At 50.6% G+C, this 230,686-nt stretch carries 200 protein-coding genes and 3 tRNA genes (2 of these 203 cut by a window edge); 100 read left to right on the forward strand and 103 right to left on the reverse strand.

Annotated elements, in window-relative coordinates; genetic code table 11:
* A protein-coding gene (locus ACYU87_RS01925; protein WP_461132333.1) for a glycosyltransferase family 9 protein crosses the window boundary here: on the forward strand, positions 1-522 show its 3' portion. 528 nt of this gene lie to the left of the window's left edge; only the last 522 of its 1,050 coding nucleotides appear in the window; the start codon falls outside the window, past its left edge; the stop codon is at positions 520-522.
* 79 nt (positions 523-601) lie between these two features.
* On the forward strand, positions 602-1,834 hold the full coding sequence (locus ACYU87_RS01930; RefSeq protein WP_461132334.1) for a multidrug effflux MFS transporter: 1,233 nt from the start codon (positions 602-604) through the stop codon (positions 1,832-1,834).
* A gap of 89 nt (positions 1,835-1,923) precedes the next feature.
* Here the strand turns inward: ACYU87_RS01930 and ACYU87_RS01935 are convergent, their stop codons facing one another.
* From ACYU87_RS01935 to ACYU87_RS01950, 4 genes are all read right to left on the reverse strand, one after another.
* Complete coding sequence (locus tag ACYU87_RS01935; RefSeq protein ID WP_461132335.1) at positions 1,924-4,371, reverse strand: FdhF/YdeP family oxidoreductase; 2,448 nt, start codon at positions 4,369-4,371, stop codon at positions 1,924-1,926.
* A 260-nt stretch (positions 4,372-4,631) separates the two neighbouring features.
* Positions 4,632-5,645: a glycosyltransferase family 9 protein gene (locus ACYU87_RS01940; protein WP_461132336.1), complete on the reverse strand. Its 1,014-nt coding sequence runs from the start codon at positions 5,643-5,645 to the stop codon at positions 4,632-4,634.
* 247 nt (positions 5,646-5,892) lie between these two features.
* Positions 5,893-7,194 (reverse strand): amidohydrolase family protein, encoded by a 1,302-nt coding sequence (locus ACYU87_RS01945; RefSeq protein WP_461132337.1) that lies wholly within the window; start codon positions 7,192-7,194, stop codon positions 5,893-5,895.
* Between the two features lie 91 nt (positions 7,195-7,285).
* Positions 7,286-10,417, reverse strand: a complete 3,132-nt coding sequence (locus ACYU87_RS01950; protein ID WP_461132338.1) for an amidohydrolase family protein — start codon at positions 10,415-10,417, stop codon at positions 7,286-7,288.
* 170 nt (positions 10,418-10,587) lie between these two features.
* Between ACYU87_RS01950 and ACYU87_RS01955 the strand changes: the two genes are divergently transcribed.
* The 4 genes from ACYU87_RS01955 (at position 10,588) to ACYU87_RS01970 (ending at position 18,215) form a co-directional block, all read left to right on the forward strand.
* Positions 10,588-11,334 carry a hypothetical protein gene (locus ACYU87_RS01955; protein WP_461132339.1) on the forward strand — a complete coding sequence of 249 codons (747 nt, stop codon included), beginning with the start codon at positions 10,588-10,590 and terminating at the stop codon, positions 11,332-11,334.
* A gap of 44 nt (positions 11,335-11,378) precedes the next feature.
* The gene (locus ACYU87_RS01960) at positions 11,379-12,635 is read left to right on the forward strand and encodes a BamA/TamA family outer membrane protein (RefSeq protein ID WP_461132340.1); all 1,257 of its coding nucleotides are present in this window, start codon (positions 11,379-11,381) and stop codon (positions 12,633-12,635) included.
* Positions 12,636-13,225: 590 nt separating this feature from the next.
* Positions 13,226-16,513 (forward strand): SusC/RagA family TonB-linked outer membrane protein, encoded by a 3,288-nt coding sequence (locus ACYU87_RS01965; protein WP_461132341.1) that lies wholly within the window; start codon positions 13,226-13,228, stop codon positions 16,511-16,513.
* 19 nt (positions 16,514-16,532) lie between these two features.
* Positions 16,533-18,215, forward strand: a complete 1,683-nt coding sequence (locus ACYU87_RS01970; protein ID WP_461132342.1) for a RagB/SusD family nutrient uptake outer membrane protein — start codon at positions 16,533-16,535, stop codon at positions 18,213-18,215.
* 95 nt (positions 18,216-18,310) lie between these two features.
* Here the strand turns inward: ACYU87_RS01970 and ACYU87_RS01975 are convergent, their stop codons facing one another.
* Positions 18,311-18,472: a lmo0937 family membrane protein gene (locus tag ACYU87_RS01975; protein WP_461132343.1), complete on the reverse strand. Its 162-nt coding sequence runs from the start codon at positions 18,470-18,472 to the stop codon at positions 18,311-18,313.
* A gap of 436 nt (positions 18,473-18,908) precedes the next feature.
* Positions 18,909-20,372, reverse strand: coding sequence for a DEAD/DEAH box helicase (locus ACYU87_RS01980; protein WP_461133615.1), 1,464 nt, complete (start codon positions 20,370-20,372; stop codon positions 18,909-18,911).
* Positions 20,373-20,737: 365 nt separating this feature from the next.
* Between ACYU87_RS01980 and ACYU87_RS01985 the strand changes: the two genes are divergently transcribed.
* The 7 genes from ACYU87_RS01985 (at position 20,738) to ACYU87_RS02015 (ending at position 28,153) form a co-directional block, all read left to right on the forward strand.
* A complete protein-coding gene (locus tag ACYU87_RS01985; protein ID WP_461132344.1) occupies positions 20,738-21,850 on the forward strand; it encodes an L-dopachrome tautomerase-related protein in 1,113 nt (370 codons plus the stop codon).
* 9 nt (positions 21,851-21,859) lie between these two features.
* On the forward strand, positions 21,860-22,738 hold the full coding sequence (locus tag ACYU87_RS01990) for a helix-turn-helix domain-containing protein (protein WP_461132345.1): 879 nt from the start codon (positions 21,860-21,862) through the stop codon (positions 22,736-22,738).
* Positions 22,739-22,847: 109 nt separating this feature from the next.
* Positions 22,848-23,615 carry an alpha/beta fold hydrolase gene (locus ACYU87_RS01995; protein WP_461132346.1) on the forward strand — a complete coding sequence of 256 codons (768 nt, stop codon included), beginning with the start codon at positions 22,848-22,850 and terminating at the stop codon, positions 23,613-23,615.
* A gap of 20 nt (positions 23,616-23,635) precedes the next feature.
* Positions 23,636-23,953, forward strand: a complete 318-nt coding sequence (locus ACYU87_RS02000) for a cupin domain-containing protein (protein WP_461132347.1) — start codon at positions 23,636-23,638, stop codon at positions 23,951-23,953.
* Positions 23,954-24,155: 202 nt separating this feature from the next.
* Positions 24,156-26,270, forward strand: coding sequence for a TonB-dependent receptor (locus ACYU87_RS02005; RefSeq protein ID WP_461132348.1), 2,115 nt, complete (start codon positions 24,156-24,158; stop codon positions 26,268-26,270).
* Positions 26,271-26,431: 161 nt separating this feature from the next.
* Complete coding sequence (locus tag ACYU87_RS02010) at positions 26,432-27,070, forward strand: ABC transporter ATP-binding protein (protein ID WP_461132349.1); 639 nt, start codon at positions 26,432-26,434, stop codon at positions 27,068-27,070.
* A gap of 6 nt (positions 27,071-27,076) precedes the next feature.
* Positions 27,077-28,153, forward strand: a complete 1,077-nt coding sequence (locus ACYU87_RS02015; protein WP_461132350.1) for a hypothetical protein — start codon at positions 27,077-27,079, stop codon at positions 28,151-28,153.
* Between the two features lie 20 nt (positions 28,154-28,173).
* On the opposite strand, the gene ACYU87_RS02020 is transcribed toward ACYU87_RS02015, so the two are convergent.
* From ACYU87_RS02020 to ACYU87_RS02035, 4 genes are all read right to left on the reverse strand, one after another.
* Complete coding sequence (locus ACYU87_RS02020; protein ID WP_461132351.1) at positions 28,174-29,154, reverse strand: Gfo/Idh/MocA family protein; 981 nt, start codon at positions 29,152-29,154, stop codon at positions 28,174-28,176.
* A gap of 365 nt (positions 29,155-29,519) precedes the next feature.
* Entirely contained in the window at positions 29,520-30,992 is a 1,473-nt protein-coding gene (locus ACYU87_RS02025; protein WP_461132352.1) for an alpha/beta hydrolase-fold protein, read from the reverse strand.
* 324 nt (positions 30,993-31,316) lie between these two features.
* Positions 31,317-32,141 carry a 1,4-dihydroxy-2-naphthoyl-CoA synthase gene (gene menB, locus ACYU87_RS02030; RefSeq protein ID WP_461132353.1) on the reverse strand — a complete coding sequence of 275 codons (825 nt, stop codon included), beginning with the start codon at positions 32,139-32,141 and terminating at the stop codon, positions 31,317-31,319.
* 78 nt (positions 32,142-32,219) lie between these two features.
* Positions 32,220-32,678, reverse strand: coding sequence for a DUF2452 domain-containing protein (locus ACYU87_RS02035; protein WP_461132354.1), 459 nt, complete (start codon positions 32,676-32,678; stop codon positions 32,220-32,222).
* 196 nt (positions 32,679-32,874) lie between these two features.
* Between ACYU87_RS02035 and ACYU87_RS02040 the strand changes: the two genes are divergently transcribed.
* Genes ACYU87_RS02040 through ACYU87_RS02050 form a run of 3 tightly spaced genes read left to right on the forward strand, consistent with a single transcriptional unit; the run spans position 32,875 to position 35,224 of the window.
* Positions 32,875-33,342, forward strand: coding sequence for a QcrA and Rieske domain-containing protein (locus ACYU87_RS02040; RefSeq protein ID WP_461132355.1), 468 nt, complete (start codon positions 32,875-32,877; stop codon positions 33,340-33,342).
* 7 nt (positions 33,343-33,349) lie between these two features.
* Positions 33,350-34,456 (forward strand): AMP-binding protein, encoded by a 1,107-nt coding sequence (locus ACYU87_RS02045; RefSeq protein ID WP_461132356.1) that lies wholly within the window; start codon positions 33,350-33,352, stop codon positions 34,454-34,456.
* A 27-nt stretch (positions 34,457-34,483) separates the two neighbouring features.
* The gene (locus ACYU87_RS02050) at positions 34,484-35,224 is read left to right on the forward strand and encodes a hypothetical protein (protein ID WP_461132357.1); all 741 of its coding nucleotides are present in this window, start codon (positions 34,484-34,486) and stop codon (positions 35,222-35,224) included.
* Here ACYU87_RS02050 and ACYU87_RS02055 read toward each other — a convergent pair.
* The 8 genes from ACYU87_RS02055 to ACYU87_RS02090 all read right to left on the reverse strand — a co-directional run bounded on the left by ACYU87_RS02055 (position 35,221) and on the right by ACYU87_RS02090 (position 45,676).
* Positions 35,221-35,880, reverse strand: a complete 660-nt coding sequence (locus ACYU87_RS02055) for a class I SAM-dependent methyltransferase (protein WP_461132358.1) — start codon at positions 35,878-35,880, stop codon at positions 35,221-35,223. The genes ACYU87_RS02050 and ACYU87_RS02055 overlap by 4 nt on opposite strands.
* Positions 35,881-36,094: 214 nt before the next feature.
* Positions 36,095-38,581 carry a hypothetical protein gene (locus ACYU87_RS02060; RefSeq protein ID WP_461132359.1) on the reverse strand — a complete coding sequence of 829 codons (2,487 nt, stop codon included), beginning with the start codon at positions 38,579-38,581 and terminating at the stop codon, positions 36,095-36,097.
* A complete protein-coding gene (locus ACYU87_RS02065) occupies positions 38,565-39,665 on the reverse strand; it encodes a hypothetical protein (protein WP_461132360.1) in 1,101 nt (366 codons plus the stop codon). The genes ACYU87_RS02060 and ACYU87_RS02065 overlap by 17 nt, the downstream gene beginning before the upstream one ends.
* A 33-nt stretch (positions 39,666-39,698) precedes the next feature.
* On the reverse strand, positions 39,699-42,035 hold the full coding sequence (locus ACYU87_RS02070; protein WP_461132361.1) for a glycoside hydrolase family 65 protein: 2,337 nt from the start codon (positions 42,033-42,035) through the stop codon (positions 39,699-39,701).
* Between the two features lie 84 nt (positions 42,036-42,119).
* A complete protein-coding gene (locus ACYU87_RS02075) occupies positions 42,120-42,695 on the reverse strand; it encodes a DinB family protein (protein WP_461132362.1) in 576 nt (191 codons plus the stop codon).
* 30 nt (positions 42,696-42,725) lie between these two features.
* The gene (locus tag ACYU87_RS02080) at positions 42,726-43,334 is read right to left on the reverse strand and encodes a nucleotidyltransferase family protein (RefSeq protein WP_461132363.1); all 609 of its coding nucleotides are present in this window, start codon (positions 43,332-43,334) and stop codon (positions 42,726-42,728) included.
* A gap of 88 nt (positions 43,335-43,422) precedes the next feature.
* Positions 43,423-44,184 carry a tRNA pseudouridine(38-40) synthase TruA gene (gene truA / locus ACYU87_RS02085; protein ID WP_461132364.1) on the reverse strand — a complete coding sequence of 254 codons (762 nt, stop codon included), beginning with the start codon at positions 44,182-44,184 and terminating at the stop codon, positions 43,423-43,425.
* A gap of 280 nt (positions 44,185-44,464) precedes the next feature.
* Positions 44,465-45,676, reverse strand: a complete 1,212-nt coding sequence (locus ACYU87_RS02090) for a helix-turn-helix domain-containing protein (protein WP_461132365.1) — start codon at positions 45,674-45,676, stop codon at positions 44,465-44,467.
* Positions 45,677-45,828: 152 nt separating this feature from the next.
* Between ACYU87_RS02090 and ACYU87_RS02095 the strand changes: the two genes are divergently transcribed.
* The gene (locus ACYU87_RS02095) at positions 45,829-47,259 is read left to right on the forward strand and encodes an aldehyde dehydrogenase family protein (RefSeq protein ID WP_461132366.1); all 1,431 of its coding nucleotides are present in this window, start codon (positions 45,829-45,831) and stop codon (positions 47,257-47,259) included.
* An 86-nt stretch (positions 47,260-47,345) separates the two neighbouring features.
* A complete protein-coding gene (locus tag ACYU87_RS02100; protein WP_461132367.1) occupies positions 47,346-50,321 on the forward strand; it encodes a hypothetical protein in 2,976 nt (991 codons plus the stop codon).
* Positions 50,322-50,453: 132 nt separating this feature from the next.
* Here ACYU87_RS02100 and ACYU87_RS02105 read toward each other — a convergent pair whose 3' ends face one another.
* The 5 genes from ACYU87_RS02105 to ACYU87_RS02125 form a co-directional block, all read right to left on the reverse strand.
* Entirely contained in the window at positions 50,454-51,782 is a 1,329-nt protein-coding gene (locus tag ACYU87_RS02105; RefSeq protein ID WP_461132368.1) for an ABC transporter permease, read from the reverse strand.
* A 75-nt stretch (positions 51,783-51,857) separates the two neighbouring features.
* Entirely contained in the window at positions 51,858-52,769 is a 912-nt protein-coding gene (locus ACYU87_RS02110) for an ABC transporter ATP-binding protein (RefSeq protein WP_461132369.1), read from the reverse strand.
* 181 nt (positions 52,770-52,950) lie between these two features.
* Positions 52,951-53,388, reverse strand: coding sequence for a chromate transporter (locus ACYU87_RS02115; protein WP_461132370.1), 438 nt, complete (start codon positions 53,386-53,388; stop codon positions 52,951-52,953).
* Between the two features lie 97 nt (positions 53,389-53,485).
* Complete coding sequence (locus ACYU87_RS02120; RefSeq protein ID WP_461132371.1) at positions 53,486-54,733, reverse strand: dicarboxylate/amino acid:cation symporter; 1,248 nt, start codon at positions 54,731-54,733, stop codon at positions 53,486-53,488.
* A 209-nt stretch (positions 54,734-54,942) separates the two neighbouring features.
* Positions 54,943-55,395, reverse strand: coding sequence for an SRPBCC family protein (locus ACYU87_RS02125; RefSeq protein ID WP_461132372.1), 453 nt, complete (start codon positions 55,393-55,395; stop codon positions 54,943-54,945).
* Positions 55,396-55,552: 157 nt separating this feature from the next.
* Here ACYU87_RS02125 and ACYU87_RS02130 point away from each other — a divergent pair, with 157 nt between their 5' ends.
* The 3 genes from ACYU87_RS02130 to ACYU87_RS02140 all read left to right on the forward strand — a co-directional run bounded on the left by ACYU87_RS02130 (position 55,553) and on the right by ACYU87_RS02140 (position 61,172).
* On the forward strand, positions 55,553-59,575 hold the full coding sequence (locus tag ACYU87_RS02130; RefSeq protein ID WP_461132373.1) for an ATP-binding protein: 4,023 nt from the start codon (positions 55,553-55,555) through the stop codon (positions 59,573-59,575).
* Between the two features lie 234 nt (positions 59,576-59,809).
* A complete protein-coding gene (locus ACYU87_RS02135; protein ID WP_461132374.1) occupies positions 59,810-60,205 on the forward strand; it encodes a LytR/AlgR family response regulator transcription factor in 396 nt (131 codons plus the stop codon).
* A gap of 235 nt (positions 60,206-60,440) precedes the next feature.
* Positions 60,441-61,172, forward strand: a complete 732-nt coding sequence (locus ACYU87_RS02140) for an endonuclease III domain-containing protein (RefSeq protein WP_461132375.1) — start codon at positions 60,441-60,443, stop codon at positions 61,170-61,172.
* Positions 61,173-61,197: 25 nt separating this feature from the next.
* On the opposite strand, the gene ACYU87_RS02145 is transcribed toward ACYU87_RS02140, so the two are convergent.
* The 3 genes from ACYU87_RS02145 to ACYU87_RS02155 form a co-directional block, all read right to left on the reverse strand.
* The gene (locus ACYU87_RS02145) at positions 61,198-61,893 is read right to left on the reverse strand and encodes a hypothetical protein (protein ID WP_461132376.1); all 696 of its coding nucleotides are present in this window, start codon (positions 61,891-61,893) and stop codon (positions 61,198-61,200) included.
* Positions 61,894-61,912: 19 nt separating this feature from the next.
* Positions 61,913-62,407, reverse strand: coding sequence for a hypothetical protein (locus ACYU87_RS02150; protein ID WP_461132377.1), 495 nt, complete (start codon positions 62,405-62,407; stop codon positions 61,913-61,915).
* Positions 62,408-62,486: 79 nt separating this feature from the next.
* Positions 62,487-63,482, reverse strand: coding sequence for an OmpA family protein (locus ACYU87_RS02155; RefSeq protein WP_461132378.1), 996 nt, complete (start codon positions 63,480-63,482; stop codon positions 62,487-62,489).
* A gap of 234 nt (positions 63,483-63,716) precedes the next feature.
* Here ACYU87_RS02155 and ACYU87_RS02160 point away from each other — a divergent pair, with 234 nt between their 5' ends.
* The 4 genes from ACYU87_RS02160 to ACYU87_RS02175 all read left to right on the forward strand — a co-directional run bounded on the left by ACYU87_RS02160 (position 63,717) and on the right by ACYU87_RS02175 (position 67,546).
* Positions 63,717-64,742 (forward strand): threonine aldolase family protein, encoded by a 1,026-nt coding sequence (locus ACYU87_RS02160; protein WP_461132379.1) that lies wholly within the window; start codon positions 63,717-63,719, stop codon positions 64,740-64,742.
* A 9-nt stretch (positions 64,743-64,751) separates the two neighbouring features.
* Positions 64,752-66,350 (forward strand): GNAT family N-acetyltransferase, encoded by a 1,599-nt coding sequence (locus tag ACYU87_RS02165; RefSeq protein ID WP_461132380.1) that lies wholly within the window; start codon positions 64,752-64,754, stop codon positions 66,348-66,350.
* Between the two features lie 76 nt (positions 66,351-66,426).
* The gene (locus tag ACYU87_RS02170; RefSeq protein ID WP_461132381.1) at positions 66,427-66,834 is read left to right on the forward strand and encodes an RrF2 family transcriptional regulator; all 408 of its coding nucleotides are present in this window, start codon (positions 66,427-66,429) and stop codon (positions 66,832-66,834) included.
* 67 nt (positions 66,835-66,901) lie between these two features.
* Positions 66,902-67,546, forward strand: a complete 645-nt coding sequence (locus ACYU87_RS02175) for an NAD(P)-dependent oxidoreductase (RefSeq protein WP_461132382.1) — start codon at positions 66,902-66,904, stop codon at positions 67,544-67,546.
* Positions 67,547-67,583: 37 nt separating this feature from the next.
* Here ACYU87_RS02175 and ACYU87_RS02180 read toward each other — a convergent pair whose 3' ends face one another.
* Genes ACYU87_RS02180 through ACYU87_RS02190 form a run of 3 tightly spaced genes read right to left on the reverse strand, consistent with a single transcriptional unit; the run spans position 67,584 to position 70,867 of the window.
* A complete protein-coding gene (locus tag ACYU87_RS02180) occupies positions 67,584-68,609 on the reverse strand; it encodes a zinc-dependent alcohol dehydrogenase (protein WP_461132383.1) in 1,026 nt (341 codons plus the stop codon).
* An 8-nt stretch (positions 68,610-68,617) separates the two neighbouring features.
* Positions 68,618-69,958 carry an MFS transporter gene (locus ACYU87_RS02185; protein WP_461132384.1) on the reverse strand — a complete coding sequence of 447 codons (1,341 nt, stop codon included), beginning with the start codon at positions 69,956-69,958 and terminating at the stop codon, positions 68,618-68,620.
* A 45-nt stretch (positions 69,959-70,003) separates the two neighbouring features.
* On the reverse strand, positions 70,004-70,867 hold the full coding sequence (locus ACYU87_RS02190; RefSeq protein ID WP_461132385.1) for a glycerophosphodiester phosphodiesterase family protein: 864 nt from the start codon (positions 70,865-70,867) through the stop codon (positions 70,004-70,006).
* Positions 70,868-71,021: 154 nt separating this feature from the next.
* On the opposite strand from ACYU87_RS02190, the gene ACYU87_RS02195 reads away from it, so the two are divergent.
* Positions 71,022-72,038: an LLM class flavin-dependent oxidoreductase gene (locus ACYU87_RS02195; protein WP_461132386.1), complete on the forward strand. Its 1,017-nt coding sequence runs from the start codon at positions 71,022-71,024 to the stop codon at positions 72,036-72,038.
* Positions 72,039-72,142: 104 nt separating this feature from the next.
* Here the strand turns inward: ACYU87_RS02195 and ACYU87_RS02200 are convergent, their stop codons facing one another.
* Genes ACYU87_RS02200 through leuS form a run of 3 tightly spaced genes read right to left on the reverse strand, consistent with a single transcriptional unit; the run spans position 72,143 to position 75,686 of the window.
* Positions 72,143-72,544, reverse strand: a complete 402-nt coding sequence (locus tag ACYU87_RS02200) for a type II toxin-antitoxin system VapC family toxin (protein WP_461132387.1) — start codon at positions 72,542-72,544, stop codon at positions 72,143-72,145.
* Positions 72,544-72,771: a hypothetical protein gene (locus tag ACYU87_RS02205; RefSeq protein ID WP_461132388.1), complete on the reverse strand. Its 228-nt coding sequence runs from the start codon at positions 72,769-72,771 to the stop codon at positions 72,544-72,546. The genes ACYU87_RS02200 and ACYU87_RS02205 overlap by 1 nt, the downstream gene beginning before the upstream one ends.
* Before the next feature lie 47 nt (positions 72,772-72,818).
* Entirely contained in the window at positions 72,819-75,686 is a 2,868-nt protein-coding gene (gene leuS, locus ACYU87_RS02210; RefSeq protein ID WP_461132389.1) for a leucine--tRNA ligase, read from the reverse strand.
* A 141-nt stretch (positions 75,687-75,827) separates the two neighbouring features.
* Between leuS and ACYU87_RS02215 the strand changes: the two genes are divergently transcribed.
* The 10 genes from ACYU87_RS02215 to ACYU87_RS02260 all read left to right on the forward strand — a co-directional run bounded on the left by ACYU87_RS02215 (position 75,828) and on the right by ACYU87_RS02260 (position 86,264).
* Positions 75,828-77,651, forward strand: a complete 1,824-nt coding sequence (locus ACYU87_RS02215; protein WP_461132390.1) for a hypothetical protein — start codon at positions 75,828-75,830, stop codon at positions 77,649-77,651.
* Between the two features lie 135 nt (positions 77,652-77,786).
* Entirely contained in the window at positions 77,787-78,980 is a 1,194-nt protein-coding gene (locus ACYU87_RS02220) for a S8 family serine peptidase (RefSeq protein ID WP_461132391.1), read from the forward strand.
* A gap of 205 nt (positions 78,981-79,185) precedes the next feature.
* Positions 79,186-80,253, forward strand: a complete 1,068-nt coding sequence (locus ACYU87_RS02225; RefSeq protein ID WP_461132392.1) for a sulfite exporter TauE/SafE family protein — start codon at positions 79,186-79,188, stop codon at positions 80,251-80,253.
* Positions 80,254-80,326: 73 nt separating this feature from the next.
* Entirely contained in the window at positions 80,327-81,532 is a 1,206-nt protein-coding gene (locus ACYU87_RS02230; RefSeq protein ID WP_461132393.1) for a trans-sulfuration enzyme family protein, read from the forward strand.
* A gap of 21 nt (positions 81,533-81,553) precedes the next feature.
* Positions 81,554-82,657, forward strand: a complete 1,104-nt coding sequence (locus ACYU87_RS02235) for a Gfo/Idh/MocA family protein (protein ID WP_461132394.1) — start codon at positions 81,554-81,556, stop codon at positions 82,655-82,657.
* A 54-nt stretch (positions 82,658-82,711) separates the two neighbouring features.
* Positions 82,712-83,443, forward strand: coding sequence for a phosphoadenylyl-sulfate reductase (locus ACYU87_RS02240; protein WP_461132395.1), 732 nt, complete (start codon positions 82,712-82,714; stop codon positions 83,441-83,443).
* Between the two features lie 100 nt (positions 83,444-83,543).
* Positions 83,544-84,446: a sulfate adenylyltransferase subunit CysD gene (gene cysD, locus ACYU87_RS02245; protein ID WP_461133616.1), complete on the forward strand. Its 903-nt coding sequence runs from the start codon at positions 83,544-83,546 to the stop codon at positions 84,444-84,446.
* 84 nt (positions 84,447-84,530) lie between these two features.
* The gene (locus ACYU87_RS02250) at positions 84,531-84,770 is read left to right on the forward strand and encodes a nucleotidyltransferase family protein (protein ID WP_461133617.1); all 240 of its coding nucleotides are present in this window, start codon (positions 84,531-84,533) and stop codon (positions 84,768-84,770) included.
* Positions 84,754-85,014 carry a hypothetical protein gene (locus tag ACYU87_RS02255; protein ID WP_461132396.1) on the forward strand — a complete coding sequence of 87 codons (261 nt, stop codon included), beginning with the start codon at positions 84,754-84,756 and terminating at the stop codon, positions 85,012-85,014. The genes ACYU87_RS02250 and ACYU87_RS02255 overlap by 17 nt, the downstream gene beginning before the upstream one ends.
* Complete coding sequence (locus ACYU87_RS02260; RefSeq protein WP_461132397.1) at positions 85,014-86,264, forward strand: sulfate adenylyltransferase subunit 1; 1,251 nt, start codon at positions 85,014-85,016, stop codon at positions 86,262-86,264. Before ACYU87_RS02255 ends, ACYU87_RS02260 begins: the two co-directional genes overlap by 1 nt.
* Before the next feature lie 155 nt (positions 86,265-86,419).
* Here ACYU87_RS02260 and ACYU87_RS02265 read toward each other — a convergent pair whose 3' ends face one another.
* On the reverse strand, positions 86,420-86,854 hold the full coding sequence (locus ACYU87_RS02265; RefSeq protein ID WP_461132398.1) for a hypothetical protein: 435 nt from the start codon (positions 86,852-86,854) through the stop codon (positions 86,420-86,422).
* Positions 86,855-87,049: 195 nt separating this feature from the next.
* On the opposite strand from ACYU87_RS02265, the gene ACYU87_RS02270 reads away from it, so the two are divergent.
* On the forward strand, positions 87,050-87,925 hold the full coding sequence (locus tag ACYU87_RS02270; protein WP_461132399.1) for a DUF1684 domain-containing protein: 876 nt from the start codon (positions 87,050-87,052) through the stop codon (positions 87,923-87,925).
* Positions 87,926-88,015: 90 nt separating this feature from the next.
* Here ACYU87_RS02270 and ACYU87_RS02275 read toward each other — a convergent pair whose 3' ends face one another.
* Complete coding sequence (locus ACYU87_RS02275) at positions 88,016-89,524, reverse strand: glycine--tRNA ligase (RefSeq protein ID WP_461132400.1); 1,509 nt, start codon at positions 89,522-89,524, stop codon at positions 88,016-88,018.
* 339 nt (positions 89,525-89,863) lie between these two features.
* Between ACYU87_RS02275 and ACYU87_RS02280 the strand changes: the two genes are divergently transcribed.
* Positions 89,864-91,363 carry a capsule assembly Wzi family protein gene (locus ACYU87_RS02280; protein ID WP_461132401.1) on the forward strand — a complete coding sequence of 500 codons (1,500 nt, stop codon included), beginning with the start codon at positions 89,864-89,866 and terminating at the stop codon, positions 91,361-91,363.
* Between the two features lie 89 nt (positions 91,364-91,452).
* Here ACYU87_RS02280 and ACYU87_RS02285 read toward each other — a convergent pair whose 3' ends face one another.
* From ACYU87_RS02285 to ACYU87_RS02325, 9 genes are all read right to left on the reverse strand, one after another.
* Positions 91,453-92,646: a DUF1972 domain-containing protein gene (locus ACYU87_RS02285; RefSeq protein ID WP_461132402.1), complete on the reverse strand. Its 1,194-nt coding sequence runs from the start codon at positions 92,644-92,646 to the stop codon at positions 91,453-91,455.
* Positions 92,647-92,714: 68 nt separating this feature from the next.
* Positions 92,715-93,422, reverse strand: a complete 708-nt coding sequence (locus ACYU87_RS02290) for an acyltransferase (protein ID WP_461132403.1) — start codon at positions 93,420-93,422, stop codon at positions 92,715-92,717.
* Positions 93,379-94,545, reverse strand: coding sequence for a glycosyltransferase family 4 protein (locus tag ACYU87_RS02295; protein WP_461132404.1), 1,167 nt, complete (start codon positions 94,543-94,545; stop codon positions 93,379-93,381). Before ACYU87_RS02295 ends, ACYU87_RS02290 begins: the two co-directional genes overlap by 44 nt.
* Complete coding sequence (locus ACYU87_RS02300; RefSeq protein ID WP_461132405.1) at positions 94,545-95,828, reverse strand: glycosyltransferase family 4 protein; 1,284 nt, start codon at positions 95,826-95,828, stop codon at positions 94,545-94,547. Before ACYU87_RS02300 ends, ACYU87_RS02295 begins: the two co-directional genes overlap by 1 nt.
* Positions 95,825-97,045, reverse strand: coding sequence for an O-antigen ligase family protein (locus ACYU87_RS02305; protein WP_461132406.1), 1,221 nt, complete (start codon positions 97,043-97,045; stop codon positions 95,825-95,827). The genes ACYU87_RS02300 and ACYU87_RS02305 overlap by 4 nt, the downstream gene beginning before the upstream one ends.
* A gap of 47 nt (positions 97,046-97,092) precedes the next feature.
* On the reverse strand, positions 97,093-97,920 hold the full coding sequence (locus tag ACYU87_RS02310; RefSeq protein ID WP_461132407.1) for a glycosyltransferase family 2 protein: 828 nt from the start codon (positions 97,918-97,920) through the stop codon (positions 97,093-97,095).
* A gap of 294 nt (positions 97,921-98,214) precedes the next feature.
* Positions 98,215-99,225: a class I SAM-dependent methyltransferase gene (locus ACYU87_RS02315; protein ID WP_461132408.1), complete on the reverse strand. Its 1,011-nt coding sequence runs from the start codon at positions 99,223-99,225 to the stop codon at positions 98,215-98,217.
* A complete protein-coding gene (locus ACYU87_RS02320; protein ID WP_461132409.1) occupies positions 99,200-100,513 on the reverse strand; it encodes an oligosaccharide flippase family protein in 1,314 nt (437 codons plus the stop codon). Before ACYU87_RS02320 ends, ACYU87_RS02315 begins: the two co-directional genes overlap by 26 nt.
* Positions 100,514-100,548: 35 nt before the next feature.
* A complete protein-coding gene (locus ACYU87_RS02325) occupies positions 100,549-101,223 on the reverse strand; it encodes a sugar transferase (RefSeq protein WP_461132410.1) in 675 nt (224 codons plus the stop codon).
* Between the two features lie 713 nt (positions 101,224-101,936).
* Between ACYU87_RS02325 and ACYU87_RS02330 the strand changes: the two genes are divergently transcribed.
* From ACYU87_RS02330 to ACYU87_RS02340, 3 genes are read left to right on the forward strand one after another with little or no spacing between them, the layout of a single operon-like run.
* Positions 101,937-103,025, forward strand: coding sequence for a hypothetical protein (locus tag ACYU87_RS02330; protein ID WP_461132411.1), 1,089 nt, complete (start codon positions 101,937-101,939; stop codon positions 103,023-103,025).
* A complete protein-coding gene (locus ACYU87_RS02335; RefSeq protein ID WP_461132412.1) occupies positions 103,015-104,547 on the forward strand; it encodes an MBOAT family O-acyltransferase in 1,533 nt (510 codons plus the stop codon). The genes ACYU87_RS02330 and ACYU87_RS02335 overlap by 11 nt, the downstream gene beginning before the upstream one ends.
* 48 nt (positions 104,548-104,595) lie before the next feature.
* On the forward strand, positions 104,596-105,699 hold the full coding sequence (locus ACYU87_RS02340) for an acyltransferase family protein (RefSeq protein ID WP_461132413.1): 1,104 nt from the start codon (positions 104,596-104,598) through the stop codon (positions 105,697-105,699).
* Between the two features lie 33 nt (positions 105,700-105,732).
* Here ACYU87_RS02340 and ACYU87_RS02345 read toward each other — a convergent pair whose 3' ends face one another.
* A complete protein-coding gene (locus ACYU87_RS02345) occupies positions 105,733-106,494 on the reverse strand; it encodes a hypothetical protein (RefSeq protein WP_461132414.1) in 762 nt (253 codons plus the stop codon).
* A 223-nt stretch (positions 106,495-106,717) separates the two neighbouring features.
* On the opposite strand from ACYU87_RS02345, the gene ACYU87_RS02350 reads away from it, so the two are divergent.
* Together ACYU87_RS02350 and ACYU87_RS02355 are read left to right on the forward strand one after the other, a co-directional pair.
* On the forward strand, positions 106,718-107,707 hold the full coding sequence (locus tag ACYU87_RS02350; protein WP_461132415.1) for a helix-hairpin-helix domain-containing protein: 990 nt from the start codon (positions 106,718-106,720) through the stop codon (positions 107,705-107,707).
* Between the two features lie 77 nt (positions 107,708-107,784).
* Positions 107,785-108,615 (forward strand): polysaccharide deacetylase family protein, encoded by an 831-nt coding sequence (locus ACYU87_RS02355; RefSeq protein WP_461132416.1) that lies wholly within the window; start codon positions 107,785-107,787, stop codon positions 108,613-108,615.
* A 72-nt stretch (positions 108,616-108,687) separates the two neighbouring features.
* Here the strand turns inward: ACYU87_RS02355 and rlmD are convergent, their stop codons facing one another.
* Positions 108,688-110,133: a 23S rRNA (uracil(1939)-C(5))-methyltransferase RlmD gene (gene rlmD, locus ACYU87_RS02360; protein WP_461132417.1), complete on the reverse strand. Its 1,446-nt coding sequence runs from the start codon at positions 110,131-110,133 to the stop codon at positions 108,688-108,690.
* 67 nt (positions 110,134-110,200) lie between these two features.
* Here rlmD and ACYU87_RS02365 point away from each other — a divergent pair, with 67 nt between their 5' ends.
* Complete coding sequence (locus ACYU87_RS02365; protein ID WP_461132418.1) at positions 110,201-112,459, forward strand: gliding motility-associated C-terminal domain-containing protein; 2,259 nt, start codon at positions 110,201-110,203, stop codon at positions 112,457-112,459.
* An 84-nt stretch (positions 112,460-112,543) separates the two neighbouring features.
* Here ACYU87_RS02365 and ACYU87_RS02370 read toward each other — a convergent pair whose 3' ends face one another.
* Complete coding sequence (locus ACYU87_RS02370) at positions 112,544-113,287, reverse strand: hypothetical protein (RefSeq protein ID WP_461132419.1); 744 nt, start codon at positions 113,285-113,287, stop codon at positions 112,544-112,546.
* Between the two features lie 55 nt (positions 113,288-113,342).
* On the opposite strand from ACYU87_RS02370, the gene ACYU87_RS02375 reads away from it, so the two are divergent.
* Positions 113,343-113,415 (forward strand) — tRNA-Lys (locus ACYU87_RS02375).
* Positions 113,416-113,459: 44 nt separating this feature from the next.
* Here the strand turns inward: ACYU87_RS02375 and ACYU87_RS02380 are convergent.
* Positions 113,460-113,873, reverse strand: coding sequence for a DUF3127 domain-containing protein (locus tag ACYU87_RS02380; protein ID WP_461132420.1), 414 nt, complete (start codon positions 113,871-113,873; stop codon positions 113,460-113,462).
* Positions 113,874-114,022: 149 nt separating this feature from the next.
* Here ACYU87_RS02380 and ACYU87_RS02385 point away from each other — a divergent pair.
* Positions 114,023-114,104: transfer RNA gene (locus ACYU87_RS02385), tRNA-Leu, on the forward strand.
* A gap of 65 nt (positions 114,105-114,169) precedes the next feature.
* Here the strand turns inward: ACYU87_RS02385 and ACYU87_RS02390 are convergent.
* Positions 114,170-114,835 carry an arginine-tRNA-protein transferase gene (locus ACYU87_RS02390; RefSeq protein WP_461132421.1) on the reverse strand — a complete coding sequence of 222 codons (666 nt, stop codon included), beginning with the start codon at positions 114,833-114,835 and terminating at the stop codon, positions 114,170-114,172.
* A 114-nt stretch (positions 114,836-114,949) separates the two neighbouring features.
* On the reverse strand, positions 114,950-116,155 hold the full coding sequence (locus tag ACYU87_RS02395; protein WP_461132422.1) for a DUF6371 domain-containing protein: 1,206 nt from the start codon (positions 116,153-116,155) through the stop codon (positions 114,950-114,952).
* Positions 116,156-116,467: 312 nt separating this feature from the next.
* Here ACYU87_RS02395 and ACYU87_RS02400 point away from each other — a divergent pair, with 312 nt between their 5' ends.
* On the forward strand, positions 116,468-116,683 hold the full coding sequence (locus ACYU87_RS02400; protein WP_461132423.1) for a hypothetical protein: 216 nt from the start codon (positions 116,468-116,470) through the stop codon (positions 116,681-116,683).
* Between the two features lie 190 nt (positions 116,684-116,873).
* On the opposite strand, the gene ACYU87_RS02405 is transcribed toward ACYU87_RS02400, so the two are convergent.
* From ACYU87_RS02405 to ACYU87_RS02415, 3 genes are all read right to left on the reverse strand, one after another.
* Positions 116,874-117,053 carry a hypothetical protein gene (locus ACYU87_RS02405; protein WP_461132424.1) on the reverse strand — a complete coding sequence of 60 codons (180 nt, stop codon included), beginning with the start codon at positions 117,051-117,053 and terminating at the stop codon, positions 116,874-116,876.
* A gap of 250 nt (positions 117,054-117,303) precedes the next feature.
* Positions 117,304-117,843 carry a P-loop NTPase family protein gene (locus ACYU87_RS02410; protein WP_461132425.1) on the reverse strand — a complete coding sequence of 180 codons (540 nt, stop codon included), beginning with the start codon at positions 117,841-117,843 and terminating at the stop codon, positions 117,304-117,306.
* A gap of 87 nt (positions 117,844-117,930) precedes the next feature.
* Positions 117,931-118,575, reverse strand: coding sequence for a deoxynucleoside kinase (locus ACYU87_RS02415; RefSeq protein ID WP_461132426.1), 645 nt, complete (start codon positions 118,573-118,575; stop codon positions 117,931-117,933).
* 159 nt (positions 118,576-118,734) lie between these two features.
* Between ACYU87_RS02415 and trhO the strand changes: the two genes are divergently transcribed.
* Positions 118,735-119,688, forward strand: coding sequence for an oxygen-dependent tRNA uridine(34) hydroxylase TrhO (trhO, locus tag ACYU87_RS02420; RefSeq protein ID WP_461132427.1), 954 nt, complete (start codon positions 118,735-118,737; stop codon positions 119,686-119,688).
* A 96-nt stretch (positions 119,689-119,784) separates the two neighbouring features.
* Here trhO and ACYU87_RS02425 read toward each other — a convergent pair whose 3' ends face one another.
* Entirely contained in the window at positions 119,785-120,762 is a 978-nt protein-coding gene (locus ACYU87_RS02425; RefSeq protein ID WP_461132428.1) for a phytanoyl-CoA dioxygenase family protein, read from the reverse strand.
* A gap of 156 nt (positions 120,763-120,918) precedes the next feature.
* Here ACYU87_RS02425 and ACYU87_RS02430 point away from each other — a divergent pair, with 156 nt between their 5' ends.
* The 3 genes from ACYU87_RS02430 (at position 120,919) to ACYU87_RS02440 (ending at position 124,333) form a co-directional block, all read left to right on the forward strand.
* Entirely contained in the window at positions 120,919-121,764 is an 846-nt protein-coding gene (locus tag ACYU87_RS02430; protein ID WP_461132429.1) for a helix-turn-helix domain-containing protein, read from the forward strand.
* Between the two features lie 166 nt (positions 121,765-121,930).
* Positions 121,931-122,707 carry a 5'/3'-nucleotidase SurE gene (gene surE / locus ACYU87_RS02435; protein WP_461132430.1) on the forward strand — a complete coding sequence of 259 codons (777 nt, stop codon included), beginning with the start codon at positions 121,931-121,933 and terminating at the stop codon, positions 122,705-122,707.
* Positions 122,708-122,791: 84 nt separating this feature from the next.
* Complete coding sequence (locus ACYU87_RS02440) at positions 122,792-124,333, forward strand: GH3 family acyl-acid amido synthetase (protein ID WP_461132431.1); 1,542 nt, start codon at positions 122,792-122,794, stop codon at positions 124,331-124,333.
* A gap of 165 nt (positions 124,334-124,498) precedes the next feature.
* Here ACYU87_RS02440 and ACYU87_RS02445 read toward each other — a convergent pair whose 3' ends face one another.
* Positions 124,499-124,927, reverse strand: coding sequence for an energy transducer TonB (locus ACYU87_RS02445; RefSeq protein ID WP_461132432.1), 429 nt, complete (start codon positions 124,925-124,927; stop codon positions 124,499-124,501).
* 228 nt (positions 124,928-125,155) lie between these two features.
* Between ACYU87_RS02445 and ACYU87_RS02450 the strand changes: the two genes are divergently transcribed.
* Both ACYU87_RS02450 and ACYU87_RS02455 read left to right on the forward strand, forming a co-directional pair.
* Positions 125,156-126,064 (forward strand): alpha/beta fold hydrolase, encoded by a 909-nt coding sequence (locus ACYU87_RS02450; RefSeq protein WP_461132433.1) that lies wholly within the window; start codon positions 125,156-125,158, stop codon positions 126,062-126,064.
* A 128-nt stretch (positions 126,065-126,192) separates the two neighbouring features.
* Positions 126,193-126,669 (forward strand): hypothetical protein, encoded by a 477-nt coding sequence (locus tag ACYU87_RS02455; RefSeq protein WP_461132434.1) that lies wholly within the window; start codon positions 126,193-126,195, stop codon positions 126,667-126,669.
* Positions 126,670-127,064: 395 nt separating this feature from the next.
* Here the strand turns inward: ACYU87_RS02455 and ACYU87_RS02460 are convergent, their stop codons facing one another.
* The 4 genes from ACYU87_RS02460 to ACYU87_RS02475 all read right to left on the reverse strand — a co-directional run bounded on the left by ACYU87_RS02460 (position 127,065) and on the right by ACYU87_RS02475 (position 129,997).
* Positions 127,065-127,202: a hypothetical protein gene (locus tag ACYU87_RS02460; RefSeq protein ID WP_461132435.1), complete on the reverse strand. Its 138-nt coding sequence runs from the start codon at positions 127,200-127,202 to the stop codon at positions 127,065-127,067.
* A 134-nt stretch (positions 127,203-127,336) separates the two neighbouring features.
* Positions 127,337-128,545 carry a T9SS type B sorting domain-containing protein gene (locus tag ACYU87_RS02465; protein ID WP_461132436.1) on the reverse strand — a complete coding sequence of 403 codons (1,209 nt, stop codon included), beginning with the start codon at positions 128,543-128,545 and terminating at the stop codon, positions 127,337-127,339.
* A gap of 152 nt (positions 128,546-128,697) precedes the next feature.
* Positions 128,698-129,336, reverse strand: a complete 639-nt coding sequence (locus tag ACYU87_RS02470) for a LysE family translocator (protein ID WP_461132437.1) — start codon at positions 129,334-129,336, stop codon at positions 128,698-128,700.
* Between the two features lie 112 nt (positions 129,337-129,448).
* Positions 129,449-129,997 (reverse strand): NUDIX domain-containing protein, encoded by a 549-nt coding sequence (locus ACYU87_RS02475; protein ID WP_461132438.1) that lies wholly within the window; start codon positions 129,995-129,997, stop codon positions 129,449-129,451.
* A gap of 235 nt (positions 129,998-130,232) precedes the next feature.
* On the opposite strand from ACYU87_RS02475, the gene ACYU87_RS02480 reads away from it, so the two are divergent.
* From ACYU87_RS02480 to ACYU87_RS02500, 5 genes are all read left to right on the forward strand, one after another.
* Positions 130,233-132,053, forward strand: coding sequence for a M61 family metallopeptidase (locus tag ACYU87_RS02480; protein WP_461132439.1), 1,821 nt, complete (start codon positions 130,233-130,235; stop codon positions 132,051-132,053).
* A 156-nt stretch (positions 132,054-132,209) separates the two neighbouring features.
* Positions 132,210-133,217: a cation diffusion facilitator family transporter gene (locus tag ACYU87_RS02485; protein ID WP_461132440.1), complete on the forward strand. Its 1,008-nt coding sequence runs from the start codon at positions 132,210-132,212 to the stop codon at positions 133,215-133,217.
* Positions 133,218-133,268: 51 nt separating this feature from the next.
* Complete coding sequence (locus ACYU87_RS02490; protein ID WP_461132441.1) at positions 133,269-134,465, forward strand: beta-alanine-activating enzyme beta-propeller domain-containing protein; 1,197 nt, start codon at positions 133,269-133,271, stop codon at positions 134,463-134,465.
* 68 nt (positions 134,466-134,533) lie between these two features.
* On the forward strand, positions 134,534-135,739 hold the full coding sequence (locus tag ACYU87_RS02495) for a DUF4249 domain-containing protein (RefSeq protein ID WP_461132442.1): 1,206 nt from the start codon (positions 134,534-134,536) through the stop codon (positions 135,737-135,739).
* Between the two features lie 24 nt (positions 135,740-135,763).
* On the forward strand, positions 135,764-138,160 hold the full coding sequence (locus tag ACYU87_RS02500) for a TonB-dependent receptor (RefSeq protein WP_461132443.1): 2,397 nt from the start codon (positions 135,764-135,766) through the stop codon (positions 138,158-138,160).
* 244 nt (positions 138,161-138,404) lie between these two features.
* Here the strand turns inward: ACYU87_RS02500 and ACYU87_RS02505 are convergent, their stop codons facing one another.
* Complete coding sequence (locus ACYU87_RS02505) at positions 138,405-141,425, reverse strand: PD-(D/E)XK nuclease family protein (protein ID WP_461132444.1); 3,021 nt, start codon at positions 141,423-141,425, stop codon at positions 138,405-138,407.
* Between the two features lie 89 nt (positions 141,426-141,514).
* On the reverse strand, positions 141,515-142,111 hold the full coding sequence (locus tag ACYU87_RS02510) for a MiaE family protein (RefSeq protein WP_461132445.1): 597 nt from the start codon (positions 142,109-142,111) through the stop codon (positions 141,515-141,517).
* A gap of 184 nt (positions 142,112-142,295) precedes the next feature.
* On the opposite strand from ACYU87_RS02510, the gene msrA reads away from it, so the two are divergent.
* The 6 genes from msrA to ACYU87_RS02540 all read left to right on the forward strand — a co-directional run bounded on the left by msrA (position 142,296) and on the right by ACYU87_RS02540 (position 148,564).
* Entirely contained in the window at positions 142,296-142,955 is a 660-nt protein-coding gene (msrA, locus tag ACYU87_RS02515; protein ID WP_461132446.1) for a peptide-methionine (S)-S-oxide reductase MsrA, read from the forward strand.
* Positions 142,956-143,126: 171 nt separating this feature from the next.
* Positions 143,127-143,867, forward strand: a complete 741-nt coding sequence (locus ACYU87_RS02520) for a hypothetical protein (protein ID WP_461132447.1) — start codon at positions 143,127-143,129, stop codon at positions 143,865-143,867.
* Between the two features lie 41 nt (positions 143,868-143,908).
* Entirely contained in the window at positions 143,909-144,922 is a 1,014-nt protein-coding gene (locus ACYU87_RS02525; protein ID WP_461132448.1) for a hypothetical protein, read from the forward strand.
* A 106-nt stretch (positions 144,923-145,028) separates the two neighbouring features.
* A complete protein-coding gene (locus ACYU87_RS02530; protein WP_461132449.1) occupies positions 145,029-146,087 on the forward strand; it encodes a hypothetical protein in 1,059 nt (352 codons plus the stop codon).
* 151 nt (positions 146,088-146,238) lie between these two features.
* Complete coding sequence (locus ACYU87_RS02535; RefSeq protein ID WP_461132450.1) at positions 146,239-146,937, forward strand: hypothetical protein; 699 nt, start codon at positions 146,239-146,241, stop codon at positions 146,935-146,937.
* The gene (locus tag ACYU87_RS02540; protein WP_461132451.1) at positions 146,891-148,564 is read left to right on the forward strand and encodes a S8 family serine peptidase; all 1,674 of its coding nucleotides are present in this window, start codon (positions 146,891-146,893) and stop codon (positions 148,562-148,564) included. Before ACYU87_RS02535 ends, ACYU87_RS02540 begins: the two co-directional genes overlap by 47 nt.
* A 67-nt stretch (positions 148,565-148,631) precedes the next feature.
* On the opposite strand, the gene ACYU87_RS02545 is transcribed toward ACYU87_RS02540, so the two are convergent.
* From ACYU87_RS02545 to ACYU87_RS02560, 4 genes are all read right to left on the reverse strand, one after another.
* The gene (locus ACYU87_RS02545) at positions 148,632-149,522 is read right to left on the reverse strand and encodes a carbon-nitrogen hydrolase family protein (protein WP_461132452.1); all 891 of its coding nucleotides are present in this window, start codon (positions 149,520-149,522) and stop codon (positions 148,632-148,634) included.
* A 4-nt stretch (positions 149,523-149,526) separates the two neighbouring features.
* Positions 149,527-149,907: a DUF983 domain-containing protein gene (locus ACYU87_RS02550; protein ID WP_461132453.1), complete on the reverse strand. Its 381-nt coding sequence runs from the start codon at positions 149,905-149,907 to the stop codon at positions 149,527-149,529.
* 254 nt (positions 149,908-150,161) lie between these two features.
* Entirely contained in the window at positions 150,162-150,563 is a 402-nt protein-coding gene (locus tag ACYU87_RS02555; RefSeq protein ID WP_461132454.1) for a hypothetical protein, read from the reverse strand.
* A 79-nt stretch (positions 150,564-150,642) separates the two neighbouring features.
* On the reverse strand, positions 150,643-151,182 hold the full coding sequence (locus ACYU87_RS02560) for an NUDIX hydrolase (RefSeq protein WP_461132455.1): 540 nt from the start codon (positions 151,180-151,182) through the stop codon (positions 150,643-150,645).
* 66 nt (positions 151,183-151,248) lie between these two features.
* On the opposite strand from ACYU87_RS02560, the gene ACYU87_RS02565 reads away from it, so the two are divergent.
* On the forward strand, positions 151,249-152,151 hold the full coding sequence (locus tag ACYU87_RS02565; protein WP_461132456.1) for a DUF2911 domain-containing protein: 903 nt from the start codon (positions 151,249-151,251) through the stop codon (positions 152,149-152,151).
* 75 nt (positions 152,152-152,226) lie between these two features.
* Here the strand turns inward: ACYU87_RS02565 and ACYU87_RS02570 are convergent, their stop codons facing one another.
* The 4 genes from ACYU87_RS02570 to ACYU87_RS02585 all read right to left on the reverse strand — a co-directional run bounded on the left by ACYU87_RS02570 (position 152,227) and on the right by ACYU87_RS02585 (position 160,653).
* Positions 152,227-153,921 (reverse strand): sodium:solute symporter family protein, encoded by a 1,695-nt coding sequence (locus tag ACYU87_RS02570; protein WP_461132457.1) that lies wholly within the window; start codon positions 153,919-153,921, stop codon positions 152,227-152,229.
* A gap of 310 nt (positions 153,922-154,231) precedes the next feature.
* Complete coding sequence (locus tag ACYU87_RS02575; RefSeq protein WP_461132458.1) at positions 154,232-155,713, reverse strand: RagB/SusD family nutrient uptake outer membrane protein; 1,482 nt, start codon at positions 155,711-155,713, stop codon at positions 154,232-154,234.
* Positions 155,714-155,731: 18 nt separating this feature from the next.
* Entirely contained in the window at positions 155,732-158,929 is a 3,198-nt protein-coding gene (locus tag ACYU87_RS02580) for a SusC/RagA family TonB-linked outer membrane protein (protein WP_461132459.1), read from the reverse strand.
* A 566-nt stretch (positions 158,930-159,495) separates the two neighbouring features.
* Positions 159,496-160,653, reverse strand: a complete 1,158-nt coding sequence (locus tag ACYU87_RS02585) for a hypothetical protein (RefSeq protein ID WP_461132460.1) — start codon at positions 160,651-160,653, stop codon at positions 159,496-159,498.
* Between the two features lie 46 nt (positions 160,654-160,699).
* Here ACYU87_RS02585 and ACYU87_RS02590 point away from each other — a divergent pair, with 46 nt between their 5' ends.
* The gene (locus tag ACYU87_RS02590; RefSeq protein WP_461132461.1) at positions 160,700-161,890 is read left to right on the forward strand and encodes an aspartate aminotransferase family protein; all 1,191 of its coding nucleotides are present in this window, start codon (positions 160,700-160,702) and stop codon (positions 161,888-161,890) included.
* A gap of 263 nt (positions 161,891-162,153) precedes the next feature.
* Here the strand turns inward: ACYU87_RS02590 and ACYU87_RS02595 are convergent, their stop codons facing one another.
* On the reverse strand, positions 162,154-163,740 hold the full coding sequence (locus ACYU87_RS02595; protein ID WP_461132462.1) for an acyl-CoA carboxylase subunit beta: 1,587 nt from the start codon (positions 163,738-163,740) through the stop codon (positions 162,154-162,156).
* Positions 163,741-163,947: 207 nt separating this feature from the next.
* On the opposite strand from ACYU87_RS02595, the gene porQ reads away from it, so the two are divergent.
* Complete coding sequence (gene porQ, locus ACYU87_RS02600) at positions 163,948-164,994, forward strand: type IX secretion system protein PorQ (RefSeq protein WP_461132463.1); 1,047 nt, start codon at positions 163,948-163,950, stop codon at positions 164,992-164,994.
* A 9-nt stretch (positions 164,995-165,003) separates the two neighbouring features.
* Here porQ and ACYU87_RS02605 read toward each other — a convergent pair whose 3' ends face one another.
* Both ACYU87_RS02605 and ACYU87_RS02610 read right to left on the reverse strand, forming a co-directional pair.
* The gene (locus ACYU87_RS02605) at positions 165,004-165,372 is read right to left on the reverse strand and encodes a DUF5615 family PIN-like protein (protein WP_461132464.1); all 369 of its coding nucleotides are present in this window, start codon (positions 165,370-165,372) and stop codon (positions 165,004-165,006) included.
* Entirely contained in the window at positions 165,369-165,614 is a 246-nt protein-coding gene (locus ACYU87_RS02610; RefSeq protein ID WP_461132465.1) for a DUF433 domain-containing protein, read from the reverse strand. Before ACYU87_RS02610 ends, ACYU87_RS02605 begins: the two co-directional genes overlap by 4 nt.
* A 166-nt stretch (positions 165,615-165,780) precedes the next feature.
* Between ACYU87_RS02610 and hslU the strand changes: the two genes are divergently transcribed.
* A complete protein-coding gene (gene hslU / locus ACYU87_RS02615; protein WP_461132466.1) occupies positions 165,781-167,181 on the forward strand; it encodes an ATP-dependent protease ATPase subunit HslU in 1,401 nt (466 codons plus the stop codon).
* A gap of 134 nt (positions 167,182-167,315) precedes the next feature.
* On the opposite strand, the gene ACYU87_RS02620 is transcribed toward hslU, so the two are convergent.
* The 4 genes from ACYU87_RS02620 to ACYU87_RS02635 all read right to left on the reverse strand — a co-directional run bounded on the left by ACYU87_RS02620 (position 167,316) and on the right by ACYU87_RS02635 (position 170,589).
* Positions 167,316-167,996, reverse strand: a complete 681-nt coding sequence (locus tag ACYU87_RS02620) for a hypothetical protein (RefSeq protein WP_461132467.1) — start codon at positions 167,994-167,996, stop codon at positions 167,316-167,318.
* Positions 167,997-168,025: 29 nt separating this feature from the next.
* Positions 168,026-168,994 carry a zinc-binding alcohol dehydrogenase family protein gene (locus tag ACYU87_RS02625; protein WP_461132468.1) on the reverse strand — a complete coding sequence of 323 codons (969 nt, stop codon included), beginning with the start codon at positions 168,992-168,994 and terminating at the stop codon, positions 168,026-168,028.
* A gap of 27 nt (positions 168,995-169,021) precedes the next feature.
* Positions 169,022-169,879, reverse strand: coding sequence for an alpha/beta fold hydrolase (locus ACYU87_RS02630; protein ID WP_461132469.1), 858 nt, complete (start codon positions 169,877-169,879; stop codon positions 169,022-169,024).
* A 95-nt stretch (positions 169,880-169,974) separates the two neighbouring features.
* Positions 169,975-170,589: a Crp/Fnr family transcriptional regulator gene (locus ACYU87_RS02635; RefSeq protein WP_461132470.1), complete on the reverse strand. Its 615-nt coding sequence runs from the start codon at positions 170,587-170,589 to the stop codon at positions 169,975-169,977.
* Between the two features lie 130 nt (positions 170,590-170,719).
* On the opposite strand from ACYU87_RS02635, the gene ACYU87_RS02640 reads away from it, so the two are divergent.
* Genes ACYU87_RS02640 through ACYU87_RS02650 form a run of 3 tightly spaced genes read left to right on the forward strand, consistent with a single transcriptional unit; the run spans position 170,720 to position 172,136 of the window.
* Complete coding sequence (locus ACYU87_RS02640; RefSeq protein ID WP_461132471.1) at positions 170,720-171,307, forward strand: TetR/AcrR family transcriptional regulator; 588 nt, start codon at positions 170,720-170,722, stop codon at positions 171,305-171,307.
* A 56-nt stretch (positions 171,308-171,363) separates the two neighbouring features.
* The gene (locus ACYU87_RS02645; RefSeq protein ID WP_461132472.1) at positions 171,364-171,822 is read left to right on the forward strand and encodes a hypothetical protein; all 459 of its coding nucleotides are present in this window, start codon (positions 171,364-171,366) and stop codon (positions 171,820-171,822) included.
* 2 nt (positions 171,823-171,824) lie between these two features.
* Positions 171,825-172,136 carry a DUF3817 domain-containing protein gene (locus ACYU87_RS02650; RefSeq protein ID WP_461132473.1) on the forward strand — a complete coding sequence of 104 codons (312 nt, stop codon included), beginning with the start codon at positions 171,825-171,827 and terminating at the stop codon, positions 172,134-172,136.
* A 163-nt stretch (positions 172,137-172,299) separates the two neighbouring features.
* Here ACYU87_RS02650 and ACYU87_RS02655 read toward each other — a convergent pair whose 3' ends face one another.
* Positions 172,300-173,493, reverse strand: a complete 1,194-nt coding sequence (locus ACYU87_RS02655) for an MFS transporter (protein WP_461132474.1) — start codon at positions 173,491-173,493, stop codon at positions 172,300-172,302.
* Positions 173,494-173,628: 135 nt separating this feature from the next.
* Between ACYU87_RS02655 and ACYU87_RS02660 the strand changes: the two genes are divergently transcribed.
* The 5 genes from ACYU87_RS02660 (at position 173,629) to ACYU87_RS02680 (ending at position 176,517) form a co-directional block, all read left to right on the forward strand.
* Entirely contained in the window at positions 173,629-174,171 is a 543-nt protein-coding gene (locus tag ACYU87_RS02660; RefSeq protein ID WP_461132475.1) for a hypothetical protein, read from the forward strand.
* 70 nt (positions 174,172-174,241) lie between these two features.
* On the forward strand, positions 174,242-174,373 hold the full coding sequence (locus ACYU87_RS02665; protein WP_461132476.1) for a hypothetical protein: 132 nt from the start codon (positions 174,242-174,244) through the stop codon (positions 174,371-174,373).
* Between the two features lie 257 nt (positions 174,374-174,630).
* A complete protein-coding gene (locus ACYU87_RS02670; RefSeq protein ID WP_461132477.1) occupies positions 174,631-175,374 on the forward strand; it encodes a lysostaphin resistance A-like protein in 744 nt (247 codons plus the stop codon).
* A gap of 143 nt (positions 175,375-175,517) precedes the next feature.
* A complete protein-coding gene (locus tag ACYU87_RS02675; protein ID WP_461132478.1) occupies positions 175,518-175,919 on the forward strand; it encodes a peptidylprolyl isomerase in 402 nt (133 codons plus the stop codon).
* 112 nt (positions 175,920-176,031) lie between these two features.
* Positions 176,032-176,517 carry a hypothetical protein gene (locus ACYU87_RS02680; protein ID WP_461132479.1) on the forward strand — a complete coding sequence of 162 codons (486 nt, stop codon included), beginning with the start codon at positions 176,032-176,034 and terminating at the stop codon, positions 176,515-176,517.
* A gap of 33 nt (positions 176,518-176,550) precedes the next feature.
* Here the strand turns inward: ACYU87_RS02680 and bla are convergent, their stop codons facing one another.
* Together bla and ACYU87_RS02690 are read right to left on the reverse strand one after the other, a co-directional pair.
* The gene (bla, locus tag ACYU87_RS02685) at positions 176,551-177,441 is read right to left on the reverse strand and encodes a class A beta-lactamase, subclass A2 (RefSeq protein WP_461132480.1); all 891 of its coding nucleotides are present in this window, start codon (positions 177,439-177,441) and stop codon (positions 176,551-176,553) included.
* A 66-nt stretch (positions 177,442-177,507) separates the two neighbouring features.
* A complete protein-coding gene (locus tag ACYU87_RS02690) occupies positions 177,508-178,131 on the reverse strand; it encodes a MarR family winged helix-turn-helix transcriptional regulator (protein ID WP_461132481.1) in 624 nt (207 codons plus the stop codon).
* A 130-nt stretch (positions 178,132-178,261) separates the two neighbouring features.
* Between ACYU87_RS02690 and ACYU87_RS02695 the strand changes: the two genes are divergently transcribed.
* Positions 178,262-179,470: an FAD-dependent monooxygenase gene (locus tag ACYU87_RS02695; RefSeq protein ID WP_461132482.1), complete on the forward strand. Its 1,209-nt coding sequence runs from the start codon at positions 178,262-178,264 to the stop codon at positions 179,468-179,470.
* Between the two features lie 49 nt (positions 179,471-179,519).
* Here the strand turns inward: ACYU87_RS02695 and ACYU87_RS02700 are convergent, their stop codons facing one another.
* Genes ACYU87_RS02700 through ACYU87_RS02715 form a run of 4 tightly spaced genes read right to left on the reverse strand, consistent with a single transcriptional unit; the run spans position 179,520 to position 182,892 of the window.
* Positions 179,520-181,094, reverse strand: a complete 1,575-nt coding sequence (locus ACYU87_RS02700; RefSeq protein ID WP_461132483.1) for a glycoside hydrolase family 43 protein — start codon at positions 181,092-181,094, stop codon at positions 179,520-179,522.
* Positions 181,095-181,152: 58 nt separating this feature from the next.
* On the reverse strand, positions 181,153-181,551 hold the full coding sequence (locus ACYU87_RS02705; protein WP_461132484.1) for a hypothetical protein: 399 nt from the start codon (positions 181,549-181,551) through the stop codon (positions 181,153-181,155).
* Complete coding sequence (locus ACYU87_RS02710; RefSeq protein ID WP_461132485.1) at positions 181,551-182,699, reverse strand: MFS transporter; 1,149 nt, start codon at positions 182,697-182,699, stop codon at positions 181,551-181,553. Before ACYU87_RS02710 ends, ACYU87_RS02705 begins: the two co-directional genes overlap by 1 nt.
* Positions 182,700-182,724: 25 nt before the next feature.
* Positions 182,725-182,892, reverse strand: a complete 168-nt coding sequence (locus ACYU87_RS02715; RefSeq protein WP_461132486.1) for a hypothetical protein — start codon at positions 182,890-182,892, stop codon at positions 182,725-182,727.
* A 143-nt stretch (positions 182,893-183,035) separates the two neighbouring features.
* Between ACYU87_RS02715 and mltG the strand changes: the two genes are divergently transcribed.
* From mltG to ACYU87_RS02740, 5 genes are all read left to right on the forward strand, one after another.
* Positions 183,036-184,073 carry an endolytic transglycosylase MltG gene (gene mltG, locus ACYU87_RS02720; protein ID WP_461132487.1) on the forward strand — a complete coding sequence of 346 codons (1,038 nt, stop codon included), beginning with the start codon at positions 183,036-183,038 and terminating at the stop codon, positions 184,071-184,073.
* A gap of 56 nt (positions 184,074-184,129) precedes the next feature.
* Positions 184,130-184,543 carry an acyl-CoA thioesterase gene (locus ACYU87_RS02725; RefSeq protein WP_461132488.1) on the forward strand — a complete coding sequence of 138 codons (414 nt, stop codon included), beginning with the start codon at positions 184,130-184,132 and terminating at the stop codon, positions 184,541-184,543.
* A gap of 104 nt (positions 184,544-184,647) precedes the next feature.
* On the forward strand, positions 184,648-185,604 hold the full coding sequence (locus tag ACYU87_RS02730; RefSeq protein WP_461132489.1) for a YihY/virulence factor BrkB family protein: 957 nt from the start codon (positions 184,648-184,650) through the stop codon (positions 185,602-185,604).
* Positions 185,605-185,901: 297 nt separating this feature from the next.
* On the forward strand, positions 185,902-186,879 hold the full coding sequence (locus tag ACYU87_RS02735; RefSeq protein ID WP_461132490.1) for a glycosyltransferase: 978 nt from the start codon (positions 185,902-185,904) through the stop codon (positions 186,877-186,879).
* Positions 186,880-187,078: 199 nt separating this feature from the next.
* The gene (locus ACYU87_RS02740; RefSeq protein WP_461132491.1) at positions 187,079-188,812 is read left to right on the forward strand and encodes a gliding motility-associated C-terminal domain-containing protein; all 1,734 of its coding nucleotides are present in this window, start codon (positions 187,079-187,081) and stop codon (positions 188,810-188,812) included.
* 99 nt (positions 188,813-188,911) lie between these two features.
* Here ACYU87_RS02740 and ACYU87_RS02745 read toward each other — a convergent pair whose 3' ends face one another.
* Together ACYU87_RS02745 and ACYU87_RS02750 are read right to left on the reverse strand one after the other, a co-directional pair.
* On the reverse strand, positions 188,912-190,090 hold the full coding sequence (locus ACYU87_RS02745; RefSeq protein WP_461132492.1) for a PepSY-associated TM helix domain-containing protein: 1,179 nt from the start codon (positions 190,088-190,090) through the stop codon (positions 188,912-188,914).
* 112 nt (positions 190,091-190,202) lie between these two features.
* The gene (locus tag ACYU87_RS02750) at positions 190,203-192,677 is read right to left on the reverse strand and encodes a TonB-dependent siderophore receptor (RefSeq protein ID WP_461132493.1); all 2,475 of its coding nucleotides are present in this window, start codon (positions 192,675-192,677) and stop codon (positions 190,203-190,205) included.
* Between the two features lie 347 nt (positions 192,678-193,024).
* On the opposite strand from ACYU87_RS02750, the gene ACYU87_RS02755 reads away from it, so the two are divergent.
* Both ACYU87_RS02755 and ACYU87_RS02760 read left to right on the forward strand, forming a co-directional pair.
* Positions 193,025-193,645, forward strand: a complete 621-nt coding sequence (locus ACYU87_RS02755; RefSeq protein WP_461133618.1) for an L-threonylcarbamoyladenylate synthase — start codon at positions 193,025-193,027, stop codon at positions 193,643-193,645.
* 104 nt (positions 193,646-193,749) lie between these two features.
* Positions 193,750-194,790, forward strand: coding sequence for a hypothetical protein (locus tag ACYU87_RS02760; protein ID WP_461132494.1), 1,041 nt, complete (start codon positions 193,750-193,752; stop codon positions 194,788-194,790).
* A 151-nt stretch (positions 194,791-194,941) separates the two neighbouring features.
* Here ACYU87_RS02760 and lepB read toward each other — a convergent pair whose 3' ends face one another.
* The 3 genes from lepB to ACYU87_RS02775 all read right to left on the reverse strand — a co-directional run bounded on the left by lepB (position 194,942) and on the right by ACYU87_RS02775 (position 197,870).
* A complete protein-coding gene (lepB, locus tag ACYU87_RS02765; RefSeq protein WP_461132495.1) occupies positions 194,942-196,111 on the reverse strand; it encodes a signal peptidase I in 1,170 nt (389 codons plus the stop codon).
* Positions 196,112-196,331: 220 nt separating this feature from the next.
* Positions 196,332-197,678: a trigger factor gene (gene tig, locus ACYU87_RS02770; protein WP_461132496.1), complete on the reverse strand. Its 1,347-nt coding sequence runs from the start codon at positions 197,676-197,678 to the stop codon at positions 196,332-196,334.
* A 110-nt stretch (positions 197,679-197,788) separates the two neighbouring features.
* Positions 197,789-197,870: transfer RNA gene (locus ACYU87_RS02775), tRNA-Leu, on the reverse strand.
* Positions 197,871-198,098: 228 nt separating this feature from the next.
* Here ACYU87_RS02775 and ACYU87_RS02780 point away from each other — a divergent pair.
* The 6 genes from ACYU87_RS02780 (at position 198,099) to ACYU87_RS02805 (ending at position 205,824) form a co-directional block, all read left to right on the forward strand.
* Complete coding sequence (locus tag ACYU87_RS02780; protein WP_461133619.1) at positions 198,099-200,351, forward strand: RelA/SpoT family protein; 2,253 nt, start codon at positions 198,099-198,101, stop codon at positions 200,349-200,351.
* An 80-nt stretch (positions 200,352-200,431) separates the two neighbouring features.
* Positions 200,432-200,953, forward strand: coding sequence for a Fur family transcriptional regulator (locus tag ACYU87_RS02785; RefSeq protein ID WP_461132497.1), 522 nt, complete (start codon positions 200,432-200,434; stop codon positions 200,951-200,953).
* 122 nt (positions 200,954-201,075) lie between these two features.
* Entirely contained in the window at positions 201,076-202,362 is a 1,287-nt protein-coding gene (locus ACYU87_RS02790) for an adenylosuccinate synthase (RefSeq protein WP_461132498.1), read from the forward strand.
* Between the two features lie 192 nt (positions 202,363-202,554).
* Entirely contained in the window at positions 202,555-203,280 is a 726-nt protein-coding gene (locus tag ACYU87_RS02795; protein WP_461132499.1) for a hypothetical protein, read from the forward strand.
* A gap of 78 nt (positions 203,281-203,358) precedes the next feature.
* Positions 203,359-204,441 carry a hypothetical protein gene (locus tag ACYU87_RS02800; protein WP_461132500.1) on the forward strand — a complete coding sequence of 361 codons (1,083 nt, stop codon included), beginning with the start codon at positions 203,359-203,361 and terminating at the stop codon, positions 204,439-204,441.
* A 9-nt stretch (positions 204,442-204,450) separates the two neighbouring features.
* A complete protein-coding gene (locus ACYU87_RS02805; protein ID WP_461132501.1) occupies positions 204,451-205,824 on the forward strand; it encodes a hypothetical protein in 1,374 nt (457 codons plus the stop codon).
* Between the two features lie 64 nt (positions 205,825-205,888).
* On the opposite strand, the gene ACYU87_RS02810 is transcribed toward ACYU87_RS02805, so the two are convergent.
* A complete protein-coding gene (locus ACYU87_RS02810; protein ID WP_461132502.1) occupies positions 205,889-206,212 on the reverse strand; it encodes a hypothetical protein in 324 nt (107 codons plus the stop codon).
* Positions 206,213-206,370: 158 nt separating this feature from the next.
* Between ACYU87_RS02810 and ACYU87_RS02815 the strand changes: the two genes are divergently transcribed.
* Positions 206,371-208,170: an AMP-dependent synthetase/ligase gene (locus ACYU87_RS02815; RefSeq protein WP_461132503.1), complete on the forward strand. Its 1,800-nt coding sequence runs from the start codon at positions 206,371-206,373 to the stop codon at positions 208,168-208,170.
* A 31-nt stretch (positions 208,171-208,201) separates the two neighbouring features.
* On the opposite strand, the gene ACYU87_RS02820 is transcribed toward ACYU87_RS02815, so the two are convergent.
* Positions 208,202-208,468 (reverse strand): hypothetical protein, encoded by a 267-nt coding sequence (locus ACYU87_RS02820; RefSeq protein ID WP_461132504.1) that lies wholly within the window; start codon positions 208,466-208,468, stop codon positions 208,202-208,204.
* 188 nt (positions 208,469-208,656) lie between these two features.
* Between ACYU87_RS02820 and ACYU87_RS02825 the strand changes: the two genes are divergently transcribed.
* A complete protein-coding gene (locus ACYU87_RS02825; RefSeq protein ID WP_461132505.1) occupies positions 208,657-210,555 on the forward strand; it encodes an AAA domain-containing protein in 1,899 nt (632 codons plus the stop codon).
* Between the two features lie 70 nt (positions 210,556-210,625).
* Here the strand turns inward: ACYU87_RS02825 and ACYU87_RS02830 are convergent, their stop codons facing one another.
* Positions 210,626-211,099 (reverse strand): FKBP-type peptidyl-prolyl cis-trans isomerase, encoded by a 474-nt coding sequence (locus ACYU87_RS02830; RefSeq protein ID WP_461132506.1) that lies wholly within the window; start codon positions 211,097-211,099, stop codon positions 210,626-210,628.
* A gap of 217 nt (positions 211,100-211,316) precedes the next feature.
* Here ACYU87_RS02830 and ACYU87_RS02835 point away from each other — a divergent pair, with 217 nt between their 5' ends.
* On the forward strand, positions 211,317-212,456 hold the full coding sequence (locus ACYU87_RS02835; RefSeq protein WP_461132507.1) for a DUF4369 domain-containing protein: 1,140 nt from the start codon (positions 211,317-211,319) through the stop codon (positions 212,454-212,456).
* Positions 212,457-212,461: 5 nt separating this feature from the next.
* Here ACYU87_RS02835 and chrA read toward each other — a convergent pair whose 3' ends face one another.
* The 5 genes from chrA to ACYU87_RS02860 all read right to left on the reverse strand — a co-directional run bounded on the left by chrA (position 212,462) and on the right by ACYU87_RS02860 (position 216,733).
* Complete coding sequence (gene chrA / locus ACYU87_RS02840; protein ID WP_461132508.1) at positions 212,462-213,664, reverse strand: chromate efflux transporter; 1,203 nt, start codon at positions 213,662-213,664, stop codon at positions 212,462-212,464.
* Between the two features lie 83 nt (positions 213,665-213,747).
* On the reverse strand, positions 213,748-214,704 hold the full coding sequence (locus tag ACYU87_RS02845; protein ID WP_461132509.1) for an isopenicillin N synthase family dioxygenase: 957 nt from the start codon (positions 214,702-214,704) through the stop codon (positions 213,748-213,750).
* A gap of 128 nt (positions 214,705-214,832) precedes the next feature.
* Positions 214,833-215,528 carry a superoxide dismutase gene (locus ACYU87_RS02850; RefSeq protein WP_461132510.1) on the reverse strand — a complete coding sequence of 232 codons (696 nt, stop codon included), beginning with the start codon at positions 215,526-215,528 and terminating at the stop codon, positions 214,833-214,835.
* A 222-nt stretch (positions 215,529-215,750) separates the two neighbouring features.
* On the reverse strand, positions 215,751-216,362 hold the full coding sequence (gene recR / locus ACYU87_RS02855; RefSeq protein ID WP_461132511.1) for a recombination mediator RecR: 612 nt from the start codon (positions 216,360-216,362) through the stop codon (positions 215,751-215,753).
* Between the two features lie 92 nt (positions 216,363-216,454).
* A complete protein-coding gene (locus ACYU87_RS02860; protein WP_461132512.1) occupies positions 216,455-216,733 on the reverse strand; it encodes an ATP-dependent Clp protease adaptor ClpS in 279 nt (92 codons plus the stop codon).
* Positions 216,734-216,846: 113 nt separating this feature from the next.
* Between ACYU87_RS02860 and ACYU87_RS02865 the strand changes: the two genes are divergently transcribed.
* Together ACYU87_RS02865 and ACYU87_RS02870 are read left to right on the forward strand one after the other, a co-directional pair.
* A complete protein-coding gene (locus ACYU87_RS02865; RefSeq protein WP_461132513.1) occupies positions 216,847-218,310 on the forward strand; it encodes a sodium:solute symporter in 1,464 nt (487 codons plus the stop codon).
* A gap of 90 nt (positions 218,311-218,400) precedes the next feature.
* Positions 218,401-220,299 (forward strand): redoxin domain-containing protein, encoded by a 1,899-nt coding sequence (locus ACYU87_RS02870; protein ID WP_461132514.1) that lies wholly within the window; start codon positions 218,401-218,403, stop codon positions 220,297-220,299.
* 1 nt (position 220,300) lies between these two features.
* Here the strand turns inward: ACYU87_RS02870 and ACYU87_RS02875 are convergent, their stop codons facing one another.
* Positions 220,301-220,885, reverse strand: coding sequence for a Uma2 family endonuclease (locus tag ACYU87_RS02875; protein WP_461132515.1), 585 nt, complete (start codon positions 220,883-220,885; stop codon positions 220,301-220,303).
* A gap of 66 nt (positions 220,886-220,951) precedes the next feature.
* On the opposite strand from ACYU87_RS02875, the gene ACYU87_RS02880 reads away from it, so the two are divergent.
* The gene (locus ACYU87_RS02880; protein WP_461132516.1) at positions 220,952-221,452 is read left to right on the forward strand and encodes a GNAT family N-acetyltransferase; all 501 of its coding nucleotides are present in this window, start codon (positions 220,952-220,954) and stop codon (positions 221,450-221,452) included.
* A gap of 6 nt (positions 221,453-221,458) precedes the next feature.
* Here ACYU87_RS02880 and ACYU87_RS02885 read toward each other — a convergent pair whose 3' ends face one another.
* The 4 genes from ACYU87_RS02885 to ACYU87_RS02900 form a co-directional block, all read right to left on the reverse strand.
* Positions 221,459-222,127 (reverse strand): SRPBCC family protein, encoded by a 669-nt coding sequence (locus ACYU87_RS02885; protein ID WP_461132517.1) that lies wholly within the window; start codon positions 222,125-222,127, stop codon positions 221,459-221,461.
* Between the two features lie 91 nt (positions 222,128-222,218).
* A complete protein-coding gene (locus ACYU87_RS02890) occupies positions 222,219-223,259 on the reverse strand; it encodes an MBL fold metallo-hydrolase (protein ID WP_461132518.1) in 1,041 nt (346 codons plus the stop codon).
* Between the two features lie 32 nt (positions 223,260-223,291).
* Positions 223,292-223,780 (reverse strand): methylated-DNA--[protein]-cysteine S-methyltransferase, encoded by a 489-nt coding sequence (locus tag ACYU87_RS02895; protein WP_461132519.1) that lies wholly within the window; start codon positions 223,778-223,780, stop codon positions 223,292-223,294.
* Between the two features lie 143 nt (positions 223,781-223,923).
* Positions 223,924-225,165 (reverse strand): PQQ-dependent sugar dehydrogenase, encoded by a 1,242-nt coding sequence (locus ACYU87_RS02900; RefSeq protein ID WP_461132520.1) that lies wholly within the window; start codon positions 225,163-225,165, stop codon positions 223,924-223,926.
* 250 nt (positions 225,166-225,415) lie between these two features.
* Here ACYU87_RS02900 and ACYU87_RS02905 point away from each other — a divergent pair, with 250 nt between their 5' ends.
* The 3 genes from ACYU87_RS02905 (at position 225,416) to ACYU87_RS02915 (ending at position 228,196) form a co-directional block, all read left to right on the forward strand.
* Entirely contained in the window at positions 225,416-226,261 is an 846-nt protein-coding gene (locus tag ACYU87_RS02905; RefSeq protein WP_461132521.1) for a serine O-acetyltransferase, read from the forward strand.
* Positions 226,262-226,328: 67 nt separating this feature from the next.
* Complete coding sequence (gene cysK, locus ACYU87_RS02910; RefSeq protein ID WP_461132522.1) at positions 226,329-227,237, forward strand: cysteine synthase A; 909 nt, start codon at positions 226,329-226,331, stop codon at positions 227,235-227,237.
* 89 nt (positions 227,238-227,326) lie between these two features.
* Complete coding sequence (locus ACYU87_RS02915; protein WP_461132523.1) at positions 227,327-228,196, forward strand: YitT family protein; 870 nt, start codon at positions 227,327-227,329, stop codon at positions 228,194-228,196.
* Between the two features lie 58 nt (positions 228,197-228,254).
* On the opposite strand, the gene ACYU87_RS02920 is transcribed toward ACYU87_RS02915, so the two are convergent.
* The 3 genes from ACYU87_RS02920 to ACYU87_RS02930 all read right to left on the reverse strand — a co-directional run bounded on the left by ACYU87_RS02920 (position 228,255) and on the right by ACYU87_RS02930 (position 230,292).
* Positions 228,255-228,848, reverse strand: coding sequence for a TetR/AcrR family transcriptional regulator (locus ACYU87_RS02920; RefSeq protein ID WP_461132524.1), 594 nt, complete (start codon positions 228,846-228,848; stop codon positions 228,255-228,257).
* A 202-nt stretch (positions 228,849-229,050) separates the two neighbouring features.
* A complete protein-coding gene (locus ACYU87_RS02925; RefSeq protein ID WP_461132525.1) occupies positions 229,051-229,818 on the reverse strand; it encodes an SAM-dependent methyltransferase in 768 nt (255 codons plus the stop codon).
* Between the two features lie 6 nt (positions 229,819-229,824).
* Positions 229,825-230,292: a redoxin domain-containing protein gene (locus ACYU87_RS02930; RefSeq protein ID WP_461132526.1), complete on the reverse strand. Its 468-nt coding sequence runs from the start codon at positions 230,290-230,292 to the stop codon at positions 229,825-229,827.
* 207 nt (positions 230,293-230,499) lie between these two features.
* Between ACYU87_RS02930 and ACYU87_RS02935 the strand changes: the two genes are divergently transcribed.
* A protein-coding gene (locus ACYU87_RS02935) for an ROK family protein (protein ID WP_461132527.1) crosses the window boundary here: on the forward strand, positions 230,500-230,686 show its beginning. The gene runs 734 nt beyond the window's last position; the window shows 187 of its 921 coding nt (coding positions 1-187); the start codon lies at positions 230,500-230,502; its stop codon lies beyond the right edge, outside the window.

Here is a 230,686-nt window from a genome sequence, read left to right on the forward strand (position 1 = left end):
CTTACGACTGATACACCCTGGTTCGGCATGGCGCCTTTTGCCCAGCACACGCAAAAGATGTGGCCCTTCGAGCGGTTTGCTCCGTTACTGGCGAGGTTGTACGCGGGCTCGCCAGTAACCATTTTTCTGTTTGGCGGGGGAGCAGCCGAGATTGCGCAGCTTGAAACGCTCCAGCAACAATTTCCGCAGGCCATTCTGGTGGCCGGAAAGCTTTCCATGACCGCCGAACTGCTGCTCATTAGCCGACTTCGCGGGATGCTGTGCATGGATTCGGGAAATATGCACCTGGCGGCCCTGAGCGGTGTACCCGTACTGTCGATCTGGGGGAGCACGCACCCCGATGCCGGTTTTGGGCCCTGGGGGCAGGGCGAAGAAGCTATTCTTCAGATTTCGCCTGATGTACTCCCCTGCCGACCCTGTTCCGTATTCGGCAACAAACCCTGCTGGCGGGGCGACCTGGCCTGCCTGAACGATATCTCCGTAGAAACTGTCTCAGGAAGGGTGCAGCAACTGCTCCGCTAGTACAACATGGCTTTTGGCCTCTTGGAATTCCTCCCTTATTGGGATAGCAAAAACAACGTTTCACGCACAACAACCTACTATGGCTCAACGTCGACACGCTTCGATAATTCTGATTTTGGGTGCCATGACGGCACTCTCCCCGTTTTCCATCGACATGTACCTGCCTGGCTTCCCGGCCATTGCCCGCGATCTTCGGGCAACGGTACCCCAGGTAGCGCTTTCACTCTCTACGTTCTTCATTGGTATCTCGGCGGGACAGCTGCTGTACGGTCCGCTGCTCGATCGGTTTGGTCGGAAAAAGCCGTTATATGCTGGCCTAAGCCTGTTCATACTAACCTCCATCGGCTGCATGACCGCACAGAACATCGAATGGCTGATTGCCCTCCGCTTTTTACAGGCCATTGGCAGTTGCGTAGCGGGCGTGGCGGCCGTAGCCATGGTCCGCGACTTGTTTCCGGTGGAAGAAAATGCCCGCGTGTTCGCGCTGTTAATGCTGGTACTGGGCCTGTCGCCTTTGCTGGCACCAACCCTGGGTGGCTACGTTACTACTGCTTTTGGCTGGCAGTCTGTTTTCATTATTCTGGCGATAATGGGCGCACTGCTCCTGGTGGCCACCCGCTACGGATTGCCGGATGGCTACCAGCCCGATACCTCGCTGTCATTAAAGCCCCGGCCTATTCTGGCTAATTTTCTGGCGGTGCTGCGGGAGCCCCAGTTTTCTACCTATGCGTTTGCCGGGAGCATGTCCTTTGCGGGCCTGTTCGCCTATGTGGCCGACTCACCACTTGTCTTCATGGATATTTTCAAAGTCAGTGGGCAGGTGTACGGCTGGATATTCGCCGGGTTGTCGGTGGGGTTGATCGGTGCCAGCCAGCTAAACGGATTCCTGCTGCGGCACTACCGCAGTGAACAGCTTGTCTTTGCCGCCCTCTGCTGCCAAGTGACCATCACCCTGATTTTTCTAGTACTGACTAGTATTGGCTGGCTGGGGCTTACGGGTACGCTGGCACTTCTGTTTGCTTTTTTAGCTTGCCTTGGCATCAGTAATCCTAACAATGGGGCATTGTCTTTAGCCCCGTTTACTAAAAACACGGGCAGCGCGTCGGCACTGATGGGAGCTACTCAAATGGGTCTGGGTGCGCTGGCCTCCTTCTGCGTTAGTATATTCAACAACCATACGGCCATACCTATGGTGAGCATTATGGCGTCAACATCCCTCCTGGCCTTGCTAATTTTACTCGTGGGCCGCAACAGGATAAGAAACAAAGCCATTAAATCGACCGGGTCAGTACAGGAGCCGGTTGCGTTGTGATGAAGCTATTGGATAAAGAAAGAGCGCTGTTTCCGTGGTTTGTGAAAACACGAACCACGGAAACAGCGCTCTTTCTTTATCCACTCATCTTAGGCCACGGCCGCCATTGGCACTGCTTCGGTCTTGCCTTCGGGAAGTAATTCAGGGATTGGCTCTACCGTAACGACTACAAATTTGGAAGCGGGCTGATTGCTGGTCTTGGCAACACTGGCGATGGCAACTAACGGATTCATTTCCGGGAAATAAGCGGCCGTATTGCCTTTCGGTATGTTGTAGGGAATAGCGATGAACCTCTCCAATTTTCGTTGCTGATCCTCAAAATGGCTGGTAATCGTTACCAGTTGCCGCTCCTGGATGTTTCGGTCGCGCATGTCCTGTGGGTTCATAAAGATCACCCGCCGTTCGCCAAAAACGCCCCGGTACCGGTCATTGTATTCATACACCGTTGTGTTGAACTGGTCGTGGCTACGGATAGACATCAGCACCAACTGATCGGGCGTAAGGTCATGTTTCGGCATTTCGGTGACGGTGAAATTTGCCTTCCCGTTATCTGTGTTAAACTTTCGTTCGCGCGGCCCGTTGGGCAGGTAGAAGCCGCCCGGTATGCGAACTTTCTTATTGTACTCACTGAAGCCCGGAATAACCCGGGCAATCGCGTCCCGAATGGTATCATAATTTTCGGTGTAACCTACCCAGTCAACGGTCGATCGATTGCCTAACGTAGCGATGGCGATTCCGGATATAATAGCTACCTCGCTGAGCATTTCACTGGACAACGGTTGCAGGATCCCTTTGTTTTGACTAACCACACCCATTGAGTTTTCGCAGGATGTGAACTGATGGCCCGAGCGCTGCATATCAATATCTACGTGCGTCAGGCAAGGCAGGATCAGCGATGTTTTGCCCGTTACCAGATGCCCCCGGTTAAGTTTGGTGCTAACGAACACCGTAAGCCGCTGTTTGCGAATGGCATCGGCTACGAACTCCGTATCCGGTGCCGCCGATAGCAGATTACCACCCAGGCTCATAAACACGTTTATTTCTCCTTCGTGCATGGCTTTAATCGAATCCACCACATCGTGTCCTTTCTCACGGGGTGGCTCAAACCCATACTCCTTTTCCAGCGCATCCAGCAATTCTTTCTTTGGCTTTTCCCAAATACCCACGGTCCGGTCGCCCTGTACATTGGAATGACCCCGAACGGGGCAGGTACCGGCTCCCATTTTGCCAATGGCGCCTTTCATCAGGTGAAAATTCACAATCTCCTGCACACCCATTACGCCGTTTTTATGTTGCGTAATGCCCATCGCCCAGCACGTAATGATCCTTTTCTTGGGCGCTATCAGGTTGGCGGCCTCCAGCAACTGCTCTTTTGACAAGCCACTTACCGCTTCGATCTCGGCCCAACTGGTTTTTTTGAGATTTTCCAGAAATTCATCGTAATGGGCGGTGTACTGCTCAATAAACTTGTGATCGATCACCTCACCGGGGTTTAGCTCTTCTGCTCGGAGAAGATGCTTCATAATCCCCTGAAGAACGGCCACGTCGCCGTTAATTTTAACCTGCAGATGAATGTCGGCAATGGGTGTACCCGCACTGAGCAGCGTACCCACAGCCTTGATTGGGTTCATAAAATCCTGCGGGTTTTTGAAGTGACTCAAACCTGTTTCGGGCAGCGGGTTAATGGCGATGATTTTTGCGCCCTTTCGCTTGGCAATTTGCAGCGCCGTTAACATTCGAGGGGCATTGGTGCCGGGATTCTGCCCCATGATCAGGATGACCTCCGCTTCGTGCAAATCGTTGAGCGTCACGGATCCTTTTCCCAAACCCAGGGTTGCACTCAGGCCCGAACTGCTGCTTTCGTGGCACATATTGGAACAGTCGGGCAGGTTATTGGTGCCAAACTGCCGCACAAAAAGCTGGTAGAGGTAAGCCGGTTCGTTGGGTACCTTACCCGATGTGTAGAAGACAGCTTCGTTCGGCGATTTCAGCGCATTGAGCTCATCAGCAACCAGTTGAAAAGCGTCGGGCCATGAAATCTGGGTGTAATGTGATGCGCCGGGACGCAGTACCATAGGATACGTCAGCCGACCGGCATTATTCAGGTCGCGGTCGGTCATGTGCGATAGCTCCACTACACTATGTCTGGCAAAAAACTCCGGATCAACACGACGGTCGTCGGCGTCGGATGCGGTTGCTTTTGCGCCACTTTCGCAGAATTCCGCTACCGAACGATGGCCATCGGGATCGGGCCAGGCGCAGGACGAGCAATCGAACCCATCTTTCTGATTGAGTTTTATCAGCGCGTGGGTTCCCCGGCCAACGCCCGCATCCCCCCATGAGAATTCCATGGATTTAAGAACGGCGGTGACCCCGGCAGCCACCGTTTCGGGTTCGCTGAGTTTAAGCCCGGTAAAACCTTCGGGCGGTTGGGCCAGAATGGCGTTTTTTAAGTTGGCACCCGCATTATCGGGTGCGGTAGAATTAGGTTTGCTGGCACCGGAATTACCCGATGGCTCCTGGTGTTCATTTGTCATTTCAATAGTTTGGCTGGGGCGTTTACTGTTGTCGGGTGTACTATTTGTGCACTGTCCGGCCGGATCACCGGGCTCAGATACCTAATTTGATAACTTTCTCGTGCAATGAGCAGGTTGCCAGGCCTGAGCCTGACCATTTGGCAACTCGCTTTGGTCGACTCCGCTCACCTATAGGTAACTAAATAACGGCACGTTTGGCTAGCCGAAAGTAACTTTTTTCCGATCATGTCGTATGTGGATGCCGCCGAGCCGTCGGGGCTTTACTCGAAGTTCTTTTTCTTCGTCCGCAACTCTTTTACGTCAAAGTCGAACGGGAGATCATTCATGCACTTGAAGTGCTTCATCGGGCAGTTGTCGGGGCCGGTTGAGGAACAGGGGCGGCAACCCAAACCGGGTGTTTCGAGCCGAACGTGGGCCGTTTTGTACGGGTAAAACCCGAACTGGGGCGTCGTACTCCCCCAGATTGAATATACTTTTTTTCGGAGGGCGGCCGCTATGTGCATCAGGCCGGTATCGTGGCTGAAAACCACCCGCGCCCGTTGGATAAGCGAAGCTGATTGGTTGAGGTTAAACAGACCACAGGCGTTGTAGATCCGATCATGACCAATGGCCCGCACAATATCGTCGCCTACCCGCCGATCGTCCTTATCACCCAGCAGAATGATAGGATGATTGATCTTAAGGCACAACTCAATCATGCGAAGCAGGGGCAATCGACTGGTTGCTTTCTTACCGCCAATGGCATAGGCAACGTAGTCATGCTGATGCGTTGCGGGCAACCAGCTGGCTTCTACCTCGTCTTTGTAGGGAATAAAGTAATTCAGTCCCCGCCCGTCATTTTCGACGCCCAGCGGCTGGAGGGTAGCCATGAACCGATCGACAACGTGCTGGTCGGGAAGGGCGCTGATTTTCCAGCCGACATAAAGCCATTTGCGGAACAACTGCTTGTCGACGCTATATGATCGAGTGCCCAGCGCGGCTTTGATCAGCTTTGTGACGAACGTATTTTGCAGGTCAATGATGTAATCGAACCGTTGAACCCGGAGTTGCTGAATCAGAGTAAATACGCTGTCGTCCAGGTAGTATAACTCGGTAATGTAAGGATTGTGGGCAACGATGGACTGATAACTCCGCCGGGTGCATACGTGAACAACGGCACCGGGATACTGCTGTTTCAGGCACCGCACAACGGGCGATGTCAGAACGACATCGCCAATAGAGGCAAATTGCAGAATCAGTATGTTCACCGGACGTACGTTGTGTAATCTACTCACAAATCTATTCTATTTATGCCACCTCACCAAACCGTTTAGTGAGTCGATGATGAGGTGTGGCGGGTCGATGATTCAGGGTATGCTGGCGTATGATACCAGATGGTGTTACCACCCAAAGAAAGGTGGCTGACGATATTACTGGACCGTTCACAAAAAACCTTCCGGTTAGTCGTTCGCAGGACTACATCCGGAAGGTTTTCGCTTTTTGCGTCATCCTGAACAGCATTCAGCACGACGCATACTAAATTTATTTCTGCTCGTATTTATCCTTGTACGTTTTGTACAGGCGTTTGTGGCGATCGTCCAGATTCACCTTCCGACCCTGCATGAATACCTGCTCAATGACATTGGTACGCATATCCAGTGCATCACCTGCCGAGACAAATAACGTCGCCTGCTTTCCTTTTTCGAGGGTGCCTACCAGGTTGTCGATACCCAGGATTTTTGCGGTATTTGCCGTAATCATCTTCAGCGCTTCTTCGCGATCTGTAACGCCGAAACCCGCGGCTGTTCCGGCCAGGAAAGGCAGGTTACGGGTACGCCACCACTCGTCGGCGTAGCTTAAACTCACCAGAATACCCGCTTTCTGCAGAATACCCGGCATCCGGTACGGCAGATCCACCGCTTCGTCTTCCCGATTAGGCAGGCGGTGTAAGGCACTCAGAATGACCGGTATATTATTCTCTTTCAGAAACGTAAGCACCCGATTCGACTCTTCGCCCCCCACAATGACGACCTTCGGTACCCCCATTGCCTTCGCAAACGTGACGGCTTCGATGATGTCTTTCCCGTAATCAGCGCGGATGTACAGGTTTTGCCTGCCCGAAAATAGCCCCCGCATGGCTTCCAGCTTGAGGTTCATCGTGGCCGGTGTGGGTGCAGCCGCGTAGGCTTTGGCATCGGCAAACGTCGCCTGCAGGGCATCAATGGCCGGACCCCGTTTTTCGTTTTTCTTAACGATCGTCGTGAAATCCTCGAAATTAAACTCATTCGAGAAATAAGTGGGCCAGTTGAGCCAGAGACCATCGTCCTTTTTCAGCGCAGCATCTTCCCAGTTCCAGCCATCGGCCATCATCACGCTCGAACTACCGGATATGGTACCACCCTGTGGCATGGCCTGGGTCAGCAAAACACCGTTGTTGCGAATCGTCGGGATGATCTCGGAGTCTGTGTTGTAGGCAATCAGCGACCGGATGTTGGGGTTCAGAATACCAATTTCCTGCTTGTCGACGGTAGCCCGAACGGCCCCTGTTTCCTGCAAGCCAACCGTTGCTGCGGGGGATATGATTCCGGGGTAAATGTGCTTGCCCGACACGTCAATGACCTCCACGTCGGTCAGGTTCAACTTGACCAGCGTTCCGTCGACCACGTTGGTAATGACGCCATTGGTAAACAGCACAATGCCATTCGGAATAACCTGCCCGGTGCCTACGTGAACGGTGCCACCCATCAGCGCAATGGTTTTTGTTTGCGGCTTTGCCGGCGCAGGATTCTGGCCATAACTCATCAGCGAGGCCAGGGTGAATATGGATATTAGTAGTTTTTTCATGTTTAGTCAGTTTATAGTTTACGGTATTTGGTATACGGTTACGGTTCCCCGCCGGGACTGACCGCAACCGTATACCAAATACCGCAAACCATTATTTCCCCTCTTCTCCCTCCGCCAGTACACCTTCGATGTCTTCGCAATGCCACATACGGGCTCGTTTAGGCTGGGGGCGGGTTGTCGATGCACCACCGGCCTTGGCGGTCATCATTTTCTGGATCAACCGGGCCCGCTCGGCCTGCATGAGGTCGCGTTTCTGATCTTCGTCTTTCAGGCTGAAGTAGACGGCCCCGTCGATGATGGTGTATTCAGGACGGGCGTAAATAGCCAGCGGGTTGGCGTTCCACAGCACCAGATCCGCGTCTTTTCCGGCCCGAACGCTGCCCAGCTTACTATCCAGGTGAAGCAGTTTGGCCGGGTTCAGGGTCACCATTTTCCACGCATCCTCTTCGGTCATGCCACCGTACTCGATTGTCTTGGCCGCTTCCTGGTTCAATCGGCGGGCCATTTCGGCATCATCGGAGTTGATGGATACCGTTACGCCCTGCCGGTGCATCAGAGCCGCGTTATAGGGAATAGCATCGTGTACTTCCATTTTATACGCCCACCAGTCGGCGAAAGACGACCCGCCTGCCCCGTGTTTCGCCATTTTATCGGCCAGTTTGTACCCTTCCAGAATGTGCGTAAAGGTGTTGACTTTGAACCCAAGCGAGTCGGCCACTTTCAGCAGCATGTTGATCTCCGATTGCACGTACGAGTGACAGGTGATGAAACGCTTGTTGGCCAGAATCTCCGCCAGTGCATCGAGTTCAATATCCCGGCGGGGTGCTGTAGCCGCCGTTTTTTCTTTGGCACTCAATTTGTTATACGACGCCCAGCCTTTGGCGTACTCTTTGGCCCGGGTAAAATGGTCGACATACACCTGCTCTACCCCCATCCGCGATTGCGGAAAACGGGTCAACACATTCGGGTTGGGGTAATTAGCCTGTTTTACGTTTTCGCCCAGCGCGAACTTAATGAAGCCATCAGCCCCTTTGATGAGCATCCCTTCGGCCGATTCGCCCCATTTCAGTTTGACAATGGCTGATTGCCCGCCAATGGCATTTGCCGAACCGTGCAATAGTTGCGAGGAGGTAACGCCCCCGGCCAGCTGACGATAGATGTTGATGTCATCGGGGTTGATCACGTCCGCCATCCGCACCTCGGCCGAACTCGACTGCCCGCCTTCATTGATCGACAGCAGGGCAATGTGTGAGTGTTCGTCGATGATGCCGTTGGTGAGGTGCTTGCCGGTACCATCAATTACGTTAATGCCTGCCGGAACCGGGAGGCCTTTACCAACCTTACTGATTTTTCCACCCGTCACCAGTACGTCCGTGTTGGTCAATATGCCCTCTTTCTCGTTGGTCCAGACGGTTGCGTTGCGAATCAGCATGGTTTCGGCTTTCGGCTTCTGCGCGTTGCCCATGCCAACGAATGGATAGATCACCGTACCGACGGTCGTTGCCGACGCAACAGATGTAGAGACAGCAGACGTGGATGCGGCCAACGTGGATGCAGCCGACGTGGAGACAGCGGATGTAGAGACTGGAGCATCGCCCGAACGAACGGCCGACCAGGTTACGGCTTTACCATCCGGTGTTTGTCCATCCCCTTTAATCGTAGTCGGCGACGTACGATAACCCGTGAGTCGGGTTGTACCCGGCTTTTTCTTATCCTGTTGAACCTGAATTGAGATAAGGTCGCCCGATACGGCTACTTTAGGATTCAGCTTTAGTGTATCGGCGATGATCTGGTACTCGGGCTTGTCGGCTTTACCGGTGATGTTCAGCTTCAGGTTCGTTTGTGCCCCACCGGATGGTGCCCCACCGGATGGTGCCCCACCGGACGGAGCAATCGTCAGATTCCAGATTCCGCGCAGGTCAGCCGCATCTTTGTTATTAACGATATACTGCTTACCCCGCATCCAGTTTTCGTAAATGACATTATCGGCACTGAACAGATTACCGGAGGTAATAATGAAATTAGCCACGTGGCCTTTCTTCAAGCTCCCGATCTGATCGTCGGCCCGAATCAGCCGGGCCGGAGCCGTCGTTAAGGCTTCGAGCGCCTTCTGTTCGGTCAGCCCGTTTTCGATGGCCTTCCGCACATTAGCCCAGAAATCGGCTTTATTTTTTAGCCCCGCCGTAGTGAGGGCAAACGGAATGTTGGCCCCCGCCACACGACCGGCATTCAGGGGAGCCATTTCCCAATGCTTTAGCTCGGCCAGGGCCACGTTATCGGCATCCCAGGCATCTTCAACATCATACGGTTGCGGGTAATTCAGGGGAACAATCAGCGAAGCCCCCGTTGCTTTTACCTCGTCGAGCCGCTGGTACTCATCGCCCGAACTACGGATAATGTACTGAACACCAAACTCATCCCCGATTTTATCGGCCCGCAGAATGCCCAGTTTATCATTAGCCTCAAAAATAGCGGGCAAGCTCTGGTTCCGGCTCAGCGCATCGAGCGACAGATTGGCCTGCTCTTTGTTACCCGACCGTTTGTACCAGTCGGCATCGTACATAGCCTGACGCAGCAGGGCCACGATGCCCATCATCGAATTTGGGTACTGCTGGCTCGAGCTGCCTTTGCTGAACGAATAGTGCGCCGATGCGTGGGGTTTAAGCACCAGCGTATTTTCCCGATCGTCGGCCAGGATCACGAGTGCCCCCGTACCCCGCGCAATGCCATCGTGGGGATGCGTCAACACCGCGCCAAAGCCTAACTTGCGTAGTTCGTCGGCCTTTTTGGTATCGGCTTTGAACAACATGCTGGCATCGTTTTCCGGCTGGATGGCCTGGTTCCAGTAGTACGCGCCTTTCTTGTTCGATTCGTACTGAGGCACTCCCCCCCGCCCACCACCAGGCCCGCGACTTAGTTCGGGCATACCGTAATCCGAATCAATATCGACCAGGCCGGGGTAAATACGTTTTCCGTTTAAGTCGGTTACGACGGTTCCGGCGGGCACGCTCACTGCTGTCCCAACGGCTTCAACGCGCCCATCCCGAATGAGTAATGTGGCCTTTTGCAGTATCGTTTGCGGGTCGACAATGATGGTTGCGTTGGTAAAGGCATACAGCCCCGGACGCTCATCATACACACCATTACGCGGAAACGTAGTCTGAGCCCCAGAGGAATAAGCCAGACCAGCCGCCAACAGTGCTGTCAGGAAATGTTTTGTCATGAACTTACTTGATTGGTTGATGATTGGGATTAACTGTCAAAAGTACGGATTATGATGCGTCTTTTATTCTTTTACCCAAAGAACATTTTGTGTCAGCAAATCGACCAAATAGGTTATTTTAGCCCGAAATTTGTCTGGTTTTATGGCCAAAAATCCATTACGTTTGGTTTATGCGTTTTCTCCTATTTCTCGCTATCGTTGGTCTTGCATCGGGTGTCGCCTTTTCGCAGGCTCAAACGGAATACATGTCGCAAACCACGCGCGATCGTATCAATTTCACCAACCTCAACATTTCGAACAACGCTACGCTGTTTTCCATAAAAGGACCGGCGGGAAATTTAATTGGTCATCCCTATCTCGACACAACCTGGCAGGCAGGAAACGTAAAATTTTATAACCGACTGGGTGTCTCGTTAACAACCGATTCGCTGGCGGGTGTGCCGCTGCGTTTAGACTTGCTGGCCCATGAAATCGAAGTCCGGGCGGGAGCCAGCAATATCAAGGCCGTAAAAGCAACAGCCGTGCGGTATGTCGATATCAACAACTCATTCGGGACGGTTAGCCGCTACATTAACGCCCATGAGTATCAGATGGACGGTCAGATACTTCCTGGTTTTTTTGAGCAGTTGGTAACCGGCAAGCTTGATCTGCTTCTGTACCCGTCTGCCTACATCCGTCGGGCCAATTATAATATGGCGTTGAATACGGGGAGCAAGGATGACGAACTGATGAAAACACAGGATTGGTACGTTGTCCGGGAGAAACAGGCCACGAAGTTCTCACCCGGCAAAAAAGCCATTCTCGAACTCATGGCCGATAAGAAAAAACAAGTCGAGACTTTTTTGAAAACGGAAAAGCCAGATCTTAAATCCAGAGCAGGATTGATGTCCGTATTCGTGTACTATAACCGATTATAGGCAAACAAGCTTATTGATACCATGCGCCACTTACTGCTCTACGTATGAAACGCTTCGCTTGCTTTTTTTCGGGTTTGCTGCTGGTCAGTGCGTTACCCGTAAAGAGTCTGGCCATTTCGATGCAGTTGATCGACACAACGGTCACTCTTCCTGGCAAGCCTGTACTCGTTGGCCGGCAAACCCCTCGCCAGCAGGACATTGCTGACCTCGCCGGGCGCTGGTTTCCAAGATTGCCCATCACCCCGCATGACTCGTCTTCTCTACAAGAAGGCAACGGAAAACGATTCGTTTTAATCATACCGCAGATTGGCTACACGCTGCAAACCCGTGGGCTGGCTGCGGTTCTGGTAAACAGCCCCTTTCGCATGCCCAACGCCAACATGTCGTCGGTAACCGGGCAGCTCTCCTACACCCAGAATCACCAGATTATTCTGACGGCGACCTCGTCGATCTGGAGTCAGAACAATCGCTATTTATGGACAAACGACTGGCGGCTAATGCATTATCCGCAGGCAACGTACGGGCTTGGCATGTACACCTCGACCGATCGGGTCATTAATATGGATTATGCCTACTTTCGGTTCTATCAAAGTCTGCTGCGTCGGCTGGCCCCTAATCTATACGGTGGCCTGGGGTATCACCTCGATCTTCACTGGAATATCGATAGTTACAACAGCCGACGGGAAGTGACCCGGATTTCGAGGTATGAGAACGGCGTTGAAGGTCGATCGGTCTCATCCGGCCCGATTGTCCAGGTCGTGTACGACAACCGAAAAAACGCGATTAACCCGGCGGGTGGCTTGTACCTGAGTGCTAGCTTCCGGGCCAATATAAGCGCACTGGGTAGCGACAACACCTATCAGTCTGCCCTGATCGAAGCCCGTAAGTACGTTCATCTGCCAGTCAGTTCCGATAACATTCTGGCTTTCTGGTCGTACAATGCGCTCACCCTCAGTGGAGATCCGCCTTTTTTAGATTTACCCAGTACCGGTTGGGATAACACCGGTAATGTAGGGCGCGGGTTTATTCAAGGACGTTTTCGGGGGAAAAATCTGCTGTATGCCGAAACCGAATACCGCTTTCATCTCACCGCCGACGGGCTGCTGGGCGGGGTCGTTTTTGCCAATGCCCAGACCGTTACGGAACAGCCCAGCGGCCGATTTGAAAAAGTGGTTCCGGCCGTTGGCACTGGCTTGCGCATTAAAATGAACAAGGTGTCTCGCACCAACCTCTCCATCGACTACGGATTCGGCTTCGACGGATCTAAGGGGTTGTTCTTTAACCTCGGTGAAGTTTTTTAAATCAACGCCCGGACACTGTCCCTAAGAAATAGATATCAAGCTACCCTAGGGGGCTGTGCGTTTATCTAACCACTGACTGGCCAACGAAACTACCTACTCATAACGACTGGCTCATCCGTATATTTACCAATTTTAGTGTCTGGAAAGGTACTTACCCATTGTAAAGGCTGGCCGTGTATTTGGCTCTTCTTTATACTGATCTTTCTATCTTTTTGCCTTATTAATTTTGACTTCGCGGAAAAATTTAAAAAAATTTTTCGCTCAACTGCTTAAGTAAACAAACAAAGGGGTATACAATACTTATCGAATCCGAAAAAGTAATAATACTTAGTATTTTTTACTCATACGTTAATGAATAGCCACTAAACTTATCCTACTGCTATTAGCCCTTAAATTTACATTAAAATTTGATTAATTATAAGGTATAGTTTTAAATATAAATTTTCTCTTTCAGAATATTATCCTGTTGTTATACACAATACCAGAATAAGCAATTGGGTCCGTGACCTATTGCGAATAGTTTTTTATTATTTCATCATTTTGTAGTTTTATGGGATTCGTATTTTTTTTGACCTAACAAAAACATATTTATGAGAAAATTTATATGCCTGAGCATGCTGTTGATTTGCACTCTCAGCATGACTGCCTGGGCGCAAGATCGACGGATTATCGGAAAAGTAACATCAGCCGAGGATGGCTCTCCGTTACCGGGTGTTTCTGTCGTTGTTAAGGGAACGACCAAAGGGACCAGTACCGATGCGGGTGGTATTTTCGACATCTCGGTTCCATCAACCAAAGGAACCGCTTTAGTATTCAGTTTTGTGGGTGTAGCCACCCAAGAAGTTACCATTGGCAATCAGTCGGAAGTGAACGTGAGCATGGCTTCCGACTCGCGTTTGTTGACCGAAGTAGTCGTAACGGGTAGCGGGGTCGCGACCAGCAAAGCCAAGCTTGGAATTGCCGTTGAGAGTGTGTCGGCTAAAGATCTGCCACAAACGCCAACCGCTTCCATTGACCAGGCTCTGATTGGTAAGATTCCGGGTGCCCAAATTTCCTCGACCAGTGGTAACCCCGGCGATCCGGTGAACATTCTGCTGCGGGGGATTAACAGTGTGCAGGGTGGTACGAAGCCCCTCATCATGGTAGACGGTGTACAGGTTGCCTCAACCGATATTAACTCACTAGATTTGAGTAACATAGATCGTGTAGAAGTTGTACAGGGTGCAGCTTCAGCATCCATTTATGGTGCACAGGGGGCGAACGGCGTTATTCAGGTGTTTACCAAAAAGGGTAAAAAAGGACGGACTGCCATCAACTTCTCGACCAGTTATTCGGCGAATGAGTTTTTGAACACCGGAAATGTTCACAAAGCGGAACTGCATCCTTACCTGACCGATGCAAACAACAACATCGTAGACAGTCAGGGCAAGATACTGGACTATACGCAGTATGGGGCGATTACGGGTATATCGTACCAATACGGCGGGGCAACTCGTTACGCCATTCAGGATATTCGGAACGATGCCAGCAAAGCCTACAATGCCAACCTGAAATATTACGACCATTTCAAGCAGGTATTTAACACCGGAAGTACGTATAACAACACCGTTAATATTTCGGGGGCTTCGGAGAAGAGCGATTTCAACATAGCCGCGGCTAACAACCACACGACTTCGCCTATTCTGACCAAGCAGAATGGCTACGTCGACAGAAGCAACCTGTCGGTCAACGTGGGTACCGAGCTCTTTAAAGGATTCACGATCCGGTCTACTACCCAGTTGGTTTATACGAAAAACACCCTGAAGCCGGGCCTGGGATCGACGTATGGTTCACTGAATGGCGGAACGGGTGACGTGGGATCTGTTTACGGATTTCTAAATACATCGCCTTTCTTCGATTTAACCCGGAAACTGGCCGATGGAACTTACCCCGTTTATCCAACCGCAGACTTTTTGAGCATCAACGCGGGTAACCCCTTCTACCGGGCCGCTTATACCGACGCCGTCGATAACAAGATTGATGTCGTTCAAAACTTCAATGCGAACTACAAGATCAACAAGTTTCTCGAACTGGACGCTAAATATGGCATTAACTACCGGAACGAAACCGCCAGGCAGACCTATTACAATCAGTCGCAGAATATAAGCTCGGTTTTCTATAATTCCTACGCCAGCAACTACGCACCGGATTTCAAAGGGGAAATAGACAATTACCAGTACAACAATACGTTCCAGAACTTCTTGGGTACAGCCTTTATCCGGACTAATTTCCAGGATGATTTTCACATAAATCTGCCCATTCAGACCAGCACGCAGATTTCGTTTGATTATCGCAAGAACAGATCGACCGAATATGATACGTACGGCGTAGGCCTGGGTCTGGCGCCCCCGTTCAATATCAATGCGACGTCGACCCAATCTGTCACGCCCTACGATGCTTCGGCAAAACGCAACGGCGACAATGTTATCCCCTTCATCACGTATGGCTATTTAGTCAATCAAAAAGTTGACTTTGGCGATTACGGTGGTATCACCGCCGGTTTCCGTACGGACTGGTCTTCGGCGTTCGGCTCAGGGTCAACTCCGTTCACGTTCCCTCACTTCGACGGCCACATTGCCCCTTTGTCTTTCTTCAAAAACAGCAGCCTGTCAAATACCCTGCCCTACTTCAAACTGCGGGCTGCTTATGGGGCTGCGGGTATTCAACCGGGTGCATTTGACCGGTATCCGGTATTAAATCAGCAGAACCTGGGTACTGGCCTGGTGTACACCATTCCAACCACAACGCAGAACCCAAACCTGCAGGTAGAGGTCTCGAAAGAACTGGAAGTGGGTACTGATTTCACCGTTGGCGGCAACTCGAACCGGACGTGGCTGAACTCCATTTCGGGATCGTTCACCTACTGGAAACGGTCAAGTGAAAACGTAATTTACACGGTTAGCGTACCGCCATCGCTTGGCTCTACGGGTCAGTTAACGAATGCGATCAACATGTCGTCGAATGGCGTCCAGTTCTCGCTGACCGTTCCCGTTTACAAATCGGCCGGTCTGAAGTGGGATTTCACCACCAACTTCGGGCATCAGATTTCCAAGATTGACGCTATTTCCGGCGGTGCTGACATTATCTTGAGTTCCGCGGCTGGTAGCACCGCGTTGGTTTTGACAGCAGGGCAGCCCATTGGGCAGGTGTATGGCTATAAGGCCTTGACCAGCCTGGATTACACCCGCCAGGATGGTACGACCAAGTACATCAGTGAAGCGAACCGGGCCAACTACACGATCGTGGATGGCCGCGTGGTAAACAAGTCTAACTATCAGATTCAGTTTACGGACGAAACATACCCACTGATGAACCCAAACCCGAAATTCAACATGTCGTTTATCAACGGGTTCAGTTACAAAAACTTCCTGACCCTGAACTTCCAGTTTGACTGGGTGTACGGCAGTCACCTGTACAACCAGACGAAAGAGTGGATGTACCGGGATGGTATCAGCGGAGACTTCAGCAAGCAGGTTACCATTGACGGCAAAACGGGCGCTTTCCCGGCCTACTGGTCAAGCGCTTATTACAACCTGTGGGGCAGCACCCGGGGTGCGGGCAACAATGCCACGAAAGATTTCTTCGTAGAAGATGCTTCGTTCGTTCGGCTGCGTAACATCTCGCTTGCCTTCGACCTGGCCAAGGTTGTTAAATTACCGTACCTCAACAGAGCCCAGATCGTGTTTACCGGCCGGAACATCCTGACGTTCACGAAATACTCAGGTTTCGACCCCGAGATCAGTTCCGGATCATCGAACTCGTCGTTTGACCGAGGAGTTGACCACAGTACGCTGCCTAACACCAAATCGTATCAGGTCGGTCTGAATTTTGGGTTCTAATTCTTTAACCATTTTATCTATGAAATTCCTTACTAAACATAAATTTCTGTCTACAGCTTGTTTAACGGTTATCCTGCTTGGTGCGGTTTCCTGTAAAGAACAGCTCGATGTGGGTAACCCCAACGCCCCGACTATTACCGCCAATGTCAACAACGAAACGGGCCTTATTGCTTATGCGCAGGGGGGTGTTTACATCAATGGCTTCCTGAACGGTGATACCTGGCTGGGGAACAGTTATTTCTCATTACCCTGGGGTTATAGCGAGCTCATGGCCGATAACGTTGGGGCCGATGCATCCAACAACCAGGTTACCACCATTGGCGTCCCTGATTACATTATTCTCGATGATGGCACCAAGGTTACCAACCCATCTCCGCAGATAGGTATCATCCGATCCTATAACAATCGGGCTTCGACCGGGGCGGGCAATAATGCCATCTACTACCAGTGGCTGAACATGTACGCTCTAAATAACGTCTGTAACCAGGTACTGGACCTAACGGCTACGATTAAGTTTTCGGGCGATGCGACCAGCCGGGCAAATACCATGAAAGCCTGGGCGTACTGGTGGAAAGGCTACGCCTACGCATCAATCGGCTCTATGTACTACGCCGGTCTTATTGCCGATAAGTCGGGAGCAACGGATGGCAACTACGTTTTGCACGACGCCATCATCAGCAAGTCGAACGATTACTTCAATCTGGCCGCTACGACGCTGAGCGCTGTAACCAGCACGACGGATTATCAGGCTGTGATGACGCAGTTGATTCCTTCGTTTTTCCAGGTGGGTAACGGTACGGTGCCAACGATTGACATGTGGAAACGGAACATCAACACCATGCTGGCCCGGAATATCGTGGTCAACAAACTGGCTCCATTTGTGAATGGAAATCCCGACGCCAAAATTACCAAGTCTACGGCAACGGCCATGACGACTGCCGACTGGAATACGGTATTAACGCTGGTTACGAACGGGATCAAAAAAGGCGATGCGGTCTTTACCGAACGCAGTTCAGCCTCTAACTCGCCCTTCTCGCCCACAGGTGGTACGGTGGCGGCATTGACCTCCAATATCAACACCAGTTCGACCTTCAAGATCAGTGAGCGCTTTATGCAGTCCTTCAACTCGGGCGATAAACGGGTAGCGAACAACTTCAATATGGCTACGACCTACAAGAATAACTACACGTACACGACACGCTACAGCATGGTGCCAAATGGCAATGGTTTGTCTGGCGTATATGTTTACGGATCCAAAGATGTAGGAGCGCACGAGGTGTATATTGCCGGTAGCTACGAAGAAAATGCCCTAATGCTGGCGGAAGCAAACATGCGTCTGGGTAATATCGAAACGGGCCTAGGCTTTGTTGATGCAGTACGTACCTATCAGGGGGCCGGCGTTGCAGCCGTTGTTGGCACAGGACTAACGCTGTCCAAAGCCCTTACCGAACTCACGAAAGAAAGAAGAGTCGCTTTGTTCAGCAGAGGCCTGGCTTTCTACGACAATCGCCGATGGGGCTGGACGTATGATATAGCCAATGGTGGTGGAAGTTATGGCAACACGGTAGTTACCACAGCTGGAGCGATCAATAAGAACGTGACCATCAACTACAACTTTATGGATTACTGGGATGTTCCCGCCGATGAGTCGGTTCTGAACACATCAACGTCGGGGGTTGCTACGAAGAATCCGAATTTTTAATTCGGGTACGAGTAGTATCTTAGCGAACAGGCATCCAAGCAAAAAGCCAGCTCACAACGAGCTGGCTTTTTTTGTAAACTTCTTAGTGACATGCTTTATACACTTCTGCCTTGAATCAATCGGAGGATGATCAGGATAACCGCGATTACCAGAAGCACGTGGATAATGCCGCCCAGTCCAAAACTGCCGAAACCTAAAAAGCCCAGTAGCCAAATGATAATCAAAACGACTGCAATGGTGTACAGAAGATTGCCCATGATTTTTTACGTGTTAAAAGGTTTAATTAGATGGTTTCAGACTACGTAACTACCCTCATAGCAATATGTTCTTCTTTTTATCAATATATGCTTAATCACACATATATCATTTTTTATAGTACCATTGCCCCCGTAAACGGTTATTTTAAAGGTAATATCCTTGTTTACCCCAGTTTAGCTGACTTTTTCGCCTAGTTTCGGCCGTTGGCAGCATAATATCCATCCGTTTTATGCCTTTCCGGCCTTCTTCAGACGACGTTTCGGGTTTAGTTTTTGATTGAGCGGTTCGCTTAAACGTGTCCGTCTGCACGATTAACGGCCAGGGAAAGCATTTGTAAAGACATTCAACGGAAAAGAATGACAGGTGTGCCCGGTGTGCACTGCATAAAAATAGCAGGAAAAAATCTTCCTGCTACACACCCCTTGTGATCACTTGTCAGTTGCCTTCACCTACGGGTGTCGGAGCGGTCCTTTCTCCTGACTGACTGGCCCTGGTGCCCGTTAACTGGCTCTCATCTTTTGGTCCGCGCCGACGTTTTTTCCGGCGCTTTGGCTTATCAGTACTTTGTCCTTCGGCATTTACCGGCTGCGGTTTTTCTTCCGGCGACTCCTTAACGGGGGTTGGCAGGGCACCGTTCGGGTGAGGTTGTCCTTCGTTTCTGACAGCCCCCTTCCGATTGCCTTCCCGTCGTCCCTCGCCTGGGCGGCCCTGTCCTGGGCGGCCCTCTCCGCGTTTTTTATCATCGCGTCCACTACGGCCGGAGCGTCCTTTGCCACGAAGGCCGCTGAACCGTTTGGGATCGAACACGGGCGATTTACCCATGCCTAACTCTTCAGTAATGGATTGTTTATCGACCTCCCGTTCAATGAGTTTTTCGATATTAACAATGCGATTCTGGTCCTGGTCGCTGATGAACGTGATGGCGGTTCCGGTTGTGGCCGCACGCGCCGTACGACCAATCCGGTGAACGTAGTCCTCGGCATCGCGCGGAATGTCGTAGTTGACTACGTGCGTCAGGTTGTCAATGTCGATACCACGCGATAATACATCGGTAGCGACCAGAATCGGAAACACTTTATTTTTAAAATCGCGCAGCACAACTTCCCGGTCATCCTGCTCAAGATCCGAACTGATACCCCGCGAGTCGTAGCCCAGTTTGCTCAACGCCCGCACAATGCTGTTCACCTCCATTTTGCGCGAGGTAAACAAAACCATGCTCTGAACGGGCTTCGTGCTGTTCTTGATCAGATGGGCCAGCAAGGGCAGTTTCTGATTGTCGAACGCCAGGTAGAACTGCTGGTCGATACCGGCGGCAGGCTTCGACACGGCCAGCCTGATTTCTTCGGGATCAGTCAGTAATTTCTTCGAGAACTCCCGAATCTTGTTGGGCATGGTTGCCGAGAAAAGCAGCGTCTGACGCTTGGCCGGAAGTTTCTCAACGATATTCATGATATCGTCGGAGAAACCCATGTCAAGCATTTTGTCGGCTTCATCCAGCACCAGGTAATCGATTTTGTCGAACTTGACGTAGCCAAGCTGCATGTGGGCAATCAGTCGCCCGGGCGTGGCAATGATGATGTCGGCCCCTGTTTCGAGGGCTTTGCGCTGTTTGTCCCAGTCGTCGCCTTTTCCGCCCCCGTAAATAGCAATGCTGTTGGCCTGCACGAAATACCCAAAGCCTTCGACCTGCTCATCAATCTGTTTGGCCAGTTCGCGGGTAGGTACCAGGATAAGCGTGCTGGTATGATCGTGGGCCGTGTGCGAGATTCGGTCGAGGAGCGGAATAAGATAAGCCGCCGTTTTACCGGTGCCGGTCTGGGCACTGGCAATCAGATCGCGCCCGTCGAGAATTTTAGGGATGGCCATCTCCTGAATGGGAGTAGCCTTTAAGTAGTTCATGGCATCCACGCCGGCCAGCAGGTCGTCGTGAAGATTAAATTCCTGAAATGTCAAGGTAACAGCTCGTGAAAGTGAAAAACCGCTGACCTTAACATCCGGGCCAGCAAACCGCTTGATTTGAAACAAATATAACGAAAAAGAGACAAAAAAAACACCCGGTTGCTCCCAATTTCCCTGTCGCTTACCAGGACGTTACCGAATCGATTAGCCTGTTCGCCAGGGCGATGTTGATGCAGCGCCCTGCATACAATCGACTTAGTCAGTGGGCATGGCAGTTGAACAGTACGTCACCGACAGCGCTCTATCGAAACCTTCGCCCCGACTGTTCGTTACATTTTTGTACATGACAAAATCAGTGTCCAGGCATGAAATACACACTTTTACTTGCAGCTATTCTGTTGAGCCCGTCCGTGAGTGATGCGCAGTCTACTCTGTCGCCGACGCTGGAAACGGTAGCCGACTTCGACAAACATCAGCCAATCGGCCTGGGCGTTTCTCAGCCAACGCCCGCCAGTCCGGCCCGTATATTTGTGACGTTTCCCAAGAATCCGGAGAACTACGATTATGGCCTGGCTGAAATCAGCCCTAACAAAACAGGGGCTGCCCAGCGACGCCCCTACCCCAACGCGGAATGGAATAAGTGGGATTCGCTGAATCCGCAGAACCGATTCATGAATGTACAGGCCTTATTCGTTGATCAAACTAATAGACTGTGGGTACTTGACCCCGCCAACCCCGCTGGTCAGCGCGCCATTCCCGAAGGCATTAAGCTACTACAGATAAACCTGTCGACAAACCAGGTAGAACGAATTTACCGGTTTGAGGACTTACCCCGTGACCGGACAGCCCTCAACGACGTTCAGATCGACACCCGTCGGCAAATGGCGTACCTATCCGACCCCGGCCGGGCTGCCATTGTTGTGCTGAACCTGAAAACGGGTAAAAGCCGAACCGTTCTCGAAAACGACAAGTCAACCACGGCCGACCCTGCTTTTGTCCTCAAAATAGACGAGAAAGAGGTACGCGACACCAAAGGTAACCCCTTTAAGAGCAATGTGAATGGCATTGCGTTGACCCACGATTTTAGCTTCGTGTATTTTCGACCCATCACCCAAACAAAGCTTTTTCGCATCGCGACCAACTACCTGGTCGATTCGACACTGACAAACGCTCAGCTCGCTTCGCACGTGGAGGTAATGGGCGAAACGGGCGTGTCGCACGGCATGATTGCGGACAAAATAGGCAATATCTACCTGACCGATTCTCCCAACAAAGCCATCCGTTATTTTACGCCCAACAGACAGCTGAAAACCTTGGTGCAGGACGACCGGCTACTGTGGCCTGATAGTTTTGGTATCGGTGCCGATGGGTATCTGTACGTAACGGCGGCACAAATTCAACGGACCAAGCGATACAATGATGGGGAAGATAAAGTAGCTTACCCATTCCGCCTGTATCGGGTAAAACTGCCTCAATAGCCCCACCGAATGGCCCTTTCTGACCATACCCTACAGCGGCATCCGTATGTATTCGAGTCGAGTTATAAAAAGCTGGGTTATCGTCTCTTTCGTGGCGAACAACTGGATTTGGAGAACGGCGAACCATTTCGTCCTTTCATCAAGATCGTGATGGTACCGGCCGGGTATCGGCTGATGGTGGACTTTACGCTGTACGAGACTACAGCCCCAACCTTGTTCTTTGTAGCGCCTAACCAGTTTCTGAAGTTGCTATCCGGCACGTCCGACACGGCATCGATGCTGTTCTACAACCGGGACTTTTATTGCGTTCAAATTCATGAAGCCGAAGTGGCCTGCGATGGACTCCTGTTCAATAACATCTTTGCGATTCCCAAAGTAGATCTGGCGCCGGAAGTCAATGCACGGATTGGCAGTCTGTTTCTGAATATTGCCGAGGAACTCCGGCTCCGGGAATCTTCGGCGGAGGAGATGATCCGCACTTATTTAAAGCAGATTATCATTTTATCGACCCGCGAATGGAAAAAGCAGAACCTGGATAACCAGCCGCAGCCCGTTGACCATGCCGAAAAAGAGTTTTTCCGGCAATTCGGACGGTTGGTCGAGATACATTACAAGCAAAAGCATGCCGTAGCCGATTATGCCGATCTGATGGGCTTTGCGCCCAAAACTCTCACTAATAAGTTCAACCGGCTTCATCTGGAGAATCCGAACGAGATCATCAAAAACCGAATTGTGCTGGAGGCCAAACGACTGCTGATTTACACTGATCACAGCGTGAAAGAAATTGCCTTTCAGCTGGGCTACGATGACCCTGCGTATTTCAATCGTCTGTTTACTCAAAAAGCCGGAATTTCACCTGCCGGATTCCGGAAAGAAGTGAAAGAATAGGCATTATTTTGATTATACAGGGAAAAATGTACAACAAAAGCCTACTTTTTGCCCTTTTTCAGCCTACGCCGGGGATATACTTTTGTAGCAGAAAAATCAACTAACTTCTATGAAAACGTTCGTATCTTTCGTCCTGCTGGCCACCTTGTTTACAGGCTTCACGACCCATGCACAGGCCCAAAAAAGTACAGCCGCCAAGCCAACCATTCTTTTTGTACACGGCCTTTGGGCCGATGGCTCCTCCTGGAGTAAAGTAGCGGCTCCACTGCTGGCTGATGGGTATAAAGTAATTGCCGTACAAAACCCGACCACTTCGCTGGAGGACGATGTTGCGGCTACCAAACAGGCCATCGACCGGGCGGGTGGCGACGTGATTCTCGTCGGTCATTCGTGGGGCGGTTTCGTTATATCTGAAGCTGGTACCGATCCGCACGTGAAAGCACTGGTGTACGTAGCGGCCCTGGCTCCCGATGCCGGTGAAACCATTGCTACGCTGAGTGCCAAAGCCGCCCCGACGCAGCTTTCGTCGTTTACGCAACCCGTCGATGGGTTCATCACCCTGACCCGCGAGGGAATTCGTAAAGCATTTGCGGGTGACTTGCCGGAACCGGAGCAGGACATGGTCTTTTCTGTACAGCAGCCCGCTTCGGCCAGCGTATTCGAGGCTAAAGCCAGCAACGCGGCCTGGAAACAGAAACCGTCCTGGTACATTGTTGCCAGCGAAGATGGTGCGATCAACCCGGACCTGGAGCGCCTGATGGCTAAACGGGCCAACGCAAAAACTACCGTTGTCAAGGCTAGTCACGTTCCGATGGTGTCGCGTCCCAAAGACGTTCTGAAGGTGGTACTGGAGGCAGCAAAAAGTGTTGAGAAGTAATAAAATATCCGTAATCAGCTATGGCACAGATCGAAAGTACGGATGCGTCAGCACCTATCTGGCAGGTGGTGAGTGAAGGCGTCGAGAAATGGCAATTACGCGCTCAGCCAGGAGAAAACCGGGTGCTTATCCGCATCGGCGCGGGAAAACGCTACCCTGTTCATAGTCACTCGGTACCCGACGAAGTATTTGTCGTTGAGGGCGTGTATGTCGACCCCCAGGTAGAGAATGGCAAACACTTTGCGGCTGGCTCCTACCTGTATTACCCGGTCGGTACGGAACACCAAGCCAGTAGCCCCACCGGCTGCACCATTCTGGTCTGGAACGCGAACCGATAAGACCTCAGATCCAGGCCCGGACAGGCTCTAGCTGTTTGACTGATTCAGAGCATACGTTTCGATTGGCCGTAACTCGAATCAGTTGAACAGCCGAAGCCTGTCCGGGCATATATGAATTAAATCCTGAACAGTACCTACCCATTGGACAGTAGCCTGAAACAGTAGAATAGGTTGTACTTTTGTGCAATTACTATGTCTTGCTATGCTCAATCGTTTACTTCTGATCGCTCTTTTTTTCCCCGTCCTTTCTCCAATACCCCTTTCTGCTCAAACGCCCTCATCGTCTCTGGAGGATACCCTCCAGCTCAATGAAGTTATCGTACGTGGCTATGCGACAAACCGGCGGTTGCTGGAAACACCCGCATCGGTGGGGCTGCTCACCCGCCGGGATTTAAACCAGCGCTTCGGTACACCTACGCTGGTACCCGCCCTGAATACATTGCCGGGGGTGCGGGCAGATGAGCGCTCGCCGGGCAGTTACCGGCTGGCCATTCGGGGAAGCGCCATCCGATCCCCGTTTGGCGTACGAAATATCAAAACCTACTGGAACGAACTTCCCCTGACTGATGCGGGGGGCAATACGCCACTCAATGCGCTGGACGTGCGCGCTCTGGGTCGAATAGAAGTCATCAAAGGGCCATCGGGCAGCTTATACGGAGCCGGCACCGGTGGCACCATTCTATTTAGCGGCCTGGGCGTTCCGGCGGGTAAAAGCAGTGTTGAGGTGTCGGCCCTGGGAGGCAGCTATGGTTTGTATGGCAATGGTATTTCGGTGCAGACGGGCAAAAACAACTCTGCTATATCACTCACCTACAACCATTTGCAGTCAGATAGCTATCGGGATCATAGCGCCGTTGTGCGCGACAACCTGAGCTTGATCGGCTCGTTTGCCGTTAGCCCCAAACGAACGATTTCGGTGCTGGCCCTCTACTCGGATCTTCACTACCAGACCCCCGGTGGCCTGAATGCAGCCCAGTTTGGGAACAACCCACGGGCCTCCCGACCGGCCACGGCAACCTTACCCGGCAGTGCCGACCAGCAGGCGGGTATTTACCAGAAAGTGGGCTACCTCGGCTTCTCGCACGAATACCGCTGGAACGACCGGATTCAGAACACAACCGTCATTTACGGCTCGACAACCGACTTCGCCAATCCATTCATCACCAACTACGAGAAACGGGCTGACCAGGGCCTCGGTGGCCGGACTATTACCCAGATTCGGCTGGCCACCACGTCCATTCCTACAGTTGTTACCGTTGGCGCGGAATACCTGCGCAATTTTACGGTCGATCGTAACTTCGGAAATCGGCGCGGTACGGCAGACACGATTCAGACGGACGAAGAGCTGACCGCCCAACAGTCGACGGTTTTTCTACAAACGGAAAGCGAATTACCCGCCCATTTTCGACTGACTGCAGGATTGAGCCGCAACGAGGTTCGGTATGGTTTTACCCGCTTCCCGACACGGGCGGTAGGCGCTTTACCGGCAACGTTACTCGATCGGGATTTTTCGCCCGTTTGGCTACCCCGAATCGCTTTGCTCCGGACTTTCGGTTCGAACGTTTCGGCTTTTGTGAGCATCAGCACGGGTTATTCGGCCCCATCCAGTCAGGAGGTTCGCCCATCGGCGGGGGGATTCAACACAACGCTCAACCCCGAGCGGGGCACGAGTTACGAAGTAGGTTTACGAGGATCAGCCTTTCGCAGCAAGCTCCGGTTTGATGTGGCGGTTTATCAGTTTCAGCTGCGCGAAACCATTGTTCGCCGGTCCGATGCCGCCGGTGCCGAATTTTTTGTCAACGCGGGCCGTACCGATCAACGGGGGCTGGAAGCACAACTCAGTTACGACTTCCTGTCGCCAACCTACCTCTCGTCTTCATCGAGGTTGTTCAGCCTGCTTCGTCTCTGGAATAGCCTGACGCTCACCAATTACCGATTCCGGGATTACCAGCAGGGAAGCGCTGATTTATCCAACAACAAAGTGCCAGGCGTTGCGCCAACTACCAACGTAACCGGTATTGACGCCGAGACAAGATCCGGCTTTTACGCGCACGTAACGTACCAGTTCCTGAATCAGTTTTCTCTGAACGACGCCAACACCGTTCTGTCTGACCCGACCCAATTGCTCCAGGCTACGCTGGGCTTTCGGCATGTACTGATCAAAAACTGGGTGTTCGACGTCTACGCCAGTGGCGACAATCTCCTCAACAGAACCTACTCCCTGGGCTACGACCTGAACGCGGTTGGCAATCGGTACTACAACGCAGCACCCGCCCGAAACGGCATTGGGGGCGTTCGGCTAAGCGTAAAATGGTAGGCATAGTAACTAATGACTGAACGTCCCATTTTCAATACTTACCGGAGCGGCTAAACGCTTTTTTGGTATTATCTCACCAGTTTCGGCATGACGCGCCAGGAAACTACTTTACATAATTTTAACCAGATTACAAATGTAATCCATCACTCATCATTCCTCTTTTGCTTACCGTTGTAAACCTCATCAAAACGTACCAGAATAGCCAGCCGGTTCTGACTATTCCGGAGCTGCATTTGCCACCCGGCATCCATTATTTTCGGGGGGGTAATGGGTCCGGCAAAACAACGTTTTTTCGAACAGTTGCGGGCCTTTTACCCTTTTCCGGACAAATTTTACTGGACGATCAGTTTGAGATCAACCGCGATCCGGTGGCCTATCGTTTACGGGTGAATTATGCCGAGGCCGAGCCGCTCTTTCCTTCGTTTCTGACGGCACGGGATCTGACAGGTTTTGTCGGGAAAGCCAAAAAAGCACCCGCCGGACAGATTGATCAGCTGGCCACTATGTTAGGCGTCGACACGTTCTGGACGCAGCCGACGGGCCAGTTTTCGAGTGGTATGCTCAAGAAACTGTCCTTGTTACTGGCCCTTCTGGGAACACCTCATCTGGTGCTCCTCGACGAACCCCTGACGACGCTTGATGTTGCCACGGCCGAAAAACTGTTTACCTACATCCGGCAACTCAACGAAGAACAAGCCGTTTCGTTTCTGCTCACGTCGCACCAGGACATTAGTCTTACGGGACTATCTTTAACGGGCGTTTGGCAAGTTGGCAACGGAATCATTTCGCCCACAACCTGACCGGCTATGCTGACTGTTCTTCATCAGGTTTTTGTCCGAACGTTCTACGTCAAAAACGCGGGTACGTTTCTGGTGGTGATTCTACTGGCCTTTGGTTTTTTGAGTGCGGTTGAGCACAAAGCCCTCATCATGGCCGCGCTCGGCTCGCCGTTCTTCCTGGCGATTATTTTTGTTGTCTGGGGATTGTACCTGCTGAAAACGGCTGCTTTCGTCAGGCAGGCGCTAACGGCTCCGGAACACCTCTTCCTGCAAACGTTCTGGCTGCTGCCCTCGGCAACGCGCTGGCTGCTGTGGATCATCGTTCAGATAGCCCTGCTGGCTCCGGTTCTGGTGTATGCAGGCTGGATGCTCCAACTGGCAGTTCAACACGAACGCTGGCATTCATTTATGGCCATTATACTGGTCAATGTCGCGCTGATCGGAACAGGTACCGCGCTGGCAGATTACCGGCTACGGCATCCGAACCCAAACGCCTTCCAATTGCCCCACCTGACAATCAAGCTACCCTATGCGTTGTTTTTCCCAACCTACTGGCTTCGGCACGAACCCCTGTCGCTACTCCTGACGAAGGCCTTCTCCTGTCTGTTGCTGGCGGGTGTCTGCCGCCTGTACCCCACCGACGATTACGACCAGCGACTACTGCTCATCGGCCTTTTGTTAGCTGTACTGGGGCATGCACAGGTAGGAGGTCAGGTTAGTGCATTCGAGCGGCAATACCTGCTTTTCCTACAAAACCTTCCCCTGACGTGGTGGCAGCGTTTCGTCCGGTACGCGTTTATGTACGGGCTTATCTGGCTACCCGAACTGCTGATTCTCCTGCGCAACTGCCCCGTGGGCGTCCCGCTCGATTACATCCTCTGGCTCTGGCTAACGGGCTGGGGCGGTACACTCCTGCTGCACAGTCTGGCTTATGGCTATGAAGCCTTACCCGAACGCTGGCTGTCGGGCGTGCTGGCCAGCTTCATCGGCGGTTTACTGGCGATCATGTTTGGTTTGCCGGTAGGGCTCTGGCTGCTAATGACATGGGTAGGTGCGGTGGGCTATTGGTACTGGTCGTTTGGTCGAACAACAGTCTACCCATAATTATCGTTGTTGAGGCAGGCTTACCGGGTGGTTATCCAATCCAGTATCCTGCTGGCTTTTGCGCCGGTTTCTCCCGTACTCGGGCTTTTACCCTCTCCTCGTAACTCGCTTACAATGTGCGCAATGAGTGGCTGTTGAACGTGTTCCGGCAAAGGAATCGTGTAGGCTTCAGATCCCGTTTTGGTTTCTACGGCAATGACAAAATTCTCAAAAAAAGAAAACGTGATTTTTCCGTCTGAACCGATAAGCTGGGTTTGTTCCAGACGCTGCTCTTTATTTACCGTAAAACACCAGTTGCCGGTTCCCAATACACCAGACTCGAAGTTAAAATTGGCGACAACAATATCATCGGCGGCATACAAACCAGCCTGATTGCTGGCGATACCGGTAGCACTTTTAATGGGACCCAGTACAAATTCCAGGAAATCGAACTGATGCGACGCCAGATCGTGAAAATGACCACCGCCCGAAATCTCAGGGGAAACCCGCCATCCGGGCTGAGACTGCTCGCCCATCTCACCGTCTTTGGGTTGCCAGTTCAACTGAACATGAACATACCGAATATCGCCAATAACCTTCTGATCGATCAACTCCTTTACTTTCAGGAAATAAGGAAGGGCGCGTCGATAAAAGGCAACAAAAAGCGGCATACCCGTTTGCTGACTTATTCGGTTCATGGCTTCACATTCGGCCCCATTGAGCGCCATCGGCTTTTCAACGTATACGGGTTTGCCGGCCCGCATAGCCCGAATAGCGTAATCAGCATGGCTATCGGGGGGCGTTGCAACATAGATGGCGTTTACATTGGGGTCGTTGATCAGCGCGTCCACATCATCGTACCAGGCTGGCACATGGTGCCGTTTGGCATAATCGGCCGCTTTTTCGGCATCTCTCCGCATAACAGCCACCAGCGATGAGTTTGGCACTTTATTGAACGCCTGTCCACTTTTCAATTCGGTTACGTCGCCACAACCGATGATACCCCATTTTATCTGATCCATCCTGATTAACCCGTTCGGAATAGCTATTGAGATCCAAAGCATATTCTGGCAAAATACTATTCATTTCCGGTACGTCCTGCCTGAATTATAAACCAATCAACAAGACGTTGCCCAGGCATATTCTCTTTCCCTGAACCTGCAATGCCACGCTCAGTCCGCTTTTTACGTACTGTTTCAAAAGGGTATATGCCGAGCAGGTTCGGTTTATATTTGGTGTGGATAGTGGTTTCAAAACGCTGACTCTCATAGGGTCAGCGTTTCTTGTTTCACGGTTGTATGAGCCTTCATGTAGCCGTAAGCATACGAAAATAGTTCCGGGTATAGTTGTTATTATTTCCTGAGGATCTGCCTTTTAACTAAACAATTTATAGTTCATTTTCCCACCATTTATCATTGGACGTGGTTGTCCTGAACATTCTCATTACAGGCTGCCTACCGTTATGGATCTGACGCAGTTGCGCCGTCACTTTATAAGATCCCTTCTTTAGATATACTGCGAAACTTTGCATTCTATAATCCAAATTTGTTATACTATTGATCAATAGTGCATGACCTACATATAATCTGGATCCCCCTGGCGCATCAATAACAAATACGTAATAGCTGTCAGTATCCACTTTCAGTGTTTTTTTAATAATAGCTACGGCATTTGTCGACTTATTTGCTTGCTGGCTATCAAGATTTGTTTGTGATTTATGAACTGTTTCTGCTACGTTTGTGGATGGCAACTCGTCCCATGAGCTGCTTGATGATAAGTGAACAGTAGAGGTATCTTTTATCTGTTCACTTTTTAGTTTATGTCTATCTATTGGATAGAAAAAAGCATTCAATGAATCTTTATATTGATCGCGAGTGGCGATGGTTTTCACGTTCAGCGTAGTAGGTTTACTGATTATAATTGCCTGATCCGGAGCGAATCTCGGTGACTTTTCCGTAGGATCTGTACCATCTAGCGTATAGCTAACGGAAGGATTTTTGTTTGCCACAAACAACCGAATTGGCTTCCCTTTTTCGATGAATCCCCCTCTGGGAGCAAAATCGAATTTCTCGGGCCAACAACCCGAATAAATATATTTTAAACCGTCATAAAACGCTTTATATTGTACACTATAGTGCGTTTCATTTTGATACGTTTTCAGTTGCCAGTGTATAGATTTGGGGGCTTTCGTTTGTAAAATATTGTTAAATTTCTTGCCCCCGTTTGTTTCAAACGAGTAATCGTTGGTGGCTATGAATAAAATAGTTTTCTTCGTTTCAAGGGTTGGCAGTTTCGTTTCAGCCAATTTTGCCAAAGATTCCTTCTCCCAATCTAGATTAGGGTCACAGGCAACGTAGGCTTGAAAGAGATCCGGATTTGTCAGAAAAGTGTGCACTGCAAACAGTCCGCCAAGCGAACTACCCAGCAGATTTTTCTGACCATTATTGGGATACTTTTTGTCTATGTATGGTAGAAGTTCTTTTTCTAAAAAAGAAAGAAATAATTTTGATCCATTTTTGTCCACATATGGCTCAAAATCACGATTTCGCTGATTGATACCGTCAATGTAGACATTGGAAATTAAAACTATAATTGTGTTGGGGAGAAATCCGCCTGACTTCGCAAAATTATATGCATTAGGGGCTAGTTCGGTATACCACTCGCCATCCAGCAAATAAATGACCCCGTACAACTCTTTATTCGTTTCGCTGTAGACAGATGGCAACACAATCTTAATACGTCGATTCTCGTTTAACGAGGTTGAAAAAAGAGAGTCTGTTATACTAGAGTTAATTTGTGCGTTTGCATATCCCAAAGACAGCAAGGCAACTAAAAAAAACAGTTTTACTTTTTCTACCATTAGTATTAGTGAATTCATCAACCGGAATAAGCATTACATAACTGGGATAAGGACAAGCAGGAACGTCTTAAGTTGCACGTTTGTAGAACTAATTTTTTACATACTGAGTAGGAAATTCAATAGACAGTCCACTATGGCAGTCAGAATTGACATAATTTGGCCTTAAAACAAAAAATGTCCGACCTCTCAGCCGGACATTCCTGTTGTATATTGAACCTGTTCAAGATTTTACTTTCGACGGGATTTTGTTATTCCAAAGCAGGAGGAATGACAAAATACTACCTTAGCTTTTTTGTAAATCCTAAACGACCTCCTTGGGTTCCGTTACGGAAACTTGGGAAATTTACTAAAGTCGGGTTTCCGTTTTTCCAGGAAAGCGTCTTTTCCTTCTTTTGCTTCTTCGGATAAATAGTAGAGCAGCGTCGCATCACCGGCCAGTTGCTGAATACCTGCCTGCCCATCCAGTTCCGCATTGAAGGAGGCTTTGAGCATCCGCAGGGCCAGCGGACTTTTTTCGAGCATTTTCCGGCACCACGCGATGGTCACTTCTTCTAGTTCGTCGAGAGGAACTACTTTGTTGACCAGACCCATATCCAGGGCTTCTTTGGCATCGTACTGATCGCAGAGAAACCAGATTTCGCGGGCTTTCTTCTGCCCCACAACCCGCGCCAGATAGGACGCCCCGAACCCACCGTCGAACGAACCCACCTTGGGACCTGTCTGCCCGAAACGGGCGTTTTCGGCGGCAATGCTCAAGTCACAGACAACGTGCAGCACGTGTCCGCCCCCAATGGCATACCCGGCAACCATGGCCACTACCGGCTTTGGTATACGTCGGATTTGCATTTGCAGATCCAGTACATTCAACCGGGGCACTTTGTCCTGACCTACGTAGCCGCCATGCCCGCGAATGGACTGATCTCCCCCCGAGCAAAACGCTTCACCGCCTTCGCCGGTCAGAATGATGACGCCTACCCGCTCGTCCTGCCGTGCCAGTTCCATCGCTTCCGACATTTCGGTAACGGTGAGGGGCGTAAAGGCATTGCGCTTGTGCGGCCGGTTGATACTGATTTTAGCTATACCGTCGTAGTAGCTGAACAGAATTTCCTGGTATTCCTTAATCGTTTCCCAGGGATAGTTGCTTTGCATAAATAATGAGTGAAAGAGTGAAAGATAGAAAGAGCGAAAGAGCCGCCCTTTCAAACGCTCTTTCGCTCTTTCTATCTTTCACTCATTATAAGAAACTTCGTGGTACTGCACGTCCCAGGTATGGTCGGCCATCATACGAACGGTGGCAAGACAGCGTTCGAACGGAAACTTGCGTCCCCATTCGGTAGGGCCAATCATGGATAGTAGATCTGTGCCATTTTTGCGCTGGTAGAAATAATAGGTATGCCCAACAACGGGTTCGAAACTCATCTGAGCGGAATAAATACGCTCCGACACTTCGACCCGGTGCCGAATGGCCGTTGCCTGTTCGGCCAGCAACTGCATTTGTTTGTACAGCTGGCTCAGTTGCATGTCCGTTTGCTCGCGCATAGCGGCCACGGCCCGGCCGGTTATTTTTCCCTTGTCTTCCGGCCGAATGACAGCGCCACCGGCTGTATGTGCGTAGGCCAGCAGACCGGGCGCTTCGGCAACCTTATCCGGCGAAATTGGGTTGACGAATACTTTTGCTTCTTCCATTCTTAAAGAGTAAAAGAGCGAATGAGTGAATGAGTGAAACGCTGACACAGGCGCTCTTTCACTCTTTCGCTCTTTCACTCGTTTTTGTTTGGTAACAGCCCGGCAAACGTATTTGTTTGCTGTCGTTGAATGACAAAAAATAACGCATATTTACACCTGAATAGGCCAAGCGCCACAAAAGTACGCTAAAACCGGTATGGAAACCACCCTTTACCCCATGGACAACGCGTTAATGCCACGTCACGAATTTTTCCGTCTTGTTGGTACCAGCATTGGCGCGATTCTGTTGTCGCGCTGTATAGCCGGTTGCGCCGGAGCGGGAGACCCGGACCCAACCCCAACCCCCAGCCAGAAAGTTGATTTTACGTTGCGTCTGGACGATAAGCTAAACGCAAACCTCCTGGTTAAAGGGGGTTATGTGACAGCCAATGGGGTCATTGTTGCTCAAACCAAAGACGGTCAGTACGTTGCGGTCTCGGCTGCCTGCACCCACCAGGGCACCGAACTGACCTACAAATCCGTTGAGAATCAATTCTACTGCCCCCTTCATTTGTCGCGTTTTGATACCACCGGTAAGGTGATCGTTGGCCCGGCCACGTTGCCCCTTACGCAATATACGGTTGAGACAAACCTGGCTGCAGGTACAATCCGAGTTCATAATTAGCGGATACATGCTGGTCGATCCTGTTTCTGCTGACACATGGCCGGTCCCGCAAACGCCTTACGAGGAAGAAGCACTGGCTTTTTGTCGAACCTGGCTGACTAATCAACAACAGTTTACGCTAGTTACCTCCGGCTCGACCGGAACGCCAAAGCCCATTCAGCTGACGCGGGCGCAGATGCAGGCCAGTGCCCACCTTACGGGCCAAACCCTTGGCTTACGGGCGGGTGATCCCGCGCTTGTCTGCCTGAATATCCGCTACGTTGCCGGTATTATGATGCTCGTTCGGGGCCTGGAACTGGGATTGCCCATGACCATCATCGAGCCCGCCAGTAATCCCTTAACGGGCCTTGACCCGGCCACCGCCAGCATTGCCTTTACAGCCCTTGTTCCGCTTCAACTACAAACGATTCTGGCCAACCCCGACGCCGGAAGCAGAGCGAAACAAGTGGATACGCTCAACCAGATGAAGGCTATTCTGGTGGGTGGAGCGGCCACGAGCCCGGCTCTGGAGCAGGCTTTGCAGGTGATTGATGCTCCTGTCTACGCCACGTACGGTATGACCGAGACCGTTTCGCACATTGCCCTCCGGCGATTAAACGGCCCGGATGCGAGCGATGTATTTACTGCTCTGGCGGGTGTCAACTTGGGCACCGATGCGCGGGGGTGCCTTCACATTACATCAGCCGCCACCAATTTTGAGCATATTCAGACCAACGATGTTGTCGAGCTGATTGCTGGTCAACATGGTTCGAGTCCTCACTTTCGGTTACTTGGCCGGGCCGACCGAATTATCAATACCGGCGGGGTGAAAGTACAACCCGAGCCAGTCGAGTTACTGATTCAGACGCTTCTGGCCGAAGATGCGGCTGCTTCCGGTAAGCCAATTCCCCGTCTGTTCGTAGCGGGCTTGCCCGATGAGCGTCTGGGCCAACGCCTTGTCGTGATCAGCGAGCGGGAGCCGATTCATGCTGACCAATGGCAACGGCTACAACATGCCATTCGGGAGTCGCTGGGGCCGTATGCCGTACCGAAAGAATGCCGTACCATTGATCAATTTGCGGAAACACCCACCGGCAAAGTTGATCAGAAGGCGACGGTAGCGCAAATGCGTTAACTTTGTGCCCTTGTTAACCGACGCTTTATGTCCTTCAAAAGTCTTCAGATTCGCTACCAGACGGCCCGTTCGTTGCCCGCCCCCTACTCGTATTTTTATACCCTGTCTATTACGACTGTTGCCGCCAACGCCCTTCAGGTAGCGCTTGCCATTACCTATCCAGACCGCGAAGACATTGATGACGACGAGCTGATTGCCGAAGGGTACACCCGCGATGACGATTATGCCTGGTCGGGTCGATTGCCCAGAGCCTGGTGGGAATCGCTGGCGGCTCTGGTACGTAAAACCCGGCTGCAACCCCTGAATGAGGACGAACTGGACGAAGAGGATGATTTCTGGGATATTACCATCGAACCGGATAATGGGACTAAAACCAGCGGAAAACCCACCAAACCCGACGACTGGCAATACCTGATGCAGGAACTGATTCAGGCAACCTATGAAGCACTCGGCCGTGAGCGCCCTTTCGAGCTAACGTATCTGAACCTCAGCGACCCAAGAGAAGAACTGGAGCTACGAATGACCGCTTCGTTTGTTGACCGCAGCGTGAAACTAACCACGGTCGAAAATCGACGTGAGCAAACGAAAACGCTCCCCTGGTCAACATTGCAGCACGTGATGAGCCAAGTATACAGCTACGATTATGACCCGGATGATGCCCAGCTGAAACGCCCCCGTCGCGACGGTCAATGGCTGAACCTGGGTACCGAAGAGTGGTATGATATCAGTACGTATCGAGCCGTCGGCAAGCTATTTCGGGATCTTTAACGCTGGCGTTGTGTCCTCGCCCATACCTCGGCCGATACCATGCCGCCTACCTGACGACGGTGCTCGTGAAGGACTAAATTCGCATTGAGCAGGCATTGCTGCCAGTCCGCCAGTCGGTTGGCTTCAATGCCTGCCGTTAGCCGGAAGAAGCGGATCATTGTCCATAAAAGTGCGCGCTGCCACCTGGCAGGCGGCTGAACAAAATCCGTCACCAGCCACAATCCGGTTGGTTTGAGCGCGTTCAATAAAGGTGGAATAAACCGGGTTTTCAGGGTCGTTTCCGTAAAAAGATCCAGTACGAAGGGCGTCATGATCACGTCGAACGATTCGTTAGGCAAGAGTACCGTTTCATCCCCGACCCGAAAATCGACCGATCCCAGGAGTGATTTCCGGATCATCCGCCGACTGGCGCGGGCCACCATCTTCCGCGACGTTTCGAGATACACGATGCGTCGGATACTACCGCGCTTCAGAAGTTGCTCCAGAAGCCAGCCTGTACCTCCGCCCACCAGCAGGACGGAAGCCCCGGCTGGTATCTGATCCAGAAAAACCACCTGAGCCCGCTGTAGTTTATGACCAAATACCAGGAAAGCAAGCGTGTCATATACGGGGGCTACCCAATTAAAATTACCTCCGTTGGTTGGGTTAGTGGCCATGTATGGGTTGAAGACTAGCTAAAGTAGATCGTAGTATTTATCGAGCGATTACCCGATGATTGTCCGTGTAATGTTCGCCATTGTAATAAAGCCATTACCTTGGGCCGTGTCCTCACGGCCCATGTGCGCGTTAGCAATACCATCCGATTCAGTGGCTCGTGAGGACACGAGCCACTGAATCAGGACAGAAACACACAAACCATGTCTCAAAAAGTTAATCCCCGTTTTCCTCCCCGAACGTCAGAAAGTCTTTATACATCGCGCATTCACGAATCATCTCCTTATCGAACAAACTGCGTCGGCGGTTTTTGAAAAATTCACTGTAGGCACTGGCGTATCTCGCCCTGCGTAATGTCAGCATATTTTTCACAAATGTTGAGTCTTCCTCATACACATACCCGTTGCGAATCTGCTCGATCGAACGCTGAACGGCGAACGCATGGGCTTCACAACGGGCGGCCATGTAAGCCGATCGGTCAGCCAGGGCGGGCGTTTTGGCCGCTTTTACCGATTGTTCGAAGTATCCTTTGGCGTGCGATGTCGTGTAATAATCGGTATTCATCAGCGCATCGAAGCGTTTTTGCCTGGCAACGGGATCGGTCGGCACATCATACACGGGCGGTTCTCCTGCGCTCCAGTACGACTTGACGAGCAGCCACGCATTCCCGTACCAGCTCAAATTCCACGCACCACACCCCAATTGATAATACAATTCAGCCGCCTGATCGCCCGTGGCGGATTGGGCCTGCTTTTCCAGATCGGCCATATGCCGGGCAAATTGAACCGGTGAGTAGGGATTCGGCTGCGATTCAGCCGGGAAGTTTACACCCATTGGGTTCGAAGCACGCTTGGCTCCCCCCGCCTGATCGACGGCTACGAGCCGAGGCATTTTAATCGCGAATGGGTTGGTTTTGTAGTAGAGCGTGAACGGTTCGCTCTGCCACAGTTTAGGATTTACGTTGCCAAACGCATCAGCCGCTTCGGCATAGCGATGCTCCATCATGAATCGTCGGCCCAGCAACAGCGTCAGCTGATCCGTGTTCAGCGTCGATAATTTAATCAGGCGTTTGTCAAAGTCGGTCTGGTTTGGCTGACGCATGAAGCGAATGGTCTGCTGAAGGGTGGCCGATGAAACCGTATCATCAATGGCATGAGGATCGACTGTACTTGCAAAATACGAGTTGGCACCGGGCTGGCTCGTCAGAATAGTAAACAAATAGGACTTTGCCCGAGCATTATCATCTACCGGCTGCGTTTTGGCACGGCTACAGCTCGACAGCCAGCCACTTTTCGGCGTATCCGAATACGTATACTTGTTGGCAAACTGCTTGCACACAGAAACATAGGCGTTGTTGATCCGGAAGTTTCCCGTGCTGTCGAATGCTTCCAGATAGCCAATCAGCTGCTGTTCTGTTTGCGGTGTAACGACTTCTGTTTGAGCTGACAGCAGCAGCATCCGCTGTACAGCAATCTGCGCGGTCAGGGTTTTGTTCGTGGCTGGCGATTGGTCGGCCTGATCGAGATGCGTTTGGGCTGCCGTGTAATCTTTACCCAGATAGTCCAGGTAAGCAGCCGCCGTGTACCAGAAAGCCGGATCGGCCAATGCTTTATTGTTGGCCGCTTCGAGCGCAAACGAACGTAGTTCATCGAAGTAGGCAGGTGCCTGATTTTTCCGGTTGGCAAACCTTACCGAATCCGGCGTTACACTTATGTTGTTGCGCGTGTACTCCTCGTCGGTCATAAAAAAATAGTACTCGTTTCGGTTGATCTCCCGCGCCATGATCAGTTCGATCAACGGATTTTTTGGGGTCAATCGAACCACTTCTTTGAGCATTGCCAATGCACCCGTTCCGCCGAGCGGTATACCGGGCTGAATGGCGCAGAGTGCATATACAGCCGCTCGTTCCGTGTCGGTTTTGGCGTACTCCAACGCCTTCTCCCGGAACTGGATACCATATTTACGGAGACTCGTTTCGGCGGCTTTCCGGCGCGACGGACACCGGTCGAATACCTGCGCAAATTCATAAATAGCCTTTGCTGTATCGCCCAGGGCCAGGCTGCCCCCCGCCCGGCGGCACAATGCCCAATCGCTGATAAACGTCTTTTTCGGAAGCGGACCCACGAGCTGGTCATACAGGTGCTGCGCCTGTTTGGGATCGCCCAGTTCGCTGGCCAGCTTTACTGCCTGGAAGGCATACCGTTCTTTCAAAAAAGCATCCGTGGTAGTCTGATACCGTTTTTTAGCCTCGTCAAGCGCCTGGGGTAGTTGTGTACTATCTACCTTGGATGCGTTTGGATTCCAGGGATTACCCTGCCCATTGTCAGCCGCCCAGGCAAAGGTTAAATAAGCGACGGCATCCGGATTTTTCTGCTCCAGACTCGCCCGTAACACCCGCACGGCGGTGCTTTCCTCATCGTATAGGGCCCGGCTGATCAACGTGTCCGGTAGCTTGTTGCCGGTGTAGTTTCCCCAGGCTTTTATATTCTCGTCAATGACGGCAGCCGGAACGCTTCCGTACGGCTCATAGGACTCGGCATCATTGTAAAACTGTGGCGTGAAGATGTATCGACTATCTTCGGGTTGCGCATTGCCCGATTCGGGCATGAAGAAACTCATGAACTCATTAGGATCGAACGAGGGGCCACAGGCCAAGCCGATCAGGACAAAGAACATAAAAGCGGGTCTACGGAAGCGGCCCATTGCCAAGCAGTGTTTGAAGCGTTTCAAGGGAATACGAAAAAAGTGCCGTTGAATCAAGGTGGTATAAAGCAAAAGTAATTCGTCGGTTCTGAATTTGGCTCAGCAACCGTTTTTTTTCGTTGACCAGCGTTTCAGCCGTAACGGCCTCAGCCCGAAACAGGTCGCCCCGTTGAATGGACAGCCCCAGCGCAACGGTATCGCACGTGGCGACAAACCGCATACTGTCGGCTTGCGGAGCCAGAAATTGACTGTTTGCCAGAACTTTACGATCAAGATTATTCAGAAAGGTAATAAACCGATTGTGCCGGTACACGACCGTCCAGCGGAATAAGGGCAGTGCAACATCCAGCGGTAGCGGATAAGTCGACACGAAAGACAGGTATTGATTCGCGATGTCGGCGTCGTAGATGGAGTTGCGCGTATCGGCCCGCTTCCAGTCCGCTACGTTATACAGCATCAGCATGCCGCGCGATACAGGCGGAATCCCGGTCTGGTCGGTGTATTTGATTTGATGCAGCCGGATGGTCGCCGAGAGCGGACAGCTAAATTGCTCAGTCAGCAACGAAAGCAATCGAAAATACCGGTCGCGGGTGCGGGGACTCCAGTCACAGTCGACCTGCACTTCGCCGAAGTTTAGTTTATTCTGCTGACAAATTTGCGTAATCGCCCGGTTGATATGGGTTGCCAGTTCTGCTACCCCGGCAGGCGGCAGGTTCAGGAGCGTGCGGTTGGTGATAAAGACCACCGGCACCACGCTCCCCACGGGCTTCTGCCGGAACCGCACAAACGCTTTGGGCACTGGTTTGTGAGTTCGAGCATCCCAATCAACATCGAAGAAATGGACGTATAACTTGTGAACGTGCAGCGTTTTGAGTTGCTCCCGTTCCGGGCGCGTTGGCGCATAGGTAGATTTCCAGTGGTAAAATGCAGGGGTGATCGCCCCTGCGTTTTCGGATTTCTTCTGGTCAGTCGATTGACAGGCTAGTAAAAACAAACAGGCTGCAACCAAGCAGCAGGCCGCCCAAACGCGAAGGCATATCGCTTGCGTATGGGCGGCCTTAAACTGAATGTATTTACCAACCATTCTACGAAATACAGCTATACATCAACGTGTGAATTAGGCCAGTACCTTCATACTCACGGTTTTATGGCTCTCAGCTTTGACCGTTACGTCTTTCCCGAGCAGTTGAATGGTAATGGGCTGGCCCGAAAAATTGTGCACCGTGACGTCCTGCTGGGTAGTTGTTACCTGCAACAACACGCCCCGGAAACGAATCTTGAACGACAGCGATTGCCAGTTATTCGGGCAGTATGGGTTGAGAACAACCCGAGCCTCGTTGCCCTGTCCGGTTTCAATCCGGAAACCGCCAAACCCTTTCACGACCGCCAGCCACGTACCCGCCATACTCGTGATGTGACAGCCATCTTCGGTGTCGTTGTTGTAATCGTCCAAATCAAGGCGGGCGGTACGCAGGTACATCTCATAGGCTTTTTCTTTCATGCCCAGTTTTGACGCCTGAATGGAGTGAACGCAGGGCGAGAGCGATGATTCGTGTACGGTCATTGGCTCGTAAAAATCAAAGTTTCGCTTTAACGTTTCGGTATCAAACTCATTTTCGAAGAAGTAGAGTCCCTGCAGTACGTCGGCCTGCTTGATGAAACACGACCGCAGAATCCGGTCCCACGACCAGTTCTGATTGATGGGCCGCTGACCTTTCGGTATATCCGACACGGGCATCAGGTCCTTGTCCAGGAAGCCTTCCTGCTGCAGAAATACCCCCAGCGATTCGTCTTTTGGCAGGTACATTTTCTCCACGATCTGCCGGGCCGTGGCCAGTTCTTTTTCCTCCCGGAAGTGAATCCGGTCGATCAGATCGGCGTAGACCGAGGGTTCCAGCGCCTTCACTTTCGCTACAGCTTCAATGGTGTACCGAAGCGTCCAGGCGGCAATGTAGTTGGTGTACCAGTTGTTGTTAACGTTATTTTCGTACTCGTTCGGCCCCGTTACGCCCAGCATCACGTATTGGTCTTTGGCTTTCGAGTAGTTGACCCGCTGGCTCCAGAACCGGCTGATGGCAATGAGTACTTCCAGCCCGTATTCGACCAGGTATTGCTCATCGCCGGTGTAACGCACGTAATCGAAAATGGCGTAGGCTATGGCGCCGTTCCGGTGAATTTCCTCGAACGTAATTTCCCATTCGTTGTGGCACTCTTCGCCCGTCATGGTCACCATCGGATAAAGCGCGGCCCCGGCCCGGAAACCAAGTTTCTGCGCATTTTCGATGGCTTTGCCGAGTTGCTTGTAGCGGTAAACGAGCAGATTTTTCGCTACCTTCTGTTCCGCCGTGGATAGGTAGAATGGCAGACAGTAGGCTTCGGTATCCCAATAAGTCGATCCGCCGTATTTCTCCCCCGTAAACCCTTTTGGTCCGATGTTTAGCCGCTCATCCTCACCGGTATAGGTCTGGTTGAGCTGAAAAATATTGAAACGAATACCCTGTTGCGCGGCAATATCGCCTTCAATGATAATGTCGTTTGTTTTCCATTTATCCGCCCAGGCCTGTTTCTGCTCAAACAGCATTTTTTCGTAGCCTTTGCGGGTAACTCGCTGGATGTACTGATGGGCGTCCTTAATGATCGTATCCGAATCGTAATTGAGCGACGATAGGTTCACGGCGTATTTGTAAATAACCGTTTCCTGCCCCTTCCGGCAGTCGAGGGTGATGCGGTTAGCGACGTATTTCTCGTACTTGATGGGCTGCGACTGATAATCGACTTTTACCCCATCCTGCTCAATCTCGACGCACATGCCCGTGGCCACGTGAAAGCCCGTTTTGCGCGTCCGAAGCTCAATAAACGCTTCTCCGTATCCGGTTTCTTTGCGTACCTCATCCCAGAACGTTTCATCATAGTTTGCGTCGCGGTTGCGGATGTCGCCGTTAATGTACGGAGTAATGGTAATTTTGGCCTCAAAATTCAGCGGCTTGATGGCGTATCGGATGGCTCCGGCCTCATCGTCAACGATGGAGCAAAACCGTTTGGCGTTCACCTGTAGTTCCCGCCCGCTCTTCAGTATGGCCACGAACGAACGTTCGAGATACCCTTCCTGCATGTTCAGCACCCGCCTGAAATCCCGCACCTCGCACTGGTTCAGATCGAGCGATTCATACTCGATATCAATGTCGATACCGATCCAGTTGGCCGCGTTCAGGACCTTGGCGAAGTATTCCGGGTAGCCGTTTTTCCACCAGCCTACCCTGGTTTTGTCGGGGTAATACACACCCGCAACGTAGTTACCCTGTAAGGTTTTGCCGGTAAACTTTTCCTCAAAATTACCGCGCTGGCCCAGTCGGCCATTACCGAGCGACATAACGCTTTCGGTAACTTCATTGACGTCACGGTGAAATCCTTCTTCAACAATATTCCAGGAATCCTGGATAATATAATTTTTCATCAACACCAGGGTTTTAGGTTTTCAGTTCTGAGCCGCTGCAATAATAGGGTTCAGAACTGAAAATCTATGATTATAAGCCTATACTTAGGCCAAAAATGTATCCATTTGTGCCTTTACCCGCAGCGCCTGCTTCATATGCCGCTCGGTGTGCGCCACCAGCATTCGGCATGCGTCGCCCAGCCGAAGCTTGAGCCAGTTGCCAAAAAGAGACATTACCTGCTCCCGATTCCAGTTCAGGTAGATGGCTTTGTTAAGCAGGGTGTTCAGTAAGGTTTGTAGGTCGAGGAATTGCCGGATTACATCGGCGGGCACTAGATCAGCGGCTTTTCGGGGGTAGATTACGCCCGGCGCGGGCAATTTGATCCTGACTTGTGGGTCGACGATAAACAGCATTGCTTTACCCACCAGGTCACTTTCCAGAAGCTGATCGCTGGGGTTTGTCTGCACCAGACCAAGCCGGTCTACCTTGTGCTGAATGTTGTGAATGTAGAATCGCTCAGCCAGATTAAGATGCTGCAAACATTCGATAATACTCCATTGATCAGACGCGGGTTTCCAGCGAAGCTGCTCGTCAGTAAGGGGTACAAACTCCCGTTCTACGATGCGGAGAACTGTCTCAAGACGGATTTGAAGGTCGCTGGCAGTAGCTAGTTTTTGCATGAAATTTATTCCAGTCCGGGTTATCGGCCTCTACGATGTGTGCATAATGACCTGCTGAAACAAGTCCAGATCACGCTTGGAATCCAGATCGATGGAACCGGCTTCGAACGGCACTTCCGAACGATCGTTTCGATGGCGGGCGATCACCCATTTAACGCCTTTGTCGCCCTCCAGTTGCAGGAGTTCGTTGATGTAATCGCGGTGAAACAGCGCTGGTACACTGAGCTGAGTATCGTAGCGGCAGGCCACGATACCTTTGCCTTCCTCGTTCTGTACGTCGACCATGTGCTGCAACAGGCCGAGCGATACCAGTGGCTGATCGGTGTGAAGCACCAGAACGGCGTCGATATCTTTGTTGGTGAGGTACAGCGCGGCCAGTCCTATTTTCAGCGACGATGCCTGACCGGTTGGCCAATTCGAATTATCGACCAGCGTGATGGGTAATCCGCTGAGTTCGGGGACGATCTGCGCCCGATTAGCGCCTAAAACAACAACGACGGGCCCACGTTGTAGCGCCAATGCACTTTCTGTTACCCGTCGCAGGAGCGACTGGCCTTTATAGCTGATCAACTGCTTGGGTTCGCCCCCCATTCGCGACGAGTCGCCAGCGGCTAGTATGATGGTTCCGATTCCTGACAAAATTTCTTTTTTTTACTTGAATGTCATGAAAAAAGAGTGAAAAACTAAAGAGCGAAAGAGTGAACATTACGCACAAGCACTCATTCAATCATTCACTCTTTATCGCTGCAAACACCTCCCCTGGATAACCGACCTCGACCAGTGAAAGCCCCTGGGCGGGGGCGGCTCGTCCAGCTTTTCGGCGGTCACGGGCCAGAATGATCTGATCGAAGGCATCGACACTTAAACGATCCTGTCCTACCGCCAGTAAGGTTCCGACGATGGCCCGGACCATGCCGTGCAAAAACCGATTGGCTTTGATATGAAAGACCAGATCGCCGGTGGCCCGTTGCTCCCAACAGGCTCGTTCAATCTGGCAGTTGAACGTCAGCACATCCGTTTTGACTTTGCTGAAACTTTCAAAATCTATGTGATGCAGCAACCGGTTGGCCGCTTCGTTCATGCGTTCAATCAACAGCGGCAAGGTAAACACATAAACGAGCCCATCGCGAAACGGGTCTTTTCGGGGGCTGATCGTGTATTGATAATACCGGGATATAGCCGTGAACCGGGCATGATCGTCGGGGCGGACGGGAAAGCAGTCATACACCGCAATATCCGCTGGAATCATGCTGTTGATCGAGCGGATCAGGTTTACGGGCAACGGGGTATCGAACTCAAAATGGGCAAATTGTTCAGCCGCATGCACACCGGCATCGGTTCGTCCGCTGCCTACAATGGCAATCGGTTGCCGTAAAATCGTGCTTAACGCTGTTTCGAGTACTTCCTGAACACTCAGGCCGTTTGGTTGCCGTTGCCAGCCGTGGTAAGCCGTACCCCTGTAGGCCAATTGAAGAAAGTAGCGCGTCATTAGCGCAAAAGTAGGCTATATATCGGCGTGCTGAAAATAGAAGGGGGCAATGGTTTCAGGAAAATGCCTGTCCCCAGAGCCCCCGTGTTATAAAGAGGAAGGAAAATATCGTAAGTCAGACTTGTTTTGACAACGTGAAACCGGGTTGATAAACCAGCACTCGCCATGTTCAGAACAATAATCAGACCTACCTTATCCTAACCTGCTCGTCAGTGAGTTGTATTGTCTGATTGAGTAAATGGATAAATTAGTGAGGTAACGGTCCACCAGTCGAAAAGAGCTAAATTCGTTCGACCTCGAAGCGTAATTCATCAACCAATTGCTTCAGGCGATCCGTATTGGGGGCCGGAGGAGGCAGTTGCTGACTCACAAAGGCAGCGATCTCCCACACTTCCTGAACATCTTTCAAAACAATTTCCCGATTTTGAATATCGGCCCGGTCGGCCGTTAAGAGCAAAGTTCCCTTTACTTTTACCTGGTTATAAACCCGTCGGCAAACAATCCCGGTTCCATTGGCCGGTATATCGGAACGCTGGGGTTGAATAAGCAGAATATAGAGTTTTCCGTCGGCAATGTCGAACCAGTTCCGGATGAATTTACCCACCAGCAGTGCCTTCGGAAAAACGAAATCATCGCCAGCCTCGAACGCCCGATAGTGCCCCTCGGGCAGGGTAGGCAGGTGCATAGCCGGCAGGTGATGCAAAAAATCAGCCTGCTGATAGCGTTGGCAATAATCGGCAAACTGGCGCTGCATCACCACCGGAATCGTGGGAGCAATCGGTTGAGCCAACGCCGGTTGCCGGGCCGAGGTGGCATGGCCCTCGTACACATTATTAAACGCCATCGAGTCAGCTGGATAACTTACCGGCAACTTGGGGGCCGGGGGTATTACGCGCGGTTCCGGCTGCGCACTGAACAACTCATCGAGGGATGACTGATTTCGTTCCTGTGCGTTAGCGGCTGACGGCTCCTGGCTGAAAACCATCGGCTGAGGCCGTTCGGGCGTTCCCTGACCAGGCCGAACGGGAGACGTAATAACGGGGGGAACGGGCGCCGGGCGATTTTCTTCCTGCGTTCGGTAATACTTATTCAGAACCGACGAAAGGGGTTGCGGCTCGGGAACCGGTAGACTGGGCTGGGCAAAAATATCCGGAAAATCAGGATGCTGAAACGGATCATCCTCGTCGGGATCGAGCTTACCGTCCGTGCGGATCGTATGCAAACGTGACTCAATAGCTTTAGCGGGCTGGCCCAGCGGGATGGTCAAATTGGGGGTTTCGCGAAGTTTCCGAAGGTCTTGCCGGGTTAGCAGCTCAACCGTTGTATTGAACGCTTTAGCAATAGCCTGTATATTTTGCCCGTTCGGATTGGCGCGGCCTTCTTCATAGGCTCCTAATAACGAACGTTTTATGTTTATTTTCCGAGAAAATTGCTCTTGCGTCAGACCATTCAGTTTGCGCAGATAGCGGATGTTGTCACTGACGAGCGTCATCCAGAATAGGGTTTACTAAAGTTTCAGCTAAGATAAGGTTTCGCGTTTTAAATGCCAATACCCGCCCGTTCGGCCGATTTTTTGTATTTTTAGTGCAATTCATAGAACGATACCCCCTGGTGGTAAGCGCCCACTTTACCTGTCCGTATTGCATGACCTCCCCTCTCTCCGAAACCAGCCTGCGCGATAAGTTACAATCGGCGTTCAACACCCAGCGCCAGTACGCACGCCAAATGGCATTGACTACGGCCGAGCAACGTATTGAACGCATCCGACGCATTCAGACCTGGATCAACGTCCACCAAACGGAGATTCAGCAGGTTATGTACGATGACTTCCGAAAGCCGTCCGCCGAGGTTGTCCTTGGCGAATTGATGGCGCTCCACGCCGAGATCAACCACACCATACAACGCCTGAAGGGCTGGATGAAACCCCAGCGACTGCCTACTCCGCTACCCCTAATCGGCACCAAAAGTCAGCTGATCCATGAACCCAAGGGTAACGTACTCATTATTGCCCCCTGGAATTACCCGTTCGTTTTGAGTATCCGTCCGCTGGTCTCGGCTATTGCCGCCGGCAATGTGGTCATGCTCAAGCCGTCGGAGCTGACGCCCCACACGGCCGGACTTATTGACAGAATGATCACGGAACTGTTTCCGGCTCAGGAAGTAGCTGTTTTTAACGGTGATGCCCACGTTTCGCAGGCGTTACTGGCGCTGCCGTTCAACCACATTTTCTTTACGGGAAGCCCGGCCGTTGGGCGGGTCGTTATGACGGCAGCCGCGCGGCACCTGGCATCCGTTACGCTGGAGTTGGGAGGTAAGTCACCCGCCATTGTCGACGGGTCGGCCAATGTAAAGCAGGCAGCCGGACAGATCGCCTGGGGAAAGTTTCTGAACAATGGTCAAACCTGTATTGCGCCCGATTATGTCCTGGTTCACCAATCCGTCCGGAAGTCCTTCACCCAGGCGTTAAGCCATGCCTTAACCGGTATGTACAGCCCTGACGGAAAGCCCGTTGAGTCGTCGGACAGTTACGCCCGCATTGTCAACAAGCATCATTTTGACCGGATTCACGGGTTGCTAAATGATGCTGTGAGCAAAGGCGCAACCATCACACATGGCGGGAAAATGAACGCGGCTGACCATTTCATTGAGCCCACATTACTGGAAAATGTAACGGATGAAATGCAGATCATGCAGGACGAGATTTTCGGCCCCGTGCTGCCCATTCTTACCTATGCCGACCTGGACGATGCTCTTCAGGTCGTTAACCAGCGCGAGAAACCCCTGGCCCTTTACATCCACAGCCGAAACAAAAAAACCGTTCAGTACATCCTGGATCGAACTTCGGCGGGGGACACGGTCGTGAACGACACGCTGCTGCAATTCGGAAACGTCGAGCTACCCTTTGGCGGAGTTAACAACAGCGGTCTGGGCAAATCCAACGGCTTTTTCAGTTTTCAGGCGTTTTCCAACCAGCGGGGCGTCATGCAGCGGGAGTTTGGTACTATGAAATTCATCTATCCGCCGTATACCGAGACCGTAAAGAAGCTGATCAATTTTTTGGTGAAGTATTTGTAGGACATCCTATCCACATTACCAGCAAAAACGCCCTGCATTGACGATACAGGGCGTTTTTTCGTTAAAATCTTGTACCTTGACACCGTATGTTACACCGACACGTTCTTCGCGCTTTATTTCTTCTGGCAGGCCATTTAGTTACGGCGCAGTCCTTACCCATTCTCAGTCAGAACCCAACAAGCTTGCACTGGTATCGCCTGTCTACTCCGCATTTTCGGGTGATTTACCCAACCGGGTTCGACTCTACAGCCCAGCGGACGGCCAACCGGCTGGAACGTTTGTACGAACCCGCCAGTGCATCCCTCCAGAAACAGCCCCGGCGCATTTCGGTGCTCCTGCAGAATCAGACAACGAACAGCAACGGGTTCGTCACCTTGTTTCCACGCCGGTCGGAGTTTTTTGCCGTAGCTCCCCAGGACCCCGGTTTGCTGGGTACCTTCGACTGGCTCGATTTACTGGCCGTTCACGAGTATCGACACGTTGTTCAGAACGATAAGGCACTTCAGGGATACGGACGCGTACTCTACACACTTCTGGGCAATACGGGGCTGGGGCTACCTCTGTTCACTGTTCCCGACTGGTTTGCCGAAGGCGATGCCGTTAGCAATGAAACCCTGCTCAGCACCAGCGGCCGTGGTCGCATCCCTAATTTCGACCTGGGGATGCGGGCAAACTTACTGGCTAACGTAGATACGTCCAGCGTGGGCTCGCCGGGCGTGCACTCCCACAAAAAACGCTTTAATTACCAGAAAGCAGTGGGCGGTTCCTACCGTGACAATGTGCCAAACCATTACGTACTGGGCTACTTTCTGACAACGTATCTCAAACGAACGTATGGGCCCGATGTCTGGAGCCGGGTTCTTAATCGAAATTATCGCCGGTTTCCCTGGCCGTTTGCCTTCTCGGCCAGTATCAAGGATGAGACCGGGTTGAGGACGGAGGACTTATACCAGAAAACGATGGATGACCTCACCGAGACCTGGCAAAAAGAGCAGGCCGGTCTGACCATTACCCCAGCGACAACGTTTCCGATTACCGCCGAGAAACAGGCATCCAGCCGGCCGGTATTTACCAATTACCAGCATCCCCAATTTCTGACCGACTCAACCGTACTGAGCGTGAAAAGCGGCCTTGGCGATACCCCCCGGCTGGTTATTCTAAATAAGAAAGGACAGGAGAAGACAATTTTCGTGCAGGGATTTCCCAATGACCCGGACATGTTGTCGGCCTCGTCTACCAAAGCCTGCTGGATTGAATTTGGCTATGATCCTCGCTGGGGGCAGCGCATTTATTCGAACATCCGTATTCTTGATCTTAAGACAAAAAAACTGACTCGCCTGACGCACCGCGCCCGGTACACAGTGGCCGCCCTCTCACCCGATAACAGCCGGCTAATTGTGGTCGAAAACACGGATCGCTATAAAATCCGATTGCTTGTTCTGGACGCAAAAACGGGGAAGGTTCAGAAAGCTATTCCCAATCCTGACAACGAATTTTACCTGCACCCGCGCTGGAAAGACAACCAAACCATTGTGGCAGTGGCCCTGAAGAATGGCCGAAAAACGATACAACGCATTGATATAGAATCCGGTACGCGAACCGATCTGCTACCACGAGTCAACGAAAACATCAGCCATCCGCAACCCTGGGGCAACTATGTGTTATACAACTCGCCCCGGTCGGGTATCGACAATATTTACGCGGTAGACACCCGATCCAGCCAGGTGTTTCAGGTTACCTCGCGTCCACTGGCCGCTTATCACGCGGCCGTTTCGCCATCGGGTTCGCGCCTGGCTTTTGAAGACTTCTCCGCGACGGGTTATCGCATTGATGATATGCCGCTGGAACCGGCCACCTGGAAGCCCGTGACGGAGCCTGTTAAAGAACAGGGCGTTCGCTATTTTGGTCCGCTGCTTACGCTGGAACCGGGCGCAGCGCAGGGTCGTCTGGCGCTCAAGGATTCGGTATCGGGTGCAGTCGCCTATGCTCCCTCCCGGTTCAGGCGGGTAGCTAATTCACTGAACGTTTACAGTTGGGGACCCGTGTTCAGTAGTACGGGGCAGGCCCTGTCAGTAGGGTTGAGTTCGCAGGATTTATTAAGCACTACGCAAATTAGCGTTGGCTATAACTACAACCAGGCCGAACGGGCGGGCAATGCTTTTGCGCTGCTGAGTTACCAGGGACTTTATCCTATTATTGACGTTAGTTTCCAGCGCGGTTCGCGCAGTACATCGCTGTACATTGATCGGGTAGCGCCCGCCGACAGTTTTCGCACCGACCGCTGGCAGTATAACCAGTTAACCGCTGGCTTCCGGTTACCCTTTCAATTAACCAACTCCAAGTACAGTCAGAACCTTAGCCTGTCGGCTTATTACAACTACTTGCATGTAACGGGTTACGATTTACCATATCGGTACATAACGGAAGTTGGGTCGGCGGGTTCGCTGAATGCGCTTACCTATGGGTTTAGCTACTCGCGTTTGCTTCGCCAGAGTAAGCGGGATGTAGCGCCCCGCTGGGGCCAAACGCTCTCGGCCAACTACCGGAACACACCTTTTGGCGGCCAGCTAACCAGCGAGCAGTGGGGCGTTCAGGCAAATTTGTTTTTCCCGGGATTGGCCAAGCATCATTCCCTTCGGTTTCGGGCGGGATATCAACAGCAGGCGCGGGGTACGTATCAGTTCAGCTCGATCGTGTTTTTTCCCCGTGGGCAATTGTATGTCAGCGACGACCAGATCAAGGCGGGTAGCGTCGAATATCGGCTCCCGATCGCGGACACACATTGGTCACTGGGCCGGTGGCTGTACATACAGCGCATTAAGGCCGGAGGGTTTTATGACGCAACCAACGGACAATCCCGAGTCGAATTACGCGATGCAAATGGCCGGCTACGGGGCTACGAAGACCAGCGCCACACCTTCCAGACGACTGGCCTCGACGTATCATTTGTATTCAACACCCTTCGGCTACGCACCCCCTTTGAGGCAGGTTTCCGTACCATCTACAACGTAATAACCGGTCAGTGGCTGGTCCAGCCGCTGGTGCTGGATATTGGGTTTTAGGGGGTAGAATAGTTTGTGGTTTACGGTTTGTGGTTGGCTGACCGCACCGGCGGACCGGCGTCAGCAACTGGTGCGAAAACAACTGACGCCGGTCCGCCGGTGCGGTCAGCCAACCACAAACCGTAAACCGTCCTATCCCTTATAAAACACCCATTTCGAGAGTTCACGGAAGGTTACTTTTTTACCGTACATCAGAATACCGACGCGGTAGATACGAGCGGCCAACCAGGTGGTTCCAACAAAACCCAGCACCAGCAACACCATCGACAGGGCCAGTTCCCAGACGGGTACACCAAACGGAATCCGGACCATCATGACCACCGGCGAGGTAAACGGAATCATGGATGTCCAGAAGGCCAACGGTCCATCGGGATCGCGCACCGCAATCTGAGCAAAGGCGATGGCGGCAATAATGGGCATCATGATTGGAAACATAAACTGCTGCGTCTCCGTCTCATTGTCGACGGCGGCTCCCACTGCTCCAAACAGAGCGCTGTACAGCAGATACCCACCCAGAAAATAAAACAGAAAGCAGCCGATGATCAGCGGAATGTTCAGCGTTTCAATAGCCGCCATCACATCGGCAACGGGATTTTTGGCCGTTGCCATTTTACCCTGCACTTCCTGTCCGCCGGGCATACCGCCCATACGCGCCGTTACGGCCGACTGCGCTGTTTCTTTGGGACTACCGCCAATAAATTGAGAACTTAGCGTCATCAGACCCACCGTGAGCACGATCCAGAGCATAAATTGGGTCAGGCCAACCAGAGCGACCCCGATAATTTTGCCCAGCATCAACTGGAAAGGCTTCACCGACGAAATAATCACCTCCACAATTCGGTTGGTTTTTTCTTCCATCACCCCCCGCATGACCTGAGTTCCGTAAATCAGCACGGATATATAGATCAACAGCGCACAGAAGCCGCTGATAATGGTCGTAGCAATCCCGTTATTACTCTTCTCGCCCCCGTCGCTCAGGCTGATGGTCTGGGCATCCACGTTCACTTTAGCATCCTGAATCACCTTTTGGGTAATGCCCGCCTGCTCCAGTTTAATGGTTTCGATTTCTTTGGAAATGGCCCGTTCAATATTACTTTGCAACGCCAGGCTCACACTTTTTTCCGAGAAAATCTGTACGGTTTTGGGTTGCTCAATCACGTTTTCGGGAATAAAAACCAGTGCATTGAACCCCTGCTTGACGAACGTTTTCTTGGCGTCCGCCAGTGATTGTTTCGGGTAAGAGTAAACCGTTTCGTCGTCATTTTTGAATTGATTGATAAAGCGACCGCTTTCATCGACGATGGCAATTTTCTTCTGGTTGATCGAACTGACCGCGGCCCAGCCAATGATGGCGTAGAAACCAAAAATCAGCAACGGGCCCAGAATCGTCATAATAATGAACGACTTTTTACGGACCCGAACCATGTACTCGCGTTTGATAATAAGGAAAATTGTGTGCATGATTTTAAAGAATGAATGAGCGAATGAGTGAATGAGCGATTAGCGAGTAAGCTTTTGTGTCGCGCATTTGCTCGTTCAATCATTGGTTTCGCCTACGGCCTGAATGAAAATGTCGTTCATACTGGGTATGTTTTCGCCGAATGCCCGGACCGCCACCCGATCGAGCAGGTAACGAATGAGGTCGTTTACCGCAGCATCGGGCGGAATGCGAATGTCGGCCCGCATAAATCCATCATCGGCGGTCTGGGTTTTGAGTACCTCAAAAGCCGGGGGCAGTGTCTCCAGTTCGCCCTGGTATTCGACGTGATACGTATGGGTTTTAAATTGCTCTTTGATCGCTCGCTTCGGCCCGTCCAGCACCTTGTGCGCCCGGTTGATCAGGGCAATATTATCGCACAACTCTTCGACCGATTCCATGCGGTGCGTCGAGAAGATGATCGTTTTGCCCTTGTCACGCAACTCCAGGATTTCGTCTTTTATCAGATTGGCATTGATCGGGTCAAATCCCGAGAAGGGTTCATCCAGAATAATCAGGTCGGGTTCGTGCATGACGGTTGCCACAAACTGCACTTTCTGCTGCATCCCTTTAGACAGGTCCTCCACATTTTTGGTCCACCAGGTCTTGATATCAAACTTGACAAACCAGATTTTTAACTTCTCCATGGCCTGTTTTTCCGTCAGTCCTTTCAGCTGAGCCAAATAAAGAAGTTGTTCGCCAACCTTCATCTTCTTATAAAGTCCGCGTTCTTCGGGCAGGTAACCGATCCGCTTGATGTGGCTCGGATTCAGTCGCTCACCAGCCAGAATAACCTCGCCGGAGTCGGGGGCCGTAATCTGATTTATAATCCGGATGAGTGACGTTTTACCAGCTCCATTGGGACCGAGCAGGCCAAAAATACACCCCTGCGGCACGGATAGACTGACATCATCCAGCGCACGGTGTTGCGCATACTGCTTGATAATGTGATGGGTTTCGAGTATGTTCATTTAGCTTAGGTATGTGGGTGATTGTGTTCTGTTGGTTCAAACTACCGGCTTTTGGCAGATGGCGCCAACCAATTTACGGATGAACTGTCAACCAGCTACACAGACGGCAATAAAAACGGCCACAATGCGTCTGTTGTGGCCGTTTTTAACGATAAGTCTATACGTAAATTCCTTAAACTCCTCAATTATAGTATTCCCGAACCTGAAAAAGCAGCATCAGAAATAATAATCCCAGCAAGATACCGATCAAACTAAACGAAAAAATACTACTGACGATACTCAGCAATTGTGCGTAATAACTCAGCACCCAGCCCGCCCGCTTCCGATTGAACAGACCGGGGAGCGCCATAAACCCCAGCACGATCTGAGCAAGCGCGATAACCATAGCAATGGTATACCCGATGCCCACCCCGGCCCCACCCCTGTACGATGGGGGTACCATATCGGCCCCGATTCCCAGAAAAGCCAGAACACCGGGCAAAGCCAGCAGCAGCAATACGAGCGATACCATAGGCCAGTATTTCACAAACCCCTCCCGAAAGTTATACGGGAATTGAAAAGGCGCTTTTGTGGTAAAGAAAGGAGCCAGTTCGGTCTCCAGCAAGGCAGGTTGGGCCATAGGACTGTACGGTAAACGAGTGAAAAAAAGTGGTTATACTACCCGGACTATTCACCTCCCGGCAAACGTCCGCTCTATACGAATCAATACCGTTTTATTAAGCGGTAACCTCTTCCGTATCAATTGGCTGCACTCTAAACTCACCTTCCCATTTCGAGATCACACAGGTTGCTACGGCATTACCGGCAACACTTGTCGCCGAGCGGCCCATATCCAGCACCTGATCAATACCGAGTAGTAAAGCCAGTCCTTCGATGGGCAGGTTGAACAACGACATGGTTCCGGCAATGACCACCAGCGAGGCCCGGGGCACCCCGGCAATTCCTTTGGAGGTAATCATTAGGGTAAGCATCATGGTAATCTGCTGCTCGATGCTGAGCGGCACATGGTAGGCCTGCGCAATAAAGGCCGTGGCAAAGGTCATGTACAGCATCGACCCGTCGAGGTTGAATGAATAACCAAGCGGCAATACAAACGAAATGATCCGCTCCGAGCAGCCAAACCGGCGCAGCGCTTCAATTGTCTGCGGGAAGGACGCTTCTGAACTGGCCGTACTGAACGATAGAATAATGGCCGAACGAACTTCTTTTAACAGCGCAAAATAAGGAATACCGACGACCAGACAAATAACCGAAAGTACCACAAAAATAAAGAAGAGCAACCCGCCAAAGAAACAAAGAATCAGGTACGCGTAACCGCCCAGAATACCCAGCCCCTGCTGGGCCACAATGGCCGCAATGGCACCCAGAACCCCAAACGGCGCAAAGGACATCACGTAGCTAGTCACCTTGAACATTACGTGCGAAAGGGCATCGAGTGCCTTGATGATGATTTTCCCCTGCGCGCCAATGGCCCCAACAGCAATACCAAAAAAGATACTGAAAACCACAATCTGAAGGATTTCATTGGTGGCCAGCGCTTCGATAAAGCTGGTCGGAACAATGTGTGTGAAGAACGTTTCCAGCGTAAATTTTTGTACCGTTACTCCAACATCGGTTCCCTTGGCGGGCAGCCGCGTTATGCTCATCACTTCGCCGGGTTTCATAATGTTAACCACCAGCAAACCAACGACCAGCGACAAGATAGTAGCGAAATAAAAGTACGCTAGTGTTTTGAGGCCAATCCGTCCGACGGTGCCAAAATCGCCCAATTTGGCAATCCCTACCACTAGTGTCGCAAACACAAGCGGCCCGATAATCATCTTGATGAGCCGGAGAAATATCTTGGATAGAATGTTAAGGTCAGTACCCGAAAAGCCAGACGTAGTAGCCGGAAAAAAGTAACCAATGGCAATACCAAGCACCATGCCCAGAAAGATGCGAGTCGTTAAATTAGGTAGTCTCATGCGGTATAAATAAAGAGCCGTTCCAGACAAATGTAAACGAATCCGGGCAGTTGAGAAAGCACGTTCATGCCAAGGTCGCGGTTAGGGTTGACCAGGTGACGGGCGTTTGCCTAAAAACTTGGCCGAAGCCGTTCTGCTTTTTTGCAAATTTGGCTTCGATCAGCTATTATGCGACTAAATCAATAGATTTGCAGAATCGATTAACTATTCTATCTCTTTCGAAACACACGTCGATAAATTGGTTTTCTATAAACAAATTGTACCCATAATAGCGGATATAATAAATAATTAGTTAACAAATAAGGCGTTTTAAACGTAATATCATCAACAATAATAGTTTGATCGCCGGCGTGGTCAGCCGAACGCTGAAGCCGATGGTGGTGTTGCCAATACGTGAGAAAAAAAGGCAATTTTGTACCATAATCAACAAAAAAGATTTCGTCATCGCTGGTTTGCTGATCGATAATTCGGCTGATCCAGTCTTGGCGGAATAACAGAAAATTTAGTCTCAAGTGAACCGTATCTCCTTTTCGACAGCCATCAAACCGAACGACGTCTACGGGTGGAAAAGGGGGGCTGAGTTTATCAAAAAGGGTCCGATCAAAGCCAGCCCAGACATCTGGCAATGATTGCTCAACCTGAGTTTTAAGGACAATATGCATGGTAGGCAAACAAAAGAGAAAGCGAAATGTAGACTTACTTATTTTCTTTTCGCCAGAAAGGAACGGGCTACACGTTTGTAGAACAACAGCCGGGGCTTTTTGGCTATATCTATTTCATTTTTTTACGAGCCTGGTTGGGCTTTCTTTTTCCCGCGTTGTGCTGAATCAATGGGCGGTTCGCTGTTTTCTGGCGGGGCTGCTTAGTGCGTCGATACCTGTTCAGGGGGCTCCAGAACCGGACTACCTTACGGTTCGAAACGGCTTACCACAGGGGTTCGTAAAATCACTCATTCAGGATCAGAACGGTTTTGTCTGGCTCGCTACCCGCGATGGGCTATGCCGATACGATGGCGTTCATTTTCGCATTTATACGCACAACCCCCAGCAGGTTACTTCACTTTCTTTCAGTAGCATATACGAAATAAAAGACGACAATCAGCATAAACTCTGGCTGCGTACCGAAAACAATAATATTGACCGGTTCGACCCCGTTACGGAGCAAAGCCACCGAATTTCCAGTTCAAAGGCCTTTCAGAAAGCTCTTGGCCGGGATCAGTTGGTTGGTATTCAGCCCGATAAGGACGGAAACGTTTGGGTGGCTACGTTAACGAATGGCTTTTTTCGGCTGAACGCCAACGGAACTATTTCTCACCGGTACTGGGGCATGCGGGGCGATACCGTTCAGCGTACCCTTCACGCGCTGTTAATCGACCGGTACAACCAACTCTGGTTTGCCGCCAAAGACGGTCTGTTCCGGTTCGATCCTGCATCGGGGCAGTTTTCGGGCTTTCGCTTGACCCAGGGATTACCCCAGAATGAAGTATATGGTCTCCACGAACGGGCCAATGGCGAACTGATGCTGGGTTTCCCCGGTCAGTTTGCGCTGTTCGACCCCGCCAATGGTCAAGTCAGACAAACCATTTCTCTGCCCGGATCACCGACAGCGATACCCCTGTTTACGAAGGATTTTCGGGGTATCGATTACGTCAATCAGAGTAGGTATACCGACAAATCGGGGCTGGTTTCGTTGCTGACGCCTTCTGACAAGGGGGCCGACGTTTCGGCTGGTCGGCAGGTCGCCAAGCTGGGCAAATATTCGGCGGTTTCGCTACTGGTTGACCGCACCAACGTGCTCTGGATTGGCCTGAACGGAGATGGCGTTATCAAGTACGACCTCAACAAGCGCCCTTTTCAAACCTGGCCGTACAACCAGAATTTCCAGACCGACTGGTTAACGCAGCAGTTTAATGTACCCCTGGATGCCATCCCTCCCATCATCCGGCAACAATCATCGGCCAGTATGCGGTACCAGTTCGACCGCCGTAAAAATCTCTGGATCACCACCCCGCAAATAACACCTTACCGCTACAACGCTTTTCAAAAACAGTTTACCCCCGTCCTGCCAACAGGTATCGAGTCGCGGTGGCTTCCGAACGGGGCATTTCGGTTTAGTGCCCTGGCAACGGGCGCGCAGGGTGAACTTTGGGGCTTATTAGGCCCTCACAACCAGGCAGTTGTTCGCTATAACCCCGATAAAGAAACGTTTACCGCGTTTCCGTTGCCCCTGCCGCCGGGCCATCCCTATGAAATTATGGCGATGGTAGTGGACGGAGGCCGGGTTTATCTGGCCACCAAAAATCATGGTTTGCTGCGCGCCGACCTGTCTCTCAAGCGACTGATTCACTGGCATAGTGGCGGAACGGATGCCGGCACGCTACCCGGCGACGCACTCCTGTGCCTGGCGCAGGACCCGCTTCAGTACAAATATCTCTGGATCGGGACGTTTGGTGAAGGACTGTGTCGACTGGATAAAATGACGGGAGAAATTCAGCGCTTTACGGTTGGGCAGGTTTTGTCCAACAACGTAATTTATGCCATTCGGACGGGCGGAGACGGTCGTTTGTGGCTCAGCACGAACAGGGGCCTATGTCGGTTCGACACGCGCACCTTCGAAGCCCGAAACTACATGGCCGACGACGGCTTGCCTGGTGAAGAGTTCAAGCAGTTTCACGATGTTGCGCTTCCCGACGGGCGGCTTATTTTTGGCGGTACGGGTGGGTACACGGTTTTTTATCCCCGAAAAGTACGCGAAGATCCGGTGAAGCCAACTGTTGCGCTTACGGCCCTGCGCATCAACAATCAATTCGTGACGGCCACAACCCCGGGTTCGCCCATAAGCCGGGACATCAACGAAACGGTGGAAATTACGCTGACCCACCAGCAAAACTTCCTGTCTATTGATTTTGCAGCCCTTGAATTTAATCAGACCCACAAGAACCAGTATCGCTACAAGCTGATCGGTCTGGACAGAGACTGGGTTTACAGCGGAAACCAGTCGACGGCTACCTACACGAACCTCCCGCCCGGAACGTACACGTTTGTGGTTAACGCGTCCAACACGTCGAGCGTCTGGAGTCCATACACGCATTCGTTGCGCATCGTTATCGACCCGCCCCTTTGGGCGACCTGGTGGGCGTATCTGGGGTATGCCCTGCTCCTGATTGGCGCTATTGTTCTCTTCCTCCGCAGCCGGATCAACCGCATTCGCCTGAACAGCCGGATCGAATTACGCGAGAAGGAATCCGTTCAGTTAAAGCATCTTGACGAAATAAAGTCCCGTTTCTTTTCCAATATTACGCATGAGTTCCGGACACCGTTAACCCTGATTCTGACCCCGTTGGAGCAAGTTCTGAACGACTCCAGCGACTCCCCTTATCACGGTCGTTTGTCGCTTATTTACCGGAATGCCAATCGGCTCCTCCGGCTGATCAACGAGTTGCTGGATCTGGCCAAACTGGACGCTGGCAACCTGACGTTAACGCCCACTCCCGCCGATTTGCCGGACTTCATAAAACGTACCGTGGCCGTTTTTACGGAAGAAGCCCAGCGGAAGCACATTCAGTTGCAGCAGAACCACTCTATCAGTCACCCTCATTATTGGTTTGATCCGGACAAGGTCGAAAAAATCATCACTAACCTGCTGTCGAACGCCCTGAAATTCACGGATGATCACGGCGTAATCAACGTATCTACGTACGTTATGCCGATTGATCCAGCACTGGCTACGTCGGCGAATACCGACCTGATTCGACTAACCGTGTACAATACGGGCACCGGCATTCCGGAGCACCAGTTGCCCCACATCTTCAATCGATTCTACCAGGCCGACCCCATGACAGAGCGTTCGGTGGGTGGTTCGGGGATTGGCCTGGCCCTGGTAAAAGAACTCGTTGAGATGATGCATGGCCGGGTTTCGGTGGAAAGCACGCCAAGCCTGGGTACGACATTCATTGTCGAATTACCGTGCCGACAAGCACGCGCGGAACTGGTTACAACGCCCGCTGATACCGGAAAATCGTTTGCTGCTTATGACCGGGCGGGCAACAATCAGATACCGAAAGGCGATAAATCGCCCCAGATATTGCTGGTTGAGGATGATGATGATATTGCGGAATTTGTTGTCACAACCCTGCAGGCAGAATGGACGGTGATGCGCCTGAACAACGGCCGGGCGGGGGTCGAAGCCGCCATTGCCAACGGACCGGACCTGATCATAAGCGATGTGCTCATGCCCGAACTGAACGGCTACGAACTTTGCCGCGAATTGAAAAACAACCCGGTTACCAGTCACATTCCTGTTCTGCTGCTAACGGCTAAAGTCTCGGCCGAAAGCCGGATTGAGGGCCTGATGGCGGGCGCCGATGATTACCTGGCCAAACCGTTTCAGGTAAACGAGTTACTCGGGCGCGTTCGCAATCGAATGGCCCACCAGCAGCAAGTACGGCACTACTACCGGACCCAGTTGCTGCGTGAGGGCTACCTGCCGACAACGAGTGAAGCTCCGGAGGATGACTTTATGAACCGGGTGTATACCCTGCTCGAAAATCATTTGGATGATTCAACGTTTGGTGTTGAGCCGCTGGCCATGGCCATTGGCATGAGCCGCATGCACCTGAACCGGAAAGTAAAGGCCATGACCGGATTGACGCCCAATGAACTCATTCGGGCCGTGCGGCTGAAGCGGGCGGCCGAACTGCTGATGACCGGCGCTTCGGTGTCGGAAGTCGCCGACCGCGTAGGATTCGATACACCGGCTTACTTCTCAAAAGTGTTTAAAGATCACTACCTGGTGACCCCCTCAGAATACGTTGACCAACATCGGCAGGAGATCATGCGCTAGTCCGGTTTGGCGGTTTCCTTGCCAGCTTCCCGCTTATTTTTTGTTGTTATTTTGGGTTACCATCTTCCGCTAAGGCGCTTTAGAAGCCTTTTTAAACAAAAAAATTGGCTTCTGCCGTTGATGTTACAAATTTCATAGTCGGTGTTACGAATGAGCAAGGGTTAGGAATCAATGCGCTTTAGTATTGCATCAGTTACTTCTTATCCATAGTATCTGAAAGCATTACTCTCGCTTATGTCCATGTCAACCTTTTCGTTTTCGAACCGGTCTACCCCTGCTGAGTGGCCTCCCCTGAAACTCTATTTGCGTGAAACAGGTCGTCAGTTTTTTTCCGTAACTGATCTGGTTTATCTACAGGCTGTAGCGAACTACAGCTGGCTGAACTGGGCCGACGGACGACGGATGCTTATGCCCCGCACACTGAAATATTATTCACCACAACTACCCACCGAGCTGTTCATCCGTCTGCACCGCAACTGTGTGGTTAACCGGCGCTTTGTGGAACGGCTCGAACGGACAGACACCGGGGGGATAGTGCATCTGACCACGGGCGAAGTTCTACCGGTTTCCCGTCGTCGCTGGAGCCTGGTGAGACGGCAACTGGCCAACAACCGCCCAAACCTGAATTAAACAGAGATTTGCCCAGTTCGTCCTGATCCGGTTGCTTAATCAGCCAATGGATTTATAGGCAACATAGACATCATTGAACCACTTTCGGCTGGTCATGTACGCAGGTAGATGACCAGCCGAAAGTGGTTTTCTTTTTTTTATATGAATGCATAGAGTAAGCCGAACCGCAGAAACATTCTCGTTCAGACCGGGTTGACATGGGATACGCACAAGTTACAGCTCGGTTTGCCACTGTATGTTCCCGACTCCCCCTCTAGCCACCAAGACGCTCGAAGCCCATGAGCGGCTGAACCAGGAATACGGCATACAAGCCGTTAAAGGCTACTCAGATCCCATGCATGAACTGATCGGTACGATTCTGTCACACCGGACAACTCACGCCAACGAAGTAACCGCGTATCGCACCATGCGCGAGCGGTTCCCGGATTGGGAACAGGTACGCGATGCTCCGCTCCCCGACTTGATTGACGCCATCAAAACGGCCAACTATCCTGAAGTAAAGGCGCCCTATATCCAGAATCTGCTCGCGCACCTTTTTCGGGAGAGAGGCACGGCCAATATCGACTTCCTGGGTGACCTATCGACCGAAGAGGCCATGAACTGGTTAACCACGCTACCGGGTATCGGGTTGAAAACGGCGACGATTCTATTGCTCTTCACCTTTCAGAAACCCGTCCTTCCGGTTGATACCCACGTGCATCGCGTTACGCAGCGATTGGGGTTGATCGGGCCAAAGGTAAGCGCCGAAAAAGCCCACACGATTCTGTTAAGTTATTTACCCGAGGACACGCTGACGCTGTTCAACTTCCACAAGCATTTTTACTGGCATGGTCAGCGCGTATGTACCTGGTACTACCCCAAATGCCAGGTGTGCGTTCTTCAGACCATGTGCGACTTTTATCGGACGGGTGGAACGGCCATCCTGAGTAGTACGCCTGTTCGGAAGAAGAAACCAACCGATATGTGAAGCGATCGGCTAGCTGTTAAAAGGCCTATCTGTTCTTGCGATCGTGAAGTCTTTCCGCCTGCTCAACCCAATTGTCCCGCTCAATGCGGCCGGAAAAAAACTCGATCAGTTCGTTTACCTTATTGGCATCTTCCCTGGTAAAATTCGCGATCTGTCGGAAGGTGTAGATGCCCAGGCTGTGCAGCTTTCGTTCCAGAAACGGCCCTACCCCCACAATGTCTTTCAGGTCGTCGGCTTCGCTCGCTACGGCCCGGCCAATGCGGTCGAAATTCACTTCACCGGCGCGAGCCGCGATTCGGGCAAGCACTGCCGTTTCTGAGTTATCCGGAACACCGGCATTTACCGGAGGCACGACGGCAGGGCTATCAACAATCGGTGGTTGAGGCAATGACGTATTCGCTGGCGATTCGTCTACGTCGATCAGTTCTGGTGTATCGTCATTCGACAAAGCAGGCAACAGAGGATCTGCGTGAACGAAGGGCGGTGGAGACGCCACAGCAGCAGTTGCAGGCATAGCACCCTGCCCAGAATGACCGCCCGGTTTCGACTGGCGGCAATCGGCTAGTTCGGCCTCCTTACTGGCAATTGATTTTCGCAGGCTGCTGACTCGTCCGGAGCGTATCGAACGGCCCAGCAGCCACCCGACAAAGGCAGCCAATGCCAGTAAAACAAGTATTTCGGTTAGGGCTACCGTCTGATTCAAGGGGTCTAATCCAAACATAAGAGGATTTTTAAATACGTTAATTCTTCCTGGCTAGTTCAGCGGCCTGGCCTACCCAGTTATCGCGCGCGATGCGACCCGGGAAATACTCGATCAGGTCATTGATTTGCTCAACATCATCGGCGTCAAACGCAGCGATCTGACGAAAGGTATAAATACCGAGAGCGTTAAGTTTCTTCTCCAGAAATGGGCCAATCCCATTAATGACCTTCAAGTTATTGGCTTCGGTGGGCGAGGCCAGCCCGATTCGGGTGAAATTAACCTCATCGGCCCGGGTCCGGATACGGTTCAGGATAATGGTTTCTTCATCATCTGTATCGCTGACAACCAGCGCGGGTTTACGACGACAGTCATCCACGGCCCGTTCTACATTGGCCAGACTAACCGCCATCTGACGAATTGTCTGCTGCCGGGAAACATAGCCAATAATAAAGCCCAGTACGCCAGCTACAACCAGCATAATCAATTGCTGTTGCTGGGCATCAGGTACGTTAAGGGGGTTCATCTCGAACATAAGGATAAGCGTTTATCGGGTATTGTTTATCAGGACAGGAACAGCCTGATGGGTAGCAAAGACGGTTTTAAACGGGCTTTTACTGAATCACGACCGTAACCCGCCGGTTCGCTTTACGGCCCGATGGCGTACGGTTATCAGCTTTGGGTGACTCCTCCCCTTTTGCATCGACTGAAATCTGATCGGCATCAATACCCGATTTACGTAGTTTCGTCTTTACCTGATTCGCACGGTCGCGGGAGAGCCGCAAATTTACATCATCGGGACCCGTGTTGTCGGTGTATCCCGTCAGAAGGAGTTTTTTGCGCTTATGCTCCTTCAGGTATTTCGTTGCTTCCTCAAAAAACTTCTGGGTTTCGTCTGTTTTGATATAATTGGCTTCACTCAGCGGGAAGTATAAGTCAATAGGCTTGAATACCGACGTAAACGTTTGCGATTCGGCTAACTCTTTTTCGGTAATCGGTTCATTCATCACAACGGGAGCAGTTGTTACGTCTTCTGGTTTCGTGGTAATGTCGGTTTCTACTGTCGTCTCGTCGGGCGCAGGAGCCGTACCCGAGAACGCAAAATCGAGTCCGCCAACCAGCGAGTCACCACTGGCTGTAGCGGGCAGATTGCGCTCCACTCCTTTGGTCGTCAACGCTGAAGCCGGAATTCCCTGCTGAATCAGGTACTGCTTAAAGCCTTCGGCCCGGGCCAGTCCCAGGTTGGGAAATGTAGTTGGGTTCGTCTCGCCTGATACGTAATAGCCAATGATCTCCAGCGTTCGGGTGGGATTGGTTTTCAGGTACGAAACCATCGTTTCGAGCGATCCACCCAATGCATTCATGTTGGTATTGGCCCCTGATTTGGCGAAGCGGAAATTCCCCGGCAAGTTGAGCCGAAAGAGATTCCCATCAGCCATGGTAAACCCATCGGCACCAGCGGGCGTCGTATACACCGCAGGCTCTTCCGCTGTTTCGACGGGCGCAGGATCGTTTCCGCAAAGCTGCTTTATCTTACACATGTGCCACCAGGTAGAACCGATCATCCACACAATCAGTAGAATGACCCAGGGAGTTTTATTCGTTAACATAAGAACGTCAAGGAGTTATATCGACACCGAAATCGGCCAGTCCCGTTGAGACGACATGAACCGAAACGATTGCTCAAAAATAGTGGTACGTACGTGAAAAGCAACATAGGTAAGTTTTCTCCCCTGATGCTTAATTTACTAGTTGTTTACCTCCCCTACAGATCCTAAAAAAGTTTCTGCCGTAACCCTGTCTGTTCTTAACTTGCTCGTTCATACAACCTGATACCTGACCGAATGCGTATTGACCTTCGTAGCGATACCGTTACACAACCGACGCCCGCCATGCGCGAGGCCATGTTTTCTGCCCCCCTCGGGGACGATGTACTCGGCGATGACCCGACCGTGAACACGCTCGAAGCTAAAGCGGCCGCTTTATTCGGTATGGAAGCGGCTCTCTTCTGCGCGTCGGGTACGATGACCAATCAGTTGGCGATTCGGACGCATACCCGCCCCGGCGACGATGTCATCTGCGATTATCTTTCGCACGTTTACCAGTATGAGGGCGGTGGCATATCCGTGAATGCGCTGGCCTCGGTCAGTCTGATCCACGGCCAACGCGGCAAAATTACGCCCGAACTCATTCAGGAATACATCTATAACCCCGCCGATTCGCACAAGCCGATCTCCCGATTAGTGGTCCTGGAAAACACGGTTAACAAAGGCGGAGGCTGTTACTATACCGTACCCGAGATTGCGGCCATTCGGAAAGTTTGCGATGAGAATGGCCTGATTCTCCACCTGGATGGCGCCCGGCTTTTCAACGCGCTTATCGAAACCGGCGAACCGATGGGGGCGTATGGTCAGCTGTTCGATTCGATCAGTATTTGCCTGTCGAAGGGATTGGGGTGCCCAGTGGGGTCGCTCCTGCTCGGCAAGGCCGATTTTATCCGGCAGACCCGGCGCTATCGGAAGCTGATGGGCGGTGGCTGGCGACAGGCTGGCTTTCTGGCAGCGGCCGGCATTTACGCCCTCGACCATCACATTGACCGCCTGAAACAGGATCATTCCCGCGCCCGCAAGATCGGAGCCATGCTCGAACGCTTACCCGAAGTTCAGGAAATCCTGCCTATTGATACGAATATTGTCATTTTCCGGCTTCCCGAAACCATCTTGGCCGTCGACTATGTTGCTTCGTTAGAAACAAAAGGGATTCGCAGCATCACGTTTGGGAAACACCTGGTGCGGTTTGTTACCCACCTGGATTTTACGGACGAGATGGTCACTGACATGGAGACAATATTGAGCCGCGGTATTGCCTGATACGAACTTATGCACATACAAACCAGAACCTTACAGAAAGAAGACTATCATGATCTCAAAGAGGCCATGATCGAAGTATACAGTGGCATCGGTGGCGACTACTGGGAGAAAAGCAAGATCAACAAATTACTCAGTATTTTTCCCGAAGGTCAATTCTGTGTTGAAGTCGATGGCCGGGTTGTAGCCTGTGCCTTAGCGATTCGGGTTCAGTACGACCAGTTTGGTGACAACCACACCTACAACGAAATTACGGGCGGCTACACCTTCAAAACGCACAGTGACGAAGGCGACTACATGTACGGCATTGAAGTATTCGTGCATCCCGACTTCCGTGATCTGCGATTGGGTCGGCGGCTCTACGACGCCCGGAAAGAGGTTTGCGAAACGCTTAACCTGAAAGGCATTCTGGCGGGCGGCCGTATTCCCAACTACAACAAATTTTCTGACGACCTATCGCCCCGTGAGTACATTGCCAAGGTAAAGCAAAAGGAAATTTACGACCCAACGCTGACGTTCCAGCTTTCCAACGACTTCCACGTTCGGAAAGTACTGCGCGGTTACCTGCCCGGCGATACCGAATCGAAGGAGTACGCTACCCTGCTGGAGTGGATCAATATCTACTACGTGGCCGAAAAAGATAAACGCCCCCATACCGACTCCATTATTCGGCTGGGCGTGATTCAGTGGCAGATGCGGTTGTTCAAAAACCTCAATGCATTTCTGGAGCAGGTCGAGTTTTTCGCCAACGCCGTCAGCGATTACCGGGCTGACTTTATGGTGTTACCCGAATTTTTCAACACGCCCCTGATGGCCGATTTCAACGACCTGCCGGAGCCGGTGGCGATTCGAAAATTAGCCGACTTTACGGAAGCCGTTCGGGAAAAACTTTGCCAGCTGGCTATCTCCTACAATGTCAATATTGTGGGCGGCAGCATGCCCCTGGTCGATGGAGATGGTAAACTCTATAACGTAGCGTACCTCTGCCGACGCGATGGCTCGTACGAAGAATACCGCAAAATCCACATCACACCCAATGAGGTGCGGCATTATGGCATGGTAGGCGGCTACGAAATCCGGGCGTTCGACACCGATTGTGGCAAGATTGGTATGCTGATCTGCTACGATGTTGAGTTTCCGGAACTGGGCCGCATTCTGGCTCAGCAGGGCATGCAGATTCTGTTTGTCCCCTTCCTGACCGATACTCAGAACGGTTACTCGCGGGTACGCCATTGTGCACAGGCCCGGGCCATCGAAAATGAGTGTTACGTAGCTATTTCGGGCTGCGTGGGCAACCTGCCGCGTGTTCAGAACATGGATATCAACTACGCCCAGTCGGCCGTATTTACGCCTTCTGACTTCCAGTTTCCGACCAATGCCGTGAAAGCCGAGGCCACGACCAACACCGAAATGGTGCTCATTGCCGACGTGGATTTGAGTTTGCTGAAGGAATTACACGAACACGGTTCCGTTCAGGTTCTGAAAGACCGACGGACGGATTTATACGATGTTACGCTGAAAAAAGCCGCTAAAAAGGCACTGAAGCAGAAAAAGGCATCGCCTGACAATGACCCGGAACAAGTGGCTCCCGTTATCGTAGTTGCCGATTAATCATGGATTTAAAAAAGATTCCCGATAGGTCGGGAATCTTTTTTAAACTAAAACTGTAACATTAAATATTACACTAATGACCGGACGATTCGCCATATCGATGCACATTCTGACACTGCTGGCCAAAGCCAACGGCGAATGGCTAACGTCTGACTTTATTGCGGGCAGTATCAACATCAACCCGGTTCTTGTCCGCAAAGAAATCAGTAACCTTCGCAGCAATGGCCTGGTTACCAGCCGGGAGGGCAAGAACGGGGGCAGTTCACTGGCTAAATCGCCAGAGGCCATCCAGTTGTCCGATGTTTTTTTGGCCACCCGTCAGGGCGCTTTTTTAGGGACGTCCCGAAATAGCCCAAATCCCAATTGCCCGGTTGGTAAACAGATCAACCATCATCTCGACGACTTGTACCTCGACGCAGAGCGGGCGCTTATCCAGCAATTAGGCGGTACCACGCTCAGTGAATTTAGCCATCGATTCGATTAATTTTTTTACTTAAAACTGTAACACTTTTTATTACACTCTATTTTTTCACGTTAACAAATCACCTACTATGAAACTTGCCATTATTGGTGCCTCCGGCTTTGTTGGATCAGCTCTTGTCGACGAATCGCTAAACCGAGGCCACGTGGTAACGGCGATTGTTCGCCATCCCGAGAAAATGACGATAACGCACCCCGATTTAACCGTCAAGCAGGGGGATGCGCTGGATGCTGACGCAGTTGCCCAGCTTGTAGCAGGTCAGGATGCCGTGCTGAGCGCTTACAATGCCGGCTGGGCAAACCCAAACCTGTACGATGATTTTTTGAACGGATCAATCGCAATCGAGAAAGGCACCGAAGCCGCGGGGGTCAGCCGGTTGCTGGTTATTGGTGGGGCCGGTAGTCTGGAAGCCGCTCCGGGTGTACAATTGGTCGACACCCCTCAGTTTCCGGCGGACTGGAAAGTCGGTGCAACGGCCGCTCGTGACTACCTCAGCGCGCTCCGAAAGAACACCACGCTGGACTGGACGTTTCTGAGCCCCGCCATCAACCTGGCTCCTGGCGAACGGACAGGCCAATTCCGGCTGGGTACTGAGCAGCCCGTTTTCGATGAAAACGGTGAATCGGCCATTTCGGTCAAGGATCTGGCCGTGGCCGTGTTGGACGAGATCGAGCAACCGCAATTCATTCAGAAGCGGTTTACGCTGGGCTATTGATTTACCATGCGTCCCCGCAAAACGCGGGGACGTATCCTTACAAAGCCAGCACAATCTTGGCATGGTGACCCGTACAGGCCAGGTCAAGGGCCAGAGCCAGCTTGTCAAACGGCTCCTGCGCCGAGATGATTCGTCCGGGCTGGAGAAACCCACGGTCGATGAGCTTAATGGTTCGCCGGAAGTCAATGGGGTGCTGGTAGATGATCGATGTAATCAGGTTGATTCCCTGCCGGGTTATACCGAACTCGGTGATGGCACTGGGCTTATCGGACAGACCCGCCACCACCACATACGCTCCCCGGGGAGCAGCCGCTACGGCCATCGTAAACGCCGGGGCCGCACCGGCACACTCGAATACGGTATGCACGTTTGCTTCTTTCCAGATAACTCCCATCTGAACCGTATCAACATCGGCAGAAATGGGCACTGCACCAAAACTCGACGCCAGATTTACCTTTTCCTGAACGCGGTCATAAGCCAGAACCGTATACCCCATTTCTTGCGCCAGATGGGTTACCAATAAGCCGATAGCGCCTAAGCCAACAACAGCGACCGTGTCGCCTGGGCGAGCCGGCGATGAGTAAAGCGTGTGCAGGGCCACGGCCGTTGGTTCGATAACGACAGCATCCTCGTCACTGATTGTATCGGGAATTTTCCAGGCAAAATTAGCGGGTACAACGGCGTAGTCGGCGAAGCAGCCGGTTTCCAGCACGCCAATGATTCGTTTGTTGAGGCAGATATTACCCCGCCCCTGCCAGCAGTATTCACAGTGACCGCAAGGGTAGTTTGGCTCAATGACTACACGCTCCCCAAGCTGATGGGCGTTTACTCCTTCGCCGAGTTTATCGACGTAACCAATGCCCTCGTGACCAATGATCAGCGGAAATTGCAGATCAGGCCGGTGCCCCTGAAAGATGGACACATCAGACCCGCAAATACCGACCCGTTTCATTTTCAGGCGTATCTCACCAGGCCCCGGCTCTGGCACCGAACACGGTTGAATTCGAATAGACCGTACGCCGGTCAGTACACCGGCGCGCATCGAAGCTCCATTATAACTCATTCTAGTTTTTAGACGATGGTCCTCGCCGGTTCATGTTCGATCACGATTGGGCGCAAAACGGGTAAGACCAGATGAATAACGAGCAGGCCAGCCAGGTAAGAACAACTGGCAAAAACAAACATGGGTGTATACCCAAACGTCGCGACAACATAGCCCGTGAGGGCGGCAACGACCATGCTGACAATGCCACCCAGAAATCCGCCCATGCCCGTAGCCGTAGCTACCGATCCGCCGGGGAACAGCGTAGTCGACAGGGCATAGACATTAGTCGACCATCCCTGATGAGCCGCTGTGGCCAATGCCAACAGCGCCACAACACCCGTGAAACTGTGCACGGACGGAATCAGGTAAATCGGCGTAACCGAAAGAGCACAGATCAGCATAGTCAGTTTCCGGGCGTTGTTTTCGGTCCAGCCGTTTTTCATCAGATTCGTTGCCAGCCAGCCGAAAAATATACTGCCTATATCCGAGACTACGTAGATGATCAGAAACGGGATACCAAAGTTTTTCAGGTCTAGTTTCCGGTCGAGCTGATTGTTGGTCAAAAGAAAATCGGGTAGCCAGGTGAGGTAAAAAAACCAGATCGGGTCGGCGAAGACTTTACCAAAACAGAAAGCCCAGGTTTGCCGGTATCGGCTCAGCTTAACCCAGGAGAGCTGGTTCTGGGGTAGCGATTTACCAGCAACGGCCCGCCCCTCCGTAATATAGTCATACTCAGTGGTCGAGAGCGCTCGTGTCGATTCGGGTTTTGAATAACTGACCCACCAGACCACGAGCATCAGTACCCCCAACACAGCCGAAATCAGAAACGCCCCCCGCCAGCCAAACTGCGTCATCAGGAACGGGATCAACAACGCGGTAGCGATAACGCCCATGTTGGACCCCGCATTCAGAATGCCGGTGGCGGTGGAGCGTTCCCGTTTGGGAAACCACTCGGCAATGGCTTTCATGGCCGACGGAAAATTGGCCGCTTCGCCCAGCCCCAACACGGCACGCACGACAGCGAATTGCCCGACCGTCGACACAAAGCCGGACGCGATACTGGCAACGCTCCAGACCGCAATGCCAATCGTAAACCCTTTTTTCGTGCCGACTCGGTCAATAAGCCAGCCAATCAGCAAAAAGCCGACGGCATACGTAGCCTTGAACGCCGAATCGACCAGGCCCATCTGAATCCGAAACTGTTTCAGATGGGCATCCGTCAGCATTGCATCCGGCGATAAACCCAGAATGACCCGCTTGAAAGCACCATCGGTCATCACGAATGACAGCACCTGTCGATCGATGTAATTAATCGTCGTTGCCAGGAAGAGCAGTGCGATGATTCGCCACCGGTAATTAGTCGTCATTAAAGCAAATTAAGGTAAATCAGGTAAGTCATTTCCGGCAGAAACCTACCTATACAATACCTTCGCCATCTCGAACGGCCGATCCGTTGACATGATATCGGCCCCGTTTTGGGCAAACGTTTTGTAAACCTGATCACCTTTTGCAGCGGCCTGTTTGTCGAGGTTACCCAGGGTACCTAGAATACAGGCAATCCCCTTGTCGTGCAGAAATTTGTATAAGTCAGCGTCGGGCTCTTTAACCCCGACAAAGGCAACCATTCGGTTGTCGGGCACACCAAGTTCGCGCAACCGATCGTATTCAGCCCGGTTACGAATGGTGACCGAGATCATCAGATTCGGATCGAGCTTGGTCAGTCTGGCCGCATCCTGCGCGTTGTACGTGATGACGGCTACATAATCGCTCGCGCCCGTTTTGTGAATCATGTCGACCACTTTCGCGAACGACACGTTGCGCTTGACATCGAGCGTAAATGCTACTTTGTTTTTGCCCCAGCGCAACACCTCTTCCAGCGTCGGAATTTTGTAGGGCGTTACGGTACCCATATTATCCTCCAGCCGGTATTGTCCAAGTTCGGCGTAGTTCCGGTCGATTAATTTTCCGGTGCCGGTCGTAGTCCGGTCGAGGCTGGCGTCGTGCATCATGACCATCACGCTGTCTTTGGTCAGGTCAATGTCGCATTCAATAATAACCGGCAGATTTTTAGCCAGATAAGCAAACGACTCGATGCAGTTTTCCGGGTACCCTTTCAGATCGCCCCCACCTCGGTGAGCAGATATTTTTGCCGGTTGGCCTGGGGTGTACTTAAAGAACGCATAGCCCTTTCCGGCGGGTATTTTCGTGTATGTCCTGGGTGAACAGGTAATCAGGCCAACGCTCAGGCCAAGCACGATAAGTGATTTAACGGTCATTCGGGTCGTTTATGAACTAATGATGGACTATCTGAACGATCAACTGGAACCGTTCCGATAAACCCGTTTGTTGATAGAAGAAAACGTGGACTAGGTTGCCTGTTTTCGTTTGTTTATGGCGCAAAAATAAGGCAACTATTTATAGCATCATCGTATGATTCCCTTTTCAATTCTGGATTTATCGCCGATCGTGGAAGGCAACACGGCTACCCAGGCGCTTCGCAATACATTAAACCTCGCCCAGCATGCCGAGCAGTTGGGCTATAACCGTTACTGGCTGGCCGAGCACCACAACATGCCGGGCATTGCCAGCGCAGCAACGTCGGTCGTTATTGGCTACGTGGCCGGGGGCACGAGCACGATTCGGGTTGGCTCCGGGGGCATTATGCTGCCCAATCACTCCCCGCTGCTCATCGCCGAACAGTTTGGCACGCTGGAGTCGCTCTATCCCGGCCGCATTGATCTGGGCCTGGGGCGGGCTCCCGGTTCCGATCAGGCCACCTCACGGGCGTTGCGTCGGGACATGAACGGCCCCGATACGTTTCCGCAGGATGTCGTTGAGCTACAGCACTATTTCCAGCCTAACGACACCAATCAGTTTATTCAGGCCATACCGGGCACGGGTCTGAATGTACCGATTTGGATACTGGGTTCCAGCCTGTTTGGCGCTCAACTGGCCGCCATGCTTGGCTTACCCTATGCCTTTGCCTCGCACTTCGCCCCAGCCGAATTGTTGAGAGCCTTGCAGATTTACCGGACGCAGTTCAAACCATCCGAGCACCTGAAGGCCCCATACGCTATGGTAGCGGCCAATGTCATTGCCGCCGATACCGATCAGGAAGCCCAACGCTTATTCACCTCCGTCCAGCAGCAGTTTCTGTACATCCGGCGCGGGAAAGCCCGCCAGATGCAGCCCCCCGTCGATAATTTAGAGGATATGTGGCCCGACTATGAACTGGCGGGCATCGACTCCGTTTTCCGTTGCTCAGCGGTTGGATCGCCCAAGACGATCCAGCGGGGACTAGCCAGCATCCTTGCACAGACCAAAGCCGATGAGTTGATTGTTTCGGCTCCCATTTTTGATCATGAAGCCCGTAAGCATTCGCTCACGCTCACGGCTCAGGCGCGTGAAGCCCTGGCCATTCAGCAGTCGGAGCCGGTTCTCGCTTAATCATTTAGGGTTGACTAGAAACGGGACCGGGTTACTTCTGTTGGAAGTAACCCGGTCCCGTTTTTGATTGATGCTGTTGGGGTGGCGTCAGTTTCTTACTTTTTCTACGCCTTTATCAACTGAATCTTAGGCGCGTAAAGGTGAAAATTCTCATCTGCGGAAATAACAGGAACGCCTTCTGCTAGTGCAGTTGCCAGCAACAATCGATCGAAAGGATCTCGATGATGATCAAACAGTGGAATTTGCTCGTACGCAGCAATGTGTTCCTGTTTGATGGGTACTAAGTGAAACCCATCTGTGTGTAACTGAGCGGTTAAGTCCTGAATAGACAAACGCAGTTCAGGTAGTCGGCCTATTTTTTGTTTAATCACAATCTCGAATAAACTTATTTCACTGACCCAGATAGGATTATTCAATAGAATACTCTGTACGGAAGCTGTAATCCTCGATGGCTTGACAATACTCCAAATGACAATTTGCGTATCAGCCAAATAAGCGTGCTTCATTACATATAGTCTTTAAGATCATCCAGAGGGGCATTAAAATCATCGGGAATATTGTATTGACCATCCAAACTTCCCAAACGCACTCCTGCTGCCGAATCAGCGACAATAATGTCAGTCACTGGCTCATCTAGAAACAAGATGACAACTTTTGTACGGCGGGTCGTCGGCGGACGTTCCGTCAAGGTTAATTGACCATTCTCGTAAATTCCGTTCACAGCTGTGTACATAAGCGTATCTGTTGTTAAAAGCCAAATCTACCGTTTCCTGTTAAACGTTAAAGCACCACGTTAACAATTCGTTTGGGTACGACGACGACTTTTTTGGGCGTTTTACCCTCCATCCATTTCTGTACGGTTTCGTCGGCCAGCACCTCCCGTTCGATATCGCTGGGCGCCCGATCGATGGCAAAACTGATCGTGGTGCGGACTTTCCCGTTGATCTGAATCGGGTAGTCGAAGGCATCCTCGACCAGGTAATTTGGGTTGAATTTAGGAAACTCGGCCTGCGAAAGTGTACCCGGTTCGTGGCCCAACGCGGCCCACAGCTCTTCGGTAATGTGAGGAGCGTAAGGCGACAGCAACAAGACTAAATCCTGCAAAATAGCCCGCTTGTGGCAGTTCAACGCAGCCAGTTCATTGACGCAGATCATGAATGAACTCACCGAGGTGTTGAACGAATACAGCTCGATGTCTTCCTCCGTCTTTTTGATTGTTTTATGCAGCACTTTCAGTTCGGCAGGCGTGGGCTGCTCGTCCGTCACAATCCATTGACCCGCCCCGGCATCCGATGCTCCGGCAGCATTATCCTTGTAGAACAACCGCCAGAATTTACGAATGAAGCGATACACGCCGTCGATGCCGTTCGTATTCCAGGGTTTGGCCTGTTCGAGCGGCCCGAGGAACATTTCGTACAAACGAAGTACATCGGCCCCGTATTTCTCCACGATCATATCTGGATTCACGACGTTGAACTTCGACTTCGACATCTTTTCAACCTCGGCCCCAACGATATAGCGTCCGTCTGGCTCGGTGATGAATTCTGCCTTGTCTGCAAGATCCGGCCGGGCCTTTTTGAATGCTTCAACGTCCAGTACATCGTTTTCGACAATATTGACATCAACGTGCAGGGGAGTAACTTCCTGACCGTTTACCTGATTCAGCGATAAGAATACGGCAGGAACGCCTTCCCTTCCCGTACCCGATACACGATACACAAAATTGCTCCGGCCCTGAATCATACCCTGGTTGATGAGCTTTTTGAACGGCTCTTCCTGGGGTACATAGCCCCGGTCTTTCAGAAATTTATTCCAGAAACGACTGTATAACAGGTGACCCGTGGCGTGTTCGGTACCACCGATGTAGAGGTCCACGTTCTGCCAGTAGTCGATGGCTTCTTTAGACGCAAACTCGGTTGTATTCTGGGGGTCCATATAGCGGTACCAGTACCAGGATGACCCCGCCCAGCCCGGCATGGTGCTTAACTCATATTCGTACTCTCCCTTGTATTTCCAGCCTTCCGCGCGGCCCAGTGGTGGTTCGCCAGTTTCGGTTGGGAGGTATTTATCTACAGCAGGCAACTCCAGCGGCAGGTCATTTTCATCAATTAGGTACGGCAAACGCCCTGACGGGCCTTCTTTAAAATAGACCGGAACGGGTTCGCCCCAGTACCGCTGTCGGCTGAATACGGCGTCGCGCATCCGGAAATTAACTTTCCCTCGACCCAGTCCGCGCGCTTCCAGCCAGGTAATCAACGTAGCCGTCGCTTCTTTGTAGGTCATGCCATTGACCATGCCGGAGTTGATATAATGGCCTTCTTTGGTGTTGTCAGCCTGCTTGTCGATGTCCTTCTGGGCGTCCAGAATCGGCACGATGGGCAAGTCGAAATGCCTGGCAAAGTTCCAGTCACGCGGATCGCCCGACGGAACGGCCATCACGGCACCCGTGCCATAACCCGCCAGCACATAGTCGGCCAGGAAGATGGGCACTTTCTCGTCGTTGAACGGATTGATGCAGTAGCTACCCGTAAATACGCCCGAAACAGCTTTCGTGTCGGCCATCCGGTCGCGCTCGGACCGGAGTTTAGCTGCATTGATGTACGCGTCTACGGCCTCCTGTTGCTCTGGCGTTGTCAGCGTGGCAACCAGCTCGTGTTCGGGGGCCAGCACCATAAACGTAACCCCATAAATCGTGTCGACGCGGGTCGTGAAAACGTCAATGTAGTGTTGGGTAGCCGGTTTTTGATTGTCAGTAAACGGCGAGCCGTCAATCGCAAACCGTACACTGGCTCCGACACTTTTCCCGATCCAGTTCCGCTGTTGCTCTTTCAGCGACTCCGTCCAGTCGATGGTATCCAGACCCGTTAACAGGCGGTCGGCGTAGGCGGTGATGCGCATCATCCATTGCCGCATCAGCTTTTGCTCTACGGGATAGCCACCCCGCTCCGACACGCCATCCTTCACCTCGTCGTTGGCCAGCACAGTCCCCAGCGCCGGACACCAGTTCACGACGGCATCGGCGAGGTAGGTCAGGCGGTAATGGAGCGAGACTGCGTACTGCTCTGTTTCGGACAGCGCATTCCATTCGTCAGCCGTGAAAGACGATACCGTATCGTCGCAAACCGCCCGAACGCCCTGGGTACCGTTGGCCGCAAACTTGGCAAACAGCGTATCGATCGGCTCGGCTTTATTGGTTTCTTTGTTGTACCACGACCGGAACAACTCCATGAAGATCCACTGCGTCCACTTGTAATACGACGGATCGGACGTACGAACTTCCCGCGACCAGTCGTAGCTGAAACCAATATTTTTCAGTTGCTCGATGTAGCGCGTCAGGTTGGCTTCGGTCGTTACGGCCGGGTGCTGACCGGTCTGAATAGCATACTGTTCGGCGGGCAATCCGAATGAGTCGAAACCCATCGGGTGCAGTACGTTATAGCCTTTCAGCCGTTTATAGCGCGAAACAATGTCCGAAGCAATGTAGCCCAGCGGGTGACCAACGTGCAGCCCTGCCCCCGACGGGTAAGGAAACATATCGAGAACATAATACTTGGGGCGGTCAGTTGTTTCGGCGGGTTTGTAGGTGTTATTCTCGTCCCAAAACCGTTGCCATTTCTGTTCGGTTTCGCGGTGATTGTAGTCAGCCATAATAGTAGCGCGACGAAAAAGTCGCCTGATTCTCTCAAATAAAGGGCGGCATGTCGACCGCCGTATGCATTTCTTTGCAAAAATAGCCGTTTACGGAGACTTTTGCCTAACGATCCCCCCGTTGAGGGCACAATCACCCAAATGAATCAAATCCGCCAGTCTGCTTCTGCCCAATTCCCCGTTAAATTCAGCCACTCATCTATCGGATCAACCTGGCTATGGGCGATTCTGCTGGGCCTTCTCACAGCCTGCCTGACCAGTTGGGTCGTCGGCGACTTCATTCACCCTCTATCCGACGGCAACGACACCGATCAATACGAATACGTCGGGTATTTTTTCAACAAAAACATCTCCCTCTGGCCTTTCCCGCAGCTTGCCCTCGTTAATACGCAAACGTTTTACCCGTACGGCACGAACCAGGTTTTTCTGGATTGGGGATTCGAGCGCGACTATTGGTACGCTTGCTGCACCCGACTGTTTCATGGGCCGGGCCCTTACCTTCAGTACTATTACGTGTACAGCCTGGTTATCACATCCGTTGGCACGTTTCTGCTGCTCGTTTCCCGATTCGGCCTTCCGAAGTCGTTCCTGGCTGGATTGGTTGTCTCGGTGTTCAATTTTTACGCGCTCTGGAAATACCCCATTCACATGAACGTATGCGTTGCGCACTGGACCGTTCTGTGCATCGTAGCCACGTACCGGCTCCTGTTGGATGTAGCGGATCGACGCCCTGTTTCACTCCCGTATGTAGTAGGCTGGATAGTACTGCACGTATTGGTTCTGGGGCAGGAATTAGCCTACGTAGCTGGGTTTGCTCTCTCCTTTACCACGCTTGCCGTTCCTGTCATAATCGGGATGCTATACCAGCAGTTTCCGGTTGCTGGTCGCTGGCCGTTACACATTCGCGCTTATCTGAACGATGAATTCAGCCAGCGCCGGGGACAGATTATTGGGCTACTGGCGCTGGTCGTGCTCAGTTTGTGGCTGTACCTACCACTAACCCTCCAGATCGCCTTTACGGCCTGGCAATTTGATTTTGGCGTTGTCCCGGAATTACGATCCTGGTCGCATCCCGCGCGCTTGTTATTGCCGCATTTACCCGGCATCGACAGTATATCCATTCCCTACCAACGGTGGTTTCGCGACACCTTCGAAAGCTACGGGCAAGGTAGTCCGGGCCTCTATTTAACGCTGGCTGCGTGCGTAGGCTGGTGGCAGATCCGGCGTAAGATAGCCCTTTGGTTAACCATCGTCCTCCTGCTGATGCTCTGTCTGCTATATCACCCGGTGCTGATTCCGACGCTGAAGCTATTCCCCTGGTTTAGCTTTAACCGACATGGCGGGCGGGCCAGTCTCATTTATCCGGTCCTGTTAACACTGCTGGCGCTACCCGTTCGGTGGCCGCAACGACCGACGGGCCAAATCTGCTGTTTGCTATTGATTGTCCTGATGGGTTTTGAATGGTATACGGGTTATGCGAAACGGCTAGCCATTCCCGTCAATGTAGCGTCGGAGAGCGTTCTGCAGTATTGCGCCGTTGTACGGCGGCAACCCGGTGCCGCCGTGCTCGACTGGCCTTTCTGCACGATTGGGGCCAATGGCGTCGGAGACAAAGAAGGACTTTGCCCCTATTATAGTGCGCAGAACGCGGTGTTCTCCTTCCGGCGTTTCTATGACAAAAGCGGTGTGGGTCAGTATTTTGGCCGCCTGCATCCCGATCAGATCAAGCCCTTTCTGCGCGACGGCTGGCCCCGGCTGCTCGCTCCGGGCCATACGTTTACCACTCAGGACTGGCAATTTCTGGATTCATTTTTGCGGAGAAATAAGTTTGCCGGTATCAACCTGTACCTCGATCTGCTTACTCCCCAGCAACGCGATCAGTTCTACCGGCATTATGGCTCTCCGATTGCCGAAACCAGGTTTCCAGCGGCTGGCCGTGTCGTTTTCATTACCCTTAAACACTAGAAACGTCGTTATTATGCGGAGTACGCAACGGACGCTTTACGTCTCGCGTATACGGATCAGGAACAGCCGGTGAACAACGCATGACGCCACTTTTTACGATTGATAATTTCTCGACTAGCTATTTCGTCCGTATTCATGTCCCGTTTTTTATCGTTTTCGACACTCACCAATGTTGCCCTGATTGGTATTGGCCTGTTCGGCTGCCAGACCGACAGTAGTGTCGAGCCGACCAGTATGGCGGCCGATTGTCTGGTCAAAGCATCATCTGTCAGTGGGACGGCCATTGCGGGAGATTACATCATTACGTATCAACCGACGCAGGCCCTTTCTTCGGTTTCCGGTGCGCGGATGGCGGCTTCAGAAGTCATGATCGGCCAACTGCTCAGCACCAATCACATAGCCAATGCGCAAGCCGACGTTTTAATGGTCGGTGATCAAACCAGCTTTCTGGCTCATCTGACCGAAAGCGAAACCCAAAAATTGCAGCAGGACCCATCCGTTATTCTGATCGAGCCGGACCGGATCATGGCCATGTGTACCTGCGTCGATGTAGCCACAACCACGACCCTGACCTGGGATGTTAAGCAAACGGGTTTTGGCCGGGGCGACCGGCAATCCGGCAAAACAGCCTGGATCATTGACACCGGCATTGACCTGGACCATCCCGATCTGAATGTTGATGGTACCCGCAGCCGGTCATTTATCAGTGGACAAACCTCCGCCGATGACCAGAATGGACACGGTACCCACGTGGCGGGCATTATCGGGGCCAGGAACAACAGCATCGGTATAACGGGTACTGCTTCGGGAGCAACGCTGGTTGCGCTCAGGGTGCTGGATAGTGAGGGGGAGGGCCGATTATCTGGCATCATTCAGGCGGTAAACTATGTTGCCCAGCACGGTAAAGCGGGCGATGTGGTTAACTTAAGTCTGGGTGGCGATGGAACATCCGCCACCCTCGACCGGGCCATAACCCAGGCCGCCAACGCGGGCATTTTATTTGCGATTGCAGCCGGGAATGATGGCAAAAACAGCGACAACTATTCACCCGCGCGCGTAAACCACGCCAACGTATTTACGGTATCGGCCATGAACAGCCAGAATACATTTGCGTCATTCTCAAACTTCGGCAGTAGTGTAGACGTCTGCGCGTATGGCGTTCGGATCACCTCAACGTATAAGGATGGCACGTACGCGACGCTTAGCGGCACGTCGATGGCCGCTCCACACGTGGCGGGGTTGCTGTTTATCCGAGGCAGTCGTTTACCGACGCACGGAACAGTTATGGGTGATACAGACGGAAAGCCCGACCCGATGGCCGGTGAGTAATACCCATTCCTTTTCGTAATGTGGGTAAGGCAAGCTCTTTGGCTTGTCCGTTTGCATCTATCCGCTTGATTTCCGTACCTTTGCCCCACAATCAATCTGACATACAGTCAGTGATGCGGATTGATCTCCGGCTTAACGAGCGGCACTTCATTGTGCCGTTTTTCATAAGTGAAATAATCTACAAACTCGATAGAATTTATACCTTATGCAACCACCGATAGTCTCCGGGACCGAACCAGCCAACGACTCGACCCTCACGGCAACTCCGGCATTGAACCTTAATGGTCTGACTATCACTATCCAGGGCGAGAATGCACCGGCGCAGGCTACTTTGTTAAAGGCGTCTTTTCCAGCGGCCAACGTACAAACCAGCGCGACCCAGCCGCTCCTTCGCCGACGAAACCGCACTGAAATTGCGATTTATGTTTTCTCGGCTATTGCCTTCATGGTCGTTGGCCATCTGCTGTTTAGCTATTTTACGCTGGACCGGCTAACCCTGATGGCGAGTTCAATTGACCTGACTCCCCGGATTTTTTACTTCATTATGGCTGGCTTTGTGGCGCAAATGATTGATGGTGCCTTGGGTATGGCCTACGGTGTAACAGCCACGACCTTCCTGACCAGTGTAGGCATCAGTCCGTTGTTTGCCACCGCCAGCGTTCACAGCTCCGAGATTTTCACCAGTGGTGTGTCGGGGTATATGCACCTTAAGTTTGGTAACGTAAACAGTCGGCTCTTTAAAATTGTCTTGATACCGGGTGTTATTGGCGCGGCACTGGGTGCCTTTCTGATTACCAAACTGGCCGATATGGAATTGGTAGCGAACTACCTAAGTCCCGCCATTTCGGTTTACACGGCCATTCTGGGTATTCTGATCTTAAAGAAAGCCCTGGCGAAACCAACGAAGAAGAAGCCCGTTCGTCAGATTGGCTTGCTGGCCTGGTTCGGTGGGTTTGTCGATGCGATTGGTGGTGGTGGCTGGGGACCGATCGTCAACTCAACCCTGATTGCGTCGGGACGACACCCCCGCTACACGATTGGCTCGGTTAACCTGGCCGAGTTCTTTGTCTCGTTTGCTTCATCGGTTGTGTTTGCCCTGTATGCGGGGCTGGACAATTACGGCATGGTCATTCTGGGCCTCATTCTGGGTGGTATGATAGCCGCACCGATTGCGGCCCGTTTAGCGCAGAAACTACCGGTCAAAACAATGATGATTCTGGTCGGAATTGTGGTAATCCTCGTAAGTTTGCGTAAGATTATTAAATTCTTTTAGGCTGTAACAGGCTCCGGCTGTTACGATTGCGGCTTTTATTGATCACACAGCCAGAGCCTGTGTGCGCCATACTATGAGAAAACAAACCAAAGCCATTCGCATTCAGGCGAAGAAATCGCAGAACCGCGAACACTCCGTACCCCTGTACTTGACCTCCAGCTTTGCTTTCGAAAGTGCCGAACAGGGAAAAGCCTTGTTTGACGAAACGGAAGAAGGCAATATTTACTCCCGTTTCTCCAATCCCAACGTCACCGAGTTTGTCGATAAGGTATGCATGCTGGAAAACGCCGAAGATGGCATTGCGACAGCAACGGGCATGGCCGCTGTGTTTGCGAGTATGGCCGGTTTATTGAAGTCGGGTGATCATCTGGTAGCTTGTCGGGCGTTGTTTGGCTCTGCGCACCAGATCATTACGCAGATTTTGAGCAAATGGGGTATCCGTTATACCTACGTAGATGCCAGCGCTTCAGAAGCGGAGTGGGAAGCGGCTCTGCAGCCTACCGATGGCAAGGCAGCCGCCCGCATGGTGTACCTGGAAACGCCCTCAAACCCCGGTCTGGAACTCGTTGACCTGGAGATGCTGGGACGCCTGAAACAGAAATACAACTTTATTTTAAACGTCGATAACTGTTTCGCCACCCCGATTTTACAGACCCCGATCGACTTTGGTGCTGATTTGTCGGTGCATTCCGCGACGAAATACATGGACGGACAGGGACGTGTGCTGGGCGGCATCGTTGTTGGGCGCGCTGATTTGATTCAGCCCATTCGTTTTTTTGCGCGCCATACGGGACCGGCTCTGTCGCCGTTCAACGCCTGGGTTTTATCCAAAAGTTTGGAGACCCTGGATCTGCGCATGGAGCGCCATTGTCGCAACGCGCTGCAACTGGCCGAAGCGCTGGAGGCCCATGCCGACGTGGAACGGGTTCTGTATCCGTTTCTGCCTTCTCATCCCCAATATGATCTGGCCAAACGGCAGATGAGTGCTGGCGGGGCCATTGTCACCATTGAACTGGAAGGCGGCTTCGACCGGGTCAATGCGTTTTTCGAAGCGTTGACGATTCCTACCCTCTCGTCCAACCTTGGCGATTCGCGTACAATTGTTACCAACCCGGATACAACGACGCACGCGAAACTGAAACCCGATGAGAAAGCAGCTTTAGGCATTACACCGGGTCTTATCCGGATTTCGGTTGGTCTGGAAGACGTTGACGATTTAATCGAAGATTTCACTCAGGCAGTAGAAAAGTCAGCCGAAGTGGTTAAGGAGAAGGTATAATCGAGCCTAAACTTATCCTTCATGGTACGCATTCCGGTCCTTTTTGCCTTGTTCCTTCTGGCGCATGTTACCCATAGCCAGACGATTAAAAAGCCACTCCGCGTCGGTATTGTTGGCATGGTGCATTCGCATGTGCATGGCATCCTGAATAAAGCGTTCAAGGGCCCGGCGCAAACCGATATTGAGGTTGTCGGCATCGCTGAACCGAACCGGGAATTAGCCGAGCGTTTGGCCAAACAGCACGGTTTCAGCATGAGTCTGGTGTATCCGACAGTAGCCGAGATGCTGGACAAAACCAAGCCAGAGGCCGTTACCGATTTCGGCCGGATTGTTGACCATAAAAAAACGGTGGCGATCTGCGCCCCGCGTGGTATTCATGTCATGGTTGAGAAACCGCTGGCAACCAGCTTCGCGGACGCCAGGCAGATGGAAGCACTCGCGAAAAAGCACAACATCCAGCTTCTGACCAACTACGAAACGACCTGGTATGGCAGCAACCATAAAGCGTTTGCGCTGGCCAGCACACAGAATTCCATTGGCGAACTTCGAAAAATCGTTGTGCACGATGGCCACGAGGGTCCTAAAGAAATTGGTGTCAATAAAGAGTTTCTGGACTGGCTGACGGACCCGGTTGCCAATGGTGCGGGGGCTTTGTTCGATTTCGGTTGTTACGGAGCCAACTTGTCTACCTGGCTGATGCACAACCAGCGTCCGGTTTCCGTACTGGCGGTGACGCAACAGATCAAACCCGACATCTACCCCAAAGTAGATGATGAGGGCACAATCATTGTCACGTATCCCAAAACGCAGACCATTATACAGGCATCCTGGAACTGGCCGTTCGCTCGCAAGGATATGGAAGTGTACGGGCAAACAGGCTACGTCGTTACCGTTGATGGTACCCGGATGCGCATCCGATTAAAAGGGGACAAAAGCGAGCATCCCCTGGAAGCTACGCAGGCCGATGCCCCTGCTGCTGACCCTTTTGCCTACTTCGCCCGGTTGCTTCATGGCGAAACTAAACCCGACGAATTAACGTCATTAGACAATAATATGATTGTCATGGAGATTTTGGATGCTGCCCGACAATCAGCCAAGACGGGTAAAGTAGTGACGCTAAACTAAACAAGCCTGTGGGTAGAACCGGGTGGTTCAACTTCATAGGTTTAGCTACTGATTATGATTGCAGAACCGACTCATACACTCGAAAGCCTGACCGAACGGCTACACGGTCTGAGCAACATTGACGCGTTGCGTACACTGGCAGAGCTGTTTCCCGGCGAAGTCGTTTTTTCGACCAGTCTGGGCTACGAAGACCAGGTTATTACCGACCTGATTCTGGCGAATGCCATTCCGATCAGGATTTTTACGCTCGATACGGGCCGGATGTTTGCAGAAACGTATTCGGTCTGGAAAAAGACCAATGATCGATACGCGACCAAACTGGAAGCGTATTTCCCGGACAGATCGGCGGAAGAATCCCTGATGACCACGAAAGGGCCCTACAGCTTCTACGATTCCGTCGAGAACCGGAAAGAGTGTTGCGGCATCCGTAAGGTAGAGCCCCTGAACCGGGCGTTGACGGGTCAGAAAATCTGGATCACCGGCATCCGCGCCGAGCAGTCGGCCAACCGCCAAAGCATGCCCCAGCTCGAATGGGATGCGGCTCATGCCCTGTTCAAATTTCACCCCCTGATGGATTGGACATTTGATGAGGTCAAGCAGTACATCAAGGATAACCATGTGCCGTATAATCCGCTTCACGACCGCGGGTTTGTCAGTATAGGCTGTCAGCCCTGCACCCGAGCCATCCAGCCGGGCGAAGATTTCCGGGCCGGTCGCTGGTGGTGGGAGGATAACTCGAAGAAAGAGTGCGGGCTACACAGCCACGAAGAAACGTTTAAACCGTAAGTTGTTGCCAGTAAAATGAATGGTTGACTCAGTCGATACGGCACCGGTAATTGGTTCGTATGCACTCATTCGCTCATTCACTAATTCACTCATTAAAAAAATGAAGGTAGATTATTTAGATCAGCTCGAATCCGAAGCCATCCACATTATGCGGGAGGTGGCAGGTCAGTTTGAGCGGCCTGCGCTCCTATTTTCGGGTGGTAAGGATTCCATTACGCTGGTTCACCTGGCGTTAAAAGCCTTTCGGCCTGGCAAGTTTCCGTTTCCACTGGTGCATATTGATACAGGCCACAATTTTCAGGAAGCCCTCGATTACCGGGATAATATGGCGGAGCGAATCGGTGAGAAACTAATTGTCCGTTATGTTGAAGATACCATCCGCGAAAAGAAACTGAAAGAACCAACCGGTCGGAATGCGACGCGGAACGGTTTGCAGACGTTCACCCTGCTGGACACCATTGAGGAGTTTCAGTTCGACGCCTGTATTGGTGGAGCCCGCCGGGATGAGGAGAAAGCACGGGCCAAAGAGCGCGTTTTTTCGGTGCGCGATGAGTTTGGCTCCTGGGATCCCAAACGCCAGCGGCCCGAATTGTGGAACCTCTACAATGGCCGGATTCATAAAGGCGAAAACGTCCGCGTTTTCCCGATTTCAAACTGGACCGAACTCGACGTCTGGAATTACATCCGGCGCGAAAAAATTCAGCTGCCCAGTATCTATTTCGCGCACGACCGCGAGCTGCTCATTCGGGATGGCAAGCTGATGGCCACCGCCGGTGGGGTCATTCAGGCTGAAGCCGACGATCAGGTGGTGACACGCCGGGTGCGTTTTCGTACCGTCGGTGATATTTCCTGCACGGCAGCTTCCGAATCAACCGCAGAAACCCTGGATGCTGTCATTGACGAAATCCAGGCCACCCGCATCTCCGAACGGGGCGAAACCCGCATGGACGACCAGCTTTCCGAAGCGGCCATGGAAGACCGCAAAAAAGGCGGGTATTTTTGATACTTCGCTCGTATTAATCAGCTCTGTCGGATTATGTCGGTAAACAACTTTCAATCCCTGCAAACTTATCTACGGGAAAAGTAGATTTTCGACCGGTTTGGCCTAACCCGAATCGGCGTATTTGGCTCCTTCGTGCGGGGCGAATTCTATCAGGACATTGATTTGCTTATTGATGATAAAATTCCCTACAAGCAGCTTATTGCGCTGCGGGATGCGTTGCAAGCAGACCTTCAGGTCCCAATTGATTTAATGCTGCAAGAGTATGCCGAACCGATTATTTTGCACCGGGCCTTAGCCGATGTTCGTTATGCAACCCAGGCCTAAAACGGATTTAGTCTATTGCCTGCGGATTCTGGAAGCAATCGGAAAGATCAATTTGTACACGGCGGGTTATATCGACAAATTCATTGTCTTCGTAACGATTACAGAACATATTCCGGCTTTCAAATCAGCGTTGGAACACCTCATCCAAACTGAATTGAAACAGGAGAAATTTAACCAAATGGAATACGATATGTCGAAACAAAGTAATTTCTATCGCCATATTGACTTCACGAATATTGACTGATGGATCTTCTCCGCTTTATAACGGCCGGTTCGGTTGACGACGGCAAAAGTACGCTCATCGGGCGGCTTCTTTACGACTCCAAGTCCATTCTGGCTGACCAGCTGGAAGCCATTGAACGCGCCAGCAAAAGCCGCGACGATGGCGAAATTGATCTGGCTCTACTGACAGATGGGCTACGCTCCGAACGCGAGCAGGGTATCACGATTGATGTGGCTTACCGCTATTTTCAGACACCCGCCCGGAAGTTCATCATTGTTGACGCCCCCGGCCATACTCAATACACCCGCAACATGGTAACCGGCGCATCGAACTGCCAGTTGGCTATCGTGCTGGTCGATGCTCGTCACGGCGTGGCGGAGCAAACCCGTCGGCACTCGCTGATTGCGTCACTTTTGGGCATTCCACACATCGTAGTCGCTGTCAATAAAATGGACCTCGTCGGGTATTCGCAGGATGTGTTCTCGGATATCTGTATCCACTACGCCGAATTGGCTCAGAAGCTGAATGTGAAGCACGTTACCTATATTCCGATGAGTGCGCTCAACGGCGATAACGTGGTTGACCGGTCAGAATCAATGCCGTGGTATGCGGGACAGACGTTGCTGGAGCATCTGGAAACGGTAGAAATCGACGACGATGCCAATCAGGAGCAGGGCCGTTTCCCGGTGCAGTATGTTATTCGGCCACAAACAGCTGAATTGCACGACTACCGGGGCTATGCCGGTAAAATTACCAGTGGTCAATTCCGCAAAGGCGATGCCATAACGGTCTTCCCATCGGGCGAAACCTCAACCATCGACGCGATTGAAATCGCCGAAACGCATCTGGACGAAGCCACAACACCGATGTCAGTTGTGTTGCACCTGGCCACCGATGTCGACATTAGCCGGGGCGACCTGATTGTTCGTACGGACGATCAGCCGCTTAGCAGTCAGACCGTTGAAGCGATGCTTTGCTGGATGGATTCCAAGGAGTTCAATGTAGGCAATAAGTACGTGTTGCAGGTTGGCACGTTCCGCACACGCTGTTCTGTTCGTGACATTGCGTATCAGCTGAATGTCAATACCTATGAGCAGATTGAGGGCGTCGAACAACTCCGGCTGAATGATCTGGCCAAGGTTGTTCTGCGCACGGCCCAACCGATCAGTTTCGACCCCTATACCAAAAACAGAGCGTCGGGTGGGGCAATCCTGATTGACGAAACCTCGAACGTGACCGTGGGCGCGCTGATGCTGGTTGGCGAAGCGTAATTTTCGCGTATACAGTGTTACCATACAAAACGGCAGTGGCTGTTCCGAAAGCTGGTCTAAGCTTTCGGAACAGCCACGCTGATTACGCACAAAAGTCATTTGGGGGAGTGTACAAAAAAGTACTGACGCCCGTCGTTGTCGCAAGGCCGCCAACGTTATTGCAACAAACTGGTTGAATAGCCCTTTATTGTGATGGTCTGACTTCGCGCAGACGGTATCGTTCTACGTTTCGTTGTATGATCAAATATCGACAGAACGTATCGCTTTTGCTTTATCAGGTCATCAATCACCAGTTCCTCCCCATACTTACCGACCAGGTATATATTAGCGCTGTCGATACGTTGAGTAAGCACTTTTTGCGGTGTCTCCCGATCTAGAATAAATTCATACTGCAGCGTTTTGCCTTGAAAAACTTTGGCTCGAATACTGCCATGGGGCTCCAACTTGATTATGACTTTTCCATTCAGGGTTTCCATTCCAGTACCACGATCGGCGCTGGAAACTTCCTGATATGGAATCAGTAATAGAAAGCTAAACAAACACAGCCGAGAAGAAAACTCGCTGTGACGACTGAGTTTAATCTTTTTCATAACCGTACGATTTAAGGAGGTAAATTTTAACCGAAAGATAAACTACACAATCGAATAAACTACAAAAATAGTTAAAAGGTTTACAAACGGTTTTCCTAAAGTTAACTCCTTAAGAATTTCAAGTATGTTTATAGTCAAGAATACCAATATAGCGACATAAATCTATTACCTTCAACCGATTAACGACGCAGTACGATGAAAAAACAAGCAATCCGGGCGCTGGTCCTGCCCTTGGTACTACTGGCCTTTACGACCGACCTCCCTTACGAAGAGGAAATCAAACAGTGGCGCCAGCAGCGGGAAGCCGACCTGAAAAAAGAAGAGGGCTGGCTCAACCTGGCGGGTCTGTTCTGGTTAAACGAAGGCGAAAATACGTTTGGCGGCAGTGAGAAAAACACCATTGTGTTCCCCGCTGATCATAGCCAGGCAACGCTGGGCAAGTTCATCCTGAAAAACGGTACAGTGTCGGTAGAGACTGCGCCGGATGCTCAGGTTTTTGCCGGTGATGCGCCCGTTCAGACGCTTCAATTGTTTCCGTACACGGGCAAACCTACCGTATTGACACACAAGTCGCTGCGGTGGTTCGTCATTCAGCGGGGCGATAAATTCGCCATTCGGTTACGTGATCTGGAGAGCCCGGCACTAACCGAGTTCAAAGGCATCACTACTTACCCGATCGACCCGGCCTGGCGCCTTAAAGCAAAGTTTGTACCGACGCCCGGCAAGAAAATCGCCATTACCGACGTGACCGGCCGGACCAGCGATCAGGACTCACCAGGCAAATTAATCTTCTCGGTAAATGGAAAAGAGCAAAGCCTGGAATCTACGGGCGACCTAACGCATTTGCACTTCGTTTTTGCGGACCAGACCAACAAACACGATACATATGGCGGGGGTCGATTTCTGGATGCACCGGGCCCGGATGCCGATGGGTACACGTACCTGGATTTCAACAAAGCGACCAACCCACCCTGCGCCTTTACGCCCTACGCCACCTGCCCCACCCCGCCCAAGGCCAACAAGCTGGTTGTAGCCATCTCCGCCGGCGAAAAACGGTATGGCGACCACTGATCTTGGTATTCCTGAAGACAGACGAACCAGTAACAAACAAGCCACCGGGAGTGCTTCCGGTGGCTTGTTTGTTACTGAAAATCATAAACTTTACATCTGCTCCAGAACCCGCTCCATGGATACTTCCTGACCAATGCGCGCTTTTAACTCACTGATTGGAACGCGGATTTGTTCTGTTGTATCGCGGTAGCGAATCGTAACGGTTTCATCTTCGAGCGTTTGGTAATCGACAGCGATACAGAACGGCGTACCAATCAGATCCTGCCGGGTATACCGCTTGCCAATGGCATCGCGCTCTTCGTAAACCACCCGAAACTCCGACCGCAGGCTCTTGACAATTTCTTCCGCTTTTTCGGGCAAACCATCTTTCCGCACTAGTGGGAATACGGCTGCTTTGACAGGTGCCAGCGCCGGATGCAGTTTCAGATAAATCCGCTCCTTTTGCTGGTCGCCTTCGCCGACGGTTTCTTTAGTGAACGCATTGCAGAATACCGCCAGAAACAGGCGATCCGCGCCAACCGATGTTTCAACGACGTATGGAATGTAATTACCGTAGGGCTTACCGGTAGCTGGATCGACCTCATTATCGAAGTACTGCTGCTTTTTACGGCTCAGTTCCTGGTGCGCTTTCAGATCGAAATCCGTGCGGGAATGAATCCCCTCCATTTCCCGAAAACCGAACGGAAACTTGTATTCAATATCGACGGCTGCGTTGGCATAGTGAGCCAGTTTTTCGTGGATATGAAATTTGAGTTTATCAGCAGGCAGGCCAACCGCCTGATGAAACTTCATCCGGGCATCGCGCCAGGTTTCGTACCACTGCATTTCGGTGCCAGGCCGCACGAAAAACTGCATCTCCATTTGTTCAAACTCCCGCATCCGGAACGTAAATTGCCGAGCCACAATCTCGTTTCGGAACGCCTTTCCGATCTGGGCAATGCCAAATGGAACCTTCATCCGACCCGTCTTCTGTACGTTCAGAAAGTTAACAAATATACCCTGTGCCGTTTCGGGGCGCAGGTATATCAAACTGGCGTCTTCGGCCAGCGAACCCACCTGCGTTGAGAACATCAGGTTGAACTGCCGAACCTCGGTCCAGTTGTCGGTACCCGATACGGGATCTTTGATACCTTCGGAGATGATCAGGTTACGAACGCCTTCGAGGTCATTGTCGCCCAGTAAGCGGCCCATTTCCTGCAACAACGCGGTGCTTTTCTCTTCGGCACCGGCGTTGGCGTAAGCCTCTGCTTTCAATTCCAGAAGCTGGTCGGCGCGGTAGCGTTTCTTGGAATCACGGTTATCGATCATCGGATCGTTGAACGAATCCACGTGCCCCGAGGCTTTCCACGTCAGCGGGTGCATGAAGATCGACGCATCAATCCCGACAACGTTATCGTGAAGCTGCGTCATGGCCTTCCACCACAGCGTTTTAAGGTTATTTTTCAATTCGACGCCATTCTGACCGTAGTCATACACGGCTTGCAGCCCGTCGTAAATTTCGGACGAGGGAAACACGAAGCCATATTCTTTGGCGTGGGCGATAATGTCTTGCAGCGATGTGGCGGGTGAGCCGGCGGCTGGCGTTTGTGAAGTATTCATACGTAGGCGCAAAAATACGTTTTTATGCGCAAGTGCGCACTTGCCTTCCGCTAATTGGTGGCGTATCAGCTTGAATTCAACCCAGGAGGCAATGTCTACTGCTTTAATCCGACGAAGCTTGGCTAGTACTGAGTGGAATACCCTGTGTACCAATAAATAAAATACGTAACTATTTTCATACATATTTACTAGTTCTATAAACTATTGCTACAACATTTTCAATAAAACAGATATTTTTGTTTGGTTGGCCTGCGGTGTGAAAGGGTGGCTTGTCCAGCTGACGCGGAATGCGCTATGAATTTCTCGCAGACGCCCTGAAGGGTTGATAAACTGAACGTTATGGTCAATTCTATACGCTTTTTTACTTTTTTTGTCAGCCTTGCCTGTGCAGTCGATCTGTTTGGCCAGGCCCTGCCAGATACCCTGACCACCCGGCAGCAATTCATGACTGAGGTCGGTGGGTTCGGTGCATCAGCACCCCAAACTCCCTTCTGGTTTCGCTCCCGCCAGTACGGCACAATTCCGTTAAACGGACCGGCTGGTCTGGTGCGAGCGGGCTTCGCGCAGCAGTTCGGCGACTTTAAAAACCCGCACAACGTTCACGTGAAAGTAGCCGTTGAAGGTGTATTTTCTGGTGGGGCAACTTCACGGGTTATTTTGCCGGTAGCGTATGCCAGTCTATTGTTTAAAAACTTCGAACTCTACGCCGGTCGGCGACGGGAAATATTCGGTTTGGTCGATACATTGCTGTCTTCCGGTTCCTACGCCTGGTCGGGCAATGCGCTTCCTCTTTACAAAATACAGCTTGGCACCCGTGGCTTCGTACCCATAGGCTTCACAAAAGGTGTCCTGGCGATCAATGCCCTGTTTGCACACGGCTGGTTTTCCAATACCGATTCTGTCCAGCATTCATTTCTTCATCAGAAGGCTCTGTTTGCCCGACTTTCTCTGGCAAAGGGCCGGGTAAACCTGTATGGCGGATTAACGCATCTAGTGCAGTGGGGTGGTCGTTCGGAAGCCATTGGGTATCTGGCTCCTCATGGTCAAATTCCCAGTTCCTTTACCGATTATTTAAATGTTGTTTTTGTTAGGAAACCGCCTGCCGATACAACTCAGTACAGCCAATTTGATTCCGATAATCAGGTGGGGAATCATTTGGGTTCGATTGATTTTGCCCTGGAAATTAATGCCAGTCAATCGAACTGGTATCTGTATTACCAGCACCCCTACGAGGATAAATCCGGCGTGGCTTTTCAAAATATGCCCGATGGTTTATATGGTATTCGCTGGAAAAATCAACGCAGTAAGCAAGGGTTTCAGCTTAAGCAGGTAACGCTTGAGTTTTTGACGACACTGGACCAAAGCGGATTTACAAAAGAGATCGGTGATCGCCTGTACAATGGTGCAGATGATTATTTTAATAACGGCCAGTTCGTTGACGGCTGGACCCATAAACAACGTGTGATAGGAACACCTTTCATCACGCGCTGGCTGGATTCCCGGGCGGATCTACGCGATCTTAAAGGGGGCAATCCCTGGGATGGACGCTACATGATTAGCAATAACCGAGTACAGGTGGGTCACTTGGGTTTGCGGGGACAATGGCCCTCGGGCGTACAACTATGGACTTTATTATCCTTTAGCAAAAACTTTGGCCGCCCCATTTCCAGTGATCCCAGAATGCCACTATCGCAATTTTCCGGACTAGCTAAGCTGTATGTACCCATGCAATGGCTTAAGGGATCTCAGCTATGCCTAGCTATAGCCAGCGATCAGGGAAAATGGTTACCCGAAAACATAGGCGGATGGGTCAGTCTTAAAAAGGTAATCCAGCGGTAACCAGAAGCCGTAACTCCGTTGCGCGCAAAAAATCAATACGGCGGCAAACCGTACGATAACCGGACATGTATACGCATACCCCAGGTTTACTATTTACTCTTCAATCGATCCGGAACCTGTGACGTCTTGACCAGTATTTGGCTACTGATTGTTGTGGAAAGCGTTTCTTTCGGCAACCGATTTAGCACATTCTGTTTCTGCAGAACGCTGGTAAACAATTCTTCGTACTGTTTCAGTACAAGCGGCCAGTGGTAAATAGTATGAATTTTGCGTCGGTTGGCCTCCAGAATTTCCGGATAATCATCCTTTAACAGTGTGTCAGCCGCTTCGGTAATATCGGATTCCTTGGTAAAGTAAAACGCATCTGTCCCTAAGATAGCCTTGTTAAAAATGTTATCGTAAGCGCAAATTAAGGCGCTGGAACCCATTGCTTCCAGAAGCGATGGATTTGTTCCGCCTACCGTATGACCATGAAAATATATATTTGAAAAATAGCGCAAATTATTCAACACCTGTATATCGAATATAGCGCCGACGAAACGTATATGATCATATTCTTTGTACTTTTCAACCAAGTAACGACCGTATTTTGTGTTATGAGCACCCACAACGATAAAGGGTAATTTGGCTTTAGCTTTTGTAATTCCGGATAAAATAACATCAATACTATTATCCGTTTGGAGCCGGGCCACCAGCATATTGTACTTGTGGGGAATCAACGAAAAGGAATCGAGCACGTGGGGATCGGGTTGCTCAAAAACGTACGAACCATAAGGTATATACGTCGACAGCTTTCCGTGTAGCTCATTGATATGACTTTTGATTCCTACCGAATCAGCAATGAGGTAATCGCTGGTTTGAACAGCAAAGCGTTCAGCATGGCGCAAAAACCAGCGGACCAGCCGAGGGTATTTACTCCGCTTCCATTCTACACCATCCATGTTGGTAACGACCACCGGTTTTCGGGGCAAAAGAAAGCCCCAAACTGAGTTTGTTGTATAACCCAACTGAACAATTATATCAAAATTACGATGGTGGGTGTCTAGTATACAATTGAAATCATAGACGAATTGGCCCGCCAGTCCCAAATGAATCTCAGGATCGTAACAATGTACAATATCAACACCCTGATAATTGCTTTCCTGATAAGAGTGATAATGAGAATTATACACAGTAACCTGATGGCCTTTTTTTACCAAATCGACCGCTAAATATTCAGCAAACTGTTCGAATCCACCGTAATTATTTGGGATACCACGCGTACCAATAATGGCAATTTTCATACTACGTATTAAATAGATTGTGAAGTATAAGTCAGTCTATTAGCTACCTAGATAGCTAACCGCAATAGCTACGTTTGTTCTGCGTGGGTTCTTGTTTTAATTAACCGCGCCGGCACACCGGCAACAATAGAGTTGTCAGGAAAAGATTTAGTAACCACCGTACCGGCGGCAATCACACAACCTGATCCTAACGTCACCCCATCCAGAACAGTCACATTCGATCCAAGCCAGCAATTATCCATAATTCGAACGCCTAACCTGGTAACTCCCTGCTTTTTTATGAGCGTCGTTAAATCAGTGAATTTGTGATTTTCAGAAAATATTTTCACACCCGGACCAACAATTACATTATCCCCAATGTCAATTCCACCTTGTCCACTTAAGTAAGCATTAGAATTTATACCAGTCCCGTGGCCAATTTTTATACCTTTCCCGATATTGGATACGACACCGGTACAAATCAGAATTGAGTTCCTACCTATCGACACATTATCACCAATGCGAATACCATCCAGTGAAAGTGCGTTCATAAAGCTATTGTCCTCGATTATGAAATTTCGACCAACACTAGTTTTTCGGATATGAACAATTTTTACCGACTTTCCAATAAACAATAAACCTGCCGTCTCCCTAAAAAAAGGTTTATGGATAAAACCGCGTGCAGCCTGCCAGAATCTATCCCGGATAATAATTAACGACTCAACCGTCGATAAAGAATTAAGTAAATTATAATCAGGATCTCGCTTGATGAATCGAATTAGTTTTCCCAAGTCCATACGTGAGCATTAGGGTTAATAGTTGATCAACAGCACTTTCCCAAGTGAAAGAAGCACTATGCTCGATAGCCTTGTCCTTCATCGTTTTATAGAGTATTTCATTGGTAAGAAGCTTATCAATACTATCTGCCAAATCCTGGCTGTTATCTGGATTTATATAAAGGGCAGCATTACCACATACTTCGGGCAAAGCCGTGCGATTCGAAACAATCACAGGAACTCCGCATTTCATAGCTTCCAGAGGAGGAAGCCCAAAGCCTTCAGCAAAAGAAGGAAAGCAGAAAATAAAAGCACAAGCGTACAATTTATACAGGTCACAATCCGGAACGAATCCCAGAAAAACAATACGATCCTCTAGTTTATGATCAATAATCAATTCATAAATACGTCTATCATCTGTTTTTTTACCACCAACAATCAGTAATTTAACCGACTTATCTTTCATCAAATAAAGGCTATCTATCAAATTTAAAATATTCTTTCTAACATTTACCCGGCCAACATATAATATGAATTTTTCAGGAAGCTTATATTTATCGTACACGCTCAATATATCTGAAGAATTATAACTGGTTAACTGCTTAAAATTTTCACTGATGCCATGATGAATTACAGCTATTTTTTTTTCATCAGATAAATTATGCCGAACAAATCTACTCTTTTCTGTATTTGAAATAGTAACGATAGCATCTGCCCATTTAGCTAACCAGATCATTGATTTAAAATAGATACGCTCTTTAATCGAATAATATTCTGGAAAGTCAACGAAAAGAATATCGTGTATATAAACTATTTTTTTATAGCTACCAGAAAACAGTGTTGTATAGTTTTGAAACAATACAACATTTACTTTATAATACAAAGCGTAAAAATGAATTAAGAATACGTTTGATAGTAAAGTGATGAGTTTAGGCACAAAAACTAAATGTACATTCGGAAATGCACCCCATATATCTGTAGCATCTCCCTTATACTTATTCTGAATAAACAAGTAAAGTTCATACTCATTTCCCTGTAATAATAGATGATCAACAATATTTCTCAGAACCATTCGACCACTTGGCGGTCCTTCAAAATACCATTTAGCATCTAAAGCCAATTTCACTTTATGTAACGTATTCATCAAATAGACTTTTTACTACTTTCACTAGTTGACCAATTAATTTCTGCTTCTGTATACAATTGATCTAAAAAACTTAATCTATTCGACCAACTATGTTTTTTACTACACGCAATTGTACTTCTCGAAAGCTGATGTAAAACAGTTGGATTGTCTAGTAAATAGCTGATTTTCGAAACTATTGTTTCCAGCATTATATGCTGCTTATCAACTGGTATTTTTATAGAACAATCTTCACATAAAACATCCCGCATACCTGAGTGATTTAGCGTTAACGTAGGGACACCGTAACTCAGTGCTTCAAACATTACAGACGGATTTCCCTCCGTAATACTACATATCACGTGCAAATGAGCATTTGCCATAATTCGCAAAGCTTCTTTCCGCTCTACAAATCCGTACCACTCAATTTGAGCGTTAATTTTTAACGAAACAGCTAGTTCTTTAAGCGAGGAAGCTAAAGGTCCTTCTCCTACTACGTGTAATTTCCATTTTTTTCTTTCCACGAAAGATAAGGCACGCAACAATAGTTGCAGGTTTTTCCGCTCGATAAGTGTGCCACACCATACAATTTCAAAACAATCATCCAGTGTTGAAAATCTATCATTGCTTAGTTCATCAACTGGCATCGGTCCCTGTTCTGACAACAGATAGCTGAATGCGCTGTAATACTTATTTATATTTCGCTGATCGTCGCTGGTAGCTGCGATTAAAACATTAGCTCTATTAATCGCTTGACGTACTCGTGAAGAGTAAGTTAACTGATACCAATTTATTATATTTTTGCTCCTAAACAGAAGGTTACTTTTAATCGATTTTCCCTTTAATAATTGATTGTCAATTTTCACCGTACCACCAATGGGTCCCCAAACAAAAGGCTTGTTTAGCTTCCAAAGAAAACCAGGTTCTCTAAAACCAATGGGACCCAGCTGATGAATAATTTCTATGTCATTTTCGAAAACTATTCTCTTTGCGACCTTATAGGCCGTTTTTTGCCACAAATAATAGGCCAAATAAAACAACCAGCTCAGACCAATTTTATTAAACTTATTTATCAATAAAGCTGATGTGGTAGCTTTTATTTCTATGAATTCAATATTGGGAATTGTATTATCTTTTAAATAGTTTTTTAAACTGTATGTATCACCCATATGTTCATCAGAAATTCCGTATAACACCCACAGTTTGTAATTTTTAGATAAATTAAGTATTGTGTTCCAGGCGGCACCATATTCTGATCCCTTATAAGGAGAAATCGCGTAGGCAGATAGTAGAATTTTTTTCATCCTTCCACCGTAGCTAATTTCTTTGTACTTTGACAAACAGTATACTTAAGTCTGGCTAGGAGATTACGTTCAACAGCTTGACCGAACGAAGTATAGTAACCTATAAAAATTGAAAAGATCACCATGTTAACGTTATATAAAGATGCAATTGAATAATTTGTAACAAGCAGTCCAAGAATACACCCAGCAACAATCAGAAATATATTCTTTGCGAATAGGTGATGGATTGTATAGAACCGCCAGCTATCTTTAAGTAGTAAAAAGTAGAAAAACAAGGTCATCAACAAGCCAAAAGCTCCCATTTTCACCAGCGTATAAACGTAGCCATTGTGAAGGATAGGAATTTTTTTGAAGTCACTTCCTCCAAGATCTATGAATAAGCCAAGATCTATTGTCTGCCCTAACCCTCTACCAATCAGCAGGTTGTAGAATTGACCATTATAATAAGTTGCCATGCCTTTATACGATTCAAATCCACGATAGCTCATGTTTACATCTTCATCGGATTTATAATCTTTAATATCGATTTCTCGAAATGAATGCATAAACTTATTTACAAATGTGTTATCAGATTTCACTAGCAGACTTTCTGATTGCATAGACACAAATGAGGCTAGCAAACAAAATAATATTACAAAAAGAAAAGACCCTTTTTTATCGCTCAGTTTTCTTATATATAAAACAACTAATACACAAAAAAGAAAAACCCAATAAGTTCTAGACGCTGCCATATAAATACCTAGCAGGTTTATAAACAGGAAAACTATTGTATAGCTCCGTTTGAATATTTTCGTTGGCGTTGAGTTACAATATAGAAGTACTAATGATCCTAATATAGGCGCGGGGGACCCTTCCGCTCTTCCAACTACTCGTGCTGAGTATGGATCGAAAAAGGCACCAACACCTACTTTAGAAATAGAAATCAATATTGACATGATTGATGTAGCAAAGCCAACAATTACTATTATTTTCAAAAAATTTACAGAAGAAATTTTTGCACTTAACGCAACTCCTAACGCAATGAATAAAACAGGCATTAAAAAATAATAACAGTCTTTAACGGATAAGTAAGCATCGTTATTAATACCAACAAAAGATGAAACCAAAACAGGAAATCCTAGCAGTAAAAATCGATTCGTTTTTATTTTTTTTAGTGATATTACCGGATTTAATAAAACAATAAAAATCATACATATTCCAAGCACTAAGTTTTGCATGCTAAAATATGCACTTATGACTATCAAAAGCAGTAAAAAGAGAGCCATTATAAACATATATTTTTCTTATCTTTTTTAAAAAAAATGTTTGTAATCCATGCATAAGCTACAGTAATTTTTATACTAACCTTCCAATATTCTACGTAAGGAGCGCATTTATGTTTGTTATAATAATAGCGGAGCGACGACTCTAGCAATTGACCTTTGTCACTAAACTTCTTCCCAATGGAAGAGGATATTGTATGAATAATGTATCTATCCTTGATAATTAATGCATTATTGTTATTTCTTAAACGATAATAATAATCTGTCTCTTCACAGTAAAGAAAGAAGTTTTCATCAAACAAGCCATTCTTCTCTATGATATTACGTCCAAATATCATAAATGCACCAACTATATACACATACCTCTGATTATACCATTGAAACTTATTTAATAACCTATGCACCTTGAGCAATTCAGTGAATAAGCTTTTAAACTGAGGGTACAAGTCAAAGGTAACAGTTCGTCCATTTACATTTTTCTGTATAATAGAACCATAATTATTTTGATTAAAGCTCTTCCTTATCGACTTCATTACTTCGGACGTAAAGACAATATCGGCATTAGAAAGAATAAGAATATCGCAATCGCCAAAATGACTCAATCCATAATTACATGCGTAGGCATATCCATTGTTTGGTATGTAGGCTATTTGAAAATTTACTTCGCTATCTATATGTTCTTCTAGATCGTCAATCCGATTATTTTTCGAAGTTTCCACAATTAGAAATTTTACGCCTGTAGGCGAATTATATTTCATAAATGAGTTAAAAAAGAAAAGTAAATCTTCATAACTATTATGCGACACGATCGTAATTCCTATAGTCTTCATACCAAGCCGGATAGCCGTTTACATACATCTCTAATAAGTTACTATACCTGTCAGTTCAGCTTTTTTCGATTCTTACCTATTACATATTTTTCGCTTCCATGAACTGAGCAAAAATGACGCTAATCAACAACTATACACTAATGTAAACTTATTATTTATAAAAAAGAAATAAAATAACTTTTTGAAGAAATTTTTATTACCACCATAGGCATTTAAACCTGGATTACGTACATTTTCCCTCTGCAACATTAGCCAATTCGGCTTGATAGTCATGTAGCCAGTCGTTCTGGTACCTTATAACTCATTCGATAGAATCACACACATAGTCTGTCGGCGATGCCAATTCTCTTTACTTGCTTTTAGCCCAATCCACAACCAGCTAAAAGTCCGCATCAGGTTCAACTTCATTAGCAATTGAGAAATTATTTCTTTTTTAGTCTTAGGTTTTTGGTTTAAAATTTCGCCTGTACTACTTAATATAGGATCCCGTTTATGTTCTGTGTAACGGGAAAACTTGGTTCTATCTAGATGATCTCTATTAAAATGTGAAAAATCAACAAATCGACACGTTAGTTTTAGCTGAGCGGCTATTGTTTTTATAGATTTTTCGGAAAACCAATAATAATGTACTGGTGGCAACTCTGTGTCCCACGAAACCTGCGAAGGGTAAGCACTCTTGTTGGGTGTAGTGACAATGATTTTACCACCTGGACTGAGCAATTTTGATAATGCTCTGATAAAATCAACAGGAGCCGTTACATGTTCTATTACCTCAGTCAATAATATAATGTCAAATCGCTCCTTCCCTTCTCTAACTATCTCGTGTATGTCTACGCATTTGTAGTAATCCCCATATTTCTGTTTGGCCTTGCCGATCGCTTTTTCTGAAATATCTACCCCCTTAATATTGAAACCATTTTCATGTAACGCGTACGACAGGTAACCCAGCCCGCAACCAACCTCAATTAACTTCATCTCTTTGGTGATAATCTTTTTCTTTATGCAGTCTGCTATTGCCCAATACATATCTTCTGTATTAGCCAGGTAATTCAGGGGATTGTTTTCTTCTAAAACCTTATCAGCATAGGTGTAGTATCGATCATATCCCGGAACCTGACTACCATGACTGTAGATTAAATCATAGATTAGATCCGTTTCTGCACCGGTATCATTTTTTATGAAAGATGTATCACATTGTTCACAATGTAGCACATCGTAATACGTACGCTCTTGGTAACCCTGTATAGTTTTAGAAACTTTTGCAGGCTCAAGGCATATATTACATACTGACTGCGCTTGTATCATATGGAATTTTATGTTTTTGTTTAGCAAAAATATACAGACCTGTAGCAACCAACGCTTCAGTTATGACTATAGAGAGAATTGTACCGGTTACTAAAAAATAGTACGTCATTATACAGTTCAGCAGCACCCCTGCACTTGCTACCAGTATAAGTATCTTTCTTACCGCCTTGGTATGACCGTATGCCAAAAGACATATGTAGGGTACCAAATTAAAAGAAACAGAGAATGGTAGTATAGCGCTAATTCTTATTAGATTCTCGACGTATACATTATCTATCTTCAAAAAATAAGTCGTGATTTTTTCTGCCTGGAAATATACTAGCACACTTAGTACAGCACTGATTCCAATGAATGGCTTGGCGAATTTCCAAACGAAATGCTCTATTTCGTCAAACCCATCACCCAGCAGAGCACAGGCTTTAGGATAAACCACTTGAGTAAATACGGCAATGGGTTGCTTGCTAATTACAATCACTTTCTCGACAACACTATAGTAGCCAACCATTGTGGAATCAGCGAAAAACCCTATTAGTAGAACATTAATTCCACCAAAGTATAAGTTTACTGATATAGTAGCGATAAAAATATCCCAGCTGTCTTTTAACGCCTGCACGATGTTTTGCCATGTAGTCTGCTTAAATTTTACTCCATATCTTTTATGTAAAATAATAATTAGTACGAACGCGCTTAAAAGTATCGATAGACCTAGAAAAAAATTAACCAGTATATAATCCTGCTTTCTCATTATAAAATAAAGGACGGAGGATACATAAGCTAATTTTGATACCGCGTTCACGGTTGAGGCTACGAACAAACTTTCTATGCCCTGGAAAACCCAGAAAGGCAACATCGTTTGACCTAATATGTATACCGCACTTAGACCATATAAGCGTACATTAATTTCATGACTTTTATTAAACAGGGTACTCAAATACAAACCAGCAAATAAAATAGCGATCCCAAAAACTAAGAGCACTAGTTTGGCTAGCATTGTATTGGTATAGATCGATGACATTTTTCTGGGGTCATCTCTGTGAATTGACACTTGCCTTGTTGCCGTTAAATTAAATCCATACTCCGTAAAAACAGTGAACACTGACATCACACCAAATGCGTAAGCGATTTCACCAAAATTACTCAGACCAACTGTCTTTATTAGATGGGGGGTTACTAGTATAGGTACTGAAAAATTGACAAGCTGAAAAGCACCTGTCAGGCAAAAATTCTTAATCACGGTATTGCCAGTGATCGTCTTAGCGTATGATTTTATTGTTTGTAAACTTTTCATTTAACCGACACGCCTTTAAGGATTTTAAGCACCGATCAGAAAATCGAAACCCCTTGTAGCATTGATTTTATCGTTAACCAGCACAGCATCAGGTCAAAAGCTAGTGACTGCCGTTTTATATAATGGAGATCGTAGCGCAGCCGATGCTTCATCTTGATCAACTTATCCGTTTCCCCACGCGCTCCACGTACTTGGGCCAACCCAGTAATACCTGGTCGTATTGCGTACCGATGAGCGTAATTAGTCAGGTCAAACCAGTACTGGTTATCGTCCTGGGTGGCATGGGGCCGGGGGCCAACCACACTCATATCACCAATCAGTACATTCAGAAACTGAGGCATTTCGTCAAGGTTCGTTCGACGCAGGAGACCTCCCAGCGGGGTAATTCGGGGATCATTTATTGTTGCCTGGCTGAAAACCGGATTTTTCTGGTGGTACATGGTACGAAGCTTGAAACAGCGAAAAACGCGGCCATTTCGCCCGGTTCGAGACTGTATAAACAGGGCTGGCCCCGGCGATGTAGCCCGAATGAGCAGAGCCAGTACCGGTATCAGCCAAATCAGAATCGATACCGTAACCAGTAGCGAAACACTAACATCGAAGATGCGCTTACCATACTGCGTATACGTTGTTTGATCAATCTGGAGATGATCCCATTTGGTAGAGTTAGTCTCTATTCTTGAATACAGAAAAGAATCTACTGAGAGCATGGAAACTGTATGTTAAGGTGAGATTATACGATCAAGAAATCGTGGGCTTATACGCACTGCCGCTCATTACGTAGCAATGCCCTGTGCTGACTTATAATTATTCTATACACAACTGACGGGTCAACCGCACTCACTTCGCTTGCGTTGTTGGGATGCGCCTTATATCGATTCAGGGGAGGGGTTGGTGCAGCTTGCGTCAGCTTGTACCGAACCGTTTTCGCGTTACGGGAATGACCAATCGTAGTCGGTTAGGGGCGGTTGCCTGTCGTGCTCTTGTAGGCCCTCGGAGGAGTAGATTTAGTAGCATAGTATCTCGTTTTTTAGGTCTATTACTTACGATTAGGTAGGAAACAACTAGTTATCTTTTAATCAATATTAGTATCTATAGTAACTGGTCTGCCCTGTATAGCTGACCGCTGATTTATGGTGTATTTACGAATTTCACATATCTACAGATTTACTTAATTACATATTAGCAAAATAATACTTTACTTAAATGATTAAACAGGTACTTATTCTTTAAAAAGTTCTAATTACCTAAATACGAGTTATACCGTATAACAAATGATTTATCTATACTATATATATATGAATAATAAATAATGCATCTTTAGCCGCTCTTTGATTACTCCATTCTATCAGTCAAAGCCCCTGCAAACCAGGCGTTTTGCCTCTATAGCGGCTTCTATTCACACTTTATTTTCTCCTTGCCAATGCACTTTTTTACGCGTAAAACCTGGCATTGTCTTGTCCTCCTAGGAGCCGTTAGCCTATACATAGGGGCAGCTACGCCTTCCATCGTCCGGAATGCGGTAACCCTTCGTGAACAATTATCCCTGAACAATCCGTTGGCGTCTACCAAGTATCGCTTTGGCGATCTTTATGGCCTGTCTTTTCTACCCGCTTTTCGGCTACCCTACCGGGTTCATTCTCCTCGTTTCCCCCACCCAATACCAGGCCCGACGCATGATTTATGCATTCTGGGCGATTCGTATACGCTGGTCGCTCGACTCAAACCTGAATCATTTCGTAGCATCGACCAAGTCCGCCTGGTTCCGATTGACGATGTACTAGAGAAACCGGAGAACGACTTACCCGAGCCTACCAAGCCTTCTGCGTCTATTCTGGTCATCGAAACAACCGAGCGGTTAGTCCGAGACCGTTTTGGCAGTACCCAGCTCGCAAATTCATCGGTGGCCGTCCGCTCACCCAATCCAATCTCTACAGGGCAACGGATTGGCCAGCTGTGCCTCATTTTTTTTGATAATCTCTTTTCAGGAACGGACATTTCCTTTGGTCTGGAGACGCTCCTGTTTGATTACAACCTGTTAAGACCGCTTAAAGAAGCAAAGGCTACGTTTGTCTACACCTGCTTCGGCCGGATAGCGGAGCGTGTACTGTCGGCTCCCGACGGGCACCGTCTTTACCTGAAAGAAACCATGATGGGAACAACAACCAGCTCGTTTTCTCCGGTTGATTCTACGCAGCTTGGTCAGATCGTATCGGGGCTGAACCGCCTGCACCAGCGCGCCAGACAGCGGGGATACAGCGACGTTTTTCTGTCGATCATACCCAATCCGGTATCCGTTATTGAAACCAATCGCCCTGACTATAATGACCTGATCAGGAAAGTTGAACACCATCCGGGCTTAACGCTGAAGGTTATCAGTCTGTATGAGCCGTTTCGCGCCAACGGACGCTTTTACTACCACCCGTCCGATACACACTGGAACCAGTATGGAATTAATCGGTGGGTATCAGCGATGAATCAGTCCTTTAAAGAGAGTCAGGATGCTTTTTAATTCGCTCCAGTTTCTGCTCTACTTTGTTATCGTTACGCTGGCTTATTATTATCTGGGCTGGAGCGGGCGATGGCGGCTGTTGCTGCTGGCGAGCTGTTACTTCTACATGGTTTTCAAGCCAGCCTATATTCTTATCCTGGGGCTGACCATTGGTATCGATTACCTGGCTGGCCTCTGGCTGGAAAAAACAAGTGGTGCCGCCCGGCGCAGCGTTCTTTTCCTATCCCTGGCGACCAACATCGGCATTCTCGTCTTCTTCAAATACATTGGCTTTTTCACCGACAATGCGGCCACACTGTTCGATCTGGCAGGTCTGCCCGATACAGCCAACGCGGTCACTACCTTTTCCAACAAGGTCTTTGTGGCTGTGCTGAATCTGTTTGGCCAGCATAATAGTCTATCCTTCAAGGATAGTTTGAGCATTCTGCCCATCGGCCTTTCGTTTCATACCTTCCAGGCCATGAGCTATACCATCGAGGTTTACCGTGGCAATCAGCGAGCCGAACGACATTTTGGCATTTATGCGCTTTATGTGATGTTTTATCCGCAACTGGTAGCCGGTCCCATCGAGCGCCCGCAAAACGTTCTCTGGCAGTTTCACGACTACTTCCCCTACAACTTCGAAAACCTGAAGGCGGGCCTGATGCAGATGGCTTTTGGCTTTGTCAAAAAACTCGTCATTGCCGACCGACTGGCGATCGTTGTCAACCCGGCGTACACGCATCCCGAACAGCAAAACGGGCTGACCATGCTGGTGGCTACGTTTTTCTTTACGTTCCAGATTTACTGCGACTTTTCGGGCTACTCGGATATTGCCATCGGGGCAGCCCGGGTCATGGGGTTCAACCTAATGGAGAACTTTAGGGCACCTTATCTGGCTCAGTCGATTTCCGACTTCTGGCGACGCTGGCATATCTCGCTCTCAACCTGGTTTCGGGATTATGTTTATATCCCGCTGGGGGGAAGCCGTAAAGGCGAATTCCGGCAGTACCTCAACCTGCTGATTGTGTTTCTGATCAGTGGCCTCTGGCATGGCCCAAGCTGGACCTACGTGCTCTGGGGCTGCCTGAACGGGCTCTATCAGGTGCTGGCTGTTTTGCGCGAGAAAGCACTAACCCGGCTTCGTTTTTCGGTAACGCCCCCCGGCCTGATTACGCCGTCCGTACCGAATCGGCCAGCGCATTCGTCGGCGTTGCGGGCTATCCTGAATACCCTGCTAACGTTCGTGCTCATCATGCTAACCTGGGTGTTTTTCCGGGCAGCCAGCGTGAGCGACGCTTTTCTTATCCTCCATCGCATGGCTACCCTTTCCTTGCGGGAGCCCATTCGTTCTCCGCTCAATGCTACGGAGATGTGGTTCAGCCTGGTGCTGATTGGCTTACTCCTGCTCAAAGAATACCATTACTTGTCCATTCCAACGCGCCATACTAACCGGTTTTACCTGCTTTTTATAACCTTACTTTTCGTTATTTATTTCTTCGGTATTTTCAGTGCCAATCAGTTTATTTATTTCCAGTTTTGATACCTATTCTTTCGCTATCCGCTTATTCACCCTATTCTGCTCTGCCTGATGGAGTCAACTCTCCCCAAACGTCCTCTCCGGGTGTATACGATTGATTTACTGCGTTTTGTAGCCGCCTTTTCGGTCGTACTTTACCACTACACGTTTCGCGGTTACTATGCCGATAACCTCAGCCCGGTTGCCTATCCCGCCCTCGAATCCGTCTGTAAGTATGGCTATCTGGGCGTGAATTTATTTTTTATGATCAGCGGATATGTCATTCTGATGTCAGCGTACAAAAAGAGTCTCCGGCAATTTTTTGTATCAAGAATCACCCGCCTGTATCCGGCTTACTGGGTTGCTTGTACGCTGACATTTCTGATTGTGTGGTTTTTTGCACCAGCAAAAAACTCGGCCGACTGGTCTTACTATTATAATGTTTCTATACCAAGGTACGTCGTTAATTTAACCATGCTCCAGAGCTTTGTCGGCGCAGCCAATGTAGATGGCGTATACTGGACGTTGGGAGTCGAGCTCAGTTTTTACTTTCTGATTTCGCTGCTTATTTTCTATAAACTTTTTGATTACCTCATGCCCACGCTTGTCGGTTGGCTGGCCATCACCGTAGTCATCGGGCCTGCGTCGACGAGTCATTTGATCGTTTTACTTTTCCCAAAGTACAGTCCATTTTTTATGGCCGGTATGCTCTTTTATTTACTGCATACTCAGTACACGACTCCTTGGAAGCTTTATACCTTATTAGGGATTTCTTTTTTACTCGCTGCCCGTTCGATCATCTACGAAAGCGGGGAATACAGCCAGCATTTCAGGCAGGACTTTTCTCCACTGGTGGGCCTGGCTCTATTGCTTTCCTTTTACGTTGTTTTTTGGCTTATTGCCCGGGGTCGGCTCACCCTTGCTTCCTATACCTGGCTAGCAACGGCCGGTGCCCTGACGTACCCCTTGTATCTGCTTCATCACAATATCGGCTTTATTCTGCTTTATCGACTGGGCGGCTCCCTTAATAGATACCTCCTACTCGTTCTCCTTATCGGGTTCATGCTTTTTGGCGCGTACCTCATCCATGCGCTGGTTGAGAAGCGACTCAGCCAGACCCTGGGGCAACAGTTGGGTAAACGTTTTAACGCGATTGGCCGCGTGAAGCATGTATGATCATGTAGGGAAAGACAGCCCTCCCCTTCATGATTACGGTAATATCAGCACCAGGGGAAGGCTCGCCTTGAGACTGACGTAGCTACGCCCTCTGAATTCGCCACTCCGTCCCCACCAGGTCACATGGTCGCCATTGCTCTGATTTTCGTTCAGCATATTTATTTCGGCGCTGATCATGAGATACTTTGAGCTAACCCCGGCCCGGAGAATCACCCCCGACGATACCCCCAAATCCACCGTCTGAGGTATAGGGTCAGAAATCAGTTCACCTTTTCCCCGGAAGTAGTTACCGATGCCTACCCCCACAAAAGGCACATAGGTTGCCGTGCTGGGCGCGAGGGTATAGTCGAGCATAAGGGCAACCGAATACATGGTCGATGCTTTAACCAGGTTGTACCTGGGCTCAACTGTCTTGTAAGTGGCTCGGTACGTAGATGGCAGAGCCCCTTCCAGACGTAGCCCCACATTTAGATGGGATGACAGGCTATACTGGGGCTCAATGAACAGGACGGGCGCTGTCTTTTGCAGCCAGATACCTCCGTAGGTGTACGTGGCCGCTCCCCCCGCCCCAACCAGGAAAGCCAGTTCCTTTCGCTTACCTACCCTTGCTGGTGCAGTCGGGGGTGTAGTCGCTTTCCTATTAGTGATTGCCGGGTCTGCAACGGACGCAGACGTGTTTTTAGTAGTAAGATCCGGCGCTGTAGCCGAAACCTGATCTGTCTGTTGAGCATACCCTGTCTGATTCGACAAGAAGACTAATGACAGTATACCGATGATGTATATTTTATTTTTCATAATAACTGGTTATTTAATGTTACCATATACGAAAAACACACATTGCCTAGTTTTCATAAATCAACAATTTTTTCATTGTTAGCGAACCAATGGATTAACCATCAGACTCTCTAACCAACTGAGTCTGACGTACTCTCCGTTTCTCAGCAGGATTCAGCCGTGGTAGTCTGGCAAAACATCGACCCCGGACGTTACGTTTGCTCACCCCCGCCGTCTAAGGGGCATGTTCAGCCGCCTTCATACCCTTATTCGCGATTACTTTGGCTATTCTCACAAGGAAACAAGAGGATTTGTCGTCCTGCTTTTTCTGACCGTGCTCTGCCTGCTTATTCCGTTTGTCTATCGTTTTTTTAGCAACAGTACCCCTGTTGACACCTCGGTGGCTGACCAGCGTAAACTGGATAGCCTGGTGGCGCTGATGCAAATGGAAGAAGCTAACCAACCAAGATTTGGCGATCGGCGGGAGCGCGAGAAAACGACGGCCGAACGATTTAGCGAACCCAAACTTGTCAATTTCGACCCGAATACGATCAGTGTAACGGGTTGGCAGCAATTGGGTGTACCGCGCTGGATGGCCGAACGCATTGACAAATACCGCAGCAAAGGAGGTCAGTTTCGCCGGAAAGAGGATCTGCTCAAAATTTATGATTTCCCGCCCGACCTGTACGATCAGCTCGAACCTTACATTACTCTGGCGGAAGCGCCCCGGTCAGCTCCAGTCAAAAACGACCGATATGACGCGACTCAATCATTTGCCAAGCGGACTTACGAAACCAGCAACCGCCCGGCCTACTCTGACAGACCGGCCAAACCCGCTATTCAGCCTTTCGATATCAATACTGCCGACACGGCTCAGTTGATTGCGCTGAAGGGGATTGGCGCTACGCTGGCCGGTCGTATCGTTAAGTTTCGGGATGCACTCGGCGGCTTCATCTCCACTGACCAGTTCCGCGAAATCTATGGTCTCGACTCACTGGCGCTGACCGAGTTGCAGACGTTTGGCAGGATTCGCTCAGCAATACGCAAGATTTCCGTGAATACCGCTTCGGCCGATGAACTGGATCGGCATCCTTTTTTATCGCGCCGGCAGGCACAGATCATCGTGACCTATCGCGAACAACATGGGGCCTATACGTCGCTCGAATCGCTGAAACCCATTCGCGTTCTGGATGCGAAAACGCTTGAGAAGCTGGCTCCGTATCTGGAATTTTGACCTATCTATTGCATTTAGCATGGTAAAATCAGACCCGCAGTTGCTTACGTAAACCAAGCCCTTACCAGCCTAAAGCCATGACCTGTTTCGCACGCTACGCCCCCGCCCTTTTCATGGGTCTGTTTTTCATCTCCGTTCAAAGCTGGGCACAGCCTGTTAGATGGCCCAACGGAGCCAAAGCCGCGATTTGCCTGACCTATGACGATGGCATGAGCAGCCAACTCGAACAGGCCATTCCCGTCCTGAATTCCCTCCGGCTGAAGGGCACCTTTTTTCTCAACTCGGTAGCCGACAACAACGCTGGCGACCAATGGCGACAAGCCGCCAAACAAGGTCATGAACTGGCAAACCACACGCTGTTTCACCCCTGTCTGGCGGCAAAAGGCTGGAAACCGGCGTGGGCATTGGACAATTACACGTTCGACCGAATTCTGAAGGAAGTTCAATCCATGAATACCCAGCTGTATCTGCTGGATGGCAAAAAGACCAGGCGCACATTTGCGTTTCCTTGTGGCGACACAACAGCCGGGGGCCTTTCGTACCTAGACACCCTGCGTCGATCCGGGCTGGTCAGCTATGGTCGTATGGTTGGAGATGACCGTGCCATCGTTACCAATTTTCAGACTCTCGACCTCCTGCAGGTACCTTCGCTGGCGGTGCAACCAGAGCATACTGCTACCGATTTAATTGCCTACGCCGAAAAAGCCGCTCAACAGGGTGGTCTGGGCGTTTATTTATTTCATGGCGTTGGTAGTCAATGGATTGCGGTATCGGCTGCGGAACATAGAAAACTCGCCGAATTTCTGGCCAGCCACCAGCAGACTTACTGGGTGACAACCTTTAACGAAGCCATGGATTACGTGTCGACATGGCAGAAGAGCCACCCCTCATCGGCGGCTACCAAATAGAACGACCTCCGGCGAAGCTTACATGAATCAGCTTCGCCGGAGGTCGTTACGTGCAGCCATGGATTGATTGGCTTAGCGTCTTGTCAAAACCACTACATTCTCGACGTGGTGGGTGTGCGGGAACATGTCAACCGGCTGAACGCCCGTTACCGTATACCCTTCGTCCAGAATACCCAAATCGCGGGCCTGCGTAGCCGTGTTACAACTAACATACACGATTCGCTCAGGAGCTGCCTTTAGCAGTTGCCGCGTTACCGCTTCATCCATACCCGCCCGGGGTGGATCGGTAATCACGACATCAGGGCGGCCATGCTGGGCAAAAAAGTCATCTGTCAGAATGTCTTTCATATCCCCCGCCACAAAGGTTGTGTTGGTTATCCCGTTAACCTCGGCATTAACGCGGGCATCGGCCACCGACGCTTCAACGTACTCGACACCAACCACATGCTTTGCCAGTCGGGCCACGAATAAGGCAATGGTGCCTGTACCGGTGTACAGATCATAGACCCGTTCCTGCCCCGTCAGACCGGCAAATTCGCGGGCAACTTTGTACAGATTATGCGCTTGCTGCGCGTTGGTCTGGTAAAACGACTTCGGCCCAACCCGGAAGGTCAGCGGCCGGTCAGTGCCATCATCCATCTGCTCTTCGATGTACGATTTTCCGGCCCAGTTGATAACTTCCTGGTCCTGATAACTGTCGTTTTTCTTCGTATTCAGGATGTAGTTCAGGGAGGTGATCTGCGGAAACAATACCAGCAGATGATTCATTAACCCGTTGAGCAGTTCGGGGTTGTCCTGAGCCACCTGCAACGTTACCATAACCTGCTGCGTAGTGTCGGCAGTACGGATAATGAGCGTTCGCAGATAACCGGTATGCCATTTCAAATTATACAGCGTCATTCCCTGCTGGTACACGTAATCGGCCACAGCCAGCCGGATCGCGTTGGACGGGTCTGGCTGGAGGTAGCAGTGATGAATCGGCAGAACTTTGTCGAACCGGCCGGGCACGTGGAAACCAACCGCTCGCTGGTCGATCGGCTCATCGGTTCGTACTTCGGTCGAGGTCAGCCAACGGCCTTCGGCGCATGTAAATTCAAGCTTGTTCCGGTAGTACCGGGTGGGATGGGCGGCCATAATGGGCAGAATAGCAGGCAGGGCTATTTTGCCAATACGCGTCAGGTGATCGACCACCTGCTGGTGCTTAAAGTTCAGTTGTTCAGGGTATTGAATATGCTGCCATTTACAACCGCCACAGGTGCCAAAATGCTCACAAAAGGGTTCTGCCCTCAACGACGACCATTCGTGTATGCGCTCGGCAACCGCTTCCCGGTATTGTTTTTTGGAACCGGTTATACGAAGATCGACCACGTCGCCGGGCGCAACACCAGGCCCACCGGTTGGATTTTCAACGAAAATGACGCCTTCGTCGGTACGCACGATGCACTTCCCTTCGGCCGCTACCGTATCTATTCGAACGCCAGCCAACCGTTCGGGTGTTTTATGAATCTTCCTACGCATAAGTCCTAAAAAGATGCTAATTTAAGCAGTCGTTTTCGGACGAACTCTATCTTTTCCATTTCTGCGTATGCCGAAACTGTACCGTTCTTTTTTAGTATCGCTTCTATTAACCTGTTCCCTGTTGGTTACGAGCCAGTTGGCCCGGGCAACGCACATTGTGGGTGGCGAACTCGAACTTCGCTATCTTGGCACACAGAGCGCATACACCCACCGCATTATTCTCAATCTGTATTTTGATAATGTAAATGGCAATCCTGGGGCCGATGATGGACTCGTCTCCGTGGGGGTATTTGCCAAACGCACCAATCAGTTGATTGGCTATGTGGCGCTTAACCGGATTAGTAGTGAGTTTGTCGCCTATACCAGACCCGCCTGTACGAATGCCAGTTTATTGAGTACCCGGCTGATTCGGCATAGTTTGGATCTTACGCTCGATCCGAACGTCTTCAACGACGCTGGTGGTTACTACATGACCTGGGAACGGTGCTGCCGCAATGCGACCATTACCAACATTGAGAATCCGGGCGGGGCCGGGTCAACCTTTTACCTGGAGTTTCCGGCCATCACGGCGGGCCAGACCCGTGTTGTCAACTCCTCCCCCACCTTTACGATCCCTAAAGGTGACTATGCCTGTATCGGGCAACCCTTTACCCTCGATTTCAGCGCCAAAGACGCCGACAACGACAGTTTGGCCTATTCTCTGGTAACGCCCTATAACGGCTTTAGCTCCAGAGACATTCCCAACCCTGGCGCGGGCTCTACATTGGCCAATCCTTATTTTACACCCGGACCTTACCCAACCGTTCGCTGGAGCAATGGCATTTCGGTCACCAATGAAATTCCCGGAACAGCCCCTCTAAGCGTCAATGCCAAATCGGGCTTACTCAGCGTGACACCGAATCAGGCTGGTCTGTTTGTTTTCTCCGTTGAAGTCGTTGAATACCGGGCGGGGAAAGCCATCGGACGCGTCCGGCGCGACTACCAGGTGCTGGTACTCGATTGCCCGAAAAACAATTCACCCAAACTTCTTTTCCGTCCCGACGGTCAGAAGGCCTTTTATAAACCCGGAACGGTGTTGACCATTGCGGAAAAAGACACCAATTGCCTGACGCTGTTTGTAACGGATATTGATCCGAGCCAGCGTGTTACCGTGACAAATATGAGCGGCTCACTGCCCGGCCTGACCCTTGCCCCCGGCGAACTGGTTACGCGAACCAACCACGATACATTACAGGTAAAATTTTGCTTTGGTCGATGCGTTGGCGGTAACGGTACGCCGGTTACGCTGCTGCTTCGTGCCACCGACGACGGGTGTCCACAGGGCTTAAGCGATACCCTGAGCGTTCGCCTGAACATCATTCCTTCCGCCAACAATAAACCACTGGCGGGTACCGATCTATTGAATAACAAAGCCAGCGTCAGTGTCGGCACTTCGCTGACCTTCAATGCCTTTGGTACTGATATTGACAATGATAACGTTACTATTCAGGCCGTTGGTCGCGGCTTTACGCTGGCGCAGGCGGGAATGCGTTTTGGGTCGGCATCGGGGGTCGGTAAGGTTTCGCAGCCGTTCGTCTGGAACCCCACTTGTACCCAGGCAACCCAGGCAGCCTATCTGGTGGATTTCATCGTGACCGACACCCGCTGCAATCGCAACCTCCGCGATACGGTAACGGTGAATCTGGCCGCGGTTGGCTTACCCAGTCAACCGCCGAGTGTTCGAACGACGCTGTCTCAGCAAACCGTTGAGCTGGTCGTTAGCCCCAGTGACTCCGCAGGCCGTACAACGTTCGATGTGCTGGGCAATGACCCGGACCGCGACACACTCCGATTAACCGCCGTTGGGCGAGGATTTGATGTAAAAACAGCCGGTATGGCCTTCACCGACAAAGCTGGTTTACCAACCCTTCAATCGCCCTTTTCCTGGAAACCCACCTGTGCGTTGATGGCGGGAAAAGCCGAAGCTACCTTCGTCGTTGATTTTATGGTCGATGACCGTTCCTGCCAGCCGAATCACCTGGCCGTTACCACAGTTACGTTCACCGTTAAAAACCCGTCGTTTAATGCCGACATCAAAATCCCCAACGTATTTACGCCCAATGGCGACGGCATCAATGACTATTTTGCCGTTAGCAACTTACCAGAGAACACCTGCGATGAGCAGTTTAAAACGATTGACGTAGCGAACCGTTGGGGGCAAACTGTCTTCAAGTCGGCGGACCCGAAGTTTCGCTGGTACGGCACCGATGCCCCTTCCGGCACATATTATTATTTACTCACAACGTCGAAACGAACTTTCAAAGGAACTGTAACCATTATGCGGTAGCCAGTATAAAGAGCGAAAGGGTGAAAGAGCGCAAGAGTGACTAGTCTAGTCACTCTTGCGCTCTTTCACCCTTTCGCTCTTTTTTTAAATAATCCAGACGTTGTCTCGCCGGATGAAGTAGAGATTATTACGCCAGAGAACACGCAGGTAAATATCTTTAGTACCCAAAATACTGACCTTATTTCCCCGGCCAATCACTTCGACAACGGGAGCCGCTGCCGAGGGGTCGGTTCGAAGCAGGACCCGATCATGACTGATAATACCCGACTGTACCCCTTCTGGCAGGTTCGTAAAGATGAGCAGCATGAACAGGTAGATAAAGACGACCCACTTTTGCCGGGTCAGGATGGGTTGCTTCCTGAGCGTTTTGAGCAGTAGTACCGTGAAGACATAGCCCGCCGGGATCAACAGGAATAGCAGCACGTACAGGCCATATTTCCGGTAAAAAAGGTAGAAGTAATTCAGGTCGTCCGTTTCGTAACCGCTCAGGTTATTCGCCCTGGCAATGTCATTCATCCGGCGCAGGACAACATCGTCGGGGTGTCGTTCGAAATAAACGTCCAGGTAGTAGAGAAGCCGGGGTACATCGTTTTGTCGTTCATAGGCGCTGGCCAGTTTCAACAGCATCGGATCCGTGGCCGTATGCCCTTCGGCGAGGGCCATTTCGTAAATTCGGGCTGCGTTGACCTGGTCACCAGCCGAAAAGAGCGAATCAGCCCGCCGGAGGGAGTCTGATGAAACTATCTGTGCGTCAGCGAGTCCTGATAAAAAACAAAAAAATAGACTTATTTTAAGAGGAATGGCTTGGAATGAATGAAATAAGGCCATAATTTTGCACCACAATAAAGAACAACGACCCAGTACTAGGGAAATTGTTTACCCCGATTTGGTAGCTCAGCTGGTAGAGCAATACACTTTTAATGTATGGGTCCTGGGTTCGAATCCCAGCCGAATCACGAAAAAAAAGCCGCTTTCAGCGGCTTTTTTTATGTTAACCCTATCAGAATGGCAGATCGTTGCTTTCTTCTTCGAACGCCGAATTAAACGACATCGCGGCTGGCTGATTCTGCTGAGCCGGACGTGCCTGCTGCGGTGATGCCGGTGCCGACCGGGGGGCTGGCGCTGAACTCCCTTCTCCTTCGGCAATTTCGATGCGGAAAGCCCGCAGCTCCGTATACCAGCGATCGTTGTATTCCCGAGACTCCGCACTGAACGTCGCTTTAAGAGTATCGCCCGTCGCAAACTGTTTCAGATCCGCTACTTTATCGCCCCAGGCGGTCAGGCATACTTTTTTGGGATAGGATGCATCGAGTGTTTCAAGGACGAATTCCTGCTTGCTCCAGGGGCCTTTCTGACTCTGTCCCGATACTTCGGGCAGAACTTTTATGAGTTTTCCGACTAATTCCAGTGCCATACTACTTGGACTTTTAAACGTGATTTAGAGAAATAAAAGTACGAATTTTTGCCCGTTTTAGGGTCATCCTTTTCGAAAAAAGCAAAAGTTTTCAGATTGTATTTTGCATCCTTTAACAGGATTGCTACATTTGCACCCAGATCAAAAAAGGCCATGTGGTGAAATTGGTAGACACGCCATCTTGAGGGGGTGGTGCTGCAAGGCTTGGGAGTTCGAATCTCCCCATGGTCACCCAAAAAAACGTCCAGATTAGTAAAATCTGGACGTTTTTGTTTTTTCATCAAGTCTGTTTCTCCCTATTCATCACGCAAAATTTCCGCAGCCAGCACGTTGACTATTTCCCAGGCGAAGGGATACCACTGATCCCGGTAAGCGTCGAACACTTCCGTGGCGGCCTCGCAGGCGAATAATTTGTAGTTGAATTTTGTGTACTTACTGGCCAGATAACCCGGATAGTAATAGGTCTTCTGATGACGTTGCGCGTGATCGATTTTCAGTAACATCAGGTATTTCCCCAGGCTGTGCTTTCGGTAAGCCGGGTGGTAAAAATTCATAATACCCGCAATGCTTTGCTCCCCGTTGTCGAAAATACCAACCGCAATCAGAGTTGATCCATCACGGATTTCTACGGCATAGGTGTCAAACACGTTGTCATTGGCTCCACCCAGTAAGCAGGATTCGACCGTGTCGGGCGCATCAAAATTTATACCTCCTTTATAGGTGGCATAGAGGGTTTCAATCTCGCCGGTTATAACGAGTGGCTTCACCGTTACTGAAAAGTGTTCGTTGATTCTGAATAGCCTTAGTTGTGCACTGCCAAGTTTCACATCCGCCAGAACAATTCGCAACCAGTGTACCGGACAGACAGTGTCTTCAAAGAGCACGGCATAGCAGGTAAAAACTTCCTGTTGCATTCTGAAATACCCCTTGCTTAGATACAAATCCAGCTTACTACCTCTCATAGACTCCTGAAAAATTTGGTTTACTCATTCTTATTCCAACACAGCCCTTACGACGAATCAGTTCACCAACGCTGTTTATCAAGACACGGAAGGTTTCGAACCCGGCAGGATGTATCATGCTCCCCAGGTCATCGGGTACTGGTTCCATTGTTCAAGCAGAAAGTCGGCCAAGTCAGCGCCGGCTGCTCGTTCGGGCTCGGTTGCGTTGTCTTCCAGGTAAGTCGACACGGTTATGGTAAACCCCTGGGCCAGCAGATCACCCGCAACGCGGTTCCAGCGGTCAAACGCGCTTCCATCTTTCGAGAGGTCGGGAAATAACTCTATTTTCCGATCGCGTACGGGCGCCAGCCGTTCCGCGTTCAGGTAGGACAGGGCACCTACGGCCAACCAGACGAACCCCGGAAAGTAAGGTGTGGCAACTACCGCCGTTTTAGGTGCTTCAACAATAGCAACCGGCTTATCGGCCGGGGCTGTTACCAATTGGGGCAATCCGAATAAACAAGGTGACTTTTGTACATCGTTGCGTTCATCCAGGTAAGCAATCAGCCAGGCAGGGTAAGGCATCTTTTGCTCGTTGCAGCGCTGGGCATACGATGAATGTACCCAGGTTGTCCGGCTTCTTTTTTCACCATCCTTCACCACGTAGGTAACGGTATGAAATGTCTCATCGAACAATTTAATCTGCCCTCCCCGAATGCGTTGTTGCTCATCAATGTACCAGAATACGCACGCACCGGGCCAGCGACCTGACGTACCTATGTTGAACCGTTTCAGCAGATCATCAGCAATCGTGTCGCCAAAATGACGACGCAGTAACCAGGCAAACTGATTGCGGTCGTAATGCCCGAGCGATTGCGCCAAGACTTCATCGGGGATGGCAACAACCGCCTTTCTGGAAACGTCAGCAGCTTTAGTTAACTGATTAACAGGATTGTTGAACAGAAACGTAACGACGCGTTCAGCCTGTTCGAGTGTGGCCCCTTCCTGCTGCATCAGGCTCGTCATGATCTCCTGCTTTGAGGCCCCTCCGTATTTCTGTTTTGTTGCTACTGTAAACCAGCTCCGGGGAATTGGACCTGGGTTGGTGCGAGCTTTTACCTCGTCATGGTACGACAATCCCGATGCCCCTTTTTTATAGGGATTGAGGTGATAGCCACAGTTGCTTTCCCGGTCACAACGTCCATACTGCTCGGGGAGCGGCTCGTTGGTCAGCGTGTCTACGTAGCGGCTCAGCGTCCTGCGATGTTTAGGGCCACAATCAGGGCAATCCGTTTTAATGGCTTTTTTTGGCAGCTGATATCGGAAAGACGAAGTGGACATACGGGTAAAAATAGGCATTTATTGTTTACCCCGATACCCAAAACAATCCCTATTGTTCGCTTCTCTAAAGAGTCATAGCAGCAGCCCCCCTCGGCTCCCCTTCTCAAGCCTCATTTACTAAACTAGTTGTATACCGTCTTGCGGATTGCCAATAACTAAAAGATATGATATATGCTATTACAAGTTACTTAGTGGGCATGTAATGTTGTAACTATTCATTAACTTTCGGCTGTTAGCGTTTTATTTCTCTACCATTCACTGGATGAAACGAGTGCTTTATCCCGGCAGGCTGTCGGCTTCTCAGGCCATACCATGAATTCACTGAGGGTTAATATCGGCCTTCTTGCCAACATAGCCAGCGAAACTGGTCATGACTACACGGAGGCTTATGCCGTATGGGAATTGGTTCGTCAGGACGACGATGCCTACGTTGTTGTCGACACCGTACTCTGGATTGCTACACGACAGCGCATTCATGTTCTCGACGCGCTCAGGCTTTATAGAGGAATCGAGAATTTGTTGGGATAAGCTACGAGCCAACGCAAAAAGCAACAAGGCGCAAAAAGGCCCGGCCTACGGTGTACGTAGCCGGGCCTGGGTCATTAATGGGTTAAGTCAGCTGATGAAAGCTATAATTAAGACGCCTGTATCGCCCTAAAGTAACACGAATAGTTACATAAATTGCTCAATTAGCTGACTTCGAAAAAGTTACTGATCATTATTCTTTTTTCTGTCGGTAAAGAGCGACCTGAATACCAACGGCGACTGCCGTTATTACTCCCTGCGCAACGAAAGAAATAATATGGAATTTTGCCAGCGCAAAAGCGCCAACAACCAGTATGGCCGTAACAACAGCCAACACGATCGGGCGTTGGTAAAAAGGAGGCTTTGTATCCATGACAACAGCAGCGAAGGAGAAGTTTATCCAACAAAGATAGTGCCTTTAATTTAGGGCAACCGAAAACGTATCCCGTGCAACCGGCCGCTTAAAAGCAATCTAAATTACTCTACTTATCGTATATACTTTTTGTTCTATCCACACCGCAGGTCGCCTTTCTTAATCGAGGGCGACCTTTTTTTGTCAATCTGTTTGCCTGAATGAATTCATTTCGTGTTCGGCAATGCCGGCTGTAGCGCCTATAAAGAAATTACTCCCCGTGTAATTGCAGCCCCCAGCGTTTATAGCATCGGTTAATTTCGCGCACGGACGACAAGCGAATTTTAGGCAGATCGAGTTCACAAAACATTCGCTCACAGCGGATTCTATTTCCTGGCGTCCTCGCCATAATGTGATGAATCATGGCCCACTTAAGGCTATCTCGTTTTCCTTCCAGCCCCCCATGTCTACCGGGTTCAAAGAGGGTTCGACAAAAATACCGCCATAAACTCGTTGCCGTAGAAACATCCAGTAGAATCAGCCCGGTGGCGCGTTCCAAACGTTGGTCCAGGCAACTGGAGTAGTTACCATCCATAACCCAATGATCACGAGCAATGGCTACTTTGTGTAAGGCGATAAATTCGTTTGCTGGCCGCACCTGCCAATCTGTATTCGGCAGATGGTGAAGTTGGTCAAGATGAATGACGTCGAAACTACACTTCCGGCCAATGGCAGTGGCCAGCGTCGATTTACCGCTGTTCGATGGTCCTAAAATGCATAGTCGTTTTCCGAGATCTGAGAGTGGTATCATAAATCGACTTCCATCCAAAACGGATCAGACAGGTTATAAGGATTGCCAATATGCTTGCCCATCAGGTTCGCCGGGCTAGCACGATGCCTATACTTCTTTGATTAATTTCAAGTCAATCTGCCGTAGAATCCGGGTGAAGTCAGCCGGATTTTTCGCGAAGTCGATGCCGTCAACATCAACGATGAGCAAAGGCCCCAGCTGATACGAACCGACAAACTCTTCGTACAGTTGATTCAGGCTGTTCAGGTACTCGTCACTGATGGATTGCTCGAACGACCGGCCCCGCTTTTGAATCTGCTGCCGGAGTTTAGGCAGGCTGGCCCGAAGGTAAATCATCAGATCGGGGGGCTGCACGAAACTCGTCATGTTGGCAAACAAATCGCGATAGGTTTTAAAATCACGCTCCAGCATATCCCCGCTCTGGTACAGATTCCGGGCAAAAATGGCCGCGTCTTCGTAGATCGTTCGGTCCTGTACGACGGTATGCGACTGGTCCTGGTGCCGTTGATTGGACTGCTGTATGTCGACGATTCGTTTGACCTGCGCAAACCGACTGTTCAGAAAGTACACCTGCAGATTGAACGCCCAGCGGGGCATATCACTGTAGAAATCAGCCAGGTACGGATTTCCTTCAACGGCCTCGTACAAAACCTCCCAGCCATAATGTTCAGCTAATTGCTCGGCCAGCGTTGTTTTGCCAGCCCCGATATTTCCAGTAATGGCAATGTGCATAAAAGGGGATAAAGAAAAAGACGACCGGAACGGGATTTTTCTCTTCCGGTCGGCAACGAATGAACTTTCGCAAATTGGGTTTAATTTTGTAATAGAAAACGATTGCGTGCCCTTTTTTCATTGTTGCCACTGAGGCAGCCCGGTCTTTTGCCTGTACTTATGAAACCATACCGAGTCCTTCTGTACTACATCTATTCGCCCATCGAAAATCCGGAGCAATACCGGGAAGAGCATCATTTGCTGTGCCTGCACTTGAACCTGCTCGGGCGTATCATTGTGGCTCCCGAAGGATTGAACGGTACGGTGTCCGGGCTGACTGCCGACTGCGAAACGTACATGGACACGCTCCGGGCTGATCCCCGATTTGCCAACGTCGCTTTCAAGGTCGACGAAAGTGACGGGCACACGTTTCAAAAACTGCACGTCCGGGTAAAGCCCGAAATCGTTCATTCCGATCTACCGGTTGATCCTCGTCGGCAAACGGGAATTCACCTGGAACCGGACGCGTTTCGGCAACTCAAAAATGACCCGGATGTCGTATTGGTCGATATGCGGTCAAATTATGAGCATGAGGTTGGCAAGTTTAAGGGCGCCATCACCTTCGACATGGAAAACCTTCGTGACTTACCAAATCACGTTCACGAAATTGATCACCTGCGAGACAAGAAGATAATTACCTACTGCACAGGCGGCATCAAATGCGAAAAAGCGTCGGCTTACCTGCTCGCCCAGGGCTTTGAGAACGTCTACCAGCTTCACGGCGGCATTATCCGGTATGGCCTGGAAACGGGTGGCGAAGATTTTGACGGGGAGTGCTACGTGTTTGATAACCGCGTTACAGTGCCAGTCAACCACATAAACCCCGAGACGGTATCCGTGTGCTACCGCTGCGGCACGCCCACCAGCCGCATGATCAATTGCGCCAGTCCGGTCTGCAATAATCATGTAACGCTCTGTGACGATTGCGGCAATGAACATGGGGGCACCTGTACCGACGCCTGCAAACAGGACCCGAATCTTCGCGCCTACGACGGAACAGGCTACTACGGCAAACAAACCCAGAGTTACTCGCCTGTTCAGGGTTATAAAAGCCGACAAGGGCAGAAGGTGTAAATAAAGAGTGAAAAAAGAGCGAAAGAGTGAAAGAGCGAAAGGCCTGCCGGAGGTTTTTCGCTCTTTCACTGATTCACTCATTCACTCTTTCGCTCTTTACCATGTGTCCAAACCCAGCAGTTTCCGGCCTAGGGGCGAGAGTTCGGCGGTTTGCTCACGCTCTTTTTCCCAGTTCCGGGGGTCGCCCGGAAACGCGTAACCTTCAGGAGCCTGCCGCTCCCGCCAGGATCTGATCCGCCATTGCCGCAGGGTTTCATTGTCTTCTTCGGCGGGCATCATGGAGATATACTGGGCAATCCGCACCTTATCCGTCGATCGATTGGGCCGTATGCCATGGGGCTGCGTACTGTTAAAAATCAGCAGATCGCCCGCTTCCATTTTCACTTTCACAAAGTCAAATCCGGTCGTGTCGGGTTTAAAATGGTCGCGGTCGGCGGGTTGGGTTAGTTTCCAGGTGTCGTAGGTGCGAAAGAGTTCGGGCAGGCACTGAAAACCACCCATGTTCTCGTCCGTCTGATCGGCCAGCGCCAGTACGCCCTGCACGTTTTGTGGGCGGGTTTCGGGATCGTAATCCCAGTGTATGAACCCCTTGAACTCGTGCCCCGGCCGAACAGGAAAATTCAGGTTGACCCGGTCGATGGTTACCCACAACTTTTCGGTGCCCCATATATCAACGAACGCATCGTAGACCCGCGGGTACTGCCGATTGTCCCACTCGTACTGGTGGTTATACAACTCAACCATGCCGCTGTTGGTCAGCTCTTTCATCTTCATTTCGGCCCGGGACGGAGCATACCAGGTAGCTGGGTCGTTGGGGTCTTTCTCGTCAAACTCCCAAATAAATCGGGCCAGCCGATCGGCATTTTCTTTGGGTACGGCCTGTTTGATCACGATGTATCCGTTTTCTTTCCAGAACGCCCAGTCTTCCTCAGACAACACGCGCAGAGGCTCCCGGTTGGGCCGGTCATTGAGTTTAAGTTTACTGGTGGTGGCCGTTGAGGGGTTTCCGGGAATGTCTTTGTGCGCATTAACGGGCATTCCTGCCGGGGCCATTGCGGGCTGCATCGTTTCCATAGATCAATAGGATGTTTAGGTGTTTTTATTGACTCAAAAGTAGTCAATGCAGTGAACAAGACGTTAAGACGATACTAGCCAGTTTTTGCACTATATTGCTCTTCAGCTTGACATTACCCCCGATTTGTGTCATTTGACAGCAAAATCATCTGATTTATGAAAGTCGCGCTTGAGCAAATCAGCCCCGATACCGACAGTTCGTTCCATCTGTTGCTTACCCCTCACCTGAGCGATGTTTTCCTGTGGCACTACCACCCTGAATATGAAATCGTTTACATTGAGGGGGCTAACGGTACGCGGCATGTCGGGGATCATATTTCGCGTTACGAAGGCAGTGACCTGGTCTTCATTGGCCCTAACATTCCTCACCTTAACTTCGATTACGGTGTCAAAACTGACCACAGCAAGGTGGTTGTGCAATTAAAGGAACACTTTCTGGGTGAGGTGTTCTGGCAGGCACCCGAGTTTGTGGCCATCGCGAAACTATTTGAACGCGCCCGGTCGGGGATTTCCTTTTATGGGCAAACGAAACGGGTCGTTGGGGAACGGCTGAATCGACTGGCCAACCTCCCTCCTTTTGAGCGCCTGATGCTGCTGCTGACCATTTTTCAACTCCTGGCAACCAGCACTGAATACACCCCTTTACAGGGCGAAGCCGTGGCCAGTGCCTATAACCTAAACGAACAGCAGCGATTAAAACGGGTAAATCAGTTTATTGCCGAGCACTATACCCGCCATGTATCCATACCGGAAGTAGCCGCGATAGCTAATTTAACGGAAGCCGCTTTCTGCCGGTATTTCAAGCGCATGACCCGACTCACGTTTACGCAATTTTTGAACCAGTACCGGATCAATCAGGCTCAAAAACTGTTACTGCTGGATAACACGGTATCGGATGCCTGCTTTGCGTGCGGCTTCGACAGCCTGTCGTATTTCAACCGAATTTTCCGGCGGGTAACGGGCGAAAATCCGCTTCAGTTTAAGAAACGGCATCAGGCTTAACGGACCGGCAAACAAGGTTTCAGGATTAAGATTCATCCATCTGTATGCCGTATTTGCGTAGCTTAGCGGCAGCAAAATTACTCGTGGATGGCCCAAAAGCGGTAACCGCCCGTAAGCCGCTGACCAGCACCCGGTATCGACGAGTGTACCTGACAACACAGCTTTTATGTCCGAACAAAAACCACTGATTCTTATTACAAACGACGATGGTATTACTGCGCATGGCATCCGTACCCTCGTTGAACTGATGAAACAACTTGGTTCGGTCGTGGTCGTCGCCCCGAACAGTCCCCAATCGGGCATGGGTCATGCGATCACGATTGCGAACCCCATTCGTCTCTATCCATCTGCTATTTTTGGCGATGTACCCGCCTACGAATGCTCCGGTACGCCCGCCGATTGTGTCAAACTGGCGAAGAACCACGTCCTGAAAGACCGGGCGCCTGATCTGGTGGTCAGCGGTATCAACCACGGCAGCAACTCCTCCATCAGTGTTCTGTATTCAGGTACGATGTCAGCCGCCATCGAAGCCGCCATTGAAGGCATTCCGGCGATTGGCTTCTCGCTGGGCGACTTTACGCAGCAACCCGATTTTTCTCACACGCATGAGCACATCCTCACCATTGCCCGGAACGTACTGGAACGGGGTATGGCGCGGGGTACGGCCCTGAACGTGAACTTCCCGATCCGTAGCGCCGAGCCGCTGAAAGGCATTCGAATCTGTCGGCAGGCCAACGCCAAGTGGCAGGAAGTTTTCGACGAGCGACGCGATCCGCACGGCCGTCGGTACTTCTGGCTGGCCGGTGATTTCGTTAATTTCGACACCCACGCCGAAGACACGGACGAATATGCCCTGTCTCAAAACTACACCTCCGTTGTACCCTGTAAGTATGACCTGACAGCGTACCCAATGCTGGACGAGTTGAGAGAATGGAATTTGTAAGGATGTAAGATGTATGGTATATGATGCGGACTATACATCATATACCATACATTTTACATCATACATCCTATATCATTAATAACCATGGCTTTACTAGGTAGTATGCTCAAAAACGGGATTCGATTATCGAATGTCGTCCGACTGCGGAAGTTCAATGCCCTTCGTCAGCAGCGTAAAGTCTTCCGTAAACTTATACGAAAAGCGCAGTTCACCGCATTTGGGGAAGCCTATCACTTCGATGACCTGCTTCGGGCGGCCGAGTTTGGCACCGAACGGGAGTTCTATCAGCAATACAAGCAGCATGTACCCATCCACGATTACAACAAGATGTTCGATACGTGGTGGAAAAAAACGCTGGCTGGAGAACCTAATGTGACCTGGCCGGGAAAAGTAAAATATTTTGCCTTGAGTTCGGGTACGTCAGAAGCCGCGACCAAGTACATTCCGGTTACCAAGGCGATGTCGAAAGCCATCCAGCGGACCAGTATCCGCCAGATTCTAACCCTCGGAAAGTACCAGAACCTTCCGTCAACGCTTTACGAAAAAGGATGCCTGATGCTGGGGGGCAGCACGGATCTGAGCGTTCGGGAGGGCCATTACGAAGGCGATCTGAGCGGCATCACGGCCAGTAAAATTCCGCTTTGGTTTGAGCGATTTTATAAACCTGGCCGCGATATTGCCCAGGAGCGCGACTGGGCCCATAAACTGGACGAAATCACCGAACAGGCGGCCGGTTGGGATATCGGGTATGTGGTCGGTGTACCAGCCTGGATTCAGTTGCTGATGGAGAAGATCATTGCGCGGTACAATGTCAAAACCATCCACGACATCTGGCCGAACCTGATGGTGTTTTGCCACGGGGGCGTTTCCTTCGAGCCGTATCGGCAGGGGTTCGAGAAGCTGCTGGCTCATCCGATCACGTACATCGAAACGTATCTGGCTTCGGAAGGCTTCATTGCCTATCAGACTCACCCCGATGCGGAGGGCATGCAGTTAGTCCTTAACAATGGGCTGTTCTTCGAGTTTATTCCGTTCAACGAACAGAATTTCTCGGCCGATGGCGAGCTGACCGAAGCTCCCGAAACCCTGATGATCGACGACGTCGAAGAAGGTAAAGAATACGCTCTTCTGATTTCGACCTGTTCCGGTGCGTGGCGTTACCTGATTGGCGATACCATTCGGTTCGTCAATAAAACCCGGGCCGAAATCGTCATTACCGGCCGCACCAAGCACTTTCTGAGTTTGTGTGGTGAACACCTGTCGGTGGATAACATGAACAAGGCCATCGAGATGGTTTCCGATGAGCTGGGCATCTCCATCCGGGAGTTCACCGTAGCGGGCGTAACTCACGATACATTGTTTGCTCACCACTGGTACATCGGCACCAATGACGCGGTAGACGCCAACGACCTCCGAGACCGCCTGGATGCCAAGCTGAAAGAACTAAACGACGACTATGCGGTTGAGCGTCGACATGCCCTGAAAGACATCAGCGTTACCGTACTGCCCACCCAAACCTTCTACGACTGGATGGCCTCCCGCGGCAAAATGGGTGGCCAGAACAAGTTTCCCCGCGTACTAAAAAAAGGCCTGATTGCCGAATGGGAAGCGTTTTTGAGCAAATAATGGATGCTCATGGCGTTTACGTAGTGTCAGTTTTAAGGAATTGACACTACGTTGCACCCGTGGTTTAAGTCTTCCCAGACTACCTCTCCGGCAGGCGAATCTGGTGGTAATAAAACGCAATACGCCTTTATTCTAATCCTACTTATGCAACAGAGGTGAGCAGTATTATTTAGCTTTCAAAAATCGTATTGGAACGGAGGTATATGCTCGAAGTAATTGACCATCCTGAGAGCCAGGTTTCCACTTAGGCATCCTGTTGATGATCCGCTTAGCTTCCACTATCAACTCATTAGCTACATCGGCGTGGGTGATCTGGACGTTTGAAATGGAGCCGTCTTTTTCGACTAAGAGTCTCACGACCATTAAGGAACCCTTCGTCAAACTGATGGGATACAGACTAGTCGATTGGATGAATTGAAACATTGCATCGGGGCCACCCGGAAATTCAGGCGGAACCTGAACAACCGCGTAAGCAGTGGTATCCACTTGTCTGTGCTGGTTGTTCGTCTGCCCCAGGCCGGTAGTATGGGTAAAGACGCTGACGGTAGCGACTAAGGGAAGTATAAACAGTGGCTGAAAGAATCCTGTGCTCATTTATGAATGAGTCCAGATGGTGCCTATTTCCACAAGATCTGCATTAAACCAGCCTGTATATACTGTTGCTTTTTACATAGCATAAAATTTTGTAACGGCCAAGATGCTTATATAGCCGTTTGGCAAGAGCAAACTCAACAGCAGTGGAACACCATGTATTCTATTCATTTCCATCTTTTTTGGATTAGCCTGATCTGTTCCAATTGCTCATCTGAGCACAAACGACAAATGCCTGTTCACCAAGCAAAGTTTGTTACAGGCAGTACGCAAAATGGATTGGAGCTATTGGATTACGGTGGCCAGGGCGAACCGATTCTTTTACTAGCCGGCCTGGGTAATACCGCTCATATTTATGACGAATTTGCGCCGAAGCTTACCGACCAGTTTCGTGTTTATGCCTTGACACGCCGAGGGTTCGGAGTTTCTGACCATCCTCTAAGCGGCTATGATACAAAAACGCTCACGGATGATATTGTAGCCGTAATCGATAATCTGCACTTAGATAAAGTTAGTCTGATCGGGCATTCTATCGCCGGAGAAGAGATAACCCGGTTTGCCGCTGAGCATCCTGGACGAGTCAGGCAAGTAGTCTATCTGGATGCAGCATATGACCGTACTTATGTTAATCAACCTTTACCAGGCGGCCCTATTTATACCCTTCCGGCCAAAGGCAATTACGCCAAAAAAACGTATTACCACTACTTAAAGGAAGTACAAGGTATTGATTTATCTCCTGATGCCGACGAGATAAGTCAGGTTGCCCTTTTCTCTGAAAAAGGCAACTATGCAGGCGATATGTCACCTGCCTTTGTGAGTGACGCCATTCTTGGCCAGGTAGAATCTCCTGTTTACTGCCGTGTCCATTGCCCTGCGTTAGCTATCTATGCAGAACCCCGTTCGGCGCTGGAAGTAACTCCGCTCTATACCAGATTAGATGCTGGCAATAAAAAAAGAGCTATTGACGTGTTCCCCTTAATTAAAAGGAGACTGATCGATGAACAGATTCGCTTTAAGAAAGAAGTAGCCGTGGGTAAAGTGATTGTCATTAAGGGAGCAAACCATTACGTATTCATTTCGCACTCGGACGAAACAGCCAGGCAAATACGCTCATTTTTGCAGCAATATAAAGTTTGGTAAAACTCTTGCGTCAATGTACGCAAAACCTTTCATCAGCACATTGGCGCTTGTACAACAATTTCGATGTCTTACTTTATGCATATTGACAGGAATATTCATCCAATTAAATAAGAAAAAAATGAATGAATATGAAGCATATCCTCAGTAAGATTTTAATTACAGTGACTTGTCTTGAACTACTGTTACCTATCCAAGCGATAAAAGCGCAATCAGCTACGGGTAGGCTGGTGCTCGACTACCATGAGCTAAAAGGACTGCTTCTGAAACACGAAAGAACCGTAACAAACATACTAAGCAGGAAGCGGTTCAAACTAGTCTTGAGCAAAAAAGGACCTGAAGGCACTCTTTATACCTACAAGAAAGAAAGTGGAGTTTCACAACTGGTAATACGAGTTCGCAAAAGCGATGAACTAGTTAGTGAGATAGCTTGGCATGAGAATTTAGAAACTTTTGGAACGTTGACCCACGACGCGGTTAATGATGGTTTTGTGCCAGTGGGAGGTAACGGACAATACTACAATCGCTTCCATAACACAGCACTTTTCGTTTATCACGACTTTTCTGATGATAGTGCAATTCCCTGTGCGTTGAGGGTAGTTCAGTAAAAATGGTGTACTTGTAATTTTACTAGAGTAGCTTTCAAATAAACAGCAAGTAAGAAGTATGAATTCGTTATTTACAAGTAAACCAACTATTTATTCAATTAGCTTAATAGTGAACGCTCCGTTTTAGAACGATCAATTTGATCTAATTTATTTGAGTTAGATACTACTTCAGTGAGGATTAGTGGCCCATTGGGTGGAAATAACTCAAACTTGGCATCCCCTTGTAAATAATACGCGTTACCTGCCTTCAGATCCAGGCTTAAAGTTGGTCGAGCGCCTAAAGCTAAAAAGGGAGGCTTAGTTGTAAATTTAGTTGTACCGGTAGGAAGAACAACCTGACAGTGACTGTTTCGACCTAGTTTGCAGAGCAGCTTACCATCGGCATAAACACGATATTATGCCGAAAATAAGCCAAAAGCCTTCCCCTGATATAGATGCACCGTTGCCATTTGTTGTGATTTAGCTTGAGCAAAAAGCAAGGTCTGACTCACACCAAGCAGTAGCAGCATTAACGCAAATTTGTTTCTATTCATGGTACATTTAGTTTATTGGATTAACCACTATTTCTATTGAATACGCTTGGATACCGCACAAAAGTCGTTGTGTAGGTGCCATTACGGTACAAGATTAAAGACAGACTACACTAAGAAGCAATGCCATAATCCATTCATTTAATCACGGTCAGGCTGTTTTCCAGAGTTAGTGGCTGGCCCGCTGGCGTAATAACCTGTAACCGATAGGCATAAACACCGGGCAATAACATCGCACCAGATGCTTGACTCGACCACAGGGCCTGTCCGCTTTGAAGCGTTCTGGACTGTTCATCATGGTAGAGCAAACGACCCCATCGATCAAAAATAGAAAACGCTTCTAGCCTCAACCAGCTAAGGCCAAACCAAAGACTTAACTCATCATTCACCCCATCACCGTTTGGGGAAAAGGCCGTTGGCAGGAAAATATTATTCTCACAGTTGTTGGTGAATTCAACGGCCTGTGTGGTCTGGCAACCTGAACTGTCTTTGACGGTAAGCAGATGACTACCCAATTTGATTAACTCAAAGCTGGGCGACGACTGATAGGGGCTACTGTCCAGACTATACAAAAGGGGCTGCTTGCCAGTTGCGTCAACAGTCAATTGACCTTTACCCGTTGCACACAGTGCCTCAACGGAAGCCGGGTTCGCAATTGTCATCTTATTGACATTGATGACCACAGGAACGGTCGGCGTCTCACTACCCAACACGCCCTGCGTAATGTAAAAAGTAGTGGTTGAGTCCAAAGTAGGCCGGTAAGCGCTACCTTCTTGCAGAAGCACCTGGCCCTGCGGGTCGGCGTACCAATGAACGTCAAAGCCAATGACATAGAGGTCTTTGATATCGGTTGGGCAAAAGGGGTCTTTAGCTTTTAGCCTGGCTCGATACAGTTCAACTACCGAAGGCGTACATTCACATTGCTTGTAGGTGGTTTTTGCCCGTAGCATCTGCCGTTCGGGATTATACGTAAACGTAATCAGGCCCGTACACCAAAAGCCACCAGACAGTGAATGCTGCTGAATCGGAACGTTGATCTCGAATGAGCCTTCGTAGTTGACAAACTGCCCCTTTTCGATGGCAAACAGAACGTTATATTGGGGAGTACCTGCCATCGACTGATAGTAGAAACCGCTGAAGGTATTACCATTCTGGACAATGGTCAGGGAAGTGGGATAGGGATTAGCCAGGCTGTTGCTGTCGCGTTCCATACCCTGCCAGTAACCAGAGATATCTTGTGCCTGGGTAGTAGTCAAGCCTAAAAGCAGCCATAAGCTGAGCCACCAAAGCCCCATTGGCCGAAGTCCTTCCCCTAATTGCTCAACAATCCCGGCTCTACTTTTCATGACTACAACTGTACACAGGTGCCGTTATGGTAAATACTCGAGAAGGTGAAACAAATACAGGTATTATACTACCCAATGAATGGACAAAAGCACGTAGTTTCTTATCAAATGCAAGGATGACCCCGGAGTAATCATTTGTTACTCCTCTCATCTTACCAGTTCAGCGCTTTCGATAACGGTTCAAGCAGCCGCGTATAGGCGATGTTGGCGGCTCCGATGAGGAAAACAACGCCCGTTGTCCGGTTGAAAATCAGGACGACACGGGGCGTAAAGAGCCGTTTGAGCCGGTTAGCGTAATAAGCTAGTGCTGATTCGGTTACGAAAACTCCTACCAGAGCGGCAGCCATGAAAGCGTACTGTTGCCCCGTTGAATAGTGCATGTGCGACCGGAGGTAGGCGACAATGGCTACCCACGACACGAAATTGACGGGGTTGAGTGCGTTCAGGAAGAAGCCGGTGGTGAAGTAATAGATAAAATTGCCAAAACTTGTTTTGGGATACGCCAGCCGGGGCGTTCCTTTCAGGATATTGACCAGGCCCATCGCCACCAGGAACAGCACCCCGACAATAGCCATGAAATTCTCGAAACCCTGAATTTTAGGAAGGAAGGCGGTGCCCAGCAGAGCGGCCAGCACAAACAGGGTATCGCCGGTAATAACCCCAAGAACAATTTTCATTCCAGAGCGAAATCCATTATCGACACTGTTCTGAATCAGGGCAAAAAATACCGTCCCAAATGTCAGACAGAGCGCAACGCCGACCAGGAAACCGAAAAGAATAGGTAAAAACACAGGCAAATTATTGTTTGTTGTTGGTAGTTTATGGTTTGTCGTTGCTCCTGCACCAGCCCCGATCGCCTGGGGCAGTACCGACAAACTACAAACCACAGACCACTCACTAAGTTTAAATTCCCCGCAGCCGCGCAACGATCAGCAAACCACTCACGCTGAGCGAATCGGTAATTCGGCTCGTCATGGCCATCTCGACGGCTTCGACAAGGGGCAGTTTCCAGACCCGCAAGTCTTCCGTTTCTTCGGGCGCGTGGTCGCCCTGCTCCAGTTCTTCAGCGATGTATAAAAAACCCTCTTCATCGGTTGCGGAGTTGGACGTATGAATGCGGGCAACTTTTGTCCATTTCTGAGCCACCAGACCCGTTTCCTCCTGTAACTCACGTTTGGCTGACTCCAGTGGGTCGGTGCCCAACGGCGAGCCACCTTCGGGAATTTCCCACGAGTATTCATTCAGGGGGTACCGGTATTGTCCAACGAGGTATGTGTTGCAGTCGGCATCAATCGGAATCACGCCAACCGCTTTGTTTTTAAAACTGACAACGCCGTAGATGCCGGGTGTACCAGCCGGGGTAACGACCTCTTCGTGCCGAATGGACAGCCAGGGATTTTCGTAGGTTATCGCCGAATTGAGCGTTTGCCAGGGGTTTTCAGTTGAATTCATACAGAAGCTAAAACAGTTCTCTAGTTGAGAGCAGGATCAGCTGTCGACACATTTTTGGCGTCTCAACAGCCGGACACTTTCCCAGTAAGGCGCTAAGTTATCACCTTTAACCCATACACTGTGACAAGGCATGCCGCCTTTTTGGCGCTACCAGTCTTCAATCAGGTTGCCTTATTCTCGTGCGCTACCCTTAAATTGACCCGAATTTGCCTATTTTGACCTCCTGCGTCTCCATATGAAAATCCCCGTCTTACTTCTCCTTTCCAGTCTGCTGATTCGTTCGGGCCTTGCCCAGACCATTCGCTACGATGTGTCGTTCCCGAATGCCATTCACCACGAAGCCCGGATCAGCCTGACCGTTTCCCAGTTACCGAAACAAACGGCAACGTTTCGAATGAGCCGCTCCTCGCCGGGGCGGTACGCTACCCACGAGTTCGGTAAAAATGTCTACGACGTTCGGGCGGTCGATGCGCAGAACCACCCCCTGACAGTTGTTCGAACGGAGGGCGATGTGTATACCTTACCAACGCACAAGGGTACGATCAAGCTCAGCTATACGCTGTTCGGCAATTATCCCGATGGCACGTACATGGGCATTGACCCTCAGAGCATTCATCTGAATATGCCCGCCACGTTCATGTGGGTCAAGGGCTTCGATCAACGGCCTATTACCGTACAATTCAACCTGCCAGACAGTAACATGGGCGTTGTGGCAACCCAACTGGTCCCTACCACGGATCGCTACACATTCACGGCCCCCGGTTTACAATACTTCATGGACTCGCCGGTGAAGATCGGAAAGCTGGCCGTTAAGGAGTGGCAACGAACCAATACCGATGGCAAGCCGGTTACGTTCCGGGTGGCGCTGGAAGCTGCCGTTGCCGATTCAACGGCGGGTGAATTTGCCGAAAAAATTGCCCGTATCGTGGACCAGGCCAAGGCGGTTTACGGCGAATTCCCGAGCTACGATTACGGTACTTATACATTTCTGGCGAGTTTGAATCCGTACGTTCGGGGAGATGGGATGGAACACCGCAACTCCACGATGATTACCGTTCCGGTTGCCTTCACCGGGTCCGAGAAGGTGTTTGGTGTATTTGCGCACGAGTTTTTTCACGGCTGGAATGTCGAGCGCATCCGGCCCAAAACGCTGGAGCCCTTCAATTTCGAGAAGAGCAACATGAGTTACGAACTCTGGTTTGCCGAAGGATTTACGCAGTACTACGGCGAGTTGCTGCTCGTTCGGGCGGGCTTCACGCCAATTGATGAGTATGCCAATACACTGGCCAGCCTCGTTTATACGAAGCAGCAAACGCCCGGCGCTACCCACTATTCGCCCATTGATGCCAGTTGCCATGCCGTGTTTGTCGATGCCGGGGTGTCCATTGACCGAACGAATTACGGCAATATGTTTACCTCGTATTACACCTATGGGGCTGCGGTGGCGCTGGCGCTGGACCTTGAATTGCGCCAGCGTAACCAGTCGCTGGATACGTACATGCAGGTGGTCTGGAAACGGTTTGGCAAACCCGAGCAGCCCTACACTGTTGACGGCCTGCAGACCGAACTGGCCCGCCTGACAACCCCCGAGTTTGCCCATTCTTTTTTCGGCAACTACATTCGCGGCCACGAAACCATCGATTATGCTTCCCTGCTGGCCAAAGCGGGCTTTGCCGTCAAAAAAGCGCAGGCAGGGAAGGCCTGGATGGGATCGGTTCGCTACGCCGAAGTGAACGGCGGGCTGTCGCTACTCGGCAATACCGTTCGGGAAACGCCGGTATACAAGGCGGGCCTCGATATGGACGATATCCTAACAGCGGTGGATGGGCAAGCCGTGGCAAAAACCGAAGCGCTGCAGGCCATACTGGCGCAACACAAGCCCGGCGATGTTGTTCAGGTAAGTTATACCCACCGGGGCGAAGCAAAAACGGTTCCGGTTACGCTGGCCGAAAACCCGGCAACATCGGTGCTGTTATACGAAAAAGCGGACCTCACGCTGACGCCTGCCATGCAGGCATTCCGATCTAACTGGCTGGGAACTAAGAGAGTAAAGTAACCCGATAGCTGTTTTAAGGCGTTGTTCGTGGTAAAAGGTACGCAATCCGGCGGCCACGAACACCAACTTTCCCCTACCAAATCGTTACCTTTGCCGTGTTCAAATCGTTTCCGACGATTGACCCGACCGTATTATAGACCCCGTACCACGAGCTTCATGAGTGCCAGTCAACAAACGAAATACCGCTGGATGGGCATCTCACTAGGGCTGAGCATCACGTTGCTGGTTCTTAAATTCACGGCTTATTTCCTTACCTACTCGACCGCCATTCTAAGCGATGCCATCGAATCCATCGTGAACGTCATTGCCAGTGGGTTTGCGTTTTATAGCATCTACCTCGCCGGTCAACCCCGCGATTTGAACCACCCGTACGGCCACGGAAAAATCGAATTTCTCTCCTCAGGGTTCGAAGGTGCCATGATTCTCTCGGCGGGTCTGGTCATCATCTGGCAGTCGATCCTCAGCTTTTTCGAACCCAAAGTACTTGCTAACCTCGACTGGGGATTCGCCCTGATCGGGCTGACCGCCGTGGCCAATGCCTTTGTTGGCTGGATGCTCATCCGGTCGGGCAAACAAACCGACTCAGCCGCGCTGACCGCCGATGGCAAACACTTGCTCACGGACACGTTTAGCAGCATCGTCGTCATGATCGGGGTGGCGCTGGTCAGCTACACGGGCAATCACTGGATCGACAGTGTTCTTTCCCTATTGATCGCCATCGTTATCATTTACAATGGATTTCAGATCACCCGGCAGTCGGTAGCGCGGCTGATGGATGAAGCCGACGTACCAACGCTGCACCGGGTCGTTAATCTGCTGAATGTGCACAAAGACCGGAACTGGATCGATGTGCACAACCTGCGCGTTCAGAAGTACGGTGCCGATCTGCACATCGACTGCCACCTGACGCTGCCCTACTACTGGAAACTGAACCAAGTACACGAGGAAGTGCATCATTTCGAAGATACCCTCAAAGATGGTTTTCGGGGCGAAGTCGAGATTTTTGTGCACACCGATCCCTGCGAAAAAGCATGTTGTCACTACTGCCGCGTGGCTAACTGCCCCGTTCGGGCCTTTGCTTTTCTCAGCGACGTAGACTGGACGCCGGACAACCTTCCGCTCAACCAGAAGCACTTTGTTGCACTGCTCATGCCGGAGGTATAGGTACAACAATCCGGTAAGGTATATTTGTCAGGGTCCGGCCTTTGCTCTTACATGAGAAGCCATCCGCCTGCTTTACTCGCCCTGGCCCGACTTTCTGGCCTGCTACTCATCTTGGTTAGTCTCTTGAGCACCAGCCTGTCAGGCTGTAAGCCAGCGTCTACGCTAAACACACCCGCGCCGGTAACCCCGCCCATTGCCGCTACCGCTACAACGCCATCGTCCGCAACAATTTCGGCCCCGGTTGTCTACGCGGCCAGTTTCGACAACAACCTGTATGCCCTGGACACAACCACTGGGCAGCCCCGCTGGATTTTCAGGGCCGACACATCCATTCAGTCGAGTCCGGCCGTTGGCTATGGAATGGTTTATGTAGGCAGCAATGATTACAATCTGTATGCGATCGACGGGAATACCGGCGTCAAAAAGTGGGCGTTCAAGACTGGCGGAATCGTTTATTCCAGCCCGACCCTGGCGAACGGCATCGTGTATGTGGGCAGTCAGGATGGCAACGTATACGCCATTGATGCCACCATTGGGAGTCTGCTCTGGCTGTTTACGGGTCCGTTTGGCTTTTACTCCAGCCCAACCGTTGCGAATGGCCTGGTCTACATTGGCGGCCAAAATAACCGAATTTACGCGCTCGATGCGGCTACGGGCCTCCCGCGCTGGATTTCCAGTACGGAATATTACATACTCTCCAGTCCGACCGTTGCGAATGGCTTGCTTTATATTGGAAGTCGGGAAGGGAAGCTGTATGCACTTGATGCCGCCACGGGCAAGCAGCGCTGGACGGTCAAAACCGGCGGGGCCGTCGATTCCAGTCCAGTCGTTGCCAATGGGACTGTGTATGTTGGCAGCAATGACCAGCGTTTGTATGCCCTCGATGCATTGACCGGCCAGCAACGCTGGGTTTTTGAGACCGATACCGCCATTTATTCCAGCCCGGTTGTTGCCAATGGAATTGTTTACGTAGGCGGCCGAGACCATAATCTCTACGCGGTCAATGCCAGCACGGGCAGCAAACTATGGTCGTTCAGCACGAACTATGATATTTATTCGACACCCGTAGTGGCCAATGGTGTGGTTTACGTGGGCAGTAATGACTACAATGTTTACGCCGTCGACGCAGCCACGGGCCGTAAACGCTGGAGTTTCAGGACCGGGGGTATCGTGGTATCCAGTCCGGTGGTCGCCCAAAAAAACATAATAACCGGATCGTACCCCACCATTAGCGGGGGCGGTAAGTGATGTTGCCTTTACCTGTAGACCTGTTTTAGTATTTTCTGGACAATACACTCCAGTAACCTTCCATCGGCATGCACAGGACTTTCTTTTTCCGATTCCTTTACGGGTGTGGCGTGATCGTATCTGCCGTTTTTCTTCAGGGTTGCATTGACGCCTACAATCCCGGAGTACCCTTAAACTCCGACTTGCTGATCGTCAGCGGTATTGTTACGAACCTGAACGAAACGCAGACCATTAGCCTGAATCGTGCCCGTTCCACCATTGATAGTGGTTCGGTCAATACGCCCGTCCGGCGGGCCACGGTTACGGTGCTGGTCAACGGCACGACGCCTATTACGTTACTCGAAACCCAACCCGGTATGTACAGTTTTCCCGACAACTTTCGGGGGCAGGTGGGCGCGACTTACCAGCTTCGTTTTCGAACCGAAGAAGGCATTAGCTACGAATCATCCATTGAAACGATGGCGTCGGTCCCGCCGATCTCAAAAGCGTATGATCAGTTCAATCCGCAGGGACCAAAGACAACGGCCGATGGCTTGATGGTTCCCGCCAACGACGTGTACATCGACTTTCAGGACCCGGCCGGTGAGCGCAATTTCTACCTCTGGCGATGGCGGCTGTATGAACAGCAACTCTGGTGTGCCACCTGCCAGCAGGGCCGCTACATTGTACTGGACGTGGGGCCCGTGGGCAGCGGCCCAATTGACATTATCGGCTGTGTACGCGACACGACCCTAAGCCTGTCCATGCAGTTCGACTACCCCTGCCGGCAGTTGTGCTGGGACATTTTCTACAATACGGCCATTGATGTTTCCGCCGATGTCTACACAAACGGTCAGCTACAAACGGGACGCAAAGTAGCGAGTGTTCCCATTTACCAGCGCAATCCGGCGCTTATTGTCATTCAGCAACTTTCCTTATCGCCCAATGCGTACCGGTACTACAAACTATTTGCCGATCAGGTGCAGAATACGGGAACCCTGGCCGACTCTCCACCCGCTCCTATTTCGGGCAACGTAAAGAACCTGGCCAACACAACGGAAAACGTTATCGGCTATTTCTCGGCGGCTGCCGTGACGGAAATCCGCCACAAGATCAAGCGTCAGGATGTGACATCGGGAACGTTTCAGGGCTTGTTTTATGCCATCAACGGCCGGGTTCCCCGACTGGAATCGTCCTATCCCGGCAGCAGCACGTACGGGGGCAGTGTCGCTTCGGCGCTTTGCGTACCCAGCCGCACCCGAACCGACCTGTTCCCGCCCGGCTGGAATGACTAATGAACCCTTCTACTCCCTGAACGGATGAGCCGACACGTACTCTCGCTTGTCATTTTTCTGCTGGTCAGCCCGGCTCTGCAAGCCCAGCTGATGGTTAACCTGAGCGGCATTGTCCGCGACTCGGCTACGGGAAAACCGTTGGCTGGGGCAGCCATTGTGGTTGACTATCGAAAAGCCCTCACGGGCACCAATACCGATGAACAGGGCCGATTTTCCATCGGCCTGACCGCTGGCGACCATATCGTGGTAGCCCGTCTGGTTGGTTATACGCCCGTGCGGAAAAGCGTTCGCCTGACCAGCGATCCGGTAACGATCCAGATGACGTTGATCTCCGTTGAAAGCCAGTTGGAAGAGGTCGTCGTGACGACCAAAGGATTCGATCAGACAATCCGGCAACCCATTCTGGGCGTTAATCAGATTAATATGAACGCGTTAAGAAAACTGCCGGCCGCCCTCGGTGAAGTCGATTTACTGCGCGGCTTGCAGATGCTGCCGGGCGTGTCGAGTGTGGGAGAAGCCAGCAATGGCGTTAACATCCGGGGCGGCACCACCGACCAGAACCTGATTCTGCTGGACGATACACCCATTTTTAATCCGACCCACATGTTCGGGCTGTTTTCCATTTTCCCATCCGAGGTCATCAGCACGGCCGATTTGTACAAGGGAAATGTACCGGCCCGGTTTGGTGGCCGGGCGGCTTCCGTACTGGATGTGTCCTTGCGAAATCCAAATCTGGACCAGTTCAGTCTATCGGGGGGGGTAAGTCTGGTTTCAAATAAACTCACCGCCGACATCCCTATTGTGAAAGGGAAGTTTGGCCTTCTGGTTGCCGGGCGCGGGGCTTTCAACGACTTCCTGCTGCCGATTGTATCCGACCGGCTGGCGAACATAAAAGCCAGATTCGGGGACGCTGTTCTAAAGGCATTCTGGCGCATCGATGAGCGCAACACACTAACCATGATGGCGTATGGCAGTAAAGACATCTTCCAGACCGATCTGCTGGCCAACCTGCCCAATGTTAACGGAACCGCCACCCGCTACGACCACCAGACAGTTAACGTCATGGCCCGCTGGTTCCGAACGCTGTCGCCCCGGTTGAACCTGCAAACCACGGGTATTTCTGTACACTATGTTCCCAAAATCCTGTCTCCTGAACTGAGCGGCAATGTTGTGAGTTTGCGGTCTTCCGTGTTGCAACGGCAGGTAAAGTCGAACCTGAATGTTCAATTAACGAATCAAAAGCTCGAATTAGGGGTTAGTGGCACTCATTACCGGATTGAGCCGGGCACGTTATTTCCCGGTCAGAGCAGCAGCGTTAACTACGTAACAACGCCAACGGAGAATGCCCTTGAGCTGGCGGTTCATGCCGATTATGAACGCAATTTCAGTGACCGTTTAGCCATTTCGCTGGGCCTTCGTTACTCCCAGTTCCTATCCATGGGGCCATCGCTGATCAGGCAGTATGCCCCCGGCGAAACCCGCGATGATTTTTCGGTTACTGATTCAATCCGGTATGGCGCGGGTCAGGTAGCGAAACAGTACGGCGGTCCGGAACCCCGAATTGGCCTTCGGTATACGCTGGGTCCGAACGCATCCCTCAAATTCGGGTACAATCTGATGCGGCAGTATTTACAGGTTGTCACGAATACCACAACGCCCCTGCCCACCTCGCGCTGGAAAACCTCGGACCCGAACATAAAACCGCAAATCAGCCAGTTGCTCACCGCCGGTTATTTCCTGAGTTTCAAAGAGAACATCTACGAACTTACGCTGGAGGGCTACTGGCGGACTACGGAGCACATTATCGACTATCGGCCAGGCGCTGATTTTCTCCTCCAGCCCTATCCGGAAACGCAGCTGTTGCAGGGTCGTAGCAGAGCCTATGGCCTCGAAACGATGATTTCCAAGAAAAAGGGTGAGCTCACAGGCTGGCTGAATTATACGTATGCCCGCACCCTGAACCAGGTATACGAAGGTTCTTCCATCGAGCAAAATGTAAACGCGGGTAACTGGTACAAGGCTATTTACGACCGCCCGCACACCGTTAACGCCAGCATGACGATTGATGTAGACCGGCACAACAGTTTTGGATTTACGTTTGCCTGCAGCACCGGGCGACCCTATTCGGCCCCCACGGGGTACGTTACCATCGACGGAACTCAATACCCCTATTATGGCGAACGCAACAACGAGCGGTTGCCGGCCTATCACCGAATGGATTTCGCCTGGAACATTTACAGTCCGGGCATGAGAAAACGACGTTGGGAGGGCCGCTGGGCTTTTACCATATACAATCTATACGGTCACAAAAACGCCTATTCTGTATTTTTCAAAACCGAAAACGGCAAAACGAATGCCTACAAACTTCAAATCTTCGCGGCTCCTATTGCTTCCCTTTCCTACAACTTCGTTTTCAAATAATTTGTCAACTGGCCAGCAAGCAGCGAAGACCTGATCACAGGCCCATTCAGCACATGAACGTCAGAAAAAGTCAATCTTATTTTATAGAAATAGTTGTATTTATTCTTTTTATCTGCCAATTTTGTTTCACTTGCTACCGAGGTAGCACACGATATTGCTTTTTTTCAATTCAGGTTGTATTCAAAAACCAGCAAAAAACGGCCCTTCCTAGCGAATTGGGGCCGTTTTTTCTTTTTTGGACATTTTACCGGCCACAAATGCCCTTGTAATCGCAGAACTGACAGACTTCGATCTGATCGGTTTTTTTAAACGGCTCATCCAGGTCGAGCAGCCGCTGAATCAGTTGCTGCAACAACTCCTCCGAGTCTTCGATGTATTGCGCGGGACTGTCGTTGTCGCCAAAGCGGACGGGGTTTGATTTGAAACCGCCGTTTACATCGCGAAAGGAATAGAAGCCCGCTTCGACCGGCATACCCTGGGCCGGAAAAATGTCCTTTTTAGCCCGGTCACGGGGCAGTCCACCGTAGTCGCTGATGTTTTTGAGAGCCAGGTATCGGTACAGCCACAACTGCCGCATCTTATCCTCCTTACCGTCATTCAATAGCTTGTCCATCAGCCCAATAGGCGTTTTATCCGACAGATCGACTTTGCCGGTCTTGTAGTCGACAATGCGGATCTGATCGCCAAACTGTTCGATACGGTCAATTTTACCCGCAATCCGAACCCGGATAGGTGCACGCCCATCAACGGGCACGGTCAGGTGCGTTTCCAGGGTTTGCTCGGTGCCAATGACGGTAAGGTCGGGTAAGGCATTCTGTTGCCGCTGAAAGTCGAGCATTAATTTCTGGGCCAGATCGTACAACAGCAGATTCATGCCCGACTCAATCACCCGCCCCTTCATGGAACTGGCAAATTCCTCTTCCAGCAAGTTCTTAATAATGGTTTCATCAATGGGAATCGACTTCATCCGATAGTCAAGATCCAGGCGCTCCATCACTTTGTGAAGCCAACTCCCGAACTCGGCGGCACCCATTTTCTCCTCTATGTCTTCTTCTTCGCTGATGTTTACGATCCGGCTGAAATAAAAGCGCATAGAGCAGCTGACGAACTGGTTCAAATACGATGGATATAGTCCCTTTGTGGTAAGCAGGGTGATCAGATCCTCCCGTATCCGTTCCGTTTTAGCTACCCGCAGTTGGGTCAGATCGGTTGTTGCCTTGTCCGTTGACCGCCCGAAACGAACGGTTGGGTGGCTGATGCGAACGAGGCCGTTTGAGCGAGGAACCAGTTCGTGCTCCAACTGCCGGATAAACCGGCTTGGCTCCCCTTTACTACTTCCGTACGCATCCGTCGAGGTCGTGTACAGCAGAACCACATCGCTGGCCCGTTGCAGGAGCCGGTAAAAGTGGTACGCCATCACAGCCTCCTGCTCTCGATAGGTGGGTAGAAACAGTTCGGACGCTATGTCGAACGGAATCAGGGAATTAAGCTTCCGCGACTGGGGCAAGATCCCTTCATTGACGGACAGAATGATGACCCGGTCAAAATCCAGCGCCCTCGTTTCGAGCATTCCCATGATTTGCAACTGGCTTTTTCCTTCACTCGTAAACGGAATGGACGTTTGCCGAATCAATTCGTACAGAAACTGGCGAAAACTGCGTACTGTAACGTCGGCCTGCGCCTTGGCGTGACGTCCGTTGCGGGCTATCTCTCCGGCATTCCCCTGCCGCTCAAGGGTTGCTTCGAGTTGTTTAAGAAGGGTAAAAAACAGATAGAGATACTCGATTTCGATGGCATCCTGACTCGTCCGATACACATCGCGCAGCAGGTCGATCAGGTCGTAAAAGGTTCGAATGGCCTTCATCGGCTCTTCGTTGGGCCAGCGCGTGAACAGTACCTGCACGAGGGGGTCATCCTGCCCCAACTCCTTCATTTCCTGTTCGGTCAGATAAACCCGCTGGTTCTTGACAATTTCTTTGGCAATCCACTGAAAGAGGGGCTCCGCCGGTAACACGTCGCCGGTAGGCAAAACCTCCCCCGGCCACATGAGCCCGCGGATGCGTTCGTACTGTTTCAAAAATGGGTGATTCAGCAGCTTTACCACATGACGATGGTGAAACTTGGGAATCTTCAGGTCACGCCCGTCCCTGGTCCGGAACTCGTGCACCGTGCGCTGCATCTCAAACAGCGTATCGACCAGCGTAAACATCAGCGACGACCGTAATGACAGCCCCATCGTTACGTTTAGATCCGTTACGTTTTCATCGAGTGCGTACAGGACCGGCACCAGCAGGGTTTCGTCGGCGAGGACAATGGCCGTTTTGGGTGAATGACCTCCGTTACCTGTATGCCCGGCCTGTTGCCACTCGCTGTACAGTTTTCCGGCCACTTTCGTTTGCATACTGGCGTTGGGCACGCCAACCACGCGAATGTTTTTCGCCGAGCCGAGCAGATTATTGGCTTGCTGGGCCAGATCAGCATGGTTCTGTTTCGAAAAAAACCAGCCATTTTCTTTGTACCGACGCAGAAATTCGCCCGCTTCCTGCCGCCGGTCGTCCATGTAATACTGGTCAGCATCCCAGATCAGTTCAGCCTTCTGCGCATCGACCAACACTTTAATGATGTGCTCCTCGGCCCGGCTAAGCGCATTGAATCCAACAAAATAAACCCGTTCGTAAAGCAGATTATCCCGAATCAGCGACTCGACGTTCTGGGCCAGCAGCCGATAGGCCATTCCCCGGTAAGCGAGTCCCTGTTCGTTCAGCCGTTCATGCAGCGCGTGGTACGCCGTTTGCAGGTTCTCGAACAGCTTGAAGTAGCGCGCCGTCCCGGGCGTTTCGGCAATGGGGCTGGCCGTCGATGGCATATCGACCTGCCAGCGTTCGAGAGTCTTGGCTGCGGTGAGGTAGCTGAATAACTCATTGGGACTGACCAGGTATTGGTCAATACGGTCGAAATCAGCCAGCAATACCGATGCCCAGCCGATAAACTGCTCGAACTCCACCAACGGGTCAATTTCCCGGAAAACGTCGTAAAGGTCGAAGAGTAGACTAACCGAATCGATTAACTGAACACCCGCAGCCTGTGTAATAAAATCGTCGACGGCGAGGGCATGGGGAGCCAGAAAAGGCCGGTCGGAAAGGGCCGCCAGTTCATCTAGAAAAACGGATACGGCCCGGCGCGTTGGTAAAATCACCCACACGTCGCGTAAACTGGGACCGTGGGTATCAAATATGCGTTTAGCCGTTTGGCGAAGAAAAGTCATTCTGTCTTGTGTGAGCCGGGGCAGGTGCCCCGGACAGTAAAGATACAACTTGTCGGCCACGGACCAGCCCTTTAAATGGGTCAACTCGTTCAGTGCATGCGATCGCCCCGAATCGTCAGCTTCGCGATAATATCAGCCTCCACGGTCAGAAACTCCTTCCACCGCTCCCGTACACGCTCGGCGGGCAAATAGATTTCCGCCAACTCGATAAACGTCCGGTAATGGCCCGCTTCCGAGATCATCAATTCCCGGTAAAACTTCCGCAGACTCTCATCGGCAATCTGCTCCGACAGGAGTTTGAAGCGCTCGCAACTCCGGGCTTCGATCAGGGCATTCATGAGCAGGTTGTCCATCATCTGCTCTTTGTAATCGTTGATTGACCGACGCAGCCGGGTTCGTACCTGGTTCACGTAGTCATCTTTGCGGTGCCGGCCAAGCGGGATATTCCGTTTTTGAAGCTCCTTCAATACCCGATGAAAGTGGCCCCACTCTTCGGATACGATGGGCGTTAAGGTATCAACCAAGGCTGGCTGATCGAAATACTGAACAACCAGCGAGATACACGACGAGGCCGCTTTTTGCTCACACCAGGCATGGTCGACCAAAATTTCTCCGATGTTCATTTCGGCAATATTGACCCAGCGCGGGTCCGTAGGCAGTTCGAGTCCTAAAGTCGTCAGTGACATACACGTAGAGCCGCAACCCTTTGCGGCTGATAAATCAAAATTGACCAAACAACCATGCCACGGTTCCTATACCGGATTAATCGTGACACAACTGGTTGACTAAACAAAGTTAAGCACGAAAGGGCGTTACTTTTTCGCAACCCCCTACCCCGATTTTGCGTTAGTCAGGTACGATTACGCACACATGAAAAGCTACGTTCAACTATTTATTCTGGTCGCGGTGCTTCTCGCTGGCTGCCAGCAGCGTCCGGCGGAGAAATCCCCGACGGTTATTGATACTGCCCCGGCAAAACTGCCCACAGTGCAGCCCGGCGAGGCCGTAGCAACGGTGGCTGGTGGCTGTTTCTGGGCCGTCCAAGAAGAAATGAAATTACTCAAAGGAGTGCGAACGGCCGTTTCCGGCTACGCTGGTGGCGATCTGGCTTTTCCAACCTACGAACAGGTTGGCACCGATCAGACGGGGCATGCCGAAGCGGTACAGATTTACTATAACCCGGCCGTTATCTCGTACGATGTCCTGTTGGATGCCTTTTTTGCCGGTCATGACGCCACGCAGCTGAACCGGCAGGGGCCCGATATTGGCAAGCATTATCGCTCAGCGGTTTTTTACCGGACACCCCAGGAAAAAGCCCGGATTGACGCGGCCATAAAGCGGGAGAATGGCTCGGGGCATCACCAGGGCCGGGTTGTTACGCAGGTTGTTCCCTACGCTGCCTTCTACCCCGCCGAAGGGTACCACCAGGACTATTATCGCCAGAATCCCTACAACATGTACATTCAGCTGGTTTCGAAAGCAAAAGTTAACACCTTTGCCGAGCGAATGGAGAAGTGGGTAAACCAGTAAGGACGGACCACCAAAACCAAAACCTCGTCCTTCCCTGCAACACATTGTCAACCCCCGTAACCGTTCGGCTAAATCTGATATTGTGGGATTGACCGGAACCTCGTAACATTGCCCAGTCTTTAATCGAAGGGGTAAAACTCAAAAAAGACAACCCCGCAACGCCAGACAACTATGCCAGAACCTGACAAATCACTTGGTCGTAAGATCCTGAGTTTCTTCGTCAAAGAAGAAGAGCCGGGCACCGCTACCGGTACGCCACCAGCCACAGCATTGGCGCCAACCGCGCCCCGCCCTTCGGCTGGCGTACCCGTGCCCGGCGTTACCAGCTCGGCTCCGGTAACCCCCGCTGGCGGATCGACGGGTAGCCCAACGGGAGGTGTAGACCCGAAATTTGCGGAGCATCTGGCTAACGTACTGGCGCAGAATAACCCACCCGGCCCTGATTATTTTGAATTTCGCGAAACGCTCCGTAGCCTCAGCAACCTCGGTTTGCCGGAAGACAAGCAGTTTCAGGCGGCCTGGGCAAGTTTCAAGGCGCTGGCCGGGCCAACCTTCAGCGGCTCGGCAGACGCCACGGTGTTGGCCAACACCGCCAATGGGTATATTGCCGCCCTGAACAAAGATCGTGACGGGTTTACCAAAAGCGTAGAAACGGCCCTGGCCGAACGCGTCGGCGGTTTGCAGAATGAACAGAAACGATTACAAACTGATAATGAGTCGCTCGCCAAGCAACTCGTGGAGATTCAGAAACAGATCGACGTCAATACAAACCGGCTGACGGCCATTACGGGTGAGATTACGGAGCAGAGCGCAAAAATCACCCAGAATCGGCAGAATTATGAATCTACTTTTTCGCATTTCATTGACCAGATTAAAAGCGACATCGCCAAGATGGCGCAGTATTTAAAATAAGTTTCTATTGCTGAAGTTCTTAAAACCATAAACCAACAAAAATGGCAACTCCTGATTTTTCTAAACTCGGTGGCGGTGCAGACGGCGAAAAGCGTTCGTTCTGGAGCCGTCCCGAAGGTGTTCTGGGCATGCTTGTCCTAGCCGGTGTGGCCGGATTTGGTCTGGTTTACTTTAACCGGATCATCGAATTTCTGATTCGCGCCACGTCGAATATCCTCGAACTGTCGCTCCTGCTTGGCGCACTGGGCGTCCTGATTTTCCTGTTCACCAGCAAAGATGTTCGTACGGCGGTCTTTTTCCTGTTCAAATCGCTGATGCGCAGCATTACCGGCACAGTTATTCAGCTGAATCCAATTGCTATCATGAAAATCTACATCGACGATTTGAAGCAGAAACGGGAGAAAATGCAGGGTCAGATCAACATTCTGGCGGGCCAGTTGGTTAAGCTGAACAAAAAAATCAATGAGAACAACGAAGCCATCAAGCAGAAATTTGCCGAAGCAAACAAAGCCAACTCACTGAGCGATAGACCCGGTATGCGGGAAACGGCGCAACTGGCGACCATTGAGGGGGCGGGTCTTCAGGAAATGAACGAAAAGCTGCTGCCGCTACAACGGAACATGAAAAATGTGCTGGCGTTCATGGAAAAAGTGAACCAGAGCGCCGACTACATTATCAAAGAAACGGAAATTAAGGTTCGACTTAAGGAAACGGAATATCAAATCGTTAAAGACAGCTCAAACGCGCTCAAGACGGCGGTCAGCATTTTCAAAGGCGACCCCGACAAGAAGTTCTACTTCGATCAGTCGATGGAATACATTCAGGACGATATGAGCATGAAACTTGGCGAAATGAAGCGAGCTATGGATCTTTCGATGGATTTCATCAACGGTGTCGACATTCAGAACGGCGTTCTGTCCGACAAGGGCGAAGCTCTGCTGGACGCATACAACAAAGGCGAATTCAAGATGGTCCAGCTGGATGCGCCTGCCCAACCCCTCAACCTCGGTGCCAACCCACCGAAGGACGCAGGATACAAGAATTTGCTGGACTAATTTTTAAAGAGCGAAAGAGTAAATGAGCGAAAGCAGACCGCTGATGCGGTGCTTTTCGCCGATTTCCACTCTTTCGCTCATTCACCCTTTCACTCTTTATAAAGTTATGCAACGATTAACCGTGGCCGGTCGGCTACTCATCACAGCCCTGATTCTGGCGGCTGCTTTCTTCGCGTTCCGTTATTTCGGTGGTAACGCAGCCCTGCGCAAATTAGCGCCCAAGGATAAAGAATACTCCGAATCGCAGACGATGCCCCGGGCTGATGATAAAACAGCCGAGGGAACCGTCGAAGAATCATCAGCCTCTTCATCAGAAACCTCGTCAGGTTCATCAGAAAGTGAAGCGACAGATCAGCCACGTCAGGCGTTTACTTATACCGCTCCCGAGCCGCAAAACGGCCAGCTCAAAGGGGTTGTTGAACTGGGTGCCAGCGGCTTTAATTCATTCATTGTTAAAATCGACGATCAAAAACGCTGGAAACTCGAAAAAGCTGAGTTCGGTAACAGCCTGGTTCTGGAAAATATGGCGAGTGATGACGACATCCGGTCAGGTCTGAAGAGCTACATCGGCAAAATGCTCGATTATGGCGTTGGTGGCCGTAACATTCACTTTGTTGTGAGTTCCGGGGCGATCAAAGCGGAGGGTACTCAGAAGATTATCAGAGCCCTGAAATCGTTAAACTACGTTGTCAATACAGTGACACCAGAGCAGGAAGGTTCACTTGGCCTTCGGTCTGTGCTCCCCGCCGATTATGCCAGCAATTCATTCGTAACGGACATCGGTTCGGGAAACACCAAGATTTCATGGAAACAGGGCGAGTCGATCAAGGCGCTGGAAACGTACGGAGCCAAGTATTACTCGAATGGAACCAGCGACGAAACCGTAGCCACGGAGGTAGCAGCTAAAGCGAAACAGGTGCCAGCAGATCACCGTAAAACCTGCTTTATCATCGGGGGCGTGCCTTTCGAACTGGCCAAGTCGGTGCGCAAAGGCAAGGAACGGTATACCGTTCTCGATGCACCATCGGCTTACAAACTGGAGAACGCCAAATCGAAATCGGGCCTGAACATTTATAAAGCCATTGCCGATGCAACGGGCTGCAACCAGTTCGTTTTCGACTGGGATGCCAACTTCACGATTGGTTACCTGCTGACGCTCAAGTAAAGAGCGAAAAAGCGAAATCGGACCGCCGATGCGGAGCGAAAGAGCAGAAATGGGCAAAACGCTCTTTCTATCTTTCACTCCGCATCGGCGGTCCGATTTCGCTCTTTATTTTTGATCGGATCTGTATTTTTTCGAGATTCTTTTCCTCCCCATGCCCTATTCCTGGCCTACCTGCTTTCTGGTCTTCCTTTCGCTGATTTCATTTTCCGGATGCCAGCCGGCCTTGACCGAACCCGCTCCATCGAACCATACTTACTTTCCGTTAGAAGCGGGGCAGTACAGCATCTATAACGTGCAGGAAAATATGTACCCGCGTAGGGCAGCATCCACCCAACGGAATTACCAGATTAAGGAAGTGGTGGGTGATCCGTACATTAACGTAACCGGACAAACGGCCCATCGGCTCATCCGCTACCGGCGTTCTATTGATAGCCAGCCCTGGCAGGCCGACTCGGTCTGGTCGGCCCGAATCGTCATGAATGAAGCCATTCGTACGGAGAATGGCCAGGATTTTGTTAGCTTACTATTGCCAGTCAGAAACGGATCAAGCTGGAACGGCAATCGATACAACACGGGTGGGCAAGATGAGTACGAACTACGCAACGCCGGCCAGCCTTTTCGCGTATTGGAGAAGTCGTTTGATGAAACGGTAACCGTTGTTGCCCAGGACGATTCGACGCTGGTTTCGCAGGAGAAACGAATGGCGGTATACGCCCGGCAGGTTGGGCTGATTTATAAAGAACGAACGTATTATCAATTTTGTACCAATAGTCCAGGTTGCATCGGAAAGAACCAGATTGATTATGGCATTCAACAAGTGTACCGTATCCAAACGTACGGAAAGGAATAAAACGGTCTGGCTTCTGCTGGTGCTGTTGTGCTGCCAGCTGAGTAGTTTCGGGCAAACCACCCGCAAATACCTAGTGCTGCTGCGCGACAAAGCCAACTCGCCCTACAGCATCAGCCGCCCGGAACAGTTTCTGTCGCAACGTTCCATTTTACGTCGGCAAAAGCAGGGCATTGCAACACTGGAACGCGACTTGCCCGTCAATCCTACCTACGTAACGCAACTTCAGCAGGCTGGAGCGAAAGTCTGGTTCACTTCCCGCTGGCTCAATGCTGTGCTGGTCGAAACCAACGATGCGACACTGGCTGCTATACAGAAACTTTCGTTTGTAAACGGGCTGGAATTTGGCCGGTCCCTGGCTACGGCCCGCCCAAGTGCCGAAGCCCATACTATATCCGTCGGAAAGCTGGAGTCCTCGGCCAGTACAAGCGATACGGCCTTGAATTATGGCAACTCACAGGCGCAGATTACCCAGCTCGGGGTCGACAAAATGCACCAGCTGGGCTATCATGGTGAAGGGATGCTCATCGGCGTGCTGGATGCCGGTTTTCTGAACGGCAACAACGTAGGCTTTCTAAAACCGGTTCTGGATGAGCAGCGAGTTGTGTCGACCTACGATTTTGTAAAGAAAGAAACGAGCGTGTACGAAGATGATTCCCATGGGCTTTCTTGCTTATCGGCCATTGCCGCCACCGCCGACAAACAACTGTACGGAACGGCGTATAAAGCGTCGTTTATTTTACTTCGTACCGAAGATGCCGCTACGGAAAAACAGATTGAGGAGGCAAACTGGCTAATTGCGGCCGAATATGCCGACAGTGCGGGCGTCGACGTGATCAGTTCATCGCTGGGATACACGCAGTTCGATGATGCCACCACCAGCTACACCTACCAGAATATGGACGGAAAAACGGCCTTGTCCAGCCGGGCGGCCCAGATTGCTACCCAGACGGGTATGGTCGTTGTGGTGGCGGCTGGCAATGAAGGCAGCAATGCATGGCATTACCTGTCGGCGCCGTCTGATGCCGCATCGGTACTGGCGATTGGTGCCGTTACGCAAACCGGTCAACGCGCTTCATTCAGTTCATTTGGCCCTTCGGCGGATCAACGGGTAAAACCCGACTTGGCAGCTCGCGGACAGGGAACCATCATTGGCAGTCCGGGTGGGCAAATCGTATCGGGCAACGGCACCTCTTTTGCTACCCCTTTGGTCGCAGGTCTGGCGGCTGGCTTCTGGCAGGCTCACCCCCGTTTAACAGCCGCTCAGGTAACGGATGCCCTTCGCCGGTCGGGGAGTCAGTTCGGTGCCCCCGATGATCAGTTGGGTTACGGCATTCCAAATTTCGAGCGGGCTTCGGTTCTGGCTGATTCCTACGGTCAGTTGCTGGTCTATCCAAATCCGTTCAGCGATGCCGAAGCCCTGGGCGTGCAATGGGGAGATGTTCAGGCAAATGCCCCTCTGGATGCTACACTGACCAATGCAGCCGGCCGGATCATCTGGCAAAATCGCTATACCTCGCCCGGAGTGAGCGCGTTCACCTTACCCAGTCTGAATTTGTCCGCCGGGATGTATTTCATGACCCTCATTTCGGGTGATAAAAAACGTACAGTAAAGCTGATTAAGCTGTAACAAGGCTTTGGTACAAGCGCTGAAGAGCTGTTGCAATTGCTTTGTGAATGATGAATTGGGAAATCGGCTAAGAATTAAATAGATCCGGGCGGCTGTAATGACCAATCACGTCGAAATCAAGCTTACTTTTTATCACTTCGTCCAGATCCAGATCGGCGATCAGGATACCTTCCTCATCCCACAACGGCCCCGCTAAAAATTCGCCTTGTGGTGAAACAATGGCACTACCTCCCCTACTCAGTACGGGCTCATCGTCGGTCAGCATCGACTGGTAATCGTCGGGATAATCGTGTCGGGTGAAATACTGATTGCATCCCAGTACGAAGCAACGGCCCTCACAGGCAATGTGCTGGAGCGTGGCAGGCCAGCTGGGGCGGGCATCGGCGGTGGGCGCCAGGTAGAGTTGCGGAGCCTGCTGATAGATGCGCATTCGGGCCAGGGGCATGTAGTTTTCCCAACAAATCAGGCCACCCATCCGCCCAACGCTCGTATCAAACGTTTGCAGGGAATCCTTTCCCGTTCCTTCCGCCCACACCAACCGTTCAATACCGGTAGGTTTAATTTTCTGATGCTTCCCAAGATACCCGTCCGTCGGTGATATGTAGATCAGGGTACAGTACAGGCTCCCGTTCAGGCTGTCGCGTTCTGTTACACCAATAGCCAGATACACGCCATTGGTACGAGCAATTTCCTCCAGTCGACTTAACTCCGGGCTGGGGAGTTGCAGGCTATTCTGCCAGTACGTTTTATAGAGTTCACGACCGGCCTCTGTTCGCGATCCTATGGTTGCCCCGAACGTAAATTTTCGGGGATAGCCAGGAATGAACGACTCCGGAAAAAGCAAAAACTGGCACCCCTTCTGCGCCCCTTCAACAACCAGTGTCTCCAGTTTATCAATTGTTCTTGTGATGTCGAAGAACACGGGCGTTGCCTGAACCACCCCTACTTTTACCTGCATGATCTTATGCTTGATTGGCTACGGGTCTGGGGGAAATAAAAATCGACAGCCAGACCCGGCGGGCTAGCCGAAAGAAGTAAGGTGTCAATAGGATCAGGGTGGGTACCAGCCCGACCAGGTAATAGTCCAGATCAATGTCCAGCCAGCTTACAAAGATAAAGAACGTCAGTAGCGTATAAATGGTGTATAACGCATAACTCACAAACATCGACGCCCAGTAAAAGCCAGGTTCGGGCATGAAATTTTCGTCACAATGCGGACAATGATCGTGCATTTTATCGAAATTCCAGCTGAATGCGCTATTCGAGACGAAGAAGTTACCCTCCTGACAACGAGGGCATTTATTATTTAATATGCTGTACAAACGACTATGGTTGGCTGACATAATGCTATCGATTTTAGGCTGATTGTGGTAGAAACCAGCGTATCATACTGGTCTTTTCTCTTGAGGCAAAGGTACCCAAATCCTGGCTGGCCCCGAAAGACAGATCAAGTCGTGTATAGCACAAATCAACGATTACTGGGTTTATAAGTTTGCCCCTCCGACCGCAAAAACAGCCTCGGATCTTGTGGAAACGGGGTAAAAATAAACGGGTCAACTGTGCAGACAATTGACCCGTTTTACGTTACTCGATCCGCTCAGTTACCGATCGTTGTGCTATCTGTTCTGCGTTTCTTAACGTAGTAGTCATCCGTCGACACGGACGGTCTGGGTTCGCTTACCCGTTGCACTTTGTAATTCCGGTCGGCCAGACTCGCCGAGGGTGTATGATCAATCTGAATACCGCCAGCTGGTTGCTGATTGGGCATCTGGTTTTTGTAATTAGCCAGACGCGCATCCGTAGCAACAGGTTGCTGCACGGCAACACCTGCTTTGCTCTCCTGACGCCGGGCGGCCGCAGCCATATTCGGATGCTTATAGTTATGGGTCGAATACATCGGATTGTTCAACGGCTTGCGGCCGCCGTTATCCTGCGAAAAAGCTTGCTCTGACAACGCCAGTAGGCTGATGCCAGCAAGCATAAATACGATCGATTTCATGGCTATCTCTATGGTTTTGTTGTCCAACAAATCTAAGACTCTGTTGAATTAAAAAACAATTAAAATAGCTACTATATTTCTAGTTTTTTACATTTTTTCGCACCATTCTTAAAATTGACTCCGAATCTGTTAAATTTTCTACCGTTTTTACAGAAAACCATTGAATATTCGTTATTTCGTCAGAATTGCCAAACGCTTCCAGTGGGTCCGCTTCGAGCAAAAAACGAATGTCGTAGTGCAGGTGCGCCGGAACACCTTTTCTGACTGGAATTTCGTGAACATCAACGTCGAAAATACCATCGGATACCAGCTTTAACGAGGCCAGTCCGGTTTCTTCGCGGGCTTCGCGCAGGGCTACCGCAGCTACATCAGGATCGCCATCAGCATGTCCGCCGGGCTGTAACCATCGATCAAGTTTCCGATGATGAATGAGTAACACCTGCTGACGATCAGGGCTGACAACCCAGGCCGACCCTGTGATATGACCAATCAACAAGGCCCGATCGAAGCAGTTGGGATATGTCCGAACAAACGCAAGGGTAGCCTGTGTCATCGACTGTTCGAGCGCATCAGCAGGGCTATGTTTTTGCAGTAGAACGAGCAATGGGTCGCGGTGCATATAGTTGGTTATTTGCGTAAAAAAGTCGCAATTTGGGGCAGATTTTCAAATAGTCTATCGACAATCATGCGCAAACTTTCGCTTACAGCCGTTACTTTTTGTTTAGCCGCTCAACTGGCCACCGCCCAGATTAAATTACCGTCACCCAGCCCCGGCGCATCAGTTATGCAAACCATAGGCACAACCGATTTGACCGTAACATACTCCCGGCCAAGTCTGAAAGGGCGCACTCCATTCGTCGGCTCGTTCGTTCCGGCGGGCAAAGTCTGGCGCACCGGTGCCAATGGCGCTACGGTTTTTACCACCTCAACTGATTTGATGGTAAACGGCAAAACCTTACCAGCGGGTAGCTATTCGATTATGTCGATTCCAACCGCCGACGCGTTTACGCTGATCTTCAACAAAGACAAAGCCGTTACTGAAGCGTCGTACAAGCAAGCCGACGACGTGTTGCGGGTAGACCTGAGCCCTCAGGCAAACGACGAAAAAATCGAAACCTTTACCATTGGTTTCGGCGACTTGACCGATAGCACGGCTAAACTGAATTTCATGTGGGCCAATTCGAAAGCCAGCGCTGACCTGCGCGTTGACGTAAACGCCAACGCGGCCGCCAATGTAGACAAAGCCGTAGCCGACAAACCCGACGATGCGGCTGTGTTACAGGCCGCGGCCAACTACAATCTCTCGAAAAACCGCAACCTGGAGCAGGCATTAACGTGGATCGATAAGTCAATTTCCCTGAAAGAAACCTACCGCAATCTGTACGTAAAATCGCAGATTCTGGGCAAAATGGGTAGATACACGGATGCGGTTCCCGTGGCGCAAAAGGCGCTATCAATGGGTCAGTCGTCCAATGATTCGGCGTTTCCGTTCTTCAAGGAAGGCATCGAAAAAAGCATTGAGGAATACACCGCTAAAATTCCCAACATGCCCGGTATGAAAAGCGGAAAGGGTAAGAAAAAGGCGTAAGCGACCGCCTGATCTCCAGACAAAGCAGCCCGGTCCGAACGTTCGGACCGGGCTGCTTTATACTTCTCAATTTCGTTACGCCTTAGTCGTTCGGGGCATGATTTGCTGCAACACCCAGGCAATGCCCACAACCAGCAGACACCCGATGGCGTTGAGCCATAAGAAAGCGGTCAGATCCAGATACCAACTCACAATGACCAGTATCTCGGCCAGTATCGACGCCCAGAACGTAGCCCGGCCTCCAATTGATTTGACGTAAAAAGCCACGACGAATACACCAAGAATGACGCCGTAAAACAACGACCCCAGAATATTGACGGCTTCAATCATACTACCCAACCGATTAGCAAACTGGGCGACAATAATGCAAAATACCCCCCACCCTACGGTAGACCAGCGCGACACATTCAGGTAATGCGCGTCGTCGGAATCACTCTTGATCAGTCGTTTGTAAATGTCAACAACGGTTGTCGAGGCCAGCGAATTATAAGCGGAAGCGATACTCCCCATCGACGCGCTGAAAATGACGGCGATCAGCAAACCGATCAGTCCATGCGGCAGGTAATCGAGTACGAACCGCAGAAAAACGTAATTAACATCGTTGACATCGGCCGATGGATTATTCTGCTGAATGAGCTTGGTCACGTCCGTTTTCACGGCCTTCAGGGCTTCATCCGTCTGGCGCAACATCGTACCGGCCGCATCCTGCGCAGCTTCATTATCTGTTTTCAGAGCCACCTGCATAGCCTGCACCGCCCGTTGCCGCTGCCCCGTCAGGTTCTGGTGCTTTATTTCGGCCAACTGGTAGGCAGACGCGTACTTACTTTGCTTCAGGCGGTCGGTTTCCTGTTTGTTGAAGAAGGTAGGCGATGGGTTGTATTGATAAAAGACAAACACCAGCACACCCACCAGCAGAATTAGAAACTGCATGGGCACTTTTAACAGCCCATTCATCAATAACCCCAGCCGACTTTGCCCAATGGACTGTCCGGTCAGGTAGCGCCCCACCTGCGACTGGTCGGTGCCGAAGTACGATAGCTGAAGAAAGAAACCACCAATCAAACCCGACCACAGATTATAACGGCTATTGGGGTCAAATTTAAGGTCGATCAGGTTCATACGTCCGGCCTCACCCGCAATGTGTAACGCATCGACAAACCCAACGCTTTCCGGCAACATCTTAACGGTCAGGTAGCCAGCCAGTCCCATAGCCAGGGTAACAATGGCCATCTGCTGAAGGTGTGTGTACGAAATGGCCTTTGTGCCACCCGTTACGGTGTAGACGAGCACGATGCCCCCCATGAGCAGATTTGTCCAGTAAATATTCCAGCCCAGAATGGTTGACAGGATAATGGCCGGGGCGTAGATCGACAAACCTGTCGACAGGCCACGTTGCAGCAGAAAAAGACCGGCGGTAAGAGTTCTTACACGGGCATCAAAACGGGTTTCCAGAAATTCGTAGGCCGTGTAAATACGCAGCTTATGGAAAATAGGAACGAACGTAACAGACAGCACAACCATAGCCAGCGGCAGGCCAAAATAGAATTGTACAAACCGCATGCCGTCCGTAAAGCCCTGCCCCGGTGCCGACAAAAATGTGACGGCGCTGGCCTGCGTTGCCATAACCGAAAGCCCGACATGGTACCAGGGCAACGATTGCCCGGCCAGCAGGTAATCGTCCATGCTGCGGCTGCCCCGACTGCGCCACAACCCATAGGCAATGATACCCACCAGCGAAAACGCCAACACGCTCCAGTCGAGAACACTCATGACAGCCAGCGCATTAACAGGTAGAAAAACACAATTTCGGCAACCAGGCTACCAATCACGATAGTATAGAGTTGCGTCCATGAGCGAGCAAAAGGCGGCAGATCAGAAGGGTTTTCGGGCATGTAGGGATGACTTATCTGACAATAACGGCGAAAATAGCGGAAATCGGTGTATCGTCTTCGATATTACCCAGCCAGCAACTCATTTACCCCTGTTCGGTCCATTGCTCTCGTTCAATCAAGATCGCCTAAAAAATAACCCGCCTGACTGCATGCACAGTCAGGCGGGTTGATAGTAAACCTATAATTAACTACAGCGGGTTCTGCACAATTTTGGGGTTCGCGTTGATCTCGCGCCGTGGAATCAGGAATTCCCATTGATTATCACCAGCCGGTACATCGAAGATCACCACGACAGCACTGCTGATATTCGTCGTACCGTTTCGGTTCAGCGGCTGGTTCATGCGTTTCAGGTCCGTAAACCGGAAGCCTTCACCCCAAAGCTCGATGCGTCGTTGAAACAAAATCTCGTCTACCAACGCCGTACCTGTTTTGGTTGACTTTACGTACGACGGATCGCGCTTGCTGACCAAATCGAATAAAGCAGTAGCCGCCAGAGCGGTATTGCCGGACCGTGCCTGCGCTTCGGCTTCGATGAGGTACATCTCCGCAGCCCGCATGTACGGAACGTCGCCCATGGTGCTGGTCGATGGTGTACCCGGCAACCGAAACTTCTGGTTCAGGTAAGGGACCCGCACACCACCCGTGGGCACAACCGAGTTAGCCGTTGTTGGCGTTTTAACCCACATCTTCGACCGCACATCCGCCGTGGGAATCTGGTCGTAGAGCAGACTATTGATGGATTTCGGCGTCGCCCGAATGTTCGTCGAGTTGAAGTTCGACGACATGTACGAATGAAACGCCCCAAACGTTTCTGACTGATCTTCAACGTGATCAAAGCCCCACATCCACTCGGGATTGCTGATATCCGAAAAGCCTTCCTGGTACTGAGCAACGCTCATCAGCGTATACGACTTGCGGGCTTCAGCGGCATATTTGGCGGCATCGGCCCAGTTTTGCTGCGCTAAAGCTACCCGCGCCTGAAAGCCCTTGATCACGTCGAGGTTGATGTGCGATTTAAAGCTGCGGGTACTGGTCAGCAGCGTTGCAGCATCGGTCAGATCTTTGTTAATCTGCGTATATACGTCTTCTACCGTAGCCCGGGCTGATCCTTCCGTCACTGGGGTTAGCACCAGCGGCACGCCAAGCTGGCTATTGGGTTTAGCAGCCGCGTCGTACCGCTTACCGAAGAGCTGCACCAAGTTGAAATACGAGAAAGCCCGAATACCGAGTGCCTCGCCTTTCACCTGGTTTCGCTCAGCTTGCGTGCCAGCCGCATTATCAATGTTAGCAATCGCAATATTGGCATTGCCAATGAGCCGGTAGTATAACTGATAAGGCAACTGGTCACCCGTAGAGTTCTCATCGCGGTGGGCCAGCCAGCGAGTTTCATTCACATGCCAGGTATTCGATGTGTTACTGATTACCACATCTTCACCGAGCACATCCTGAATGATCATCATGGCTGGGTGGCCAAAGTGCCCCTGTGAGCTCAAGTACCGGACAACCATGGCCCGGTAAATTCCGTTGATGGCCGCACTGGCATTTTTCGTGGTAGAGAAGGCCGCACTGGCATCAATGCTACCGGTGGGGGCCGTATCCAGATAATCTTTTTCGCACGACGTGGTCAGCAGACTCAATGCCATTCCAAGCGTCAGAAATTTTAGTTTCATGAGTTGATGTTTCGGTTCTTAAAGCGTAAATGAGACGCCCAATACTAAGCTCTTGGCCGGGCTGAATGCGTTGCTGGTTACGCCACTAAATTGCTGCTGCACATTCATGCCTGTCCGGCGCGACAGGAAAAAGAAGTTTTCGCCACTCACGTAAACCTGAGCGTTTTCCAGGAATAGTTTACGAGCGACAATGGTTGGCAACGAGTATGATAACGTTACGGAACGTATGTTCAGATAGCTGGCATCAATCAACCAACGATCTGACGCGGCATCGAAATCGGTAGTCCGGCCCGCATCCATCCGGGGCACGTCAGTAATATCGCCGGGCTTCTGCCAACGCTTCAGAATGTCGACGCTTTTCGCGCTACCGTAGCCACCTGAACTCATTAAACCAGCATAAGCACCATCGTAGGTTTTACCGCCCAACTGGTACACAAACAGCGCCGTGAGCGAAATTCCTTTGTACGTAAACTTATTCGTAAACCCGCCCGACAGCGCCGGAATAGATGATCCGTTGTAATGATAACGGGCGTTGTTCACACTGGTCGTTAGCGTATCGCCCGTTTCTGTGATGCGTGAGTTAGATGCTACGTAACTAGCCGCCCGGTATTGAGCCTCACCCGTGGCTGGATTCACACCCCTGTATTCCCGTAACCAGTAGTCATAGATGGACTGGCCAACGGCGAGTTTTTTAGTTCCGTCAATAATTTCGGGATTCTCATCCGGCATTTTCGTGATCCGGTTCTTAATGCGGGTAGCATTCATGTCGAGACGCCAGGTAAAGTCCTTTGTGCGAATCGGTTCAACACCTAATTCGATCTCCATACCCCGGTTATACATCGTTCCAATGTTGCGCGTGACCGTCGATATTCCCGCCGATAACGGTAACGGCACGGCAAAGATCAGGTTTGACGAACGGCGGTCGAAGTATTCAACCGTACCCGAAACCCGCCCTTTAAACAGACTGAATTCAAGGGCTGCGTCAAAAGCGTTACTGGACTCCCACTCCAGATTACGGTTACCCAGGCTCGTTTGCAGAATGCCCGCTTCTGATGCGTTATTCCAGCTACCCAGTCCGTACAACGCCTGCCAGGCGAAATAACTAATGGTATTATCCTGTGCCGATTGGCCCGTAGTACCCCCTCCATCGTTACCCGTCTGTCCGTAAGATGCTCTCAATTTGAGCGCATTGATCGTTGGAATTGACCGCAGAAAGTTCTCCTGGTCGATACGCCAGGCCCCACTAACGGAATAGAAGGTTCCCCAACGGGCATCCTGATAGAACTTGCTGGAGCCATCGCGTCGAACCGAAGCCGAAAGGAAATATTTCTGATCGTAATCGTAATTGATCCGCGAGAAGTACCCTTCTACCCGACGCATGAAGGAAACTGAAGCCAGGTTTGTGGTGGTCGTGAAATTGACCAATTCATAGTTGCCCTCCACAATTTGCTGTGTACGCGCTCCTTCCAGATTGTTATCGCCCACCTGAAAGTTTTCGTGACCAAGTAACACCTCGACATTGTGCTTCCCGAACGACTTGTTGTAATTCAACAACTGGTTAAGGTTGAAGCTGTTGATATTCTGAAATTCGTGCGTCGCCCGACCCGCCGGAGCACCGTCCCCAATTTCCGGGTTCCAGAACGTGTAGGTATTCGTATTCGTAAGATCCGCACCAATATTCGCGGTAAACTTAAAGTCGTTTAAAAACGAAATTTCGGCATAGCCCCTGGCACTCAGTACATTCCGACGAAAATAGTTCTGATTTAACAGCGTTTCGGCAATAGCGTGCCGCCCCCCGTACTGCGGTCTGGATGGTAAGCCCAGCGCGGTCAGGTTGCCATAATCCCAGCGTCTGTTCCCGTTGGGCAACGTTAGGAACTGACCTGGATTGTTTGGATCGTACGCATAGACGGGGTAGATAGGTCCCATGTTACGCGAAAAGAAGAATGGATTAACGAATGACGTACTACCTGTGTTGCCCCCCGCATCTGCCTGGTTCGATTTCGTAAACGTTGCCGCCAGGTTTGCACCCGTCCGTAACCAGGGTTTCATTTGCGAATTGACGCTGAGTCGGCCCGTAACACGGTTGAAGTCCGATCGAATCAAGTAGCTCTTATCGCTCAGGTATGACAACGACATAAAATAATCCGTCTTGTTCTGACCACCCGCAAAGCTTACGTTCAACTCATCCCGGTTTCCCTGGCGGGTCAGTGGTTTCTCCCAGTTCAGATCATCGGGCGAAAACTTCAGTTGTGCGTTGGGATTCATCTGACCGTTAACATCGACGACCTGATTGTCCGCTACGTTATATACGTTATAGCCAACCAGGCTGATCAGCCGGTTTGTAGCATCCTGACTGGCGGTAGCCAGAGCGACCGGGTTTGTAGTGCGATAGGCAATACTGTTGCGGTAGGTTTCCCACATGAGCGGGTAATATTCCCCGACATCTACCCGCTCGTACTCCGGTAAGCCCCTAGTGCTTATTCCTTTCGTGTAGCGAACGTTGATCGAACTACGATCTTTCTGACCTTTTTTTGTGGTCACAACCACCACCCCGTTAGCAGCACGCGCTCCGTACAATGCCGTCGACGCAGCATCTTTCAGGACCGAAATATTATCAATGTCGTTCGGGCTGATGTTCGAGATATCCCCCGAATACGGAATTCCGTCCACTACATACAGTGGATCATTACCCGAAGAGATCGAGCCAAAGCCCCGAATACGAATAAGCGGAGATGCGCCGGGCTGTCCATTGCCGGCGGTTGTTTGAACCCCCGACACGGCTCCCGACAATGCCTGAGCCAGGTTATTCACAGGACGATCCTGAATTTGGGTCGGTGAAAGCGTACCGGCCGAGCCGGTGAAAGAGGCTCGCTTGGCGGTACCGAACGTTGTGACGATAACTTCGTCCAGATTAGACGCATCGGGCACCAGCATAACAGCAATGGTCGATTTATTGCCGATCGCCACTTCCTGCGAAGCAAAGCCGATAAAACTAAAGACCAGACTACCAGTAGCCGGTACGTTTAATCGGTAATTCCCTTCAGCGTCGGTCGTAGTACCACGGGTGGTTCCCTTGAGCTGAACGCTCACACCCGGCAAGCCGGATTTGTCTTCTGATGACGTAACGCGTCCCGTCACTAGATTGTCCTGCGCCAGCACCGGCAAACTGAACAGGAGTGTAAATAGCCAGATGGCTGATAAAATTTTCTTCATGAAGTGTGACCAGATTAAATGCTTTTTAACGCCTTTTTAATACTGACCGCAAAATTACATGATAATCGCAAAATGCAACATATTGTATTTTAATATTTCTCTATCTACATATTTAATATGGCATTTCACTATTTTTTCACAATCCAATGAATGTATATTAACTTTTTACTTTTTGGGTGCTGCTACTCAAACCGGCCACAGTCAACTTTTTAAAGCGTATAGAGACTTGGCATTGAAATAGGCGCATTATTTCTTTGTTTATAAATACTACTTGGTTCCATTCAGTGACTAATAAATACTGATCAATAAGTAGTTACTATAGTCGATTGGCCCAATAAAATTCAAGACAATTCATCTTCACGAAATCTTTTTTCGTCTCTACGCCAAAATGCCGGATAAATAACCCGCTTTTTTGAATCCAATCTGATCACACAATACCACTGAGATGGAATAAAAAAGAGCCTGTCTGGTCCAAGTCGCAACAGTGTACTGTTGCGACTTGGACCAGACAGGCTCGCACCTAATCAGCAGGCAAATTGGAGAAGAGTAGAGGCAGGCCCGCTTACCTAGTTACGTCCGATAATCAGGTTATACGCAATGTACGGATAAACGTATGTTTGAGGGCGGGGCTGATAGTAGCCATACAGGTATGAATAATAAGCCTGCACAACACCCAGCACACCAATATCGAACGCGTGTCGGCTACGGTTCAGGCGAAGCGCTACGGATAACTCCGCATTAGTACCGCCCCGGTAAGGGTTCAGGTAAAAGGTGTTGTCGCTGAGAAACGTCAGGTTATGCGAGATTTTATGCATTACTCCCGCTGTTACGTAAGTCGTCTTGCCGCTCAGACTGTTTCCGGGGTAGAGCCGCATCCCGTAGCCGAGAGTAGCATTTCGCTGGCTGTTGCCAAACGACATAAGTCCCTGAAACACTAATTGCTGGTTTATTCTGAAGTAATACCCCCGCTGGCTGGGCTGATAGATGGCATTGACGCCAACCCGAAACTGCTCGCCGATGGGAAACGTCAACTTGCTGTTGATGCGGATTGTGGCCCCCAGTATCGTTTCCCGTGCGCCGTTTTCGGCATTGATTATTCCGAAGAATGGGTTTACGTTGACGCCAATACTCAGGTTACGCGAAACACCGTACTGAAATTCATTCAGCAACAGGAACGTGTTTCGGTAGTACAAGCGCCCTTTCTCGGCATTGTAGGCCGCCTGACCCGTCAATAGCCAGGGCGAGAACCGATTTGGAAACGCACGTTCGGCAACCTCCGACAGCGGAACGGGTTCGGCCTGCGTTTGTACCGAATCGACCCGAACGAGCAGTTCCGGCTCGAAGTAGGTTAGCTGCCCGTTCTGCTTCCGGACGGTTATCATGGTGCTGTCGCGCCTGACGAATTTCCCGCGGAGATTCGTGCCGTCTTTCAGAATGAATACCGTGTAGGGCAACTCCCCGGACGCCGGTGGTGTAGGCCGCTCGGTCGGGCGACTGGCGGAAACAGAGACGACCTGATCGGCCTCTACGTACGACATATCGCCGTTTGATTTTCGTACCGAAATGATCGAGCTGTCCTGACGCACAATATGCCCGCGCAACGTTGTACCATCGCGCATAATCAGGTACGAATGCTTACGTTCCGTATCCTGTGGGGTAACGTTGATCCGCTGGGCCAGTAAAATTGTGGGGCTCAGTAACAAGGCAAGGAGAACTGTTTTCATGGCTGGAGGTGTTGACTTTTGCAGAGACAATATTGATCATTCTAGCATGCACACGGTGACAAACCGGCAATTATTTTTTCAGCATATAGCCCAGACCTCCGATTTTCCGCTAGGGTTGGAAATCGACCGGGCCGAGGGCGTTTTTCTTTACGAGAACGGTGGCCAGACCGCCTACATGGACCTGATTTCGGGCATCGGCGTAAGCAATATCGGGCATCGGCATCCCCGCGTTCTGGCAGCTATTCATAATCAGTTGGATAAGTACCTTCACCTGATGGTTTATGGCGAATACGTCCAGACGCCCCAGACGGAGCTTGCCCAAGCACTCGCTGACACCTTACCGTCCAGCCTGAATACAGTTTACTTCACGAACTCCGGTACCGAAGCCGTTGAGGGCGCGATGAAACTGGCCAAGCGCTACACGGGTCGCCGTGAAATCATCAGTTGCTTTAACGCCTACCATGGGTCAACCCAGGGCGCCTTGTCGCTTTCCGGCGATGAGAACTTCAAACGAAACTATCGCCCGCTGCTACCCGATATCCGGCATATTCAGCACGGAAACTGGGCTCACCTTTCGCAGATTACGCAGCGAACGGCCACCGTTGTGATGGAAGTTATTTGTGGCGAAGCGGGAGTCCGCGTTCCCGACGCAGCCTATTTGCAGGCTGTCCGCCAACGCTGTTCGGACGTGGGTGCCCTGTTGATTTTCGACGAGATACAGACGGGTTTTGGCCGGACGGGTACCTTCTGGGCGTTCGAAGCCTTCGACACCATTCCGGATATACTACTGTGTGCCAAAGGCATGGGGGGCGGTATGCCCATCGGTGCCTTCATCAGTTCGGCCAAGATCATGAGCGTATTCCGAAACAACCCGATTCTCGGACACATCACTACGTTTGGCGGGCACCCGGTTTCGTGCGCATCCTCCCTGGCGACGCTACAGGTCATTCAGGACGAAAAACTCCATGAACAGGCCGAAGCGAAAGGAGAGCTAATTAAGCAGCTACTGGTGCATCCGGCCATTCGGGAGGTGCGCGGCAAAGGACTGATGCTGGCCGTTGAGTTTGACTCGTTCGACATTCTGAAACCCGTCATTGATCGAGCCATCGAAAAGGGCGTTATCACCGACTGGTTTTTGTTCTGTAATAATTCCATGCGGATTGCCCCCCCGCTGATCATCACGGAAGACCAGATTCGGGAAGCCTGCGCCATTATTCTGGACGCGATTAACGGGTAATTTTTTTTCGACAGGATTGACAGGATGAACAGGATTGCGGTTTATTAAATCCTGTTCATCCTGTCGAAACTTTTTAAGGAAACAGGACGGTGAGCGTTCCAACGAGAAGGGCAATACCAAAGATGATTGCCAGACCAATAATGACGGTCTTAAATAAACTACCTGAATTTTTAGGAATTTGGCCAGCCATATAGTCAAGCTTATTGTAGGTTGTAAAACGAGATTATTGAGGCTTGTTAAACTCAAATCTCCTCCAAAGTATTTTATAACGGAATATTGCCGTGTTTCTTCTTGGGCAATGTCACCACTTTGTTTTCCAGCATAGTAAACGCCCGGATAAGCTTCTGGCGAGTCTGGTCGGGCATGATAACCTCATCGATATAGCCCCGGTTGGCAGCCCGGTACGGGTTGGCAAATTTCTCGGTATAGTCCAGCACTTTCTCCTGCAACTTGGCCTGCGGGTCATCGGCTTCGGCAATTTCGCGTTTGAAAATGATCTCGGCGGCTCCGCTGGCCCCCATGACGGCAATCTCGGCCGACGGCCAGGCATAGTTCATATCGGCCCCGATGTGTTTGGAGTTCATTACGTCGTAAGCCCCCCCGTAGGCTTTGCGCGTGATGACCGTTACGCGGGGCACGGTGGCTTCGCAGAACGCATACAGCAATTTGGCGCCGTTGGTAATGATGCCGTTCCATTCCTGATCGGTGCCGGGCAGAAAACCGGGTACATCTTCGAGTACCAGCAAGGGCACGTTGAAACAGTCGCAGAAACGCACAAACCGAGCCGCTTTGGTACTGGCGTGAATATCGAGCACCCCGGCTAAGACCGCAGGCTGGTTGCCCACTACCCCAATACTCCGCCCGCCAATTCGGGCAAAACCCACAACAATGTTTTCGGCAAAATTCCGGTGAACTTCCAAAAAGCTACCGGTATCAACTAGTTCCTCAATCACTTCCCGCATGTCGTAGGGCTGGTTGGGGTTGGCAGGAATAATGTTGTTGAGCTTCGGCCTTGCTTCGTCGGTGGGTTCGTAAACCAGCCTGGGCGGTTCATCTTCGCAATTTTGCGGAATGTAGCTCAACACCTGTTTAATGTTTTGAATGCAGGTGAGTTCGTTTTCGCAGGAAAAGTGCGTTACCCCCGATTTAGTGCTGTGGGTGCTGGCACCACCCAGTTCTTCGGCCGTAACGGTCTCATGCGTAACGGTTTTCACCACGTTGGGGCCCGTCACGAACATATAGCTGGTGTTCTCGACCATAAAAATAAAATCGGTAATGGCCGGACTGTATACCGCTCCCCCCGCGCAGGGGCCCATAACCGCCGACAGTTGGGGAATGACCCCCGACGCCCGCGTGTTCCGGTAAAAAATGTCGGCGTACCCCGCCAGCGACAGTACACCTTCCTGAATACGGGCGCCACCCGAGTCATTCAGACCGACCAACGGAGCCCCGTTTTGCAGCGCCAGGTCCATCAGTTTACAGATCTTTTCGGCATGGGTTTCGGACAGAGCGCCACCGAAAACGGTAAAGTCCTGCGCAAACACATAAACCAACCGACCATGTACCGTACCGTAACCCGTCACGACACCATCGCCCAGGTAGTGTTCCTTATCCAGTCCGAAATCGCGGGTGCGGTGCATGACAAACTTGCCAATTTCTTCGAATGAGCCTTCGTCAACCAACAAAGCGATCCGCTCGCGGGCGGTCAATTTCCCCTTTTTGTGCTGAGCATCAATACGGTGCTGCCCACCGCCAAGTTCGGCTTCGGCATTTTTCTGCGACAGAATATCCGCCTTGGATAGTTGAGGGATGTTGGCTTGATTGAACTCCTGAAGGGGTATAGTAGGCATGCCGTTGATCGTAAGTAAACGCGTGTAGACAAAGTTAATTTTTCTTGCGGATTCCAACGGTTGAAACCGTTTTTGTCTTGTACATTTATTGACGGCCCTGCTGTCTGTACTGACGGTATTATCAACTCCATTTCTCTGAATAGGCGGGTGGATACACTGGCCCGCCAAAAATTGGCTTTCTTTGTGAAAACTGCGACCAACCTACGTTTGAAAGCCTTCTACGTTACGCTACTTTTTGTTTTAACCTGGCCGGTGGTCACGGTTGCTCAGCCGCTTGGCGGACAGCGTGTCTTTTCTTTTCTGGATTTGCCCACGCACGCTCGTGTGGCCGCCCTGGGCGGACAGGTGGCAACGGCCATCGGTCCCGACGGGGCCTATCACCTGAATAACCCCGCCCTGGCCGATTCCGTCAGCCCGAACCTGGTCTCCATAAGCTTGATGCCTTACCTGGCAGCAGCCAAATACTACACCATTCAATACGGACTACCAGTCCGGCCCAAAAACCCGGAGCGGCACGCAGGCTGGGCGGTCGGTATGCAGTATTTGAGTTACGGCCAGTTTACGTTTACCGATCCGGCTGGTACGAATCTGGGTACGTTTTCGGCGAACGACTATGCCATTAGTCTCACCCATTCCCGTACAGAGGGCAATTTCACCCTCGGGGCGACCTTCAAAGCCGTTGGCTCAGCCATCGAATCGTATGCTGCTTTTGGGGTTCTGGCCGATCTGGGCGGGGTATGGCGGCACCCAAATCACCGACTGACATTCGGGCTGGTCGCAAAAAACGTGGGGTACCTGATCAGGAATTACGGCCCCACAGACGCCAGCCTTCCGTTTGATTTACAGGCGGGTGTGACCCTGAAACCCCAGCACGCGCCCATCCGCCTGACCCTGACAGCTCACCACCTGCAGCGTTTCGACATCAGCTACAACGATCCGAACCTCAATATCCGGTATGATCTGAGTGGCAACCCGATTCCAACGACTACCAGCGTAACGGAGAAGCTGGCCCGCCACCTGAGCGTTGGTGCCGAATTACTGGTCAGCAAAAACGTGCATTTGCTGGTCGGTTATAACCACCAGAAACGGGCTGAAGGTACCCTGACAACGGGCGGAGGGGGTGCGGGTATTTCATTTGGTGCCTCGGTGCAGGCGAAAGCCTTTCAACTCACCTACGGTCGGTTTACCTCCGTGCCCACGGCAGGTACCAGCCAGCTCTCGATACGGATTGATCTGGACCGGTTGATGAAGTAACAATTGGAACTATATCGGTATCGCTCTTTGCCGAATTACAGCATCTTCTACAACTGTGATGTATCGGTAAAATTGCCAATTGTCTGCCAACAGCTGAATCAATAAGTGGCCTGGATAATCAGGAGAGTAAGCATCTAACCGAAAATAGATTATTCCTAAAGGACGATAACCATCTTTAAAAACCAATGTCCCATGATCTCCATCAAACGTTATTAGAAGTCGATTTTCATCAATAGCCATTTGCATAACGCCCGTATCGGGCAAGCCTCCATTCTCGATACCGATGTGTTTTATGTCCCAACCAGCATCAACTAATACCCGAAAGGCAGGTACAGGTACGTTCTCGTCAGCTAACCATGCATAACTTACCGATGTCATGAAGCCTGTCGAACAGATGGCTGAATCTGGAATACGTCATCTTTGATCGTATCGAGCATAAACCCGTAAACAGCCTGTAAAGCTTCCGTCGGCAGGTTGGGATAACTATCAAAAATCATTTGTTCCGTCCAGCCATTCGCCAAACGATCTAACAGTAATTCGACCGAAAGCCGTGTGCCCTTAATGATGGGTTTTCCACCTAAAATAGCTGGATCAGTATGGATGTACGCTCGCCAGTTCATAAGTAATTAGCTCATTAATGAAGTAAAAATAGCCTATTTTTCAGAATGAACTTCGTTTCTATTTCGTTTATCAAGGATTGTCGGTGCTAAAAACAAGCGTTCTGGCACATTTTCCCGTTTCCTTTGTTTCCTAAGCAGGGAGCGCTCAACTCGCTCCGTTTCTTCAATGACCCAATCACTCAAAGACCTTACGCCACGGCAAATCGTTGCCGAATTAGATCAGTACATCATCGGCCAGCACGACGCCAAGCGCAATGTTGCCATCGCCCTGCGCAATCGCTGGCGCCGTATGAACAGCATCGCTGATATGCAGCGGGAGATTACACCGAACAATATTCTGATGATCGGGGCAACCGGCGTTGGCAAAACGGAAATTGCCCGACGGCTAGCCAAAATTGCCGATGCGCCCTTCATTAAGGTAGAGGCTTCAAAATTTACCGAAGTTGGCTATGTCGGCCGCGATGTGGAGAGCATGGTGCGCGACCTGGTCGAACAAGCGGTCAATATGGTTCGGGCGGCAAAAAAGGAAGCCGTTCAGGCAAGGGCCCACCAGATGGTTGAAGATGCGATTCTGGATATTCTGATTCCGTCTGTCAAGCCCGCCAACGGCCAGATGGGTTTTGAGAATGAGAAAAACGACCGCATTCAAGGCGACCCGGATGCCGAGCTGAACGAGCGTACCCGCGAACGGTTCCGCGAAAAGATCCGCACCGGCGAGATGGATGACCGCAAGATTGACATTGACGTACAGCAAAGTCAAACCCCAAACATTGGTATTATGGGTGGTTCGGTCGATGACTTGTCGATGATGAACATTCAGGAGATGATTGGCGGGATGATGCCCAAGCGGGGTAAAAAGCGGAAGGTGACCATTGCCGAAGCCCGTAAAATCCTGCTGGAAGAAGAAGCTGCCAAGCTGATCGATATGGACGAAGTGAAAGAAGAAGCCATTCGAAAAGCCGAAGACGCGGGAATTATTTTCATCGACGAAATCGACAAGGTGGCTTCGGCCCGTTCGGGGAATGGCGGAGGTGGACCCGACGTTAGCCGCGAGGGTGTGCAACGGGATCTATTACCCATTGTGGAAGGCAGCGCGGTGAATACCAAGTACGGCGTCATTCACACAGATCACATTTTATTCATTGCGGCCGGGGCGTTTCACATCGCCAAGCCCAGCGACTTAATTCCGGAATTACAGGGTCGTTTTCCGATTCGGGTAGAACTGCAAAGCCTGTCAGAAGATGATTTCTACCAGATTCTGAAAGAGCCGAAAAACGCGCTCACCAAACAATACGAAGCAATGCTCCAGGCCGAAGACGTCGAGCTAACCTTTCAGGACGATGCGCTGCGCGAACTGGCCCGGATCGCCTTTGAGGTTAACGGCGACGTTGAAAACATTGGTGCCCGGCGGCTGCAAACGGTGCTTAGTCACCTTATGAACGACTTCATGTTCGATATTCCCGACGTTATTGGTGCCAATGCCCACGTGGTTATCACGAAGGAACTCGTCAACGAAAAGCTGAACAGCCTGGTAAAAAATCGGGACCTGAGTCAGTTTATCCTGTAACATCAAGCGCACTATTTAACAAAAAATAGTCCCGATTGTCGGGACTATTTTTTGTTAAATAGTGCGCTTGATTTGCGTAGAGCTAATTGGGATACGCCCGGAGGTTGGCTATACAATTGGCCGTTTTATCTCCCCTATTGGGTAATCTTCAGATCCGTGAAGTATCCTTCTGTTCCTACGTCAACCCACAGGCCAATCCCGCCCGATTGAGTAGCGCCGAGCTTCATGTCTTTGACAATCAAACAGGGTTGTTTTGCATCGTTCAAATACAATTTCGCTTCCTGCCCATTCACGACAATTTTTAGCGTAATCCACTCATTGAGCGTCATATCGGCATACGATTCGTATTTCTCCGGGGATTCTTTGCGCAGGCGATCAAACTTGTAATCAGGGTAAGCGTAGTATTGAGTCGAGTGATTCCGCCTGACCTGATCGTCTGCCCGGCCATTTGTCGGACGAATATAGATACACTCGTAGGTGGAATTGGTCGCGTCAACTCGAAACGCCACGCCGATAAAGCCACGCGCTAATGCTGAGGCATTTTTTAGTAGTCGGCTCAATACCTTTACTTCGATGGTGCCATTGGTAAAGTTGATTCCGTTGATTTTCACAAAAGTGGGTTCATCTACCTTTTGTATCGTCGAGTCCTTTACGACCTTGAGAGCCTCTTTGCCCATCATCCGCTCGAACGACATGGACACCTGGTTGGGTACCAGTTTATCCCTGTCCAGTTTAATGGCCTGCCCATACATAGTCGTGGCAGTTGCGAATAGACTACTAATCAGGGATAAAAAAACAAGCTTAATGCTATACATAGCAGGTAGTCATTAATTGATAGAATGAGTTAAGGCAGCACAACCCGTTTACCAGCCCCCTGGTTACTATCCATAAATTGATGCGCTTCCACGATCTGCTCCAGCGTAAACGTTCGGCTGAGGGCGAGTTTGACCTGCCCTGCTTCAATCTGGTGGATGAAGTGCTGAAACACGTGTGTCGGGCTGGTTATCTGACCGCTGTCGTAGGTGGTCAGTCGCACCGTAGCCGGAATAAACTCCATCGGGGCGAAAGCCGGAATCGTCCAGTTTTCGGCCAGCATCCCACTCATGCAACCCGTACCGCCGGGTTTGAGGCAAGTCAGTGAGTCGTGCAGGGTAGCTGTACCCACCAATTCCAGCACCTTATCAATACCCTCTGGATAAATTGTTCGTACAGCCTCTCGGAGTGGGCCGTTATCAATGAGTACGTGTGTGGCTCCGTTGTCACGTAACGCCTTTTCTTTTTGCGGGTTGCGCGTTGTTGCCAGCACGGTCAGGCCAGCCAGGCTGGCCAGTTGGGTTGCCAGCATCCCCACCGATGAGGTTCCTCCCCGAATCAGCAGTGTTTCACCCGGTTGAATAGCCAGGGCCGGATACAGCGACCCATAAGCCGTTTGAAACATTTCGGGAATCGCGCCCAGCACCTCCCAGGACAGCGTGCTCTCGAACGAATGCAATAGATGTCGGGGCAAGACGGTGTATTCAGCATAACTACCGTCGAAATCCCGACCCATCCCACCCATCAGCGCCATAACTGACTGACCTTTGGTGTATTGACCAGAGGGGTCAGCTTCTACTTCGCCGACGCATTCGATACCAAGCACCCGCGGAAACCGAACACTGGGTGAGTAGCCTTTACGGGTCATTAATTCGGAGCGGTTCAAGCCAAATGCTTTTACCCGGATCAGTACCTGCCCTTCGCCGGGGGTTGGGATGGGACGCTCCTCAATGATCAGCGCATCGGGCCCACCCGCTTGATAGATAACAGCCGCTTTCATGGCGTTTGTTCGTGTAAAGAGTATTAACTAGTTCAGGAAGGGAAGCATACTGGCCCACACCGCCGGGAAATTTGTCAGGAACACCGGGTGTGGTGCATTGGGGATAATGCTTAGCTGCGCCTTCGGAATCATTGCATAAGCAGCCAGGACTGTTTCTAAGGGAGCGTTCTGATCCTTTTCGCCAACCATGACCAATACCGGGCACCGGATACTACCTAGTATCTCCTGGCTTATGTTGACCGTATTATAGTATTGGTTCGCCGTTAGGAGCCATTGATCGACTTGTTGCGGCTGCGGCATCAGGGCCAGTTGCTGCTGGCAATACAGGCTATCCATGCCAAACAGTATAGTCTGATTAAGGGCAAACGACCTGAACCCTTTTTTCCATTCACCGGCCCCAATCGCAATCAGCTTCTTAACGGTCTTTGGGTACATCTGCGCCAGAAAATAACCGGTGTAAGCACCATCGCTGAAGCCCAGAACGGTTACGCTGTCGTTGGTGATCGCCTGAATGATCGCATTGACATCTTGCGCCTTGCGCGGATAGCCTGGCGATTCAGAACCCATCTCCGATTTTCCGTGGCCCCGGGTCGAAACGGCAATCACCTGATAACGTTTTGAGAGGCTGTCAATAAAGGAGGCCATCTCATAGGTCGAGCCGACGATTCCACCGTGCAAAACCACCAGGGGTCTGCCTTTTCCGTACACTTCATAATAGATTCTGGCATCTCCGGCAGTAACGTAATGACCAGCCTTGGGGTTTTTACCGTACGGAATGGAGCCTACTGGTGAAGGGACCTGCTGCCTAAAATACCGCATCTCGGCTTGCTGACCAAATACCAATGAGGGAATAAGTGCCAATACGAAGAGCAGTCGACAGGTCATCGTTGTATCCTTTAGAAAGGCAAAGTTGGCCAACCGTTTACCTTTCAGAAATAAGCTAGCTTAAGAAATACCCTTAAACTAAAGTAAGTTATACGCTAGCGTAAGGTCGGACCGGCGCTCCGGTGGCGCTGTGTGGTAGCGAGGTCTTTTCGGATTTTGCTCAGAAATTCCGGCGTAATACCCAGGTAAGAAGCGATTTGGGTGTTGGGGAGCCGCAAGGCCAGCGCCGGGTATCGGTCAAGAAAGGCCAGGTAACGTTCCTGCGCGGTAGAACTGATTGTTTGCAGAACGCGGGTTTGCAGTTCCACATACTTATTCTCGATGATAACTTTAAAAATGCGATCTAACTTGGGAATGGCAGTATAGAGAAAATAGAGATCCTGTTTTTCGATTTGGAGAATAAGCGATGGCTCAATGGCTTCGATAAAAAAACCGCTGGGCCTTCCTGAATGAAAACTGTCAATGTCGGCGATCCAGTTGGTTTCAGCCGCGAACTGGATCGTATGTTCAACACCTTTACTATCAGCGGCAAACATGCGAAGGCAGCCTTCGAGAACAAAGGAGTAATGCTGACAGGGAAAACCTTCCTGAAGAGTAGCTTGCCGACGTTTGATTTTCCGCTGGGAGACTCTGCCTTCGAAGTGCTGCCTTTCTTGTTCGGTAAGGGGCAGGTAGGTTTCAAAATACGTTATGAGTGACGGTAATGACATGCTCGAACGGGTAAATGGATGTCGGCTGACGAACGCTTAAAGCTACATAGTTTACCAACGTTACTAAACGTTCACAAAGTCCTTGATCGAAAACATACTATCTAGTATGTTTGTAGAAAATTATCGTCCCATGTCTAAAGCGGCAGCAACCCGACAGGCAATTCTTCTTAAAGCATTCGATCTGATCTACCGGAATGGGTTTCAGGCCACCAGCATTGATACCATTATTGCCACTACCCAGGTGACCAAAGGCGCTTTTTTTTACCACTTTAAAAACAAGGAAGACATGGGATTGGCCCTGATCAACGAAGTGATTAAACCCAGAATGGAAGACGACTTTGGTCACCGACTGTCCCTGTCGGACTACCCCGCTGAGGACATCTACGCGCTGATGAAGTACCTGCTTCAGACCTCCCCCGACTTTCAGGTTCAATACGGCTGTCCGGTGGTCAACCTGGTGAACGAAGTAGCCCCTACCAGCGATTCGCTTCAAAAAGCCCTGCATGGCGTTTTGAGCCAATGCTTACAACTGTTGCGCAATAGCGTACAGCGCGGGCAGGCATTAGGACAGATTCGGCAGGATATCGATGCGGCTGAAGTGGCCGATTTTATCATGATGGGCTATAGCGGCATCCGAAATATGGGCAAACTGTTCGGCGTAGTCTGCTATCAGACGTACCTCAATGCATTAAAACGCTATCTACAGCAGCTGGCTTAATTTTTTTACCAAAAAACATACCATGTAGTATGTAAACAAGCCTATTCTCGAACCTTATGTACTCAATTCTGCTCCTGTTGCATTCGTTGTTTCGCTGGCTGGTTCTGGTAAGTTTACTCTACGCCATCATTCGGGCTTACCGTGGCTACGCAGGTCAACTGGCCTTCTCCGCAGCCGATAACTCGATACGGCACTGGACGGCCACGATCGCACACAGTCAATTAACACTTGGGTTTGCGCTTTACTTCATCAGCCCCGTCATTGATTCATTCCGGCAACAGGGCATTAAAGCCGGTGGGCCGGTGGCGTTTTTTGGGTTCATTCACATCGGCCTCATGTTGCTGGCAATCGTTCTGATTACGCTTGGTTCGTCGATCGCAAAACGGCAACTCGTTGATCGAGCCAAGTTCCGTGTCATGCTCATCTGGTTTTCGGTAAGCTTACTGATCATCTTACTGGCTATTCCCTGGCCGTTTTCTCCGCTCGCCAGCCGGCCTTATTTCCGACTATTCTAATCATGAAAAATCTATTAACAGCCAAAGTTGGTCGACTCCGGCTAATTGGCTTCCTGGAAGGCATCTCCTTACTGGCTTTACTGGGAATTGCCGTACCGCTCAAATACGCTTACGCCGACCCGTCGCTGGTTAAAGCCATTGGCCCGGTACACGGTCTGCTGTTTCTACTGTTTGTCCTGAACACGCTTCAGGTGGGCGTTGAGCAACGCTGGCGATTTGCCACGACCACCTGGAAAGTGCTGCTGGCGTGCCTTATTCCCTTAGGCACGTTTTACATCGACCGCAAAATCCTGCGTCATCTCCCAACCCAATAGACTGAAATACCACAGGGTAGGATTGACTCCGTCAACTCACAACGATCACCGGGTTCACCTTATCTATCCGGAGGTGTCGGTGTACCCATTGGTAACAATGACCTGACTGACCAGCACAAGTGCGATATGTGAGGCTACGGTCCGATTTGCCTGGAGCGAGGTTTTATGTCCTGTCTGTTAACTTACGGGCACTCACCCACAAAACCAGCAATGCCAGACTGCTCCAGATAAGCAACTGCCAGGTTACCATCGACCACCCGCCCCAGGCCCAGCATTGAATCCCCACGAATGTACCAATGGCTCCACCCAGGAAATAAGTGGTCATGTAAACCGTATTGATGCGGCTGTGCGCCGTGCTGTCCAGGGTATAAATGAGTGCGGTATTGGTTACCTGCGTCGACTGAGACCCCAGGTCAAGCAGCAGAACGGTCAGGGTAAACGCAACAGCCGAAAACGGGAATACCTTGACGATCAGCACGCTTAGAATAATGAGTGATACCGTTATCAGCCGTACCTGATTGGCATTACCCTTGTCGGCCAGCTTCCCGAAATAAGGCGCCATCAGCGCAGCCCCGATGGCCAATAGCCCAAACAACCCGATGGTGCCGGTCTGGTACCGAAAAGGTGGCCCGCTCAGATGAAACGTCAGTGTAGTCCAGAAGGAGCAGAACGTTCCGAACACGAGCGCGCCCAACAGGGCTGTTTGTCGCAGCAGCGGGAAACGGCGTATCTGGTGTACCGTTGAGGCCAGTAGCTGCCCGTAGGTACCCCTGAATTCAGAGGCTACATTGGGCAGAGAAACCTGTAGCGCAATCATCACCCCGGTTACCATAGCCGCCGAAATACCGTACACGTACCGCCAGCCCAACCATTCGGCGACGAAGCCGCTGAAGACGCGGGCGAAGAGTACACCGACCAGAATGCCGGTAAAGATAATGCCAACGATTCGTCCCCGATTCTCACGCGGCAGACTGGCCGCCATTGGCACAATAATCTGAACCGACACGGCCGACAGACCGATGAGAAAACTCATGATATTAACCAACAACAAGCTGTTGGCGAACGTCATGCAGAGCAACGCGATAACCAACAAAATCTGCAATACCAGCATCAACCGCTTCCGGTTCACTTTATCGCCAAGCGGAGTCAGGAAGAAAAGCCCGAACCCGTAACCCGCCTGCGCCAGTACGGCTACCCGGCCAACGTCATGTTCGCTGGCCTGAAACGAGCGGGCCAGATGGGGTAAAATGGGTTGATTGTAATAAATATTGGCGACACAAATGCCCGCCGATACGGCCATAATGGCAATCTGGGCGGTTGTTAACCCACTGCTTTCTACTCTGATTGGCTGTTCCACAACTGTATGACTAACCTGCCTATGCATTGTTTGAATGAATCGCTCGTTCAAACAATGCATAGATGTGGCTGTATACACTCTGCTTGCATTAATCGACTAAATTCCTTTACTTTTGCCATAAAACTACGCCGTACGTTGAAGCGCCTAGTCTCCATTGGTCTACTCAGTTTATTCATGTGCCACATACTGGCCTATGTACTGGCGCTATGGACCACCAACTGGCAGGAAGAGAGCGACTTATCTAATCGGCTGACCGTATACCGAACTGGCGATAGCCCTGTTGAGTTTTATGTTCCTTTGAGTAAGAAGGCTCCCAACACGGTTTTGTCGGAACACACAACCGAAGGTTTTGCTTATCGGGATAGTTATTACGAAATTATCAGACAGGAAGTCAAAAATGACACGATTCACATTCTGGGTTATGTCAATAAAAACCACTCGTTCTGGCAACAGGATTTGCTTGAGTTTATCAAGCATCAGCTTGGTAACGAGTCAGGAACATCGCAGAAAAAGACGAATCATCTGCTGAAGAATTTCTTAAAAGAATATTACCCTGGCAGACAGGCCGTTGTGTGCTTCTGCCATCCTCACTGGCGGGAAACTATCCGGATTCCTTCAGCCCCTGCCTCCCTCTCTAGCCGGGCAATACCCGTTTACTCGCCCCCTCCACAAGTCTGAGCAGTTCATAGTATCCATTAGCTGTTCCAAAACAGTACAGGTCTTTCGGAATGTGAAACCCAACCAGTTTTTGTCGATAACTGAAGGAACCAACAAACTGGAACGGGTAGCCCTCAAGTCGCTTAATTTCAGCAAAGACGTAGCGCCGATTTGCCGAACACCACTGGCTCTTGCTTCGACATCAAGCATTCGAAAACTGTAAGCGGTTTCTACTGTTCCCGGTCTTTATCGGTACGCATTGCCTGATCAGCCAACTGATCAAGAAACGGCAGGAGCCAAAATTTCCTGGTGTTTCTTGATCAGTTGGCTTTATTGGTCATAATTTAAGCGGTCATCAGAACCCGTTTAAACGAGTTACGTACAGTTATCTATACTGGTGAAGTGATACTCATGTAGGCAACAGAATACCAGGCCCAACAGTATTGGAACAAGATGTACTGCAAGCAAATTTGACAACGTATGGAGAATGAATTGAGACCCTTTTGGAACAGGTACTTCACCTTTAACTGGCAATTCGGCCTTGCCTTGCTCTTCCTTGTCTGCATACCCAGATTTGTATTGGTCTTACAGGCTAATGCGTCAGGCAGTTACGGGTCAATCGGGGCACTCATGGTTTTGTCTTCCCTTTGCCCATTTATATTCCTGTCTCGGTCTGGGCGACGAAAAATCGGTTTAACGAAACCTCAGCGATACCGTGGCCTTGTACTGGCTTTTGCCGCAGGTCTTATTTTCAGTCTGTTCCTTTATTATGTGGGCCACAGCTTGTACGGCAATACTTACGAAAACTGGTATACTTATGTTGGCCGATCCTATAAAATACCGGCGGCAATTAAACCGAACGACAAGACAATTTTATTTAGTATTGTCGCCTTAACTGGTATGTTATTTAGTCCAGTTGGGGAGGAGTTCTTTTTCAGGGGAATTGTTCACGCAAGTTTTGCCAACTCAGTGGGCGATAAAAAAGCATCGATCATCGATAGTTCAGCCTTTGCCTTAACGCATCTATCCCATTTTGGTTTAGTATTTGTCAACGATCAATGGCGTTTCTTAACGGTGCCAGCCCTGCTTTGGGAACTAAGTATGTTTTTGGTGAGTATACTGTTCTTCCTGTTCAAAACGTATTCAGGCTCCATTTTAGGAGCCGTAGTTTGTCATGCTGCCTTCAATCTGGGCATGACTTACTGTATCTTCTATTTATTGTGACTACTGCTTTACTGATCCGTTTACTTTAACATAGTAGCTGCTTCTGGAAGCATAGCCTGTTACAGCGTTCGGTCAGACAAACGGTTTATCCTTTCCAACCGGTAAGCTTGTCAAGGAATCTCTTCGTGAAAAATGATAGAGCGATGAAACGTTGTTTTCTGTACCTGATGTTGCTTATCTGGAACGCTTCGCACGCGGTGTATGGGCAGATGCTCCCAGAATCTACTAACAAAAGACACTACACTGATCTGACGGCCAGCCAGGAAATTACCCGACTTTATCGGAAGTTAAAGTCCGGGTACGCGTTTGATAAATTGGCCCAGGAATACTCCCAGGATTACGGCTCCTATACGGTTGGCGGACTGTTGGGCTGGCAAAAACCCGATCAGTTTGTTACGGCTTTTAGCCAGGTTATTGGCGGACTGAGTAAAGATCAGGTATCAAAACCGTTCAAAACGGAGTTCGGTTACCATATTGTCCAACTCCTCGATCAGAAACCGGGGGAAGTCCTGACCAGGCATATTCTTCTGAAAGTAGACCGTTAATGGAAGATGGGCAGACTGGAAGCAAGCAAGTATATACATTGCCACCAACGCTTCATTGTTGTTTATATGACAAAAAAGTAAATCAGCGTTAGACTAGAAAAACAACAGTCGTATGCATAAGCTACTTGGACTTTTGTTGCTGGGTTCGCTTTCCAGTTGTGAGCCAGCGGATCAATTCAACGATGTAGCCGCTCGGGCTTCAGGCAGGTATGCCATTCAGTCTTACGTTTTAAATGGAGATACCCTCTACAAAAGCAGGGGCGTTAATAAACTTGGCGTCAGCGAGTTCTACGTCGTTGTTGATCGGAAGGGGCCAGACTCCGTCAGGGTAGGAAGTGTTTATAAAACAAGTAGCGAGACGGGCTCCCATACGCACATAAAGGACGTTGGCGTTAGCGAAACGAACGGCGTGTTTACCCTCACGTCGGCCATCAGCACAAAGTTGTACGAAGGTCGGATCGAGGGGGATGTCTTTTACGAAAAATCCCTGTGGGGTGGCCCCAGTATTTTCGTATTACCCCCCGCCTATACAGTAGAAAGCCCTGCTGACCCAACAACGGAGGGAATACGGATTACGGCGAAAAAACAGCGATTCTGAAAGGTACAATGCCCTGTCGCTCCTCAAGAACAGTTAATTTGATGTAGCGAAGTGATCATAAGCCAGCCGGGCAATATCGGCGATGATTCGCTCATTCGTCTCTTTGCTTTCGGTTGAGTTCGTAACGAAGACGCTGATGGCTAGATGTTTGCCGTTTGGCAACGCAATGAAACCCGCATCATTGACAGCCCCCGTCAGACCATCCCTAACGCCCGATGTACCTGTTTTGTGAGCGACTACCGTACCGGCGGGTAGCCGTTTCTTTAGCCGATCTTCTCCCGTTGTCGTTTCAACCATTGTTTTCCAAAGAAAGTCGTGGCTACTGGCCGACAGAATTTTATGCTGATAAAATAGCTTCAGCAACCTGAGCATGGCTGCCTGCGTTGTCCAGTTGGTATACTGAACATCCCAATTTCCCCTCGCCTGCATCCGTTCTTCCGTGTCCCGAATGGCCACATCCCGAATACCCAGTTGATGAATAAAGGCATCTACCTGCTTTGGCCCACCCAGTAGCCGGAAAAGGTAGTCGCAGGCGCTGCCGTCGCTGTCGGCAACCATGTACCGAATGATATCGGCCAGCGGTAGATCTACGCCACCATTTGGGTAGGCTTCGCCCATCGGGCTGTGCAAACCAGGCACTATATCGCCCTTCTTTACGGGCATCTTCTGCGTAAGTTTAAATCGTCCTTTGTCTACCTCGTTCAGTATGGCTAAGGCAACGTGAAACTTGTATACGCTCTGCATGGGCATGTGTTTATCGCCATTGATGACAAGCGTCTGTCGACTACGGAAATCGTAAATACCCACGCCCACCGTTGCGTTCTTGCCGGTAATAACCTTGTCAATTTTTGGTTGCAACGGCTCAACCTGAGCATACAGCGAAAGGCTATACAACAGCCCGATAACTAGCAGAGAGATTTTCATGATGGGAGTGAATGGGTTATAATGGCCGGAAAAATCAGCAGCACGAGCTGCTGGTTCTACCACACATTACGGCTTGTAAAACTGAAAGTGATAGTTGTTGAGGTACTTCAGAGTTTGCAGAAAATGCTTTCTGTCGATTTCGGCTAAATCGGCGAGTACGCTGCCTTCGAGCTGAGCCAGTTGCTGATACACTTGCTGCACCGTACCAAGCCCTTTCTCCGTCATGGATAACCGCTTGGCCCGACCGTCTCGTTCATCGGGAGTTTCCTGAATCAACTCCTGCCGGAGCAGTCGGCGCAGAATATCGACGCCCGTTGTGAACTCCGTTGCATTAGCGATGCATACCTCTTTCTTGGTAGGCATGTTCATCTGGGCAATCAGCGATAGAAACAGAAACTCATCAGCGCTGGCAAACCCATGCTCGGCCATGATGGGCTTGGCGTAGGATTTCGCGTACCGATTCAGACGCCCCACAAAAAATGACGTCAGAAAATCCTCATCGCCGAAGGCTTCTGACAGCCGCTGCCCCGATTTCAACACCGGTTCAGAATCGGGCAAGGGTGGCGCTTGCCGTAAAGGATCGAGGTGGTGAAGCAACCAACCCGCAAACTCCCGAAGATCAGCCTGCGGATGGTCTTCACTGAAACGCTCCCAGGCGGTAAGTACCGGTACAGCCGATGCATATGCCATATTTACTATATTTTCGTATCAATAAAACAAAACAAATACGATATGGCTATTTAAATACCTTTAAACAGGTCAACTCACCAACGAGCCAACCAAAGGTAAGTTTTAGTTTACTACTAACCGTTTTATCGTCATGATAACCCCCAACGCAAAAAAAGTACTCATTTCAGGGGCCAGCATTGCGGGCCCGACGCTGGCCTTCTGGCTAGCTAAATACGGTTTCGATGTCACCGTCGTGGAGCGGGCAGCATCCCTGCGGCTGGGTGGGCAGAACATCGACGTTAACGGCCCGGCCAAGAAGATTGCGCAGAAAATGGGCATTAAAGAGGCCATCCGGGCGGCCAATACGGGTGAGGTGGGTTTGCAATTCATTGGTCGGGACAACCAGGTAGCAGCCGCTTTCCCTAAAGAGGGACCGGTTAGTGGTACCGAGGAACTGGAGATTCTGCGGGGCGATCTGGTTAACATTCTGTATGACTGCACCAAACAGACTGTAGCGTACCGGTTTGGCGACTCGATCACGGCGCTGGAGCAGCAGCCCGACCAGGTAAGCGTCACGTTTGCGAGTGGCAAAACCGAAACGTTTCAGTTCGTCATTGCCGCCGATGGTGTCCGCTCCAGCACCCGCCGACTGGTATTTGGCGAGGAACCTGTCTTTGAGTACCTGGGCTTATATACCGCTTATCTGACCATTCCCCGCAAGCCAACCGACACGAACTGGTGGCGCTGGTACACAGCCGTTGACCGACGGATTCTCATGCTTCGCCCGGATAATCAGGGAACTATGCGGGCTTCTGTCGCTTTCCTGGAGTCGGATGAAGCGTACGAGAAACTCTCGCTCGCTCAGCAGAAAAGTGTGTTGAAAAGCAAGCTGACCGGCGCGGGCTGGGAAGCAGACCGGATCATCAACGCCATTGAGGAGACGCAGGACGTTTACTTCGATAAAGTTGGTCAGATCAAAGCCCCCAGATGGTCTGATGGCCGGGTGGCTATGATCGGCGATGCTGCGTACTGCCCCACACCGCTAACCGGTAAGGGTACGACGCTGGCGATGGTAGGGGCTTACCTGCTCGCGGGTGAACTGGCCACCCACGAACGCCATCAGGACGCCTTTGCGGCCTACGAACAGCGCATGCGTCCGTATGTGAAAGCCGTGCAGCAGTTGCCCCCCGGCGTCCCCTGGCTGGTATATCCCGAAACAGGTCTGGGTGTGTCCGCCCTGAACACGTTTGCCGGTATCTTCGCCAGCAAGCCAATTCAAAAGCTGGTGGGCCTATTTACCGCCAATAAAGCCGACGATGAAAGCGAAAAAGAAACGATCGTGCTGCCCGATTACGCCTGATCACCCGTCAGAGATTACGACAGGCTACTGATTTGGTTATTGAGTAAACTCAGGGTTCGTCATACTGAATACTTACTGTACGAATCCGGCTACTTGCTTTATCTTTTCCGCTAAGACCGATACCAACGCGGGGTGCCCGGTCCCAACGGGGAAGAAAAGAACCATCTAGCGGAGCATCCGTCAACGGCTGGTATACGCCTTCTTTGGTACGCCAGCCGAATTCGTAAAATCGGCCTTTTTGACTCCGTACTTGCAGCGTCACAGGAGAAGTTCCTTCCGGTATTGGCTCCGTCTTCAGAACCCTGCGCGTACCGGCTTTAATTTCCCAAAGGTCAAGCGCTCCCGCCCGAATACCCAGGCCGACCTGGTTTTGCGCATCGCCATACAGGCACAAGCTTTGCAACAGGTCGGCTTGGGGAGCGATGTCGGCTAACATCGTATAGGTTCCCTGTTTGATGACCAGGCCCAGGAAAGTGCCCGTCTTATCGGAGCCGTCATTAACTAGTTGCAACTGACCCTGATGCACCGCGTACACCGGTCGGGAAAGGCTCACATCCCAGACCCAGGGAACACTGGCCTTGTCCTGGCCAAAGATAACCGTCAGGTTTGGCTGGCGTTTCTGAATGGCCTGAAACGGTGATTCAGCCTGGGTTGGCGTCGAGCGTCCGTGTCGGAAATCGGGCCATTGGCTCTTGTCATCCCAGATTAGTTCACTGAGTACTCCCTGACGGCCGGTAAACGTAAAATCGTCGCCCTTGTAGGCATGGTGTAGATAAAAATAGCGGTGATCGGGCGTAACAACTACCGTTCCATGACCGGGGCATTTCCAGTCTTTGTCGCTGACCATCACCGGGTTGTTTTCGTATTTCTCCCAGGGCCCTTGTAGTGTTCTGGCACGCGCCAGACCCACCTGGTAGTTACACTGCGCTCCGCAACAGGCGTTACCCGAATAGAGCATATAAACGTAGTTACCTCGCCTGAAAAGCGCCTGTCCTTCGGCTCCCCCCTTTTCCCAGTTGGCAGGATCAGCTTTAATGAGCGAAAATGCCTGTCCGGTAACCTTGAGCCCATCGGCCGACAGTTCAGCCCCCAGTATCTCGATGGCCCTGCCTTTGTCTAACCCATAGGCCTTCCAGGTAATGAAGCGTTTACCGTCATCGTCGATAATAAAGGGGTCGATCGCTTCGGTGGTCCATTCGAGCAACAGGCCGTGGTCGGAGAATCCTTTCGTCAGGTCACGCGTAGTCGCTACGCCGATAAACGAACGCTGGTCACTTTTCCGCCGGGCCGTGTAATACAGGTAATAGGTGTTATCCCGATAAAAAAGCTCCGGAGCCCAGTAACTGCCCATCGTCCACGAGGGTAGTTCATTGAACGCGGGCCCAACATACGCCCAGTTTACCAGATCTTTCGAGGTATAAAGGGGATAGGCCGGGCCCCACTCCGACGAGGTACCAACGGCGAAATACGTGTCGCCAACCCGAATAATGGACGGATCGGCAAAGTCGCCCGCAATCACTGGATTCGTATACGTGACGCGGGATTTAGGCGCGCGACCAGATTGAGCCAGTGCCTGAAAGGACACCGCCAGCGTAACAAGAAGGATAAAAAAGTGCTTTCTCATCGGGTACTTACTTGAGAACGGTCGTGTCCGTTCGGCTGAAACTTAAGTCAGGCTGTATTTACGATACGATAAGCTGAACGAGCTGCGTGATGGCCCGGTCAGTATCGGCACGCTTCCGATCGGGCGGGTCGAATCGGTTAAATGGCTTTACGTCAATAACAAACGTTTCCTCAACGACCTCTTCGTCAATGGGTGTGTAGAGTTTATAGGCCGTTACCTTCACCGGTATTAACCCGTGTTTTGCTTTAAACCGGGTCAGCACAGAGGCCAGCCAGTGTTCAACCTGGGCCGTGGAGCAACCATCAGCCGGCACGAACCGAACTTCGGCCTGCTTCCGGTCAACGAGTGTTTGGTCTTCGGGCTTATAATGTCCCTCGCAGCTCGAAAAGGTTCGCACCAGCCCCGTCTCGTTCAGCACCTCAACCAACGGGCGTATAGCAGGCTCCAGTTCATTCATCAGGGTTCACCATCCAGTAAGGTCATCTCATCGGCTTCATCCAGGCGATGCCTCCTACCCGGCCGATTCGTTCGCCAGAACCAGCTCAGGTACACGACTGCGGCCAGTGCCAGCACACCCGCTACCGCAAAAGACGCATCAACCCCCGGCTTACCCATAATGTGGTTATGCAGCCAGCCCGATGCCAGCGCTCCCAGCCCAATACCGGCTTCGAGGGCGATGTACATGGTAGCCATGGCGCGGCCCCTCGTTTTTTCATCGCTCAGATCAGCTGTCCAGGCCGTTACGGTTGGCGAGTTCATCCCCCATGACATCCCATAGAACACAGCCGCCGTCCAGAACCAGGTCGTCGAATCGGTCAACATCAGGAGACCCATCGACAGGGCCAGCACAGCCGTCGACACAAGCAGAACGGGTACACGACCGTATCGGTCAGATGTTCGACTGAAAACCAGCCGGATAAACAGGGAGGCCAGGGTATATACGGTAAAAAACAGGCCATTGTTCGTAATGCCCAGCGGTGTGCTCACCTCCGAAATAACGGTAAGAATTACGCCCGACGAAAACGACTGTAGCAATAGTACAATAAAGGGAGGCAACGCCTGCTTATCGAAAATTTCTGCCTTTTTCAGGCGAAGCAACCCAAGCCGGAAAGGCTGTGTATTGGGCAGGGTTTCGGTCATCTGAAGCAAGATAAGAATCGACAGCAACGCAAATGCTGAGGACGTCCAGAACATCACATTCATGGAAAAAGCGTGCGCCAGCCAACTGCCAATGGCGGGTCCCAGCGACATACCCATGGCCGTAAACAACCCCAGCGTGCCCATGGCCTCGCCCCGACGGGTAGCGGGCACGATGTCGGCCACGTAAGCCGATGTGGCCGTGGGTTTGGTGCCGGTCGAAAAACCATGAATGAGTCGAAGCGTCAGGAAACCACCAACCGTGAGCAGGTAGGGATACAGAAACCCACAAACGAAACAGACAATCGAGCCAAAGGCCATGACGGGCACCCGACCAACCGTATCCGTAATTTTTCCGCTGAATGGCCGGGACACCCCCGCCGTCAGCGTGAACAGGGCGATGATCAGGCCAATGTATTCTTTACCGCCCAGCCTGGTCAGGTAAGCAGGTAACTCGGGGATCATCATCTGAAAACTGGCCGAGAACAGAAAGTTACTGACGCAGAGCAACCAGAATGAGGCCGTATAAAGCGAAGGCCCGGCCGAAGCCCGGCGTGTACCGAAAGAGCGAGTGGAGAGCAAATCTGGCGTTGATGGTTTGGCGTTGTAAAGGTAGCCTGATCGGCGAACATAAAAAGGACAGCAGGTACTTCGTGTTCATTAGGTTGATTCGGCCAGTTTTGCCGTAAATTTGCGGCATGAATGGTGACTGGATACGCGGTATGCGATGAATTTGTTCGTTGCCCGGTATCACTGGACTACCAGCCCGATTCATCGTTCATCATTTATTATCCATTTTTTATTATGTCGCGTAATCTAAAAATCGGCCTGTTTCTCACCGTCTCCATTCTGTTAACGACGTTTACCTTTTACTTCTGGCAGGTTTTCAGAAGCCCTAACCTGCAGGTTCAGGATGACGACAAAACGTTTGCCCTGCTGATTCCCAGGGGATCTACCTTCGATTCGGTCATGGATACCCTGAAAACGCACCGGGTCATTAATGACGAAACCTCGTTTCGTTTTCTGGCCAAGATGATGAACTACCCCGAGCGGGTTAAAGAAGGGCGTTACGAAATCAAACCCCGCATGGGCAACCGGGAAGCGCTCGTTAAACTGCGAAGCGGCAGCCAGGACGCCATGCCGGTGACGTTCAACAGCATGCGCCAGAAAAGTGACCTCATCCAGCGACTCGGCAGCAAATTCGAATTCGGCTCCGCTGCGTTGGGTAAGCTGCTTAACGATCCGGCTACCTGTCAGAAATTCGGCTTCGATACCACAACGATCGTCTGCCTGTTCTTGCCCAACACCTACGAGTTCTTCTGGACCATCAAACCCGAAGCGTTTCTGGAGCGGATGGGTACCGAATACAAAAAATTCTGGACCCCCGAACGCCAGGCAAAGGCCAAAGCGCTGGGGCTGACGCAAACCCAGACGCAGGTACTGGCCTCTATCGTGGCGGCCGAGACCAACAAACGGGACGAGCAGCCCCGGGTGGCCGGCGTTTACCTGAACCGGCTGAAGCAGGGAATCAAGCTCGAAGCGGACCCGACGGTTATTTTTGCCCTTCGTGATTTCGGCATCCGACGGCTGCTTAACAAGCAGCTAACCGTCGATTCCCCGTATAACACCTATCGGTACACGGGCCTCCCCCCCGGCCCCATCAACCTACCGGCACCCGCCACCATCGACGCGGTGCTCAACGCTGAACAGCACGATTACCTCTATTTTGTGGTCAACGCGAGTTTCAACGGTTACCATACATTCTCCAAAACCTTGTCTGAACACCTCGCGAACGCCCGTCTGTACCAGCAGGCCCTCACCCGAATGAAGATTATGAAATAAGACATGACGTTGTGACGCCACGCACAACGTCATTCATTTTCGACTATTTTCCGCTAATGATTACCTTCGACGTCACAGCCATTCGGGTCCGGTATTATGACACGGACCAGATGGGCATTGTTTATTACGGGAATTACGCCCGTTTTTACGAGATTGGCCGGGTTGAAACCCTGCGAAACCTGGGGCTGAGTTATAAAGCCATCGAAGACAGTGGCATTTCGATGCCCGTTTATGACCTGAATTCCCGCTTTATCCGGCCCGCTAAATACGATGATCTGCTGACCATCCGGGTAACAATCCCGCAGATGCCCAAAACGCGGATCATGTTTGATTACGAGATTTTCAATCAGGCGAATCAACTCCTGAATACCGGCCAGACAACTCTTGTATTTGTCCGTACCGAAACGGGTCGCCCCTGCGCAGCCCCGGCGGAATTAGTTGATGTTGCCAAACCTTTCTTTGAGCAGTAGGTTAAAAAAGTTGATGCCAGATCATAACCCGATGATGCAGCCTGCGTATCATCGGGTTTTGGCTATTCATACCCACCCAGCACTACTCACTAAAAAAGACCGCCATGTTCGACCAACTGATGAATGTTAAGGCGTTGCGGAATGTCCGTACCTGGCTGTACAAGCATCATCCGTTCAATTCTAGAATTACCTGGTATACCTTCCTGAATAAGATGGTTGCCCAAATTACGGATAACAACACCAGCGAGCGGGCAGCCTCGGTATCGTACAGCCTTATTCTGGCGGTATTTCCGACAGTCATCTTTTTCTTTACCCTCATTCCGTTCGTCACCTTTATACCCAACCTCGAAGACCAGATCATGGATTTTTTGCGGCAGGTGTTGCCCGGGAATACTTTTAGCACCGTCGATACCACCATTCGGGATATCATCAGCCGTCCGCGCAGTGGCGTCCTGTCATTTGGTTTTCTGTTGGCCCTGTATTCGGCAACGAGTGGACTGGTCGCTCTCATGCAGGCGTTCAATTCGTCGTACCGTTCCGACGAAGGGCGGAGTTTTCTTAAGCTCAGGCTCGTGGCGGTCGGGCTTACGTTTACACTGGCGTTTGCGCTTATTCTGGCCGTCGTGGTCCTAATCATCGGTGGTATTATCAGCGACTTCCTGCTTCATTTTGGCTTGCTCAACAACGCCATCTTTGTTAACCTGCTAGCCATTGGTCGCTACCTAGTCGTATTCGCCGTTTTCGTCGGTGTTGTGTCGGTGATCTACCGGTATGGACCCGATGTGCGCATGAAATGGGCGTTTATTACACCCGGTGCGGTTACCGCTTCGCTCCTGATTGTCCTGACAACCTTGGGGTTTTCCTACTATGTTTCTAATTTTGGTTCGTATAATAAGGTATACGGATCAATTGGCACGCTAATTGCCCTAATGATCTGGATAAACTTGATCTCACTTCTTCTAATCCTGGGGTTTGAGATGAACGTTGCTCTGTATAATCTCGAAGGTGATGCAAACCCGAGCGTGGCTGAAAAAACAACAAACGCCACCCCGGAGACTTGAGATGACGTTTGCAAAACCTAACCCATAAATGTAAAGGCACATATCCAGACTTACCGAACACGTTGGCACGCCTGATATATGTTCAATTTTTATTTTACAAAAAGCACGCCAACATTGCCAGTCGACTAATTATTTGTCAATTTTTTTCCGTTCGATAAATAATTCGGCGGTTCCGGTAACAAATAGGTTTTACTTCGACCTTTCACACAACTCAACTACGCAGGTTGAGTCTCGCTAAGTAAAGACCGCCACGCTTTTTTTATGGTTTCTGTTACCGGCCAAGTCAATCTATTGCCGATGAGCCCTTATCTCAATCGGATAAAGCCTTGGGTTAGCGTCATTTGCACAAGTTTTGAGCAGCAGCATTACGTCGAGCAAGCCCTGCAATCGGTTGTCGCGCAGGATTATCCGAATGTCGAATTGATCGTCATCGACAATGGTAGCACGGACGACTCGGCAAAGCGCATAGCAGCCTTTGTTGAGCGTTACCCCGCCACACAGTTTATCCAAAATTCGGTTAATGTAGGGCTGAACCGGGCGTTTAATCAGGGGCTGGCCCTGGCCGAAGGACGCTATGTCATTGATTTATCGGCCGATGATGTACTGCTCCCTGGCCGGATCAGGAAACAGGTAGCCCTGTTCGAAGAGCTGGCGGGTCCCTACGCTGTTGTGTTTTCCAATGCAGCCTACATTACGCCAACAGGGCAGGATTTAGGCACTCATTACGCCATCGACACCAACGGAAAGGCGCAGACCACTGTCCCGTCCGGTAATGTTTTTCAGTCCATCCTGGAATCGTACTTCATTTGTACGCCAACCATGATGATGCGCCGGGATGTCCTGAACGAGCTGGGCGGCTACGACGAAACACTGGCCTACGAAGATTTTGACTTTTGGGTGCGTTCGGCCAGGCTTTACCATTATGCGTATCTGGACGAAGTACTGACTTTGAAGCGCCAATGTCCGGGCTCCCTGTCGGCACAGGTGGTTTTACCAGACAATAACCTGCTTCAGTCAACCTTGACCATTTGCCACAAAGCCTACGATCGGTGTACTACCCCGAGCGAATACGGGGCGCTGGCCAGGCGCCTGCGCACCTTTATCCGCAAGGCGTTTTACGCGGAGCAATTTGAGCTGGCGTTGAAATTTGGAGATCTTCTCCGCCACATCGAGCGACCCGACTTCTACAGCTTCCTGATTTTGGAACTCAGCCGGTTTCACCTACCCGTTAATAAGCTTTATCAGCAATACCTGAAGTTTCGCCAGCAGGCATGAACCTCACCGGGGGGGCGAAGCGACAAAAGAGTCTTCTATTTCATCCGGTAACCTGTTTTGACCCGCTCCCGTATTGGTTAATTATGCCTGTCAATTCCGGCAGCGAGCGCCTTAAGAAAACTTAATACTATCCTAAGCAGGCTTTTAGGTCAGCAGACTAATTTGACCCGTCTAACGTGGCGGCTAGAACCAGTCTGACATGAAACAACCGGTATACCTTATCCTTTTTTTCTCTGCAATCAACGCACCACTTTATGCCCAGCAGCTTGATTGCGCTACCATTGGGTTTGAACAAGGGACAACCAATGGCTGGACGCTTACCAACGGACAGGTGGCGAACCAGGGGCAACAGGTTGTCTTTCAGAATGAGACGGTTGGGACCCTCGAAAACGGACATCGAATCACGAGCCTGAGCGATGGCAACGATCCCAAGATAACCGCCGAAGCCATTCCGATGGTAGCGCCCGGCAGCACACATTCCATCCGCATCGGCAACGTGACCCGGGGAAGTCGGTTCGATCGCATCAAAGGATCGTTCGTGGTTACTGCCGACAATACACTCTTCCAGTACAAACTGGCTGTTATTTTACAGAATGCCAACCACGAGGCTTACGAAAAACCCGGCTTTACGATCCGGATTACCGACAGCGACGCGAACGAACTGCCCTGCAGCTATTACGACGTACAGGTTTCGGCCGCGGGTACGGTCGATGGATTTAAAACCCAAGGCGATATTCAATACCGCAACTGGACCATTGGAGCCATCGACCTGCGCCAGTATGTAGGCAAGCGCATCACCGTGGAGGTAACCGCTCATGGCTGTACGCACAACGGACACTTCGGCTACGCTTATTTCGATGCACAGTGTCTCAAATCGGAAATCAAACAGGCATCGGCCTGCCCCGATGCCCAGGGATACATCGTGTTGACCGCCCCCGATGGGTTCGAAAAATACACCTGGAATACGGGCCAGACCACCCGTTCTGTTCGGGTGAAAGCAACTGTCGGTCAGCGGTACTGGGTAACAATAGCGCCATTTTCCAGCCTGAATGCGAGTTGCGAATTCCAGCTCGATCACCAGATCCGTTTTCAGCCCGTCGAAACCGCACTGGTAAAAACCATTTGTGAGGGCGATGGTTTTGTAGTGGGCGACAAGACATACCGAAGCAGTGGTCAGTTTACACAAACCATTACCCGCAACGCTCTGTGCGACAGTACGGTTAAACTTACCCTCACCGTTAGGCCAATTGGGCGTTCCACACAGCAGGTGACGATCTGCGAGGGCGGAAGGCTGGTCGTCGGTGACTCAACCTACCGTCGTGCCGGTACTTACGTCAATCATTTTAGCGGGCCATCAGGCTGTGACAGCCTGGTCACTACGTATCTGACCGTCAATCAACTTGCCACCCGTATCAGCGCCGATGTACTGATTACTCAAGGAGATAGTACGCTGCTGGACGTTGTAGCAACCCCGTCGGGCCCTTACAACTACCGCTGGAGCTCCGCCGAGCGGTTAAGTTGTCCGACCTGCGCTCAAACCTGGGCAAACCCATCGGCGACGACTCGCTACCTCGTACAAGTTTCGGACAAGAGTGGCGTTTGCCAGCAGGAAAAATTCGTGACGGTGACGGTTGTTCCGTGTGGCTTGTATGTACCCACTGCTTTCTCGCCCAATGCCGATCAGTTGAATGATTTCTGGGTGATCAAAGGCAATACCTGTGTCAGGCAGATTCGGAAAATGACGATTTACAACCGATGGGGGGAAGTGATTTATCATCAGGAAAACGTCGCGCTGTCAGACGCTGCGCGCTGCTGGGATGGGCAGTATCAGGGGCATGAGGTTCTCTCTGGCGTTTACCCCTATACCATTCAGGCCGAATTAACGAACGGTGATTTAACAACCTACCAAGGTGTCGTTCAGTTGATTCGGTAATTTATTCACGCCTACCTCATGCGTCTGGTCAATAGCCATGAACAGGTCAGTCCAGGTGGTCGACGAACAAGTTTAGACGGACAGTGCCTGATCCGTACCCTACACGTTTTGAATCCTGGTTTGCCGATTGGCAAGCGTGGCAGACCCATAACTTGATTTTCTGCCGGACTTTTTCGTTTTCTTTCGCTTGTTCCACCAGATCAACAATCCGGTAATGGGCAGACTAGCCGCGATCAGGGCGACGAACAACGCGATTATCTTGGTTGGCCAGCCCAGCAAACTACCCGTATGAATAGGGAAAACCATCCGGCGGGCCTTGAACCCACGGGTCTCGTCGGCATAAAGCCGCTTCTTAACCAGGTCGCCGGTTTTGGTATCGAAGTACAGAAAGTCAACGATGTTGCTGATGGTTGCTTCATGATTCTTTTTCGAACTGGTGATCGACAAGCTGTCCTTTTCGGGCAAGATTATGGTAACGAGCCCCGTGTAGGGTAGCATCTGATTGGTCTTCGCGTAGATTTTCTGGTATACATCCGTATGCAACGGCGTTGTTGACGGAGGGTTTGCGGGGGCTTCCCGTTTGGTCTGCGGCTTCCCGTCAAAGGCGTAGAAAAGCAGGTTGTTCACCCATTTGTAGCTCCAGATCAAACCCGTTGAGGCAATCAGGAATACGAACGGCAATACATAAAACCCAAAAACAGCGTGCAAATCCCAGGTAAGCCGTTTGGAAGAAGCCCCCCATTTTACGGTGAACCGCTGCTGTTTGTTTTTACGGTTTGGCCACCACAAGATAAATCCGGTGAACATGATGATCAGAAACATACTGCACGAGATCCCCGTAATGATTTTCCCGGTTTCGCCCAGACACAGATAACGGTGCATCCGCAGTACGACGGAATAAAAAGCATCCTGCTCCTGACGGGTCGCCACCATCGCACCCGAATAAGGATTCAACGCTACCGACAGCAGGTCTTTCGGATTTTTACTTTGCTGTAGCCCGATCACAACCGTGCGCCCGGGATGCGGTTCAATCTCGATGCGACTTACTTTCTTTCCCGGAAACTGGGCGGTTGCCGTCTTTACCAGTTGGTCGAGCGGGAGCCGTTGCCCGTTTGACGGTGGTGTCAGGGTATGAAACTGCGCGTACATGATCGGCTCCAGTTCTTCTTCAAAAACAAGCAGCGAACCGGTCAGGGCAACGATAAAAACGACAAGGCCGGAGCCCAGCCCCAGCCATAGATGCAGTGTTGACGCAATAGTTTTTCCGGCAGATGCCATTGGATTAGGGGCTATACTGTATATGTTTTTTTCGAACCGGATTAACAGGATAGGCAGGACTCTCTCTGTTGTCTGCAAAATCCTGTGTATCCTGTTAATCCGGTCGAAAACTCTAGAAGGTATACGAAACCGTTGCCATGTAGTTGCGCGGAGCCCCCGGGAACAACCGCAGGTAATCATAACCGCCTACCCAATACGTTTTATTGGCCAGATTATTCAGGTTAACCTGAAACTGGAATTTTTCGATTCGGTAGTAGACTGCAGCGTTAACCAGCATGTAGGCGGGAATCGTTTGCGTGTTATTCAGCGACAGATTTCGCTCCGTTACAAAATTACTGCCTAAACCCAATCCCAGCCCCTTCAGGCCGGGGTTTATAAACGTATATTTTGTCCAGAAGCTGCCCTGGTGCCTGGGCGCATTCGGTTTTTGCAGGTTCAGGAACGCCTGGTCGGCTACCCGCACCCCCGCGTCCGTAATTTTAGCGTCGTTGTAGCTGTATGTAACGATCAGGTTCCAGTTCGGTAGAATATTCCCCGTTACGTCCAGCTCGACTCCTTTCGCCCGCTCCTGCCCGATCTGCATCATCAGGTTTGGGTTATCGACAGCGTTAGCGGAGTAAAGCGTGTTGCTCTGCGTGATGTCATATACGGCTGCGTTGGCCGTCAGCCGCCCATCCAGCCATTCGGTCTTTAAACCAACCTCGGTGAGTGAGCTTCGGATTGGGTCGAAGGGCCCGCCCGATGTGGGATCGCTCTGTACGGTGGCGTCTTGTGGGTTATAGCCCTTCGTATACGTACCGTACACATTAACGTTCCTGGTCACGCTGTAAACGGCACCAATCCGGGGCAGTAACGCATGCTGAGTCACGTTGTTTTCGGCAGCGGTCGTATAGGCTTTTTTGTCGATGTACGTATCGTAACGAAGACCGAGCAGAACCTGAAGACGGTCGAGTTTGATCTGTTCCTGCAGATACAGGCCATGCAGCGAGTAAAAAACAGGCGTGGTAGCCGCGTTGGCCGTTACATTATACGTGTATTTCGTTACGTCTTCCAGCTGGTTGTTCTGGAGCGTCAGGTCATAATGTGAAACATTTGGTCTTGGAATGCTTCGGGTCACCCCGTTGCTGGTATACGTATAAAACTGATACAGGTCCGGACGTTTTGCGTTGTAGGCAGCCGCCCCACCCGCCTTCAGCAGATAGCCATTTGCCGTTTGCTGACCTGACCCTTTCGGGGTGGTTGACTGGATGTAGTCATAACCGACAACCAGCTTGTGTTCGGCCCGGCCCGTTTTAAAATTGTGGTTGAGGAACAGCGAGAAATTGTCCATGAACGATTTGGTTTGCCGGACAAACACCTGACGGGCTACCAGATTTGGAATGGCTACCCCGGCCGAATCAACTCCATTCGTGTTACTACTCCGGTGCTCCAGCAGATCTTCGGTGTAGCCAGTCCGCAGGTAAGCCATATTTAGCGATGTGTTCTGGCTGAATTGATGGTTGAGGGCGGTTGTAATCAGGTACGTCTCTTCGTTCAGGTAATCATTCACGGCGTTCAGCGACGTAGCCGTAGCGCTGGAATACAGGTTATTTCCGGCCACCGACTGGCCCCGGTCGAGCCGACTATTTGATTTATTATAGACCAGATCGAAGTTGATACGGGTTTTATCGGTGGGTAAAAACGAGACAGAGGGTGCAATAATGATGTTTTTGTCGAACTGCAAATTACGGAAGCTCTGCGCATTGACATAACCGATATTCAATCGATAGAGCAACGTTTTACTCTCGTTCATCGGGCCCGTAAAGTCGGCCAGCAACCGCATGGTATTAAAGCTACCCGTGGTGAACATCAGCGACTTCTGGTTGGTAGTCAGGGGCTTTTTGGTAACCCGGTTCAACGTACCACCCGGTGATGTATTTCCGTAGAGAGCCGAAGCCGCCCCTTTAATGACTTCCACCCGCTCCAGGTAGTTGACGGGCGGTTGTTTCCAGAAACCCGAAAATGTGCGCAATCCATTAAATAGCTGGGTGGTGCTACCGCCGTTCATGCGGAACCCACGAATAGTCAGATCGTCGTAGAACGTAAACTGGTTTACACCACTCATATTTTTGACGGCATCGCCCATCGTAAAGGCGCCCTGATCGCGCAGCACTTCTTTGGTTACGTAGCTGATGGCCTGTGGTATTTCCTTGAGCGGAGTCGCCGTTTTGCTGGCGATGAACGATACATCGTTTTTATAAGTCGTTTCCCGCCGGCCGGTGATCTCAACGGTTTGCAGTTGGTGCGTATTCTCCTGAAGGCTGAGATTCAGCACTACTGTTTCGCCCGGTGCCAGCGTTACGCGCCGTTTAACGGTTGTGTAACCAACACCCGACACAACGACCTGGTACTTGTCGGCGGCTACGTCCGTCAGCGAGAACTCACCCGAGGCCGAACTGACTGTGCCTTTGCTGGTACCTTCCAGCATCACATGAATCATGTCAACTGGTTCACCAGTGTCGTTGGTTAGTCGACCTTTAATCGTCCCATTCTGGGCAAATATATACGAACTGAGCAGTACAAACAGACAGGTACAACGTATCTTCATTGGCTGTGTAGCGATATGTGAGGGGGACTGTTAATCGCTGCAAAATTATGTTTATTTAGTTTTATTACAAATAGATGACGAAACGTAGGTTGATATTCATCGAAGCGTCCTATTTACTTACCCTTTTAGCATACGGTCTGGGCAAAGTTTAGTAGGTTCTTCCGCTATATCCCGTTCATTCGATCCATAAAACTACTTCACCAGATGCTGTCCGGAGTCGGATTAACTTTGTCCGATAGTCAGACCAACCAGCGAAACCGGATTAGCCCCTTTACCGTTTATCAAGCATGGCAGGTTGGCCCATCGAGTCGATGGCAGCCGCTTTTCATACACTCAAAACGATTACTATGGCGGCCGAATTCATCAAGCTTTACCCCAAAAACCCCGATCCCCGTCGAATTGAACACATTGTGCGTGCGCTCCGCGATGGAGCCGTTGTCATCTACCCAACCGATACGATCTATGGTATGGGCTGCGACATTCATAATGCCCGCGCCGTGGAGCGGGTAGCCCGCATAAAGGGAATCAAACCAACAAAGAATGATTTTTCGTTTATCTGCTACGATCTGAGCCACATAGCCGACTACGCCCGAGTAAGCAACCAGGCGTTCAAGCTCATGAAGAGTCTGCTGCCCGGTCCATTTACCTTTATCCTTCAGGCTACGGGCAACGTGCCGAAACTGCTCAACACCAATAAAAAAACGGTGGGTATACGGGTACCGGATAATGACATACCCCGGCAGATTGTGCAGCAGTTGGGTAACCCGATTATTACGACCTCCATTCGGGATGAAGACGAAATCATTGAGTACTCAACGGACCCGGAACTGATTTTCGAGAAGTTCCAGCATCAGGTCGATATCGTGATTGACGGGGGGTACGGGGGCAACGTGCCCTCCACCATCGTTGATGCTACCGACGATGACTTTTCGGTCATTCGCCAGGGCCTTGGTGAATTAGTTCTTTGATAAGTTAGGTTTTGGCTCTATACTTGCACGCTAGGGTTGACTCTCCTCTAAACCGGACTGCAACCCTTTTTTTGTGAATTATTCAAATCTCATCTCATTTACGTATGCGCTTTTCTTTGGCCGCGCTATCTGTGTTGGCACTTAGCCAGCTAACCGGCTGCTCAACACAATCAAAACAGGAAGAATCGTCAAAAACGGGGAAAATTGCGGTTGAAGCATCCGCTAAAAGTCCGGAAACATCCAGCACCGCAACCGATTCATCCGAGACGCCGGCAGCTACTGCTGCGGCACCCGCAGGCCGCTCGGGTGGCGCATCTACCGGTGATCCTTCTCTCGATTCGCTTACCTACGCCCCAACGGGTGCGTTGCTACCCAAATACCGCATATTTGCCTATTACGGGAACCCCCATTCCAAAAAGATGGGTGCTTTGGGCAAATACCCTAAAGAAGAAATGCTACGCCGGCTGGACGATGAGATAAAAAATTGGCAGAAAGCCGATCCCGCAACCCCAATTCAGCCTGCGCTACACCTGGTTGCCACGTCAGCTCAGGGGGCGCCGGGTAAAGACGGCGGCTACCGGATGCGCATGTCCGACAAAACCATCAAAAAAGTGTTGAAATGGGGCAACGAGCATAAAGCCATTGTCTTTCTGGACATTCAGCGGGGCCACGCTCCTCTCGGCCCGGAGATGGCTTACATGGAAAAGTACCTTAAGCTTCCCTTCGTTCATTTGGGCATCGACCCTGAGTTCTCAATGGTAACGGGAGCCAAGCCGGGTACAAAAATTGGCAGCTACGATGCCGCCGATGTCAACCAGGCAGTCCAGTTTTTGAGCCGGATCGTTAAAGAAAATAACCTGCCTCCTAAAGTACTGGTGGTTCACCGTTTTACGCAGGGCATGATCAAAAATTACAAAAACATCAAACTCGACCCCAATGTCCAGATCGTTATGGACATGGATGGATGGGGACCGCCCGTACTCAAGAAAGATTCGTACCACGACTACATTCAGAAGGAGCCCGTACAGTACACTGGCTTTAAACTGTTCTACGACAACGACTTCCGGAAACCTGGCTCCCGCATTATGACGCCAGCTGAAGTACTGGCGCTGGATCCAAAACCAATGTATATCCAGTATCAGTAAGCTGGCTTAGTCAATAAATAAGAAATGGAGACTCCCGGAGTCTCCATTTCTTATTTATCGTAACCGTGAATAACAAATTAATTTTTCTGCTGACGTCAAGCGTCGGGATGACAGAGAATCATCTCCATTCACTCCTGATCGGTATATTATACTAGTTAATCAACCTCCCTACCCGGCTCCAGCGAATTTTGTGGAAAATATCAGCGGGAACGGGGTCGAGCGATAACCAGACAAAAACTGCTTTACCAACGATGTGGTCTTCGGGTACAAAGCCCCAGTAACGGGAATCTTCGGAGTTGTGGCGGTTGTCGCCCATCATGAAATAGTAGTCCTGTTTGAAGGTGTAACGACTGATCGGTTTTCCGTCGATTTGAATGTCGGATGGGGTTAGTACCACGTTTTTATTTTCTTCGTAGCGCTCAATGATAGGGCCGTACACCGCAATCGTTTGCTTATTGATCGGAATGGTTACCCCTTTTTTGGGTACGTTGAGCGGGCCAAAATTATCCTGATTCCAGGCGTAGGCCGCCCCGCCATAGATGCGAGCATCCCGTTGACCTGCCTGTTCGCGGAGTGGTTCAATGCCTTTTATCCAGTCGAACTGCCGAAATTTATCGATTACGGTTTGGGTCGTATTGATCTGATACCCCACCAGGACCGATGTTTTGGTTGCCTCATTGACCTGTTCGAGCGGTTGCCAGTTGATAAACGGCCCTTCTTCGGATTTAAAGTCATTAACGATGTCGAATTTCCGGAAAAACCGCTCGTCAAGTACTTCGGTAGTTTTTATGAAATAGGTCGTTTCCGACCGGGCCGGTACAACCATTTCCTTGCCATTGACATAGACCTGTTGCTGCCGGATCTCAATGACATCACCCGGAATCCCAATGCATCGTTTGATAAAATTAGTTTTCAGATCGGATGGATACGCAGGTTCGTTCGGTTTGAGTGGCGGGTAATTGAAAACAACGACATCTCCATTTTTCACCGTCGTAAAACCGGGCAACCGGAACGAAGGCAGTTGAATGGCCGTGCTGTAGGAAGGAATGTTTGTGCCCCATATTTTCTGGTGCGTCAACGGTATTTGCAAGGGCGTTTTTGGCGTGCGAATACCATAGTGAAGCTTGCTAACAAACAAAAAATCACCCACCATGAGGCTGTTTTCCATCGAAGGCGTGGGAATGGCAAAAGCCTCGAATGTCAGAAACCGGATCAGGGTAGCCGCAATTACGGCAAATAAAAGGGAATCAAGCCATTCCCGAAGGGGCGACTTTTTGGACTTAACTGGCTGGCCAGCCGCTTGTGTTTTTTTTCTGAACATGACCGGAAAGGGGGTTTAGCGTAACTACCAAAACAGCTGGGCAGCTGAATGAGAGTAAGATACCCATCGCGGTCTCACGCAACATTCCATTTTACAGAAACGGCCATATATATGGCTGAACAGCGTGATGCCCCCCCTTCCCAACCCTGTTTGTTCGTGTTATAAACGCAGAAAGGCTCAGTCGTTGACTGAGCCTTTCTGCTACATGGAAATCAATTTGCTACCGGTTTTCAACCAATGCTTTAAACTCATCAACGGTTACTTCCTGCGTAGCAATCGTCAGTTGCGTTTTAGCGTACTCAATTACTTTATCATCATACACCCGGTTGAATGTGCTGGTGTAATTCTGTCCATTGTTCTTTTCGTCCATCAGGTAATTACGAGCGATGCGGTCAATGGTTTTATTCATTTCTTCGTCTTCGCCACCCATGAAGCCAAACTGCTCCTGAACCATTAGGCGCGTTACAGCCAGTACTTCGTCGAACTCAACATTGATATCAGCTTTTTCGGCGATCTTGTTTTTAATGAGTTGCAGTTTCACTGACTTCGTGAAGTCACTGTATTGCTCCTCAATTTGTTCCGGCGTGAATTTGCCTTCGTTTACTTCCAGCAACCAGTTTTTCAGGAATTCGTCGGGCAGCAGAATGGGTGTGTTGTCGATCAGCGTTTTTTCGATGTCCAGCCGCAGCAACTGCGCTGACTCACGGCCGTAGTTGCCTTTGATGATCTCGGCTACTTTACCACGGAACTGCTCTTCATCCGAAACGGCCCCTACGCCCAGCACCTTATCAAAAAACTCCTGGTTCAACTCAGCGGGTTCGTGGCGGGTTACATCGTCAACCTCAAACGTAAATTCGCCCGTCAGATTCGCTACTTCTTCTTTCGGAGCGCCCGTTGCATTGGCGCGCGCTTTCTCATCCGGGAAAGCCTGCTCCAGCACAAACGTAACGACGTCCCCTTTTTTCTTGCCAACAAACTGCGCTTTGGCCTCTTCGGCCATCTGGTTCATTGGGAAAGCTGTTTTGGCGGAGAACGGACCGTCAACCTGCTTCAGTTCCCCGTAAATCGTATCGCCGTCGTTTACCTCTTCGCCATGGGCGTGTGAGTGAAAACGCTGTTGTAAATCGGCAATAGTCGAATCGATTTCAGCTTCTCCAGCCTGAATTTCGTATTGGGTTACGCTTGGCAGATCGCTGAAATCAATGTCAAATTCAGAGGCCAGCCCCAGTGTGTAGCTAAAGGCAAAGTCAGACTGATTATCCCAGTCAATGGCTTCAGCCTGCTCCCGGTCGGGGACGGGATCGCCTACAACCTGAAGTTTATTTTCACGGATATACTGGCTAACCGTTTTGCTCAACATGGCATTGATCTCATCGACCAAAATACTCTTGCCGTACATTTTCTGTACAAGCGATGCGGGAACGTGACCTGGACGGAACCCCTTCAATTGAACTTTACGACCGTAATCTTTCAGTTTTTTATCAACTTCTGGCTTATAGTCGGCCGGGGTCAGCGTAATTTTCAGCGAAGCATTGGTATCGCTGGCTTTTTCTAGAGTAATATCCACGTTTGTATCGGTTTAAAATGATGAATGAGCGAATGAATGATTGAGTGAATGTTAGTCCATGCGACAAAATACAATTCACTCATTCATTCAATCACTCATTCAAACTTCAGTACGGGCGGAGGGACTCGAACCCCCATGCCTTGCGGCACCAGATCCTAAGTCTGGCACGTCTACCAATTTCGCCACGCCCGCAAATTGATGGCCTGAACGGGTAGAAACCGTTCGCTGAAGGCTGATCAACCGGTGGTTGTTTCAGCTGTTTCAGGGTGCAAAAGTACAAAAAGAATTGACTATGCAAAGCATTTTTTCAGAAGTTTTATTTTTCACAATTATTCCATCCGTTTTCGATTATTAATTTGTTAACTTGTAAGGAGAGTGCAACCCAACCTAAAGGCAATTTACCGCAACGAAGCCACTATGATGAATGTCTCAGCCGAACCCGTTATTGATTTAGAACTGGAGCGGCAGGAAATCCTGAAGCGCTACCGACGTTTACTGCGGGCAGCTAAACCAATGTTAAAGGGCGACGACGCTAAGCTGATCAAGAAAGCGTTCAACACATCGGCCGAAGCGCACAAGAACATGCGTCGCCGGTCGGGAGAGCCCTACATCTATCACCCGTTGGCCGTCGCTCAGATTGCCGTCGAAGAAATTGGCCTGGGAACAACCAGTATCGTAGCCGCCCTCCTGCACGATGTTGTGGAAGATACCGACACAACCATTGACGATATTGATCGGGCGTTTGGTCCTAAAGTTGCCAAAATCATTGATGGCCTGACTAAGATTTCGGGCTATTTTGAGTACGGAACATCGCAGCAGGCCGAGAATTTCCGGAAGATGCTGCTAACCCTGTCAGACGATGTACGGGTTATTCTGATCAAGCTCGCCGACCGGCTTCACAACATGCGTACGCTGGACTCGATGCCCCGCGATAAGCAGTTGAAAATTGCCTCGGAAACGATTTACATATACGCCCCACTGGCTCACCGGCTGGGATTGTATAGCATCAAGTCGGAGCTGGAAGACCTGTATCTAAAGCACGTTGAGCCGGAAGCGTACAAGGATATCGCCAAGAAACTGCGCGAAACCCGCCTGGCCCGTGACCGGTTCATCGGGCGGTTTATCGAGCCAATTGAAAAGGATCTGGTCGAAACAGGCATTAAATACGTTATTAAAGGGCGGCCTAAATCCATTTATTCGATCTGGACAAAGCTCAACAAGTCGAAAAAGCCCTTCGAGGAAATTTATGATTTGTTTGCCGTCCGTATTATCCTGGACGTACCACAGGATGAGGAAAAAGCAGCCTGCTGGCGGGCTTACTCCATCGTAACGGATCATTACAAACCAAACCCGGACCGGCTGAAAGACTGGATCAGTACGCCACGAACCAACGGGTACGAGTCGCTCCACACAACCGTGATGAGCCGCCTGGGCCAGTGGGTTGAGGTACAGATCCGTACGGAACGGATGAACGAAATTGCCGAAAAAGGCTACGCAGCCCACTGGAAATACAAAGGCAACGATACCCAGACCGGGGCGGGCATCGAAGCCTGGATTAGCCAGGTTCGCGACATGATCGAGTCGGCAGGTAAGGGCGATAAAAAAGCAGCCATTGAGTTTGTCGATGATTTCCGGAGCAATCTGTACAGTGAAGAAGTTTTTGTCTTTACTCCCAAAGGCGATCTTCAGGTGTTGCAGCGTGGCGCCACTGCGCTTGACTTCGCGTTCGACATTCACACCCAGATTGGCGCGCGGTGCATGGCCGCCAAGGTCAATAACACGCTGGTGCCGCTGAGTTACGTACTGCAAAACGGAGATCAGGTTGAAGTCATCACGTCCAACCGTCAGAAACCCAGCGAAGACTGGCTGCGGTTTGTGGTTACGTCGAAGGCCAGAACCAAGATCAAAGATTTAATCAAGGAAGAGAACAAGCGGTTCGTGACGGATGGCCGCGAGCTGGTCAACAAGAAGTTGCGGGTATTGCGGATGGAGATGACCAATGAGGTGATCAACCAGTTGCGGGCGTATTTCGGCTCGAAAACCACCGACGATTTTTTCTACCGCATCGGCAAAGGACACATTGACGTCGGCGAACTCAAGAAGTTCAAATCCGATAAAGAAGCAAAAGAAAATCGCGCCAATAAACTCAACACCGACGCCCTGCCCGATGCAAAGGCGTTTGTGAAAGAGTTAAAGAAAATCCACGGCGAGCGAGCCGATGCTGATATGCTCCTCATTGGCGAGGACATGGACAAGATTGATTACACGCTTTCCAAATGCTGCAACCCGATTTCGGGCGACGACGTTTTTGGGTTTGTGACGATCAACGATGGCATAAAAATTCACCGGGTCACCTGCCCGAACGCCGTCGAGTTAATGTCCAACCATGGCAACCGGATCATTAAAGCGAAGTGGACGTCCCAGAAAGAGCTGGCTTTTCTGGCCGGGCTCCGCATTACCGGCACCGACCGGGTGGGTTTAATCAATGATGTGACGCGGGTCATCAGCAACGAACTGCACATTAATATGCGTTCTGTGGCGATTGATTCGAAAGACGGTATCTTTGAGGGAAATATCCGGCTATACGTTCACGATACGGGTCACCTCGAAACCCTGATGCAGAAACTCGAACGAGTTCAGGGCGTATTTGAGATCGTACGTTTTGATTCTTAACCGATGAATACGGGTGATGAATGATGCATCGCTTCGGCCGGTGATACCCATCATTCATTATTCATCATTACTTTTGTCTTATGCCTGCTTCGACTCAAACAAATTTAGATGCTGCTCAAATGATTTTTCGGGCCTACCTGGAACGGAAGGGCCTTCGAAAAACGCCCGAGCGGTTTGCCATACTGGAAGAGATTTACAACCGGCAAGACCACTTCGACGTGGACGAGCTGTATATCTCGATGAAAAACAAAAAGTACCGGGTTAGCCGGGCCACGGTGTATAATACGCTGGACGTGCTGGTTGACTGCGACTTGGTAACCAAGCACCAGTTTGGCCGCAACCTGGCACAGTACGAAAAATCGTATGGTTTCCGGCAGCACGACCACCTGATCTGTACCGATTGCCACAAAGTAATGGAGTTTTGCGACCCGCGGGTCCAGAATATTCAGAATATGGTGGGCGACATGTTAAAGTTCAACGTGATGCACCATTCCCTGATTTTTTACGGTTCCTGCAACCGAGATCAGTGTGAAAACCGCCAGACCGATAAAAACGCGCAAAGCCAGCCTGCCAACACGGCACATGCTTCGGTAGGTGAGTAAATCAGGTTATCGGGAGGACTTACTAACCCAATCACTGTGACAGGCAACGTGATTGTAGCTATTTTCCGGTTTAATGACAACGCACGATTGCTTAACCGGGGCCTTTTTTAATTTTTTCAAGAATGATCGATGTTTTATTAGGCCTCCAGTGGGGCGACGAAGGAAAAGGTAAAATTGTGGACGTACTGGCTCCGCAGTATCAGGTTGTAGCCCGTTTTCAGGGAGGGCCCAATGCCGGCCATACCCTCGAATTCAACGGATTGAAGCACGTGCTGCACCAAATTCCGTCCGGTATTTTTCGCAATGATATTTTGAACATCATTGGCAACGGCGTTGTGCTCGACCCAATTGTGTTCAAGAAAGAAATTGACGGATTAGCCAAGTACAACCTAGCCTTAACTGAAAATCTACAGATTTCCCGCAAGGCATCCATCATTCTGCCAACGCACCGCTTGCTGGATGCTGCCTATGAACAGGCGAAAGGTGAATCCAAAATCGGATCGACCCTGCGGGGTATCGGTCCAACGTATCAGGATAAAGTAGCTCGTTTAGGCCTTCGGGTTGGCGATATCGAATCCCCTACCTTTTCGGATAAATACCAGAAGCTGGTAGCTGTTCACAAGGTTATTTTGGAACAGAACAACTTCGATTATGCAGCGGCTTTGCCCCAGGCTGAGGCTGAGTTCTTCGGCGCGGTTGAGTTCATGAAACAGTTTCAACTGACTGACAGTGAATACGCCGTCAACGACGCCCTGACCAGCGGCAAGAAAGTGCTGGCCGAAGGGGCTCAGGGTTCTCTGCTCGACATTGATTTTGGTTCGTATCCATTCGTGACGTCCTCCAGCACCATGGCGGCCGGTGCCTGTACGGGTCTGGGCGTAGCTCCCCGTAAGATTGGTGAAGTATTCGGCATTTTCAAAGCCTACTGTACCCGCGTGGGTAGCGGCCCTTTCCCAACCGAGCTTAACAACGAAACGGGTGAGATGATCCGCAAGGAAGGGCGTGAATTCGGCGCTACCACGGGCCGTCCGCGCCGGTGTGGCTGGCTGGATTTACCCGCCCTCAAATACGCCATCATGATCAATGGTGTTACCCAACTGGTGATGATGAAAGTGGATGTCCTGAATATTTTCGACGAAATTCAGGTCTGTACGCACTACAAACTCGCCGATGGTACGCTTACCGAACAGATGCCGTATGACCTTTGCGACACAGACGTAACGCCGATTTACCAATCATTTAAAGGCTGGCAAACAGACCTGACTGATATTCGCTCGTTTGTTGATGTGCCCGCCGAACTGGCCACGTATGTCTACTTCCTGGAAGATACGTTAGGTTTACCCATCAACTTTATATCAACCAGCCCCGACCGAGAAGCCATCATTCATCGGCAGGCCGTGGTTGCGTAGTCTGCATCTATAGCATAAATTGTCTGGGAGCCGCCCCCGCTATACAAGCAGGGGCGGCTTTTATGCCTATTTTTGGCGACACGAAGGTAGCTTATTTGTCCATTCCGTTCGTTGTTTGGGCACCAGCTGGCCCTGGTTCATTCAGGCGGGATAACCCATCCCAGACTAACTTCTTACCAGCGTTTTATAGGTATGTCCGTAAAGAATTTTTACCAGACCGTCTACCAGACCGACACCCTATTCCGGGTAGACGGCGAATCGTGGGGGTCGCCCGCTGACACCCAGGTAGGTGCATCCGTGGCGATCGAGGAGGTCACGGTTGTTGACGATGCCCCCAATCTGCTTTCTGAGCTGGATGAACTGCTTGAAGGGGCATCGGTCTTTCCGGTGAATACGACAGAAATAGAGGTAGTTGTCGACATGCTACCCGTTGCCGTCGTACGGCCTGCTCCGGAGCCCGTTTCGGTAAAGGCCATACCGGAGCCATTGCCGCAACCGGCACCACGTCCTGTGGCTCCTTCTATCTTGCCGCCAATCCAGAAGCAACCAAGAATGCCCCAGTTGAATCACAAAGTACTGCTGCTGGCCGATGAAGAACTGGACCCCAGTAATTTGCTGTTTCTGGAGAAGATCCTGAAGGCTGTCAACCTGAACGTTGATGGCGTAGACCTGTTGAATCTGCACGGGGTACAGGGGATGGACTTTGCCGAATTACTACGGGGCAAATACATTAACCATTTCATCACCTTCGGGGTACCTTTCGAACGAATTAACCTCGACATCATGATGGACCGCTATTCGCCGGTTCGGTTTGAGGGAATCACGTTCTTGATGGCTGACTCCCTGCCAACCATTGAAGCCGATCAAAACTTAAAAAAACGTCTCTGGAGTGCTCTACAACGCGTTTTTCGGCTTTAACTAACGTACGTTTCCGCTGCTTAGTCCGTTTACTACCAGGCATTCAGTTCACTTACTCGCTTTTGCCAGCGTTTACTAATGACGTTTTTTCAACGATTCCGCCGTTCTCTTTCCGCTGCACCCCTTGCCCTAACGGGCGTACCGACGCTACCGCCTTCGGTATCTGGCTCACAACCATCCGGCTTACCTACTCAGCCGATTGCCGTCAGTCCATTATCCGCTCACGTTCCGGACCCTTTACCCGAATGGCTGGCCGACGAGGATTCCCTGCGTGATGAAGGCGTATTGTTTGGTTTGTCGGAGGCCCGACCCGATGGAAAGGTTGCGCAGATACGGTCATTTTTTGCCCGGCAAACGGCTCCGTTGACCGAATCAGCAGACGAGAACACCGAGCGAATTGGTGAGTTTAATCTGGTTATCGACCAGCAGGAGAATCGAATGACTACCCTTCGGGATCAGATCAACGAACTGGTTGATCAGCAACCCCGCCCCAGCAACCTGATTCGGACGGTGGCGAGTCTGTTTTTTTCACTAGGCGTTTGCGTCTGTAATTTTTACCTGATCGATGAAACATTGCGCCCGCTGTTTCCTAATCGGCTGATCGCGATGGGTATATTTCTGGCAGGTATGTTCAATTTGTTTTATCGAACATCGTTCTTATACGAGGAAGGGGCTCGCTTGTCGGTTCGGCGAATAGTGGCAGAAACCGGTTTGCCGCTGGCGGCATCGCTGTTTGTGCTGGTCCAGGCGCTCCAGTCGGAGTCGACAGGCCAGGCCGTTGCGCTGTTTGTTTTCGTCTTTTTTCTGTTCCTTCTGGCGGGAAATCTGTTTTTGAGCAACCTTGTTACTTTACAAACGGACTTTGCCAATATTGACGCGAATCGCCAGTTGATTCAGACAAAAGCGCAACGGTTGCCGGTTTGGGAAGCCGAAATTGATCGGCTGAACCAGGAGGTAGATACGCTTCGCCGTCAAAAGTGGCCGCTTGTAACCGCCCTGAATAACACACAGACTCAAATTTCGCAGTTGAACGCCCGGCGCGATGAACTTGTTAACCTGTTTTTGAGTGAATTCGATCTCGCCCGAAGTCTCCGCGACAGACTCCCGGAGCAGCAGCGGAAAGTCATTCTAGCTGGGTCGCCAGTTGCCATGCATCATTAACTAGTTTCTATGGAGCCAACAAACAACCCAGACTTCCATCACGGCTACACAAGTGGTGTGGAAGGCGTGAATCGGGAAACATACGAAGGGTATTTATCGAGCCAGATCAACACAGACTGGCTTACCGAACGAATTGACGAAAAACGCACGGAAGTAGCCGCCATCAACCACCAGCTTTCGGAAGCGACCGAAGCGAATCGTGCAGCCTTCGCTGCGTTACAAATCCATACGCTACAGGTAGAGCGACTGGCCCGACAGGTGGGTCAACGGGAAGCCGACCGGCAGGTTGTGCTGGCGGATCGGGCTAATTTACGCGAACGTCGGACTAAAGCGTCGCCGGATTATTCACTGTTTGCGGGCTTGTTGTTTTTGGTGGCAGGCATTTCGTTTCTGGCGGGTGATCTGATCATTTCCCACGAAATTGTTGCCTACGCCCTCAACATCCGCGATACCAACGAAGCCTGGGCCTTTGCCGTTGGTTTGGCTATGGTGTCTATCCTGCTCAAACCGGCCTACGACCGACTTATCGAAAAACCATACCAGGAGGACCCGGACAAAAACGGGCGTCGATACGGTCAGTTCAAGATTGCGCTGGCCGTGTTTGCGGTCATTACGCTGGCCGTACTGGGCTGGTTTCGGTACGAAGCCTACCGCACCGACCAACTTAAATCGGCCATCAACAAATCGGTTCGGCAGCTTCAGTTGAATACAGATCCTTCGGCGACTACGCAGGTTCTTAGCCCCGCTACGATAAACAAAATCGAGAAGCAACTAAGCGAATCGAGCGAGTTGAACCTGGCGCTGGTGAACAGTCCGTGGGCCTTGCTTTCGTTTGTGCTGAGTGGCATTCTGTTTGCGCTGGCGGGTGCCGTGTGCCTGGGAATAGCGTTGCCGGTACTTTCGGCGTTCTGGTTTCGGTGGCTTCAGGCCGACATTAAGTTGTGGAAACTGCGCCGTCGGCTGAAACGACTGGATAAGGAAATCGCCCCGCTCGACATTGAGTTAGCCGAACAACGTACCCAGCAAAATGTGTTGCAGCACAACCTCGATTTACTGCCCGATTTGAGCGAGCTGAAAAAGCAGCGACAGACGATAACCACCGATCTCAACGAATTACTGGCCGAACTGAAACTGGCACAGACAGACAGTCGGATCAGTAATTTTAACGATGGTTACGGACAGGGCGAAGCAACCCGCACCGTTTTAAGCGAAGAAGAACAGCGGCAGCTTCGCAAAGAAATGCTGACTCTGCAAAACGGGAACCGTAGCCGAACCAGCGAAGCCCGGCCTGCGAGTACGCCCGCCATCAATGGCACGAACGGAAAAGCGCCGGGATTACGCCCCCATCAGACAATCCGGAAATTCCTCTCGGACGAGTTGTAGATCGTTTTTTGTGTACGCTCGCTGTTTCAGGAAAGATGTTCTCGCCTGAAACAGCGGGGCGTATCTAGTATCCTTCGTCGGTGACCAGGTAATACTGCTCACTCCTGGCTTGTTTGTCTTCAGTCAGCGTATTGATGGTGAGCCATTCGACATGCGTGTACGCATCGAAAGAACCGCTTGTTGTTTCGGTAAGCACTTGATTTCGTTCCGCCAGCTGCTTCTCAATAAACGAAATGGCTTCTTCACGGGAGTCAAACGTGTCGATCAGGTCGCCGAAATCCAGCGTAGGCTCCGTATCGGGCAATTCTCCGTTGGTGTTCGAGACGGGCGATTCGGGGCGCTCTGAGCTACCTGTCGTTTTGGGGCTTGCATACAGTTCAATTGTCATTCGGGCATGTAGATTTACGGTACGGCAGCCATTGGGCTGACACTCTCTGTAATGAACTCCGCCAGCGAAGGAGTGTTGGGCAAATGGTAAAAAAGAGACAAATCCTTATCTGCCCGTAAATCGTTATACCCTAAACCAACGCATTAACCTGGGTTTCGATGAACGAACCGAATTTATTGTTTGAGTGCCTGAGCTACCAACAACGACATTTCCCGCTCAACGATATGCTATGCGTCAAAGAAGCGGGCCAATGGAAACACTACAGTACACAGGATGTAAGTAATCTGGTCAATGCGTTGAGTGCAGGCTTGCTTACGCTGGGCATAAACGACGGCGATGGCACGGCCGAAGGCCGGGATAAAATTGCCATTCTGAGCGCAAACCGACCCGAGTGGATGCTGGTCGACCTGGCGATTCAGCAGACGGGTGCTGTTTCTGTACCCGTTTATCCAACGATCAATCCGACCGAACTTCACTTTATTCTACAGGACGCGGCCGTAAAACTGGTGTTTATTGGCGATGAAAAACTAGCCCGTAAAGTGGCCAGTATCCAGGCTGACTTACCCGACTTACAGGCCGTATTTACCTTTGATCAGGTTAGCAATGTCCGGCATTGGCGGGAGTTACTGATAGACCTAACGCCGGACATCGAACGGCAACTAACAAAACGGCAACGGGCCATAACCCCCGCCGATCTGGCTACCATTCTGTATACGTCTGGCACAACAGGCACGCCTAAAGGGGTTATGCTCTCGCACCAGAACATCTTGAACAACGTTTTCAGTAGTTCCATTTTGTTGAGAGAGGTCGGAATTCAGGGCCAAAAAGTACTGAGCTTTTTACCCCTCAACCACGCTTTTGAGCGGATGGCCACGTACTGTTACATATATGGTGGAGCCGCCATCTACTACGCCGAAAGTATGGATACGATTGGTGAAAATTTACGGGATGTTCAGCCCACGCTCTTCACCACCGTTCCCCGCCTGCTCGAAAAAGTATACGAAGGTATACTCGCGAAGGGGGAAGAACTGACTGGTATCAAACGACGACTATTTTTCTGGGCCTTGAGGTTAGCCGAGCAGTTCGAACTAAATACCCCGCAGTCACTTGGTTACCGGCTCCAGCTGGCGCTGGCAGACCGGCTCATATTCAGCAAATGGCGGGCCGCGCTGGGCGGGCAGATTAAGGCCATTATTACCGGTGCAGCAGCCTGTCAGATTCGATTGCTTAAGATTTTCGGAGCCGCCCGGATTGTGATCATGGAAGGGTACGGCCTGACCGAAACATCGCCCATTATCAGCGGAAACCGCCACAGCGACGAAAACCGGATGTTCGGCACCGTTGGGCCGTTGCTCAAAGACGTTATTGTTGCCTTTGCTGAAGATGGCGAAATCCTCTGCAAAGGACCGAACGTAATGATGGGCTATTACAAACGCCCAGATCTGACCGCCGAAACCATCATCAATGGCTGGCTTCACACCGGCGACATCGGCAGTATGGTTGACGGTAAGTTCCTGAAGATCACCGACCGCAAGAAGGAACTCTTCAAAACCAGCGGGGGCAAGTATGTGGCTCCCCAACCCATCGAAAATAAACTAATGGAAAGCCCGCTGATCGAGCAGATTATGGTGGTGGGCGAAGGCGAAAAGTTCGTTGGTGCCCTGATTGTTCCTTCTTTCAAAGGGCTAAAAGAATGGTACACGCTACAGGAGAAAGCCTACCCCGGTACTGACACCGCCGTTAGGGATAAATCGGTTTTCGCGCTGTTTATGACCGAAGTGGAGAAATACAATCGATTTTTCAATCACGTAGAGCAGGTAAAGAAGTTTGCCTTATTACCTGCCGAATGGACTATCGAAAACGGCGAATTGACCCCAACGCTCAAGCTGAAACGAAAGGTGATTCGAGATAACTACAAAAATCAGATCGCACAAATTTATGCCTCCAGTAACCAGTAAACCTGTTTTCGTTCTACCCGTAGGTATCAGTTCATTGATCGGTCGGTACACCCAGAAGCTGCTGCCAGTCGCATTCCAACTGATGCACTTCTGCAACGAATAGTAGCTCACCTTCGTCCGCTAAACCAGCAGGCAGGTAAGCCCGGCGACCTTTATCAAGTAGTTCGACGGTTATGAGTTGAGCACCCGTCGAAACAATCTCGTTTAGAACGTCGAAAGTAAGCTCCAGATCGACAAAACTCCAGGAAAAGTACCGATGCTGATTGGTAGCATCGATGGTCTGTGCGCGAATAATCATACGTAAACAGGTAGGCGATGCGCCCTAAAAATACTCATCTTACTTATAACCAGCTAAGTATATATACTTGTTTAACACATCTTTTTTCGGTGCAGGTCTTGACTTACCATTCGGGCAGCGTTGTGAAGCGGTATTCATAAGTCTATTCATTCGTTTCAGGGCACCTGATGAATTGGCTACCTTTGCGAATGGATTATTTTAAGCACTTACTCGACTTACTGAAAACAGAACGGGACGAAGACCGTAACCAGTACCGCAGACTCACCGAAACCACCTCCATAGCCGAACGCAGAGCCAATGGCCTGACTTGGTATCCCATTGCAATCAGAGGGTCAGAAATGAGCCGGGGCGACTACGTGACCGTCGAAGTAGAACGGACTACGCACCAGGATGTATCCCATCAGTTACGCGCCGGGGTACCTGCCCTGTTTTTCAGCAACCATGATCCCAAGGCCGACCGTGTGGAAGGGACGATACACTACCAGAGTGGTAATCGACTCAAAATCACCTTACTGACAGACGAATTGCCGGACTGGACACGCGATGGCAAGCTGGGTGTCGAAATGCTCTTCGATGACAAGAGTTACGACGACATGGAAGAGGCACTTAAAACGGCCAATGTTCTGAGCCAGGACGTTAAAAACCGTCTGGTAGCTATTCTGACCGGCCAGTCCTCCCCTACGTTTTACCCCGACAGGCAAAAACCGGCAATCCCAAAATTGAATGACAGTCAGTTACGGGCTGTTGAAAAAATTCTGTCGGCCAATGAGTTAGCGATCGTTCATGGCCCGCCCGGCACGGGCAAAACAACCACATTGGTGCAGGCGATCAAAGCGCTGATCAGGCAGGACCATCAGAAGATACTCGTTGTCGCACCCAGCAATACAGCCGTCGATCTGCTGAGCGAAAAACTGCACGAGGAAGGGTTAAACGTGCTTCGGGTGGGGAACCCGGCCCGCGTATCGGAGCGATTAATGGCACTCACGCTCGATCATAAAATGGCTGAACATAGCCTGATGAAAGAGGCTAAAAAACTCAAGAAACAGGCGAATGAGTTCAAGAACATGGCGCATAAGTACAAGCGCAGTTTCGGTAAAGCCGAACGCGATCAGCGGAAAGCCCTATTCGACGAGGCCCATCGCATCATGAAAGATGTGGGCAATACCGAGCAGTATATCGTTGACGATCTGATTGCCAAAGCGCAGGTTGTTACCGCCACGCTGGTCGGGTCAAACCAGTACCTGATTCGTAACCTCAACTTTCACACAGTTGTCATTGATGAAGCCGGGCAAGCCCTGGAACCGGCCTGCTGGATACCCATTCTAAAAGCGCAGAAACTAGTATTAGCGGGCGATCATTGCCAGCTGTCGCCAACGATCAAGTCGAGTGAAGCCGCCCGTAAAGGATTAAACACCACGCTATTGGAAAAATGCGTAGCGCTGCATCCCGAAGCCGTCACGTTGCTGGAGGAGCAGTACCGCATGCACGAGCACATCATGGGTTATTCGTCGCAGGTGTTTTACAACAATCAGTTGCGGGCACATGCATCAGTCGCTACCCATTCGCTGTTCTCGGGCGATAGGGCTCTGACCTTTATTGATACGGCAGGCTGCGGATTTGAGGAAAAGCTGGACGGTACGAGTTCCACAAATCCAGATGAGGCTGCCTTCCTGATCAAACACCTGACGCATACTGTCAGCGAATTGGGCGCGCACTATACCCCGGCAATGTTCCCGAGCATTGCCGTCATTTCACCGTACAAACAGCAGCTAAACCTCCTGAACGAGCAACTCCTGCACACCCCCGATCTTGAGCCTTACCGGCCCAAAATAGCCGTCAATACTATCGACAGTTTTCAGGGGCAGGAGCGGGATATTGTCTATATTTCTATGACCAGAAGCAACGACCAGGGCGAAATTGGCTTTCTATCGGACGTGCGCCGAATGAACGTAGCCATGACCCGCGCCCGTAAGAAACTGGTCATCATCGGTGACAGTGCCACCCTGTCCGGCCTTTCTTTCTACGCGGACTTTATCACCTACGCCGAAGGGCTGAATGCCTATCAGAGCGCCTGGGAATGGATGTAACAGGATGATTTCCTACTTGCGTAGCTAAGGCATACCATCATGGCTATGTAATCAGAAAAATTATTTTCCCTTAGTTGACCTTAACCAAATCAATCTTGAACACCAGAATTGAATTGGCCGGAATGTCGCCCTGCTCCTGCGAACCATAGGCCAGACTGGGGGGCAAATATAGCGTGATGCTGCCACCGGGAGCCACCAGGGGAATGCCTTCCTGCCAACCCACAACGAGCTGGTTCAGGGTAAAACTGATTCCCGAAGCACTGTCGAAGGTTTTTCCGTTTGTGAGCTTACCGCTGTAGTTAACAGTCACATTGGAGCAGGCAGTTGGCTTATTTCCCGAACCGGGTGACTCAATCGTGTAGTAAAACCCACGGTCATCGGCTTTGGCGGGAATGTGGTTGGCATCTATGTACAGCTTCAGAGCAGCGGTTTCTTCTTCAGGCGCTTTAACAGAAACGACAGGTTCGGTACAGGGTTTATCATTTTGCTGGCAACTACTTGCCAGGAGGGCCCAGCCCAGCAAAACCAATGCGCATTTTTTCATGAATTGTGTTTAGCTAATCGTATAGTGTTCTGACACAGCCTGTTTAGCGGTATCGAGGGGACAACAACACAGTCAAAGTTACGCAGAAACAAAATCCCAGAACTGTTTACGACTAATTTGCCTGGTATCGAGCCTCTATTCATACGGCCTGTAACCAGGACAATTTCTTTTCTGTGAATTAACGTGTAGGTTTATAACTACTGACCACCTGACGAGTATGCACCAACAAAACGTAATCAACTACCTGATCACTTGGAGCATTGCACTCTACTGTTTCTGTTTTCCCGTTTCGGTCAATGCGCAATTGATGAGCCGGATCGATTGTTTTTTGCCTATTGGCTGGGATGGTAAAGAAGCGAAATTAGTGGTGAACCGGTTACACAAACCTCCGTTGATCGATACAGCCACCGTAGTGGACAGGCATGCGACTTTTACCGTCAACCTAGATGAGTATAGCCCAGCCTATATCTGGCTGGATGGCAATCCCGACGATGTTCATTTCTTCCTCGATGCTCCCCAAATCGACATTGCAGTTGATCCTAAAGCTTTTGATCAACCACTCTTTTCAGGCTCGCCGAGTAGCGAGTTGTGGTTGCGTCAACGACATCTACTACAAGAATTAAGTGAGTCTCAAAACAAAGTAAGGGACGATTTTTTTACTACGTCTATCCCGACCGATTCGCTGTTGATCGATTCACTTTCCGTAGCACTGGTAAAGTTTGAGCCTACCGCCGATTCGTTGAACAAGGCACATAACCAGGTTATGACCCAATTAATTTTGGCGAATCGGGAAGCTGCGTCAAGCTGGTATCTGTTTGCGTCAAATTTTTCTGGATTACCCTATGCAACGACGCTAGCCCTGTTCGACAAGTTAGCCTACTTTCGGTCCAACCCCTCTTACAAACAGATCAATGAAACGTTGTCCCACAATAAAGTGGGCCAGAAAGCAGGCCTTTTCAACGGGCTGACGATGACGGGCGACACAATCAGATTAGTCGATCAGTGGAAGCTGAATAAGGTTACTTTACTCGATTTCTCGGTAAGCTATGAGGCCTCTCACCAACTCAGACATCGTGCGCTTAAGAAGCTTTACACGGTCTATCATCCGTTGGGCCTGGAGATTATTACCATTTCGAACGCATTAAGCCATGATCTCGTTCAGGACATTTTCGGCGAAGAGAAGCTACCCTGGCCCATCGTCCTGCCTCTACCAAATGCATTTGGCGGACAGGCCGATTCTCCGCTTGAACGAATGTCGGATAACCTACTTGTTGACGATTATGGAACGGTAATCGGGCGGGACATGTCGATTCAGGCACTGGAAGGCACTTTAAAAGCGTTGCTCAACAAAAAATAACATCGCTATAAAATAACCCCTGCCACTAACCCGACAAAAATCAGCACGTACGGTGGAATTTTGGTATACAACAGGACGCCAATTGTCAACACGACCACCACTACCGATGGCCAGTGGGGCGCCATTGGTTCAAACAGGGCTATGGCCGCGGCTGCCGTCAGGCCAGTGCTGGCCGCATTAATCCCTTCCAGCGACGCCCGCACAACACGGTAGCGCTTTAACTGCTCCCAAAACCGGTAGACAAAAAAGATGAGAAACGTACCGGGCAGGAAAATGCCAGCCGTCGAAACGAAACTTCCCCAAAACTGGCCACTGAGCCCGGCATCCCGCATAGAAAGAGCCCCAATGTAGGAGGCAAACGCAAAAACGGGGCCCGGTACGGCCTGCACCAGACCAAGCCCCGACAGAAACTCCTCGCGGGTCAGGTAATGTTTGAACGCCACAAACTCGTTGTAGAGCATAGGCGTCAGTACCTGCCCCCCGCCAAAAACGAAACTTCCGTTCCGGTAAAAATTCTCGAACAACCGAACCGACAGCAACTGCGTATAGGCCCCCAGCATGGCAGCGCCGATGAACACCCCAAACCACAGAAAAAAGTTAGCCCACTGTACATGCAGTGGCTTCTTGGTCATTCGCTCCTGTTGCTGGTACGTCAGCGCGGTGGTTAGCCCACCAACCAACAGCACAATTGGCGTCATAACCGGCGACCGGAACAGATAAGCAGCCACCGCAGCTACCAGGGCCAGGGCCAGACTGATCTTATTTTTTATGACCTTCTGCCCGATTCGATAGCCGGCCACGACCATGAACCCAACGGCCATCGGTTGAATAAAGCGCGCAAATTGAAGGGATAGTTTTTGCTGCTCCAGGTAATAGATACCCATGCCGGCAGCCGTCATAATGCTCACGGCTGGTAAAACCCAGATAAGCAGTGTCAGATAAGCCAGGTTGGGACCACCAATTTTGAATCCGATAGCCGTAATGGTCTGGGTAGACGTTGGACCCGGCAATACCTGCCCCAGTGCATTCAGTTCCAGTAGCTCTCCCTCGGTCAGATAGCGTCGCTTCAGCACAAGACGCTCGTAAAACATGGCCAGATGAACCTGTGGACCGCCAAACGTCGTCAGCGCCAGAATCAGCACATCTTTCAGAAAGATGAAAATGCGAATTCGGCGAACGGGCTGAACAGTAGACAGGTAAGGAAGCATACGGGGCGATTAACGGCGATGATCGACGGGCAGTACGCGATCTTGCCAGCGGGCCTGACAATCAATCATCGCCATGAATATAGCTACTTTTTGAGTCCAAGCTCTACGAGTCGTTCGTTCAAAAATTCACCGGCGGTCATGTCCACGTATATCTTTGGGTGCTGAGTATCGATGCAACTCTCCAGGCTGGTCAAGTCCATCTCTGCGCGTGGATGCATAAAAAACGGAATCGAATACCGCGACTGGTTCATTTTCTCCCGTGGCGGGTTCACCACCTGGTGAATCGTCGATTTTAGTTTATGGTTGGTGAGCCGGTCCAGCATATCGCCGACGTTCACAACAACCTGGTCGGGCAGGGCCGTAATGCCGATCCATTTTCCGTCACGCCGGAGTACTTCCAGGCCATCGGCCGATGCGCCCATCAGCAACGTAATCAGGTTAATGTCGCCATGAGGAGCGGCCCGTACGGCCCCGTCGGGGGTGGTGTCCGGATCAAGCGGGAAATAATGAAGCGCCCGCAGAATGCTGTCGCCGTTTTTTACTTTATCATCAAAATACGTTTCGGGAAGTTCCAGATAAAGCGCAATGGCGCGGAGGAGTTGCTTCCCCGCATTTTCGAGGGTCCGATAGGCGACTAGGGTTGCTTCCCCAAATTCAGGGACTTCTGCGGGCAGCACATTAGCGGGCATGGCCCCCTCCGGATCGGGCTGACCGATATGGTAAAATTCCTTTAAGTCAGCGACTTTAAATCCTTTTGCGGTTTCTTTTCCTTTTCCGATATAGCCCCGCTGTCCATTCAGTTCAGGGTGTTCGTATTGCTGCTTGAGTTCGTCGGGCGACGCGAAAAAGGTCTTTGACGAATCATAAAGACGTGTCGTTAACTCATTGGTTAACCCATGATTGCGGATAGCCACAAAGCCAATTTGGTTGAACGCACGGCCCAAATCCTGCACAAACTTCGCCTTCCGGTCGGGTTCGCCCGACGTAAAATCCGACAAATCAAGCGAGGGTATTTCGTTATATAACTCTTCTGATAACATGGAGCGAAGCTATTTTTACAAAAATACGTAATGTTAGTAGAGACGCAACCCCTTGCGTCTCCTGTATGGTAGCTAAACTATCCAGCACAGGAGACGCAAGGGGTTGCGTCTCTACATTGTTAATTAAATCAGGCTCCGAAATGTTTACCGACTTTGTTCCAGTCGATCACATTCCAGAATGCGGTGACGTACTCGGGGCGTCGGTTCTGGTATTTCAGGTAATAGGCGTGTTCCCAGACATCCAGACCCATAACAGGTGTTCCTTTTTTCTCCGCCAAGGCCATGAGTGGATTATCCTGGTTTGGTGTCGAAACGATTTCAACGTCATTGCCATTTTTGATCAACCACACCCAGCCCGAGCCGAAACGCGCGGTTGCTGCTTTACCCCATTCGGTTTTAAAGTTATCGAACGACGTATACTTCTTGTTAATGGCTTCAGCCAGGGCACCCTTTGGCGCACCACCCGCATTAGGACCCATTATGTTCCAGAAGAACGTATGGTTCCAGTGACCACCCGCATTATTCCGAACGGCTGCCGGTGTCGTGCTGCTCACACTTTTCACCAGTGCATCAATGTCCATCTTCGCCATATCCGTCCCGGCCACAGCCTTGTTCAGGTTATCAACGTAGGCTTTGTGGTGTTTGTCATGGTGAATTTCCATCGTCATCTTGTCGATGTGCGGTTCAAGCGCACCCGCGTCATAGGGCAACGGAGCCAGCTTAAACGGCCCTTCGGCCTGTGCTGGCGCAAATCCTAATGAACGGAAGGCAACTAAACCGGCGGATGCACCGAAGGCTAGTTTCAAAAACTCGGAGCGATTCATGCGAATGTTGGTTTTTGGGATATAAAAAAGCGTCTGCGACGGTATAGGTTGTTAATCTGAACAGCCGCAACGGACGAATGTTCAACAAACCCAAAGGTCAGAGACGCAAAGAAACGAGATTTTCGTATCCGAAACCGAGCGGGTCCGCGTTTCGGGCCAATCGCTGGATTAATTTAATGCAACGACCAGCCTGAAACGGGAAATCGTTCAATCTGACAACCACTAATCATAGGCAATGCGGCTCAGAATACTACGTCCGAGGGTAACCTCATCGGCGTATTCGAGGTCGCCCCCGATCGGGATACCCCGCGCAATAGTCGAAATCTTGAGATTGAACGGTTTGAGCTTTTTTTGCAGATAAAACGCCGTCGTGTCCCCTTCCATGGTGGGGCTGATGGCTAGAATGATTTCGCGCACGTGTTCACCTTCTTCGCTGCGCAAACGAGCGATAAGCGAATCGATCTGCAGATCGCTCGGGCCAATTCCTTCCACCGGTGAGATAATGCCCCCCAACACATGATAGAGTCCTTTGTACTGCGCCGTATTCTCGATGGCCAGCACATCGCGGGTATCCTCTACCACGCAAATAATGGCCTGATCGCGTTTGTTGCTGGCACAGATTGTGCACAACTCATGATCGGACAGATTGTGGCATTTCTGGCAATGTTTGACTTTGGTGCGCATGGCCGTCAGACTCTGAGCCAGCATTTCGGTCTGGTCTTCATCACGTTTGAGCAGGTGCAGTACTAGCCGGAGAGCGGTTTTTTTTCCGATTCCCGGCAGTTTCGACACCTCGTTCACCGCGTCTTCTATAAGCTTAGATGGATACTCCAATTTCAGTTGAATTAAAGAGCGAAAGAATGAAAGAGCAAAAGAGTGACCAGCGCATCAACTTCCGCTCTTTCACTCATTCGCTCTTTCACTCTTTAGTTTAAGACTTCCGCCGAAATGCCGCGTCGGCAGATTTCGTTGCGCATTGGCACAAGTTCTTCCCATGAACCGTTCTTGACGGAGCATTTGCCTTTGTAGTGAATAAGCAGCGTACATTGCTCAGCCTGCTCGGCTGTATGTCCGCAAACGTCGATCAGCGTTTCAATGACATGCTCGAACGTATTGACTTCATCGTTGAAGACTACGAGGGTATGGACATCGGTTTCAACAACTTCGTCGAGTACGGCCACACCGGTTTCTTCAAAAGGTTGCATAGGAGATAAAATGGTATTTACTTAGCAAATTTACGGCAAAATGGGCACTAAAAAAAGCCAGTGCCCTGCTATAAAAGAACCCTCTTTCGCTCCAAAAAGTTGCCTGATTATCTATGAATACCACCCTCGCTTTAGTCATTCTGATCGCCTATTTCGGAATGCTGATTGCTGTTTCGTTTTACACCGCCCGAGGAGCTGATACCAATGCTTTTTTTACGGCTAACCGGCAGTCGCCATGGTGGTTAGTGGCCTTCGGGATGATTGGCACCTCGTTGTCGGGTGTTACCTTTATCTCCGTACCGGGGGCCGTGGGCAAGATCGGTTTCTCGTATTTCCAGGTAGTCCTGGGTTACATTATCGGCTACATCGTCATTGGCTCGGTCCTGATGCCCCTCTATTACCGGCTGAACCTGATTTCGATCTATGGCTATCTCGAAAAACGCTTTGGATTCTGGTCCTACAAGGCAGGGGCTGGCTTTTTTCTGCTGGCGCGCACGGTTGGTTCCGCCGTTCGGCTCTACGTAGCCGCTGGCGTGCTGCAACTGGCGTTGTTTACGCCCCTGGGAATTCCGTTCGAGGTATCCGTGCTCATTACCATCGGGTTAATCTGGATCTATACATTCAAAGGGGGCGTTAAAACCATTATTGTAACGGACACGCTCCAAACCGTGTTTCTGGTTACGGCCGTTGTGCTGACCATCGTCTTGATTTCAAGGGAACTGGGTTTCTCGTTTGGCGATCTGGTCCGAACGGTGAAGGATAATGCGATGTCGCAGGTGTTTTACTGGGATGCCAACGACCCCAAGAACTTCTTCAAGCAATTTATTTCCGGTGCGTTCATTGCCATTGTCATGACGGGGCTGGATCAGGATTTGATGCAGAAGAACCTGACCTGCAAAAACATCGGCGAAGCGCAGAAAAACATGTTCTGGTTTACGGTTACGCTGGTCTTCGTCAACTTCATGTTTCTGTCGCTCGGTGTGCTTTTATACGTCTACGCGCAGCGCGAAGGCATAGCCATTCCTACGCGCACCGATGATCTGTATCCCATGCTTGCCCTGAACCACCTAGGTTTGCTGGTGGGTATTACGTTCCTGCTGGGCATTACAGCCGCTACCTACGCCAGTGCCGATTCAGCGCTGACGGCACTAACAACCTCGTTTTGTGTCGATTTTATGAACGTCGAAAATCGGCCGGAGGCCGAGCGCTCCCGCATCAAGCACATCGTTCATATCGGCTTTTCCATTCTGTTCTACGTCGTCATTATTATTTTCCGGCAAGTCAACAGCAAAGAGGTCATTACCGCCGTTTTTGACATCGCGGGCTATACGTATGGCCCCTTACTGGGTCTATACGCGTTTGGTATCTTCAACAAACGTCCGGTTATGGACCGTTTTGTTCCCTGGATTTGCCTGGTTTCGCCCCTGCTTACGTACTACGTCAACGAGCATTCGGCGGCCTGGTTTGGTGGCTACCAGTTCGGGTTTGAACGACTGCTGCTCAATGGTTTATTTACGTTTGTCGGGCTGTGGGCGGTGTCAAAGCCAGTTGTCAGACAGGAAGCCGTGGCGGTGTAGCCGGGTAATAAAAACAACGAAATGTACTGCCTTTAACGCCTTCCCGCGTACCTTCGTTTACTGCCGATCAGCGGTGACCTCAACTCTGTTATGACGATCAAGTTTTCTGCTATTCTCTTCGTACTGGTTCTGGCGTCGCCGTGGGCCAGGGCTCAATTCTGTTTCTCGCCCGAGCGTCCACAGCTTGGTCAGGTGGTCTCGTTCACGTACTCGCCCCAAACCACTCCCCTGGCGGCAGACAGCACCATCGAAGGTCGTTATGTCCGGTACGGGGCACCTAATGCCATGCAGCTTAGTCAGCCGACGAGTGTTGCAATGACGCGGGTTGGCCATGACTATGTAGGGCAACTGGTTTTACCCAAACGAGAGGTAGCGGGCCTGATGCTTCTTTTCCGAAACAGTAAACAACCCAAACGGGCAGACCTGAATAAAGGCCAGTTATACGTCATCCCGGTTTGCGATCCCACGGGTCGGCCGGTACCGCATGCAACCGGCGGACAGGCATCCGTCTTTACACGCAGTCATTTTATCTACGAAGCCGGGGCCAAATATGACCCTAACTGGGTCGTGACCTTGTACGAGCACGAGATACTGCAAAACCCTGATCTTCGTCCGCAGTACTGGTCAGACCTGCTGGCGGCTCAGGTCAAGCAACGGAAACCCGGCTATGGCCCGAAAGTAAAAGCCGGTATCGACGCTTATCTGGCCTCCCGACCAGCACCAACCAGTGCTGAACTGACCACGGCGGCTCAGCTGTACGAAAGCATGGGCGATTTTACGAAGGCAAACGCCCTGCGCGAACGGCAGAAACTCATTGAACCAACGGGTTCGCTCGTGCAGAAAGACCGATCGATGGCTGTACGCAACGAGCCGGACTGGAATCGTAAAAAGGTAGCTTATCAGGCCTTTTTGACGGAGTTCCCCAACTCGTCCTACCTTCCCGCCTTAACGGTGCTAATGACGGATGGTTACTTTAAAAACAATGACATCAAAGGGTTGGTAACGTTCGTAGAGAAGCAACCCGCATCGCATACCGATGTGTTGATGCTCAATACGATTGCCTTTCAGTTGGCTGACGAACGACGATCGGTACCCGAAGCGGAAATCTTGGTGAAACGGGCAATGGATGTCTTGAAAACACAGCCTAAACCCAGAACGGCCGTAGGTAACTGGGAGACGGAAAAGCAAAACTGGCAACGGCAGTTGCAGAATACCTACGCCCGTACGCTGGAACAACAGGGCAAATACGCCGATGCGTATCCGCTCTACAAAGAGTTTATTAATCCCGATGATCTGGACAACAGCGACCCACGGGTTACGGAACGATACTTTCTTTGTGCCCTACGAACAAACCACGTGGCAGACGCTCAACCAATGGCCGAGGCTGCGGTTCAGATCGGGAAAGCAACGCCGGGATTGAAAACGGCTCTCCACGATTGGTATGCCAAACAACCCGGCAATACCGCGGCCAAGGCGGATGCGTATCTGGCTAACCTCGAAGCCGATTTGCGGGCTGAAAAGCAGGATGAACTCCGGCAGCTGCTAATTAATGAACCGGCCCCGGCCTTTTCGCTCACCGATTTGCAGGGACGTACTATCTCATCGGCAGCGCTGAAAGGAAAGGTTGTCGTGCTGGATTTCTGGGCCACCTGGTGTGGGCCATGTATTGCTTCTTTTCCGGCCATGCAACAGGCCCAGATGCGGTTCCAGAACGATCCTGATGTGCGCTTTTTGTTTGTTAATACACGCGAAGGCGGTCCGGTGCAGCGAGTGCATAACTTCATGAACCGCAATACGTACAATTTCGTCGTACCGCTCGATACGCAGCAAAAGGTGTCGAGTGCTTATAAAGTGCAGGGAATACCCACTAAAGTCGTTATCGGTCCCAACGGTCGGGTTCGGTACCGGGCCATTGGCTACTCGGGCAACCCCGAAGCAACGGTCAACGAATTAAGCATGGTCGTTGATATGCTGAAAGCAGAGAAATGAACTAGCGTGTTAGCAGCGTGAGGTCAAATGTGAAGCCGGGCAGTACTGGCGCAGCGGCTAGCGTTTGCGCAAAAGAAGGAACTGTTTCGACGGGTTGATCGGGGCGGTAAATAAACACCTGCTGACTTTTACGATCAATCAACCAGCCCAATGCGCAGCCATTCTCGCGGTATTCCTCCATCTTATTCTGAAGATAGACCAGGTCATCACTGGTCGAACGGAGTTCAATAACAAAGTCAGGGCAAACAGGGGCAAATTTCTCCTGTTGTTCCTCAGAGATTGCTTCCCAACGGTCTTTCTGAACCCAGGCCACATCCGGCGATCGAATTGCTCCACTAGGCAACTTAAAACCCGTAGATGAATCAAAGGTATACCCAGCCGCTCTTTCTTCATTCCAAAGAAATACCCGGCTAGCTAGTATCAGATTAATATTTCCTGTTTTTGATCCTGTTGGTAACACTATAATTATGTTTCCGTTTTTATCACGTTCCAGTTCGAGTGGGTCATTTGCCCGACAGAAGGTAAAGAACTCATCGTCCGTCATTACCTCGAGCTTTTTAAGCACAACCGGAAATTCCAGCTCCATAACGGTTTCTGTTTAGTTAACCAACGGCGAAATACCGTATTTGCGCCAAATTAACAAGTTACGCCAATGACCGTTCGCCTGGCCAATGCCGCTGATTTACCGGCTCTGATGCACCTCATCCGCCACGTTGTTCCCCTGATGCGTAAATCCGGAAATTTTCAGTGGGATGACCATTACCCAAACCATACCGTATTCGAAGCGGATCTGGCTAAGCAGCAACTCTGGGTAGTTGTTATTGATGGATTGCTGGCGGGTGTGGCCGCCATAACGGAAGACCAGGAACCGGAATACGCTCAGGTTGGCTTTGATTTGACCCAGCGCGCCATCGTGACCCACCGACTCGCCGTTGACCCGGCTTTCCAGGGGCGGGGTGTTGCCGTGGCGTTACTCAATCAGGCCGAGCAGATCGCCATCGAACGCGGTATCGCTTACCTGCGGATAGATACAAACTCCGAAAACCAAGTCACTCAAAAGCTTTTCCCTAAACTTGGTTACCAATACGCGGGTGACATTACCCTTAGCTTTCGGCCGGGCCTGCGCTTTCTGGCTTATCAGAAAACCTTATAGACGGCCTTAGTTGTTGAGAAAAGCGAAGTTTTTCCCCTGGTAACGGGGCAGGGAAAGGCTATTTCGGATCAGCACAAATGATTGATAGGCACTTGAAGCCGCGGCCACATTGTCGAGCCAGGCCGGAATATCGCCCCCCGGATCGAGCCGGCATGTGTAGATAACCTGCATCCGCTGCTTTGCGATTGGTCGGACATGCCAGATCGCCAGCCAGTCAGCAATACGCACCGTGTTGGGCTGAGCAGCCACCAGATTAGGTACGCCCACTCCTTTTACCTCCAGCATTTTTGAGACCGGATCATGCGCAAACGTTAACTGAACACCCATGTCGCGATCACTTACGGGCCAGGGCACGGCGGTAACGACGTGGTACAGTAGCTCCGTTTCGCTGACACGCTTGATCAACCGTGCCGATTTCGTTTTATAAATAACGTTTTTATAGTTGGCAATGTCGGACAGTAGGGCGACCAACTGAGTCTGCGTACCGGGCATAATACAGTCAACCCGTAGTTCACTCGACCGACTACCGGGTATATTGCGCGTATAAACCTGTATTTGATCTTTGTCTTTCGCCAAACGCCAGCCTTCCTGAGCCTGCGCCCGAGCCGCTTTCAGGGGAAATACAAAACTACTGATCGCTAGTATCAGATAGCCTCCTAACCGAAACAACTTCATAAAGTAACTGCGTCTGTTTGTCAATGATACTGCCTGTTCATCGTAATTAACGTTGTCACTCCTGTTTTGTTGGATACAAGGATTCGGTCTATCAGTTAAACACCATGGGCCGTCCTTCTTCAGGAACCAGAAACTGACTCTCGGGAATCTTGGCCGCCTGTAAGGCTTTGCGCAAATCGGCGGCAGGTTCGGCAAGCCCATCATCGCCCTGCTGAAACGTACCAAAGTGAATGCCGACCGCCTGGGTCGCCTTTAGATCAACGAACGCCTGCACGGCTCCCGCTGGCGAAACATGCACGGGAGCCATGAACCACTCGGGTCGATAAGACCCAATGGGCAGCAGGGCCAGCTTGATGGGACCCGTTGCTGATCTCTGCGCTTGCTCGGCAATCTTTTTGAAATGAGGGCCGTAGCCACTATCCCCGCAAAAATAAGTCGTGCCAAAACTGGTGTGCAGTAAATAACCGCACCAGAGCGTTTCATCCCGATCGCCAATACCCCGGTTGCTGAAATGCTGGGCCTGCGTACACCGCAGCAATAGCTGATCATTTACGCGCAACGTGTCGTTCCAGTCGAGCTCCGGCGAGATACGGCCATCGACCGAGCGCGGCAAATGCGACACCCCGAGCGGAGTGATAAAGAGCGGATTATGGGCCTTGACCAGTTTTTTGAGCGTAGGCAGGTCGAGGTGATCGTAATGGTTGTGGCTTAACAAAACAACGTCAATGGGCGGCAATTCGTCCAGACGCAGTCCCGGCGGCCGTTTACGTTTGACGCCTAACCACGACGTTGGCCCCACCCGCTTTGACCAGACAGGATCGGTAAGAATGTTCAGACCCGCCGTTTGAATGAGAAACGTGGAGTGGTTAACAAACGTCAGAACCAGCGTATCGCCTTCCACGCGCGTAGCGGGCCGGGCACCCACAAAAGCGTCTGGCTGTTCTGGCCAGGGGCCTTTATCGCGGTGAAGCAACCACTTCAATAAACCGCCCGATGTTCGTTCGGGCATATTCGGGTTGTAAAATTTCTTGCCGTTAAAATGGTCGGTAATCGGACCTTTGTAACGAGGGACGCAGGACGATATAATCAAGAGGAGACACGATAACGTGAGGAGCGATAGGGCTGTAGGCATCGGGTACTAAACGACAAAGTGGACCAAATTGATTAAAACAGCGCCAATTGGCCAGATCGGGCAAAGGCCCCCTCGTGCTCCAGCAACCATTTCTTGCGCCACAATCCACCCGCATAGCCCGTCAGTGACCCATCGGAACCGATTACGCGATGGCAGGGCACCACGATCCAGAGGGGATTTCGTCCATTGGCAGCTGCTACCGCCCGAATCGCCTTCTCATCGCCAATGCGCCGACTCAATGCCAGATACGACAGGGTGGTACCAAATGGAATCTCCCGCAAAGCCTGCCAAACGACCTGTTGAAAAGCTGTACCAGCCGGGTTCAGCGGGAAGTCAAACGCAGGCCGTTCCCCGGCAAAATACGCTTTTAGTTGAGTAACAGCCTTTTCAACCGGCGTCGGCAAGTGGGTATTGCTCCAGTTTTCATTGACTACACTATCGTGACACGAAATAACCGAAACGCCCTGCTCATCGCCGGTAACGCGAACAAGACCCAGGGGTGATTCAAACATGGTGGTCATAAGCAAACAAGCGCGTTCTGGTTCTAACGGTGTTTCAATATACAGAAAAAGGTGCCCGCTATTTAAGCCCAGGCACCTTTTTACCTTAATTTGTCTTCTCACGTGGTGACCAGTTCGTCCGTGGCCACGACAAAAGCCGGAGGTCAGTTTGCAACCAGTTTCAATATCTTTCCGCTGCCCAGATCACACAAATGGATTTCTTTTTTCTGGTCCTCGCCGAAGGCTGAAATAGAACCGGCCCGCGTCATAAGTTCCTGGGCTGTTGCAGCTTTGTTTCCATTTGGGGTCAGTGCCCATATACGACCACTGGCATAATCGGCAAAAACGTATTTACCCCGTAACGACGGGCTTTCTGTTCCCCCATACACCATACCACCAGTGATGGAGATGTCGCCATTGCTGTGACTGTACTGCCAGACGGGAGCCACCAGATCAGAAGCATTGGCGGGGTTATCCTTCGCGTTATAATCAGCGTTACCTTCTTTTACACGCCAGCCGTAGTTACCACCCTTTGTAATAATATCCACTTCTTCAATCGAATTCTGCCCAACATCGCCTGCCCATAAACGGCCTTCGTCGTCGAAGCTGATCCGCCAGGGGTTACGCAAGCCATAGGCGAACAGCTCCTCCCGATAGCCTTTGCTGTTGCCTTTAAACGGATTGTCAGCCGGAATTCCGTAATGACCCTTTTCTGTACTGTTCACGTCTACGCGCAGGATTTTACCGAGCCAGCTGCTTTTGTTTTGACCGTTATTCTGCGGATCACCCCCACTGCCACCATCGCCGGTCGAAACATAGAGGAAGCCATCCGGACCGAACAGGACTTTGCCGCCGTTGTGGTTTGAGTAAGGCTGCGCAAACCGAAAAAGAATAACTTCGGAAGCAGGATCGACCTGCGATGCATTAGCGGATGATGCTTTGAAACGACTCACCACCGTCTCACGCGGGTTATTCTTGGTGTAATTGACGTAAAAGAAGCCATTCTGCTTAAAGTCAGGATGAAAGGCCAGGCCCAGCAAACCCATCTCGCCACCCGATGCGACCTTGTTACGAATGTCCAGGTACGTACCGGCTGTCGCCGTATTGGCGTTATTTTCGAAGACCCGTATTTTTCCTTCCTGCTCAATAACAAATACGCGGTTTGTGCCGTCCTTGGCGTAGGTATATTCAACGGGCGACGAGAACGTCAATTTTGGGTATGCATTAATAACCCTGGCGGAAAGAGCAGCGGCCTTGGTGTTATTGCTTAGGGAGTCTGATGTCACTGCGTTCGATTGATCCGATGGCTGGCAGGCAGCCGCCACCATCCAGGCGACCCCCGACGTTGCCGACAGCGAAATCAAAAATGCAATGATCGTTTTACTGAGCATAATAAGTTGGTTCATTAGTTTACCTGTTTTTCCTTTGCAAATCGGGTTCCAGGAATTGCCGACGAACTTTGCGGCCCACTTTTTGTTTAAAAATCAAAGAAACTATTGTTAAAATCCGGTTTAACACTTGTTTTACGCGTCGTTGGCCAGTGTATTGATTCCCCAAAACGGGGCAGAAATTCTACCGGTTTATCAATCCGATGTACCGTTGATAGCCCCTTTTGGCCGCACGTCTTCCCGCATCTCGACTCAGACAATGATTACTATGACTACCGAAACCAGTACTTTCCTCGATCATTTACAGACGCAGCGAGCCCGTTATCGCTACAAGCTTCCCTCCCGGCCAGACGCCGGACGCTTTATTGACCAGCTAATGCGGCTGCTTTTTCCGGTTACTCAGGAATGCAAATCCATCTCGCAGCACGTGGAAGAAACGTATCAGCATCTGAACGAACAACTCGTTTGTTTGCTACATCCGCTGGAGAAAAACCTGGCCGAAAGTCCGGTAGTTATCACCGAGCGCTTTTTCGAGCAGTTACCTACTATTTACGACAGTCTACTGTTCGACGCGCACGCGATTGCCGACAATGATCCGGCGGCCGTTGGCATCGAGGAGGTCGTAGCCGTATATCCGGGATTTTATACCATTGCGGTCTACCGGATTGCGCACGAATTACTCAAGCTTAACGTCCCCCTCCTGCCCCGGATGCTCACGGAATACGCCCACGGCCAGACGGGTATCGATATTCACCCCGGCGCTCAGATTGGCAAGTCGTTTTTTATCGATCACGGCACCGGAGTCGTTATCGGCGAGACAACGATCATCGGCGATAACGTCAAGATCTATCAGGGTGTAACCCTCGGCGCTACCCACGTGGCTAAATCAATGGCTCAGAAAAAACGCCATCCGACGATCGAGAACAACGTCGTTATTTACGCAAACGCGACTATCTTGGGCGGTTATACGGTGGTTGGACACGACTCGGTTATCGGCGGAAACGTCTGGCTGACGACCAGCGTAGAAGCGCATTCGCTGGTTTTCCATCAGCACCAGACCGACGTTCGGCTACGGTCACTCGAAGCCGCCGAACCCATCAATTTTGTCATCTAAATTCATCGGATGCGTGGTTAGCAGACTTCCGTCTGAACCACGCCTTGTCTTATAACTCTTTTTTTCCATGAAAGCGGCCTCCATTCTCGACACAATCGGTAACACACCACACGTACGCATTAATCGCCTGTTTCCCGGCTTCGAAGTATGGTCGAAGCTGGAGCGGGCCAATCCGGGGGCAAGCATAAAAGATAGAATTGCGCTGTCTATGATCAATGACGCCGAAGCGAAAGGCTTGCTGACGTCAGACAGTACGATTATTGAACCAACGTCGGGCAATACGGGTATTGGCCTGGCGATGGTAGCGGCCGTAAAAGGATACAGAATCATTCTGGTCATGCCCGAGTCGATGAGTATTGAACGCCGTAAAATTATGGCGGCTTACGGAGCTGAATTTGACCTGACACCCCGCGAGAAAGGGATGAAGGGCGCCATTGAGCGCGCCCATGAGCTGGTGGCCCAGACGCCCGGCGCCTGGATGCCCCAGCAATTCGAAAATCAGGCCAATATTGATATCCACGTAAACACGACGGCTCAGGAAATCCTGGCTGACTTCCCCGATGGGTTCGACGTGCTGATTACAGGGGTTGGCACGGGCGGGCACATAACCGCCGTAGGGCAGGTGCTCAAACAGGCATTTCCCAATCTGAAAGTATATGCGGTAGAGCCCGAACTCTCACCGGTTATCAGCGGTGGCTCACCCGGTCCCCACCCCATTCAGGGTATTGGCGCCGGTTTCATTCCCCAAAACTTACATACCGACGTCCTGGACGGGGTAATTGAGGTTAGTAAAGAAGAAGCCTACGAAATGGCCCGCCGGTCGGCGCGGGAAGAAGGAACGTTTATCGGCATTTCGTCGGGTGCTTCGTTGGCCGCCATTGCCAAAAAACTACCGGGTCTGGCCCTCGGAAGCCGGATTTTGACCTTCTGCTACGACACGGGCGAACGTTACCTTTCCGTGGACGGACTGTACTAGAACAATACGTTTGTTTACAGTTATCCGTAGACCGGATGGACCCGCTCCATTTAGTCTACTGATTCTTTATTTTCTCAACCCCCGACTTCATGTTTCGAAACACACCTACGTATAGATTAATAAAAGATACTGCATTTATTACGGCTGGCGTACTTGGTGCCGGCATGGGCATCAAGGGCTTTCTGCTGTCTAGTCATTTTATTGATGGTGGCGTTACGGGCGTTTCAATGTTGCTCGCATCCCTTATCGACGTACCCCTACCCATCTGGCTCTTGCTGATCAACTTACCTTTTATAGGCCTTGGGTATCGGCAATTTGGCAAGCAGTTTGCGCTTAAAAGTACGCTGGCTATTACCGGACTATCCATCAGCCTAGCCGTTGTTCCCTATCCGGATGTCACCCCCGACTTTCTGCTGACAGCTGTTTTTGGCGGGTTCTTCATTGGGGCGGGTATTGGGCTGGCCATGCGGGGGGGAGCCGTTCTGGACGGAACCGAAATTGCCGCCCTGCTCATTAGCCGAAGCAGTCCGATTCTGAAAGTAAGTGACGTAATTCTGGTCTTAAACGTACTTATTTTTGGTGCTGCCGCCTTTTTTCTGGGCATAAATCCAGCCCTGTACTCCATGATCACCTATTTTGCAGCCTCAAAAACGGTGGATTTTGTTATTCACGGTATCGAAGAATACACCGCCGTCCTGATCATCTCGAAACATAATCCCCTGATTCAGAAGCGAATTATTGAGAAAGGCTGGGGTATAACAATTCTTAAGGGCGATGGGGGCTACGGCAAGCACGGCAGCCACCAGGACCTCGACAACGTACTGTATACAGTCGTTACCAGGCTTGAGATCAGCCGGTTACGGGCCATAGTAACCGAACTAGACCCTAAAGCCTTCATTATCCAGCACAGCGTCGATGATGTAGCCGGTGGTAAGGTTAAGAGCTTGCCTATGCACTAATGACACCCCCGACGAAAGCCTTTACTTAGTCAAAAGCGCCGGGTTCTCTTCGCACTATTTACCTCAAATCGCGGACAAACCGGCGCATTGTTTCGCGGTAGATTTGTTCAGACTGATCGAGCGATTGTTCATCTTTGAGAAGCATGGCCAGCATGATCGTGCCGTGCGATACCGACCACCACTGAAAATAAAGCCGTTTGATGCTTTCTTCCGCTTTGGGGATGAAGGAAAAAATGGTTTCGCGAACAATGCGACCCACATCCTGCATGGTTTCTGACTGGTATACCGGGAGGGTACAATAGGCTCCATCCAGGTTATACATGACCTGATAAATTTCTGGCTGGTGGCGGGCAAAATCCCATTGCACGAGCGAGATTTCGTACAGTCGCTTTTCAGGATCACGGTAAAGTTTTAGAATACGGCCGTACTCCTGCGCCAGATGCTGGAACCCTTCATTTCGTATTTCATCCAGCAATATATCTTTACTATCAAAGTATTCATAGACAATGGGCGCGCTGTACTCGATTGCGTCGGCTATTTTTCGAATCGAAACGGCTTGCCACCCCTCACGACGGGCAATTGACTTAGCCGTTTTTAAGATACCGGAACGGGCTTGATCTCGACTACGTGGCTTGCGTTCGATAGTTTCCATACAATTTCAGGTGCTTAATCTTTAGTTAACGGTGTTATATCGACTGAAAACTACGGATTAATAACGAAATAATACAACGATCCTCAAAAAAGTTAAATAATCGAGATTTGGCAAAATAACTATCTCTCTTATAAACAGACAGTTGCATCAAAATAGCGTATACTTTACTAAGTAGCATCCTGATGTACGAATTACCAGTCACTTATTGGCGCTTGGCCAGTATCCAGACGGCTTCGTCTCCGAGCGCAAACGGTTCTCCGTCAATGGTACCGTAACAATCGAGAACCGGCAGCCCTGCTTCACTAAATAACCCACGAAGTTCAGCCAGCGTATACACAAAATGCTGCGCCAACCGAGTCTGCGTTTGCCCCGCCCGAACATAAGTCAGGTGTGAGTCGATTCGGCTCTCCATCGGGATGTACTCATTTTCAGCCAGAAACAGAATTGGTTCCTCACCATCGTCACCAACGGGTTGCCAATTGCGGGCCTGATAATCGGGCAGCACGGATTCGGCCAGCATCTCGGAATGAGCGAGGAAGCGGCCACCAGGCTTCAGCAATCCGGCAATGCGTTTCAGGAAAGACAGCATGTCGGGCCTGGGAAAGAAACTAAAACTATTGCCTAGGCAGTAAGCTGCGTCAAATGACCCGGCGGCACCGATAGTGGCTTCCGGCGTTTGAAGAAAATCGGCGGCCACCGTAACCAGTGAAAGCTTATCAGCCTGAGCCGCCGAATTAATTTCCGAAATGTATTCCTCCGAAATATCGACTCCTGTCACATGGGCGCCCATCCGAGCCAGCGGCAACGCATGCCGACCGTAGCCGCAGAAAATGTCCAGCAGGCGATCATCCGGACCAAAGTCCAGCGTTTCAACCAGTAGTTCGAGGTCGAGCTGCGTTTGCTCTTCCGTCTGGGCCGCCTTCCACGCAATCTGTGGCAATCCGTGAAAAAAAGTAGTGTACCAGGCCATTACGGATTAGTTAAGCGACGTCAGCGTTTGCCGAATAGCCTGAAAATCAGGAACATCACCAGCGCTTTCGAGTACCTCCGCGTATTGAATAACGCCATTCTGATCAACGACAAAAGCGGAACGTTTGCTAACACCCTTCAGATTCAGCGCAAATGTTTCGTAATAGGTATCATACGCCTGCGATACTTCTTTATTGAAATCAGATAATAAATCGAAGGGCAGGTTCTGCTCGTCTTTGAACTTGGCCAACGTGAAGGGTGAATCGACCGAAATGCCCAGTATTTCTGCGTTCAGATCCGAATAGGTGCTGATATTATCCCGCATTTCGCAGAGTTCGGCCGTGCAAACGCTGGTGAAGGCCATCGGGAAGAAAAGAATAATAACATTCTTTCCTTTTAAACTTGACAGGCTAACTTCCTTTTTATCACTGTTAAAGAGAGAAAATTCGGGAGCTTTTTGACCGGGTGTAAGCATACTTATTTTTGATTTTGGAATTATGCGTGTTGATTTGAAAAAAGAATCGTCCTGAATTTTTCGGAAAAGACGTTTGTACCGCGGACAAAATTCAGGAAAAGCGCTGGCAAAACTAGCTAATTTGCCATTAATCAGGTTATAGATGAACACCGGAAGCACCAAAGGTGGTCATTAACCTACATTCCCATCACCTATTATTTTCAATAAATGCAAAACTATTGGGGTATTGACCTGGGCGGCACCAAAATCGAGGGTGTTATTCTATCCGCTCCTTCTCCCGACGCTGTCATTATTCGTAAACGCATTGACACCGAAGCCCACAAAGGTTACGACCATATTATGGGCCAGATTATTCGGCTCATTGATATGCTCAAAGCGGAAACCGGTCTTCAGC

It is taken from the genome of Spirosoma lituiforme, from assembly GCF_054776635.1.

Bases quoted from the DNA above. Each gene is read 5' to 3' on its own strand.
- ACYU87_RS02800 (WP_461132500.1), top strand. From the start codon at position 203,359: ATGACGTTTTTTCAACGATTCCGCCGTTCTCTTTCCGCTGCACCCCTT.
- ACYU87_RS02495 (WP_461132442.1), top strand. From the start codon at position 134,534: ATGCACAGGACTTTCTTTTTCCGATTCCTTTACGGGTGTGGCGTGATC.
- ACYU87_RS02830 (WP_461132506.1), bottom strand. From the start codon at position 211,099: ATGAAAAAATGCGCATTGGTTTTGCTGGGCTGGGCCCTCCTGGCAAGT.
- ACYU87_RS02605 (WP_461132464.1), bottom strand. From the start codon at position 165,372: ATGACATCGGTAAGTTATGCATGGTTAGCTGACGAGAACGTACCTGTA.
- ACYU87_RS02370 (WP_461132419.1), bottom strand. From the start codon at position 113,287: ATGGCCTTATTTCATTCATTCCAAGCCATTCCTCTTAAAATAAGTCTA.
- ACYU87_RS02670 (WP_461132477.1), top strand. From the start codon at position 174,631: ATGGAGAATGAATTGAGACCCTTTTGGAACAGGTACTTCACCTTTAAC.
- ACYU87_RS02845 (WP_461132509.1), bottom strand. From the start codon at position 214,704: ATGTTATCAGAAGAGTTATATAACGAAATACCCTCGCTTGATTTGTCG.
- ACYU87_RS02135 (WP_461132374.1), top strand. From the start codon at position 59,810: ATGTCCATGTCAACCTTTTCGTTTTCGAACCGGTCTACCCCTGCTGAG.
- truA (WP_461132364.1), bottom strand. From the start codon at position 44,184: ATGACGCGCTACTTTCTTCAATTGGCCTACAGGGGTACGGCTTACCAC.
- ACYU87_RS02745 (WP_461132492.1), bottom strand. From the start codon at position 190,090: ATGGCATCTGCCGGAAAAACTATTGCGTCAACACTGCATCTATGGCTG.
- ACYU87_RS02140 (WP_461132375.1), top strand. From the start codon at position 60,441: ATGTTCCCGACTCCCCCTCTAGCCACCAAGACGCTCGAAGCCCATGAG.
- ACYU87_RS02040 (WP_461132355.1), top strand. From the start codon at position 32,875: ATGGAAACCACCCTTTACCCCATGGACAACGCGTTAATGCCACGTCAC.
- ACYU87_RS02265 (WP_461132398.1), bottom strand. From the start codon at position 86,854: ATGAAAAAGATTAAACTCAGTCGTCACAGCGAGTTTTCTTCTCGGCTG.
- ACYU87_RS02285 (WP_461132402.1), bottom strand. From the start codon at position 92,646: ATGAAAATTGCCATTATTGGTACGCGTGGTATCCCAAATAATTACGGT.
- ACYU87_RS02225 (WP_461132392.1), top strand. From the start codon at position 79,186: ATGCAACCACCGATAGTCTCCGGGACCGAACCAGCCAACGACTCGACC.
- ACYU87_RS02350 (WP_461132415.1), top strand. From the start codon at position 106,718: ATGTTCAGCCGCCTTCATACCCTTATTCGCGATTACTTTGGCTATTCT.
- ACYU87_RS02650 (WP_461132473.1), top strand. From the start codon at position 171,825: ATGAAAAATCTATTAACAGCCAAAGTTGGTCGACTCCGGCTAATTGGC.
- ACYU87_RS02205 (WP_461132388.1), bottom strand. From the start codon at position 72,771: ATGTACACAGCTGTGAACGGAATTTACGAGAATGGTCAATTAACCTTG.
- ACYU87_RS01995 (WP_461132346.1), top strand. From the start codon at position 22,848: ATGAAAACGTTCGTATCTTTCGTCCTGCTGGCCACCTTGTTTACAGGC.
- ACYU87_RS02120 (WP_461132371.1), bottom strand. From the start codon at position 54,733: ATGAGACTACCTAATTTAACGACTCGCATCTTTCTGGGCATGGTGCTT.
- msrA (WP_461132446.1), top strand. From the start codon at position 142,296: ATGAAAAGCTACGTTCAACTATTTATTCTGGTCGCGGTGCTTCTCGCT.
- ACYU87_RS02060 (WP_461132359.1), bottom strand. From the start codon at position 38,581: ATGGGCCGCTTCCGTAGACCCGCTTTTATGTTCTTTGTCCTGATCGGC.
- ACYU87_RS02475 (WP_461132438.1), bottom strand. From the start codon at position 129,997: ATGAATTCAACTGAAAACCCCTGGCAAACGCTCAATTCGGCGATAACC.
- ACYU87_RS02810 (WP_461132502.1), bottom strand. From the start codon at position 206,212: ATGACAATTGAACTGTATGCAAGCCCCAAAACGACAGGTAGCTCAGAG.
- ACYU87_RS02900 (WP_461132520.1), bottom strand. From the start codon at position 225,165: ATGAACCAACTTATTATGCTCAGTAAAACGATCATTGCATTTTTGATT.
- ACYU87_RS02635 (WP_461132470.1), bottom strand. From the start codon at position 170,589: ATGTCATTACCGTCACTCATAACGTATTTTGAAACCTACCTGCCCCTT.
- ACYU87_RS02125 (WP_461132372.1), bottom strand. From the start codon at position 55,395: ATGCATATTGTCCTTAAAACTCAGGTTGAGCAATCATTGCCAGATGTC.
- ACYU87_RS02145 (WP_461132376.1), bottom strand. From the start codon at position 61,893: ATGTTTGGATTAGACCCCTTGAATCAGACGGTAGCCCTAACCGAAATA.
- ACYU87_RS02905 (WP_461132521.1), top strand. From the start codon at position 225,416: ATGACTACCGAAACCAGTACTTTCCTCGATCATTTACAGACGCAGCGA.
- ACYU87_RS02480 (WP_461132439.1), top strand. From the start codon at position 130,233: ATGAAAATCCCCGTCTTACTTCTCCTTTCCAGTCTGCTGATTCGTTCG.
- ACYU87_RS02005 (WP_461132348.1), top strand. From the start codon at position 24,156: ATGCTCAATCGTTTACTTCTGATCGCTCTTTTTTTCCCCGTCCTTTCT.
- ACYU87_RS02675 (WP_461132478.1), top strand. From the start codon at position 175,518: ATGAAACGTTGTTTTCTGTACCTGATGTTGCTTATCTGGAACGCTTCG.
- ACYU87_RS02710 (WP_461132485.1), bottom strand. From the start codon at position 182,699: ATGATGATCCCCGAGTTACCTGCTTACCTGACCAGGCTGGGCGGTAAA.
- ACYU87_RS02240 (WP_461132395.1), top strand. From the start codon at position 82,712: ATGATTGCAGAACCGACTCATACACTCGAAAGCCTGACCGAACGGCTA.
- ACYU87_RS02300 (WP_461132405.1), bottom strand. From the start codon at position 95,828: ATGAAAAAAATTCTACTATCTGCCTACGCGATTTCTCCTTATAAGGGA.
- ACYU87_RS02055 (WP_461132358.1), bottom strand. From the start codon at position 35,880: ATGGCCACTAACCCAACCAACGGAGGTAATTTTAATTGGGTAGCCCCC.
- ACYU87_RS02715 (WP_461132486.1), bottom strand. From the start codon at position 182,892: ATGAACACGAAGTACCTGCTGTCCTTTTTATGTTCGCCGATCAGGCTA.
- ACYU87_RS02175 (WP_461132382.1), top strand. From the start codon at position 66,902: ATGAAACTTGCCATTATTGGTGCCTCCGGCTTTGTTGGATCAGCTCTT.
- ACYU87_RS02115 (WP_461132370.1), bottom strand. From the start codon at position 53,388: ATGGCCCAACCTGCCTTGCTGGAGACCGAACTGGCTCCTTTCTTTACC.
- ACYU87_RS02400 (WP_461132423.1), top strand. From the start codon at position 116,468: ATGAATTCACTGAGGGTTAATATCGGCCTTCTTGCCAACATAGCCAGC.
- ACYU87_RS02835 (WP_461132507.1), top strand. From the start codon at position 211,317: ATGCACCAACAAAACGTAATCAACTACCTGATCACTTGGAGCATTGCA.
- ACYU87_RS02020 (WP_461132351.1), bottom strand. From the start codon at position 29,154: ATGGATCAGATAAAATGGGGTATCATCGGTTGTGGCGACGTAACCGAA.
- ACYU87_RS02075 (WP_461132362.1), bottom strand. From the start codon at position 42,695: ATGCAAAAACTAGCTACTGCCAGCGACCTTCAAATCCGTCTTGAGACA.
- ACYU87_RS02545 (WP_461132452.1), bottom strand. From the start codon at position 149,522: ATGCAGGTAAAAGTAGGGGTGGTTCAGGCAACGCCCGTGTTCTTCGAC.
- ACYU87_RS02815 (WP_461132503.1), top strand. From the start codon at position 206,371: ATGAACGAACCGAATTTATTGTTTGAGTGCCTGAGCTACCAACAACGA.
- ACYU87_RS01980 (WP_461133615.1), bottom strand. From the start codon at position 20,372: ATGAACTACTTAAAGGCTACTCCCATTCAGGAGATGGCCATCCCTAAA.
- lepB (WP_461132495.1), bottom strand. From the start codon at position 196,111: ATGTTCAGAAAAAAAACACAAGCGGCTGGCCAGCCAGTTAAGTCCAAA.
- ACYU87_RS02410 (WP_461132425.1), bottom strand. From the start codon at position 117,843: ATGATACCACTCTCAGATCTCGGAAAACGACTATGCATTTTAGGACCA.
- ACYU87_RS02880 (WP_461132516.1), top strand. From the start codon at position 220,952: ATGACCGTTCGCCTGGCCAATGCCGCTGATTTACCGGCTCTGATGCAC.
- ACYU87_RS02455 (WP_461132434.1), top strand. From the start codon at position 126,193: ATGAAGCATATCCTCAGTAAGATTTTAATTACAGTGACTTGTCTTGAA.
- ACYU87_RS02790 (WP_461132498.1), top strand. From the start codon at position 201,076: ATGATCGATGTTTTATTAGGCCTCCAGTGGGGCGACGAAGGAAAAGGT.
- ACYU87_RS02870 (WP_461132514.1), top strand. From the start codon at position 218,401: ATGACGATCAAGTTTTCTGCTATTCTCTTCGTACTGGTTCTGGCGTCG.
- ACYU87_RS01985 (WP_461132344.1), top strand. From the start codon at position 20,738: ATGAAATACACACTTTTACTTGCAGCTATTCTGTTGAGCCCGTCCGTG.
- ACYU87_RS02550 (WP_461132453.1), bottom strand. From the start codon at position 149,907: ATGTCAGCCAACCATAGTCGTTTGTACAGCATATTAAATAATAAATGC.
- ACYU87_RS01935 (WP_461132335.1), bottom strand. From the start codon at position 4,371: ATGACAAATGAACACCAGGAGCCATCGGGTAATTCCGGTGCCAGCAAA.
- ACYU87_RS02860 (WP_461132512.1), bottom strand. From the start codon at position 216,733: ATGCAACCTTTTGAAGAAACCGGTGTGGCCGTACTCGACGAAGTTGTT.
- ACYU87_RS02320 (WP_461132409.1), bottom strand. From the start codon at position 100,513: ATGAAAAGTTTACAAACAATAAAATCATACGCTAAGACGATCACTGGC.
- ACYU87_RS02390 (WP_461132421.1), bottom strand. From the start codon at position 114,835: ATGAGAGGTAGTAAGCTGGATTTGTATCTAAGCAAGGGGTATTTCAGA.
- ACYU87_RS02365 (WP_461132418.1), top strand. From the start codon at position 110,201: ATGCCGAAACTGTACCGTTCTTTTTTAGTATCGCTTCTATTAACCTGT.
- ACYU87_RS02200 (WP_461132387.1), bottom strand. From the start codon at position 72,544: ATGAAGCACGCTTATTTGGCTGATACGCAAATTGTCATTTGGAGTATT.
- ACYU87_RS02925 (WP_461132525.1), bottom strand. From the start codon at position 229,818: ATGGCCTGGTACACTACTTTTTTTCACGGATTGCCACAGATTGCGTGG.
- ACYU87_RS02915 (WP_461132523.1), top strand. From the start codon at position 227,327: ATGTTTCGAAACACACCTACGTATAGATTAATAAAAGATACTGCATTT.
- ACYU87_RS02165 (WP_461132380.1), top strand. From the start codon at position 64,752: ATGCACATACAAACCAGAACCTTACAGAAAGAAGACTATCATGATCTC.
- ACYU87_RS02150 (WP_461132377.1), bottom strand. From the start codon at position 62,407: ATGTTCGAGATGAACCCCCTTAACGTACCTGATGCCCAGCAACAGCAA.
- ACYU87_RS02485 (WP_461132440.1), top strand. From the start codon at position 132,210: ATGAGTGCCAGTCAACAAACGAAATACCGCTGGATGGGCATCTCACTA.
- ACYU87_RS02760 (WP_461132494.1), top strand. From the start codon at position 193,750: ATGCGCTTTTCTTTGGCCGCGCTATCTGTGTTGGCACTTAGCCAGCTA.
- ACYU87_RS02895 (WP_461132519.1), bottom strand. From the start codon at position 223,780: ATGACCACCATGTTTGAATCACCCCTGGGTCTTGTTCGCGTTACCGGC.
- ACYU87_RS02405 (WP_461132424.1), bottom strand. From the start codon at position 117,053: ATGGATACAAAGCCTCCTTTTTACCAACGCCCGATCGTGTTGGCTGTT.
- ACYU87_RS01955 (WP_461132339.1), top strand. From the start codon at position 10,588: ATGCGTTTTCTCCTATTTCTCGCTATCGTTGGTCTTGCATCGGGTGTC.
- ACYU87_RS02530 (WP_461132449.1), top strand. From the start codon at position 145,029: ATGCAACGATTAACCGTGGCCGGTCGGCTACTCATCACAGCCCTGATT.
- bla (WP_461132480.1), bottom strand. From the start codon at position 177,441: ATGAAAATCTCTCTGCTAGTTATCGGGCTGTTGTATAGCCTTTCGCTG.
- ACYU87_RS02090 (WP_461132365.1), bottom strand. From the start codon at position 45,676: ATGACGCTCGTCAGTGACAACATCCGCTATCTGCGCAAACTGAATGGT.
- leuS (WP_461132389.1), bottom strand. From the start codon at position 75,686: ATGGCTGACTACAATCACCGCGAAACCGAACAGAAATGGCAACGGTTT.
- ACYU87_RS01990 (WP_461132345.1), top strand. From the start codon at position 21,860: ATGGCCCTTTCTGACCATACCCTACAGCGGCATCCGTATGTATTCGAG.
- ACYU87_RS02735 (WP_461132490.1), top strand. From the start codon at position 185,902: ATGAGCCCTTATCTCAATCGGATAAAGCCTTGGGTTAGCGTCATTTGC.
- trhO (WP_461132427.1), top strand. From the start codon at position 118,735: ATGAAACCATACCGAGTCCTTCTGTACTACATCTATTCGCCCATCGAA.
- ACYU87_RS02270 (WP_461132399.1), top strand. From the start codon at position 87,050: ATGAAAAAACAAGCAATCCGGGCGCTGGTCCTGCCCTTGGTACTACTG.
- ACYU87_RS02415 (WP_461132426.1), bottom strand. From the start codon at position 118,575: ATGCACATTGCCATTACTGGAAATATCGGGGCTGGCAAAACAACGCTG.
- ACYU87_RS02920 (WP_461132524.1), bottom strand. From the start codon at position 228,848: ATGGAAACTATCGAACGCAAGCCACGTAGTCGAGATCAAGCCCGTTCC.
- ACYU87_RS02430 (WP_461132429.1), top strand. From the start codon at position 120,919: ATGAAAGTCGCGCTTGAGCAAATCAGCCCCGATACCGACAGTTCGTTC.
- ACYU87_RS02750 (WP_461132493.1), bottom strand. From the start codon at position 192,677: ATGAAGATACGTTGTACCTGTCTGTTTGTACTGCTCAGTTCGTATATA.
- ACYU87_RS01975 (WP_461132343.1), bottom strand. From the start codon at position 18,472: ATGGGCAATCTTCTGTACACCATTGCAGTCGTTTTGATTATCATTTGG.
- ACYU87_RS02465 (WP_461132436.1), bottom strand. From the start codon at position 128,545: ATGAAAAGTAGAGCCGGGATTGTTGAGCAATTAGGGGAAGGACTTCGG.
- ACYU87_RS02345 (WP_461132414.1), bottom strand. From the start codon at position 106,494: ATGAAAAATAAAATATACATCATCGGTATACTGTCATTAGTCTTCTTG.
- ACYU87_RS02725 (WP_461132488.1), top strand. From the start codon at position 184,130: ATGATTACCTTCGACGTCACAGCCATTCGGGTCCGGTATTATGACACG.
- ACYU87_RS02930 (WP_461132526.1), bottom strand. From the start codon at position 230,292: ATGCTTACACCCGGTCAAAAAGCTCCCGAATTTTCTCTCTTTAACAGT.
- ACYU87_RS02705 (WP_461132484.1), bottom strand. From the start codon at position 181,551: ATGAATGAACTGGAGCCTGCTATACGCCCGTTGGTTGAGGTGCTGAAC.
- ACYU87_RS02565 (WP_461132456.1), top strand. From the start codon at position 151,249: ATGCGCAAACTTTCGCTTACAGCCGTTACTTTTTGTTTAGCCGCTCAA.
- ACYU87_RS02490 (WP_461132441.1), top strand. From the start codon at position 133,269: ATGAGAAGCCATCCGCCTGCTTTACTCGCCCTGGCCCGACTTTCTGGC.
- ACYU87_RS02580 (WP_461132459.1), bottom strand. From the start codon at position 158,929: ATGAAGAAAATTTTATCAGCCATCTGGCTATTTACACTCCTGTTCAGT.
- ACYU87_RS02525 (WP_461132448.1), top strand. From the start codon at position 143,909: ATGGCAACTCCTGATTTTTCTAAACTCGGTGGCGGTGCAGACGGCGAA.
- ACYU87_RS02785 (WP_461132497.1), top strand. From the start codon at position 200,432: ATGCCTGCTTCGACTCAAACAAATTTAGATGCTGCTCAAATGATTTTT.
- ACYU87_RS02695 (WP_461132482.1), top strand. From the start codon at position 178,262: ATGATAACCCCCAACGCAAAAAAAGTACTCATTTCAGGGGCCAGCATT.
- surE (WP_461132430.1), top strand. From the start codon at position 121,931: ATGTCCGAACAAAAACCACTGATTCTTATTACAAACGACGATGGTATT.
- ACYU87_RS02780 (WP_461133619.1), top strand. From the start codon at position 198,099: ATGAATGTCTCAGCCGAACCCGTTATTGATTTAGAACTGGAGCGGCAG.
- ACYU87_RS02190 (WP_461132385.1), bottom strand. From the start codon at position 70,867: ATGACCGTTAAATCACTTATCGTGCTTGGCCTGAGCGTTGGCCTGATT.
- ACYU87_RS02850 (WP_461132510.1), bottom strand. From the start codon at position 215,528: ATGAATCGCTCCGAGTTTTTGAAACTAGCCTTCGGTGCATCCGCCGGT.
- ACYU87_RS02335 (WP_461132412.1), top strand. From the start codon at position 103,015: ATGCTTTTTAATTCGCTCCAGTTTCTGCTCTACTTTGTTATCGTTACG.
- ACYU87_RS02450 (WP_461132433.1), top strand. From the start codon at position 125,156: ATGCCTGTTCACCAAGCAAAGTTTGTTACAGGCAGTACGCAAAATGGA.
- ACYU87_RS02170 (WP_461132381.1), top strand. From the start codon at position 66,427: ATGACCGGACGATTCGCCATATCGATGCACATTCTGACACTGCTGGCC.
- ACYU87_RS02235 (WP_461132394.1), top strand. From the start codon at position 81,554: ATGGTACGCATTCCGGTCCTTTTTGCCTTGTTCCTTCTGGCGCATGTT.
- ACYU87_RS02865 (WP_461132513.1), top strand. From the start codon at position 216,847: ATGAATACCACCCTCGCTTTAGTCATTCTGATCGCCTATTTCGGAATG.
- menB (WP_461132353.1), bottom strand. From the start codon at position 32,141: ATGCAAAGCAACTATCCCTGGGAAACGATTAAGGAATACCAGGAAATT.
- ACYU87_RS02230 (WP_461132393.1), top strand. From the start codon at position 80,327: ATGAGAAAACAAACCAAAGCCATTCGCATTCAGGCGAAGAAATCGCAG.
- ACYU87_RS02500 (WP_461132443.1), top strand. From the start codon at position 135,764: ATGAGCCGACACGTACTCTCGCTTGTCATTTTTCTGCTGGTCAGCCCG.
- ACYU87_RS02000 (WP_461132347.1), top strand. From the start codon at position 23,636: ATGGCACAGATCGAAAGTACGGATGCGTCAGCACCTATCTGGCAGGTG.
- ACYU87_RS02875 (WP_461132515.1), bottom strand. From the start codon at position 220,885: ATGGAGCTGGAATTTCCGGTTGTGCTTAAAAAGCTCGAGGTAATGACG.
- ACYU87_RS02570 (WP_461132457.1), bottom strand. From the start codon at position 153,921: ATGAGTGTTCTCGACTGGAGCGTGTTGGCGTTTTCGCTGGTGGGTATC.
- ACYU87_RS02380 (WP_461132420.1), bottom strand. From the start codon at position 113,873: ATGGCACTGGAATTAGTCGGAAAACTCATAAAAGTTCTGCCCGAAGTA.
- ACYU87_RS02025 (WP_461132352.1), bottom strand. From the start codon at position 30,992: ATGGTAGAAAAAGTAAAACTGTTTTTTTTAGTTGCCTTGCTGTCTTTG.
- ACYU87_RS02440 (WP_461132431.1), top strand. From the start codon at position 122,792: ATGGCTTTACTAGGTAGTATGCTCAAAAACGGGATTCGATTATCGAAT.
- ACYU87_RS02220 (WP_461132391.1), top strand. From the start codon at position 77,787: ATGTCCCGTTTTTTATCGTTTTCGACACTCACCAATGTTGCCCTGATT.
- ACYU87_RS02160 (WP_461132379.1), top strand. From the start codon at position 63,717: ATGCGTATTGACCTTCGTAGCGATACCGTTACACAACCGACGCCCGCC.
- ACYU87_RS02520 (WP_461132447.1), top strand. From the start codon at position 143,127: ATGCCAGAACCTGACAAATCACTTGGTCGTAAGATCCTGAGTTTCTTC.
- ACYU87_RS02155 (WP_461132378.1), bottom strand. From the start codon at position 63,482: ATGTTAACGAATAAAACTCCCTGGGTCATTCTACTGATTGTGTGGATG.
- ACYU87_RS02460 (WP_461132435.1), bottom strand. From the start codon at position 127,202: ATGAATAGAAACAAATTTGCGTTAATGCTGCTACTGCTTGGTGTGAGT.
- ACYU87_RS02315 (WP_461132408.1), bottom strand. From the start codon at position 99,225: ATGATACAAGCGCAGTCAGTATGTAATATATGCCTTGAGCCTGCAAAA.
- ACYU87_RS01945 (WP_461132337.1), bottom strand. From the start codon at position 7,194: ATGAAAAAACTACTAATATCCATATTCACCCTGGCCTCGCTGATGAGT.
- ACYU87_RS02730 (WP_461132489.1), top strand. From the start codon at position 184,648: ATGTTCGACCAACTGATGAATGTTAAGGCGTTGCGGAATGTCCGTACC.
- ACYU87_RS02070 (WP_461132361.1), bottom strand. From the start codon at position 42,035: ATGAAAAATTATATTATCCAGGATTCCTGGAATATTGTTGAAGAAGGA.
- ACYU87_RS02445 (WP_461132432.1), bottom strand. From the start codon at position 124,927: ATGAGCACAGGATTCTTTCAGCCACTGTTTATACTTCCCTTAGTCGCT.
- mltG (WP_461132487.1), top strand. From the start codon at position 183,036: ATGTCGCGTAATCTAAAAATCGGCCTGTTTCTCACCGTCTCCATTCTG.
- ACYU87_RS02620 (WP_461132467.1), bottom strand. From the start codon at position 167,996: ATGTATAGCATTAAGCTTGTTTTTTTATCCCTGATTAGTAGTCTATTC.
- ACYU87_RS02585 (WP_461132460.1), bottom strand. From the start codon at position 160,653: ATGAAAACAGTTCTCCTTGCCTTGTTACTGAGCCCCACAATTTTACTG.
- cysK (WP_461132522.1), top strand. From the start codon at position 226,329: ATGAAAGCGGCCTCCATTCTCGACACAATCGGTAACACACCACACGTA.
- ACYU87_RS02340 (WP_461132413.1), top strand. From the start codon at position 104,596: ATGGAGTCAACTCTCCCCAAACGTCCTCTCCGGGTGTATACGATTGAT.
- ACYU87_RS02640 (WP_461132471.1), top strand. From the start codon at position 170,720: ATGTCTAAAGCGGCAGCAACCCGACAGGCAATTCTTCTTAAAGCATTC.
- ACYU87_RS02290 (WP_461132403.1), bottom strand. From the start codon at position 93,422: ATGGACTTGGGAAAACTAATTCGATTCATCAAGCGAGATCCTGATTAT.
- ACYU87_RS02610 (WP_461132465.1), bottom strand. From the start codon at position 165,614: ATGAACTGGCGAGCGTACATCCATACTGATCCAGCTATTTTAGGTGGA.
- ACYU87_RS02105 (WP_461132368.1), bottom strand. From the start codon at position 51,782: ATGCACACAATTTTCCTTATTATCAAACGCGAGTACATGGTTCGGGTC.
- ACYU87_RS02310 (WP_461132407.1), bottom strand. From the start codon at position 97,920: ATGAAGACTATAGGAATTACGATCGTGTCGCATAATAGTTATGAAGAT.
- ACYU87_RS02110 (WP_461132369.1), bottom strand. From the start codon at position 52,769: ATGAACATACTCGAAACCCATCACATTATCAAGCAGTATGCGCAACAC.
- ACYU87_RS02630 (WP_461132469.1), bottom strand. From the start codon at position 169,879: ATGACCTGTCGACTGCTCTTCGTATTGGCACTTATTCCCTCATTGGTA.
- ACYU87_RS02330 (WP_461132411.1), top strand. From the start codon at position 101,937: ATGCACTTTTTTACGCGTAAAACCTGGCATTGTCTTGTCCTCCTAGGA.
- ACYU87_RS02100 (WP_461132367.1), top strand. From the start codon at position 47,346: ATGTTACACCGACACGTTCTTCGCGCTTTATTTCTTCTGGCAGGCCAT.
- ACYU87_RS02575 (WP_461132458.1), bottom strand. From the start codon at position 155,713: ATGAAACTAAAATTTCTGACGCTTGGAATGGCATTGAGTCTGCTGACC.
- ACYU87_RS02510 (WP_461132445.1), bottom strand. From the start codon at position 142,111: ATGTCACTGACGACTTTAGGACTCGAACTGCCTACGGACCCGCGCTGG.
- ACYU87_RS02625 (WP_461132468.1), bottom strand. From the start codon at position 168,994: ATGAAAGCGGCTGTTATCTATCAAGCGGGTGGGCCCGATGCGCTGATC.
- ACYU87_RS02065 (WP_461132360.1), bottom strand. From the start codon at position 39,665: ATGGTTGGTAAATACATTCAGTTTAAGGCCGCCCATACGCAAGCGATA.
- ACYU87_RS02690 (WP_461132481.1), bottom strand. From the start codon at position 178,131: ATGGCATATGCATCGGCTGTACCGGTACTTACCGCCTGGGAGCGTTTC.
- ACYU87_RS02820 (WP_461132504.1), bottom strand. From the start codon at position 208,468: ATGATTATTCGCGCACAGACCATCGATGCTACCAATCAGCATCGGTAC.
- ACYU87_RS02260 (WP_461132397.1), top strand. From the start codon at position 85,014: ATGGATCTTCTCCGCTTTATAACGGCCGGTTCGGTTGACGACGGCAAA.
- ACYU87_RS01930 (WP_461132334.1), top strand. From the start codon at position 602: ATGGCTCAACGTCGACACGCTTCGATAATTCTGATTTTGGGTGCCATG.
- ACYU87_RS02295 (WP_461132404.1), bottom strand. From the start codon at position 94,545: ATGAATACGTTACATAAAGTGAAATTGGCTTTAGATGCTAAATGGTAT.
- ACYU87_RS01965 (WP_461132341.1), top strand. From the start codon at position 13,226: ATGAGAAAATTTATATGCCTGAGCATGCTGTTGATTTGCACTCTCAGC.
- ACYU87_RS02280 (WP_461132401.1), top strand. From the start codon at position 89,864: ATGGTCAATTCTATACGCTTTTTTACTTTTTTTGTCAGCCTTGCCTGT.
- ACYU87_RS02035 (WP_461132354.1), bottom strand. From the start codon at position 32,678: ATGGAAGAAGCAAAAGTATTCGTCAACCCAATTTCGCCGGATAAGGTT.
- ACYU87_RS02425 (WP_461132428.1), bottom strand. From the start codon at position 120,762: ATGGAAACGATGCAGCCCGCAATGGCCCCGGCAGGAATGCCCGTTAAT.
- ACYU87_RS02180 (WP_461132383.1), bottom strand. From the start codon at position 68,609: ATGAGTTATAATGGAGCTTCGATGCGCGCCGGTGTACTGACCGGCGTA.
- ACYU87_RS02890 (WP_461132518.1), bottom strand. From the start codon at position 223,259: ATGCCTACAGCCCTATCGCTCCTCACGTTATCGTGTCTCCTCTTGATT.
- ACYU87_RS02885 (WP_461132517.1), bottom strand. From the start codon at position 222,127: ATGAAGTTGTTTCGGTTAGGAGGCTATCTGATACTAGCGATCAGTAGT.
- ACYU87_RS02595 (WP_461132462.1), bottom strand. From the start codon at position 163,740: ATGCCTACTATACCCCTTCAGGAGTTCAATCAAGCCAACATCCCTCAA.
- ACYU87_RS02680 (WP_461132479.1), top strand. From the start codon at position 176,032: ATGCATAAGCTACTTGGACTTTTGTTGCTGGGTTCGCTTTCCAGTTGT.
- ACYU87_RS02590 (WP_461132461.1), top strand. From the start codon at position 160,700: ATGCACACGGTGACAAACCGGCAATTATTTTTTCAGCATATAGCCCAG.
- ACYU87_RS02535 (WP_461132450.1), top strand. From the start codon at position 146,239: ATGCCCTATTCCTGGCCTACCTGCTTTCTGGTCTTCCTTTCGCTGATT.
- ACYU87_RS01970 (WP_461132342.1), top strand. From the start codon at position 16,533: ATGAAATTCCTTACTAAACATAAATTTCTGTCTACAGCTTGTTTAACG.
- ACYU87_RS02185 (WP_461132384.1), bottom strand. From the start codon at position 69,958: ATGACGACTAATTACCGGTGGCGAATCATCGCACTGCTCTTCCTGGCA.
- ACYU87_RS02255 (WP_461132396.1), top strand. From the start codon at position 84,754: ATGCAACCCAGGCCTAAAACGGATTTAGTCTATTGCCTGCGGATTCTG.
- ACYU87_RS02195 (WP_461132386.1), top strand. From the start codon at position 71,022: ATGATTCCCTTTTCAATTCTGGATTTATCGCCGATCGTGGAAGGCAAC.
- ACYU87_RS02540 (WP_461132451.1), top strand. From the start codon at position 146,891: ATGGCATTCAACAAGTGTACCGTATCCAAACGTACGGAAAGGAATAAA.
- ACYU87_RS02825 (WP_461132505.1), top strand. From the start codon at position 208,657: ATGGATTATTTTAAGCACTTACTCGACTTACTGAAAACAGAACGGGAC.
- ACYU87_RS02740 (WP_461132491.1), top strand. From the start codon at position 187,079: ATGAAACAACCGGTATACCTTATCCTTTTTTTCTCTGCAATCAACGCA.
- ACYU87_RS02015 (WP_461132350.1), top strand. From the start codon at position 27,077: ATGCTGACTGTTCTTCATCAGGTTTTTGTCCGAACGTTCTACGTCAAA.
- ACYU87_RS02505 (WP_461132444.1), bottom strand. From the start codon at position 141,425: ATGACTTTTCTTCGCCAAACGGCTAAACGCATATTTGATACCCACGGT.
- ACYU87_RS02050 (WP_461132357.1), top strand. From the start codon at position 34,484: ATGTCCTTCAAAAGTCTTCAGATTCGCTACCAGACGGCCCGTTCGTTG.
- ACYU87_RS01950 (WP_461132338.1), bottom strand. From the start codon at position 10,417: ATGACAAAACATTTCCTGACAGCACTGTTGGCGGCTGGTCTGGCTTAT.
- ACYU87_RS02275 (WP_461132400.1), bottom strand. From the start codon at position 89,524: ATGAATACTTCACAAACGCCAGCCGCCGGCTCACCCGCCACATCGCTG.
- rlmD (WP_461132417.1), bottom strand. From the start codon at position 110,133: ATGCGTAGGAAGATTCATAAAACACCCGAACGGTTGGCTGGCGTTCGA.
- chrA (WP_461132508.1), bottom strand. From the start codon at position 213,664: ATGCTTCCTTACCTGTCTACTGTTCAGCCCGTTCGCCGAATTCGCATT.
- ACYU87_RS02215 (WP_461132390.1), top strand. From the start codon at position 75,828: ATGAATCAAATCCGCCAGTCTGCTTCTGCCCAATTCCCCGTTAAATTC.
- ACYU87_RS02355 (WP_461132416.1), top strand. From the start codon at position 107,785: ATGACCTGTTTCGCACGCTACGCCCCCGCCCTTTTCATGGGTCTGTTT.
- ACYU87_RS02645 (WP_461132472.1), top strand. From the start codon at position 171,364: ATGTACTCAATTCTGCTCCTGTTGCATTCGTTGTTTCGCTGGCTGGTT.
- ACYU87_RS01960 (WP_461132340.1), top strand. From the start codon at position 11,379: ATGAAACGCTTCGCTTGCTTTTTTTCGGGTTTGCTGCTGGTCAGTGCG.
- ACYU87_RS02045 (WP_461132356.1), top strand. From the start codon at position 33,350: ATGCTGGTCGATCCTGTTTCTGCTGACACATGGCCGGTCCCGCAAACG.
- ACYU87_RS02095 (WP_461132366.1), top strand. From the start codon at position 45,829: ATGACCTCCCCTCTCTCCGAAACCAGCCTGCGCGATAAGTTACAATCG.
- ACYU87_RS02395 (WP_461132422.1), bottom strand. From the start codon at position 116,155: ATGTCCACTTCGTCTTTCCGATATCAGCTGCCAAAAAAAGCCATTAAA.
- ACYU87_RS02795 (WP_461132499.1), top strand. From the start codon at position 202,555: ATGTCCGTAAAGAATTTTTACCAGACCGTCTACCAGACCGACACCCTA.
- cysD (WP_461133616.1), top strand. From the start codon at position 83,544: ATGAAGGTAGATTATTTAGATCAGCTCGAATCCGAAGCCATCCACATT.
- ACYU87_RS02755 (WP_461133618.1), top strand. From the start codon at position 193,025: ATGGCGGCCGAATTCATCAAGCTTTACCCCAAAAACCCCGATCCCCGT.
- ACYU87_RS02560 (WP_461132455.1), bottom strand. From the start codon at position 151,182: ATGCACCGCGACCCATTGCTCGTTCTACTGCAAAAACATAGCCCTGCT.
- ACYU87_RS02305 (WP_461132406.1), bottom strand. From the start codon at position 97,045: ATGCAAAACTTAGTGCTTGGAATATGTATGATTTTTATTGTTTTATTA.
- hslU (WP_461132466.1), top strand. From the start codon at position 165,781: ATGACCCAATCACTCAAAGACCTTACGCCACGGCAAATCGTTGCCGAA.
- ACYU87_RS02325 (WP_461132410.1), bottom strand. From the start codon at position 101,223: ATGCTCTCAGTAGATTCTTTTCTGTATTCAAGAATAGAGACTAACTCT.
- ACYU87_RS02700 (WP_461132483.1), bottom strand. From the start codon at position 181,094: ATGAGAAAGCACTTTTTTATCCTTCTTGTTACGCTGGCGGTGTCCTTT.
- ACYU87_RS02555 (WP_461132454.1), bottom strand. From the start codon at position 150,563: ATGAAATCGATCGTATTTATGCTTGCTGGCATCAGCCTACTGGCGTTG.
- ACYU87_RS02805 (WP_461132501.1), top strand. From the start codon at position 204,451: ATGGAGCCAACAAACAACCCAGACTTCCATCACGGCTACACAAGTGGT.